The 225,728-nt window shown below is 60.5% G+C and carries 219 protein-coding genes, 5 tRNA genes and 11 pseudogenes (2 of these 235 only partly in view); 77 read left to right on the top strand and 158 right to left on the bottom strand.

The annotated features are described in order from the left end of the window. The 5 genes from lysS to ACWHTU_RS08475 form a co-directional block, all read left to right on the top strand. On the top strand, positions 1-1,210 hold the 3' portion of the coding sequence (lysS, locus tag ACWHTU_RS08495; RefSeq protein WP_447863093.1) for a lysine--tRNA ligase. 269 nt of this gene lie to the left of the window's left edge; the window shows 1,210 of its 1,479 coding nt (coding positions 270-1,479); the start codon falls outside the window, past its left edge; its stop codon occupies positions 1,208-1,210. Positions 1,211-1,212: 2 nt separating this feature from the next. Then, positions 1,213-2,490: a lipoprotein-releasing ABC transporter permease subunit gene (locus tag ACWHTU_RS08490; protein WP_447863092.1), complete on the top strand. Its 1,278-nt coding sequence runs from the start codon at positions 1,213-1,215 to the stop codon at positions 2,488-2,490. Between the two features lie 73 nt (positions 2,491-2,563). Next, on the top strand, positions 2,564-3,247 hold the full coding sequence (locus ACWHTU_RS08485) for an ABC transporter ATP-binding protein (protein ID WP_447863091.1): 684 nt from the start codon (positions 2,564-2,566) through the stop codon (positions 3,245-3,247). A gap of 21 nt (positions 3,248-3,268) precedes the next feature. Beyond that, positions 3,269-4,408, top strand: a complete 1,140-nt coding sequence (gene traF / locus ACWHTU_RS08480) for a conjugal transfer protein TraF (RefSeq protein ID WP_447863090.1) — start codon at positions 3,269-3,271, stop codon at positions 4,406-4,408. A 77-nt stretch (positions 4,409-4,485) separates the two neighbouring features. Beyond that, positions 4,486-5,040 carry a hypothetical protein gene (locus ACWHTU_RS08475; RefSeq protein WP_447863089.1) on the top strand — a complete coding sequence of 185 codons (555 nt, stop codon included), beginning with the start codon at positions 4,486-4,488 and terminating at the stop codon, positions 5,038-5,040. Positions 5,041-5,048: 8 nt separating this feature from the next. Here the strand turns inward: ACWHTU_RS08475 and ACWHTU_RS08470 are convergent, their stop codons facing one another. The 10 genes from ACWHTU_RS08470 to ACWHTU_RS08425 all read right to left on the bottom strand — a co-directional run bounded on the left by ACWHTU_RS08470 (position 5,049) and on the right by ACWHTU_RS08425 (position 14,340). Further along, positions 5,049-6,044: a GAF domain-containing protein gene (locus tag ACWHTU_RS08470; RefSeq protein ID WP_447863088.1), complete on the bottom strand. Its 996-nt coding sequence runs from the start codon at positions 6,042-6,044 to the stop codon at positions 5,049-5,051. A gap of 138 nt (positions 6,045-6,182) precedes the next feature. Further along, positions 6,183-7,010: a tryptophan synthase subunit alpha gene (trpA, locus tag ACWHTU_RS08465; RefSeq protein WP_447863087.1), complete on the bottom strand. Its 828-nt coding sequence runs from the start codon at positions 7,008-7,010 to the stop codon at positions 6,183-6,185. 78 nt (positions 7,011-7,088) lie between these two features. Next, positions 7,089-8,282, bottom strand: coding sequence for a tryptophan synthase subunit beta (gene trpB, locus ACWHTU_RS08460; protein WP_447863086.1), 1,194 nt, complete (start codon positions 8,280-8,282; stop codon positions 7,089-7,091). A 15-nt stretch (positions 8,283-8,297) separates the two neighbouring features. Beyond that, a complete protein-coding gene (locus ACWHTU_RS08455; RefSeq protein WP_447863085.1) occupies positions 8,298-8,939 on the bottom strand; it encodes a phosphoribosylanthranilate isomerase in 642 nt (213 codons plus the stop codon). A gap of 19 nt (positions 8,940-8,958) precedes the next feature. Beyond that, entirely contained in the window at positions 8,959-9,270 is a 312-nt protein-coding gene (locus tag ACWHTU_RS08450) for a hypothetical protein (RefSeq protein ID WP_447863084.1), read from the bottom strand. 40 nt (positions 9,271-9,310) lie between these two features. After that, positions 9,311-10,132: an indole-3-glycerol phosphate synthase TrpC gene (trpC, locus tag ACWHTU_RS08445; RefSeq protein ID WP_447863083.1), complete on the bottom strand. Its 822-nt coding sequence runs from the start codon at positions 10,130-10,132 to the stop codon at positions 9,311-9,313. Between the two features lie 244 nt (positions 10,133-10,376). Beyond that, the gene (gene trpD / locus ACWHTU_RS08440) at positions 10,377-11,390 is read right to left on the bottom strand and encodes an anthranilate phosphoribosyltransferase (RefSeq protein WP_447863082.1); all 1,014 of its coding nucleotides are present in this window, start codon (positions 11,388-11,390) and stop codon (positions 10,377-10,379) included. A 104-nt stretch (positions 11,391-11,494) separates the two neighbouring features. Further along, positions 11,495-12,058: an anthranilate synthase component II gene (locus tag ACWHTU_RS08435; protein ID WP_447863081.1), complete on the bottom strand. Its 564-nt coding sequence runs from the start codon at positions 12,056-12,058 to the stop codon at positions 11,495-11,497. 107 nt (positions 12,059-12,165) lie between these two features. Continuing rightward, positions 12,166-13,662 (bottom strand): anthranilate synthase component I, encoded by a 1,497-nt coding sequence (trpE, locus tag ACWHTU_RS08430; RefSeq protein WP_447863080.1) that lies wholly within the window; start codon positions 13,660-13,662, stop codon positions 12,166-12,168. 99 nt (positions 13,663-13,761) lie between these two features. Next, the gene (locus ACWHTU_RS08425) at positions 13,762-14,340 is read right to left on the bottom strand and encodes a LysM peptidoglycan-binding domain-containing protein (protein WP_447863079.1); all 579 of its coding nucleotides are present in this window, start codon (positions 14,338-14,340) and stop codon (positions 13,762-13,764) included. Between the two features lie 271 nt (positions 14,341-14,611). Between ACWHTU_RS08425 and ACWHTU_RS08420 the strand changes: the two genes are divergently transcribed. From ACWHTU_RS08420 to ligA, 3 genes are read left to right on the top strand one after another with little or no spacing between them, the layout of a single operon-like run. Then, positions 14,612-15,565 (top strand): AAA family ATPase, encoded by a 954-nt coding sequence (locus ACWHTU_RS08420; protein WP_447863078.1) that lies wholly within the window; start codon positions 14,612-14,614, stop codon positions 15,563-15,565. A 13-nt stretch (positions 15,566-15,578) separates the two neighbouring features. Further along, on the top strand, positions 15,579-17,492 hold the full coding sequence (locus tag ACWHTU_RS08415; RefSeq protein ID WP_447863077.1) for a hypothetical protein: 1,914 nt from the start codon (positions 15,579-15,581) through the stop codon (positions 17,490-17,492). Between the two features lie 27 nt (positions 17,493-17,519). After that, positions 17,520-19,574, top strand: coding sequence for an NAD-dependent DNA ligase LigA (ligA, locus tag ACWHTU_RS08410; RefSeq protein WP_447863076.1), 2,055 nt, complete (start codon positions 17,520-17,522; stop codon positions 19,572-19,574). On the opposite strand, the gene ACWHTU_RS08405 is transcribed toward ligA, so the two are convergent. From ACWHTU_RS08405 to ACWHTU_RS08365, 9 genes are all read right to left on the bottom strand, one after another. After that, positions 19,571-20,845, bottom strand: a complete 1,275-nt coding sequence (locus tag ACWHTU_RS08405; RefSeq protein WP_447863075.1) for a hemolysin family protein — start codon at positions 20,843-20,845, stop codon at positions 19,571-19,573. The two genes, ligA and ACWHTU_RS08405, sit on opposite strands and share 4 nt — an antisense overlap. A 291-nt stretch (positions 20,846-21,136) precedes the next feature. Then, positions 21,137-21,817 (bottom strand): septal ring lytic transglycosylase RlpA family protein, encoded by a 681-nt coding sequence (locus ACWHTU_RS08400; protein WP_447863074.1) that lies wholly within the window; start codon positions 21,815-21,817, stop codon positions 21,137-21,139. Between the two features lies 1 nt (position 21,818). After that, positions 21,819-22,229, bottom strand: a complete 411-nt coding sequence (locus tag ACWHTU_RS08395) for a hypothetical protein (protein ID WP_447863073.1) — start codon at positions 22,227-22,229, stop codon at positions 21,819-21,821. A gap of 97 nt (positions 22,230-22,326) precedes the next feature. Further along, complete coding sequence (locus tag ACWHTU_RS08390; protein WP_447863072.1) at positions 22,327-22,602, bottom strand: cupin domain-containing protein; 276 nt, start codon at positions 22,600-22,602, stop codon at positions 22,327-22,329. Positions 22,603-23,151: 549 nt separating this feature from the next. Continuing rightward, positions 23,152-23,541, bottom strand: a complete 390-nt coding sequence (locus ACWHTU_RS08385) for a hypothetical protein (RefSeq protein WP_447863071.1) — start codon at positions 23,539-23,541, stop codon at positions 23,152-23,154. Between the two features lie 15 nt (positions 23,542-23,556). Then, positions 23,557-24,036: a DNA methyltransferase gene (locus tag ACWHTU_RS08380; RefSeq protein WP_447863070.1), complete on the bottom strand. Its 480-nt coding sequence runs from the start codon at positions 24,034-24,036 to the stop codon at positions 23,557-23,559. A gap of 516 nt (positions 24,037-24,552) precedes the next feature. After that, entirely contained in the window at positions 24,553-24,960 is a 408-nt protein-coding gene (locus tag ACWHTU_RS08375; protein WP_447863069.1) for a hypothetical protein, read from the bottom strand. Between the two features lie 22 nt (positions 24,961-24,982). Continuing rightward, on the bottom strand, positions 24,983-29,641 hold the full coding sequence (locus ACWHTU_RS08370) for an adenosylcobalamin-dependent ribonucleoside-diphosphate reductase (RefSeq protein ID WP_447863068.1): 4,659 nt from the start codon (positions 29,639-29,641) through the stop codon (positions 24,983-24,985). 329 nt (positions 29,642-29,970) lie between these two features. Beyond that, positions 29,971-30,342, bottom strand: a complete 372-nt coding sequence (locus tag ACWHTU_RS08365) for a hypothetical protein (protein ID WP_447863067.1) — start codon at positions 30,340-30,342, stop codon at positions 29,971-29,973. A 174-nt stretch (positions 30,343-30,516) separates the two neighbouring features. Here ACWHTU_RS08365 and ACWHTU_RS08360 point away from each other — a divergent pair, with 174 nt between their 5' ends. Further along, positions 30,517-30,810, top strand: coding sequence for a hypothetical protein (locus tag ACWHTU_RS08360; protein ID WP_447863066.1), 294 nt, complete (start codon positions 30,517-30,519; stop codon positions 30,808-30,810). A 3-nt stretch (positions 30,811-30,813) separates the two neighbouring features. On the opposite strand, the gene ACWHTU_RS08355 is transcribed toward ACWHTU_RS08360, so the two are convergent. Together ACWHTU_RS08355 and ACWHTU_RS08350 are read right to left on the bottom strand one after the other, a co-directional pair. Further along, positions 30,814-32,094 (bottom strand): AmpG family muropeptide MFS transporter, encoded by a 1,281-nt coding sequence (locus ACWHTU_RS08355; protein ID WP_447863065.1) that lies wholly within the window; start codon positions 32,092-32,094, stop codon positions 30,814-30,816. Between the two features lie 184 nt (positions 32,095-32,278). Next, positions 32,279-32,686, bottom strand: coding sequence for a hypothetical protein (locus ACWHTU_RS08350; protein ID WP_447863064.1), 408 nt, complete (start codon positions 32,684-32,686; stop codon positions 32,279-32,281). Positions 32,687-32,838: 152 nt separating this feature from the next. Here ACWHTU_RS08350 and mtaB point away from each other — a divergent pair, with 152 nt between their 5' ends. The 4 genes from mtaB to ACWHTU_RS08330 all read left to right on the top strand — a co-directional run bounded on the left by mtaB (position 32,839) and on the right by ACWHTU_RS08330 (position 37,243). Continuing rightward, complete coding sequence (gene mtaB / locus ACWHTU_RS08345; RefSeq protein WP_447863063.1) at positions 32,839-34,203, top strand: tRNA (N(6)-L-threonylcarbamoyladenosine(37)-C(2))-methylthiotransferase MtaB; 1,365 nt, start codon at positions 32,839-32,841, stop codon at positions 34,201-34,203. Next, the gene (gene miaB, locus ACWHTU_RS08340; RefSeq protein WP_447863062.1) at positions 34,200-35,555 is read left to right on the top strand and encodes a tRNA (N6-isopentenyl adenosine(37)-C2)-methylthiotransferase MiaB; all 1,356 of its coding nucleotides are present in this window, start codon (positions 34,200-34,202) and stop codon (positions 35,553-35,555) included. The genes mtaB and miaB overlap by 4 nt, the downstream gene beginning before the upstream one ends. A 504-nt stretch (positions 35,556-36,059) precedes the next feature. Further along, on the top strand, positions 36,060-36,188 hold the full coding sequence (locus tag ACWHTU_RS08335) for a hypothetical protein (protein ID WP_447863061.1): 129 nt from the start codon (positions 36,060-36,062) through the stop codon (positions 36,186-36,188). Positions 36,189-36,265: 77 nt separating this feature from the next. Beyond that, positions 36,266-37,243: a hypothetical protein gene (locus tag ACWHTU_RS08330; RefSeq protein WP_447863060.1), complete on the top strand. Its 978-nt coding sequence runs from the start codon at positions 36,266-36,268 to the stop codon at positions 37,241-37,243. A gap of 17 nt (positions 37,244-37,260) precedes the next feature. Here ACWHTU_RS08330 and ACWHTU_RS08325 read toward each other — a convergent pair whose 3' ends face one another. The 4 genes from ACWHTU_RS08325 to ACWHTU_RS08310 form a co-directional block, all read right to left on the bottom strand. Continuing rightward, a complete protein-coding gene (locus tag ACWHTU_RS08325) occupies positions 37,261-37,977 on the bottom strand; it encodes a 3'-5' exonuclease (protein WP_447863059.1) in 717 nt (238 codons plus the stop codon). Positions 37,978-38,059: 82 nt separating this feature from the next. Beyond that, on the bottom strand, positions 38,060-38,632 hold the full coding sequence (locus tag ACWHTU_RS08320; RefSeq protein WP_447863058.1) for an N-acetyltransferase family protein: 573 nt from the start codon (positions 38,630-38,632) through the stop codon (positions 38,060-38,062). Continuing rightward, complete coding sequence (gene mutT, locus ACWHTU_RS08315) at positions 38,629-39,054, bottom strand: 8-oxo-dGTP diphosphatase MutT (RefSeq protein WP_447863057.1); 426 nt, start codon at positions 39,052-39,054, stop codon at positions 38,629-38,631. Before mutT ends, ACWHTU_RS08320 begins: the two co-directional genes overlap by 4 nt. A 38-nt stretch (positions 39,055-39,092) precedes the next feature. After that, a complete protein-coding gene (locus ACWHTU_RS08310; RefSeq protein ID WP_447863056.1) occupies positions 39,093-39,719 on the bottom strand; it encodes an A/G-specific adenine glycosylase in 627 nt (208 codons plus the stop codon). Positions 39,720-39,914: 195 nt separating this feature from the next. Between ACWHTU_RS08310 and ACWHTU_RS08305 the strand changes: the two genes are divergently transcribed. The 3 genes from ACWHTU_RS08305 (at position 39,915) to bcsS (ending at position 44,528) form a co-directional block, all read left to right on the top strand. Continuing rightward, the gene (locus tag ACWHTU_RS08305; RefSeq protein WP_447863055.1) at positions 39,915-41,204 is read left to right on the top strand and encodes an NAD(P)/FAD-dependent oxidoreductase; all 1,290 of its coding nucleotides are present in this window, start codon (positions 39,915-39,917) and stop codon (positions 41,202-41,204) included. Between the two features lie 373 nt (positions 41,205-41,577). Then, entirely contained in the window at positions 41,578-43,869 is a 2,292-nt protein-coding gene (locus tag ACWHTU_RS08300) for a glycosyltransferase (protein ID WP_447863054.1), read from the top strand. Further along, complete coding sequence (bcsS, locus tag ACWHTU_RS08295) at positions 43,842-44,528, top strand: cellulose biosynthesis protein BcsS (RefSeq protein ID WP_447863053.1); 687 nt, start codon at positions 43,842-43,844, stop codon at positions 44,526-44,528. Before ACWHTU_RS08300 ends, bcsS begins: the two co-directional genes overlap by 28 nt. A 14-nt stretch (positions 44,529-44,542) precedes the next feature. On the opposite strand, the gene ACWHTU_RS08290 is transcribed toward bcsS, so the two are convergent. The 4 genes from ACWHTU_RS08290 to ACWHTU_RS08275 all read right to left on the bottom strand — a co-directional run bounded on the left by ACWHTU_RS08290 (position 44,543) and on the right by ACWHTU_RS08275 (position 48,850). Next, the gene (locus ACWHTU_RS08290; protein ID WP_447863052.1) at positions 44,543-45,262 is read right to left on the bottom strand and encodes an SDR family NAD(P)-dependent oxidoreductase; all 720 of its coding nucleotides are present in this window, start codon (positions 45,260-45,262) and stop codon (positions 44,543-44,545) included. 387 nt (positions 45,263-45,649) lie between these two features. Continuing rightward, on the bottom strand, positions 45,650-46,189 hold the full coding sequence (locus ACWHTU_RS08285) for an NUDIX hydrolase (protein ID WP_447863332.1): 540 nt from the start codon (positions 46,187-46,189) through the stop codon (positions 45,650-45,652). A gap of 302 nt (positions 46,190-46,491) precedes the next feature. Next, positions 46,492-48,063, bottom strand: coding sequence for a sigma 54-interacting transcriptional regulator (locus tag ACWHTU_RS08280; protein ID WP_447863051.1), 1,572 nt, complete (start codon positions 48,061-48,063; stop codon positions 46,492-46,494). A 268-nt stretch (positions 48,064-48,331) separates the two neighbouring features. Continuing rightward, positions 48,332-48,850: a hypothetical protein gene (locus tag ACWHTU_RS08275; RefSeq protein WP_447863050.1), complete on the bottom strand. Its 519-nt coding sequence runs from the start codon at positions 48,848-48,850 to the stop codon at positions 48,332-48,334. Between the two features lie 118 nt (positions 48,851-48,968). Between ACWHTU_RS08275 and ACWHTU_RS08270 the strand changes: the two genes are divergently transcribed. Further along, a complete protein-coding gene (locus ACWHTU_RS08270; RefSeq protein WP_447863049.1) occupies positions 48,969-49,178 on the top strand; it encodes a hypothetical protein in 210 nt (69 codons plus the stop codon). 116 nt (positions 49,179-49,294) lie between these two features. On the opposite strand, the gene ACWHTU_RS08265 is transcribed toward ACWHTU_RS08270, so the two are convergent. After that, the gene (locus ACWHTU_RS08265; protein ID WP_447863048.1) at positions 49,295-50,152 is read right to left on the bottom strand and encodes an MBL fold metallo-hydrolase; all 858 of its coding nucleotides are present in this window, start codon (positions 50,150-50,152) and stop codon (positions 49,295-49,297) included. Between the two features lie 111 nt (positions 50,153-50,263). Between ACWHTU_RS08265 and ACWHTU_RS08260 the strand changes: the two genes are divergently transcribed. Beyond that, positions 50,264-52,273: a hypothetical protein gene (locus tag ACWHTU_RS08260; protein WP_447863047.1), complete on the top strand. Its 2,010-nt coding sequence runs from the start codon at positions 50,264-50,266 to the stop codon at positions 52,271-52,273. Positions 52,274-52,470: 197 nt separating this feature from the next. Beyond that, positions 52,471-54,870, top strand: a complete 2,400-nt coding sequence (lon, locus tag ACWHTU_RS08255; RefSeq protein WP_447863046.1) for an endopeptidase La — start codon at positions 52,471-52,473, stop codon at positions 54,868-54,870. Between the two features lie 73 nt (positions 54,871-54,943). Here lon and ACWHTU_RS08250 read toward each other — a convergent pair whose 3' ends face one another. Beyond that, entirely contained in the window at positions 54,944-55,513 is a 570-nt protein-coding gene (locus ACWHTU_RS08250) for a DNA-3-methyladenine glycosylase I (protein ID WP_447863045.1), read from the bottom strand. Positions 55,514-55,768: 255 nt separating this feature from the next. Here ACWHTU_RS08250 and msrB point away from each other — a divergent pair, with 255 nt between their 5' ends. The 3 genes from msrB (at position 55,769) to ACWHTU_RS08235 (ending at position 57,481) form a co-directional block, all read left to right on the top strand. Beyond that, positions 55,769-56,206, top strand: coding sequence for a peptide-methionine (R)-S-oxide reductase MsrB (msrB, locus tag ACWHTU_RS08245; protein WP_447863044.1), 438 nt, complete (start codon positions 55,769-55,771; stop codon positions 56,204-56,206). Positions 56,207-56,273: 67 nt separating this feature from the next. Then, positions 56,274-56,657 carry a hypothetical protein gene (locus ACWHTU_RS08240; RefSeq protein WP_447863043.1) on the top strand — a complete coding sequence of 128 codons (384 nt, stop codon included), beginning with the start codon at positions 56,274-56,276 and terminating at the stop codon, positions 56,655-56,657. 137 nt (positions 56,658-56,794) lie between these two features. After that, complete coding sequence (locus ACWHTU_RS08235) at positions 56,795-57,481, top strand: hypothetical protein (RefSeq protein WP_447863042.1); 687 nt, start codon at positions 56,795-56,797, stop codon at positions 57,479-57,481. Positions 57,482-57,487: 6 nt separating this feature from the next. Here the strand turns inward: ACWHTU_RS08235 and ACWHTU_RS08230 are convergent, their stop codons facing one another. Then, positions 57,488-58,264 (bottom strand): cyclase family protein, encoded by a 777-nt coding sequence (locus tag ACWHTU_RS08230; protein WP_447863041.1) that lies wholly within the window; start codon positions 58,262-58,264, stop codon positions 57,488-57,490. Between the two features lie 178 nt (positions 58,265-58,442). Between ACWHTU_RS08230 and ACWHTU_RS08225 the strand changes: the two genes are divergently transcribed. Together ACWHTU_RS08225 and ACWHTU_RS08220 are read left to right on the top strand one after the other, a co-directional pair. Continuing rightward, complete coding sequence (locus ACWHTU_RS08225) at positions 58,443-59,582, top strand: RuBisCO large subunit C-terminal-like domain-containing protein (protein ID WP_447863040.1); 1,140 nt, start codon at positions 58,443-58,445, stop codon at positions 59,580-59,582. A gap of 81 nt (positions 59,583-59,663) precedes the next feature. Then, on the top strand, positions 59,664-61,862 hold the full coding sequence (locus ACWHTU_RS08220; RefSeq protein WP_447863039.1) for a B12-binding domain-containing radical SAM protein: 2,199 nt from the start codon (positions 59,664-59,666) through the stop codon (positions 61,860-61,862). A 65-nt stretch (positions 61,863-61,927) separates the two neighbouring features. On the opposite strand, the gene ACWHTU_RS08215 is transcribed toward ACWHTU_RS08220, so the two are convergent. The 7 genes from ACWHTU_RS08215 to ACWHTU_RS08185 all read right to left on the bottom strand — a co-directional run bounded on the left by ACWHTU_RS08215 (position 61,928) and on the right by ACWHTU_RS08185 (position 65,534). Beyond that, positions 61,928-62,563, bottom strand: coding sequence for a peroxiredoxin (locus ACWHTU_RS08215; RefSeq protein WP_447863038.1), 636 nt, complete (start codon positions 62,561-62,563; stop codon positions 61,928-61,930). Between the two features lie 380 nt (positions 62,564-62,943). After that, complete coding sequence (locus ACWHTU_RS08210; protein ID WP_447863037.1) at positions 62,944-63,303, bottom strand: hypothetical protein; 360 nt, start codon at positions 63,301-63,303, stop codon at positions 62,944-62,946. A 162-nt stretch (positions 63,304-63,465) separates the two neighbouring features. Next, positions 63,466-63,542, bottom strand: a tRNA-Arg gene (locus ACWHTU_RS08205). Positions 63,543-63,702: 160 nt separating this feature from the next. Continuing rightward, a tRNA-Pro gene (locus ACWHTU_RS08200) sits at positions 63,703-63,779 on the bottom strand. Positions 63,780-63,874: 95 nt separating this feature from the next. Then, entirely contained in the window at positions 63,875-64,486 is a 612-nt protein-coding gene (locus tag ACWHTU_RS08195; protein WP_447863036.1) for an XTP/dITP diphosphatase, read from the bottom strand. A gap of 81 nt (positions 64,487-64,567) precedes the next feature. Next, positions 64,568-65,311, bottom strand: a complete 744-nt coding sequence (gene rph / locus ACWHTU_RS08190; protein ID WP_447863035.1) for a ribonuclease PH — start codon at positions 65,309-65,311, stop codon at positions 64,568-64,570. A gap of 88 nt (positions 65,312-65,399) precedes the next feature. Then, positions 65,400-65,534 (bottom strand): hypothetical protein, encoded by a 135-nt coding sequence (locus ACWHTU_RS08185; protein WP_447863034.1) that lies wholly within the window; start codon positions 65,532-65,534, stop codon positions 65,400-65,402. Positions 65,535-65,793: 259 nt separating this feature from the next. Here ACWHTU_RS08185 and ACWHTU_RS08180 point away from each other — a divergent pair, with 259 nt between their 5' ends. Both ACWHTU_RS08180 and ACWHTU_RS08175 read left to right on the top strand, forming a co-directional pair. Further along, positions 65,794-66,933, top strand: coding sequence for an HD domain-containing phosphohydrolase (locus ACWHTU_RS08180; protein WP_447863033.1), 1,140 nt, complete (start codon positions 65,794-65,796; stop codon positions 66,931-66,933). A 147-nt stretch (positions 66,934-67,080) separates the two neighbouring features. After that, entirely contained in the window at positions 67,081-67,593 is a 513-nt protein-coding gene (locus ACWHTU_RS08175; protein WP_447863032.1) for a hypothetical protein, read from the top strand. A gap of 111 nt (positions 67,594-67,704) precedes the next feature. Here ACWHTU_RS08175 and metH read toward each other — a convergent pair whose 3' ends face one another. Further along, the gene (gene metH, locus ACWHTU_RS08170; protein ID WP_447863031.1) at positions 67,705-71,373 is read right to left on the bottom strand and encodes a methionine synthase; all 3,669 of its coding nucleotides are present in this window, start codon (positions 71,371-71,373) and stop codon (positions 67,705-67,707) included. Between the two features lie 246 nt (positions 71,374-71,619). On the opposite strand from metH, the gene ACWHTU_RS08165 reads away from it, so the two are divergent. The 5 genes from ACWHTU_RS08165 (at position 71,620) to ACWHTU_RS08145 (ending at position 76,027) form a co-directional block, all read left to right on the top strand. Then, positions 71,620-73,713 carry a sigma 54-interacting transcriptional regulator gene (locus tag ACWHTU_RS08165; RefSeq protein WP_447863030.1) on the top strand — a complete coding sequence of 698 codons (2,094 nt, stop codon included), beginning with the start codon at positions 71,620-71,622 and terminating at the stop codon, positions 73,711-73,713. A 299-nt stretch (positions 73,714-74,012) separates the two neighbouring features. After that, positions 74,013-74,264: a pirin-like C-terminal cupin domain-containing protein gene (locus ACWHTU_RS08160; RefSeq protein ID WP_447863029.1), complete on the top strand. Its 252-nt coding sequence runs from the start codon at positions 74,013-74,015 to the stop codon at positions 74,262-74,264. Further along, on the top strand, positions 74,200-75,243 hold the full coding sequence (locus ACWHTU_RS08155; protein WP_447863028.1) for an NAD(P)-dependent alcohol dehydrogenase: 1,044 nt from the start codon (positions 74,200-74,202) through the stop codon (positions 75,241-75,243). The genes ACWHTU_RS08160 and ACWHTU_RS08155 overlap by 65 nt, the downstream gene beginning before the upstream one ends. Positions 75,244-75,254: 11 nt before the next feature. Continuing rightward, positions 75,255-75,620: a DJ-1/PfpI family protein gene (locus ACWHTU_RS08150; protein WP_447863027.1), complete on the top strand. Its 366-nt coding sequence runs from the start codon at positions 75,255-75,257 to the stop codon at positions 75,618-75,620. 194 nt (positions 75,621-75,814) lie between these two features. Continuing rightward, complete coding sequence (locus tag ACWHTU_RS08145; RefSeq protein WP_447863026.1) at positions 75,815-76,027, top strand: VOC family protein; 213 nt, start codon at positions 75,815-75,817, stop codon at positions 76,025-76,027. 460 nt (positions 76,028-76,487) lie between these two features. Here the strand turns inward: ACWHTU_RS08145 and ACWHTU_RS08140 are convergent, their stop codons facing one another. Together ACWHTU_RS08140 and ACWHTU_RS08135 are read right to left on the bottom strand one after the other, a co-directional pair. Beyond that, positions 76,488-77,717, bottom strand: coding sequence for a DUF4382 domain-containing protein (locus ACWHTU_RS08140; RefSeq protein WP_447863025.1), 1,230 nt, complete (start codon positions 77,715-77,717; stop codon positions 76,488-76,490). A gap of 397 nt (positions 77,718-78,114) precedes the next feature. Continuing rightward, a complete protein-coding gene (locus ACWHTU_RS08135; protein WP_447863024.1) occupies positions 78,115-78,678 on the bottom strand; it encodes a hypothetical protein in 564 nt (187 codons plus the stop codon). A gap of 292 nt (positions 78,679-78,970) precedes the next feature. Here ACWHTU_RS08135 and ACWHTU_RS08130 point away from each other — a divergent pair, with 292 nt between their 5' ends. From ACWHTU_RS08130 to ACWHTU_RS08100, 7 genes are all read left to right on the top strand, one after another. Then, positions 78,971-79,471, top strand: a complete 501-nt coding sequence (locus tag ACWHTU_RS08130; protein ID WP_447863023.1) for a hypothetical protein — start codon at positions 78,971-78,973, stop codon at positions 79,469-79,471. A 224-nt stretch (positions 79,472-79,695) separates the two neighbouring features. After that, positions 79,696-80,019, top strand: a complete 324-nt coding sequence (locus ACWHTU_RS08125; RefSeq protein ID WP_447863022.1) for an STAS domain-containing protein — start codon at positions 79,696-79,698, stop codon at positions 80,017-80,019. Between the two features lie 3 nt (positions 80,020-80,022). After that, positions 80,023-80,193: a hypothetical protein gene (locus tag ACWHTU_RS08120; protein WP_447863021.1), complete on the top strand. Its 171-nt coding sequence runs from the start codon at positions 80,023-80,025 to the stop codon at positions 80,191-80,193. Beyond that, entirely contained in the window at positions 80,190-81,401 is a 1,212-nt protein-coding gene (locus ACWHTU_RS08115; protein WP_447863020.1) for an efflux RND transporter periplasmic adaptor subunit, read from the top strand. Before ACWHTU_RS08120 ends, ACWHTU_RS08115 begins: the two co-directional genes overlap by 4 nt. Then, positions 81,398-84,589 carry a multidrug efflux RND transporter permease subunit gene (locus tag ACWHTU_RS08110; protein ID WP_447863019.1) on the top strand — a complete coding sequence of 1,064 codons (3,192 nt, stop codon included), beginning with the start codon at positions 81,398-81,400 and terminating at the stop codon, positions 84,587-84,589. Before ACWHTU_RS08115 ends, ACWHTU_RS08110 begins: the two co-directional genes overlap by 4 nt. Positions 84,590-84,591: 2 nt before the next feature. Then, positions 84,592-86,034 (top strand): efflux transporter outer membrane subunit, encoded by a 1,443-nt coding sequence (locus tag ACWHTU_RS08105; RefSeq protein WP_447863018.1) that lies wholly within the window; start codon positions 84,592-84,594, stop codon positions 86,032-86,034. A 73-nt stretch (positions 86,035-86,107) separates the two neighbouring features. Continuing rightward, entirely contained in the window at positions 86,108-86,875 is a 768-nt protein-coding gene (locus ACWHTU_RS08100) for a hypothetical protein (protein WP_447863017.1), read from the top strand. Between the two features lie 3 nt (positions 86,876-86,878). Here ACWHTU_RS08100 and ACWHTU_RS08095 read toward each other — a convergent pair whose 3' ends face one another. Next, on the bottom strand, positions 86,879-87,238 hold the full coding sequence (locus ACWHTU_RS08095) for a hypothetical protein (RefSeq protein WP_447863016.1): 360 nt from the start codon (positions 87,236-87,238) through the stop codon (positions 86,879-86,881). Between the two features lie 53 nt (positions 87,239-87,291). Between ACWHTU_RS08095 and ACWHTU_RS08090 the strand changes: the two genes are divergently transcribed. Beyond that, positions 87,292-87,786 (top strand): hypothetical protein, encoded by a 495-nt coding sequence (locus tag ACWHTU_RS08090; RefSeq protein WP_447863015.1) that lies wholly within the window; start codon positions 87,292-87,294, stop codon positions 87,784-87,786. 12 nt (positions 87,787-87,798) lie between these two features. On the opposite strand, the gene ACWHTU_RS08085 is transcribed toward ACWHTU_RS08090, so the two are convergent. Both ACWHTU_RS08085 and ACWHTU_RS08080 read right to left on the bottom strand, forming a co-directional pair. Next, positions 87,799-88,533 (bottom strand): DUF1499 domain-containing protein, encoded by a 735-nt coding sequence (locus ACWHTU_RS08085; protein ID WP_447863014.1) that lies wholly within the window; start codon positions 88,531-88,533, stop codon positions 87,799-87,801. Between the two features lie 139 nt (positions 88,534-88,672). After that, entirely contained in the window at positions 88,673-88,957 is a 285-nt protein-coding gene (locus tag ACWHTU_RS08080; protein WP_447863013.1) for a hypothetical protein, read from the bottom strand. A gap of 155 nt (positions 88,958-89,112) precedes the next feature. Here ACWHTU_RS08080 and ACWHTU_RS08075 point away from each other — a divergent pair, with 155 nt between their 5' ends. The 8 genes from ACWHTU_RS08075 (at position 89,113) to zwf (ending at position 97,131) form a co-directional block, all read left to right on the top strand. Then, positions 89,113-89,862: a TenA family transcriptional regulator gene (locus tag ACWHTU_RS08075; RefSeq protein WP_447863012.1), complete on the top strand. Its 750-nt coding sequence runs from the start codon at positions 89,113-89,115 to the stop codon at positions 89,860-89,862. Continuing rightward, a complete protein-coding gene (locus ACWHTU_RS08070; RefSeq protein WP_447863011.1) occupies positions 89,862-90,758 on the top strand; it encodes a formylglycine-generating enzyme family protein in 897 nt (298 codons plus the stop codon). Before ACWHTU_RS08075 ends, ACWHTU_RS08070 begins: the two co-directional genes overlap by 1 nt. A gap of 185 nt (positions 90,759-90,943) precedes the next feature. Beyond that, positions 90,944-92,173: a hypothetical protein gene (locus ACWHTU_RS08065; RefSeq protein WP_447863010.1), complete on the top strand. Its 1,230-nt coding sequence runs from the start codon at positions 90,944-90,946 to the stop codon at positions 92,171-92,173. Between the two features lie 153 nt (positions 92,174-92,326). After that, positions 92,327-93,358, top strand: coding sequence for a threonine aldolase family protein (locus tag ACWHTU_RS08060; RefSeq protein ID WP_447863009.1), 1,032 nt, complete (start codon positions 92,327-92,329; stop codon positions 93,356-93,358). Between the two features lie 46 nt (positions 93,359-93,404). After that, positions 93,405-93,665, top strand: coding sequence for a hypothetical protein (locus ACWHTU_RS08055; protein WP_447863008.1), 261 nt, complete (start codon positions 93,405-93,407; stop codon positions 93,663-93,665). Positions 93,666-93,699: 34 nt separating this feature from the next. Continuing rightward, entirely contained in the window at positions 93,700-94,506 is an 807-nt protein-coding gene (locus tag ACWHTU_RS08050; RefSeq protein WP_447863007.1) for a hypothetical protein, read from the top strand. Between the two features lie 190 nt (positions 94,507-94,696). Next, entirely contained in the window at positions 94,697-95,590 is an 894-nt protein-coding gene (gene gnd, locus ACWHTU_RS08045) for a phosphogluconate dehydrogenase (NAD(+)-dependent, decarboxylating) (protein ID WP_447863006.1), read from the top strand. 26 nt (positions 95,591-95,616) lie between these two features. Then, positions 95,617-97,131, top strand: a complete 1,515-nt coding sequence (gene zwf, locus ACWHTU_RS08040) for a glucose-6-phosphate dehydrogenase (protein WP_447863005.1) — start codon at positions 95,617-95,619, stop codon at positions 97,129-97,131. A gap of 31 nt (positions 97,132-97,162) precedes the next feature. On the opposite strand, the gene ACWHTU_RS08035 is transcribed toward zwf, so the two are convergent. Beyond that, positions 97,163-97,294, bottom strand: a complete 132-nt coding sequence (locus ACWHTU_RS08035) for a hypothetical protein (RefSeq protein WP_447863004.1) — start codon at positions 97,292-97,294, stop codon at positions 97,163-97,165. Between the two features lie 52 nt (positions 97,295-97,346). Further along, entirely contained in the window at positions 97,347-98,027 is a 681-nt protein-coding gene (locus tag ACWHTU_RS08030) for an SGNH/GDSL hydrolase family protein (RefSeq protein ID WP_447863003.1), read from the bottom strand. 166 nt (positions 98,028-98,193) lie between these two features. On the opposite strand from ACWHTU_RS08030, the gene ACWHTU_RS08025 reads away from it, so the two are divergent. Beyond that, positions 98,194-99,963, top strand: a complete 1,770-nt coding sequence (locus ACWHTU_RS08025) for a HEAT repeat domain-containing protein (RefSeq protein WP_447863002.1) — start codon at positions 98,194-98,196, stop codon at positions 99,961-99,963. Continuing rightward, positions 99,960-101,528, top strand: a complete 1,569-nt coding sequence (locus tag ACWHTU_RS08020; RefSeq protein ID WP_447863001.1) for an HD-GYP domain-containing protein — start codon at positions 99,960-99,962, stop codon at positions 101,526-101,528. The genes ACWHTU_RS08025 and ACWHTU_RS08020 overlap by 4 nt, the downstream gene beginning before the upstream one ends. 73 nt (positions 101,529-101,601) lie before the next feature. Here the strand turns inward: ACWHTU_RS08020 and ACWHTU_RS08015 are convergent, their stop codons facing one another. After that, positions 101,602-102,078, bottom strand: a complete 477-nt coding sequence (locus ACWHTU_RS08015) for a hypothetical protein (RefSeq protein WP_447863000.1) — start codon at positions 102,076-102,078, stop codon at positions 101,602-101,604. 124 nt (positions 102,079-102,202) lie between these two features. Between ACWHTU_RS08015 and ACWHTU_RS08010 the strand changes: the two genes are divergently transcribed. Further along, positions 102,203-102,760, top strand: a complete 558-nt coding sequence (locus tag ACWHTU_RS08010; RefSeq protein WP_447862999.1) for an OmpH family outer membrane protein — start codon at positions 102,203-102,205, stop codon at positions 102,758-102,760. 12 nt (positions 102,761-102,772) lie between these two features. Here ACWHTU_RS08010 and ACWHTU_RS08005 read toward each other — a convergent pair whose 3' ends face one another. From ACWHTU_RS08005 to ACWHTU_RS07995, 3 genes and pseudogenes are all read right to left on the bottom strand, one after another. Continuing rightward, the gene (locus ACWHTU_RS08005) at positions 102,773-103,840 is read right to left on the bottom strand and encodes a DUF362 domain-containing protein (RefSeq protein WP_447862998.1); all 1,068 of its coding nucleotides are present in this window, start codon (positions 103,838-103,840) and stop codon (positions 102,773-102,775) included. A gap of 12 nt (positions 103,841-103,852) precedes the next feature. Then, positions 103,853-104,232 (bottom strand): annotated as a pseudogene (locus ACWHTU_RS08000) (rhodanese-like domain-containing protein). A 9-nt stretch (positions 104,233-104,241) separates the two neighbouring features. Continuing rightward, the gene (locus ACWHTU_RS07995) at positions 104,242-105,255 is read right to left on the bottom strand and encodes a PA0069 family radical SAM protein (protein WP_447862996.1); all 1,014 of its coding nucleotides are present in this window, start codon (positions 105,253-105,255) and stop codon (positions 104,242-104,244) included. A gap of 270 nt (positions 105,256-105,525) precedes the next feature. On the opposite strand from ACWHTU_RS07995, the gene serS reads away from it, so the two are divergent. The 6 genes from serS (at position 105,526) to ACWHTU_RS07965 (ending at position 109,795) form a co-directional block, all read left to right on the top strand. Continuing rightward, positions 105,526-106,833 (top strand): serine--tRNA ligase, encoded by a 1,308-nt coding sequence (serS, locus tag ACWHTU_RS07990; RefSeq protein WP_447862995.1) that lies wholly within the window; start codon positions 105,526-105,528, stop codon positions 106,831-106,833. A 148-nt stretch (positions 106,834-106,981) separates the two neighbouring features. After that, a tRNA-Ser gene (locus tag ACWHTU_RS07985) sits at positions 106,982-107,071 on the top strand. 746 nt (positions 107,072-107,817) lie between these two features. Beyond that, the gene (locus ACWHTU_RS07980) at positions 107,818-108,018 is read left to right on the top strand and encodes a hypothetical protein (protein ID WP_447862994.1); all 201 of its coding nucleotides are present in this window, start codon (positions 107,818-107,820) and stop codon (positions 108,016-108,018) included. A 635-nt stretch (positions 108,019-108,653) separates the two neighbouring features. Next, positions 108,654-108,746: transfer RNA gene (locus ACWHTU_RS07975), tRNA-Ser, on the top strand. Between the two features lie 164 nt (positions 108,747-108,910). After that, a tRNA-Phe gene (locus ACWHTU_RS07970) sits at positions 108,911-108,986 on the top strand. Between the two features lie 263 nt (positions 108,987-109,249). Further along, on the top strand, positions 109,250-109,795 hold the full coding sequence (locus ACWHTU_RS07965) for an NTPase (RefSeq protein ID WP_447862992.1): 546 nt from the start codon (positions 109,250-109,252) through the stop codon (positions 109,793-109,795). Positions 109,796-110,010: 215 nt separating this feature from the next. Here the strand turns inward: ACWHTU_RS07965 and nth are convergent, their stop codons facing one another. The 3 genes from nth to ACWHTU_RS07950 are packed head-to-tail and all read right to left on the bottom strand — an operon-like array spanning position 110,011 to position 113,439. Continuing rightward, positions 110,011-110,712, bottom strand: coding sequence for an endonuclease III (nth, locus tag ACWHTU_RS07960; protein WP_447862991.1), 702 nt, complete (start codon positions 110,710-110,712; stop codon positions 110,011-110,013). A gap of 15 nt (positions 110,713-110,727) precedes the next feature. Next, complete coding sequence (gene polX / locus ACWHTU_RS07955) at positions 110,728-112,455, bottom strand: DNA polymerase/3'-5' exonuclease PolX (protein WP_447862989.1); 1,728 nt, start codon at positions 112,453-112,455, stop codon at positions 110,728-110,730. Between the two features lie 3 nt (positions 112,456-112,458). Continuing rightward, on the bottom strand, positions 112,459-113,439 hold the full coding sequence (locus ACWHTU_RS07950; protein WP_447862988.1) for an NAD(P)H-quinone oxidoreductase: 981 nt from the start codon (positions 113,437-113,439) through the stop codon (positions 112,459-112,461). A gap of 538 nt (positions 113,440-113,977) precedes the next feature. On the opposite strand from ACWHTU_RS07950, the gene ACWHTU_RS07945 reads away from it, so the two are divergent. Beyond that, complete coding sequence (locus tag ACWHTU_RS07945) at positions 113,978-114,823, top strand: CheR family methyltransferase (protein WP_447862986.1); 846 nt, start codon at positions 113,978-113,980, stop codon at positions 114,821-114,823. Between the two features lies 1 nt (position 114,824). Here the strand turns inward: ACWHTU_RS07945 and ACWHTU_RS07940 are convergent, their stop codons facing one another. From ACWHTU_RS07940 to amrS, 13 genes are all read right to left on the bottom strand, one after another. Next, complete coding sequence (locus ACWHTU_RS07940; protein WP_447862984.1) at positions 114,825-115,310, bottom strand: universal stress protein; 486 nt, start codon at positions 115,308-115,310, stop codon at positions 114,825-114,827. Next, positions 115,307-115,738: a universal stress protein gene (locus ACWHTU_RS07935; RefSeq protein WP_447862982.1), complete on the bottom strand. Its 432-nt coding sequence runs from the start codon at positions 115,736-115,738 to the stop codon at positions 115,307-115,309. The genes ACWHTU_RS07940 and ACWHTU_RS07935 overlap by 4 nt, the downstream gene beginning before the upstream one ends. 106 nt (positions 115,739-115,844) lie before the next feature. Next, positions 115,845-118,313, bottom strand: coding sequence for a phosphoenolpyruvate synthase (gene ppsA, locus ACWHTU_RS07930; RefSeq protein ID WP_447862981.1), 2,469 nt, complete (start codon positions 118,311-118,313; stop codon positions 115,845-115,847). A gap of 31 nt (positions 118,314-118,344) precedes the next feature. Then, entirely contained in the window at positions 118,345-119,022 is a 678-nt protein-coding gene (locus tag ACWHTU_RS07925; RefSeq protein ID WP_447862979.1) for a phosphoribosyltransferase, read from the bottom strand. Between the two features lie 19 nt (positions 119,023-119,041). Continuing rightward, complete coding sequence (locus ACWHTU_RS07920; protein WP_447862978.1) at positions 119,042-119,560, bottom strand: Slp family lipoprotein; 519 nt, start codon at positions 119,558-119,560, stop codon at positions 119,042-119,044. 358 nt (positions 119,561-119,918) lie between these two features. Beyond that, a complete protein-coding gene (locus ACWHTU_RS07915) occupies positions 119,919-120,851 on the bottom strand; it encodes a Clp1/GlmU family protein (RefSeq protein ID WP_447862977.1) in 933 nt (310 codons plus the stop codon). A gap of 324 nt (positions 120,852-121,175) precedes the next feature. Further along, positions 121,176-121,421, bottom strand: a complete 246-nt coding sequence (locus ACWHTU_RS07910; RefSeq protein WP_447862976.1) for a hypothetical protein — start codon at positions 121,419-121,421, stop codon at positions 121,176-121,178. 80 nt (positions 121,422-121,501) lie between these two features. Beyond that, positions 121,502-122,707 carry a methionine adenosyltransferase gene (locus tag ACWHTU_RS07905; RefSeq protein ID WP_447862975.1) on the bottom strand — a complete coding sequence of 402 codons (1,206 nt, stop codon included), beginning with the start codon at positions 122,705-122,707 and terminating at the stop codon, positions 121,502-121,504. A 268-nt stretch (positions 122,708-122,975) separates the two neighbouring features. Next, entirely contained in the window at positions 122,976-123,938 is a 963-nt protein-coding gene (locus tag ACWHTU_RS07900) for a radical SAM protein (RefSeq protein ID WP_447862973.1), read from the bottom strand. A gap of 123 nt (positions 123,939-124,061) precedes the next feature. Next, positions 124,062-124,403: an Mth938-like domain-containing protein gene (locus ACWHTU_RS07895; RefSeq protein WP_447862972.1), complete on the bottom strand. Its 342-nt coding sequence runs from the start codon at positions 124,401-124,403 to the stop codon at positions 124,062-124,064. Between the two features lie 25 nt (positions 124,404-124,428). Next, entirely contained in the window at positions 124,429-125,193 is a 765-nt protein-coding gene (locus ACWHTU_RS07890; protein ID WP_447862970.1) for a hypothetical protein, read from the bottom strand. Positions 125,194-125,222: 29 nt separating this feature from the next. Beyond that, positions 125,223-125,702, bottom strand: coding sequence for a PH domain-containing protein (locus ACWHTU_RS07885; protein ID WP_447862968.1), 480 nt, complete (start codon positions 125,700-125,702; stop codon positions 125,223-125,225). 6 nt (positions 125,703-125,708) lie between these two features. Next, positions 125,709-126,881, bottom strand: a complete 1,173-nt coding sequence (amrS, locus tag ACWHTU_RS07880) for an AmmeMemoRadiSam system radical SAM enzyme (protein WP_447862966.1) — start codon at positions 126,879-126,881, stop codon at positions 125,709-125,711. A 485-nt stretch (positions 126,882-127,366) separates the two neighbouring features. Here amrS and ACWHTU_RS07875 point away from each other — a divergent pair. The 3 genes and pseudogenes from ACWHTU_RS07875 to pcm form a co-directional block, all read left to right on the top strand. Then, a pseudogene (locus tag ACWHTU_RS07875) lies at positions 127,367-128,092 on the top strand (SufD family Fe-S cluster assembly protein); the annotation flags it as partial. Further along, positions 128,080-128,375: pseudogene (sufC, locus tag ACWHTU_RS07870) on the top strand (Fe-S cluster assembly ATPase SufC); the annotation flags it as partial. The pseudogenes ACWHTU_RS07875 and sufC, both read left to right, overlap by 13 nt. Before the next feature lie 424 nt (positions 128,376-128,799). After that, positions 128,800-129,300, top strand: a complete 501-nt coding sequence (gene pcm / locus ACWHTU_RS07865) for a protein-L-isoaspartate O-methyltransferase (RefSeq protein WP_447862965.1) — start codon at positions 128,800-128,802, stop codon at positions 129,298-129,300. Between the two features lie 129 nt (positions 129,301-129,429). Here pcm and ACWHTU_RS07860 read toward each other — a convergent pair whose 3' ends face one another. The 7 genes from ACWHTU_RS07860 to ACWHTU_RS07830 form a co-directional block, all read right to left on the bottom strand. Beyond that, positions 129,430-130,056, bottom strand: coding sequence for a response regulator (locus ACWHTU_RS07860; protein ID WP_447862963.1), 627 nt, complete (start codon positions 130,054-130,056; stop codon positions 129,430-129,432). Positions 130,057-130,126: 70 nt separating this feature from the next. Continuing rightward, a complete protein-coding gene (locus ACWHTU_RS07855; protein ID WP_447862962.1) occupies positions 130,127-132,457 on the bottom strand; it encodes a DEAD/DEAH box helicase in 2,331 nt (776 codons plus the stop codon). 190 nt (positions 132,458-132,647) lie between these two features. Further along, positions 132,648-133,556 carry a diaminopimelate dehydrogenase gene (locus tag ACWHTU_RS07850; RefSeq protein WP_447862961.1) on the bottom strand — a complete coding sequence of 303 codons (909 nt, stop codon included), beginning with the start codon at positions 133,554-133,556 and terminating at the stop codon, positions 132,648-132,650. 42 nt (positions 133,557-133,598) lie between these two features. After that, positions 133,599-134,168, bottom strand: coding sequence for a nitroreductase family protein (locus ACWHTU_RS07845; protein WP_447862959.1), 570 nt, complete (start codon positions 134,166-134,168; stop codon positions 133,599-133,601). Positions 134,169-134,268: 100 nt separating this feature from the next. After that, positions 134,269-134,418, bottom strand: a complete 150-nt coding sequence (locus ACWHTU_RS07840; protein ID WP_447862958.1) for a hypothetical protein — start codon at positions 134,416-134,418, stop codon at positions 134,269-134,271. Between the two features lie 85 nt (positions 134,419-134,503). After that, positions 134,504-135,085, bottom strand: coding sequence for a SagB/ThcOx family dehydrogenase (locus ACWHTU_RS07835; RefSeq protein WP_447862957.1), 582 nt, complete (start codon positions 135,083-135,085; stop codon positions 134,504-134,506). Between the two features lie 202 nt (positions 135,086-135,287). Then, a complete protein-coding gene (locus tag ACWHTU_RS07830) occupies positions 135,288-135,509 on the bottom strand; it encodes a hypothetical protein (protein ID WP_447862955.1) in 222 nt (73 codons plus the stop codon). Positions 135,510-135,648: 139 nt separating this feature from the next. On the opposite strand from ACWHTU_RS07830, the gene ACWHTU_RS07825 reads away from it, so the two are divergent. From ACWHTU_RS07825 to ACWHTU_RS07810, 4 genes are all read left to right on the top strand, one after another. Then, positions 135,649-136,383: a hypothetical protein gene (locus tag ACWHTU_RS07825; protein ID WP_447862953.1), complete on the top strand. Its 735-nt coding sequence runs from the start codon at positions 135,649-135,651 to the stop codon at positions 136,381-136,383. 270 nt (positions 136,384-136,653) lie between these two features. Beyond that, the gene (locus ACWHTU_RS07820) at positions 136,654-136,911 is read left to right on the top strand and encodes a hypothetical protein (protein ID WP_447862951.1); all 258 of its coding nucleotides are present in this window, start codon (positions 136,654-136,656) and stop codon (positions 136,909-136,911) included. Positions 136,912-137,000: 89 nt separating this feature from the next. Continuing rightward, complete coding sequence (locus ACWHTU_RS07815; RefSeq protein WP_447862949.1) at positions 137,001-137,519, top strand: Hsp20/alpha crystallin family protein; 519 nt, start codon at positions 137,001-137,003, stop codon at positions 137,517-137,519. A gap of 103 nt (positions 137,520-137,622) precedes the next feature. Continuing rightward, positions 137,623-138,216 carry an MlaC/ttg2D family ABC transporter substrate-binding protein gene (locus ACWHTU_RS07810; protein ID WP_447862948.1) on the top strand — a complete coding sequence of 198 codons (594 nt, stop codon included), beginning with the start codon at positions 137,623-137,625 and terminating at the stop codon, positions 138,214-138,216. A gap of 302 nt (positions 138,217-138,518) precedes the next feature. Here the strand turns inward: ACWHTU_RS07810 and ACWHTU_RS07805 are convergent, their stop codons facing one another. The 15 genes and pseudogenes from ACWHTU_RS07805 to ACWHTU_RS07735 all read right to left on the bottom strand — a co-directional run bounded on the left by ACWHTU_RS07805 (position 138,519) and on the right by ACWHTU_RS07735 (position 149,961). Then, on the bottom strand, positions 138,519-138,692 hold the full coding sequence (locus tag ACWHTU_RS07805) for a hypothetical protein (protein WP_447862947.1): 174 nt from the start codon (positions 138,690-138,692) through the stop codon (positions 138,519-138,521). A gap of 109 nt (positions 138,693-138,801) precedes the next feature. Beyond that, the gene (locus ACWHTU_RS07800) at positions 138,802-140,232 is read right to left on the bottom strand and encodes an RtcB family protein (protein ID WP_447862946.1); all 1,431 of its coding nucleotides are present in this window, start codon (positions 140,230-140,232) and stop codon (positions 138,802-138,804) included. Between the two features lie 23 nt (positions 140,233-140,255). Next, complete coding sequence (locus tag ACWHTU_RS07795) at positions 140,256-140,702, bottom strand: archease (protein WP_447862945.1); 447 nt, start codon at positions 140,700-140,702, stop codon at positions 140,256-140,258. Then, complete coding sequence (locus ACWHTU_RS07790; RefSeq protein ID WP_447862943.1) at positions 140,702-141,646, bottom strand: ribose-phosphate diphosphokinase; 945 nt, start codon at positions 141,644-141,646, stop codon at positions 140,702-140,704. The genes ACWHTU_RS07795 and ACWHTU_RS07790 overlap by 1 nt, the downstream gene beginning before the upstream one ends. A gap of 320 nt (positions 141,647-141,966) precedes the next feature. Beyond that, a pseudogene (locus tag ACWHTU_RS07785) lies at positions 141,967-142,083 on the bottom strand (sigma factor-like helix-turn-helix DNA-binding protein); the annotation flags it as partial. A gap of 12 nt (positions 142,084-142,095) precedes the next feature. Continuing rightward, entirely contained in the window at positions 142,096-142,392 is a 297-nt protein-coding gene (locus ACWHTU_RS07780; RefSeq protein ID WP_447862942.1) for a sigma-70 domain-containing protein, read from the bottom strand. A 264-nt stretch (positions 142,393-142,656) separates the two neighbouring features. Next, positions 142,657-142,995, bottom strand: a complete 339-nt coding sequence (locus ACWHTU_RS07775) for a sigma-70 factor domain-containing protein (protein WP_447862940.1) — start codon at positions 142,993-142,995, stop codon at positions 142,657-142,659. 1,761 nt (positions 142,996-144,756) lie between these two features. Continuing rightward, positions 144,757-145,122: a c-type cytochrome gene (locus ACWHTU_RS07770; protein WP_447862938.1), complete on the bottom strand. Its 366-nt coding sequence runs from the start codon at positions 145,120-145,122 to the stop codon at positions 144,757-144,759. Between the two features lie 63 nt (positions 145,123-145,185). Next, on the bottom strand, positions 145,186-145,431 hold the full coding sequence (locus tag ACWHTU_RS07765; protein ID WP_447862937.1) for a YgaP family membrane protein: 246 nt from the start codon (positions 145,429-145,431) through the stop codon (positions 145,186-145,188). A gap of 387 nt (positions 145,432-145,818) precedes the next feature. After that, a complete protein-coding gene (locus ACWHTU_RS07760) occupies positions 145,819-146,610 on the bottom strand; it encodes a hypothetical protein (RefSeq protein ID WP_447862936.1) in 792 nt (263 codons plus the stop codon). A 76-nt stretch (positions 146,611-146,686) separates the two neighbouring features. Next, positions 146,687-147,250 carry a BCAM0308 family protein gene (locus ACWHTU_RS07755; protein WP_447862934.1) on the bottom strand — a complete coding sequence of 188 codons (564 nt, stop codon included), beginning with the start codon at positions 147,248-147,250 and terminating at the stop codon, positions 146,687-146,689. Further along, positions 147,247-148,119 carry a L,D-transpeptidase family protein gene (locus ACWHTU_RS07750; protein ID WP_447862932.1) on the bottom strand — a complete coding sequence of 291 codons (873 nt, stop codon included), beginning with the start codon at positions 148,117-148,119 and terminating at the stop codon, positions 147,247-147,249. The genes ACWHTU_RS07755 and ACWHTU_RS07750 overlap by 4 nt, the downstream gene beginning before the upstream one ends. 323 nt (positions 148,120-148,442) lie before the next feature. After that, complete coding sequence (locus ACWHTU_RS07745; protein WP_447862930.1) at positions 148,443-149,042, bottom strand: superoxide dismutase family protein; 600 nt, start codon at positions 149,040-149,042, stop codon at positions 148,443-148,445. A 64-nt stretch (positions 149,043-149,106) separates the two neighbouring features. Then, positions 149,107-149,379, bottom strand: a complete 273-nt coding sequence (locus ACWHTU_RS07740; RefSeq protein WP_447863331.1) for a PDZ domain-containing protein — start codon at positions 149,377-149,379, stop codon at positions 149,107-149,109. A 273-nt stretch (positions 149,380-149,652) separates the two neighbouring features. After that, complete coding sequence (locus ACWHTU_RS07735; RefSeq protein WP_447862928.1) at positions 149,653-149,961, bottom strand: hypothetical protein; 309 nt, start codon at positions 149,959-149,961, stop codon at positions 149,653-149,655. Positions 149,962-150,353: 392 nt separating this feature from the next. On the opposite strand from ACWHTU_RS07735, the gene ACWHTU_RS07730 reads away from it, so the two are divergent. Continuing rightward, positions 150,354-150,866: a hypothetical protein gene (locus tag ACWHTU_RS07730; protein WP_447862927.1), complete on the top strand. Its 513-nt coding sequence runs from the start codon at positions 150,354-150,356 to the stop codon at positions 150,864-150,866. Positions 150,867-151,059: 193 nt separating this feature from the next. Then, positions 151,060-151,521: a hypothetical protein gene (locus tag ACWHTU_RS07725; protein ID WP_447862925.1), complete on the top strand. Its 462-nt coding sequence runs from the start codon at positions 151,060-151,062 to the stop codon at positions 151,519-151,521. 403 nt (positions 151,522-151,924) lie between these two features. On the opposite strand, the gene ACWHTU_RS07720 is transcribed toward ACWHTU_RS07725, so the two are convergent. Both ACWHTU_RS07720 and ACWHTU_RS07715 read right to left on the bottom strand, forming a co-directional pair. Next, on the bottom strand, positions 151,925-152,731 hold the full coding sequence (locus ACWHTU_RS07720) for a TrmH family RNA methyltransferase (protein WP_447862923.1): 807 nt from the start codon (positions 152,729-152,731) through the stop codon (positions 151,925-151,927). 126 nt (positions 152,732-152,857) lie between these two features. After that, positions 152,858-153,199, bottom strand: a complete 342-nt coding sequence (locus ACWHTU_RS07715; protein ID WP_447862922.1) for a hypothetical protein — start codon at positions 153,197-153,199, stop codon at positions 152,858-152,860. Positions 153,200-153,382: 183 nt separating this feature from the next. Between ACWHTU_RS07715 and ACWHTU_RS07710 the strand changes: the two genes are divergently transcribed. Next, complete coding sequence (locus ACWHTU_RS07710) at positions 153,383-153,856, top strand: helix-turn-helix domain-containing protein (RefSeq protein ID WP_447862920.1); 474 nt, start codon at positions 153,383-153,385, stop codon at positions 153,854-153,856. A 5-nt stretch (positions 153,857-153,861) separates the two neighbouring features. Here ACWHTU_RS07710 and ACWHTU_RS07705 read toward each other — a convergent pair whose 3' ends face one another. Together ACWHTU_RS07705 and ACWHTU_RS07700 are read right to left on the bottom strand one after the other, a co-directional pair. Continuing rightward, entirely contained in the window at positions 153,862-155,859 is a 1,998-nt protein-coding gene (locus tag ACWHTU_RS07705; RefSeq protein ID WP_447862919.1) for an OPT family oligopeptide transporter, read from the bottom strand. Between the two features lie 25 nt (positions 155,860-155,884). Continuing rightward, complete coding sequence (locus ACWHTU_RS07700; protein ID WP_447862917.1) at positions 155,885-157,081, bottom strand: class I SAM-dependent rRNA methyltransferase; 1,197 nt, start codon at positions 157,079-157,081, stop codon at positions 155,885-155,887. A gap of 102 nt (positions 157,082-157,183) precedes the next feature. On the opposite strand from ACWHTU_RS07700, the gene ACWHTU_RS07695 reads away from it, so the two are divergent. Then, complete coding sequence (locus ACWHTU_RS07695; RefSeq protein ID WP_447862915.1) at positions 157,184-158,131, top strand: cation diffusion facilitator family transporter; 948 nt, start codon at positions 157,184-157,186, stop codon at positions 158,129-158,131. Between the two features lie 77 nt (positions 158,132-158,208). Further along, a complete protein-coding gene (locus tag ACWHTU_RS07690; RefSeq protein ID WP_447862913.1) occupies positions 158,209-159,174 on the top strand; it encodes a CobW family GTP-binding protein in 966 nt (321 codons plus the stop codon). Between the two features lie 13 nt (positions 159,175-159,187). Here ACWHTU_RS07690 and ACWHTU_RS07685 read toward each other — a convergent pair whose 3' ends face one another. The 5 genes from ACWHTU_RS07685 to ACWHTU_RS07665 all read right to left on the bottom strand — a co-directional run bounded on the left by ACWHTU_RS07685 (position 159,188) and on the right by ACWHTU_RS07665 (position 163,714). After that, the gene (locus ACWHTU_RS07685; RefSeq protein ID WP_447862912.1) at positions 159,188-159,763 is read right to left on the bottom strand and encodes a phosphatase PAP2 family protein; all 576 of its coding nucleotides are present in this window, start codon (positions 159,761-159,763) and stop codon (positions 159,188-159,190) included. A gap of 77 nt (positions 159,764-159,840) precedes the next feature. After that, positions 159,841-160,242 (bottom strand): hypothetical protein, encoded by a 402-nt coding sequence (locus tag ACWHTU_RS07680; RefSeq protein WP_447862910.1) that lies wholly within the window; start codon positions 160,240-160,242, stop codon positions 159,841-159,843. A 109-nt stretch (positions 160,243-160,351) separates the two neighbouring features. Then, positions 160,352-162,787, bottom strand: coding sequence for a TonB-dependent receptor (locus tag ACWHTU_RS07675; RefSeq protein WP_447862909.1), 2,436 nt, complete (start codon positions 162,785-162,787; stop codon positions 160,352-160,354). 94 nt (positions 162,788-162,881) lie between these two features. Then, complete coding sequence (locus ACWHTU_RS07670; protein ID WP_447862908.1) at positions 162,882-163,214, bottom strand: hypothetical protein; 333 nt, start codon at positions 163,212-163,214, stop codon at positions 162,882-162,884. 83 nt (positions 163,215-163,297) lie between these two features. Continuing rightward, entirely contained in the window at positions 163,298-163,714 is a 417-nt protein-coding gene (locus ACWHTU_RS07665; RefSeq protein ID WP_447862907.1) for a Fur family transcriptional regulator, read from the bottom strand. A 114-nt stretch (positions 163,715-163,828) separates the two neighbouring features. On the opposite strand from ACWHTU_RS07665, the gene ACWHTU_RS07660 reads away from it, so the two are divergent. Then, on the top strand, positions 163,829-164,620 hold the full coding sequence (locus tag ACWHTU_RS07660) for a TatD family hydrolase (protein ID WP_447862906.1): 792 nt from the start codon (positions 163,829-163,831) through the stop codon (positions 164,618-164,620). Here the strand turns inward: ACWHTU_RS07660 and ACWHTU_RS07655 are convergent. After that, positions 164,607-165,140, bottom strand: coding sequence for an NYN domain-containing protein (locus ACWHTU_RS07655; protein WP_447862904.1), 534 nt, complete (start codon positions 165,138-165,140; stop codon positions 164,607-164,609). The genes ACWHTU_RS07660 and ACWHTU_RS07655 overlap by 14 nt on opposite strands. 158 nt (positions 165,141-165,298) lie before the next feature. Here ACWHTU_RS07655 and ACWHTU_RS07650 point away from each other — a divergent pair, with 158 nt between their 5' ends. From ACWHTU_RS07650 to ACWHTU_RS07640, 3 genes are all read left to right on the top strand, one after another. Then, entirely contained in the window at positions 165,299-166,576 is a 1,278-nt protein-coding gene (locus ACWHTU_RS07650; protein ID WP_447862902.1) for an N-acetylmuramoyl-L-alanine amidase, read from the top strand. A 38-nt stretch (positions 166,577-166,614) separates the two neighbouring features. Next, positions 166,615-167,460 (top strand): tRNA pseudouridine(38-40) synthase TruA, encoded by an 846-nt coding sequence (gene truA / locus ACWHTU_RS07645; RefSeq protein ID WP_447862901.1) that lies wholly within the window; start codon positions 166,615-166,617, stop codon positions 167,458-167,460. Positions 167,461-167,928: 468 nt separating this feature from the next. Beyond that, positions 167,929-168,183, top strand: a complete 255-nt coding sequence (locus ACWHTU_RS07640; protein WP_447862900.1) for a hypothetical protein — start codon at positions 167,929-167,931, stop codon at positions 168,181-168,183. A 128-nt stretch (positions 168,184-168,311) separates the two neighbouring features. Here ACWHTU_RS07640 and ACWHTU_RS07635 read toward each other — a convergent pair whose 3' ends face one another. Next, positions 168,312-168,551: a hypothetical protein gene (locus ACWHTU_RS07635; RefSeq protein WP_447862899.1), complete on the bottom strand. Its 240-nt coding sequence runs from the start codon at positions 168,549-168,551 to the stop codon at positions 168,312-168,314. Positions 168,552-168,592: 41 nt separating this feature from the next. On the opposite strand from ACWHTU_RS07635, the pseudogene ACWHTU_RS07630 reads away from it, so the two are divergent. Then, a pseudogene (locus ACWHTU_RS07630) lies at positions 168,593-168,652 on the top strand (hypothetical protein); the annotation flags it as partial. 25 nt (positions 168,653-168,677) lie between these two features. Continuing rightward, entirely contained in the window at positions 168,678-168,914 is a 237-nt protein-coding gene (locus tag ACWHTU_RS07625; RefSeq protein WP_447862898.1) for a tetratricopeptide repeat protein, read from the top strand. A gap of 86 nt (positions 168,915-169,000) precedes the next feature. Here the strand turns inward: ACWHTU_RS07625 and cysE are convergent, their stop codons facing one another. From cysE to ACWHTU_RS07460, 33 genes and pseudogenes are all read right to left on the bottom strand, one after another. Further along, positions 169,001-169,645 carry a serine O-acetyltransferase gene (gene cysE, locus ACWHTU_RS07620; RefSeq protein WP_447862896.1) on the bottom strand — a complete coding sequence of 215 codons (645 nt, stop codon included), beginning with the start codon at positions 169,643-169,645 and terminating at the stop codon, positions 169,001-169,003. A gap of 67 nt (positions 169,646-169,712) precedes the next feature. Beyond that, positions 169,713-170,186: a 2-C-methyl-D-erythritol 2,4-cyclodiphosphate synthase gene (gene ispF / locus ACWHTU_RS07615; RefSeq protein ID WP_447863330.1), complete on the bottom strand. Its 474-nt coding sequence runs from the start codon at positions 170,184-170,186 to the stop codon at positions 169,713-169,715. Positions 170,187-170,288: 102 nt separating this feature from the next. After that, positions 170,289-170,990 (bottom strand): 2-C-methyl-D-erythritol 4-phosphate cytidylyltransferase, encoded by a 702-nt coding sequence (gene ispD, locus ACWHTU_RS07610; RefSeq protein ID WP_447862894.1) that lies wholly within the window; start codon positions 170,988-170,990, stop codon positions 170,289-170,291. Continuing rightward, on the bottom strand, positions 170,983-172,005 hold the full coding sequence (locus tag ACWHTU_RS07605) for a PIN domain-containing protein (protein WP_447862893.1): 1,023 nt from the start codon (positions 172,003-172,005) through the stop codon (positions 170,983-170,985). Before ACWHTU_RS07605 ends, ispD begins: the two co-directional genes overlap by 8 nt. A 67-nt stretch (positions 172,006-172,072) precedes the next feature. Further along, the gene (locus ACWHTU_RS07600; protein ID WP_447862891.1) at positions 172,073-173,452 is read right to left on the bottom strand and encodes a Do family serine endopeptidase; all 1,380 of its coding nucleotides are present in this window, start codon (positions 173,450-173,452) and stop codon (positions 172,073-172,075) included. A 7-nt stretch (positions 173,453-173,459) separates the two neighbouring features. Next, positions 173,460-174,383 (bottom strand): class I fructose-bisphosphate aldolase, encoded by a 924-nt coding sequence (locus tag ACWHTU_RS07595; protein ID WP_447863329.1) that lies wholly within the window; start codon positions 174,381-174,383, stop codon positions 173,460-173,462. Between the two features lie 109 nt (positions 174,384-174,492). Continuing rightward, positions 174,493-175,503, bottom strand: coding sequence for a class 1 fructose-bisphosphatase (fbp, locus tag ACWHTU_RS07590; protein ID WP_447862890.1), 1,011 nt, complete (start codon positions 175,501-175,503; stop codon positions 174,493-174,495). Between the two features lie 110 nt (positions 175,504-175,613). Continuing rightward, positions 175,614-176,342 (bottom strand): DUF3108 domain-containing protein, encoded by a 729-nt coding sequence (locus tag ACWHTU_RS07585; RefSeq protein ID WP_447862889.1) that lies wholly within the window; start codon positions 176,340-176,342, stop codon positions 175,614-175,616. A gap of 114 nt (positions 176,343-176,456) precedes the next feature. Next, positions 176,457-177,848 carry a phosphomannomutase/phosphoglucomutase gene (locus ACWHTU_RS07580; protein ID WP_447862888.1) on the bottom strand — a complete coding sequence of 464 codons (1,392 nt, stop codon included), beginning with the start codon at positions 177,846-177,848 and terminating at the stop codon, positions 176,457-176,459. Positions 177,849-177,906: 58 nt separating this feature from the next. Then, entirely contained in the window at positions 177,907-179,373 is a 1,467-nt protein-coding gene (locus tag ACWHTU_RS07575; protein WP_447862887.1) for a mannose-1-phosphate guanylyltransferase/mannose-6-phosphate isomerase, read from the bottom strand. A 1-nt stretch (position 179,374) separates the two neighbouring features. Next, positions 179,375-179,941, bottom strand: coding sequence for a KdsC family phosphatase (locus ACWHTU_RS07570; protein WP_447862885.1), 567 nt, complete (start codon positions 179,939-179,941; stop codon positions 179,375-179,377). Between the two features lie 25 nt (positions 179,942-179,966). Continuing rightward, positions 179,967-180,956: a GDP-mannose 4,6-dehydratase gene (locus tag ACWHTU_RS07565; protein ID WP_447862884.1), complete on the bottom strand. Its 990-nt coding sequence runs from the start codon at positions 180,954-180,956 to the stop codon at positions 179,967-179,969. Positions 180,957-180,981: 25 nt separating this feature from the next. Next, the gene (gene rfbD / locus ACWHTU_RS07560; protein WP_447862883.1) at positions 180,982-181,836 is read right to left on the bottom strand and encodes a dTDP-4-dehydrorhamnose reductase; all 855 of its coding nucleotides are present in this window, start codon (positions 181,834-181,836) and stop codon (positions 180,982-180,984) included. Between the two features lie 62 nt (positions 181,837-181,898). Beyond that, positions 181,899-182,921 carry a dTDP-glucose 4,6-dehydratase gene (gene rfbB / locus ACWHTU_RS07555; RefSeq protein WP_447862882.1) on the bottom strand — a complete coding sequence of 341 codons (1,023 nt, stop codon included), beginning with the start codon at positions 182,919-182,921 and terminating at the stop codon, positions 181,899-181,901. Between the two features lie 3 nt (positions 182,922-182,924). Continuing rightward, positions 182,925-183,659: a sugar phosphate nucleotidyltransferase gene (locus tag ACWHTU_RS07550; RefSeq protein ID WP_447862881.1), complete on the bottom strand. Its 735-nt coding sequence runs from the start codon at positions 183,657-183,659 to the stop codon at positions 182,925-182,927. After that, the gene (locus tag ACWHTU_RS07545) at positions 183,656-184,708 is read right to left on the bottom strand and encodes a UDP-glucuronic acid decarboxylase family protein (RefSeq protein ID WP_447862879.1); all 1,053 of its coding nucleotides are present in this window, start codon (positions 184,706-184,708) and stop codon (positions 183,656-183,658) included. The genes ACWHTU_RS07550 and ACWHTU_RS07545 overlap by 4 nt, the downstream gene beginning before the upstream one ends. Positions 184,709-184,714: 6 nt before the next feature. Next, on the bottom strand, positions 184,715-185,821 hold the full coding sequence (locus ACWHTU_RS07540; RefSeq protein WP_447862877.1) for a glycosyltransferase family 4 protein: 1,107 nt from the start codon (positions 185,819-185,821) through the stop codon (positions 184,715-184,717). Beyond that, complete coding sequence (locus tag ACWHTU_RS07535) at positions 185,818-187,731, bottom strand: polysaccharide biosynthesis protein (protein ID WP_447862876.1); 1,914 nt, start codon at positions 187,729-187,731, stop codon at positions 185,818-185,820. Before ACWHTU_RS07535 ends, ACWHTU_RS07540 begins: the two co-directional genes overlap by 4 nt. An 83-nt stretch (positions 187,732-187,814) precedes the next feature. Then, positions 187,815-189,074 (bottom strand): O-antigen ligase family protein, encoded by a 1,260-nt coding sequence (locus ACWHTU_RS07530; protein ID WP_447862875.1) that lies wholly within the window; start codon positions 189,072-189,074, stop codon positions 187,815-187,817. Further along, complete coding sequence (locus ACWHTU_RS07525) at positions 189,071-190,123, bottom strand: glycosyltransferase family 4 protein (RefSeq protein ID WP_447862874.1); 1,053 nt, start codon at positions 190,121-190,123, stop codon at positions 189,071-189,073. Before ACWHTU_RS07525 ends, ACWHTU_RS07530 begins: the two co-directional genes overlap by 4 nt. Before the next feature lie 8 nt (positions 190,124-190,131). Next, a complete protein-coding gene (locus ACWHTU_RS07520) occupies positions 190,132-191,118 on the bottom strand; it encodes an NAD-dependent epimerase/dehydratase family protein (RefSeq protein WP_447862873.1) in 987 nt (328 codons plus the stop codon). Next, positions 191,115-192,281 (bottom strand): glycosyltransferase family 4 protein, encoded by a 1,167-nt coding sequence (locus tag ACWHTU_RS07515; RefSeq protein ID WP_447862872.1) that lies wholly within the window; start codon positions 192,279-192,281, stop codon positions 191,115-191,117. The genes ACWHTU_RS07520 and ACWHTU_RS07515 overlap by 4 nt, the downstream gene beginning before the upstream one ends. Continuing rightward, the gene (asnB, locus tag ACWHTU_RS07510) at positions 192,278-194,248 is read right to left on the bottom strand and encodes an asparagine synthase (glutamine-hydrolyzing) (protein WP_447862870.1); all 1,971 of its coding nucleotides are present in this window, start codon (positions 194,246-194,248) and stop codon (positions 192,278-192,280) included. The genes ACWHTU_RS07515 and asnB overlap by 4 nt, the downstream gene beginning before the upstream one ends. 1,108 nt (positions 194,249-195,356) lie before the next feature. Continuing rightward, complete coding sequence (locus tag ACWHTU_RS07505; protein WP_447862868.1) at positions 195,357-196,367, bottom strand: hypothetical protein; 1,011 nt, start codon at positions 196,365-196,367, stop codon at positions 195,357-195,359. Positions 196,368-196,809: 442 nt separating this feature from the next. Then, positions 196,810-198,041, bottom strand: a pseudogene (locus ACWHTU_RS07500) (IS3 family transposase). Between the two features lie 64 nt (positions 198,042-198,105). Continuing rightward, positions 198,106-198,435: pseudogene (locus ACWHTU_RS07495) on the bottom strand (asparagine synthase-related protein); the annotation flags it as partial. A 44-nt stretch (positions 198,436-198,479) separates the two neighbouring features. Continuing rightward, positions 198,480-199,157, bottom strand: a pseudogene (locus ACWHTU_RS07490) (hypothetical protein). A 145-nt stretch (positions 199,158-199,302) separates the two neighbouring features. Further along, on the bottom strand, positions 199,303-200,148 hold the full coding sequence (locus ACWHTU_RS07485) for a class I SAM-dependent methyltransferase (RefSeq protein WP_447862867.1): 846 nt from the start codon (positions 200,146-200,148) through the stop codon (positions 199,303-199,305). After that, positions 200,145-201,281, bottom strand: a complete 1,137-nt coding sequence (locus tag ACWHTU_RS07480) for a glycosyltransferase (protein ID WP_447862865.1) — start codon at positions 201,279-201,281, stop codon at positions 200,145-200,147. Before ACWHTU_RS07480 ends, ACWHTU_RS07485 begins: the two co-directional genes overlap by 4 nt. Continuing rightward, positions 201,281-202,405, bottom strand: a complete 1,125-nt coding sequence (locus ACWHTU_RS07475) for a glycosyltransferase (RefSeq protein ID WP_447862863.1) — start codon at positions 202,403-202,405, stop codon at positions 201,281-201,283. Before ACWHTU_RS07475 ends, ACWHTU_RS07480 begins: the two co-directional genes overlap by 1 nt. Before the next feature lie 518 nt (positions 202,406-202,923). After that, positions 202,924-204,155: pseudogene (locus ACWHTU_RS07470) on the bottom strand (IS3 family transposase). 141 nt (positions 204,156-204,296) lie between these two features. Continuing rightward, positions 204,297-204,434: a methyltransferase domain-containing protein gene (locus ACWHTU_RS07465; RefSeq protein WP_447863328.1), complete on the bottom strand. Its 138-nt coding sequence runs from the start codon at positions 204,432-204,434 to the stop codon at positions 204,297-204,299. A 183-nt stretch (positions 204,435-204,617) separates the two neighbouring features. Then, positions 204,618-205,016 (bottom strand): annotated as a pseudogene (locus ACWHTU_RS07460) (class I SAM-dependent methyltransferase); the annotation flags it as partial. A gap of 333 nt (positions 205,017-205,349) precedes the next feature. Here ACWHTU_RS07460 and ACWHTU_RS07455 point away from each other — a divergent pair. Further along, positions 205,350-206,595: pseudogene (locus ACWHTU_RS07455) on the top strand (IS256 family transposase). Between the two features lie 122 nt (positions 206,596-206,717). On the opposite strand, the gene ACWHTU_RS07450 reads toward ACWHTU_RS07455, so the two are convergent. The 14 genes from ACWHTU_RS07450 to ACWHTU_RS07385 all read right to left on the bottom strand — a co-directional run bounded on the left by ACWHTU_RS07450 (position 206,718) and on the right by ACWHTU_RS07385 (position 217,849). Further along, on the bottom strand, positions 206,718-207,830 hold the full coding sequence (locus ACWHTU_RS07450; protein ID WP_447862861.1) for a glycosyltransferase family protein: 1,113 nt from the start codon (positions 207,828-207,830) through the stop codon (positions 206,718-206,720). Continuing rightward, on the bottom strand, positions 207,827-209,173 hold the full coding sequence (murJ, locus tag ACWHTU_RS07445) for a murein biosynthesis integral membrane protein MurJ (protein ID WP_447862860.1): 1,347 nt from the start codon (positions 209,171-209,173) through the stop codon (positions 207,827-207,829). Before murJ ends, ACWHTU_RS07450 begins: the two co-directional genes overlap by 4 nt. 19 nt (positions 209,174-209,192) lie before the next feature. After that, on the bottom strand, positions 209,193-209,744 hold the full coding sequence (locus tag ACWHTU_RS07440; protein ID WP_447863327.1) for a class I SAM-dependent methyltransferase: 552 nt from the start codon (positions 209,742-209,744) through the stop codon (positions 209,193-209,195). 882 nt (positions 209,745-210,626) lie between these two features. After that, entirely contained in the window at positions 210,627-211,631 is a 1,005-nt protein-coding gene (locus ACWHTU_RS07435) for a GDP-L-fucose synthase family protein (protein ID WP_447862858.1), read from the bottom strand. Positions 211,632-211,635: 4 nt separating this feature from the next. After that, positions 211,636-212,766 (bottom strand): GDP-mannose 4,6-dehydratase, encoded by a 1,131-nt coding sequence (gene gmd / locus ACWHTU_RS07430; protein WP_447862857.1) that lies wholly within the window; start codon positions 212,764-212,766, stop codon positions 211,636-211,638. Between the two features lie 70 nt (positions 212,767-212,836). Next, complete coding sequence (locus ACWHTU_RS07425; RefSeq protein WP_447862855.1) at positions 212,837-213,253, bottom strand: asparagine synthase-related protein; 417 nt, start codon at positions 213,251-213,253, stop codon at positions 212,837-212,839. A gap of 71 nt (positions 213,254-213,324) precedes the next feature. Next, entirely contained in the window at positions 213,325-213,522 is a 198-nt protein-coding gene (locus tag ACWHTU_RS07420) for a hypothetical protein (protein WP_447862853.1), read from the bottom strand. Further along, the gene (locus ACWHTU_RS07415; protein ID WP_447862852.1) at positions 213,519-213,698 is read right to left on the bottom strand and encodes a nucleotidyltransferase domain-containing protein; all 180 of its coding nucleotides are present in this window, start codon (positions 213,696-213,698) and stop codon (positions 213,519-213,521) included. Before ACWHTU_RS07415 ends, ACWHTU_RS07420 begins: the two co-directional genes overlap by 4 nt. Before the next feature lie 474 nt (positions 213,699-214,172). After that, positions 214,173-214,331 (bottom strand): nucleotidyltransferase domain-containing protein, encoded by a 159-nt coding sequence (locus ACWHTU_RS07410; RefSeq protein ID WP_447862850.1) that lies wholly within the window; start codon positions 214,329-214,331, stop codon positions 214,173-214,175. Between the two features lie 697 nt (positions 214,332-215,028). Continuing rightward, positions 215,029-215,457 carry a type VII toxin-antitoxin system HepT family RNase toxin gene (gene hepT, locus ACWHTU_RS07405; protein ID WP_447862848.1) on the bottom strand — a complete coding sequence of 143 codons (429 nt, stop codon included), beginning with the start codon at positions 215,455-215,457 and terminating at the stop codon, positions 215,029-215,031. Further along, positions 215,444-215,878, bottom strand: a complete 435-nt coding sequence (locus tag ACWHTU_RS07400) for a nucleotidyltransferase domain-containing protein (RefSeq protein ID WP_447862847.1) — start codon at positions 215,876-215,878, stop codon at positions 215,444-215,446. Before ACWHTU_RS07400 ends, hepT begins: the two co-directional genes overlap by 14 nt. Further along, positions 215,862-216,374: a UpxY family transcription antiterminator gene (locus ACWHTU_RS07395; RefSeq protein ID WP_447862845.1), complete on the bottom strand. Its 513-nt coding sequence runs from the start codon at positions 216,372-216,374 to the stop codon at positions 215,862-215,864. The genes ACWHTU_RS07400 and ACWHTU_RS07395 overlap by 17 nt, the downstream gene beginning before the upstream one ends. Positions 216,375-216,853: 479 nt before the next feature. Next, positions 216,854-217,183, bottom strand: a complete 330-nt coding sequence (locus tag ACWHTU_RS07390) for a nucleotidyltransferase domain-containing protein (protein ID WP_447862843.1) — start codon at positions 217,181-217,183, stop codon at positions 216,854-216,856. Between the two features lie 75 nt (positions 217,184-217,258). Next, positions 217,259-217,849, bottom strand: coding sequence for a winged helix-turn-helix transcriptional regulator (locus ACWHTU_RS07385; RefSeq protein ID WP_447862842.1), 591 nt, complete (start codon positions 217,847-217,849; stop codon positions 217,259-217,261). 225 nt (positions 217,850-218,074) lie between these two features. On the opposite strand from ACWHTU_RS07385, the gene ACWHTU_RS07380 reads away from it, so the two are divergent. Further along, positions 218,075-218,953 carry a glycosyltransferase gene (locus tag ACWHTU_RS07380; protein ID WP_447862841.1) on the top strand — a complete coding sequence of 293 codons (879 nt, stop codon included), beginning with the start codon at positions 218,075-218,077 and terminating at the stop codon, positions 218,951-218,953. Positions 218,954-218,978: 25 nt separating this feature from the next. Here the strand turns inward: ACWHTU_RS07380 and ACWHTU_RS07375 are convergent, their stop codons facing one another. The 11 genes from ACWHTU_RS07375 to ACWHTU_RS07325 all read right to left on the bottom strand — a co-directional run. Next, positions 218,979-219,977, bottom strand: coding sequence for a class I SAM-dependent methyltransferase (locus ACWHTU_RS07375; protein WP_447862839.1), 999 nt, complete (start codon positions 219,975-219,977; stop codon positions 218,979-218,981). A 2-nt stretch (positions 219,978-219,979) separates the two neighbouring features. Next, positions 219,980-221,068 (bottom strand): hypothetical protein, encoded by a 1,089-nt coding sequence (locus ACWHTU_RS07370; RefSeq protein WP_447862838.1) that lies wholly within the window; start codon positions 221,066-221,068, stop codon positions 219,980-219,982. Next, positions 221,053-221,274 (bottom strand): hypothetical protein, encoded by a 222-nt coding sequence (locus tag ACWHTU_RS07365; RefSeq protein WP_447862837.1) that lies wholly within the window; start codon positions 221,272-221,274, stop codon positions 221,053-221,055. The genes ACWHTU_RS07370 and ACWHTU_RS07365 overlap by 16 nt, the downstream gene beginning before the upstream one ends. After that, positions 221,271-221,726: a glycosyltransferase family 2 protein gene (locus tag ACWHTU_RS07360; protein ID WP_447862835.1), complete on the bottom strand. Its 456-nt coding sequence runs from the start codon at positions 221,724-221,726 to the stop codon at positions 221,271-221,273. The genes ACWHTU_RS07365 and ACWHTU_RS07360 overlap by 4 nt, the downstream gene beginning before the upstream one ends. Positions 221,727-221,755: 29 nt before the next feature. Then, the gene (locus ACWHTU_RS07355) at positions 221,756-222,151 is read right to left on the bottom strand and encodes a glycosyltransferase family 2 protein (protein WP_447862834.1); all 396 of its coding nucleotides are present in this window, start codon (positions 222,149-222,151) and stop codon (positions 221,756-221,758) included. Between the two features lie 118 nt (positions 222,152-222,269). Continuing rightward, a complete protein-coding gene (locus tag ACWHTU_RS07350) occupies positions 222,270-222,761 on the bottom strand; it encodes a class I SAM-dependent methyltransferase (protein WP_447863326.1) in 492 nt (163 codons plus the stop codon). Further along, on the bottom strand, positions 222,761-223,651 hold the full coding sequence (locus ACWHTU_RS07345; RefSeq protein ID WP_447862833.1) for a glycosyltransferase family 2 protein: 891 nt from the start codon (positions 223,649-223,651) through the stop codon (positions 222,761-222,763). The genes ACWHTU_RS07350 and ACWHTU_RS07345 overlap by 1 nt, the downstream gene beginning before the upstream one ends. Next, positions 223,651-224,193: a ribonuclease toxin HepT-like protein gene (locus tag ACWHTU_RS07340; RefSeq protein WP_447862832.1), complete on the bottom strand. Its 543-nt coding sequence runs from the start codon at positions 224,191-224,193 to the stop codon at positions 223,651-223,653. The genes ACWHTU_RS07345 and ACWHTU_RS07340 overlap by 1 nt, the downstream gene beginning before the upstream one ends. Further along, complete coding sequence (locus ACWHTU_RS07335; RefSeq protein ID WP_447862830.1) at positions 224,175-224,531, bottom strand: nucleotidyltransferase family protein; 357 nt, start codon at positions 224,529-224,531, stop codon at positions 224,175-224,177. Before ACWHTU_RS07335 ends, ACWHTU_RS07340 begins: the two co-directional genes overlap by 19 nt. Next, positions 224,509-225,606 (bottom strand): putative lipopolysaccharide heptosyltransferase III, encoded by a 1,098-nt coding sequence (rfaQ, locus tag ACWHTU_RS07330; protein ID WP_447862829.1) that lies wholly within the window; start codon positions 225,604-225,606, stop codon positions 224,509-224,511. The genes ACWHTU_RS07335 and rfaQ overlap by 23 nt, the downstream gene beginning before the upstream one ends. Positions 225,607-225,680: 74 nt before the next feature. Next, positions 225,681-225,728, bottom strand: partial view of a glycosyltransferase family 4 protein gene (locus tag ACWHTU_RS07325; protein ID WP_447862828.1) — the end only. It continues 1,065 nt past the right edge of the window; 48 of the gene's 1,113 nt are visible here — the last part of the coding sequence; the start codon falls outside the window, past its right edge — the gene reads right to left on this strand; the stop codon is at positions 225,681-225,683.

The following is a 225,728-nucleotide window of genomic DNA, read 5'->3' as shown; positions in this document are numbered from 1 at the left end:
GGATCTCCTGGGCGAACAGACTTACCGGATCTGCGAGGAGCTGGACCTTGGCGACTGGATCGGCGTCACCGGCCGACTGTTTCGCACCAAGACCAACGAGTTCACCGTCGAAGTCCGTTCCCTGACCTTTCTCAGCAAGGCGTTGCGTCCCCTACCGGAAAAATGGCACGGCCTCACCGACGTGGAAACCCGCTACCGCCAGCGGTACGTGGACCTGATCGCCAACCCCTCCGTTCACGAGATTTTCATCACCCGCAGCCGCATCATCGCCGCCATCCGTTCGTTTCTGATCGAGCGGGGATTTCTGGAAGTCGAGACCCCGATGATGCATCCGATTCCCGGCGGCGCAACGGCCAAACCGTTCGTCACCCATCACAACGCGCTGGGGATGGATCTCTATTTGCGGATCGCGCCGGAACTCTATCTGAAGCGGCTCATTGTCGGCGGCTTCCCGCGCGTGTTCGAGATCAACCGCAATTTCCGGAACGAGGGCATCTCGACGATCCACAATCCCGAATTTACGATGCTGGAATTCTACGTGGCCTTCGCCGACTACACCGACTTGATGGGGTTGACCGAGGAGTTGTTCGTTCGCCTGGGACGGGAGGTATTGGGCCGGACCGTGATCGACTACCAAGGCCGGCAGATCGACTTGACGCCCCCCTGGCGGCGTTGGTCGTACCACCAGGCGATCCTTGAAGTGAACAAGCTGGATGAGTCCGTCCTGCGCGATCGATCCTCCGCGCTGGCCGCCGCAAAGCAGCTCGGCGTCGAGGTCGATCCCAACGCGCCGCTGGCGGCAGTCCTGAACGAAATGTTCGAGGAAACCGTGGAACCCCATCTGCAACAACCCACGTTCATCACGGATTACCCGATCGAGCTGTCGCCCCTCGCCCGCCGCAAGGACTCCGATCCGACCCTGACCGATCGGTTCGAGCTGTACATCGCCGGCCGAGAAATCGCCAACGCCTTTTCCGAGTTGAACGATCCGCTCGACCAGCGCCGACGGTTCGAGGCGCAGGCGTCCCAGCGGGTGGCTGGCGACGAAGAAGCGCACCTGGTGGATGAAGACTTTTTGCGCGCGCTCGAATACGGCATGCCCCCCACCGCGGGCGAAGGAATCGGGATCGACCGGCTCGTCATGCTGTTCACCAATCAGGCATCCATCCGCGACGTGGTGCTCTTTCCCCAACTGAAGCCGGAGAAATAGCCGTGTCGGTTCCCTACGAGGTCTTCATCGGCCTGCGGTACTTGCGCGCCAAGCGCCGCCACCGGACCATCTCGCTGAACACCTTCGTCTCGGTCGCCGGCATCACGTTGGGGGTGGCAGCACTCATCGGCACGCTTGGCATCATGACGGGCTTCAAAGAGGACCTGCAGGCGAAAATCCTCGGCACCACCGCCCACATCATTGTCCAGGACCGCACCAAAGACGGGATCGCCGACTACGACGCGCAGGTGAAGCGCGTCGAAGCGGTGCCCCGAGTGGTCGCCGCGACGCCGTTCGTGCTGCGGCAGGTGCTCTTGACCTCGCAGACCGCCGTGCAAGGCATTATCCTGCGAGGAATCGATCCCCAACGGGAAGCCCGCGTCACCGATCTGGCCAAGAATCTCCGAGCCGGCACCCTGCTCGATTTGAACACCCCGGTCCAGGTGACGCAGCCGGTGGAAGGCAGCGGGACAGGTGAACCCGAAGTGGTTACCAGACCCGGCATCATTCTCGGCAAAGAACTCTCGCTTCGCTTGGGGGCCTTCGTCGGCGACACGGTCAATGTCGTGTCGCCGGTCGGCCCCATCAGCGCCGTGGGCATGATCCCGAAAATCCGCACGTTCGCGGTCGTCGGGGTTTTCGAATCGGGCATGTACGAGTACGACTCCTCCTTGGCGTACATCGCGTTGGGCGAGGCCCAGCAATTCTTCAACATGGGAGCGACGGTCACTGGGATCGAAGTCAAGGTCGCCGATATCTTCAGGGCCGGCGAGATCGCCCGCGCCATCGAGCAGGCCCTCGGCTTCCCCTACTGGGCCCGCGACTGGATGCAACTCAATCGCAACCTGTTCTCGGCGTTGAAACTCGAAAAGACCATGATGTTCCTGCTACTGGTGCTCATCACCATCGTGGCTTCGTTCAACATCGTGAGCACCCTCACCATGATCGTGACCGAAAAACAGCGGGAGATCGCGATCCTGAAGGCGATGGGCGCCACCCGCAAGGCGATCATGCGCATCTTCATGCTCAACGGTTTGATCATCGGCCTGACCGGCACCGTCATCGGCATTCCGCTGGGCTATGCATTCCTGTGGTTGATTCAAACGTACTGGACGTTCGATCCGACGGTCTATTACATCTCCCGCATCCCGGTCCATGTCCAGGCGTTGGACGTGTTCCTCGTGGCAAGCTCGGCCATTCTGATCAGTTTCGCCGCCACGCTGTATCCGTCGTGGCAAGCCGGTAAGCTCGACCCGGCGGCGGCGCTGAGGTATGAATAACTATAACTCTCAGGCGCACCCGCCAATCGCGGAGAGCCGGTCGGTGACTGTCTTGTCGAATCACGAAGGGCGAATGAGGCGCCGCGGTGACGTGCTGCTCCAAGTCGTCGATCTCCATAAATCCTTCCCCATGGCCGGACGCGAGCTGAAGGTGCTGAAGGGCATCAACCTCGACCTGCGCCGCGGCGAGATGGTGGCGATCGTCGGCGCGTCCGGGGCGGGCAAGAGCACCTTGCTGCACATCATAGGCACGTTGGAACGGCCGACCCGAGGCACGGTCCTGTTCGAAGGCGAAGACGTGTTCCGGCTCTCGGAACAGCAGCAGGCGGAGTTCCGGAATCGCCGCATCGGGTTTGTGTTTCAATTTCACCACCTGCTGCCGGAATTCACCGCTTTGGAGAACGCGTACCTGCCCGCGCTCATCCAGAAGCGGCCCAAAGCCGAAGTCATCGCCGATGCGACGGCGCTGTTGAAGGATGTCGGCCTAGGTGATCGGCTGCACCATAAACCTGGAGAGCTCTCCGGTGGCGAACAACAGCGCGTGGCGGTGGCCCGGGCGCTGATGCAGCGCCCGGACCTGGTGCTGGCGGACGAGCCGACGGGCAACTTGGATACGCATACCGGCGAGGCGTTGTTCGCCCTCATGCGCGAACTGAACCGGGCCCGCGGGATCACGTTCGTGATCGTCACCCACAATGAAAAACTGTCGGCGCAGGCGGACCGCATCATTCATATGGAAGACGGGATGATTCTTTAAGCGAAAGAGGGTGGAGTGGCCATGAAACGAACCTGTCTTACGCTCGGATTCATCGGTCTTTTGGTTGCGACGATTCCGTTGCACGCGTCGGCCGTGGAGTTCGCCATCGTCGGGCCGAGGGCCATGGGGATGGGCGGGGCCGGTGTCGCCGTAACTACCGACGCGTTGGCGACCTACTGGAACCCGGCCGGCTTGGCGATGAGCAAGACGTTCGATATGCGAGTCCAAGGGAGCGCCCAAGGCATCGATCGGCTTGGCGTCATCGATACAGTCAAGGACATCAACGACATCAACCTCAACGACACATCCCCGGCCAATCAGGCCAGATTGCAAGCTCTCGCGGACCGGATCAACCGACCGGGTTCGACCGTTTCGGGAATCGGAGCCGGGGGGGTGTACCTCAAGGGCAACTTGGGAAACCATGCCTTTGGATTCAACGTGTCGGATGTGGCCACGGGCGGCGCGTTCGTCTCGTCCCCGCTCACCGTCACCACGACCGGGACGCAATTGACGGCGAGCGGCCAGTTCGCCCTCCGCGGCCTCGAAGCCCGCCAAGCGGCTTTTTCCTATGCCTATGCGTTTGCCGATAAAACCTTTGCCATCGGCGTGACCGGCAAACTCATTCAAGGCGCGGCCTATGCTGGCGCCACCAACATCCGTGGAGCCGAGACCGATCTCGACGTCCTCAAGGACTTCGGCAGGGCGAAGATTTCGACCGCCTACGCCATCGACATAGGTGCCGTCTATCGTCCCGCCTCCTGGCTGCGATTGGGCGTGGTCGCCAAGGACGTCAACGAACCAGGTTTCGACGCGCCGAACGGGCAGGAATTCAAACTGGCCCGGCAGGTCCGCGGCGGCGTGGCGGTGAATCCCTATCCGTCTTTGACGATCAGCCTCGACGGCGATATTCTCTCCAATACCACGCTTCTGCCGGGAGTCAAAAGCCGCGTGCTCAGCCTGGGCGCCGAGCAGACGCTGTTCTCGGAATCTCTTTCGCTCCGCGTGGGCGCTTTGAAAAACGTGGAGGACGCGGCCTCCCCGATCACGCCTACCGCCGGCTTCGGCCTCAAGATCTTCGCCTTGCGGGTGGATATCGGCGGCGGGTATGATTTTCGCGAGCGCGGCGCATTGGCCGCGGGATCACTGGCGCTCACGTTTTAATGGAATCACTCGGAACGACACCTGTGCGCAGGGAAGGTCGCAGTCTGGGTTGGTTTAGTTGGGGTCTTGGACTGGCCGTGTCGACGCTTGTCGGCTGCGGCGGACTGCAGGAAGTGTGGGAAGGCCCGGCCGCCAAAGGATTTCATCCAAAGTCGATCGCAATTCTGCAACTGGCGGGCCCATACGACGCCGCGCGGGAGGACGTCGAAGAAGTGCTCGCTGCCGCGCTGATGAGGAGCAACAAGTTCGAGCGGGTGGTTCCGCCCGAGGATGTCACGGACATTTTCCAAGCTACCAAGGACGCCTTCGACGCGCTGGTGGTGTATTTCACCAAGATGGAGACCACCGGCCAGTCGGACAAGCAGGCGGCGATCAAGATCGGCCAAGCGTTGAAAGCGGACGCCCTGCTTGTGGTCAAAGTCAATGCCTGGGAATACACCCGCCAGGACGGCGACAATATCGCCAAAGTTGGATTGGGGCTCCGCCTGATCGACGCCACGAACGGCGCCATCGTCTGGAAAGCCCGCCACCAGGTGGTCAAGAGCTACATTTTTTTTCGCCCCAATATGAAAGAGGTGGCGATGGAGCTCGGCCAGGAGATGATCCGGTTCATGCCGCCGGACCGGCGGTAAGCCGCCCACTATGGACGGCGGCTGAGGCGGGCGTGATCTAACGCCAAGGCCAGTTGGTTGGAGAGGCTGGCGAGCTCGAGCAAGTCCCAATTGCTGAACGGCCTTCCGCCACGCTTGTTCACGACTTCCAGAACTCCGAGACTGGTCGTTCCAATACGCACCAGCACGGAGGCCAGCGTCCGGACCGGCAGCAGCGATTCCCATCCAGTCAACTCGTTGAGCCCCCTCTCTCGCCCAGCATCGACGATCAGCACCGATTTCCCGGTCCGCATCACCGATTCGGCGACACGTGACCGCACGTCCTTGATCGCCGACGCCTTGTCGCCCGCCGCAACGCACGCCGTCAATGTCCGGCCGTCTGCTTGCAGCAGAAACAACACTCCGGCCTCGGCATCGACCAACCGCAGGGATATCTCCAACGCCCGGCGTAGCTTTTCGTCTCCATCCAGCGTCGAATTCAGCACATCGCTCACTTCTTCCAGGCACTGAATGCGAACGATCTTCTGCGCGTACTTCTGCGCCAGCCTGGCATGGTCCAACGCCACGGCGAGCCAGGGCGTGACCGCGTCCAGCAGGTTGACAATCGTGCGATCCTGGAATGGAAAGGGGCGACTGCGCTGAACGACCAACAAGCCGTCCAGCCGACCAATGGGTTTCAGCGGATAGACCAACACCGGATCGCTGGTCGCCACGCGAGCGCCGCGCTCGATCCGCTCCAGGACGCTTGTCCACTGCTCAGCCAACGGACCCTGCGCTCCCCCAGCCTCGGCCAAGCCTCGCATCTCCCCCGTCTGCTCGTCTCGAAGATAGACGGCGATTCCGCCGACTTTGGTGAGCTTGCGGAAGAGTCGAACGAACATGTCGGCGACGCCGGCCGGAGAGCGACGTCGCTCTTCGGCGCTGCTGATGGTTTCCAGCAGGCGGCGCTGGATGGTGGCGATCAGGTTGGCCGTCACGGCCACGGAAGCGGCAGCCGGATAAGACCGCCGTGAGGAATGTTCCATCGCCTTCGGAGAAGGCGCTCGCTTTGGTGTGCGAACCAGCTTCGATGGAGACCCTCGACCGGGCTTCATGACTCTCCCTTTAGCAGGAGCGTCCTCAAAAGAAAAGGAAAAGATAGGAACTGAGCGGTCCGACGATCGCTAGGCGCCGGAGGACTGCGACAACGGCACGACGGGATGCATCGCGGCCTTCAACGACCGGACAAAGGCGCCGACCTGCGCCGCTAACTGCGGATCCTGTTGACGGTCCGCGATCCGCCGGACGATAGCGCTGCCGACGATCACGCCATCGGCCACTTGCGCGACGCGGGCGGCATCCTCAGCCGTCGCCACGCCGAAGCCCACCGCGATCGGTACATCGGTCAGGCGCCGAATCCTGGCGACGTTCCGCTCGACCTCGTGGATATTGTTTAATTGGGCGCCAGTGATGCCGGTCAGCGAAACGTAATACACGAACCCTCGCGATCGTGCGGCAACTGCGGCGCGACGGGCCTCGGTGCTGGTCGGCGCCAACAGGAAGATGAGCGCCAGTCCGGCCCGTCTGGCCGGCTCTTCCAATGGCCCAGCTTCTTCCACCGGCATATCCGGTACGATCAACCCGTCTACTCCCGCCTCTACCGCTCTCAGGCAAAAGTCGGCCTCGCCGAACGCATGAATGGTGTTGTAGTAGGCCATCACCACCAGCGGGACTTGCGTCCGACGGCGCCAATCCTTCACCGCGTCCAGGATCTTTCGCAGCGACGTGCCGCTGCGCAAGGCCCGCTCAGCAGCCTGTTGGATCACCGGCCCGTCCGCGATCGGATCGGAGAAAGGCACGCCTAGTTCGATGATGTCCGCGCCGTTCCGTTCCAATTCCAGGACAAGCCGCTCGGTCTCGGCCAAAGACGGATCGCCGGCCATGACGTAGGCGATCAGCGCCTTCTCCCCCTTGGCCCTGAGCTGGCGGAATGTCGCGTCGAGCCGATTCATGGCTTGAGTGTTCCCCCCCACCGGCAGATCCTGCTCCCCTTGCGCTGACAAGACTTGGGCAACAGGACCCGTATGGTCCTATAACGCCACCCCTTTGATCCGCGCCACCTGCTGGACGTCCTTGTCTCCGCGGCCGGAGAGGTTGACGACCACAATCTGATTCTTTCTGAGCGTCGGCGCCAGCTTGACCGCCTCCGCGATGGCGTGGGCGCTTTCCAGCGCCGGCATGATGCCTTCCTCACGTGCCAGCAGGTCGAACGCCACCAGCGCTTCTTCATCCGTCGCGTAGGTGTACCGGACGCGACCGGCATCGTGGTAGAAGGCGTGCTCCGGTCCGACTGCGGCATAATCCAATCCTGCCGACACGGAATGGGTCAGATTGACCTGCCCATCGGCATCCTGCAGCAGATAGGTCATGGTGCCGTGCAGCACACCCGGCCGGCCGCCGGAAAAGCGGGCCGCATGCTTTCCGCTCTCGATGCCTAACCCGCCGGCTTCAACACCCACCATCTTGACCTTGGCGTCGCCAACGAACGCGTGGAACAGTCCGATGGCATTGCTGCCGCCGCCCACGCAGGCCACCAAGTAATCCGGCAAGCGTCCCGCGTCTGCCAGGATTTGTCTTCGCGTCTCCCGCCCGATCACGGCCTGAAAATCGCGGATCATCATAGGATAGGGATGCGCGCCCAAGACTGAGCCCAATATGTAATGGGTTGTGCGCACATTGGTGGTCCAATCCCGCATAGCCTCGCTGATGGCATCCTTCAGCGTACGGCTTCCGGCATCTACACCGGTCACCGTGGCGCCCAACAGTCGCATGCGAAACACGTTCAAGGCCTGGCGTTGCATGTCCTCCGTGCCCATGTAGATTTCGCATCGAAGCCCGAACATCGCGGCCACCGTCGCCACCGCCACCCCGTGTTGGCCGGCCCCCGTCTCGGCGATGACACGCGGTTTGTTCATCCGCTTCGCGAGCAAGGCCTGCCCGATCGAATTGTTGATCTTGTGCGCGCCGGTGTGGCAGAGGTCTTCGCGCTTGAGATAGATCTTCGCGCCGCCGAGTTTCTTTGTCAGCCGCTCCGCGAAATACAACGGGGTGGGACGGCCGACATAGTGTTTCAGATAATGCTCGAACTCAGCCTGAAACCGCCGATCTTTTTTCGCCTTGAGATAGGCTGCCTCCAGTTCCAGCAGAGCCGGCATGAGGGTCTCGGGAACATACCGGCCCCCGTACTGGCCGAAGCGACCTCGTTTGTCGGGAAGGGAAGGCATAAATAACCGACTCCGTTAGCAGCGCGAACCGGATACCCCTCTCACCGCACGGATGAAGGCGCGGACCTTTTCAGGGTCCTTCTTTCCCGGGCTGGCCTCCACGCCGCTGCTCACATCGACGCCGTAGGGACGAACCTTCTCGATCGCCTCGCCGACGTTTTCCGGGGTCAGTCCGCCGGCAAGCAGGATCTTGGCGGCTTTCGCCGCCTCGGCTGCCAGGGTCCAATCGGTGGTCTGTCCCGTTCCCCCGTAGGCCTCTTCGGAGAACGCATCCACCACGAAGCCACGCACCTGCGCCCGCCCTTGAAATTCCGCCAGGGCCAGAAACGACCCGCGATCGCGCAGACGAATCGCCTTTAAGATCGGTCGACCCAATCGTTCGCAATACGAAGCGGGTTCATTTCCGTGAAGCTGTGCCAGAGCCAAACCGCATTCATCCATCAGATCGCGCACAATTTTCGCATCCTCATTAACGAACACCCCCACCGGCAGCACGAACGGCGGCAACTCCGACACGATCGCCTTCACGACGTCCGCCGCCACCCGGCGCGGGCTCTTCCGGTGAAACACGAACCCCACCGCATCCGCGCCGGCCTCGACTGCCACCTGCGCATCCGCCGCGTTGGTAATCCCGCAGATTTTGACTTTGCATCCCATCCGTGCCGGTGTCCGGCTGTCAACAGGATCCCTGGCTGCGACGGTCTCCGTACACACTGCGCAGAGTCCACTGGCAGACCATTCCCTTTGAATCGAAGGTGAGGGTTAAGGTGTCGGTGGCGTCGGGGGCCCATCTGACCGGCCATTCGCACACTTCTCCGCCGTCTTTAAATGCGTGGCACCGCGTGGGAATGCCCAGGTCTCGCACCCGCTCATCCTTGGACGATCCGATCCAGGCATCCCATTTCCTGGACGCCTCGTTCAGCGTGTCGGCCGCGCAACCGGCAAATGCGAGCAGCAGATTTATCGCGAACGCGACGCGCCGCAGCATGAAAAGCCCTCCTTCAACCGTTCCGGTGCCATGCCACACTTTATCGGCCTCCGTTCCGTGGAACTCCGGTGAGTTCCCGAATCTTGGCGCCGATGTCGTCCGCCCTGATGAGCGACTCCCCGATCAGCATCGCGTGCACGCCGACTTCCAGCAGTCGCAGCACATCGTCCCGCTTGTGAATGCCGCTCTCGCTCACGATCAATTTGTCCGAAGGCACCCGCTTGGCCAGCCGCAGCGTCACGCCGAGGTCCGTCGAAAATGTCTTGAGATCCCGATTGTTGATACCGATCATCCGCACATCGGGTAGCCATTCCAGCACTGAATCCAGCTCCCGCTCGTGATGAGTCTCGACCAACACCTCCAGCGACAGTTCGCGCGCCAAGGCGAAGAAGTCGACCAACTGCCGGCGCTCCAGCGCGGCGACGATCAGCAACACGGCGTCTGCGCCGCAAGCCCGCGCTTCGTAGAACTGAATCTCGCCGACCATGAATTCCTTGTTCAAGGTCGGCAACCCGACCCGCTCCTTCACCGCGCGCAAGTGGTCCAGACTGCCCTGGAAGTAGTCTTGGTCGGTGAGAACGGACACGGCTGTCGCCCCGTGCTCCTTGTACTGCACGGCGATTTCGACCGGCTCGAACCTGTCCTTGAATGCCTCCCGGAGCAGACCCAGGCTGGGCGAGGCCCTTTTCACCTCGGCGATCAGCGCCGGGCTTTCTGGACGTCTCGCGGCGTCCAGCGCTGCTGCAAACTCCACCGGCGGCCGCGCATCGCGGATCTTCGCCTTCAGATCGGCCAAGTATCCCCGGCTCTGCTTATGCCGGAGCTCGGCCCGCTTATGCTCTAAGATGCGATCAAGGATCATTTCTGACTTCCACTCTGACTTCCACCTTTCCCAAGCTTTTTGCACGTTATCGGCTGAACAGGTGCATTGAGCTCAGAGCCCTTAGCCCATCGCATCACAAAGCAACGGTGCCCGCCGGTGGGTATGGCCAGGTGCGAGAGCGCACAGTGCGACGAATAAGGAGCGCCACCTCTGTGCGCGTCGCCGAGTCGGTGAGGCGACCGAATCGGACGGGGCTGGTTGATGGCGGGACCCGCTCATCTTCTTATAACGTATTCGTAAACTCGATGAGCCGTTCCAGCTTTTCCGCCGCCGCTCCGCTGTCGATCACCTTGCACGCCAACTGATAGCCCTCCTGAAGCGTTTTGGCCTTTCGTCCGGCCACCAACGCCGGCGCAGCGTTGAGGCACACCACGTCGCGCTTGGGCCCCTTCCGCCCCTGGAGAATGTCGCGCACGACCTGCGCGTTCTCTTGAGCCGTGCCGCCGACCAACTGTTTCAGCGCGGCGCGCTGCAGCCCGAACTCGGCGGGATCGATATAGTAGCTGGACACCACCCCAGCTTTGCCCTCCGAGATCCTTGTGCGATCCGTCAGTGTCACCTCGTCCAGCCCGTCCATTCCGTGGACCAGAAAACAATGTTGCGTCCCTAGATGCACCAGCACCTTGGCCAGTAACTCCGTCAGTCCCGCGTCATAGACACCGATGACCTGAACGGTGGCGCCGGCCGGGTTGGTCAGAGGCCCGAGGATGTTCAAGATGGTCCGCACACCCATCTCCTGCCGCGGCCCGGCGCAGTGTTTCATCGCGCCGTGATAGAGCGGGGCGAAGAGAAAGCCGATGCCCACTTCGTTGATGCAGTCGGCCACCCGTTCGGTCGGCAGATCGATCTTCACGCCCAGGGCGGCGAGCACGTCGGCGCTCCCCGACTTGGATGACACCGACCGATTGCCGTGTTTGGCCACCGTCAATCCGGCGCCGGCCACGACGAAGGCTGCGGTCGTCGAGATGTTAAACGTATGGGAACGGTCGCCGCCCGTGCCACAGGTATCGACCACCAGCGGGTCTCCGACCCGAATGCGAATCGCTTTGGCCCGCATCGCCCGCACCGAGCCGGCGATTTCATCGACCGTCTCGCCTTTCATCCGCAAGCCCATTAGGTAGGCCGCAATCTGCGCAGGCGTGGCCTCGCCGTTCATGATCTCGAGCATGACCTCTTCGGCTTCTTTCTCCGAGAGATCCACCCGTTCCGTCAATTTGGCGATGGCGTCTTTGATCATGGCTGTCAGCTAACAGCAAACAGCGAGTCGCGAATAGCTGGATACTGATCGCATGGTTTTGTTTTTCCGCTGGTCGCTATCGGCTATTAGCCGTCCGCTAGAGTTTAGAGTTTTAAGAAATTCCGGAGTAAATCCTTGCCGGCGACGGTCAGGATCGATTCCGGATGGAATTGCACCCCCTCGATCGGCAGAGTCCGATGCCGCAGCCCCATGATTTCCCCTTCCTCGCTCTCGGCGGAAATCTCCAAGCAGGCCGGCAGATTCGCTCGGTTGACGACCAGTGAATGGTACCGGGTGGCTTCGAAGGGATTCGGCAATTCGCGGAAGATGGTCCTGCCGTCGTGGCGAATCATCGAGGTCTTGCCGTGCATGAGCCGCTGGGCTCTGATGACTTCGCCGCCGAACGCCACGGCCAGCGACTGGTGGCCCAGGCAGACGCCGAGAATAGGCAGACGCCCCGCAAAATGCCGGATGGTCTCCACCGAGATTCCGGCTTCCTTCGGCGTGCAAGGTCCCGGCGAGATCACGATGCGACTGGGTCTGAGCGTTTCAATCTCCTCGATCGTGATCTTATTGTTGCGATAGACCCGCACATCCTCGCCCAGCTCCCCGAAATACTGAACCAGGTTGTAAGTGAACGAGTCGTAATTGTCGATCATCAAGAGCATCAGGATACCGTGATACGTGACGCGTCACACGTGACGGGTGCTAGAACCCCTGCTGGCTTCACCGCTCCCCTACTTGTCACGCGTCACCTGTCACCAGTCACGCTCCTCTATTCCAGCCCCTGCTCCGCCAGTTCGATGGCGTTCATCATGGCGCGGGCTTTGTTGCAGGTCTCTTCGTATTCCCGCTCGGGATTGGAATCCGCAACGATGCCCGCGCCGGCCTGAATGTAAGCTTGCTTGCCTTTGATCACGACGGTGCGGATGTTGATGCACATATCCATGTTGCCGGAGAAGCTGAAGTAGCCGACCGCGCCGGCGTAGGGCCCCCGCCTGGTGGGCTCCAATTCTTCGATGATCTCCATTGCGCGGATCTTCGGCGCGCCAGAGACGGTCCCCGCCGGGAAGCAGGCCCGCAGGACGTCGTAGACCGTCATCGCAGGAGCCAACCGGCCCGTGACCTGCGAGACGAGGTGCATGACGTGGGAGTAGCGCTCGATCTGCATCAGTGCTTCCACCTGCACCGATCCCTGACGCGCCACCCGGCCGACGTCGTTTCGTCCTAGATCGACCAGCATGACGTGCTCCGCCCGTTCCTTTTCGTCCGCCAACAGTTCCTGTTCCAATTGCCGGTCCTGCTCCGGCGTCTGTCCGCGCCGGCGCGTGCCCGCGATCGGCCGCACAGAGATCACCCCATCCTCGCACCGCACCAGCGTTTCCGGCGAAGACCCGACCAACTCCACACCGGCCACGCGCAGGTAATACATGTAGGGCGAGGGATTGATCACCCGCAGCGCGCGATAGAGCTGAAAGGGGGTCGTTTGGATGCGCGTCTCCCAACGTTGCGAGAGGACCGCCTGCACGATGTCGCCGGCCTTGATGTACTCCTGAGTCCGCATCACCATCTTTTCGAAGTCCGCGCGGCTCATATTCGGAGTGAAGGAGATCGGCTTGCGTCGGCGCTTCTGCCGCGTTCGGCGCAGCGGCCGTTTCAAGCGGGCGATCATTTTCTCGATCCTGGCGGTCGCGTCCGCATAGGCGAGCCGGACGTCGGCTTCGCGCGTCGACTTCACATGGGCGTTGGCCACGACTTTGATCTTCTGCGACACGTTGTCGAAAATCAGCAGCGTGTCCGTGAGGAGGAAAGCGAAGTTCGGCAGGCCCAAACCGTCTTTGCGCCCGGCCGGAAGCTCCTCGAATGTGCGCACTACATCGTAGCCTAGATAGCCGACCGCGCCGCCGACGAATCGCGGGAGCCCGGGCACGGTGACGGGCCGGTACTGCTCCATCAACTCCCGCAGCCGATCGAGGGGGCGCCCCCTGCTCGCCACCCGGCGCAGGCTGGTCCCGCGGAAGATCAGCAGATCACCTCGATCTTCGCGGATCACCACAGGAGAGCCGCTGCCCAGGAACGAATACCGCGCCCAGTTCTCGCCGCCCTCGACGCTTTCCAACAAGTAGGCGGACGGGCCGTGGTCGATCTTGGCGAAGGCCGAGACTGGCGTCTCGTAGTCCGCCAGAATCTCCCGATACAGCGGAATCAGATTCCCCTGGCCGGCGAGGGCCCGGAATTCATCAAGATCAAGGGAATAAGCAGGCTTGTTCATGGACCAGTCCACGACTCGCTTCTCGTTCCGACGCACCGGTGACGCCCGGGGCGACGGACGCCGACGGTCGGCAGGGCACGACCGCGGTAAGCGATGGGCTCACTCATAGCCGACGATCAGCCGTTGGCCGACTTCGATGATGTCGTCCGGCAGCTTATTCCATTCCTTGACCTTGTCGACCGAGACCCCGTATTTGCGGCTGAGGCGGAAGAGCGTTTCCCCCGGTTTCACCTGGTGATAGATCGGGGTCGTCTTCGAGAGTTGCGAGGCGTCCGGTTTGACGACCGATTCAGCCATTTCCGCCTCCATCCCCGGCACGTCCACCTTTTTCGGCTTGCTGGACAGCTTCGCCATCCGTCGCATTTCTTCGTTGGCTTTGCGCTCGAGGAGCGCGGCTTCCTTCATCGCGTCCGCCTCTTCCTGGAGTCTCGCCAGTTGCTCCCGCAACGCCTGCACCTGTGCGGCCAGTTCCCGATTCTTGGCCTCCAACTCGGCCGCTTCGCGCTTGGTCCGCTTGACCTCGCTATCCAGTTCCGCCGTCCGCTTTTCTTCCTGCGCCAGCAACCGCTGAAAGTTCAAGCTCCTGGCCTTCTCTGCCTCGTACTTTTCGGCCATGACGCAGCCGGCCAGCACGGGAAGCCCGACCAGCGCCACCGCCAAGCGTACTGTCTTGATCATTCTCATCGCCCTCCCATCCAATTGATCCGGCTCGAGCCGTTCCGGCGAGGCACGCCGGACGACGCCGATGCGCACTGACTCATGACGCCCGGAAAGGGCGTGTCGAGTCGTCGTTGCCAGCGACCGGAAGCCTAAGAATAGAGAGCCATGCGGCGAAAGTCAAAGCAGAAAGGGCCGATCCGGCCCGTTTGACCCATCGCCTGAGGCTATGTTACGGTTGCTTCGCCAACGGCAGATCCAGCCAGACTCCACGCGCGGGATTCGAACCCCAATGCGAAAGAAACCGGAAATCAGCGCCGGCCGGACCGTGGTCATCGACGGCGTGACGCTCCATCTGGCGCAACCGATCGCCGGTTCGCAGGAATGGATCGGCGACCGGGAAATCCTGCGCCAACTGCTCGCTTGCTGGCTGGTCGTCGACGAGAAGGACCTGCCGCTTTCGCCGCGTATCACGGGCCCACCCGGCATTGGCAAGACGACGCTGGCCATGTCCGGCGCCCGCGAGCGGAAACAAGACCTCTACATCTTTCAGTGCACGGCCGACACCAGACCGGAAGACCTGCTGATCACGCCTGTCTTGGCGGAGTCCGGGTCCATCGCCTACCACGCGTCGCCGCTGGTCACCGCCATGTTGACCGGTGGCGTCTGCGTGTTGGACGAAGGCAACCGCATGAACGAGAAAAGTTGGGCGTCGCTCGCATCCCTGCTGGACCATCGCCGGTGCGTGGAGTCGATCGTCGCGGGTGTGCTCATCACGGCCCATCCCGAATTCCGTTGCTGCGTGACGATGAACGAGGACGCGTCCACCTACGAAGTGCCGGATTACATCCTCTCCCGGCTCCAGCCGACGTTGAACATGGGGTTTCCTGGAAAGGACGACGAACTGGCCATTCTCCGGTACCATCTTCCGTTCGCGCCAGCCGAGATGCTGGCCATGACTGTGGAGTTCCTCCAACAGGCGCATCAGCTCAATCTGGAATATTCGGTCCGCGACGGCATCCACATCCTGCAGTACGCGCTCAAGCGCCTGGCTCAGGATCCCGCGCATCCGCTCTCAAAAGACGAGGCGTGGCGCGAGGCTCTGATCAAGGTGCTGAGCGACGAGGCCTTGGACCTAGAAACCCTGGCACGCCGGCGCCAACGGGCGCTTGGCGACCAGCCGTTGCCGAAAGGTCTGGGGGATTTCTTCTTCGAAAGCGACGATCCTTTGCATCCGGGCCGCTGACGGCACAGCCACGATGAACGACGACGCGGTCTTCAGGCTTTCCGCTCGGATCGAGGTACTCCCTATCTTGCACGCGAGCGGAGACATCGCGCAGGAAGTGCGCGAACGGCTGATCAGCCGGCGCTACGACTGTCTGGCGCTGCCCCTTCCCCCGTCCGTCGAAGAACCGTTCGAACGCGGGATCGACCGGTTGCCCCACATCGGCCTGGTGGTCCTTCCGGAACCGGACCACGACGGAGAACCGACCGTGAGCTACGTGCCCGTCGATCCTTGCCAGGCCGTCGTCATGGGAGCCCGGGTGGCGATGGTGGAAGGCATCGCGCGGGCCTATATCGACCGCGAGGTCCGCGTCTTTGAACCCTCGCCGTTCGTCTCGCCCGATCCCTACAGTCTCAAGCGTGTCCCGCTGGCTGCTTTTGCGGCCGCCGTGTTGCCGTCGTTGCCGCCGCCGACGCCGGGCACGCAGCGATGGGAGCACATCTGCTGGATGGCGTTCAGGCTGCACGAACTAGAGCTGGACCACGAGTCGATCCTTTGCCTCTGCCCTGCCGCCGATTGGCCCTGGCTTCGGGACGCGTATCGGGAACGAAGACCGTACATGCTCCCCGAGTTGATCGCGGCTTCTCCCGCCCTGTACACGGTTGCTCCCTCCACGCTGTACTTCGTGCTGGGGGAATTGCCCTTCATCACCGAGCTGTACGAACGGCGGCGAGCGGAACTTCGCTCGGACCGCCATCTCGCCGTGGACGGCATCAAGGAATTGCTCATCGAAACGCGCGCCCGCTGGAAGGCGGAACAGGAGACGGACGGCCATTCGGTGTCGGATTGGATTACTCCCCAACTACTGCAGGTCTATTTGCAGTACGTGCGCAACCTCGCGCTGCTGGAACGGCGCCTGACCCCCGACCTGTACACCCTCGTGTTGGCGGCCAAACAGATTGCCGGCGACGAGTTTGCGATCAAGCTCCTGGAAACGGCCAAAAGCTATGCGTTTCAGACCGACAGCGAGGATGAGTTGTTCCCGCTCGTGACAGCCGGAATCGGGCAAGCGGAGTTGCCAGACGGACAGGTCGTCCGAGCCAAGAACCGGCTCCAAGGTCCGCCGTTCGTGTGGCGCTCCCTGTCCCTCCGCCCCAAGCCGACCCGGATGAAGAGCCGACGATGGGCGCTGTTGTGGAATCCGTTCCGTCAGTGCTCCTGGCCACCGGAAGACGAGAAGATCGAAAGCTTCACCAGCCACGTGCGGGAACAGGCACGGGCCATCCTGGGGGCCGACCTGGCGAAAGTGGAAAAGTTCACCTCATCCATCAAGGATGGGATCGATCTCCGCGAAAGCCTGCGCCATTGGTGCGCAGGTCTGCGGGGTACCGGCGCCGCCGTCTCGACTTCCTCGAAGTGCCGCCCGCGCATGGAGATTTATGTCAAGGAGATTCCTCCGGCCAGGGGCAACGTCGAGGTGGTGATCTTTTTGTTCGACACACCGGCCGATCCCGACACCTATCGCTGGCGGGCGACCTGGTACGCGGAACACGCTGAGGAATCCACACTGTGCTTTTACGCCACCCCGTTCGAAGGCAACCTGGTCGGACCGGGAATCGCCCAGTCCCGCTACGGCGGCGCGATGTTTCTGTTCCCTCCCCGACCAATCCCGGACATCTGGACCGACCCCGCTCTTGATTTCGCCAAGACACTGGAGGATCGCCTCATCGCTGCCGCGGCCATGCATTCCCGCGAGCCCCATATCGCGTTGGTTGCTCCTATCCCGCCACGCGCCTCATGGCGACGGATCGCCCGGCATTTCGGACGGAAATTCGTTCCAATTCCTCTGAGCCGATTTTCCGGGCAGACGGTGGATCGCCTACGTCGATTCCACGTGCTGAACGGACACGAAGTCAGAAGTTATGCGGCGAGGTTCATCAGAGAGTGAGAACTGGTTCGCCCAGTTGGTTTAGCCATGACACATGCGCACCACCTCTCCCGCGAAGCAGCCCGGAAGCGCATCGAGGCCTTGCGGACAGAGATCCGCCGACACGACTACCTGTACTACGTGAAAGACCGGCCGGAGATTTCGGATTCCGAATACGATCGGTTGTTCCGGGAACTGGTCGAACTGGAAACGGCCTATCCGGACCTGATTACCTCCGATTCCCCCACTCAGCGTGTCGGCGCGCCGCCGCTCGATGAACTCGCCAAGGTCACGCATGAGAAACCGATGCTCAGCCTCGACTCGGTCGCCGATCAGGAGGAAGTCCTTGCCTTCGATAAACGCATGAAGCGCGAACTCGGCGTGGAGACCATCGAATATACGGCCGAACCCAAGTACGACGGGCTCTCGGTGGAGCTGGTGTATGACGACGGCCGCTTCGTCCGCGGCGCTACCAGAGGCGACGGTGTGACCGGCGAGGACGTGACCGTGAACCTGCGCACCATCAAGCCGCTGCCGCTGCAACTTCTGCCGGAACCGGACCTGCCCGCTCATCTGGTCGTGCGAGGCGAAGTTTATATGCGGCTCGACGACTTTCAGGCGCTTAACCGGCGCATGACGGAACGGGGCGAAGAGGCGTTTGCCAATCCCCGCAACGCCGCGTCCGGTTCGCTGCGGCAACTGGATTCCCGCATCACCGCCGAACGGCCGCTCGTCGTCACCTGCTACGAAATCATGGCCTCCTCGTCCAATCTGCCGCCGACCCACTGGGACGAGTTGGAAGCGTTGGCCCGCTGGGGTCTGCCCATCCCGATTCAGCGCCGCCGTTGCCCGACCATCGAAGATGTCGTCGCTTTTCACCGCGAGACGGAAGCCGTCCGCGACAACCTGCCGTTCGAAATCGACGGCATCGTCGTGAAGGTCAATCGCCGCGATTGGCAGGAACAGCTCGGCGAAAAATCCCGCAGCCCGCGCTGGGCCATCGCCTATAAGTTCACGCCGCGAAAAGAAATCACCGTCGTCCAGGACATCGTCGTCTCCGTCGGGCGTACCGGCACCTTGACTCCGATCGCGTTGTTGAAGCCGGTCGAAGTCGGAGGCGTGACGATCAGCCGGGCGACACTTCACAACGCGGACGAAGTGGCGCGGAAAGACATCCGGGTAGGCGACACCGTCAAGGTCGAGCGGGCCGGCGACGTGATCCCGGCAATCGCCGAGCGTGTGCCCGTCCCGGGAGAACACCGCTCAGAGCCTTTCCGCATGCCCGATCACTGTCCGGTGTGCGGCTCAGCGGTTGCGCGGGAAGGCGCCTATTACTACTGCACCGGCCAGGCCGTTTGTTTGGCGCAATTGAAAGGGGCGCTAGAGCACTTCGCCTCGAAGCACGCTCTGAACATCGACGGTCTGGGCAAAAAAACCGTCGCGCAATTGGTCGATCGAGGGTTGGTCAAGAACCTGGCCGATCTCTACACCCTGACCAAGGACCAACTCCTGACGCTGGACGGATTTGCCGATCGATCGGCCACGCTCTTACTGGAGGCGATCGAACGAAGCAAACGGGTCAGCCTCGAGCGCTTTTTGTTCGGGTTGGGCATCAGACAGGTCGGCCAACACATCGCCCGGATCCTGGCCAGACACTTCGGTACGCTGGAGGCCATCATGGAGGCCGACCGCGAGCAGTTCCTGCAGGTCCGCGAGATCGGCCCAGAGATCTCCGCCAGCCTAGAGTCCTTCTTCAAGGAAGCGCGCAACCGGCACGTCATCCAACGCTTATTGCAGTTGGGCTTACAGATCGAGAGCCCCGCTGACGCTCCCCGGCGCGATGCGCGGGCCAAAACACTGGCTGGAAAGACCATTGTCTTCACCGGCGGTCTGGAGCGATACAGCCGGGAGGAGGCCAGACGGCTGGTGGAGGAACTGGGAGGCCACGTGACGTCCAGTGTCAGCAAGAAAACCGACTATGTGGTGGTGGGCAAGGAACCCGGCTCCAAGCTGGAGCAGGCCAAGAAAATGGGGATCGCGCTGCTGACCGAAGACGCATTCGCGGCGTTGGTGGAACCACGCACCGATGGCTCGGCGAGTTAGCTCGCCACATCCATCCTGGCGGCTTCGGAGGACTCGACCGTTACGCCGGCCTTCTCTTCTTTGAAGATCTGCACGCTTTTGATCGACTTCGGGTCCGCCTCGTGGACCACGAGGCGACAGTTTCCCACGCGCAATTCTTCCCCGACGGCGGGAATCCGGCCCAGTTGCTCTTGAATCAAGCCGCTGACCGTATTGGCCTCGTCGCCCAGATCCACTTTCAGAAAGTCGTTGATCTTCCGCACCTCGGTCCGGCCGTGCACGAGAATCTGGTTCTTGCCGATTCGCTTGATCAACTCTTCGGTGATGTCTGTCTCATCCATGATCTCGCCGACGACTTCCTCCAGCAGGTCTTCCAGCGTCACCAACCCCATGACGCCGCCGAATTCGTTCACCACGATCGCCATATGTCGCTTTTCCTGCTGGAACTGTTTCATCAAATCGTCGGCCGGCTTGCTGCGCGGGACGAAAAGCGCCGGTTGGGCGATGTCTTTCAACTTGACGTCGGAATGGCCCTGGGCCAGCTCGATCAGGGCCTTGTTCTTGTAGAGGATGCCGGTGATGTTGTCCAACGTCCCGTCGTACACCGGGATCCGGGAGTATTTGGATTGAAAAAGCTGGTCCTGAGCCTCCTTCAGCCGCAGATTGCCGTCCAGCGCAAAGACGTAAATACGCGGCGTCATCGCGTCTTCCGCCGTGATGTCGTTCAACTGGAAGACGTTCTTGATCATCTTCACTTCCTCGGATTCGATCGCGCCAGCCTTGCCGCCGACATCCAGCATGATCTTGAGTTCTTCCTCCGTCACAAACGGCACCGTCAACCCCTTCCCGCCGGTGATCTTGTCGATCATCGGCTCCAGGACGAACAACACCGGCTGCAGCACCCATTCGATCCAATAGACGGGATAGGCCATCGCCAGGACGAGAGGAACCGCATGCTTGGCGGCCAAGGTCTTGGGCACCACATCACCGAAAATCATCAACACGAAGGTCAGGATGCCGATGGCGACCGCCAATGCCTCCGAACCGAACAGCCGAATGGTGACGATGGTGGCGAACGCGGCGGCGCCGGCATTGACCAGGTTATCCCCAATCATAATCGTGGAGAGCAGTCGTTGGGGGTTGCTGCGGAGATAGAGGGCCATCGCCGCCCGCTTTCCCCCACCCTCGGCCAGGGCACGGAGCCTGGTTTCGTTGACCGAAAAAAATCCGATCTCGGCCGCGGAAATAATGGCCGACAACAGAATCAGAGCAAACAGGATAAGAATGTCCATGGAAGTCGAAATTTAGAGTGAGAGATGAACGACCGGCTCAAAAAGCCGGACAGGACGCACCGTCGATGCCCAAGCCGGATCGACGGACGGTGTGATTGGAATACGGAAGAACAGCGTGACCTGGTGAGACCCTATCGGGCCGCCGTCATCCATCGCGCTGTACTTTTACCACAGGCCGAGCGGCCCATCAAGCGTTGTAGCAATTCCTGAAGGGAAATCAACGGGTTTGCCAAGCTTACCCCGGAGCTGATTCTACCCCTCCGGAACCTGAGGGGGCAAAGGAGGCGCGGGTTAGGTATCGTCTCTCACAACGAAGGGAGTGACGTCCAGCAGGCTTCCCAGTCGCTCGGCGGCCGCCTCGGCCTGGGTCTCGCTCGTAAACTGTCCCACTTGGACGCGGTAGCGTTTGCCTTCCGGCAGCTCGACCGTCACGATCCGGCTATCCGGATAGCGCCCCTTCAAGCGATCGATCAGCGCCCGTGCGTTCGCCGGGTCGGCGAATGAGCCGACCTGGACACGGAGGAACCCCATGCCGCCCGGTCTGCCCTCATAGCCGATGACGCGTAGCTCGACCTCGTCCGTTCCGGAACCGGTCATCCCGAGCGCCCTCGCCCCGGCATAGGAGAGGTCGAGCATGCGGCCCCTTGCGAACGGCCCCCGGTCGTTGATCCGCACGGTCACCTGCCGGCCCGTCGTCAGCGAACGGACGACCGCCACGGAGCCCAGCGGCAAGGTCCGGTGCGCCGCCGTCAACTGGTGCATGTCAAACCGTTCCCCGTTGGCCGTGTGGTTCCCATGAAAGCCCGGCCCATACCAGGACGCGGTCCCGCGCTCGACATAGCCGATGGGATAACCGGGAGGGTACGTACGAGGGGATGGAGCGCCGGCGCAGCCCGATAGCGTCCAGACGGTCAGCAGGAAGGGAACAAAAACGGCAAATCGCGCAAGAGGCGTGTGGGGGCCTGCTCGCATCTCAGAATTCGTCGAGGGACTTATCGCGCAGAACGTCCAGAGCCTTTTGGGTATTCGAAACAGTCAACACCACAATGGCTCGCTTGCCCTCGCGGGACGGCGTGCAATAGCCGCATTTGATGTTGATTTTGGCCTTGTTCAGCAGATCGGCGACTTCCTTCAAGGCGCCGGGTTTGTTCTCCAGACTCAAGACTAGCGCCACTTCTTCCCGAAAGCGGATCTTTGCCGCCCGCAAGGCCGCCCGCGCTCCCTCTAAATCCGCCACTAACAACCGAAGATTCCCGGTGCCCGTGACTTCCGGAGCCGAGAAGGCCTTGATGTTGACCCCGGCGCTGCCCAAGACCGAAGCCACCTGCGCGAGCACCCCCGGCTTGCTGCGCTCACTGATCACCAACTGCGTCGTCGTCGGCATGCTTTCCCTCGATAGACGGGATATAGGGATATCGGGGTATCGGGCTACTTGACTCCTGTACAGCCAGTGCCCTGTTCTACATTACCCCACTACCCTTTTACCCCTTATTCTTGTATCCGTACAACCACCGCGCGGTGGTCCCGCCTACGTTCCGGACAGAATGTACCACATTGGCGGGGATCAAGACTTCCTCCCCAGGCTTGGGCCTGAACGTCCGCCCCTCCATCTCCAGCTCCAACTCCCCCTCAACCACCATCAGGAGTTCATCTACGGAATGAACATAATCCTCCCACACCTGCCCCGGCGGATCAACCCACAGGTCGCAGGAGAAGCCGCGGGACTGCCAGAGTTGCTCAACCTTTTTACAGTCCATCAAGCCCGCTGCCGTTGAATGACACAGGCCTCTGTCCGCTTGATCACTCATCAATACCGATACGATACACCAAGAACACCTCCCGATGGACTTTATCCTTCCTATATTCCTTCTCTGCTGCCAAAGCCAGTCTTTGGACCGACGCGAACGCCGAAGCTGGAGAAATCTCTTTTCGCAAGACCTCGCGCCCATACGGTTCGCTTTCCAAGACGACTTGCCAGACGCCACGCCAGCGGGGCGCACGCGGTGATCTCCTTTTCATAGGTTCACCCCCTCAACACTCGCAAACAGCCCCAACCGGCACCCGCTAACCATCGACAGCCGTCACCTAGCTCGTGTGATTGGCCAACGTAGGTCGGCCGTGCTGGAGAACGATCCTCGGAGCACAATAGACGAGGCATCCCTTAAGCCGGTTCGCCGGGTTTTTCACTCCGAAGGTATGTGTTCTTCCGCCCTGACCTTCCCCTGCCCGACTCCCTTCATACTTCCAATCATTGCGTTGAAGAAATGCGACATCAACCCGCCAGATCAAAACCTCCCGCCCCCGCTTCATCCGCCGGTAGGATCCACTGCATATCGCCACATGATGTACCATCCTGGATGATTATAGTGCGACTGAATCGCCCAAGGACGTGTACTGCCTTTTGACTCCAGGGCATGCTCCGGCGGTGGATTTAACTTACCATTGAGTGAAAGATCCGGAAACCTTTGCTGGGCAATATCCGGATGCTTATGTTTCTTGTACGGACTAAATGCATTCAATGCCCGCACGCCAAGGATACCGATCAGGCCGCTGAAGACGTTGCTCTGTTCGAAATACACATCGACAAACTCCTTCGCTTCCTTTTCGATGTAGTCGATCGCATTGCGAATGTGGGCGATGGTCAAGTTCGGAGGGAGTGAGACCGATCGGTCGAATCCGTCGTCGTCGAAAGACACCGGCTCAACAGTCCCCTAGATGAACGGAAGTGGGACCACGTCGCTCTCCATCCGGATGCTGGGCATGTGGCCGTTTCGATTCACGGGAAAGACCGCAAGCTTCGGAATAGCTTGCGCAGCCATTCGGTAATAGGTCGGATCGATCTCCAGGCCGATGCTTTCGTAGCCGACCGAGAGCGCAGCCGCGATGGTCGAGCCGCCGCCCATAAAGGGATCGAGCACCACTCCAACGCCCAGCGGCAGAGCCGCCCGCACGATTTGCCGCATAAACGCCTGCGGCTTCAATGACGGATGGCCCGCAATCGCCCGCTCATCGGGCCTGGTCGGAGCAGACGCAATCACATCCGCAAAGGGCAGGTCTTTGGAAGGACGCCTGAGCCCGCCCGTCTTGTATTTCCTGAGATTATCCTGAACCCGGCCTGCAGGGTTTCCGAAAAAGCCCCCAGGGCTCCCAGCACGATCGCGGCATGACGGTGACTTCTGAGAACTCTTCATGCGCATTTTTCGGTCTATCCCCGCCGCGCAATGTCTGAACAAGCCGGATGATCTCGCCACGTTTCTCGAAACCCGCTTCGATGAGCGGCAGATACACCAAATGCGAAAGCAGCGGGTTGGTGGCGATAAAGACATGTCCGCCGGGAACCAGAATCCGAAACGCTTTTTGGGCGAACGCCGAAAAAACGCTCTCAGGCGTTCTCGATCTGCATCGGTCAGGACGGTGAAGCGAGGGAGCGGATTCCGCTCGCAGCCGTCGAACGAAGGAGGGATACGCCAGACGCCTCCCTTCCTCCTTCGTAGCTTTTGGGTCTGCTCCGGAGTGTATTCTTTCAACCCATAAGGAGGATCGGTCACGATCGCATGAACGGAGTTTTCGGGACCGCGTTCCATCCATTCAAGGCAATCAACACAGGCAATGCTGTACGGCACTCCGCCGATGCAGCCGGATACCCCGTGCCGCCCATGGTTCGTCGCTTCTAGAAGAGCATTCATGAAGGTTGCCTCAAGGACTTCTTACAGCAACTGCAACACCCCGTTCACAAAAGCGTACTCGTAAATGCCGTTGAAGGCGACCTCGGCGGCCGACGCCGCTTTTTGAGCGATGTTCTTCTGGCCGCGAGGGACGAACAGATAGAACGGCACCCTTAATTCCGCGCCTCGCTTCCACCTGCTCGTCGCGGTCGATTCGGACAGCGACTCTTCCGTTTCGACTTCGGCGATCCATTGGATGCTATTGCCCCGCGGGCTCACCATCCAGCCCATGATGTCCGCCTTCTGATCCACCCAGGCCCACCGATTCTGTTCCAGACACGTATTGATGGTGACGCGACCCTGAAAAGCCTTTGCCCAGCGTTGCGCCAAGGAGCTGACGATCTGATCGTGAACGCTCCCGATCGCGGGCACGCGGAGAATCGTGCTCATAGCGTCCTCCTTTTCCACCGCTTCATGAGCAGCCGCTCGTGGCGCCGCAGTTCACGCACTTGAGGCAGGTGCCATTCCGCACCATGGTGAACTGCTTGCACTCGGGGCAGGGATCGCCCTCATAGCCTTTCAGCCGCGCCGTGTTGCGAATCGCCGTGACAGTGAGCGATTCGCGCGTGATCTCCACCTGGCGCGCCACAGCATGCCCGTTCCCTTGACCGTTCCCCCTGGCACCACTTCCTGGATCATGCCGGGAGGGAAACTTGTCCGCGATGATGGAGGCCGATTGAAGCGCTTGGATGTCCGCCTCCTCGTCGGTGCACTCCGGGTCCTGGTCGTCCTTCTTCACCGAATCCATCCGCAAGTCCTCCGGCTGCACCTGTGCCAGGTCGTAGCGATCCAGATAGGTCACGGCCAGTTCGCGGAAGATGTAGTCGATGATCGACGTGGCCATCTTGATCCGGTCGTTGAGCTTGACCGGTCCGTTCGGCTCAAACCGGGTGAACACGAAGGCTTCGACGAACTCTTCCAGCGGCACGCCGTGTTGCAGCCCCAGCGAGATCGCGATCGCGAAACAGTTCATCAGGCTCCGGAAGGCCGCCCCCTCCTTGTGCATGTCGAGGAAGATCTCGCCCAGCGTCCCGTCTTCATATTCTCCGGTCCGCAGATAGATCTTGTGGCCTCCGACAATCGCCTTTTGCGTATAGCCGTTCCGCCTCGCTGGCAACGGCCGCCGCTTCGCCAGGTACCGGTAGCGCACCAGCACCCGCTCGGTGATTTTCTCGGCGGCGCTCAGTACGTCGGCGCTCGGCTCGACGGCTTTCCCGCTGTCCGAGGATGCGTTCAGCGGCTGGCTCAGCTTGGACCCGTCGCGGTAGAGCGCGACGGCCTTCACCATGCTCCTCCACGCCAGCAGGTACGCGGCCTTCACGTCCTCCACCGTGGCATCCGCCGGCATGTTGATCGTCTTGCTGATCCCGCCGCTGATGAAGGGTTGCGCGGCCGCCATCATGCGAATGTGGGCCTCGATTGGAATATAGCGTTGCCCGATCCGGCCGCAGCGGTTGGCGCAATCGAACACCGGCAAGTGCTCCGCCTTGAGATGTGGCGCGCCTTCCACGGTCATGGTGCCGCAGCAATAGTCGTTGGCCGCAGCGACTTCTTCCTGCGTGAAACCCAGCGCCTTGAGCATGTTGAAGGTGGGCTCGTTCAGTTGCTCCTCCGTGAAGCCCAGCTTCTCGCGACAGAACTCCTCGCCCAGCACGAACTTGTTGAAGGCGAACTGAATCTCGAAGGCCTGTTTGAGCGAGTGTTCCAGCCGTTCCAGCGCCGCGTCGTCGAATCCCTTCTCCTTCAACGTCTCGTGATTGATGAACGGCGCGCCCTTGAGCGTCTGCCGCCCGATGCAGTAATGGACGATGTCCTGGATCTGCGCCTCGGTATAGCCGAGGGTCCTCAGCGCCGGCGGCAAGCTCTGGTTGATGATCTTGAAGTAGCCGCCTCCCGCCAGTTTCTTGAACTTGACCAGCGCGAAATCCGGCTCGATGCCGGTGGTATCGCAATCCATGACCAACCCGATCGTGCCGGTCGGCGCGATACACGTCACCTGGGCGTTGCGGAAGCCATAGGCCGTCCCCAGCTCCAGGGCCCGATCCCATGCCCGCCTGGCCGCCAGCAACAAGTCCGGCGGGCAATGCTCCGGCTGGATGCCCATCGGCTTGATCGTCAGCCCTTCGTATTCTTCTGGCGGCGCATTGTAGGCCGCGCGGCGGTGGTTTCGGATCACGCGCAGCATGTGGTCGCGATTCTTCGCGTAACCGGGGAAAGGCCCCAGTTCGGCCGCCATCTCGGCCGAAGTACCGTAGGCCTCGCCGGTCATGATAGCCGTAATGGCACCGCAGATCGCCAGAGCCTGCGGCGAATCGTACGGAATGCCTTGCCGCATCAGGATCGTGCCCAGGTTGGCATACCCCAACCCCAACGTCCGGAACGTATAGCTCTTCTCCGCGATCGCGCGACTGGGAAATGAAGCCATTAATACGCTGACTTCCAGCACGATGGTCCAGAGGCGCACGGCGTGGCGAAAGCTGTCCAGATCGAACCGGCCGTCCGGCGTGAAGAATTCGGCCAGATTGATCGACGCCAAGTTGCACGCCGTGTCGTCGAGGAAGAGATACTCCGAGCATGGATTCGACGCGTTGATGCGTCCGTCTTCAGGGCAGGTGTGCCACTCGTTGATCGTCGTGTCGTACTGCGTGCCGGGATCGGCACAGGTCCAGGCGGCCCAGGCGATCTTGTCCCACAGCTCCCTGGCCTTGACGACCTTGCAGACCTTGCCGTCCGTTCTCCGCTTAAGCGGCCAGTCCCCATCTTTTTCCAGCGCTTCAAAGAACTCGTTCGGGATACGAACGCTGTTGTTGGAGTTCTGCCCCGACACAGTCTGATAGGCCTTGCCGTCCCAATTCGTGTCGTACTCGTGAAAGACGAAATGCGTGAAGCCCTGACGAGCATAGGCGAACATGCGCTGAATGTAGGCTTCCGGCACGTGGTCGCGCCGCGCCGCCTGGATAGCCTCCTGGAGCGCAGGATTCTTCTTGGGATCGATCTCCACTTTCATCTGACCGTCGGCGCTGACCATATGACAGGCCTTCAACACCGCATTCAATCGTTGCGCGCATATTTTTGAGCCGGCGACCATGGCGGCCACTTTCTGCTCTTCGATCACCTTCCAGTCGATGAACTCCTCGACATCCGGATGGTCCAAATCCAGACAGACCATCTTGGCCGCCCGCCTGGTCGTCCCGCCCGATTTGATTGCGCCGGCGGCCCGGTCCCCGATCTTCAGAAACGACATCAGCCCCGACGACCGGCCGCCACCGGACAGCGGTTCTCCGTCGCCGCGCAGCTTGGAGAAATTCGTTCCCGTTCCGCTTCCATATTTAAACAGCCGCGCCTCGCGGACCCACAGGTCCATGATGCCGTTCTCGTTGACCAGATCATCCTCGATGGACTGGATAAAACAGTTGTGCACCACGACGTTGTTGGAGAGGTACTGCCCGCTCTCGGTCTGAATGTCGAAGACCGGCTGCATCCCCATCGCCTCGATCCGGACAATCACTTCCTCCCGTAATGCCGGCAACGCCTTGCCCGGAAACCGATCGGAGCAGGCCGCCTCGAGCTTTTCACGCTTGTCTTCCGAGATGAACCCGATCAGTTCCCTGAAGCGAGTCCGCGCTTCCGCATAGCCGATCGAGACAAAATAGGGCGTCCTCCGATTTTCCCGGTTCTCGACGCCTCGCTGCACCCGCGCATAGACGCCCAGATTCAGCAACAGGGCCTGGACACCGAGGGCTAGCGGAAGAGAGGTCGTGGTCAGAACGACATCGGCGGCCCGGGAGGCGCGAGATCGGAGACGGACCGTCCCATTCACCTGGAACAAAGCCGAGAGATAGGCGGATTGCGCTTGCACGCCCGCAGACCAGATTGCCCCCGGCACGGACCACTCTTCGCTTTCCCGCAGCAGTTCGTATTTCTCGACGAATGGTCGGAGCGTTTCGCCGTCCAGCCGAATGCGGCGGACGTCGAGCCCCGAGGTGTTCGTGTCCACGGACCGCACGTGAAAGTGCACGCTTTCAAAGACTCGCTGCACCCGCTCCAAGACGAAATGGAATTCGCTCTTGTCGATCGTCATGAATTCGAGCGTCAGGCTGCGATTGGCCCCCCGCTCGCACTGGCCGACGAAGCCGTCTCCCTGCAGCCATCCGACCAAGGCGGCCTCATCCACCGCCCGCGGCTCCGACTGCTTGGTCACCGCCGTCCCGGTCGCCAGCATGAGCCGCATACCTGGAGCCAGATTGTCCACCCGGCGCCAGACGCCGACTGAACGCCGCACCTCGAGCGCATAGACGAGATGATCGCCTGTCGCCTCGATGCAGACACCGTTCTTGAGCACGATCTTGAAGACAGGCTTCTCGCCGTTTGCCTTGACGGCGACCACCTTTGTCGTCCCCGAGGCCTTGCCCCCGACGGAGCGGCGGCCGTCGAACACTTCCAGTCCGATCAAGCCCTTCGTCACAATGTCCCCGATCGGCACGGGCCCTTGAGGCGTCGAGACCAAAGCATGGTAGGGTTGGCACGCATGGGGTTGCGGGTGTTCAAACGCATTCGTAGCCTTGACCACTTCACGGGTCTTGGGATCGACGTAGTAGTGGCCTTGAGCCGGGCCGGTCAGGCCGTAAGCGTAATGCAGCCCCGTGTTGAACCACTGAGGTGAATTGGGTGCCGCCATCTGGCGCGCGAGCATGTAGCAGAGTTCATCGTGAAAAGCGGCGGCGTCTTCGGCCGACTTGAAGTAGCCGTAGTTCTTTCCCCAGTACGTCCAGCATCCCGCCAGCCGCTCGAAGACCTGGCGCGCATCGCGCTCGCCGCCGAGGACCGCTTTCCCATCCGGCCCGGCCAGCACCTTCCCGTCCGGTCCGACCTGAGGCACACCAGCTTTCCGGAAATACTTCTGTGCCAGAATGTCGACGGCCAATTGAGACCAATGCTCCGGAACCTGAATGTTGTCCAACTTGAAAACGATGGACCCGTCGGGATTGCGGATCTCCGACGAACGCTTCACGAACTTCATTCCCTCGTACGGGCTCTGTCCGCTCCGCGTGAATTTCCGTTCGATTCTCACAGTGTCCCTCCCTGGAATGAACTAGAATCCCTGACCCGGAACTTTTGCTTCTAGGAATGCCACCCGATAGACCTGCTGTTCAATCGCGAAAGCCAGCCAGAATGATGCGCGGCAGCAGAATGCTCGACAGGGGCTGCTATATATAGCGAGTCTTTTATTTTGTCAACACAGTATATTGTGGATTGGACAGAAGAACCTGGGGATAACGGAATCGACCGACCAGTGCAGGGGAAAACACGGTTTGTTGGGGAGGTTATCCACAAACGGGGAGATCAAAACAGAGGAGGATCCCGACCGATCGTTGGAGATGCACACGAGAAAATCGGGATTCAGAACACGGTACGGCCGAATTTCAGCGTGGCTTCTTCAACGCCCTTGATCGGGACAAACCAACCTCCAATACCCAGCACCACGATCCGAACGTCCCACATCCGCGTCTCGAACAGGCTCAGCAGTCCCCAATTTCGTCTGACGGTGTGCGGACGGACAACGCCCTCGACCAGTCGTTTCCCCTGTCTCCTAAAGATAGAGCGGATGAGATTCTGTTCTCCGCTCGGCACGGCCCGATCCATGTGCTCGAGAGCCTGGGAAAGTTTCGCCTCAATGAACAGGAGGTAGTCGTCGGTGGTGGGATTCGTTGCCGCCAACGTGACGCAGACGGCCAAGACGAGGGTCAGAAGGGCCAGCGCGAGATTATTCATCCGGTTTCGGGCTCATCGGCTGAAGGAATTGGGGCAACCATGCCGTTCGCGGAAGACCGCCCTTGCATCCGTTGACAATTGACCATACGGTGATTAGCCTAGCTCGCCGTCATGCCGCCGCGCGAACCGTTAGTGGACCGCGAGTCAACTCAACAGAGATGAGGAGGACATCATATGTATGTCTGGAGCAAACGTCTCGTCGCCGGCCTGTTGGGCGCGTTTCTCATTCTCCTGGGGGTTTTTTTATTCCACGGCACACCCGACGCCGCGAGCGGGCTTAAAATCCACACGACACGCTGGATCACAATGAACTACGCGGGACTCGTGATCTGGGTCTTCGTATGGATGATCGACCAGGCTCGGGTACGGGGACAAAACGTCTGGCTGTGGTTCGTTCCGTTTCTGTTCGCGCCGCTTCCGGTGCTCATGCTCTACGTGCTTTTCCTGCAACGTCGATTGAAAGCATGAGGTTCATTCAACTGCGGGAGAGGCCGGCGCAAGCCCCGTAGCCCGCTTGGATTCCGGCGGCCGGTGATTGTCCAGTGAGCCTCGCAATCTCCACAACAGCACGAGCCCCGGCAGCGCGACCAGAAACGTGACGAAAAAAAACTGCCCCCAGCCCACGGTTTCCACCAACTCCGCCGCCGGCCGACCGAGCAACACGCGACCAAGCGCTTCCAGGGAAGAGAGCAAGGCGAACTGGGTGGCAGTATACCGGTGGTCACAGAGAGACATCACGAAGGCCACGAAGGCGGAGGTTCCCATTCCGCCGGAAAAATTTTCGAACACGACCGCCGCGACCATCACGGGATAGTTCTTCCCTGCCCAAGCCAGCGCCATGAACGAAAGGTTCGACACGGCCTGCAGCACGCCGAAGGCCAGCAAGGCGCGGAAGAGGCCCATGCGCGCCATGGCCACACCCCCGACCAGCGCGCCGAGCAATGTCGCGGCGATCCCCACGCCCCTCATCAGGCCGACATCGGTGGCCGTGAACCCGATCCCTCCGATCAGGAACGCCGTCGAGAGGGTCGCCGCGAACGCATCGCCCGCTTTATATAAAACGATCAACAGCAGGAAGCCGACCGCCTCCGGACGGGAGAAGAATTCGGTGATCGGACCCCAAACCGCTTCCATAAGGCTTTGCGGCGGCTTTCCCGGATCCGCCGGCTCCGGGCTGAGCAGGATCGTCACCACCCCGGCCGCCATCAGCCCGGCCATCAACCAATAGGTGCGTTGCCAGCCGATCGAATCCGCAAGGACCAGCGCGACCGCGCCGGCGACGACCAGCGCCAGCCGGTATCCATTCACCCAGACCGCCGCGCCCAGGCCCCGCTCCTGCGGCTGGAGCACGTCGGTCCTATAGGCATCAAAGACGATATCGAGAGAGGCCGACAGAAAGGCTACGGCGAGGGCCAGAATGCCGAGCATCCAGGGACGATCGCCCGGCCCGGTCGCCGCCATGGCGGTCAGCCCGGCCGCAACGGCAAGTTGCGTGGCGACCATCCAGCCGCGCCGGCGGCCCAGCCACGGCGGGACGAAACGATCCATCAGCGGCGCCCAAAGAAATTTCACCGTGTACGGCAGCCCGACGAGGGTGAAAATGCCGACGGTCCGCAAATCGACTCCCGCGATGGTCAGCCAGGCCTGGAGCGTTCCAGAGGTGAGCGCCAAGGGTAAGCCGGAAGCGAATCCCAGCGGCAGCATGAAGGCGACACGACGGTTGGCGAACGATACCCACTGACGTTGAGACATTGTTCAGCCGCAGGGATCTGAAAAAGAGTGACTCAGAGGCAGCATAGCACGATCCGTCGCCCGGCGAGAGCAGATTCGCCAAAACGGGGAACACTTCGAGCACCCTGAGGAACCGGATCGACTCGACGAAGAAGAAGCCGACGCTTCCAGCCAAGCCGGCGGAAAGGGTATGCTCCCGCTCAGTTCAGCAGGGCTGGCCGTTGAAGAGACAGGGTTTGTAGCGCGTGATGTCGAAATCGACGTTTTCTTGGTACACGAGTTCGTTTCCGTTCACGCCATCGCGCTGAGGGTCGTTCCACATCGTGTGGTTCCACCAATAAAACAGAGGATAGCTCTCGGTGTAGTAAACCGGATTGCCATAGTTGCTGCGTGCGTATTCTTCCACCAGACGTCCGGTGACGTAATCGACGACGCCGTTGCCTTGTAACGAGTACAGGACGAGGAACAGACGGGCCTCGTGATCATACAGCTCATCGATTCGCGTATTGAAATCCGGTTCAGCCGGCAGGGCCTCACGGGTCCATCCGGCCTGAGCCGGCAGAAGCACTGCGAGGAGAAGCAGAGCGATGAAGGCGAGCCGCAAGGTGGCCATAGGTCATCCTCCCGCGTTGTTACAGGAGCGCGACTAAAAATTGTGGAAATCCTACCACGAGCCTCCCGCATGTTCAACACGGAACCCTTGAGCTCCCGGGCGAAGCTTTATGGCTTGCCGCTATACCGCGGCTTCCCTATAATGACGCCGCCATGAGCACGTCTCGACCGCGCGCCACCCTGCACACGCTCGGCTGCCGGCTCAACCAGGCGGAGACCGCTCTGTTGGCCGACCGGTTACGCCGCGACGGCTACGAATTGGTTGAGTTCGGCCGGCCAACCGATCTGCTCGTGCTCAATACCTGCTCCATCACGGAAAATGCGGAAAAAGATTGTCGCTATGCCGTGCGGAGAACCCTGCGCCATTCGCCCCACGCCTTCGTGGCCGTGACCGGTTGCTACGCGCAAACCGGCATGTCGATTTTGCGCAACCTGCCGGGGATCGACCTGATCGTCGGGACCCAATTCAAGATGCTTCTGCCGGACTACCTGCCGGCGCCGGCTGCATTGAAAAAACGACCGGCTCCCCAGGTGTTCCACACGAAAACCATCGGGCGCGAGGACTTCCTGTTGCCCGGCGCCGGCGAGTGCGGCACTGTTCGGGCGCCTCTGAAAATCCAGGACGGCTGCAATTTCATGTGCAGCTTCTGTCTCATTCCGTTTGCACGGGGACGGGAGCGGAGCCGCCAAGCCGACGACGCCCTTCGCGAAGCCAAAGAGCTGGTCGCTAAAGGCCACCGTGAAGTGGTGCTCACCGGGGTGAACATCGGACGGTACGAGCAGGGCGGGCGCGGATTGATCGACCTGATCCGCCGGTTGGAAGGTATCGCTGGTCTCGAGCGGATCCGTATTTCGTCGATCGAGCCGACGACGATCCCGGACGAGTTGCTCGACTATATGGCTTCATCTTCCAAGCTTTGCCGCTATCTCCACGTTCCGCTTCAGAGCGGCGACGACAGCATCCTAAAAGCTATGAACCGACGCTACACGGTCCTCGACTATGTGCGCTTGATCGAAAAAGCGGTCAAGCTGGTTCCCGATGTGGGGCTGGGCACGGACCTTCTGGTCGGGTTCCCCGGCGAAGGCGAGAAGGAATTCGCGAACACCCTGCGGGTCGCGGAAGAGCTGCCCTTCTCCTACTTCCATGTCTTTAGCTTTTCTAAGCGTCCCGGAACAGCCGCGGCTCGCCTCGTCAATCAGGTAAGCCCGGCGGCGATCAAGGCGCGGACCCGGATCCTCTCAGAACTTTCCCGAGCTAAACGCTTGGCTTTTTACCAGCGGCAGATCGGCCGGCCGGTCGAGGTGCTGTTTGAAACCAAACAGGACGACGGACTGTGGACCGGCCTGACGAGGAACTTTACGAAAGTCGGGGTCTTCTCGGATGCCGACCTCACCAACCGCCTCAGAAACGTGGTCATCACCGGCGTAATGGACAGCCTCGCGGTCGGACACCTCGAACCCTCGACGGGAGCTCTTTCGCAGCCACGGCTCCGGGAGCTCCACGTGGTCGCTTCATGACGAACCCGGCGTCCGCCAAAACCGTGCACATCGAAACGTTCGGCTGTCAAATGAACGAATACGACAGCGAACTGATCCGAGCGATCCTACGGAAAGAAGGCTTCGCCTTCACCGAGGATAAGGAACGGGCTGACATCGTCTTGATGAACACCTGTGCCGTCCGGGAGAACGCCCACAACCGGGTCTATGGGCACCTCGCCGAGCTAAAAGCTATCAAGAAGCAGCGTCCGCTCATCGTCGGCGTGCTGGGTTGCATGGCGCAAAATCTGAAGAAAGAACTGACCGAAACCGAGCCAATCGTGGACGTGCTGGTCGGGCCGGACGCCTATCGACAACTCCCCAACCTGCTCAACCGGGCAATCGAATCGCAAGAGCAGGGATTCCTGCAGAAAGTAATCGCGGTCGACCTGTCGGAATACGAAACCTACGAAGACATCCTGCCGGAACGCGCTGAAGGCGTGAACGCGTGGATCGCGATCATGCGGGGATGCGACAACTTCTGCACGTTCTGCGTGGTGCCGTACACCAGAGGGCGCGAACGGTCGCGCGATCCACAGGGCGTGATTCGAGAGGCCGAACAGTTGATCGCGCAGGGGTTCAAACAGATCACGCTGCTCGGGCAAAACGTCAATTCCTACCGGTTCGGAGACTGGGACTTCGCGCGGCTGATCACCGCCGTGGCCAACCTCCCCGGAATAGAGCGGGTTCGCTTCACGTCGCCCCATCCGAAGGATTTTCCGCCAGCTTTGCTGGATGCGGTGGCTGGACATCCGAAGATCTGCAAGCACATCCATTTACCCCTGCAATCTGGCAACGACCGCATCCTGGACTTGATGAACCGCACCTACACGCGACGGGAATACCTGGCACTGGTCGAGGAGATCAGGCGTCGCAATCCGGAGATCGCCTTGACGACGGACATCATCTGCGGATTCTGCTCGGAAACGGAAGACGAGTTTCTGGACACCTACCGCACCGTCGAAGCGGTTGGGTATCATTCCGCCTTCATCTTCAAGTATTCCGAACGCAAGAATACGATCGCCGCCCGCAAATACCGCGACGACGTGCCGGACGCGGTCAAGGCCGACCGGGTCGCGCGGCTGGTCGACCTCCAGAAAAGGATGTCGCTTCGGAAAAACCGAGAATTGCTCGGCCGGACGGTGGAGGTCCTGGTCGAAGGCGACGCCAAACGGTCGCCCAGTCAATGGATGGGACGGACCGACGGGAATATCACCGTTGTCTGGGAGAAAGACGGCCTCGAGACCAAGCCGGGAGACCTGGTGCCGATCCTCATTCAGGATGCCTCCGCCACCACGTTGTTCGGCCAGCCGGTCATACGGGGCGGATTCTGAAGAAGTAGATCCGTCTGAATCTGTCTTCACCCTCCTCCCGTCTTTCCTTTGGAATTCGGAAATGCCGGCCAATGTGATCGGGCCGTCATCGGTCCGTCGTTTCCTCGACGGAAAAAACAGACAAGATTGCACAGCGTTTTTCTAATCTGCACAGTCGCCCTCTGAATCCCGTCCTCTCGCTCGATATAAAAGTTGGGACGCGACTCCTGAAAAAAAGGAGCCTCCCGGCCTTTTCACTGTTTTAGCGAAAGGCATAGGCCAGCACAAAAAACAAACTGTCTTTTCAATGTGTTACTGATCGCATCCCAAGTAATCGTTGAGGTGACATCTTGTGAACAATTGTCCTCCCTGCAAAACCTCATGACCCTTAAATTGAAGCCCCGAAAATATCGACTGAAGTGCGGATTGAGAGGGCATAACCTTTGCTATAAAAATGCGCAATCACTCGTCACACACAGCCGAATCACTTCGGCGCCAATTCGAACCAGCAGGGAAGTGGCCATCATGGAGCGACGAAACGATGAGCCCATCACTCAAAAGGAAAGCGGCATGAGCCTGGAAACCATGATCTCGGTCGGCGTTTTTAGTTGGCTGGCGATCGGAATGGTCTTGATGGGGCTGGGAATCTGGTAACCGGATCCGGCACCCCATCTTCCCGCCACCGTTTCTCGACAATTTTCAATTTTCGACGTTTTCAAAGGAGACAGCCCATGAACGCCCACGACCTCTCTGCACCGCTTTCCTCCTGGCTGGCGATCGGTCTCATCCTCGGCCTGATCGGCATCGTTCCGCTCGGCTGCGCCTCGCTGGGCGGCCACGGCTCGAAGATTCATCAAAGTTCCCAAGGAGCTGTCTATCTGGATGAAGCTTCGGACTGGTCGTTCGAAGCGGGCCATCCCACCGTCATCGACCCGGCCGCCATCGCAGCCGCGCTTCGCGGCGTGGCGATCGAAGTGATCCCCTCCACATCCCAGCGTGAGTCGGCTGGTATGATGAAGCCAGCCCGCGTGTTCAGCGACGAAGATATCGCATTCCTGGCTCCCCTTCTGGCGCAAGGCCTCCTGCACGCGAAACCCGAACATCTCGTCGTCTTTCACGTGAACCAGCCGACGCCTTCGGGAACGGAACCGACGTCCGGTATTCTCTACGTGCAGAAGGGCTCTCTCTATCTCACCTTGACGCATTACCTGGGGAAACAGTGGAAGTCACCGGATGTACAGGCCCGGATCGGTGCGATCCGGTTTCTTCCGGAAGGAGCGGCCCGCCTCGAGTCCGCCGCGGCGATCGGGCAAGCCGATTTGACCAGCCTGGCGATCGACCATCGGCTCCTGGCCAAAACCGCTTTCCTTCCAGCCGTTCCGGCCAAGACTGCGCCGGCCCAACCGGAACCGATGCCTGTCGCCGCGGCTGTCCCCGTCAGCATGCCGGAGCCTCAACCGGCGCCCTCGGCAACCGTACCGCACCAGGACCCCAAGAACGTCGAATTTCTAACGCTCAAACTGGAAGAGCTGCGCCGGGCCAAGGAAACGATCGATGCGAAGGACGGGCAGATCAAGGCGATGAAAAAAGAAATCGATTCGCTTCGCCGTCAACTGATCGAACGGGAAGCGGAGATCAAGGCCTTGAAAGCCGGAGGCGTAGCAGCCAAGCTGCCGCACAAGAAGAGCGCCACGGTGACGAAAAAATAACCAGCCGAGCCAGTCGCTTATTCCACTTCGATCAGCTCCGGCTGAAGCAGCACCACTTCTTTGGAGAGGGGCGGCCGGAAATTCATCCGGCAGTAACAAGCGTAGGTCACATAGGTGTCCTGCAGACAGTAGAGCGCGATTTCTTTTCCTTGCCCTTTCGCCCACATTTCCGCTACTTGGAGGCCGCTGCCGGACTTCGTTTCGACGTTCAGGGCACGGGCAAGCACATCCAGCTTGATCCAACCGCGCGAATCCCAGTTGCTCCAAACCGCCATGGTATCGTACACTGGCTCAGTTCGGAACTTGGCCAGGTTGATCTCGATGCTGGGCCTGACCTGGTGAATCACCGACCGTTTCTTGATGAACGGCAGATCGAAGCCCAGCCCGTTATGCGTGATGAATAGGTTCGGCCGCTCCTGCCCCAGTCTGGCCCAGAACTGCCGTAACAACTCCCGTTCGTTCGGCCCATACCAGGCCATTGCGCCGCGGGGTTCCATCGCGTCGGAAAACTCGATCAGCCCGATGCAGACGATCCGGCTGAAGGTCCCGTCGAACGCCGACTTTTCATAGAGCTCATCCTCGATCCGCTTCCGATCCTGCGCCTCGCCCAGCGTGAAGAGGTCATACCCGCCCTCGGCCAGCAGGTCATCCGGACGGACCGGCGTGACGCCGACCAGCCTGGCCCATTCCTCGCGCGGCGCCTGAACGGTTTCAATGTCGAGGACGACTTTCATACAGAAAGCTAATAGCCAAGAGCTAGTAGCCCGGCGCGGTAGTAACCGCCCAAGCGTTTCGCTTTCCATCGTTCACTGCAGGCTATTCGCTGCTCACTTCCCGCTCTTCGCTCATGAGGGATCGAAACATTACGATCGCATCCTGATACGTGCCATCGTTTTTCCGCACGGCGCCGGGGATGACGGCCAATTCTTGGAAGCCGAGCTTTTCCCAGAGACGTCGCGCGATCCGGTTGTCCGCGAACACGAGATTGAAGATCACGCTTCGGTACCCAAGCTGCTTGGCGTATTCCAGCATCGTCGCGCCCAACAGCCAGCCCAGGCCTTTGTTGCGCCATGCAGGCGCGACGATGAAGCCGGCATTGGCCACATGCCTCGCCCGTCCCGGCCAGTTCGGTTTGAGATAAAACGCTCCCGCCATCTCCGAGGCGCGCGACCGATCCGGCGCATAGGCCGCCACGGTGCTCTTGCCGCGAAACCAGTACTCTAGGAACTCGTCCGGATCCGGAAGCCGCTCATGCGGATACGAAGTGCCTTCTTCGACGATCACGCGGTACAGCCGTCGCAGCGGCTCCACATCCCGCTCATCAGCCAGCACCAACTGAACCGGCGAACCGTCCTTGAGCTTCGCCTCCACCGGAAATCGAATACTCATTCCGCTGAACTGTCTTTCTGCCGACGTTGCAGCGCCTCGAGCACCGGCCGATCCGCCGGCGGAAAGGCGAACTGTCCGAATTCCTCGGGAGCGATCCATCTGACCTCCGCGCAGTCCACCGGTTTCGCCTGTCCCTCCACGATCGCGCAGCGAAAGAAATGCAACTCCACCGTTTGGTCCGCATACTCATGTCGGATCACCTGAAACAGAATCGGAGCGGTTACTGTGATCGACAGCTCTTCGCGTAATTCGCGCCGCAAACAGTCTTCTAGCGTCTCGCCGGCCTCCCGCTTGCCACCCGGGAACTCCCACAACCCCCCGAGATGCGAACCGAACTTCCGGCGCGCGATCAGATAGCGGCCTTCGTGGCAAATCAGCCCGGCCGCCACCTGAATGACCGGAACAGCCTTTTCCTCACTCATAAATCGCGACGATCCGCGCCGCCGATCGAAATGGTGTTTCAACCGCCGTTCGGATCGGATGGATAGGTCCGGCAAAAGTCCTTCATCGGACACAGCAGGCAATAGGGATTCCTCGCAGTGCAGACCATCGCGCCGAAATCCATCAAGGCCTGGTTAAAATCGTACCCCTTCCCCTTGGGAATCAACGCCTCCGATAACGCCCACAGTTTGTTCTTTTGCGTCTTCGGGTCGCCCTCCCCGACGAAGACCCGATGCAAGACCCGCATCACGTTGGTGTCCAAAATCGGCGCATCCTCGTTGAAGGCGAACGCCCGAATGGCGCCGGCCGTGTACCGGCCGATGCCTTTAAACGACAACAGTGCCTCCGGTTCCCTCGGCAGCGCGCCGCCGTACCGCGCGATGGTTTCACGGGCGATGCTGTGCAACCGGTGCGGCCGAATGTTGTAACCCAACGGATACCAGGTCTTGCGGACCTCCTCGACCGGCGCCTCCGCCAGATGGGTCAACGTGGGGAAGCGCTCCAGGAACTCATGGTACTTGGGAATGACCCGATCGACCTGTGTTTGTTGCAGCATCACTTCGGATACCAGAATCTTGTAAGGGTCGGAAGTCTTCCGCCACGGCAGATCGCGCCCGTGTTGCTTGTACCATTTCAACAGACGCATCTGGAATCGCCGCTTGTACCCCGGCGGGATGGATACGTTCGCTGAATCGGGCCGACGGCCGGATCGCGACGACGATTGCTTGTTGGATCGAGAGCGAGGCGGCATGGCGAATTGGCGGCATTCTAGGAGTCCGCTGACCGAAATGCAAACGGCGTTCTTGACCTGCCTCACGGCCGCTCCTACACTTCCGCACGAATGAGCCGATCTCGATCAGTATCTGAGGAAGCGAAAGCGTGGACCCGGGTCGTCATCATCGGCGGCGGCTTCGGTGGGCTGACGGCCGCGCAATCGCTTCGCAGATCGGGACTGGAAGTCGTCCTGATCGACCGGACCAACCACCACCTCTTTCAGCCGCTGCTTTATCAGGTCGCCACCGCCGCGCTTTCCCCTAGCGATATCGCCTGGCCGCTTCGCACCATCTTCCGCTCGCGCCCGAACGTGCAAGTCGTGATGGATGAGGTCCAAGCCATCGAGAGGGTCGGACGCCAGGTCGTACTGGCGGAAGGCGAAGCAATTTCCTTTGATGCGCTCGTCGTCGCGCCGGGTTCGCGCCATTCCTATTTCGGGCACAACGAGTGGGAGGCCCATGCGCCGGGATTGAAGACATTGACCGATGCCTTGACCCTGCGCGAGCGGCTGCTGCTCTCATTCGAGAAGGCGGAGCAGTTGAAAGGCTCGCCCGAAGCGCAACGGTATCTGACCTTCGTGATCGTCGGAGGGGGCCCGACCGGAGTGGAACTGGCCGGAGCCTTGGCGGAGATCGGCCGCAAGGCCATGACGCCGGATTATCCCTCCCTCCGCTCAGCCAATCTGAAGATTCTGTTGCTGGAGGCAACCGAACGAATCCTCTCGATGTATCCGCCCAAGTTGAGCGCTCAAGCCCAATGGGCGCTGCAGACCATGGGTGTCACGGTCATGTTGAACACCAAAGTCGTGGACGTGACGCCGCGGGGAGTCTCCACGGGTCGCGAATTCATCGAAACCGTCAACGTCATCTGGGCCACCGGCAACACCGCCTCGCCGCTCATCCAGTCCCTCAAAATTCCGGTCGACGCCGCTGGTCGGGCCATTGTCCGCGCCGACCTCACCATCCCGGATGATCCCTGGATCTTCGTCATCGGAGACGCCGCCTGCTGCCTCGGGACAGACGGCAAGCCGCTCCCTGGTCTCGCGCCGGTGGCTATGCAGCAAGGACGCTACGTCGCGCGGGTGATCGCAAAGGGCATTCCTCCGGACCGGCGCGAACCGTTCCACTATGTCGATCGCGGCATGATGACGACCATCGGGCGGGCCAAGGCCGTCGCACAACTGGGGCCGCTTAAACTATCTGGCCTACCGGCCTGGCTTCTCTGGTGTGTCGTCCATATCTTTTTTCTCATCGGCGTCCGCAACCGGTTCCGGGTGATGTCCGAATGGATCTGGTACTACCTGACGTTCAGGCCCGGCGCACGGCTGATTTATTGGAAACGAGAGACGCGGGAGTGAGCGTGGAGCGCAAAGGGATAGGGCGAATCAAGAATGGCCACTTCGCCACTGCCTGGCAAGTCATAAGTCAACAATTGCTGCCTGGCACCACATCTTCCTGAGCTTGAATCTATACAAAAGCGGGGAAATTCCGAGCTGCTTCCCTCCTTACCAGAGATGTTCAGCTCGCTGGGCTGTCTGTATAATCGCAGCCCAGGCCGTTGGAGCAGCACTGCGTCAATGGTCGGTGGACCATTGGACAAACGGGAACGACGGCGGTAATCACTGTGCAAAGAACACCGTGCCCACAAGCCTGCCGCGAGCCCTCGCCGGTTCGTTCCTTGAGCAAAAGAACTCATCAGCCCTTTCTATGGATGGCACGGCGCCTTCACGCGTGACCCCCCTCTTCGACACTCTCTATAGCTCGCCGCTCTCGTCTGCTGTCACGGTGATCGCGCTCTCGATTATTCTTCCCTTGAGCCGGTCAGGCAACGGTCGACAGGCGATCCTGCTGTTAAGCTTACTGTTGTATGTTCGCTACATGGTTTGGCGAGGACTTTACACCCTGAGCACCACCGATATCGCGAGCACCGTGGCCAGTTGGGTCGTGTACCTCGCAGAAGTCTATGGGTTGCTGCAGTTCCTCTTTTTTTCCTATCAAGCATGGGCACCGACAGATCGCAGGTCCCCTCCCGTGAGACGATTCCCGACCGTAGACATCCTGGTGACAGTGGTCAACGAGCCTCTCTATATCCTGAAGCGGACCTTGGTGGGCTGTGTAGAACAGGATTATCCCCGGGATAAATTTGTGGTCTATGTGCTCGACGACGGACATCGGGACGAAGTCAAAATGCTGGCGGAGTCACTCGGCTGCACATACCTTCGGCGCTATGACCGCCCGCGGCATGCCAAAGCGGGGAACCTGAATCATGCGCTTGGCTTGTCATCTGGCGAGCTGGTGGCTGTATTCGATGTCGATCACGTGCCGGTGAAGACTTTCCTCCGCGAAACGGTAGGATTCTTTGAAGATGAGCAGGTAGCCTTCGTCCAGACCGCGCAACACTTTTACAATCCCGATATCTTTCAGAGGAACCTCTCGGTGGAGCGCCTCATCAAGAATGAGCAAGAGTTGTTCTTCCGGACGCTTCAGGCCGGCCGTGATCGGCACAATAGCGCCTTCTTCGCGGGTAGTGGCGGCCTGTTTCGGCGCCGTCATCTGGAAGAAATCCATGGCTTCCAAACCGACACTATTACGGAAGATATCCATACCAGTCTGCTGTTGCACGCCAAAGGATACAAATCTTGCTACCTGAATAAGCCTTTGTCCGCCGGGCTGATGCCGGAAACCTTCGAAGGGTACATCCGTCAACGGACTCGATGGGCGATCGGAAGCTTTCAGCTCTTTTTTAAGGACAATCCTCTGATCAAGCCTGGGTTGACCATTCCCCAGCGGATTCACTACCTTGGGTCGATCTATTATTTCCTTCATGGGTTCCCGCGTATCATTTGCTTGGTCGCTCCCCTGTTGACCCTGCTGTTGGACGTTGCTCCCGTGCACGCCGAAGCGCTCACCTTTGCCCATCTATTCGGTGCCTATTACGCCGCGTCGGTTATTGCGCTCAAGCCCATCAGCGGGGGCACCAGAAACGCGTTCTGGTCCGAGATCTATGAGGTCGCGATGTACTTCGCACTGAGTTGGGTCGCCATCAAAACGTTCCTGGCGCCTTTCAAGCAGAGGCTATTTGCAGTCACACCGAAGGGTCAAAAGATCGACCAGCACCGTCTTTGGCGAACCGCCCTCGTGATGCCGCACCTCCTCGTGTTGGGACTGCTCATCGTGAGCACGGCCAAGGGATTCCGAGAGTGGCTGACATCCACGGTAACTCCAGGCCTGGAGGTAAGCCTGTACTGGGCCTGTGCCAATCTGTTCCTCATTAGCATCGCCATCCTCGCCGCTCGCGATCGACCTCAGCGGAGGAACGCCCTCCGTTTAAGGCAGCGATTCCCCGTTGAACTCCAAACGGAATCAACTGTGGTCAACGGCACGACCTTCGATCTGACCGAACAGGGGGTAGCGGTGGAACTCAGTGCGCCTGTGCCGCCGGCCCCCGACGTTGTCTTGGTCACCCTCTTTCCTCCGAGCGGCAAAGACATCACCTTGCACGGGCGAATCACCAGACAGGATCGCAAATCGGATCGTTGTGTAGAGGTCGGCATCCAGTATCTGGATGTGGATGACGAGACCGTTCGCGCGCTGATCATCGGAGCCTTTTCGCTTCCCAACAGTTGGGCGACCGCGGAAGCCTGGTCTCCGGGCGTATTACATAGCCTGTATTCCTTACTTACCGCGTTTCGGCAAATTTCACCGCAAACACAGCCGAGGCGGCGGCGGGCCCCGCGAGTCGCTCTTCAGAAAGACTGCCGCCTTCTCTGGCAGGGACAGGAGATGTTCGGAACCACCCAGGACGTCTCGTACACAGGGCTTTCCATCCGTCTGCCGATCCCCCTGACGCTCAGTCACAACTGCGGCACAGTGCTGATTGAGAACATCGTGTTAAAGGTCGCCGCCATTTCGGCAACCAGACAAGGGAAAGAGACCATTGTGCGCTTTCGCGTGGAAGCCATCGAACATGGAGAAGAACATTGGCGCGAACTCCATTGGTCGCTCTGGCGTTTGTGCTCCTGAGTTGGCTGCCTTTCGAGGCTGGCGCGGGCGACGTCTTCACAGGCTTTCAGATTGACAACAAAAAGGAATATTTCGCGTACCTGGGTATTCGAACTCCTCTTTCAGCTCAGGAGTCGGCATTCCTGCCATTTGTTCAGGTGTTCGCCGCCGGCCTTGGATACAGTTTCACGGTGGAGGGGCAAGTTCGTGATGCCTCCGCCCAATTTACGACACCGGCGCTCGGCCTAAAGTACACGTCCGGAGCGTGGAGCTTGGTCGGGCTGGCAGGACCTCAGTTCAGATGGAAACAGGAAGACAATGGAAGAGGCGGACGAGACACGCGCGAGGATATTGGCGCCTTTGTCCAAGGCGAAACGTTTTATTGGCATGATCAAGGCAACGTTCACGCCATCTTCTCTTACACTGCTCTTGATAGATTCTACTGGGGACGGATCCGCGGGAAAGTTCTGACCTGCAGACCAGAAAACGGCGGTTACGCAGCTTACCTGGGTTGGGATGCCACAGGTATGGGCAACAAAGACTTCCACGCCGAACTCACCGGTCCGCTCGCCGAACTGCAGGTCGGCCGATTCTTTTTCCTCGTGAGGGGCGGTTACCAATATACGGCCACGTTTCGTAGCGGGACGTACAGCGGATTCGAGATCTATTTCCCGTTTTAGCAGCTTTCCAGGGCTTACCACTCCGCCCCCAGGCGATCCACCACGATCTGATGCACGACCGCATACCGCCCCAGCGTGGCGAGATAGATCGCCGTCTCGGCGATGTCGTAGGGGCTGATCTTCTCGCTGCGTTCGATCTCTTTCGGCGACGCATCGACCAGGTCGTCCGCCACTCCACCGGGGCAGATCGCGCTGACCTTGATGTTGTACGCGCGCCCTTCGTCCGCCAGCGACCTGGTCAGCGCCATGACCCCGTGCTTCGACGCGCTGTAGGTCCCGGTACCGGCCCAGGCCTGCACGCCGGCCACGCTGGACATGTTGATGATAGTTCCGCCCCCCTGATGCATCATCTGGCGGAACCCGGCCCGGCAACAGAAGAACGTGCCGCGCAAATTCGTGTTGATGACGCGATCGAAGTCCTCGGTGGCGGTCTCCGCAATTCGGCCGCCGCCCCCGATGCCGGCGTTGTTGACCAGAATGTCCAGCCGCCCGTACCGCGCGACAGTTTCGCCGATGAGCCGCTCGACCTGCGTCTCATCTGTCACATCGGTCGGAATCGCCACCGCCTTGCCGCCGCGCTCCTGGATCTGCGCCACCGTCCGTTCGCAGAGGTTCTTTCGCCGCGCGGCCACCACGACCTTGGCCCCTTCCTCGGCGAAACGCAGCGCAATAGCTTTCCCGATCCCGCTGCTGCTCCCGGTGACAATGGCGATTTTGCTGGCCAACCGTTTCATGGGAACTCCTTTGCCGCCATGGTGCTTCTGCCTGCGTCTCCTCCGTCCGCTTCACCCGCTCCGCCGATTGGCGAAATAACGTTCCGAATTATAGTCCGGCACGGTGCCTCATGAAAGATTCTGAGTGACGCTCGACAAGTTGAAGGAGTCGATCACAGGCCTTGTGGATGATCGCCCGTGGGAATTGTCCGGCGATCCGGACCTGGACCTGCAACCGGGCGAAGCCGGATGAACCGGACAGCCGCAGTGGAGGGCCAGAACGCCCGGCGCATGGAGGGGTTGGGCTGGATTACCGGGAACCGCAGGGTTTCAAGTTTCTCCATCTGGGCCAGACGGAGGAGTTGCCCCTGGCTTTGCCCCACCTCAACCGTCCGATTGGGGATAGGCCTATCGCATCGGCGGCATGACGCTGCCCACGTGGAGCATAAAACACCCCTGCTCCAAATCCCGCACATAGCGAGCCAGGGTCTCCTGGATGACCGGAAAGGCCAGCAGACCCCAGGGAATGGTTTCAGGCGCGAACAGTTGAACCTCCAGGCTCTCGGCCCCGGCCTTGAAGTCCGGGCTCCGCATGAGACCGCGGAACACCATATAGACCTGGCTGATATGAGGTAGGCTGAAGACCGCGTAAAGCGACGCGATCTCCACGTCCGCATGGGCCTCCTCGAGGGTTTCCCGCAGCGCGGCCTGCTCCGCGCTCTCGCCGATTTCCATGAATCCGGCCGGGAAGGTCCACAGGCCTGAACGCGGCTCGATCGCCCGGCGGCAGAGTAGAATCGAGCCGTTCCATTCCGGAATACAGCCGGCCACAATCTTGGGGTTCTGATAATGAATGGCCTGGCAGGCTTCGCAGACGAACCGAGGCAAGTTGTCGCCGGGCGGCACTTTCCGGATAACCGGCGCACCGCATTGGCTGCAGAACTTCATCATGGGTTGCCGTTTCGCACGAAGCGCTTTTGCCTGTGCTCGACATGGATAGCACACTTTATCGTTTCTTTGCACCCTGCCCATAGGGCTGGAAGCGGTATCCGCAGAAGAGTGCCAGCGGCAAGGCTGCAGTCTGTAACCTAGATAGAGGTTGGACCACCCGGCCCTGTTCCGGCGAGGCGCACCTGTCAAAACTGATCAGCCTGGCGCCATCACGCCGAATCCCGCTCTTTATTTTTTAATGGAGACCTCCGAATGCCGGCTGTACGAATTCCGGCTGGTGACGGGACCGATGCGACGGGTCAAACCGGTTGTCCGTTTTGTTTCCCCGCCTTCGCGCGGCGCGGACGTGTGATCCCGAGCTTGCGCATGCGCCCTCGCAAGGTGCTCGGATTCATCCCGAGCACCTCGGCCGCACCCTGCGGTCCGTAGATCCGCCCGTTCGTCCGCTCCAGAACTTTCAGGATGTGGTGGCGCTCAACCTCTTCCATGGTTGAAGGGGAAGTGGTCTGAGACAGCTGGCCGACGGAGGGCAACAGGCGTTCGTCGATCTCCACCGTAGACGAACGGCACAGAATCACCGCGCGTTCAATCACGTTCTTCAACTCCCGCACATTCCCGGTCCAGTGATACCGGACCAGCCGTTCCATCGAGCGCGGCTCGATCGTCAGATCAGGCCGGCGGAAGCGCTGGCTGCATTCGGCGAGAAAATGGCGGGCCAACAGCGGAATGTCCTCGGGCCGTTCGCGCAGCGGCGGAATGGGAATAGGGAATACGTTCAGGCGGTAGAAGAGATCGGCCCGAAAGGTTCCTTTGACGATCGCATCCATCAGATTGGCGTTCGTAGCGGCAATGATGCGCACGTTGACCGGAATCGATCGTGTTCCGCCCACACGGTCGACAAGCTGGTCCTGCAAAACGCGCAGGAGCTTTGCCTGCGCCTCTAGCGGCATCTCACCGATCTCGTCGAGAAACAGAGTGCCGCCGTCCGCCAACTCAAACCGGCCGGGGCGGCGTTGATCCGCTCCAGTGAAAGCGCCGCGTTCATGCCCGAACAGCTCGCTTTCGATCAACCCCGCTGGCAAGGCCGCGCAGTTGACCCGAATGAAGGGCTTGTCTCGCCTTGGACTCAGATCATGAATCGCCCGGGCCACGACGTCTTTGCCGGTGCCGGTCTCGCCGGTCAGGAGCACGGTGGTGTCGGTCGGGGCGACCGCCCGCACGAGATTCAAAACCTGCGCGAAAGCCGGACTCTCTCCGATGATCGGGCCCAGCCCCTGACTCCGCTTGACCTCATCGACCAGATACTCGTTCTGCTGAGCAAGCTGCTCGCTCAATCGCTTGATTTGCTCGTACGCCCGCACCTGTTCGATCGCGAACGCGACCTGCGTCGCGACGTGCTGCAGAAATCGAACATCCTGAGGATCAGGTTCCCCCGTTTGGACGCTCCCGATGTTCAAGGTGCCCAAACAGGTGCCACGAACGAGCAGCGGCAGGTTGATCATCCGGCCCAGACCTTCCTTGAGATAGTCCTCGTCTTCGAGGAAGATCCGCTCGCGATGGAGGTTCGGGCGGATGTGGACCCGCCGATGTTCGTAGACCCATCCGACCGCGCTCCCTTTCCGCGGGATGACGGAATCCGGCTGGAGAACCGGTCGTGGCAGATCCGTCACGACCGCGCAAAAGCGGAACCCATCCAGCTTGGGATCGTAGAGCGTCAGACCCGCGCGCTCCCAAGGGACCACCTGGCGGATCTGTCTGGCGATCGCCCGCCACAGGCTCTCCGTGTCGCGCTGGGAGTTCAGCACGTTCGTCACTTCAAGGAGAACCTCATAGCTCAGTTCGGTCTTGTCCGGCATCGTTGCAGTTAGCAATGGAATCCTCCCAGTTTCTGCCGTCGCGGTGCGTGGAAATGACCGGCAACAGGCGCTCCATCCTACTAAAAATTCGCCCAAGTCCGCACGATCGCTCAGCCTTGCTCCACCAAACGTCCAAAGATGCTGGGACAGGGAGGAACAGGAGAGAGGACATGAGCGCTCGTGTTATCGGTGGATGATCCCATCCAAAGAAGACAAAAGGGAGCGGGGGAACATGCGTTCCCCGGCTCCCAGTGTTATACGGTTATACGCTGACGGAACTCGCTTAAAAGGAGTGCGCCGCCCGTTCCTCCATATTGCGGAGGAATTCTTCCTGTTTCTTCAATTCGTCTTGGCCGATGGCGCGCGCATGCCGATCACGAGCATGGTAACGGTCCGGCGTCACTTGGTAGCAATAGTTCCAGATGGCATCAGCCGTCCGGTCGTCGATGCCACCGACCCTCGCTTCCAGCATCGCCATGAATTGGTTGATGCTCTCGTAGGTCTTCTCATGCTTCCCCGTCCTATAGGCTTCCCGCGCTTCGATGAGCTTGTCCAGATACGGTTTGAAATCACCCGCGATGACCCCTTTCTCCGCAAGAGTCTGATAGGTGACGACCTCGCCGAGGAGTTGTTCCGGCCAGTTCGGAGATTTGACGTGACTCTCCGGTCCCCACCAGGCAGCCTCCAGCGCCAATGGGGCGGCGGCTCCGGCATAACTGGCCCACGCGAAGACGCCGGTGAGCGCGAGCATCGTGGCGAACATTGTTGTGAACCTGCGCATGATCTTCTTCCCGACCTCCATGTTTTTCTACCCTCCTTACTTGCCTCGGGCTCGCGGTTGGCTCTGTCAATGCGACCGCTGGCCCGCAGGTTGATGTGTTCGAACGGACCTGTTGACACTGGGCAGTTAGGCAACCAATATGCCATCCTTCGTCGCGCGCGATGAATCGATACAAGCTGCTGTGATTACGGCTGAATTTAAACAAGACCTGGCGCGCGCCCCGCGCACCAGTCATGGAGCAGTCGTCGAATCCGGCGGGGCGACCGTTCTATATGACGATTTTGCCGGGCTCCACTGTGCGGAAAAGCACTGGATGCAGTCGGTGATTAGAACAACACAAAAGCGATGATGGACTTTGGGGGGAAACGATCCGTTGCGCCCTGCAGCGAGTTCGGCAAAGGCGGGCACTGGCAAAAACGGATGACGTGAACGCGTCGGCACGCCGGCCCTGAAAAGACCCGACGTTCAATGCACGGAAAGGTACTGATACATGGCCTCGATGTTTTCGAGGAACCAGTCAGGATAGCCGTTCCATTGCTCGTACTTCGGCAGGCGGATCGTCTGCTTGGCTTCCTCCAGACTCATCCCGTTCAAGACCGCTTGCCGCACTTCCCGCATCAGGTCCTCAAGGTATTCCCGAAACATCCGCACATGCTCCTTGCGACCGACCGGACCGTGCCCCGGTGCAAGGACGTCGAAATCCAACTGCTCGACCCGCTTGAGCGATTCGATCCACTCTTCCGGATAGGAATCGCGCATCCGGCGATAAGCCACGGCTTCTACCGGAATGAAATCCACGGCGAAGAGCACCCGTTCCCGAGGTAGCAGCACCACCACGCTGTTGTCGGAATGGTTCCGCCCGACATGGATCGCCTCCACATGCTTTCCGCCTAAATCGATGAAGAGCCGGTCGGTGAAAGTCAGTTCCGGCAACGGCGTCTCCACCGGCTTTTTCTCCAGGAGGTCCTGCCTCGCCCGCCAATGGCTGACGAAAACGGCCGTATCCGCGAACACCGTCCCGCCTGCAATGTGGTCGGCATGGTCATGGCTGTAGATAACGTAGCGCACGGGTTTCGCCGTGAGCTTCTTCAATTCCGCCTTGAGCCACGTCGCGGCTTCGACGCTGATCGGATCTGTCGCGATCACGCCGTCTGCCGTCACCACCACCAACCCCTGGTGCGCCTTGTGCCGGAAAAGAAAGACATCCTCCGCCAGCTTCGTCAATTCGTCGATCGGTTTCGCTTCCTGCGCCGACACGGCGCCCGGATCCAGCAACATCCCGATGCAGAGAAGGCCCGTCAAGAGTTGTGGTAGTGTACGCATAAGAAATCTCCTTCGACATTCAACAGGACGATGTGTGATGCTACGCATGACCTGGCCTCGCGTCAACCGGGGCAAGCCGATAGCTGACGGCTGACAACTCAAAGAAGAACAATGATTCCCACGATCCCGCGCGTCTGTTTTCTTATCCTGGTCCTGACGCTCACAGGCTGCGGCCTTTTTCAGCACATCTGGCCGCCGAGCCCTTTTCTTCCCGCCAGCCGGATGCACCAATCGATCGTAAGTCACATCCGAGTTCAGATCCAGCCCGACATCGACCGATACCTGTCGGCGCAAGAAGCCGCGGCGCTCAAAGGGCTGGCCGACAACGAGGCGGTTCCAGCCGCCTTCAAGCGGCGCCTGGCGCTGACGAGCTTGAAGGATCCCTGGTTCGGGTTGGCCAACCTGGAGCGCCAGGGACTGCTGATCGCGGAACTGGCGGAGTCGGGCGTCGAAAGTCTGCCGGCGTTGATCGATGTCATGGAAGCGGGGATGGACCGGACAACAGCCTTCTTCAACCCCTTGGCCTTTCCCGATAGAGTGAACCGTGATGATTCCGTGACATTCCTGGCTGACGTCTTGGGACAGGCGTCAGCCTTGCGGGAAAAGGCCCTGCGGAATCTCGGTCAGGAAGACCGGCAGTTCCTCTTTGCGCACGCCGGCCGCGTGGTCGAACGATTTACGCCGCACGTGGCGCCGCTCACCGCTGACCTCGTGTCGCAAGCCCGAGAAGATCACCGCTATGTCCGCCTTCTCGAAGAACAGGTGGACTATGCGTCGCTGATCGCGGCCGCTCAGGCCCTGACCCGACTGGCCAACCTCCGTTGGCTTGAACAGGTGCGGCTCGCATTTCACGACAGCCAACCGCTCTCGACGCCGCCGGCGGGAATGACGGGAGATGTGCTGCTGGCAACCAACACGTCTTACGGCATGATTGTGATCGGCGGACCTGGGCCCAACACTTACGATATGGACGGACGCATTGGCCTCATCCTCGACCTCGGTGGCAACGACACCTACCGCGGAGCGATCGCCGCGGCCAGTGACGCCGACCAGGGCAACAGCGTCGTGATCGACCTGGCCGGCCATGACACCTACACCGCCGCGCCGCTTGGGCTCGCCACGGGGCGCCTGGGCGTCGGCCTGCTGATCGATCTTGCCGGGAACGACGTGTACCAACTGACGGACGGGTCGGGCGGAACCGGGTTCGCCGGTCTCGGCATCCTTTACGACAGGGCTGGCAACGACGTGTACATGGGCAGTCGCTTCACCCAGGGCGCGGCGATCGGCGGGCTGGGTCTGCTCCTGGACGAAGCGGGCAACGATCGGCATACCAGTTACGGCTATGCAATCGGCTTCGGCGGGCCCTCCGGCGTCGGCGCGGTCCTCGACACGGGGGGCAACGACTTCTACCAATGCGGCGACAAATATCCCAGCGGGTACAACGCGACCGACGCCCCGAACGCTAAGCCCGACGATCCGGCTTTCCAGTACGACTGTTTCGGGCTCGGGTCGGGTTCCGGCAAGCGGGTGTTCTCCAAGAACACCGAGGAACAAGCCTTGAGCCTCGCCGGCGGCTGGGGGCTGTTGATCGACTCGGAGGGGGACGACCGGTACCGCAGCTCGAACTTTTCACAAGGCGTTGGCTATTTCTTCGGCGTCGGCCTCAAAATGGACCTGAACGGCGACGATGAACACGCCGCCGCGCGCTACGGTCACGCCGCCGGGGCGCACGACGGTGTCGCGCTGTTCCTGGACCGGTACGGGGATGACCGCTACGGCTCCACTGGGCCGTTTTACAACGGCGGCGTGGCCTGGGACCGCAGCGTGACGCTGTTCATCGACGCGGGCCACGGCAACGATGGATACGAGTTACAACGATCCACCGGTCTCGGCCGCGCCGATCACCGTTCATGGAGTCTCTTCGTCGAGGAGGGTGGACGCGATCGGTATGCCGTTCCCGACGGCATGGGTATGGCCTCTGATCACAGCATGAGCGGCTTTTTCGATCTGGCCGGACACGACGAGTACACCTTGATTCCCACGCCGTCGGGAGACCGGGAACGGCGGGGCAACGGACGCATCGTTCTGGATCGGGCGGGCGGCCTTTTCATCGACCGCTGAACGAGCAGCCCGACAGGAATATCGCGCACCCCTCGACTCGCCCGTCTCACCGGCGAACAGACCGACATCGCCATTAACTTGACTCATGCGAACCGGTGGCTATCTCGTGGTTGTTCCCGCTGAGCGCGGCAAGCGGCCATCGTGGTGCGCGACATCGACGTGTTTCAGCGCGTGACTCTCACCCGAGGAGGCGAGGAATGAACGACGAACCGGTTCTCATGCAATTGCCCGTCCTGCCCATCAAGCGCACCGTCCTATTTCCGGGCGTCATGATGCCCCTGACCGTCGGCCGCGCGCGATCCGTCGCCGCGGTGGAAGCGGCCATGAAGACGGAAGAGAAAACCCTGCTGATCGTGGCGCAACGCGATCCGCGGACGGAAGAGCCCGGTCTCGACGATCTCTACACCATCGGGACGAAAGCGGTCATCAAACAAGTCGGCCGCTCGCCGGAAGGCGTCTTGCACGTGCTGGTCCAGGGACTCGACCGCGTCGTGCTGTTGAAGCTTGAACACACCGATCCCTTCCTGCTCGCCCGCGTGCGGCACCTGCCGGTGCCTGAAGATTCCAGCACGGAAGTGGAGGCGCTGCACCGGGCCATTCAGGATTTGGTGACGGATCTGCCCAAGCTCATTCAATCGCCCGGGATTCAGGAAGCCGTCATAGCTCTCCGGAACGAGGACGACCCGGTGGCGCTCGCCTATCGCATCGCGTCGTTCTTAAACCTCACCGTGGAAGGCGAGCAGCAATTGCTGGAAGCCCAGACCAGGGCGGATTTGCTGCGCGGACTTTACACCACTCTGTCGCGGGAAATTCAGATCTTTCAACTTCGCGAAAAAATCGCCAGTGAGGCCCAGGCGAAGATCGGCAAGACACAACGCGAGTACATCCTGCGCGAGCAGTTGAAGGCGATTCAACAGGAATTGGGCGAATCAGACAGCGAGGAAAGCGAGGTCGCGCATCTTAAAAAACAGATCCAGGAGGCCGATCTTCCCGACCACGTGCGGAAAGAAGCCGAGCGAGAGGTCGCCCGGCTGGCGAAGATTCCGCCGGCTTCCCCGGACCATCAGGTGATCCGCAGCTATCTGGAGCTGGTCCTCGAATTGCCGTGGAAAAAGGCGTCGCAGGACAGCCTCGACCTCGCCCGCGTGCGCCAGGTTTTGGATGAAGATCACTACGGGATTAAAGAAGTCAAGGAACGCATCGTCGAGCACTTGGCGGTGTTGAAGCTTAACCCCGGCGCCAAAGCGCCGATCCTCTGTCTGGTCGGTCCGCCGGGCGTGGGCAAGACCAGCCTGGGGCAGTCCATCGCGCGGGCGATGGGTCGCACCTTCGAACGGTTCAGCCTCGGCGGCGTCCATGACGAAGCCGAACTGCGCGGCCACCGGCGCACCTACGTCGGCGCGTTGCCAGGCCGGATCATTCAGGCCATCCGCCGGGCCGGCGTGAACAATCCGGTGCTGATGCTGGACGAAGTGGACAAGATGGGCCGCGACTTCCGGGGCGATCCGGCCGCCGCCCTGTTGGAAATTCTCGACCCGGCGCAGAACCACACGTTCCGGGATCACTATTTGGATCTGCCGTTCGATCTGTCGAAAGTCTTTTTCATCACGACGGCGAACACGCTCGACCCGATCAGCCAACCCCTGCTGGATCGGATGGAAGTCATCCGCCTACCAGGCTACAGCGAGCGGGAAAAGCTAGAAATCGCGGTCCGCTATCTCTGGCCCCGACGCCTGAAGGAGGCCGGCCTGCAGCCGGAACACGTGTCGCTGCCCAACGACGTGATCGAGCACATCATCAGCCGGTACACACGGGAGGCGGGCGTGCGGCAACTGGAGCAGATGCTCGGCCGATTGACGAGGAAAGTGGCGTTGAAATTCGCCGATCAACCGGAGGATCAGCCGCGCGAGCCGGTCACGATCACGAAAGAGCACCTCAACGACTGGCTCGGATCGGAGCGCTTTATGCCGGAAGAGGCGCGCAAGCAATTGCCGCCCGGTGTGGCGACAGGTTTAGCCTGGACACCGACAGGCGGGGACGTGTTGTACGTCGAGACCAGTTTGCTCCCTGGCAGCCATGAGTTGACCCTGACCGGACAGTTGGGCGACGTGATGCAGGAATCCGCGCGCGCGGCGCGCAGCTACCTGTGGGCCCATGCGGAAGCGATGGGATTGGACATTTCCCGCTTCAAGCGCAACGGTGTTCACATCCACGTGCCCTCCGGCGCAATTCCCAAGGACGGCCCCTCGGCCGGTATCACGATAGCGACGGCTTTGGCATCGGCCTATGTCGGCACGCCAGTCCGCAGCGATACGGCCATGACCGGGGAAATCAGCCTGAGCGGGTTGGTGCTGCCAGTCGGCGGAATCAAAGAAAAGGTTCTGGCTGCGCACCGGGCCGGCATCAAGCGGATCATCCTGCCCAAGGCCAACGAGAAGGACCTCAAGGAGGTGCCGGAGGAGGTGCGGCAGGATCTCGAGTTCATTCTGGTGGAGAAAATCGAAGAAGTCCTGCAGGCCGCGTTCGCGTCACCACCCGACACCTTGGCTCACGAACCGACCGACGGTGTCGAACCGGCGGTCGGCCTCCCGGCCTGACGGAAGACAGAGCACAGCCCTGCGCTGTCGTGGCCGGGCTCAGCCACTTCCGGCTATTCCGGTCGGCGTCCTCTTACGCCCGCGAGCGTAGCTGCTTGTACCGGAAGCAGCGGACCGTATGGTCGTTGACCATCCCGACCGCCTGCATGAAGGCGTAGCAGATGGTCGAGCCGACGAACCGGAATCCTCGGCGTTTGAGGTCTGCGCTCATCGCATCCGAGTCGGGCGTACGGGCGGGAATGTCCCTCAACGATCGCCGACGGTTGACCTTGGGTTTCCCGCCGACGAATCGCCAGATGTAGGCGTCGAAACTGCCGAATTCCCGTTGCACTTGCAGGAAGGCTTTGGCGTTGTCGATCGCCGCCGCAATTTTGAGCCGGTTGCGGATGATACCCGGATCGGCCAACAGCCGCCGGATCGTCTGACCATTATACCTGGCAACAGCTTTAACATCAAATCCTTCGAAGGCGGCGCGGTAGGCGGCCCGCTTTTTCAAGATCGTTTCCCAGCTCAAGCCCGCCTGAGCGCCCTCCAGAATCAGAAACTCGAACAGCTGTCGATCATCATGCACCGGCACGCCCCATTCTTCGTCATGGTACCGAATCATCAGGTCGGTCTTGGCCCACTCGCAGCGGGTTATCATCGCCTCCTCCAGTCAGCGACCAGACGGTGATGCGGGCTACTGGTGCCAGCTCCTTGCGAGGAAGTCAAGCAGCGCTTCGCTTGATAAAAATCCGATCTGCTCGGTCTGGCAAAAGAACGAGTGAGTCGGTAAGCTACCAGCGTGTCGGAACCGGTGGAAGGCTCCCACCATGTCGGACGCCCGCGAGAGACAGGTTCCGCCGGCAAGACACCTCCCGCAGCGTTCGGCTGACCGACCGAAAAGGAGGACACAGCGATGGATCAAAAACAACCCGTGAAAGCGGTGTCGATCCCTGCGCAGATCGTTAAGGTGTTCAAATCAGACGACGAATGGAGAAAACAGCTCACACCCGAGCAGTACCAGGTGCTGCGGCGCGAGGCGACAGAACGGGCGTTCACCGGCGCCTACCACGACCACAAGGAGCCGGGCGTGTATCTCTGTGCGGGGTGCGACCTGCCGTTGTTCTCGTCAGAACACAAGTTCGACAGCGGCACCGGCTGGCCCAGCTTTTGGCAGCCGATCGCGCCGCACGTCATTGGAACGAAAACCGATTTCAAACTGTTCGTGCCGCGGACCGAAGTGCACTGCGCCCGGTGCGACGGCCACCAGGGCCACGTGTTCAAGGACGGCCCGCCGCCGACGGGGTTGCGCTACTGCATCAACTCGGCTGCGTTGAAGTTTATGCCGGCATAGCCTTCGTCACCGGTCCCTGAGCCGCCACTCCCTTGACCACGCCGGCGAGGAGGACTAGACTGCCACCATGCCAACCAAACTGACACTTCTCACCGCCTTCTGGTTCGCCACCCTGCCCGCGTGGGCCGGTGACCGTCCGAATTCGTGGCACTTCGATGCTGACCTCGTCGATACCCTGGTCTACGAACTGGCGGGACGAGCCTTGGACGCCTTGCACGACCACCTGGATGGGGAAGGCTCGATCACGTCCGACGATCAGGCGCGGGAGCGGCGCGGCCATTTCACGTTCAAGTTGTATCCCAAAGGCAAATCCCAATCCAGCAAGCATATTACGGGCGAGACGACGTTCCGATTCTCCACCGACCCCGATCACCCCTCCCTGCATTTCGAGTTCAAGTCCTCACAAGACGCCACCGGTAAGCCCCGCCGGCTGCCGGAGGATGCTAGCTGAACGTCCGCCGCGGAATCCCCTATTAAAATAACGATTTAGCGACCCATCAGAGGCATGCACGGGTCATGAATCCGACTCTGCATTTTCGGTGAACGGTGGGATAGAATTTTTGTGTCTCTGTCGAACCTGCGCCTGCCATGAATACCCGGCCGCGCTGGATCATGCTGACTTTCTACGCAGCCGCCATGGCGTGGGCCGAATCGGCGACGGTGTTCTATGTGCGAACCCTCGTCGGTCGCGTGGATCCGTACCAACCGCACCCGACCCCTGTGCGCGCCGACCTGATCGGGGTCGAGCTTGTCAGGGAAGCCGCCACGCTGGTCATGCTTGCCGCCGTCGCGTGGCTGGCCGGCCGAACGATGCGCAGCCGTTTCGGCTCCTTCCTGATCATCTTTGGAATCTGGGACATTCTGTACTATGGTTGTCTGCACCTGATCAGCGGCTGGCCCCGCTCGCCGCTCGATTGGGACATCTTGTTCCTGATCCCTCTGCCGTGGTGGGGGCCGGTGCTAGCGCCGACGACCATCGCGTTGGTCATGATCGCAGGCGGGACTCTGCTTTGCCGGACCGAACAAGTTGAACCGGCACCCAGACCCCGGCGCTGGACTTGGAGTCTGAGCCTCTTCGGTATAGTTCTGGCACTCTATGTCTTTATGGCCGACGCGCTCAGTGTGTCAGCCGAGGGGATGGGAGCCATACAGTCCGTGCGGCCCGTGTGGTTCAATTGGCCGCTCTTCCTGGTGGCTGTTGTAGCCATGACCGCTCCGTTCATTGACCTGGCCACCCGACTGCGCGTCCGGGCGACCCATGCACGTGGACCCTAGTTCCCGTTACGGCAGGATGGCGATCACCCGCGCCGGCCCGCCGGTGCCGCCCTTGATTTTAATCGGCAGCGCGATCAGCGTGGCCCCAGTGGGCGGCAACATGTCGAGATTGGCGATGTTTTCGAGTCCGTACACGTCGGCGGCGTTGAGAATCTGGTGCACGATGAAATCGCGTGACTGCCCATAGTCAATGCTGGCCGTATCAATGCCGACACCATCGATCTTTCGCTCCTTGAGAAGAAATTCCGCCGCCTCCTTCGAAAAACCGGGAAAATGAAGCGTCGTGGGATCATGCGGTGTGTCGGTTCCCAAATACTGTTTCCGGTCCGGCCAATACCTGGCCCATCCGGTCCTCATCAGCACGATCGCGCCGTCGGGGATGCGTCCGTGACGCCGCTCCCAGGCCGTGATGTCCGCCACTGTCAACCGGTAGTCCCTGTCCTGTTCGACCGCCTTCGTGACGTCGATCACCACGGCAGGACCGACCAACTTCCGCAGCGGAATCTGGTCCACAGACAGACGGCCTTGGCCGAAATGAATCGGCGCATCGAGGTGCGTCCCACCGTGCTCCGAAGTGGCGAAATCGGCGGAGGCGTACCAGTAGCCGCCCGGCGTGATACCCCACGACGTCTTCTCCCATGAGAACGGCTTATTCGTCGGCCAGGCCACGGTGTGTTCGTCGAAGGGATGGGTGAGGTCGACCAGCTTGCCTTCGTCGATCTGCGCCGACACCAGACACGGCCATGCCGCCATGAAGAACCCGATGAGCCATATGCCTTTCATCTGCATATCCACCTCCGGTTCATGAACCGGCCCTTCTATAGCACGGCGCACCGTCCGCCGACCAGCCGGACCATTCGGACACTTTTCAAACCGCCAAAAGCTGACATCCGCCCTGTTTCCAGGATAGGCTTGCGTTATCCGTCGCCACCCTGGCAGCCGACCGCCGAGAGCCAATACGATGACCGCCCACCTACCGACGATTTTTTCCGGAACGCGCTTTCAGGTCACCTACCACGTGCGAGGTGCTGAGTCGGAAGCGCGCGCCAAAGCGAAGCTGATCTGCATTGATCAGACGGTGGAAGCGCCGGAAGAAATCCTGCCGGCCGGCACGATTCGTGACGAGATTCTCGGACGGATCGAAGCCTTCCGTTCTCTCGGCACCGACCGGCACGAAGCCGTGATCAGCTTTCCTATTGAGCTGCTGACCCACGACTGTTCGCAACTCCTGAATGTGGTCTTTGGAATCAGCAGCTTGAAGCGAGGCGTTCGGGTGGCGGAGATCGCCTTGCCGGAACACGTCCTCCGACAATGGTCCGGCCCCCGCTTCGGCCGGATTGGCTTGCGCGTGCTGGTTGATGTTCCCGACCGGCCCCTCGTCTGCGGCGTCCTCAAACCGTTAGGCCTGTCACCCACCGCTCTTGCCGATCTGGCGTATCGGTTTGCGCTCGGCGGACTCGACCTCGTCAAGGACGACCAAAGTCTGGGCGACCAGCCGTTCTGTCCCTTTCGTGAACGCGTGCAGCGGTGCGCGGAGGCAGTCGCCCGCGCCAATCGAGAAACCGGACGAAAGTGCCTCTATGTCCCCCACGTAAGCGGACCATGGGAGACGATGCACGAGCGTTGTCTGATTGCCGAAAAAGCCGGAGCCGGCGGGCTGCTGATCTGCCCGGGGCTGACCGGCTATGACGGGCTCCGCCTGATCGCTCAGGACGACGGCATTGGACTCCCGATCCTCAGTCACCCTGCGCTGTTGGGCACCTATTACGTGGATCCCGAGAGTGGCATCGCGCCTTGGGTGCTGTTCGGCCAATTGCCCCGCCTCGCCGGTGCCGACGTCAGCATCTATCCGACCTTCGGGCTAGAATTTCCCATTGCTCGGGAGGATTGCGGCCGCATCGCCGCTGCGACCGCCGTTCCGTGGGGCCCTCTCAAACCGATTTTCCCGACCGCCGCAGGGCGGATGGGATTCGACCGGATCAAAGACATGTGCGAGCTCTACGGCAACGACGTGCTGTTTATTCTCGGGAGCCGCATCCAGTGGGATGCAGACGGCCTGGTGAACGCTTGTCGCCGGTTCCTCCACGCAGTCGGAGGATAGGCGTATGTGGAACTGGCGCGATCCGGATCCGAAGTGCAACAGACCTGGCGATCCGGCTGACCGATGTGATATTTCGAGTCCATGACCACCCCGTCTCTCCTTCTGCTCATTCCACCCCTGACCCAACTCAACACCCCGTACCCTTCGACTGCCTATCTGACCGGCTTTCTCCGGTCCCAGGGGTATGCGGTAGCCCAGGCCGACATTGGCCTCGACATGGTGTTGAGTCTGTTTTCGCGGGCCGGTTTGGAGCAAGTGTTTGACCGGATTCGCACCCAGCGCGCCAATTTGCCCGGCGAAGCCAAACAGATGCTCGCCCTGGAGCAGGCGTACCTGGATTCCATCGACCCAATCGTGAGCTTTCTCCAAGGCCACGACCCTTCGCTCGCGCCTCGCATCTGCCAAGGCCGTTTCCTTCCCCAAGGCCCTCGATTCTCGTCCGGCCTCGGCCAGATTGCGTCGCTGCGGACCGTGCCAACCTCCGACCAAGCTCGGCGCTTGGCCTCGCTGTATCTGGAGGACTTGGCCGATCTGGTCCGCGCCACCGTCGCGCCCCAATTCGCTCTGAGTCGCTATGCGGAACAGGTCGGCGCGTCCGCGTCGTCGTTCGACTCGGTTCTCCGCGCCCTTGCCGCCCCGCCCAGCCTGACTGATGACTTCATGCTCACCGCTCTGTGGCGTCACATCGAAGAGAAGAACCCGACGGTCGTCGGGATAACGGTTCCCTTCCCCGGCAATCTCTACGGAGCGTTCCGCATCGCCGAGGCGCTCAAACAACGCTGGCCCTCCATCACAGTGGTGCTCGGTGGCGGCTATGCCAATACCGAGTTGCGGCGGCTTCGCGACCCCCGTGTATTCGATTATCTGGACTATGTCACGCTAGACGACGGGGAGCGTCCATTGCTGTGCCTGCTCGAACACTTGGCCGGCAAGCGCGGAGACGCCGACCTCTGCCGGACGTTCCTGCGAGCGAACGGCCGAGTCGTCTTTCGAAACGGAAATCGAGACCCGGACTTTGGTATGACGGAGACAGGCACGCCGACCTATGACGGGTTGCCGCTGAGCCGGTATCTCTCGATCCTCGACACACTCAATCCCATGCATCGGCTCTGGTCCGACGGACACTGGAACAAACTCACGGTGGCACACGGCTGTTACTGGAAGCAATGCACGTTCTGCGACGTGGGGTTGGACTACATCGGCCGTTATGAAGCCGCGCCGAGCGAGATCCTTGCCGACCAGATCGAGGCGTTGGTCGCGGAAACTGGCCGACGCGGGTTTCATTTTGTGGACGAGGCGGCTCCTCCAGCCGGCCTCAAGGCGCTAGCGTTGACCCTTCTGGAACGAGGCGTCACGATTTCCTGGTGGGGCAACATCCGGTTCGAAGAAGCCTTTACGCCCGATCTGTGCCGGTTGCTGGCGGCCTCAGGCTGCGTCGCCGTCAGCGCCGGCCTGGAAGCCGCCTCGGATCGCTTATTGGAGGCGATGAAGAAGGGGATTACCGTCGCGCAGGCCGCCCGGGTCGCCGCCGCATTTCGACAAGCCGGCATCCTTGTCCATGCCTACCTGATGTACGGCTACCCCGGCGAGACCGTTGCGGAGACGATCGAGAGTCTTGAACGAATCCGCCAACTATTTGCCGCCGGGCTGCTGCAGTCCGCCTTCTGGCACAAGTTCACCGCGACGGCCCACAGCCCCATCGGGTTGGCCCCAGAAACACACGGCGTTCGGATTACCGGTCCCGTCTTCGGAGGCTTCGCGGAGAACAATCTGACGCACGAAGATCACGCCGGCCGGGCGCCCGCCTGGCTGGGCGAGGGGCTGTACCGCGCGTTGTTCAATTACATGGAAGGACGGGGACTGAGCACCGACGTGCGTCGGTGGTTCGACCGGCCGGTCGCCCGGCCCAAGGTGCCCCCAAATTGGGTAGAACTGGCTCTCGCGGAAGGATCACAGGAAGAAGATGACCCGTCCGCCGAGCGGCGGTTTGTCTGGATCGGTGGCGACCCGGTGATCGAGCGACATACCCGTGGTCGCCGCCGGCTGATTCTGCCCAATCGCGTCGAAGACGCTGAAGTCAGCCTGCCAGCCGTCAACGCCGAGTGGTTGTTGACGCTGATCAGGACCGCGACTCCCATGCGCACGAAATGCGGCGAGGGTTATCCTCTCCTCCGCGACGTGCGGGCCCGCTTTCCCTTCGGCGGGCCTAGCGCCTTTGATGCCATGCTGCAATCAGCCGCCTGGCGGAAGGCCAGAGCGATCGGCCTCTTGCTCGTCTGACCAAGGGGGCCGTCCCAAGGCGGCCCCCTCGACTATCTTTTTCCCCCCTTTCTTCTCCCCGTCGTTCACTTGTTCGGCTGCGGCGTGTAGCGCAGATAGGGTTTCACAGTGCGAAAGCCCTTCGGGAAGAGGGTCTTGGCCTCCTCGTCGCTCACCGCCGGCGTGATGATGCAGTCCTCCCCATCCTTCCAGTTGACCGGCGTCGCCACTTTATAGTTCGCCGTCAACTGGAGCGAGTCCACCACCCGCAGCAATTCGTCGAAATTCCGCCCGCAGGACGCCGGATAGGTGATCATTAATTTGATCTTTTTGTCCGGCCCGATGACGAACACCGACCGCACCGTCATGTTGTCCAGCGCGTTGGGATGGATCATGTCGTAGAGCATCGCCACCTTCTTCTCCGGGTCGGCGATCAACGGGAAATTGACCGTGCAGTTCTGGGTTTCATTGATGTCCTTGGTCCATCCCTTGTGCGCGTCCAGCGGGTCCACGCTGATTGCGATCACTTTGACGTTCCGCTTCTCGAACTCGGACTTGATCCGCGCCATGTAGCCCAGTTCGGTGGTGCAGACCGGCGTGAAGTCTTTGGGATGAGAGAAGAGAATTCCCCAGCTATTGCCTAACCATTCATGAAAATTGATCGTGCCCTCGGTCGTCTCCGCCGTGAAATTTGGCGCTTCATCTCCCAATCGCAGTCCCATAACCCTCCCTCCTTTCTCTATGGATCACAAATGATGAACCGATCACGCCCTTGAGGTGGGAACGCTTTTTACCATACTGGCCTCGACGGGCTAGTTCAAGGGCCTGAAATTGGGCTCGGCTTGTGCCCTTGCACAAGCAAGGGGACGGCGCCGCCTACATCAAGCAAAGCGAGCGACCGTAAACAAACCGCACTACCGCTGCCTCCGACAGCCGGCCTCCCCAAGACGACGGAGGCGTCGGCGCTTTTGGGCACGCCGGGCGGAGGCGGCCGCCAACCGCGAGGGCCGGTCTAGCATCTCCTCCGGCGGCCGTCTGGGCGGTGATCTTCGAGTCGGACGAGGGAGGGAAATAAGATCGGTGCCGGCGCTGGCGAAAGCGCTTAGGTCTCCATCATTTCCAATCGGGCGTCAAACTCGTGACCGCAAGTGACGCAGCGGATGCAATCGGACTCCACGGTGATCTCGTCGATCCGCACGCCCATGCCTCCGCAGTCCGGACATCGAGCCAAGTGGAGCGGCTGATCGTCCAACGACTCATAGCGGACTCCATGCAGACAGTAAACAGGCCGGCCTTCCCACTCCCACAGCTTGCCTGACTTGTCCACCTCCGGCAAGACGATGTAGTGTTGGGCCGCGTATTCTTCCATCGCCTGCCGGCTGGCCAGTCCGCCTTGAATCAACTTGCCGGATTTCGCGTCGTAGAGAGCGTCGCCCTTGATCATCACTTTGGTGGGTCCCATTTGGCGCCTCCCTGTACATAAGAGGAATGCCCGCTACCTTACGCCGCAGCGTCGGTCAAATCAACGGCGTCATGGATCAAACCACGAATGCCGCCCGCCGTGAGCCGAAGAACGCGGTCATCGCGCAGAGCCGTGGATCAGCCGCAAAAGCCGAGGGGGGACTGGCGCGCCCGGCAGGAATCGAACCTGCGACCCACAGCTTAGAAGGCTGTTGCTCTATCCGACTGAGCTACGGGCGCGGGCTGTATGAGAAAACTATGCATTCTGAATGATGCTGAATTGAATATAGGGACTCGACTGATGATGACCGTGAAAGGCGCAAGATGGAACGGGCCTGCTCTTTTCACTCAACATTCAGAACTCGGAATTCAGAATTCACCACTCGCTGCTCGCAGCGTGTGGTCGGGGCGAGAGGATTTGAACCTCCGACATCCTGCTCCCAAAGCAGGCGCGCTACCGGGCTGCGCTACGCCCCGATGCCTTTGCCCAATTCAGAATGAGAAATGTGGTATGAGGAATGACGGTGCAAAAACGCTTGCTGTTGTAATCCAATCCACCCTTTTTACATTCCTCATTTCATATTCCTCATCAGAATTTCTCTGACCTTAGCAAACGCGCGGGCGCGATGACTGATGCGGTTTTTCTCCTCGGGGGAGAGTTCTGCCAAGGTTTTCCTCAGTTCAGGCACATAAAACACAGGATCGTAGCCGAATCCCTTGGTGCCGGCCGGCTTCTCTGCGATGAACCCTTCCAGCGAGCCGGTCGTGATGCGGACCGACCCATTTGGCTCGGCCAAAGCGGCCACGGTGATAAAACGGGCTCCTCGTTTCTCCCAAGGAATACCCTCCAATTCCCGCAGCAACTTGCGCCAGTTGTCCTCGTAGGTCGCATCCCTCCCGGCGTAGCGCGCCGCATAGACCCCCGGCCGGCCGCCCAACGCCTCCACCTCCAACCCCGTGTCGTCGGCCACGGCGGGCAACCCCGTGTGGCGGGCGATGGTAACGGCCTTTTTCACGGCGTTGGCTTCGCATGTTTCTCCGTCCTCGATCACTTCTGGAGCATCGGGAAATTCGGCCATTGTTCTGATCACGATCCCCGCATCGGCCAACAGCGCCGCAAGCTCCCTCCCCTTATCCTTATTCCGCGTCGCCAGCACCAATTCTTTTCTTTTAACCGCACACACTCTCAACTCGAATTCTCGGCGGGTGGCGCCGACCCGAGCGCGTGTTCGCGCGCAGCCGAGTCCCCCGGCTCCCCGTAGTCTTCACTCCAGGCTCCCCACCAACTCCTTCTGCATCTCGACCAAGCCTTGGATGGCCTTCCAGCCGAGCGTCAAGAATTCGTCCATATCCTTTCTGTCGAACGGCGTTCGCTCGGCCGTTCCCTGGATTTCCACAAACCGCCCTCGTCCGGTCATCACGAGGTTCATATCGACGTCGGCCAGCGAATCCTCCTCATAGGCCAAATCAACCATGATTTCCCCGCCGACTTTTCCCACACTGACCGCTGCCAAATAATCGAGCAGCGGACATCTCTTGATCAAGCCCTGTTTCTTGAGCACCGCGAACGCATCCGCCAGGGCGATGAACGATCCGGTAATGGAGGCGGTGCGGGTTCCTCCGTCGGCTTGGATGACATCACAGTCAATCCAGATCGTCCGTTCCCCCATTTGCGTCATATCGGTGACAGCCCGGAGCGCCCGCCCGACCAACCGCTGAATTTCCAGTGTGCGTCCCCCTTGCCTGCCCTTTACTGCCTCCCGGGGAGAACGTTCATGAGTCGCGCGAGGCAACATGGCATACTCGGCGGTCACCCAGCCCTTGCCCTTGTCTTTGAGAAAAGGAGGGACTTTTTCTTCGACCGAGGCGGTGCAAATCACCTTGGTTTCCCCCATCTGAATCAGCACCGAGCCTTCGGCGTATTTATTGAAGTTTCTAGTAATGGTGACGGGCCGGACCTGGTCTTTCCTCCGTCCATCGATGCGGATCAACCCCATGCCACCGCTCATACCCGGCACCTTTCCTGTTTCAAGGAAGCGGATTATAGAAGAGGATCGGAGAAAGAGCAATGAAACCGGCGGCGCCCACTGAGATCCGCTAGCTCGGCGAGCGGCGCCGGTCCATTTGTGCTCGACGGCGGCGGATCAGCCGTACCCGGATGTACACGAGACCGATGATCAGCAGGCTAATTGTGTACACAAAGAGGTCTTCGTGCGGAAAGACGTACGGCATACACCAGAGTAGTGCGTTCGACGGCAAGAAGCAAGAATGAACCTGCCGGCTTGGGTTTAAAAGACGTTAGCACCGGCCTGCTGACAACTCACAAAAGTTTCTTGAAAACCAATTGTTCCACTCTATACTGGCACAAAAGGTGCAGCCGTCTTCGACTCATTCGACTGATTGTCACGCTCAAGATTTCGTCCACGAAAACGATAACGGAACAGACCGTAACCCCTGAACCGGATCGCACAGCCGACCGAACGGAAACCGCATGCCAACGCCGATCCCTTTCAACGGCTATCAGTCACTGATCGACGAAAAGCACATTTTGATCGTCGACGACGAGGAGCCCATCCGTCGCCTGTTGGGATATTTGCTCCAAACCCACGGCTACCCGGTCGCCCTGGCCGCCGACGCCCGTGAAGCGCGGCGGCGGTTGGAAGAGCGCACGTTCGCCCTGATCCTCTGCGACGTCAACATGCCGGGGGAATCCGGCATGGATCTCGTGCAGCATGTATTGACCGAATACCCTTGCACTGCGGCGATCATGGTGACCGGCCTCGACAGCCCGGTCCTGGCGAACGCCGCGCTGGACATGGGAGCCTTCGGCTATATCATCAAGCCCTTTGAAGCGAACGAAGTCCTCATCAACGTCGCCAATGCCTTCCGGCGCCGGCGGCTGGAAATCGAAAACCGCGCTCACCGCCAGAACCTCGAAGACATTGTCCGAACGCGCACCATGGCCCTGCAACAAGCCCTCGAATGGTTGGAGCGGAGCGAAAAAGAGCTCCGGTTGTCCCGGGAGGAGACAATCCAGCGCCTGGCCATCGCCGCCGAGTTCCGAGACAGTTCAACCGCCAAGCACATCCAACGGATGAGCCATTATTGCGAGCTGCTTGCGCGCAAGATCGGCCTCTCAGCCGAACGCTGCGACCTCATCCGCACGGCCAGCCCCATGCACGATATCGGAAAGATCGGGACGCCGGACCATGTCCTCCTCAAACCCGGCAAGTTCACTCCTGAGGAATTCAACGTCATCGCCCAACACGCGGAGATCGGCTACCGGATCCTGGGCGGGTCGGACGCGGAGTTGCTGAAAGTCGCCGCTGTCATTGCCTGGACGCATCACGAGCGGTGGGACGGAAGCGGTTACCCGCGCGGACTCAAAGGCGAAGCGATTCCGATCGAAGGCCGAATCGCTGCCATCGCCGACGCCTTCGACGCCCTGACGACCGAACGAGTCTACAAGCCCGCCTTCGAGTTGGATCATGCAGTCGATCTGATGTTGAAACACCGTGGAGAACATTACGATCCCGATCTCCTGGACGTATTCCTGGCTTCAATGGAAGACGTGAAGAAGATTCACGAGCGGTACGCCGATCTCGCCAACCGGCCTATTCTTCCTCAGTAAACAAGAAACATATTCCCATCTGTCATTGACCCTCGGCGCGGAGATCGGTATGATCCCGCCGGCTTTGTCGATCAACCATGATGGTCCCGCCGAACTTGACGTTCGGCCGCCGAACGGACTGGTCGTCGGACAGGCAAGGAGTAGAGCGTGGAACGAACGGGCGTCGAGCCGTCATCCGGCGTGACCCGAAACTGGCTTGGCTATGTCTGCGAAGCCGTGGTGGCATCCGGCGCGATGCCGGCGTGGGAAGCCGTCGAGTATTTGACGGAATCTCTCATTGGAAAAGCGCCGAACCGGCGCCTGTTGGAAACCCCCACTCCCTACGAAGCGATCTCCCAATTCCTGAGCCGGCTGTACAACCCCCTCGTCGAGGCCGCTTCCCGCGACGTGCCCCTCCCCTCCTCCGCGATGCTCCATGCTTTCCTGGACATCAGCCTGACCGGGAACTCCGCCGTGCTCGTCGTCTATTTTCCTGGACACAATCTTCCCCATCAGTTGCTGCTGCTCGATGCGGTCAGGGCCTGGGATCTGATGTTTCCGGACGAGGAGCGCTTCAACCGCTGGGCGGAAGAACGGTATCGCTGGATTAAAACGGCGCTGGCCACCGCGGTCGCCGATCCCCGCCTGTCGCCGCTCGCGATGCAGAACGTGACAGCGTAGCGCCCGCCTCCCAAGGCTCCGCGCTACCGATTGTTTCTTCGGACAATTCCTCTGAGGGCTGAGCGCTGATCGCTCTTGGCTGCTCGCTGTCGGCTGCCTACTCCGCCGCAACTAAGCCGGGTCGTAGTTCAGGTTGGGGGCAAGCCACCGTTCGAGTTCGGCGAGCGGCATCTGTTTGCGGGCCTGATAGTCCAGCACCTGATCCCGCCCGATCTTGCCAACCGCGAAGTATTTCGCCTGCGGATGCGCGAAGTAGAGGCCGCTGACGGACGCCACCGGATACATGGCGAAGGTTTCGGTAAGGCGGATACCGACGCGGCTCTCGACTTGAAGTAGGTCGAACAGCAGCCGTTTCTCCGTGTGATCGGGGCAGGCCGGATAGCCGGGCGCCGGACGGATGCCGCGGTACCGTTCGCGAATGAGGTCCTCGTTGGTCAATTGTTCGGCCTTGCCATAGCCCCACTCCTCGCGAGCTCGCTTGTGCAGCCATTCCGCGAAGGCCTCGGCCAGCCGATCGGCCAGCGCCTTGGCCATGATCGAATTGTAGTCATCATGGTCTCGCTCGAAACGTTCGCACAGCGCTTCGATCCCGACCCCCGCCGTCACGGCGAATGCGCCGAGATAATCGAGCCGCCCCGAGTCTTTGGGCGCGATGAAGTCGGCCAACGCCAGGTTGGACTGGCCTTCGGGTTTTTCCATCTGTTGCCGAAGCGTGTGAAAGGTGGTCAAGACCGTCCCCCGGGACTCGTCGGCGTACAGCTCGATGTCGTCCTCCACACTGTTGGCCGGGAAAAAGCCGTAGACGCCTCGCGCGGTCAGGAGTTCTTTGGCCACGATTTCGTCGAGCAGTTTCCTCGCATCGGCGTACAACTCTCTCGCCTTGGAGCCGATGACGGGATCGTCCAGAATCTGGGGATATCGCCCCTTCAACTCCCACGTATGAAAGAACGGCGACCAATCGATGAACGGCACCAACCGCTCGAGCGGCAGGTGATCCACTACCTTGACGCCGATGAAGCCGGGGGTCGGAATATCGATGGTCGCCCAATCGGTCGGCAGGCGATTCGCCCGCGCGGCGGCCAAGGACTTGAGCGCTCTGGGACCGCGGTCGCGATGGGCCTGCCGAATCTGCTCCTGCTCCAGCCTGGTCTTCTCCACAAACGCCGATCGTTGCTCGGCGCTCAACAAGCTTCCGACCACCCCCACTGCCCGAGAGGCATCCAGAACGTGCACCACCGGTTGGGCATAGGCTGGCGCGATCTTCACCGCCGTATGGGCTTTGCTCGTGGTGGCCCCGCCGATCAGCAACGGGACTTGAAACCCCTCGCGCGTCATTTCACGCGCCACGTGAACCATCTCATCCAGCGAGGGCGTGATCAGCCCGCTCAAGCCGATCACATCCACTTTATGCTCGCGGGCGGCTTGCAAAATCTTCTCGCACGGCACCATGACCCCGAGGTCGACCACCTCGTAATTGTTGCACCCCAACACGACGCCGACTATGTTCTTCCCGATGTCGTGCACATCCCCCTTCACGGTCGCGAGCAAGACCTTGCCGGCCGCCTGCCGGCCGCCGGACTTCCGCTTCTCTGCTTCCATGAACGGCAACAGATAGGCCACCGCCTTTTTCATCACGCGCGCGCTCTTCACCACCTGCGGCAGAAACATCTTGCCGGACCCGAACAGATCGCCCACGACGTTCATGCCCGCCATCAACGGGCCTTCGATCACGTCGAGCGGTTTGGCGTATGTCTGCCTGGCTTCCTCGACATCCGTCTCGATGTAGTCCGCAATGCCCTTGACCAGTGCGTGCGACAGCCGCTCTTCCACCGTGCCTCGCCGCCACTCGTCGTCCCGCACGGCGGCTTTGCCCTTCTGCTTGACGGTCTCAGCGAAGGCCACCAGCCGTTCGGTCGCGTCCGGCCGTCGATTGAGCAGCACATCTTCGACCAGTTCCAGCAGGTCTTTCGGAATTTCCTCATAGACGGCCAACTGGCCGGCGTTCACGATCCCCATATCCAGACCAGCGCGGATCGCATGGTAGAGAAACGCCGCGTGCATGGCCGCGCGGACGACCTGGTTCCCCCGGAACGAGAACGAGATGTTGCTGATCCCGCCGCTCACTTTGGCGAGCGGCAGATTCTTCTTGATCCACCGGGTGGCCTCGATGAAATCGACCGCGTAGTTGTTGTGTTCTTCGATCCCGGTGGCGACGGTCAGAATATTCGGGTCGAAGATGATGTCCTGCGGCGGAAAGCCGACCTGTTCGGTAAGAATCTTATAGGCGCGGGCGCAGATCTCGATCTTGCGCTCGAAGGTGTCGGCCTGCCCCCGCTCGTCGAAGGCCATGACGATCGTCGCGGCGCCGTATCGGCGGATGAGACGGGCCTGTTCGATGAACTTGGCCTCGCCTTCTTTCAGGCTGATGGAGTTCACCACGCCCTTGCCCTGGATGCACTTCAGCCCGGCCTCGATCACCTCCCAATTGGAGCTGTCGATCATAATCGGTACCCGGGCGATGTCCGGCTCGGAGGCGATCAGATGGAGAAACTTTTCCATCGCGGCCTTGGAATCCAGCAGCCCCTCGTCCATGTTTACGTCGAGCATCTGTGCGCCGCCCTCGACCTGTTGTCGGGCCACCGAGAGGGCGGATTCGTAGTCACCGGCTAGGATGAGCCTGGCGAAGGCCGGCGACCCGGTGACGTTCGTCCGCTCGCCAATATTGACGAAATTGGTCTCTGGACGAATGGTCAGCGGCTCTAGACCACTCAGGCGCGTGTACGGCTCGACGCTCGGCCGAACCCGGGGCGCAAACGGCTTCACCGCCTCAGCGATCGCCTGGATGTGCGCGGGCGTCGTGCCGCAGCACCCCCCTACGATGTTTAGCCACCCCTCGGAGGCGAATTCCTTCAGGTCCGACGACATGCGTTCCGGCGTTTCGTCGAACCCGCCGAAGGCGTTCGGCAATCCCGCGTTCGGATAGCAACTGATGAACACCGGTGCGATGGCCGCCAGTTCTTCGATATAAGGCCGCATCTGTTTGGCGCCGAGCGCGCAGTTGATCCCGACACTCAGCAACGGCATATGGGACACGCTGTTCCAGAACGCCTCCACCGTCTGGCCGGAGAGGGTTCTGCCGCTCCGGTCCGTGATGGTGACCGACACCATCACCGGCACGCGGCGGCCGATCCGTTCGAAGTACCTGTCGATGGCAAACAACGCCGCTTTGCAATTGAGCGTGTCGAACACAGTTTCGACCAGCAGCACGTCCACGCCGCCGTCCAACAGGCCGCAGACCTGTTCCGTATAAGCCTCCACCAACTGGTCGAACGAGACCGAGCGGAACGCCGGATTGTTCACGTCCGGAGACATGGAGGCGGTACGATTGGTCGGTCCGATGGCGCCGGCGACGAAGCGGGGACGAGACGGATCCTTGACCAGCACGGCCTCAACCGCCTTGCGGGCCACTTGGGCGCCGGCCAAGTTGAGGTCGTACACAAAAGGCTCCAACCCGTAGTCGGCCATCGAGATCGAGGTCGAGTTGAACGTATTCGTCTCGATGATGTCCGCGCCGGCTTCCAGGTACTGGACATGGATCGCCTCGACCAGCTCGGGCTGGGTGATGCACAGGAGGTCATTGCACCCCTTGAGGTCGGACGGGTGCCGGGCAAACCGCTCCCCGCGGAACGCCGCCTCGTCCAACTTGTGAGCTTGAATCATCGTCCCCATCGCGCCGTCGAGGATGACGATTCGCTCCCGAAGAATCCGCTCCAGTTCCATGACTGACCGCCCTCTGACCGGCCTCCCGACGCCTTCTCCGGCTGCTGCGTGCGCTAACGTGCGGCCATGATACTGGGAAGGGCTCCGGACGGGCAAGTCGCCCGCCTGAAGCGGCAACTTGCACCCGGCTACAGGATCGCCCTATGATGCCCATACCTTGCTTGCGGCACATCGATAAGCATCACCCTTGTCGAACACTGTTGGCTGCCCACTATTAGCTACGTAGTCCATGAAGCCGGCGACGCCATGAGAGACCAGAATCCCGACCAATCCTGCGCCGAGACGCCGACATCGCGGTACTGCGCCCTCCTGGGAGTGTCTGAAGCCATCGCCGCGCACCGGGACCTCAGCGCCTTGTTCCACGACCTGGCGAAACGCCTGCCCTCGGTCGTACCGTTCGAATTCATCGGGCTCATCCTCCACGATCCTGATCGCCATGTGATGCGCGTGCATGTGTTGGAGGCGACCGAAGAAGCCAAGCGCATCGCGCTCGGCATGGAACTGCCGGTCGAGGAATCCGCCGGCGGCTGGGTGTGGACCCACCAGCGCCCGTTGGTCGTCCCGTGTACGCAGGAAGAAAAGCGCTTTCCGAAGGCCACCGCCCCCCTGCGTCAAATGGGCGTCGCGTCGTTCGTCATGGTCCCGCTCACCACGGCCCTGCGGCGACTCGGCGCAATGGGATTCGGCAGTCTGACCCCCTGCGCGTTCGGCGAAGAGGAGATCGACTTCCTCCAGCAAGTCGCCAAGCAAGTGGCCGTCGCCGTGGACAACGTGCTGAACTATGAACGCGCGCAGACCGCGCAGCAGCAACTCACCCGCGAACGGGACCGTCTCAGACTGCTGCTCGAGATCAACAACGCTGTCGTGTCCCGTCTGGACCTGAAGGACCTGTTCGGAGCCATCGCGACATGCCTCCGCAAGACTATCCCCCACGACTACACCAGTCTCGCCCTCTACGAGCCCGAACGGAACGGGTTCGTCGTATACGCGCTGGATTTCCCAGCCGGGAAGGGATTCATCACCGAGGGCTTGCACACCACCCTTGACACGCCGGCTGGCGAGGCGTTCCGCGCCGGCCAGCCGTTTGTGGTCGTGCCGGGTGAAATAGGCCGATGCCAATCGGATTTTGGCCAGCGCGCCGCCGCCGAGGGGCTCAAGACCGCCTGTTGTCTTCCATTGCTGTCAGGCGAGCGGAAGCTCGGCACGCTGAACGTGGCGCGGCTCCGGGACGAGCCGTTCACGCCGGAGGATGTCGAACTGCTCGGCCAGGCCGCCAGTCAGATTGCCATCGCGGTCGACAATGCGCTCACGCACGAGGAGGTGCAGAAGCTCAAGGACAAGTTGGCGAAAGAAAAGCTCTACCTCGAAGACGAGATCCGGACCGAGCACAATTTCGAGGAGATCGTCGGAGACAGCGCCGTCCTGAAGAAGGTGCTGAAGCAGGTCGAGATCGTGGCGCCGACGGACTCCACGGTGTTGATTTTCGGCGAAACCGGAACCGGCAAGGAGTTGCTGGCCCGTGCCATTCACAGTCTGAGCGGACGGCGCAACCGAACCTTCGTGAAAATGAACTGCGCGGCCATCCCGTCCGGCCTGTTGGAAAGCGAGCTGTTCGGCCATGAAAAGGGCGCCTTTACCGGCGCCATCACCCAGAAGATCGGTCGATTCGAGCTAGCCGACGGCGGGACGCTGTTTTTGGACGAGGTGGGCGACATTCCCCTGGAACTTCAGTCCAAACTGTTGCGCGTCCTCCAGGAGCAGGAATTCGAACGGCTTGGAAGCAACAAGACCATCAAGGTCAACGTCCGCCTGGTCGCCGCGACCAACCGCAACCTCGGCCAAATGGTGACGGAGAAGCAGTTTCGGAGCGACTTGTACTACCGGCTCAACGTGTTTCCGCTCACGGTGCCGGCGCTGCGCGAGCGGCGCGAAGACATTCCCCTCCTCGTGCGATACTTCACGCAGAAGTTCGCGCGGCGAATGAACAAGCGGATCGAGACCGTTCCCACTGAGACCATGGAAGCGCTCACCCGGTACCACTGGCCGGGCAACGTCCGCGAACTGGAGAATCTGATCGAACGCGCGGTGATTCTGTCGGAAGGCCCGGAACTGTATGTGCCCGTCGCGGAATTGAAACGCCCGCCGGCGGAAACGGATCGACAGGAGGAAACCCAATCCCTCGTCACCCTCGAAGCCGCCGAACGCGAGCACATTCTGCGCGCGCTTCGCGAAGCCAACTGGGTGATCGGCGGTCCTTCCGGCGCCGCCGCCAAGCTCGGCATGAAACGGACCACCCTCCAATCGAAAATGCAGAAGCTCGGGATTGCCCGTCCGCAGTAGCGCCGACATTTCGGCACCGTGCCGCTCCTCGGCTCTTCGCGTCCTTGCGCAATGTGTGTCCTCATCGACCGAAGCATTCATGAATAATACGGGCTAGGGTCCTTGTGCAGTGGTTGACGGCCGGACGCGGCAGCAGGTACGAGGAAATGCCGCCAGCCGATCGGACGGGGAGACACGGCATTTGCCTATCCGATCGAGGGCAAGGCACAATTAACCGGCGAGGCACGGGAAGGCAGCACCGGGGAGTCGCGCCCAGGCTTGTGTGCCGGGCGACGGAGACGACGTAAGAGTCCTCACCGGTGAACGCCCCACCCGCCTGGTGCCGGAATACGGAAAACCCCCTGCGCAAGCCCATTGCGCGGTACGGTCCGTTCGTCATGAACTCGCAAGAAGAGATCGAGCAGACCTTGCTCGAACTCCGTGGAGAAACATTCGTCATTATGTCAGTGAAGGAAAGCCGAGAGCTTGAACAAAGGAGGCTTGCCCATGCTCCCTACACGCGGCTATGCAGCCAAAGGCCCCACTGCTCCGCTCGAACCCTTCGACTTTGAACGGCGCGACCCGGGCCCGCGCGATGTGCTGATCGAGATTCTCTACTGCGGCATCTGCCATTCCGACATCCATCAGGCGCGGGATGAGTGGGGTGGCGCGATCTTCCCTATGGTTCCCGGCCATGAAATCGTCGGGAGGGTGACACGGGTCGGACCCGAAGTGAAACGATTCACAGTCGGCGACCTTGCCGGCGTCGGCTGTTTTGTGGATTCCTGTCGCACGTGCGAAAGCTGCCAAGCCGGCTTGGAGCAGTACTGCGAAGGCCACATTACCTGGACCTACAACGGCACCGAGAAAGACGGGAAAACTCCGACATACGGCGGCTACTCGACGCAGATCGTGGTGGATGAGAACTACACGCTCAAGATCCCCACGAACCTGCCGCTGCCGAACGTCGCCCCTCTCCTCTGCGCCGGCATCACTACCTACTCGCCGCTCAAACACTTTAAGGTCGGGTCCGGACAGCGGATCGCCGTGGTCGGGTTAGGCGGATTGGGCCACATGGCGGTGAAGCTGGCCGCCTCGATGGGCGCGGAGGTCGTGGTCCTCAGCACGTCCAAGATAAAGGAACAGGATGCACGCCGCCTAGGCGCGCAGGACTTCGTCGTTTCGCTCGACCCCAAGAATCTCGATGCCCTGGCCAATCGGTTTGATTTCATTCTGGACACAGTCTCCGCACCCCATGATGTCAATGCCTACCTAAATCTCCTGCGCAGGGACGGGGTGCTGGCGCTAGTCGGTGCTCCGCCCAAGCCGATGGCGATCCAGGCATTCTCCCTCATCCTCAAGCGAAGAACGTTGGCGGGGTCGGTCATCGGCGGCATACGCGAGACGCAAGAGATGCTCAACTACTGCGCCCAACAGAACATCGGGTCAGATGTCGAGGTGATTCCCATCCAGCAAGTCAACGAAGCCTACGAGCGGACCATCAAAGGTGATGTGCGGTATCGCTTCGTCATTGATATGAAAACACTGTAACCGAACAGGCGTTGTATCGCACCGCGCCGGGCAACGACAGGTTCATCGAGCAGCCGAGGCCCAGTTGGGATGACAACTCGGCGTTTGCCGACGCCGACCCCGGGGACTATATGGCCCTTGTGATCCCCAGTGGACGGGCGCTCGATCATCTCCCCAACAATCTGGTCTGTATCCGGGTCATCCAACACCTTTTTGAGCAGGAGAAGCCGGTCCCGCACCTGTGCCACGGTGCGCTCGCACTGACATCCGCCGGTCTGCTCAAGGGAGAGACAGACCACCGTCTCCCCGGCGCTGGAACCGGTTGTCAAAGCGGCTGCCGCGCGCATTGTCGATTCGGAGGGGCGGTCGGCCGGATGTTGGTCTCAGCCCTGGCCTAGGCAGATCACCCGTTACCATCGGCCGCCAGCTACTCGCCGCATCCTTTGAATCAGCCGTGGAAGACAATCGTCAAGCAAGGGAGACCATATCAGGCGCTCATTCGCGAACGGCTGAAGACAGCCGTTTTTGAGTCACGTGAGCGAATCAACAAAGACTCCCGACCCCTTTTCCCGCTTTTCCCGAGTTCTTCGGGGTGACGGAGTCGCCGGAGCACGTCGCCAACGAGTGCCGGATCGCGTTTTGGGCCGACAGCATCCGCGAGATCGACTGGTTGGCGGCAATCGCCGTCCGGCCCGGCGCACGGAATGTCGAAGGACGGGTGCACGAAGACCCTCTCTGCTATGCCGTCTTCTTCGAGGACCCGGGCGGCAATCGTCTTGAGATTTGCTATCGGCAAAGAAGCTAGAGGTCTTCGGAATCATTTTCGATCGTCCGCAGGCGGTGGTGCTTGTCTGACCAAGGATGTGGAGCGATAAGCTGAGCGTTTCAACGATCCGGTGCCGTCGTCAGCCTCCTGTCCCTGCTAGTCCGCATTATTCACGAACGCTTCTGCTGCCCGGGCCCATTGCAACAGCGATGCGCAATGGGCGCCCCGATACGCTGTTCCGACAGGCGTGCTCGCCACTTAGTCGGTCAACATACTGTTGCAAGTATGCTTCCCTCCTTCGCGGCTGCGCTTGGGGGCACCCATTGCTCTTCCGCTGCAACGGGTGCAGCGCGACGAACCGTCATGAATAATGTGGGTTAAGCCAGCCTCTCGTGAGCCGTCCGTGCGTTAAAAACGGGTCACGATCCTTCAATCCGGTTGAGGCGGGCATTCCGATCGGCGATCTGCGCCGAGAAGCCGGGGATCGACGGATTGCGGGTTACGGCGACAAGGTGAAGTCCACCGTTTGACTGCCCGCGGTAATATTCACGGGCGATGATGTCTGAGTTGCGTAAACGGTCGTGGGGGTCTGCGCAGAGCTTTGAACGGTATACACTCCCGCAACCGCTGATTGCGCGGCAGCAGTGAGCGGAATGGGCAAAGAGGTGCTGTATTGACCCAGCGATGGCGCACCAATGGGCAGCGTCAGCGCGTACGAGTAGTCGCCGACTGGGTTACCGGCCATGAGAGTGGCGACCTGCGCTTTCACCGTCACGGTCGGACCGGGGTTCAGCGTTTGCTTCGCGGCCACCAGGACGGCGCCATCATCGTCCGCCGGGTCCAACGTCACCGTGCCGGTGATGCTCTGCGAGTTGGAAGGGTCCAACGTGAACGGTACGACGTTGGTGCTGATTGTCGTGATGCTGGTGCTGCTCGCAACCGGGACTGAGGCGATGACCGCGGTCGCATGGCTGTCTGCGGTGATCACGACGTCGTAGTTTCCCGGCGCGAGGCGGGCGAGAAAGAATTCGCCGGTTCGGGCGTTCGGCACCGTCGCGCGAACGATTTCACCACCCGCCTGGGCCGACACCATGACATCGTTGGCATTGACCTGACTGGGGAACAGAGAGGTCGCGAGAAAGCCTTGGATCCCGTTGAGCACGAGGGCCATCACCTTGATGACGGGCTTGAGCGCGTAGGTGCCGTTACTGCGGGCGACGACGGATTTGCAGGCATCGAAGTCCAGCAGCAGATCGACGCGTTGTCCGGACGCCACGTCGAACTCATGGATCAACTTAATTCCGCTTTGGATTCCACTGGGCGTTTCGAGGGGAATTTCGGTGGCGGGTTGGGTCGACAGGACAACTGAATTGGCCGGGGGCTGACCGGGACGATTCGGAACCAAGACCAGGCGCAATTGTGTGTAATGGCCTGCTGTCAACGGTGTCTCGCCAAGGCGATCCAGCGCGAGATTGGGCTGCGTCGGGTCGTTCAAGTCAAGCAGGTTGATTTTCCGCGGCGGGTCGAGAGTGATATCGCTCCACCCAGGGTTCCCATCCGATGCAGAATCGCTCTGGTGTACCCGCACCTTGCTGACAGTCACATTCACTGCATCAAACCCACATGCGGGGCTGTCGGTCAGCGAAACAGCCAAAGTGCCAGTGCCGCCCCCGCCTCCGCTCCCGCCGCTGCCGCACCCGGCTGCAAGAAGGACGAGCAGTGCTGTCATCACCGTTCTCAGTGAACTGGACCGGTTCCGGAATGTATTCATGAATGTATTCATGGTTGTTCCCCGTCCTGCCTAAGCCGCGTCGTGAGAGGACGTATCGATGACGCTTGGTAGCGGAGCAAATAGCATGCAAATCGATCGCGCTCTGTCAGGGAGTCCCTGATGCTTTTGGGACAGGCCAAGCGCCATGCCATGTGCGTAGCAAGATCTTTAAAATCAAGGACATGCCAACTCGAAGTGAACAATGAGAGTGGAGTGGTTGAACCCTTTCAGTAAACCTCGCTCACCCTTCAAATATTGGCCAACTGGAGCAGAAGTATGGAAATCCCTGCACTCTTGCTGTCCAGAACCTACCTTGAAGTTCCCCGCTGTGGCAGTTGGATGAGCGGCTTAGAGCTCACCCGCCCGAGTCTTCAGGGAGCCGGAATGTCTTGAAGGTCGGGTCTACGTCAATGGGACGGTCGGCGACCGGCGGGCATTGAAGAAAGGGTTTGAGGTCGCGCAGTAACTCGTTCTTTTTTCTTTTTGCGATGTCGCAGGCCGGCGGTTTACAGGATTGTTCAAAATCTTCGGCTGCACGGACGGTGGAGGCGGCATTTCGCCCGGACTCCAGATCCAGCCAGGCCTTCTGTTGCCGAATGGCCTGATCCAGCTCTGCCAGATGAGCGTCCAGCCCTCGGAACGGGTTTTCCATTCTACAGCGACTGCGCACGCCGGAGTCAGGCGAAAAATCACACCGCCGATCGCGTATTCTGGACTCCTCTTGGATGAGACGCTGCGCTTCCTGTGAACATCGGAAATAGTCGTCCGTGTAATGTGCTTTGTGCTGCTGGACAAACTCATCCAGCCGGTCGGGGTGAAAATAGGAATGGAACCACGTTTCGAACAGCAGGGATTCCTCGGCCAATGCAGGCACGCTCATGCTCAGGAGAAACATCCCTGTAAAGAGAACTCGTTTCATCCTGCGGACCGGCTCCGGAATAACTGGCAAAAATAATCATTTACTTCGTGGAAGCCTGAAATCAAGGGGGCAGCTCTGCATGGTCGCCCCTGCCGATATTTCGGCATCCGCCGAGATGCCGGCGAAGCTACTGTCGTCACTTCTCTGCCTTCATCACCACATTCTTCCCATGAACATGTGAATTCCCTTCTTCTTTTCAATAGGTTGCAATGGTGATCCGACAAGCGAGAGGCTTTGGAACAATGATTGCTCAGGGTACATAGCGAAAGCACAGAAGACGATGGAGGACACCATGGACCGGAGGCTCAGGTTTATTGCTTCGGCTGTTTGGGTCGTCTTCACTTCGGCAGTTATTGTGATCGCGGGAGAGTCCCTGTGGGAACCGCCGAGCGTCGGAGCGAGCCTGGCCGTCCGCGGAGCGAGCGATTCCTCGGATTTTCAAATCGCCTTGCGCTGGGTCCAGCCGATCGTGGGCCAGGCCATCGTCGAAGATGCGCTGCTCAGGCAGCGGCACCCCGGGCTGTTCACCGGCGCCGCGGGCTCGGCGAACCGGATATCTCCAGACGTGCATCGGACTGATTCAAGCAAGACGTTGCCGCGGACTTCCCAATGGGTCATGGGTCGGGTGATCGTCTCACTGACCAGACAGGAGCTGCGCGATAACACGCCGGCGGAGGGCCCGTTTCAAGAGAAGGTCAATCAGCGGATCATCATCGTCGCCCGCGCGGTGGGCGCGAAACTGGATCGCAGTGTGAACGTCGATTCGTGGGCCGTCCTCGACCGCTCGGTGTAATCGCAACTCCTCCGCAGCCGAGTGATACGGCGAACGGTTACCCCAAATCAGCGTCGAACGGTCAATTGGAAAGGCACGGAGACCATGTCGTGGATAACGGTGTTCATATCGTACTTGTTGCCCATTGTTTTGTTGCCTCTCTTGTCGGTTGTTAAACGAGTCCGCCGACCGAGGTTGGAGCCGGTCCCCATCCGGCGAAGAATCTCGGAACGAGAGAGCACACGATGCTGAAAGTGTCCGTCCATCACGATGCCGCAGGGACGACCCTGGAACTGGCCGGCCGGTTGGCGGGTCCGTGGGTCGAAGAACTGAGACGGTGTTGGTGTCAGATCGGCGCCTCGCGCGAGGGCCAGGTCTCGGTCGATCTCAATGACGTCACCTTCATCGATGAGGAAGGTAAGTCGCTCCTTCTTGAGCTCTGGCGGCACGGCGCCACGTTGCGGGCGGCAGGCTGTCTGACCCGGTGCATTGTGGAAGAGATCACGCAGGCGGGACATCGCTGGCGCCCGTCTGAAGGGTCCGAGCGGAACACGCAAGTGCAGGAGTGATCCATGTCGTGGTCGATCGTGTCCATGACCGTCGTTTTTCCCTTCCTCTTGGTGATCCTGTTGGCGCTCGACCTTGTTGGGCCGGCAATGAAATCGGTAGAATCACCGGGCTTGCGGACGAACCGTTGGACTCGTTCACCGATGGGTCCGGAGACAGAGGAGATCGCGCTATGACTTCCCACACCGGATCGCTCAACCTGGCCGCCGCCGTTCTGGCGGGAATGGCCGTCGCGGGCCTCCACGGGTGTAAGGAAGACGCGGCGTCGACGTCGCCTCGCCCGATTCCGGAGGTTCAGGTCGTCACGGTCTCGACGCAGACCGTACCGGACGAACCAGAATTCATCGGCCAAGCCGAGTCTTCGCGACCTGTCGAAATCCGCTCGCAAGTGACCGGCATCCTGAAAGCGCGCTTCTTCCAAGAAGGGCGCGACGTCAAGAAAGGCGATCGCCTGTATCAGATCGATCCCGTGCCGTTCCAGGCGGCGGTGCTCAGCGCCAAAGCAAAAGTGGCGCAGGCCGAAGCGCGGTTGGTGCAGGCCAAGCAGAACCTTGCCCGGGTCAAACCGTTGCTGGCGGAGCAGGCTGTGAGCCAGAAAGACGTCGATGACGCGGTGGCCGAAGAATTGGCGGCCAAGGCGGCGTTGGAAGCGGCTCGAGGCGATTTGGTGAAGGCGAAGTTCGATCTTGACAATACGCTCATCGTGGCGCCGATCGACGGGCTGATCGAGCGGACCAAGGTCTACGAAGGGCGCTTGATCTCCGCCCAGACCGACTTGCTCACGATCATCCATCAGGTGGATCCCATGTACGTGATCGTCAACGCGCCGGAGAGTTTTTTGCTGAAGCGGCGCCGCGACATCGAGGCGAAACGGATCAAAGATCCGGGACTTCGCCAATTGCGTGCCACGCTCATCTTCCTGGACGGTTCCGTCTATCCGCACGAGGGCGCGCTGGATCTGTTGGACCCGGCCCTGAAGACCGAAACAGGATCCCGCCCGGTCCGCGTCGTCTTCCCCAATCCCGACCGGATGTTGCTGCCCGGGCAATTCGTCACAGTCCGTTTTCTGGGTGCTGTGAAGACTGACGCAGTCTTGGTGCCCCAACGCGCGGTCCAGCAGGGGCCGACCGGCTCGGTGGTGTTCGTCGTCGGCGAGGGCAACATCGCTCAGCCCCGCGAAGTCAAAGCCGCCAGTTGGCAGGGCGACCAATGGCTGATCGAGGAGGGCCTTAAGCCCGGCGAGCGGATCATCGTGGACGGGATTCAACGGATCGCGCCGGGCGAGCAGGTCCGGCCGATCCCGGTACGTGAAAACGGGGCGGCTCCGTCCGCTCCCGGTGACGTGCCGGGAAAGCCTGAAGGCGGCAAGGAGCGGTCGACGTGAGCGTGAACTTCTTCATCGACCGGCCGATCTTTTCGGCCGTCGTCTCCATGATCATCGTGGTGGTGGGATTGGTCGCGATGTTCAACCTCCCCATCGCGCAGTTCCCGAACATCGCTCCGCCGGTCGTTCAGATCGACGCCGACTATCCGGGCGCGAGCGCGGAGGTCGCGGCGGAGGCCGTGGCCCGCCCGATCGAACTGCAGCTTCCGGGCATCGACAACCTGCTCTACTACGATTCCACGAGCACGAACGACGGGCATGTCACGATCAAGCTCTCGTTCGAGATCGGAACGGACGTGGACATCGCGCAGGTCCAAACCCAGAACCGGGTGAACCTGGCCGAGCCGCAGATTCCGCAGGAGGTGATCCGCCGAGGGATCTCGATCAAGAAAACATCGCCGGATCTGCTCCTGGTCATCACGATCGAATCGCAGGATCCCCGCTACGATCAGTTCTTCCTGTCGAACTTTGCGATTCTCCGCGTCCTGGACGACGTGAAGCGGCTGAAGGGGGTCGGCGACGCCTTTGTCTTCGGCGGGCAGGACTACAGCATGCGGATTATCATGGATCCGGTCCGCATGGCCCAGCTCAGCCTCACGCCCAGCGACGTGATTAATACGATCCGAGAGCAAAACCGGGACTTCCCCGCCGGCATGGTGGGTCGCGAACCGGCGGCTCCCGGGACCGAGCTGACGATTCCGGTGATCACCCGCGGACGGCTGAGCGAGGTTTCGGAGTTCGAACAACTGATCGTTCGCGCCCTGCCGGACGGTTCGACGGTGCGCTTGAAGGATATCGCGCGGGTGCAACTGGGTCCACAATCCTATGATCTGGAAGGCCGGTTTAAGGGCCGGCCGACCACGTTCCTGATCACCTTCCTGGCGCCCGGCGCAAACGCGCTCGAGACAGCGCAGCGGATTCGCGCCAAAATGGCCGAACTGAGCAAGATGTTCCCGGCCGGGGTGCACTACGACATTCCCTACGACACGACGAAATTCGTTGACGTCTCGATCAAGGAAGTCGTCAAGACGCTGTTCGAGGCCTTGGTGCTAGTCATCCTCGTCGTGTATCTGTTCCTGCAGTCGTGGCGGGCCACCATCATCCCGGCCGTCGCGGTCCCGGTTTCCCTGATCGGCGCTTTCGCCGGCATGGCGGCGCTCGGCTTTTCGATCAACACGGTCACGCTGTTCGGCCTGGTGCTCGCAATCGGTATCGTCGTGGACGACGCGATCGTGGTCGTGGAAAACGTGGCGCGGCACATGCGCGAGGAGTGCTGCTCCTCCAAGGAAGCGGCGAAGCGGGCGATGGCCGAAGTGACGGCGCCGGTCATCGCGATTGTGTTGGTTCTCTGCGCCGTCTTCGTGCCGGTCGGCTTTCTAGGCGGCATCACCGGGGAGTTGTACAAGCAATTCGCCATCACGATCGCCGTATCCGTGATCATTTCCGGCCTGGTGGCGCTGACGCTCAGTCCCGCGCTGGCGGCCGTGTTGTTTAAGCCGGGACAACAGGACTCTCCCAACCGCTTCTTCGCCGCGTTCAATCGCGTCTTTGATTGGGCCCGGGATCGGTACATGGGAGGCGTGGGCCAGGTGCTCGGCCGGGTGGGGTTGGCTTTCGCCGTGTTCGGGGTGCTGATCGTCGCTTCTCTCGGCTTGATCCGGACGCTGCCACAGGGATTCCTGCCCGACGAGGATCAAGGCTACTTCATCACGATCGTCCAGCTTCCGGACGGCGCATCCAAACAGCGCACGCGCGAGGTGGTCGGCAAGCTCGAGCGGTTCTATCTTTCGATTCCGGCCATCCACAGCACCGACGCCCTGATCGGGCAGAACTTCGTGTTCGGCACGCGAGGCGGGAACGCGGCGACGATCTTCACCCCGCTGAACCACTGGGATACGCGCCCGGGACCCGAAGGACACGTCCAGACGCTGATCGGACGAGCCTTCGGCCAGTTCGCACAGATTCCCGAGGCGCTGATCCTGGCGTTCAACGCTCCATCGATCCGCGGCCTCGGCGCAACCGGCGGGTTTTCAGCACAGATCCAGGACCCCAGCGGCGGCGACTTCCGGAAGTTCGAAGCGGTCGCGCAACAGTTCATCGCCAAGGCCCGGCAGGATCCTGCCATTGGCGCGATTGGGACGAGCTTTCGCGTCACGTCGCCGAGGCTGTATGCCGAGATCAATCGAGAACGGGCCAAGGCCCTCGGAGTGCCGATCTCGGAGGTCTTCGATACGCTCCAGGCCTTCTGGGGAAACTATTACGTGAACGACTTCATCAAGTTCGGTCGCGTGTACCGCGTGTTGACCGACGCCGACCCGCAATACCGTTCTAGACCCGAGGACATCAGCAAAATTTATGTGCGCGCGGCGGGGTCCGAGGGGGTTCGCATGGTTCCGCTCGACACCGTGGTCACGACGACGTTCCGCAGCGGACCGGATCCCGTCACCCACTTCAACGGGTACAACACGGCGCTCGTGCTGGGTGCCGCCGCCTCGGGTTACAGTTCCGGACAAGCCCTGGCGGCGCTCGAGCGTGTCGCCCAAGAAGTTCTCGTTCCTCAGGGTTATGCGCTCGACTGGAGCGGCATCTCGTACCAGGAGGTCAGGGTCGGCCACAAATCGGTCTTGGCGTTCGGCTTCGGCCTGCTCATGGTGTTCCTGGTGCTCGCGGCCCAGTTCGAGAGTTGGGCTGTGCCGCTGGCGGTGATCCTCGTGGTGCCGTTCGGGGTGTTCGGAGCACTCGGCGCGGTCTGGGTCCGCGGCATGACCAACGACATCTATGTCCAGATCGGCCTGGTGACCTTGATCGGTCTGGCCGCCAAGAACGCGATCCTGATCGTCGAGTTCGCCAATCACCGGTATCGGCTCGGGCAGCCGTTGATGCGCGCCGCCCTGGAAGCGGCCCGGCTCCGGTTCCGCCCCATCGTGATGACCTCCATGGCGTTCATCGGGGGTGTGACTCCCCTGGTCTTCGCGACGGGTGCCGGTGCAGCGAGCCGACAGTCCATCGGCACGGGCGTTCTCGGCGGAATGCTAGCGGCAACGTTCCTCGCGCCCTTCTTTGTTCCCTTGTTCTACGTGGCGGTCAGAAAGATGATTCCCGGCCGGCCGGCCGAGCCGACTCGTCCGACCGGGACCGTCGAGCCGTTCGAGGAACCCGAGCCGGTCGCAGCACGGGAGGAAGTCTGACGATGCGGCATCAATCGCTGTGGTGTGTCTCCTTGTCACTGTTCTCGCTCGCGCTTTTCGCCGGGTGCGCGATGGGGCCCGACTACAAGCGGCCGCCAATCCCGACGCCCAAAACATTCCGTATGGCCACCGAGCCGGGACCGGAGTCGCTCGCCAATCTGCCCTGGTGGGACTTGCTGCAGGACCAGCAACTCCAGCGGCTCATCCGCACGGCGATCAACGAGAACAAGGATCTCAAGCGCGTCCTGGCCACGATCGACGAATATCAGGCGCGGCTGATGATCGCGCGGACGGACTTTGCGCCGCAGATCAACGGCTCCGCCAACGCCCCGGTCTTTGGCCGCCAGACCACCTTTACGTTCCCCGGGTTCCCCAACCCTTTTGCCTACTACCTGCAGGCCAATCTCAGTTGGGAAGTGGACATCTGGGGACGCATCCGCCGGGCGACCGAGGCCGGCCTTTCCGATCTGCTGGCGCGCGAAGAAAACCGGCGCGCCGTCATCCTGGATCTGGTCAGCAGCGTCGCTCAAGCCTATTTCGACCTACTCCAGTTCGATATGCAGCTCGACATCGCGAGGCGAACGCTCAAGTCCTGGGAAGAGTCGGTGCGCATCGCGCAGGCTCGTTTGCGGCAAGGGGTTATCTCCAAGCTGGACGCGGATCAATTCGAAGCGGAGCGGGCCAATGCGGCCGCGCGGGCAGCGGAACTGGAACGGCAGGTGGTCCAAAAGGAGAACGAGCTGAGCGTGCTGCTGGGCCAGAACCCGCAGCCAATCAAGCGCGGCTTGTCCCTGACAGAACAGGTGATGCCGCCGGATGTGCCGCCAGGGCTCCCGTCCGAACTGTTGCAGCGCCGCCCTGATATCGTACAGGCCGAACAGGAATTGCACGCCGTGACGGCGCGAATCGGCGCCGCCAAAGCGGATCGCTTTCCAAAGATCAGCCTGACGTCGATCTTCGGCATCGCCAACCCCGTCCTGACGAACTTGGTCAAGGGCGGCGGGCGCGCCGGCGGTCAGTTCTTCGAGGCCGGTGGCGGTCTGACCGCGCCGTTGATCAACGCACAGGCTCTCGGGTTCCAACAGGAAGCCGTCGAAGCACAGGCCCGCCAGGTTCTCGCGCAGTATGAGCAGCGGATCCTCGTCGCCTTTCGCGAGGTGGAAGACGCGTTGGTGGCCGTGAAGACGGCTCGCGAACAGCGGGAAGCACAGGCCCAGCAAGTGGCTGCGCTCAGGTCAGCCCTGAACCTGGCCAATCTCCGCTACAAGGGCGGCGTGGCGAACTATCTCGACGTCCTGATTGCGCAGCGCAATCTGTTCGAAGCGGAGCTGGCGTTGACCTCGTCACACCGGCTTCATCTGGTCTCGATCATCCAACTGTATCGGGCGCTGGGGGGAGGTTGGCCTCCGAATGGCGCGGCCGACGCAAGCCGGGTGCCGTCCTGAACTTGCCTTGACATCGCCCGATCCGCTCAGTACGATAACGTGCAGTTGCCGGAGACGCACGTTGTTCCTGCGTATGGCACAGCGCTTCACTTCCCTGACCCTTCTGTTCTTTCTTTTCGCCCTCTCTGCGCCGATTCCCGCAACCGCCGCGCCCTATTTCGAAGACGGCTTCCTCGGACTGACGCAAACCGAGTTGCGCGACAAACTCGGTCCTCCCCAGGCCGTGCGAGACCGCAAAGCGGCTCTGCGCGTCTTCAACTATTATTCGTTGGCGGACTGGGATAAATATTTTAAAGGACTGGTGTCGCCGCAGAACGGCGAAGATGTCTACACCTACAAGCGCGACGGCGTGAATGTCCGCTACTCATTCAGCTATATCCAGGACCCCAGGGACCAGAGCGACTTCCCGACCCTGTACGTGCGTCTGGTGGACATCGAGTTTTCGCCGCCGGTTCCTATCGCGAAGGTGCCCGAGTTGGTTCCCGAATTCAAACCGTCCGAAGATCCCAACACGCCGGCTTTTCGCTCCAATATCTGGCTCCTGCTGTTCAAAGGCGAGCCTTCCCCGCAAGCGCGATTCATCGTCCGCGAGCAAGCCAAGGAGAGCATGGATTGGACCCTCGCGTTTCAAATGTTCTCGTTGCAGGGCTTGCCGGATCCGCTGACAACGCAGGCGCTTGTGGACCGCATGGAGATCAGCGCGCAGAGCCTGCAACTGGTCAGACAGCGCCAGCGCCTGACGCACGAGCCGATCTTGAATCCGTTCTCGAAGGAATTCGCGCAGCAGGCTCCGCCGCCGAAGCCCGTCAAGAAGATCCCCGTTCCGAAGTACGCGGACTGAAGATCACCCTTCCTCGAACCGAATATCGCGCACGTCGGCCAAGAACAGATATGGTTCGCCCCACTGGTTGCAGCTCTCCAGGCTCCACGCTTCATGCAGGGAGACAGGTTTCAGTCTGATCCCATAGATGCCGCCGAAGATCAGGTAGGTCAGCCCGGCCCCGGAGTCCTCGACAGGCTGAGCGTAAGCGGGACAGCAGGGCTGCTCCGGATCATCAGACCACCCGGTGATCCAACACCATTCCCCCTGAGAGCTCCGTTCATAGGCCTTGACCTGAATGATTCGCCTGGCCGGTCCGACTTCTTTGAAGCGGACAAACACGCTCGTCTCGCAATTCGGATTGCTTTCCACTTCGACGAACATGGCGCCGGCTCCTTGACTCGCCCGAACGACGGTTGTTAGCATGCTTCTCGCATATGCGAATTCCTTCCTCACAACAGGCCCTCAACCCGGACACCTCGGCATCGCCGGCTGCGGAACGGGTCGGTTCAGCTTCTCCGGAGCAAGCAGAGGCTAAACCGTTTCTCTGCCGCAAACCGGTCCGCGCCACGATTTACACGTTCCTCACCCTGTTCTTGGCCGCGCTGATTGCCTCCCAGGTCGTGCCGCCGTTGCTGGACCCGACGTTCGAGAAGCATATCCAGAGTCATCGGGTGATGGTGGGAATGACCCGCGAGCAGGTTTTGCAGGCCTGGGGCTCGCCCAACACGATCAACGTCAGCTTCACGAAAGACGGTATCCGGCGGGAGGAATGGATCTTTGAGGACTGGGAAAGCGCAGCCGTGGTGAAACACCGCTATCTCTACTTTGAAGAAGGGAAGCTGGTCGGCGGTTGGTACAAAGGCTCCGACCAGCGGATTCCGACCAAGCCGACGACCGGACCGCCGCAGTTCCCGCAACGGCCGTTTTGACACGGTTTCGGTTCAGGCCGGGCGAGGGCCTTCTTCGAGCTCCCGCAGCGTCAACTTGCTCAACAACGTCTCCGCCCGCCGGACCTCCGCTTCCTCCACCATAACCGAGCAGGTCAGGAATGGGACACCGGGATACAGGCTGCTCACATGTTCGTTGTGCACCACGTAGGCGATCCCGTTGCCGTCCAGCAGACTTTTGATGAAAGCCAACTCTCCGACGTCGGTCGGCTCCGCCAATTTGACCAGTCCCATACTCAAACGTCCGTGAGTCGACAACGTTGACTCATGCCCAGACTCCCACTCCATCTGGCGATCAAGTTCGTCGAAGAACGTCCGAATGTTCCGCGCGTTCTGTCCGAAGTCGCCACGCCCGATGCGCGACGCGGAGCGCACCGACACCACGGTCGCCCCGTCCTGCCCGGCCACGCGGATCCGGATGTCGTCCACGAATCCGAACATCCGCGTCCTCGCTTCCGCCCTGATCTCACCCGACTCCGGTTCGTAGGAGATCAGCGTCCATCGCGGCAACCGGTTCACGGCGTGCAGCGCGGCGTCGAACACGCGCGATCCGTCGGCCCGATACCGGCGCGGCTGGAGGTCCGGGTATTCGGGCGTCCGACCGGTCTCAACAACGTTGATCATCGGCCAGGCTCCGAACAGCGCCGCACCTCCAAGGATCGCGAGTCCACCGATCGCCGCCATGACCGCGCGCCTGGACACGCCGCGCGTCGTCTGTATTCGCGACATGCTCGCTGATATTCTAAAAGCCGGTGATCGCGGCTGCAACCCGAAGTCGGACCAGTCGTTGCATTTTCCCCGGTCGGCCCATACACTGGGGGGCGGAAAGCGGACGCAGGGTGCGAAAGAAGCCCGCAGCGGACAGGCATTACGGCGTTTCCGTGATCTGGACGCGCCGCACGTTGCCCGGCCCCCCGGAGATCGTCAGCACGCGTTTCCACTCGCGCACCTGATAGATAGCCCAGGCGTTGGGCTGACCTTTGTAGAAGGCATCGGGGTCTTCGCCGCTTGCATGGAGGTAGATCGGTTCGGTGAACCCTTCGTCCAGCACATAGTCCAGCAGGCACTCGCTGGTGAACCCCTTGCCGCGGAGCGAGACCTCGGCCAGCAGGTTCAGGATGTCGTCGGTTTTCTGAAGCGTAATCGGTTCCATACCACGGCCTCCATGCAGCGGCGGATTCTAACGGCCGAACGAAAGGAAGACAAGTTGGTGAGACACCGGGTTCTGTCATCAACCACCTGACATGGCGAGTGGCGCATCGCGCATCACGTGTATCGCCCTGCGCATGACGCCTACATGAGGAGACCGTGAAGAACGCGCTCACGATGACTCAATTCCGCGAGCAGTTGCTTGCGGTCATGGACCGCAAACATCACTGGGCCTGGCCCCACTTCAGCGGAGGCGCCCTCACCAAAGAGCAGCTCAAGATCCATTTTCAGCAAGAATATGCCGTGTACGTGCGGGACTTCCCGGTGTTCCTCGCCCGCATCCACGGCCGGAACCCGCCTTTCGACGTGAGAAGAAGATTGGCCGAGAACATTTACGAGGAGGACACCGGCGGGCTCTCGCTCGGTCGTTCCCATCCGGAGCTGTTTCACGACATGATGCACGGACTGGGGTACGAAGCCCGGGACTTTCAGCGCGTCAGGCTGCTGCCGGCCGCGCGCACCTTCCGGCGCTGGCTGGATCAGGTCTCGAGGCACCGCGACTGGGTCGTCGGCGCCGCCGCCCTCGCGATCTTCGTCGAAGGCAGCGTCAAGGACCGGCAGGAAATTTTGGAACCGTCCAAGCCCAAAAGCGCGGCCGAGATCGAGAACATCGTCCGGCAGCATCCGCTGGTGAAATACTACGGCCTGTCTCCCGACCGGATGAACCTCATCCGGGCTCATCAGATGGTCGAAGCCGGCCATCGCCAGGATGCGTATGCGATGGTCCTGGCCCATGCCACGGAACGGAAACGACAGGACGCCGTGCTCGCCTGTCTGAAGAAATCGCTCCGGCTTTGGCTGCACTACCGTGACGACGTCGCGCGCGCCTGCGGGTTGAAAAAGGTCTGATGGGGTTCAAGCGGTTCACCGTTGCCGTTCTTCCCACCTGCCTGTTCTTCGCCATCGGCTATCAGCCGTCGATAAGCAGCCCAACTTTTTCGGACGACATGGTCTTGATCCCGGCCGGGGAGTTCATCATGGGCAGTCCGGCCGGAAGCGAAGGATTCGACGACGAACATCCCCTCCGGCGCGTCTACCTGAGCGCATTTTGGATCGATCGCTTCGAAGTGACCAACGAAGCCTACTTCCGTTTCGTCCAAGCCACCGGGCACCGCGCACCAGCCAACAATAAACCGTCGGTCACATTGTGGGAGCACAACAGACCGCTCCCAGGAATCGAACGACATCCGGTAGTCAACGTCAGTTGGGAAGACGCCGTCGCCTACTGTCGCTGGATCGGCAAACGCCTCCCCACGGAGGCCGAGTGGGAAAAAGCCGCGCGCGGGACCGACGGCCGCCGCTATCCCTGGGGCAACGAGTGGGATTTCGCGAAAGCCAACAGCGCCAGCTACTGGGCCGGACGGACCATCGAATTCGCTAGCGGCGCCGAGTGGGACGCCTTTTGGATCAGAGGTGAGGGCGCGAAGATCTCACAGGAGCAAGGCGTGAAGGGCGAAGTGCTGACGCTGCCCGTCGGCAGCTTTCCTGAGGGCAGCAGCCCTTATGGGCTGCTGGACATGGCGGGCAACGCGGCGGAGTGGGTGGCGGACTGGTACGATCCCAACTATTATCGGCACGCCCCCCTGTCCGATCCACCGGGCCCTTCCAGAGGTGCCGTCAAAGCCATGCGGGGCGGGTCCTGGCTGAAACCGGCCAAAAGCCTTCGCACCAGCGACCGTGACTGGGGCACCATTGACAGCCGCCCCAGCGGAACAGGATTCCGCTGCGCGAAGGACGCAGTCTGACACCGAGCCTTCCGGAAGCCCAACCCTTGCCCCTTTTTCACCCGCAATCGGCGCGCACGTCAAGCACCGTTCTGGTGCGGCTCGATGCGGTCATCGATGGGAGGGGAGCAGTCCGACCCTTCCTCCCGGGACTTGTTCCCTTCTGTTCCACTCCCGTAGAATGCTTCGCACGAACGAGGCCGTTCATGACGCCGCAGGAAGCCCGCGCCCACTACAATTACCTGCTGACGCTATGCATCAGAAAGGAAGAAGCGTTCGGCCCTCTGGCGTTTACCTTCATCAAGGAACAGAACCTGGACCAACTCGGTCTCACACCGGAAGAGCAGTTCAATCTTTACATGGCCACGGCCGACGCCTTTGCCGCTGAACCGAAACGGTACACGCATAAGTTGGAATGCTTGCAGAAAGCCCAACAGATCTTGCGCCGCACGCAGTTTTATGATCCCAGCCTGGCCCAACACATTGCGCACGATATTCAAAAAACGACGGCGGAGATGGAGATCTACAACGAGGCCATGCGGCCTCAACGCGCTCCGGCCTCGGTCGCCGATCGGCATCGCATCATCGTCGAAACCGACCTCCCCGACTATTTTCTGAGAACCGCCCAGCAGCGGGCGGCGGCGTACTATCAGAACAAGTACAAGCTGACCAAGGAGGCCAAGGCCGCGCAGCACTTCGCCGGCCAGACCCGCAAGTTCGAACCAGATAATCCAACCGTGCAGAAGGAATTCGCTGGGGCCTGCGCCCCGTTCATGGCGGCCCGGACCACCGCCGTCCATTTGATGCTGCCTTTCGATCTGAAAATCAGCCGGAGGCCGGAGGATCCGCTGGAGGCGGGACTGCGCATCTGGTACGCCAAGATGGGCTATTCGTTCCCCTTACGCTATGAATTGGGCAAGCTGTGCAGTTACTACGACGACCAGGTGCTGGATATCACAATGGACGATCCCCACCTCCTGTTCGTCTCCGTGTCGGAAGTCAAAGAACGAGAACTGGGCGTCGTTGAGCGACCTTTGCCGAGCGATGTGCCCATGGAGATCGGCCTCCCGCGCGCCTTTCTCGACGGGTCCCATGCCCTTGGGCCGTTCATTCAATTGGTCTGCAACTTCAAAGTCTGGTTCGACGCGGAGGCGATGTCGCTCCTGATTCAAGGCGCCCCGGACCTGCACGAGTACGGCCTGCAAGGAGGCGCCGGCCTGCTTACCCGAAGCTACGCCACCGAGAAGATCCACGCCTACGCGCCGTCGAACCGCAAGCCCTGGCAGGACGGACTCAGCTTCAATTTCGTGAACATGCACGTGCAGCTTCCCGAGGGGAGGGAATCGGCCTTTGTACCGTTCAACACGCCGATGTTCTCCATCTATCCGGTCCTGAACAAGCAGAGCTACCGGTTCGAAGACGCGCGGACGCTATGAGCAACCAGCCAATAGCCGACAACGGGCAGCGAATCGCTTTATGATTCCGACGAGTCATTCATCGCGCCTCACCGAAATCGGGGACCTGCCGCATACCCCAAAGCAGCGGGTGCCATCCGAAGATAGCCATGGGTGGCCCGCATCACAGTTTGTATGATCGATCTGCGAAGCGACACCGTCACGCAACCGTCCCCGGCGATGCGCGAGGCCATGGCCCGTGCGCCGGTCGGGGATGACGTGTATGGCGAAGATCCCACGGTGAATCGACTACAAGAGATGGCCGCGTCGCTGCTGGGGAAAGCCGGGGCGTTGTTCGTGCCTTCCGGCACGATGGCCAATCAGCTCTCCATCCGCGTTCTGACGCAACCGGGTCAGGAAGTGATCGTCGAGAGCAAGTCGCACATCGTGCGGTACGAACAAGGGGCAGCCGGCGCCTTGTCCGGGGTGCAACTGCACTGGGTGGTCGGCGACCGCGGCATCATGACACCAGAGCAGGTCGAGGCTGCCATCCGACCGAGAGATCCCCACACCATTCCTACCGCGTTGATCTGCGTCGAAAACACCCACAACAGCGGCGGCGGGTCGATCTATCCGCTCGGCACGATTGAGCGGATTCACGCGATCGCGGCGCGGCATGGAATTCCGATGCACTTGGACGGCGCGCGATTGTTCAACGCCGTGGTCGCCACGGGGGTCTCGGCCGCCGATTATGCACGACCCTTCGATACCGTTTCCGTTTGCCTTTCCAAGGGGCTCGGCGCTCCGGCCGGCTCGCTGATCATCACCAACGAGGCGGCGCTGTTGGACAAATTGCGCCGCTTCCGCCGCATGTACGGCGGCGCCATGCGGCAGGCCGGTATCCTGGCCGCCGCCGGCATCTATGCCTTAGAACACAACATCGCCCGCCTGAAGGACGACCACGACAACGCGAAGCGTCTGGCCCGCCTCCTGCAGAAGATTCCCGCCGTGACCCTGAACCCGGAGCACGTCGAGACCAACATCGTGATGTTCGACGTGATCAGCCATCGCCTGCCGCCAGCCGAAATCGTGGCGGCGTTGAAACGCGAAGGCGTCTTGATCAACGCCGTCGGTGGGACCACGTTCCGCGCGGTCACCCATTTGGACGTAAGCCCCCAGGACATCGACCGCGCCGGCGAGATTTTCGCCCGCGTCCTCGGGTCCTGACCCCGCATCGTTGACAGGCTGGTTTGACGCTCTTTAGAATGCCGACGTGATCGGACCGTTGGCCGGAGAGCGGCGAGTGATGCCGTTGGATGTCGTGTCGTTTCACCAGATCAGCCGGATCCTCGAGCTGACCGACCGTTTGGGCTTGCACCGCGAGTGGGTCGAGATTCCGCTGTCCCCCGCCAGCCCGGGCGCGGTCAGGACCTTGCCCAACGGCAAGCTGGAAATCGTGGTGGACGCCGACCAACCTTTTGATCAGTGGCTGGACAGCCTGCCAGCCCGGATCAAAGAGGTCCGAGGAATCTGACCTTCTTGCCGATCACGAGAAACCGCCACGACCCATGGACGCTGACACCGTTCCCGCTCCCCCCGACGCACCCACGCCTTTGCCGACACGGGAGGAACTCAATGCCGAGTTGGTGGACGTCCCGGAACCACCGGAGCAACCCGAATCCCCCGAACCGCTTGGTTTCGAACAGGTCGTCTCGGTCGCCCTCCGCCACGTTCGCGCAAAACGCGGCGGCGATCTGGTCGCTGTCATCTTAGTCGGCTCGGGTTCCCGGCGGGCGATCACCCCGCACAGCGATGTCGATTTGATCGCGCTGGTGAAGGGCGAGACCGATCGCCATGAACTGGTTCGGGTCGCCGATCGAGTGATCGATATCCGCTATCGCGGTTACCAGACCGTCGAGGAAGAAATCTCGTACTCGCCCCGCCTGCCGCCGCTGCTGCGCAAAGGCCGCCTTCTGTTCGAACACGAAGGCATCGGCTCCAAGCTGATCGAGAAAGCGCAGCAGCGGTTCCGTCAGGGACCGCCGCCCGCCGGCATCAACGAACAGATCCGCTTGAAGGCCGATTGCCTGCATTGGCTGGGCAAGGCGGAAGATATGGTTGATAAGCCGGCCGCCGCCCAATATCTCCTGATGATTTTCTTCGAGGACTTCGTCAGTGCGTTTTTCCGGCTGCGGGGTTTCTGGTTGACCGCTCCGGTCGACGTCGTCCGCTTTTTGACCTCCCGCGACCCGGCGATCGGCGATCTGGCAAGCCGGTTTCTGGTTGCTCCCACGCTGACAGAACGCCTAACGCTGGGCCGGCAGCTCGCCGATCTGCTCTTCAAAGACATCCCGCACCCCGCCAGGATCGACTAACAGGACGGAAACTCGCACGCCGGATGCTGTCTGCACGATCGTTCCCGTCGTTGTGTTACAATTCGCCCGATCGCTGCCGAGACGCAGCGAACCGCTTGCCTGTCGGCGTACATCGGCCTCACAGCACTCCATCCGTGACCTCCCGCCGGCTGTTCCTCGGATCGAGCACGGAGGAGAGAAAGGACGGACTATGGAACTCGGTTTCGTAGGCTTGGGCAAGATGGGTATGAACATGGTCATACGGCTGCAGCGCGACGGGCATCGCGTGGTGGTGTACGACCGAGCGACCGAATTGATCGCCCAGGCGGAGAGCCAGGGGTGCATTGGCGCCGCTTCGCTCGCCGATCTGGTCGCGAAGCTGTCGCCCCCGCGCGCGGTTTGGATCATGGTCCCGTCCGGCGCACCGACCGAGGAAACGGTCAGGGCTGTGGCAGCGCAGTTGCAAGCCGGCGACATCGTCGTCGACGGAGGAAACACCAATTTCCACGACGATGTCCGGCGCGCCGCAGAACTGAAACCGCGCGGCATTCACTACATCGATGCCGGGACGAGCGGCGGCGTCTGGGGACTCCAGCTGGGCTACTGTTTGATGATCGGCGGCGAGGAAGCGCCGGTACAGCGGCTCGCGCCCGTCTTTCAGACCCTCGCCCCGGAACGCGGTTGGGCCCGCGTCGGTGGACACGGCGCCGGCCACTACGTCAAAATGGTCCACAACGGCATCGAGTACAGCATGATGCAAGGCTATGCCGAAGGGTTCGAACTGCTGTCGAAGAGCGAATACAAACTTGACCTGGGGCAGATCGCCGAACTGTGGATGCACGGCAGCGTGATCCGCTCCTGGTTGTTGGAACTGGCCGCCGGCGTGTTGAAGGAGGATCCCCGCCTGCAACAACTCAGAGGCTACGTACAGGATTCTGGCGAAGGCCGCTGGATGGTCGAGGACGCGCTCGAGAAGGCGGTACCGGTCCCGGCATTGAGCGCCGCGCTATTCACGCGGTTCCGCTCGCGGCAGGAGGAGTCGTTCACGGAGAAGATGTTGGCCGCGTTGCGCCGCGCATTCGGCGGCCATGCAGTTCGACAATGACCGAGCCGGTCCGAAGGAGTCGCGACATGCCGCACGCGATCAAAGATCACCAGGCGGACCCCTGCATCCTGGTCATCTTCGGCGGGTCCGGCGACCTGGCCAAGCGCAAATTGATCCCGGCCCTCTACAATCTCTCGTTGGACGGGATGTTGCCTTCGAATTTCGCCGTCCTCGGACTCGGTCGCCGCAATCTGAACGACGGAGAGTTTCGGGAGAGCGCCCGTGAGGGAATCGCCAAATACTCCCGGCAGCCGCTGGTAGATCGGAAATGGGCTGACTTCGAGAAGCACCTATTTTACCTGGCCGGCTCGATCGATGACTCCGCTTCGTACGAAGCCATCAAGAATCGCATTGAACGGATTGAAACGGAACAGCACCTTCCCGGAAACCGCATCTTTTACCTGGCCGTGCCTCCCACTTCATTCGCGGCTGCCTGCGAAGGCCTCCAACAAGCCGGGCTGGTCTCCCCGCCCGACCACGTGCATCCGTTCAGTCGCGTCATCGTGGAAAAACCGATCGGGCGCGATCTGAAATCGGCCCAGGAGATCAACGCCGTCATCGGACGGGTCTTCGACGAATCCCAAATCTTTCGCATCGACCACTATTTGGGCAAAGAAACCGTCCAGAACATCATGGTACTCCGGTTCGCGAACAGCATCCTGGAGCCGCTCTGGAATCACAAATACATCGACCATGTCCAGATCACCGTCAGTGAGGCGGAAGGCGTGGGGACCCGCGCGACCTATTACGAAGAGACCGGAGCGCTGCGCGATATGGTACAGAACCATCTTCTGCAGTTGCTGTGTTTGGTCGCGATGGAGCCGCCGTACTCGCTCGACGCCGACGTGGTCCGCAACGCGCGGATCGATGTGCTCCGTTGCCTCAGACCGATCACGGGCAAAGACGTCAACCAATTTACGGTGCGCGCCCAATACAGTCCCGGGATCGTGGACGGCGTGGAAGTGCCGGGCTATCGGCGCGAGCCGGGCATCCGTCCCGATTCGACAACCGAGACCTATGTCGCGTTGAAGCTGTTTCTCGACAATTGGCGCTGGGCCGGGGTGCCGTTCTACTTGCGAACCGGCAAGGCCATGGCCAAGCGGGCCAGCGAAGTGGCCGTGCAGTTCAAGGACATCCCCCAGATCCTGTTCAATGCGAACCCGGCCTCCCCTCAGCCGCCGAATGTGCTTGCGCTCCGTATTCAGCCCGAGGAGGGCATGTCCCTGCGGATGATTTCCAAGGTACCGGGCACGAAGGCGCAAACCCACCCGGTCGAACTCAACTTCAAGTACGGCGACGCGTTCGGCTCGCCGTCGCCCGAAGCCTACGAGCGGCTCCTCCTGGATGTTATGGCCGGGGACGCCTCCCTCTTCATGCGGCGTGACGCGGTCGAAGCCTCATGGGCTTGGATTACGCCGATCCTCGAAGGATGGCAGACCCATGGCACCAAATGGCTGCCGGAATATCCGGCGGGAAGCTGGGGCCCTGTCGAAGCCGATCGCCTGATTCAGAACGATGGGCGAATGTGGCGGATGCTGTGAGCGAGAAGCGAAAGCCGAGCGTCGAAGGATCTCACCCCTTCGCCTCGGGCTGCAGCTTCTCCAGTTCCCGCCACAGCACCCGGCAACCGCCGCAACCGAGCCGCTGGCCCCCCACCAGTACCAGTATCCCGCCCAACCTGTTCGACCATTCGATCGAGCTCATGATCGTTCCGCCCCGGATCGCCGCGCGGGGGCTCATCACCGCCCATTATGGATCACGACCCGCCGAACCGTGCCGCCAACACCCTGTCGTACAGCAGCGTCGCCAGAAGCCGGTACCCGTCCGTCGTCAGATGAAGTCCGTCATTGGAATATCGCTCGGCCAGCAGCCCTGTCTCGGGCTCGCTCGTGGCGGTGAACAAGTCCACGAGGGGCAGACGCTTGGATGCGGCATAGTCGTGGATCAAGTGATTTAGCGTCAGGCGCCGGGCGATGTGTTCGTCCAACCACCGCTCTTCCTCCGCGCCGCCGAACCCGCCGACGAGGCGAAGCGACGGTACAGTGACCAAAACCGGCTGCACATCGGCCGCGAGGGCCGATTCGTACATTTTTACCAAATTCCGCATGATCGCGGCCGGCGGCGCGTTCCACCCGAGGTCGTTGGTGCCCCCCAGAATCACCACGACCGCCGGTCGGTGATCCAGTACGTCGCGGCGGAACCGCATAACCATTTCCCCAGTCAACTCCCCGCAGACACCGCTGACCGCTACGCGCGCGGCCGTTCCGAGACGCTTCTGCAAAAAGGCGCCGTACGGCGTCTCGAGGCCGGTCGGATTGTCCAGAGTCGGAGCTTGAAACCCGGCCGTGAGGCTGTCACCGAAACAGATGACGAGCGGAGCGGAATCGGAACCTGACATGCCGGCCTCGATCTTCTCCTGTCTAGCCGCGCGTATCACTCAGCGACACCGCACAGCCACTGTCAATGCTGATCACTTGGGGAGGCGCCTCGATTCTATCCTCGAAGCGATCGGCCCAGCAACGCCAATCGGCACACCAGAGCCGCATATTTCGGAGCGGGGATTTTCTTGACGAACCGGATGCTTAGAGGTACGAGTATCCCGTATGACCGACCTGAAGGCCACACCGCATATCGTGACCGCAGCGGCGGCCAAAGAAACCGCCGATCCGGAGGTGACTTCCGTCAAGCAACTGCTGAAACTGCTCGATAAGACATCGAAATCGACTCGCACGTACGGCTTCGGCAACCCCGTTGCGCAGAAGTTCTTCCAGCAGTTTTACCAGGACCTCACGACTCATCTGGGCACCTATGCCTCGCTCGGCTTTCTCGTCCAGCGCTCGGAACTGCAGTTCAGGGGGGAAGTGGTCTATCAAACCGACTCCTCTGGGGAAAATCTGGCGTTCAAGCTCTATGCGGACGGCATCCGTGAACTGACTTTCCATGACGGCTTGACACAGGAGGATTTGACCTTTTTCCTGGAGGCCCTGTGGGGCGACACTGACCCGTCGCAACACGACGACGATGATATCGTGACCCGCTTGTGGACGAAGAATCTTTCCACCATCACGTTCGTCACCGCGGAAGAGATCATCAAGGTCTCCGGCGCTGGCGACGTCCTCGCCCTGCAGAACGAAGGAGCCATGAACGCCCCGGTCTCCTCCCTCCGCGACATGATCGACAAGGAGAAAGCCGCCCGGGCTCAAGAGGGAGCGAGCGCATCAGCCGGAGCCTCGCGGTTTCAATCGGGCCTGGTCGGTTACGAAGTCTCTGAAGCGGAATTGGTCGCCCTCGCCAAGGAGGTCGAGGCCGAATCCGCGCGCGACAGCGTCACCTATGTGCTGGACATGCTCCTGGTGATCTTGGCCTCGGAGCACTCTCCGATGCTGCTGACCAAACTCTTCGGCGTGTTCGACACTGTCCTGGAGACCCTGACGAAGCAGGGCCGCTGGACCGCTCTCAATCGCGTGCTGGATTTGCTTCAACAGACTGGGAGCGCGCGCGCCGGATTGTCGGACGACCACCGCCAACAATTGGCGGCGTTGTTGGACTCGCCCAATAAGCCGGAACGCCTCAAGTTGATCGAGCTCCACCTCAACAAGACTCAGCAGGCGGCCACCGACGGCCTCCTGCCCCTCCTGCTGCGCCTGAACGCTAGGGCGGTTCCCGCCTTGTGCATGCTGCTGGCGAATCTGGAATCGCCCAGCCATCAGGCCATCGTCTGCGAGGCGTTGTTCGCCGTGGCGAAGGACACGCCGGAGATCCTCGCGCGCAGCCTGTCCGACAAGCGAGCGCCCTACGTGCGCAATCTGCTGTCCATCATCGCGCGATGGAACAATCCCAAACTGGCGGACGCGGTCGAACGGCTGGTCCGGTATCCCGACGCACAAATCCGCAAGGAGGTCGTGCGGACCATCGGCATTCTCCGCCCGAGCGGAAACGGCGCCAAACTGGTCTCGTTCCTGAACGACGCGGACGAACCGGTGCGGCTGGCAGCGCTGAAGTTGCTCATGAACGGGCAGTACACCGCGCCGTTCGCGGCCTGGTCGGCAATTCTCTCCGCGGAAGAGTTCCACGACCGACCGCCGGCGGAGAAGCGGGCCATTTACCACGCGGTGCGACAAACCGCCGGGGACGAAGCCGTGCCGTACTGGCAGAGTCTCTTTACGGAATGGTCCTGGACCAATCGTAAGAACAAGGAAGAGTCCGCGATCATGGCGGCGGAGGCGCTAGGGAAACTGGGAACGCCCGCCGCCCTCGCCGCCCTGGAGATCGGACAGAGGAAAGGCAGCTCGGCCGTCCGGCAGGCTTGTGCGACGGCCCTGACCTTGGCGACCAAACATCAGAAGGCCAGAAACGAAGGACGGCTCCCGTGAGCGATCACAACACTCCCTCTTCGCAAGCCCCTCAGATCGATGAACACCTCCAGCCGATCCTTACGCATGAAAAGTCCTTGACGAGCAAGATCGCCAAGGGATCGGAAGCAGGCGACATCGTCGATCAGCAGCTAATCATGTTGGGAACGCAACTGGTCATTCAGTTGAACGTCCTCATCAAGACTTCGCGCATCCACGGGCGCACCAATTCGGCGTTGGACAAGCCGGTGGACGCGTTGCTGACGCTGATCAAGACCCTGGCCCACGATCGACCGGTTGTCCTCCGCTTGCAGAACGATTTTTTGTTCCTCGGAGAAAGCCACCTCAAAGTCAATTCCCAACAATTGGCCGTCTTCACCAGCATCATCGACAGCTTCAATGCGTGGAAGATCGGGGCCATTTCGTTCTCGAACAGTGTGGATTCCAAAGACCTTCGCGAGTTCGCACACCTGTTCGTGAGTCTCGATCCTGAAACCACGTCGCTCGAAGAGCTTCGGAAAGAGCTGAAGGCGTTGAACGTTCAAGGCATCGAACTGGAAGCTCCGCGCGCCCTCAGGCTCAAGGGCGGGGCTTCTTCAACTGCCGGAGAGAAGGACGCCGCGGAGGGCCATCGCCGAGCCAAGACCGCTGCAAAAAACGGCTACGTGAGAGCGGCCGGAGCGGTGGGGAACCTGGTACAGAATGCCAAGGAGGGCGGCACGATCAGTTTTAAACAGGCCAAGCGCGCGATTCAAAACATCGTTGATCTCATGATGCAGGACGAATCCACGTTGCTGGGTCTGACCACGCTGCGGTGCCATGACCAATACACCCACAACCATTCGGTCAATGTCGCGATCCTCTCCATCGCATTGGGCAATCGCGCGGGTTACCCGAAAGTGGAACTAGCCGATCTGGGCCTGGCGGCGTTGTTTCACGACATGGGCAAATCCACGATTCCCATGGAGGTACTGAACAAGCCAAGCGAGTTCACGGAAGAAGAATGGGTCGCGATGCGGAACCATCCCATCGAAGGTGTGCTTAGCCTCACCAAGCTGCGCGGAATCACCAACCTTCCCGGCCGCATGGCAGCGGCGGCGTTCGAGCATCACATGAACTACGACTTTTCCGGCTATCCGAAGCTCACCGTGCCCTGGAAACTGTCCCTCACCGGCCGCATCCTGATGATCGCCGACTGTTATGACGCGATGACGTCGTCCCGCGTCTACCGGCGGGAGCCGCTGACCCCGGCCAAAGTTCTCAAGCTCATGTTTGCGAAAAGCGGCACGTCGTTTGATCCGACGCTCCTGAAACTGTTCGTCAACTGCGTCGGAATCGTGCCGATCGGGAGTCTCGTCATGCTCGACACCGACGAACTGGCCGTCGTGTTGCGGCCCGCGCAGAGCAAGGAATACGAAGAACGGCCCTACGTGAAAGTGATCGCCGACCCCGCCGGCGAGCCGGTTGAAGACGGTCCCGAATACGATCTGACCGAAAAGAACGAGGCGGGTGACTACGCGCACAGCATCGTGCGCCTGGTGGACAACGCCGAACACAAGTTCGACACCAGCCGATATTTCGTGTAGCCCACGTTCCCGGTTCCACCGCCGCGTTGCCGGCCGCTGTCCCCTCGCATTCCCTGCAACCGCCGGGTACGGTTCACCGCTTGGCCTCTGGCGGCGGCCAATCCATCTCCGCTTCCCTGCCGCAGTAGAAGCAGGACACCCGGTAGCGGGCCTTCCGCCTCGGGTTGGGCATAGAGGTGAACACCACGGGCGTATCATCGAAAGGACAAACCGGCTGCTGATGCAAGAGGTGCTCATCCGCCATCAACAGCAACGCCGCCTCGTCCCACGGAGGCAGAAGCTGTTCCTGTCCGGTGATCCGCTCCTGCCAACCGCAACGGCGGCAACGGGCCTCGAACGTCTTCACACGATCATGAAGGCGGGACATATCCGCCACCTCGACCGGCCCCTCACACCCGGTCCGGCCGCAGGGTATGGGCTCGCGCTGAAGCGCCTTCACGAAACGCTGATGGGGCATCTGGTCGTCGGACGACATACAATCCAGTTCACAGTCCCGGCGCAGATGTGCCAAGGGCGGCCGCGCTTCACGCGGAGCTTTTTGACCGGGCATGCCAACCGGTCGGCTCCTTCTTCTCAGTTCCCTCCGCCGCTTGACAGGCCCGGCGGCCGCAGCTATTCTGCCACAGTTTTACGCGTGAGCTTACCATGGATTCCTGTCACAAGGAGCAACGCACATGAACATTCGGCGGAATCGTCTGATGCAGTCGGCCGAAACGGTCGTCTTGACCCTCGCACTCTGGGCGACGACTTCCTCGTTCGCGTCGGCGGCGGATTTCAAGATGGGGGTGGTGGATCCACAGGCTGTGCTGGAAAAATCCAAAGCCGGTAAGCGTGCGTTGGACGGGTTACGGGAATACGTCTCCACCCGCCAAAAGTTGCTCGCCAGCGACGAGGAGGAACTGCGCAACATCGAGAAACAGCTCAAGGACCAGGAAGCCACCCTGAGCGAAGCGGCGAAGAAAGAAAAGCAGGAAAAGTTCCGCAACAAGGTGCAGGATTACCAGAAACGCGCGCAACAGTTCAATCAAGAGCTGCAGGTCAAGCAGAAAGAGTTGATCGACGAGTACATGAAGAAGATCAGCGCGGCGACCCAGACAGTAGCAGAGAAAGGCGGCTACTCCATCGTCGTCGATAAGGGCAGCGAGCAGACCGTCAAAATCGTCATTTACAACAAGGACACCATCGATCTCACCGATCAGGTCATCAAAGAATTCGACCGCCAGAACAAGTGACCTTCCGCGCGCTTATCCGAACACGTCGCGCCTGACGGCCTCCGCCAGGCGATCAAACTCCGCATGGTCGTCCGAGGTCGATCGGACGAGCAGTTCCACCCGATCCGGCCCGCTGACTCCCAGCCCGAGTTCAGTCCCTCGCCTGAGTTGCCGTTGGTCCCAGATCCGTTTCCCCTGCAACTTCGGCCATGCCCCGAACGCGCGGATCAGCGCGATCGCGACCGCATCCAATGCCAGACGATCCCCACTCAGCAACAACAGATCGGCCGGCGCGGCCGTGCCGCTGGTCGGTCCTCCTGCGATCATGATCGTCGTGCCATCGGCGATATTGAGATGCGGATGCACGCCCAGATTGAGTTCGACGATCCGTTCATGCCAATCGCCAGACAAGAACGCCAGGGAAGGCCGATACCGGGGATGGGTGATCCCCACCAAATTTTTCAGACAACAGGAATACTCGGCGAATCGATGAGTCTTGACGACGGGGACATTGATGAACACGTCGGCGTCATAGACGGATTTCGACAGATAGTAGCGTGGCAACGACCGAGCGCCGGCCGGTTCAAGCCTGACCCAGGGCCCCTCATCCAGCGAGAGCACTCGCGCACCGGCTTGTTCCGCAGCCACCCGGATGCCGGTGGCGTCGAGATTGCGCGGCGTAGGGAACCGGATGAGTCCGGAGCTGTCCGCCACAATGACCTCGGCGGCGCCGCTCCGCTTGACCGCCCGGACAACCGCTGCGACGACCTGCGGATTAGTCGTTGTCGGCGGAGGCCGGTCGTTGACAACATTCGGTTTGATGAGCACCCGCTTGCCTTCTAGGGCCAGCGCGTCGAGCCCGCCAATCAGCTCCAGGCCAGCCTGCAGCATGGCGGCCGGGTCCTTGCCGTGCACCATCGCCACCACAGCGTTGCCGTTGCGCGTGAAGGGATTGGCCGGAAGCGATTTGGGCGGAACCGGGTCGCCGGCCGGCTCGAACAAAAGACTCCCCAGCACGGAACGCGGCGCCAGGGCGAGCGCGGGCCAGACGCTCAGCCCAAGCCCGAGCCGATTGAACAGCTCGCGGCGCGTGGTGTTCATACCTCAGACGCCTCAGACGCCGCTCCCCTGCTCCATCGGATAGCCGGCGTTGCGCCAGGCTCGGATTCCACCGTCCATCGACACGACATTGGCATATCCCATACGGCGGAGATTGTCGGCAGCCAGAGCGGATCGGAACCCTCCACCGCAGTACAAGATGATCTCAGCCTGTTTGTCGGGAATCACCGTCTCAACGTCGCGTTCGATGACGCCGTGGCCCAGGTGTCTGGCCCCCTGGCGTGGTCTTTGGCGAATTCATGGTCTTCCCGCACATCGAGAAAGTGAAACGTCTCCCCGCGATCGAACTTGGCTTTTACCTCCGCGACCGTGCACACTTTGATGCACCGCTTGGCCGCTTCGACCAGTTTCAGAAAGCCGGGATTGTGCTTCATCGTGCCTCCTTAAAACAACGCCGTCTGCTCGGCTCCAGGACGCCTAAAGGTGGGCGGAACCGGCTCGTCAGAATCACCGGGAAATCCGGTTTTCCGCCGGCTGATTTCAAACAATTGTTCAATCATCCGCCAATAGGGGCCGCTTCCCTCGTGCCGCGAGAAAAAGTCGCTCTCGCTCAACTTGCCTGCCCGCACCTCGCGGATTCTGTGGATGATGGTTCCAATCCGGTCGGGAAACACCGCCGCCATGCGTTCCAGAAAGACCGGTTCCACATTGCCGGACAAACGGAGCATCACCGACATAGCTTCTCGGGCGCCGGCTTGTTTGGCTCGGGTCAGCAACTCCGGAATGTCATCGTCGTTGAGTCCCGGGATAATCGGCGAAATGGAAATCCCGGCAGGAATGCCCGCCTCGCTCAACGCCCGGAGCGTCTCGAATCGCCGGCTGCTGGAAGGCGCCTGCGGCTCGACTCTTCGGGCGACCGAATCGTCGGCAAAGGGAATGCTGAGGTAAACACGGACCCAGGCTTCACGGCTCAGCCTGCCGAGCACGTCGAGGTCGCGCAACACCAGGGCGCCTTTCGTGATGATGCCGACCGGATTGCGGTACTCAGCGCAGACCTCCAGGCAGGCCCGCGTGAGCCTGTAGGTTGCCTCCAGCGGTTGGTAGCAGTCGGTGTTGCCTGAAAAGACAATCAGCTCGCCTTTCCACGACGGTTTGTCGAAGGCCCGCCGCAACAACGCCGGTGCGTTCTGCTTGACGATGATTTTCGACTCGAAATCGGTGCCGGCGCCGAAACCCCAGTATTCATGCGTAGGCCGCGCGTAGCAGTAGGCGCAGGCGTGAAAACAGCCGCGATAGGGATTCAGGCTCCAGCGAAAGGGCAAGTCCGGACTGTCGTTACGACTCAGGATCTCCCGCGCGGCGTCCTCGAACACCTGCAACCGCACTTGCGGCGGAGGCTCCAGGAACTCGCGATGCTCGGACTCGAATGGATTCGGCGGATTGGAGACCAGACGCATGACGCCTATGCTCACTCCCTTCTCACCGTCTTGTCAACGTGGACCAGGGACCGCCTTGTCTTCTTGAAAATGGACGCACGGCCGGAGGCCCGCGGACGAAGGACGGAGCAGCACCCGGCACCGCTCCCCTTGTCCTGCCCCCTCGCCTCCCGGCCAGTCGTGATGTTTATTCTGCAGAGTCAGCCTTGCATCCTCGCTGCTCTCTGAATTGACTAACCCCGGACCCGATGCTAGATTCCAGCACCGCCCGACCACTGGGATGGAAAAACCATGTACGACCTCCGCTACTTGAGAGAACACCTGGACCGCGTGCGCGCGCAACTGGGGCTGCGCGGGGCCGATGTCGCATGGGACGACCTGCGCAAGCTGATCGAGGAGCGCCGCTCCCTGTTGAGCCAAGTCGAACAACTCCGGCACCAGCTCAGGAAAGGGTCCGATGAAGTGGCCCGTTTGAAGCGCGAGAAACAACCGGCAGACGACGCGACGGCGGCTATGAAAACCCTCGGCGACCGCATCAAGGAGATGGAAGATTGGTTGCAAGCCGTTGAAACGCGATTGGCGGATCTCGCCCTCCGCATTCCAAACATGCCCCACGAGTCCGTGCCGGTGGGAACGGACTCCGCGCAAAACGTCGAGGTCCGTCGCTGGGGCTCTCCGCCTGCCATCCCGGGCACGCCGAAGGCGCATTGGGAGATCGGCGAGGCGCTCGGGATCCTGGATTTCAACCGGGCCGCCAAAATCGCCGGCGCGCGCTTCGCCGTGCTCTTGGGACTGGGAGCGAAACTTGAACGGGCGCTCATTGCCTACATGCTGGATTTGCACACGACCCGACACGGATACCGCGAGGTATTGCCGCCGCTGCTGGTCAATCGGGCCACCATGATGGGGACAGGGCAATTGCCGAAATTCGAAGATGACTTGTTTCGCCTGCGCGACGACGATCTCTTTTTGATCCCGACCGCCGAGGTACCCATCACCAACCTTCACCGGGAAGAAGTGTTGGACGAAGAGGCCCTGCCGCTTCGTTACACGGCGTATACACCGTGTTTTCGCCGCGAAGCCGGCTCATATGGGAAGGACACGCGCGGCCTGATTCGACAGCACCAATTCAATAAAGTGGAATTGGTGGTCTTCACGAAGCCGGAGGCCTCGTACGAGGAACTGGAACGCTTAACCCGGAACGCCGAGGCAGTGCTGCAAGGGTTAGGACTGCATTACCGGGTGGTGGCCCTTTGCACCGGAGATTTAGGCTTCTCCGCCGCCAAGACGTACGATCTCGAAGTCTGGCTGCCCTCGCAGGGACTCTTCCGGGAAATTTCCTCCTGCAGCAACTTCGAAGCGTTCCAAGCTCGACGGGCCAACATCCGATTCCGCAGCCAGAAGGCCAAGAAGGACGCCAGGACGGACTTTGTACACACCTTGAACGGTTCGGGGTTGGCTGTAGGTCGGACAGTGGTGGCGATTCTGGAAAACTATCAGCAACCGGATGGCTCGGTACTGATCCCCGAGGCCTTGCGTTCTTATATGGGGGGAGTGGAGCGGATCACAGCGGAAGAAAACCGGCAACCTGAAATGTGAAAAACCGGCGGGCCTGATCGGGTCGCGCTACATCGCGTGGTGCTCTGGGCCAAGCAAGCAGGACGAGCAAAGAGTCCAGATTCTGTAAGGAGCGTGTCCGGTCGCCACGATTAATCTGGATGGCTCGCGGTTAGGTCAAGCTGAGTAGGGAGGGGTGACGGAGTGGCCGAACGTGCCGGTCTTGAAAACCGGAGTCCGGGCAACTGGACCGTGGGTTCGAATCCCACCCCCTCCGCCAAGATGCGAAGAGGAGGCGCATGAAAGCAAAACTTGAACTATTGAATCCAACCATCAGATTTATTTTCTGAATCATATTATCAGATCTTCTTGAATGAACACCGCCTTCTTGCCTGCTGCCTCCTAGGGCAACTACTATCTTGTACCGAGAGAGACCCATCTGATTTACTGACGAAGGGTGAAGGTGCCTGCTTTGGCTGTGCCCACCCAAGGCAGCAAGACGTCTCTACTTCCTCCTGGAGAGACGTGCCTTCACCCGGCACTTATCATCCGCTTACTGTTAGCCATTGCACTGCGATACACAGTCGCACTGCCAGGAAGGCCGCTTTGTGACAATGCGCCCAGAGTGTCCTCTCCAGAAAAACTGAGCGACCAGGCACCAACATCCCAGGTTCAATTAAAAGTCGAAAGAAGACCAGTTTTTTGTCGTGTTAAAGCGGTTCGCCCTGATCACCCAGCCTCTGCGTCTTTTCCTCCTTGCCTGTGACCTGTCGTCATCCGCCCACTGCCACGGCTCATGCTCCGCTAACCGCCTTTATCTCTGAATGCCTGATCGCCCCTCCCGCTTGGTAGGGGACGGTCCTTCGTTCGTACAGGCAGGCCTACATCAACGGTATTTTCAACGCGTTCACCATCGGCCTATGGTGGTCCACACAAGTTTCGCATCGCGCAGAAGATCACCGGCTCAGCCGCTTGTGCAAGATCGCTGTGAAACGGTCAACTCCTTCATGACGGGGAGAACGGGAGATGCAGAAACAAATCGGCAAAATCGGCGCGATCCGCAGAGAACTGCGCGGCAAGGCCTGCCCGTTCTGCGGCGGGCAGAAATATCAACTGGTGTTGCGATGCAACCTTGCGCCGGAGTCCGGGGGTCTTTTCGCACGCTGCAGCCGCTGCCACAGGCCTAAAGAGCTAGACGAGGATCTCGGACGCATTCTTTGGATGTGAGTCAGGGCATCCCCGCACCAATGGCTCCTGACAGATAAGCAAGAAACACGAGGGAAAGGACGTATGCTCTGGACGGGAGGACGCAGATCAAGAAAACAACTGGCCCGCCAAAAGTTGATAGCCCTGCAGATGATGACGCTCAGCGGGGTGGTGCGCCCAGCCGACGTGGAGCTCCGCCACTCCGCACGCCCCAGCCGGCTCTTCACATCCTCTTCTGAATCTGTGAATCCCTCGACCTTGAAGCTGTCCACTGTCCCGGAACAAGACCGAAGCCGGCTCATTCGACAGCCCACGGCAGTAGTTCCCGAGAAAGTACGGTTCAGAACCAACCGACTTTTTCAGCTTCATAGAATTCTTTCCGGCTTCCAATGGGGAACAGAGCGGACCTGATCGCTTCTCAGCCGGATGCCCTCGCGGAGTCTCTCTTGAACCCGCACTGTTCGACCATCGAAGCGGCAGACTGATCCGTCATTCTGCGCCTCGATTCCTTCCGCACGATAACGCCCTTGTGCGTCGCTGTTTTCCTGGGTTAAGATCGCCAGTCATTGCCGTCCGTCCCGAGTTCGGACAGAACGAATCCGATGCAACAGGCTGTCACCGAAGGACCACAACCAAGCGTCCCGACACGACGATGCGGAGAGGTGGCCGAGTGGCCGAAGGCAACGGTTTGCTAAACCGTCACAGGGCCAAAAGCTCTGTCGCGGGTTCAAATCCCGCCCTCTCCGCCACACCGTGCCTAATTCGACCGGCGGCCAAGCAATTTATTTTCACTGATCAAATAAATACCTTTTGCCAAGTCGTGCAAAAACGGCCGTTGTTCTGATCTGCCGGTTGATTTTTGACATCTGATCTTGTAAACAGAAAGCCCCTCTAAGCAGAATAGCGCTCACGTGCCGAGGTAGCTCAGTTGGCAGAGCACAGCCCTGAAAAGGCTGGTGTCGACAGTTCGATTCTGTCCCTCGGCACCACAACTCTTCACAGTCTCCAGAAGTCCCGCGCTTGGAGCAGGCGATGCGAAACGAGAACCTCCAGCACCATTTCGGTTCTTCTGTGACTAGCTTTCCATAAGAGAGAGCAGCGACTTCATCACGGTTCTTTCCGTCTTTCTCCGCCGGCATGATCACTGGCAGCCCCCTGTAGAGAACCTTCTCCTACTAAGCCAAAGAAACTGGCTCGGACCCGCCGGGACCTGCACCAAACACTTTTCGGGCGCGAGAAGGCAAGAGGCCACATGAAGCATCTCCTGATCACCGGTCGGCCAGGCGTGGGAAAGACCACGCTGATTCGAACCATTGTGCGCCAGTTGCGGGACGTTCAGCCAGCCGGTTTCTACACGGAGGAGATTCGCGCACAGGGAGTCCGGAAAGGATTCCGGCTCATCACCCTCGATGGCCGGCAGCAGGTCCTTTCCCACATCGACCTCCGTGGTCCTTGTCGAGTGTCACGCTATGGGGTGGATGTCGCCGGGTTCGAGCGGCTCTTGGAGCAACTGGACTTGCGCCATGTGTCATCGCCGGTGATCATCATCGACGAGATCGGGAAAATGGAATGCTTCTCAACACGCTTCAAAGAAGAAGTGCTCGCGCTCCTTGATTCGTCGAAGATCGTGATCGCGACCATCGCCCTCAAAGGAAATGAATTTATCGAACGGATCAAGCAACGGAATGACTGCCGTCTGGTGATGGTGACCGAGGGGAACAGAGACCAGCTCGCGGGGACACTCGCCGCGGAGGTTCTTCACGCCCTGAAGGGAAAGAAGGAAGTCGGGCAAGGATAGACCGGTCGAATACTCGCGCGAGATTCACACAGGCGGCGATCCGACAGCGCCGGGCTGGGGATCGTCCCGGGGCCGGCTATGGCATACCGCATGCGCTTGCGAGCTACTAAAGTTGTGAGCCGCGGGATGATTCGCGCGCCTTTTTCCGCGCCGTAGCCGAGTCGGCATCCACATCGCCTCCAGGCATCGCAACCCATCGCCGGTGCGGAAGGCGCCTACTTCCGCCTGGCCGACCGGATCTTCGAGGATTGGACAGGAAACGGACAGAGCCGGTTGAGAGGACAGGCGGCGCAGTCCGGCTTGCGGGCCAGGCACACGGCCCGCCCGTGAGCTTGGAGCAAGTGGCAAAACCGAACCTTGAGCGGGTCGGGCACGATGGGATTCAGATCACCTTCGATCTTGTCGGGATTGGTCTCTTTGGTCAAGCCGAGCCGCTGCGCCAGCCGCCCGACGTGCGTGTCCACGCCGATCGCCGGCCGACCGAACGCGTTGCCCAGCACAATATTCGCGGTTTTTCTTCCGACCCCCGGCAGGCTGACCAGATCCTCCAACCGATCCGGCACCGCGCCCTGGAACCGCTCCACGAGCGCGGCGCAACACTCCTGGATGGCTTTGGCTTTGTTCCGATAGAACCCGGTGCTTCGGATCTCCGCCTCAAGCGTCGCGCGCGGAATCCGGGCCCACTCCTCGGCGCGCCGGTATTTGGGAAACAGCGTGGCCGTCACCTGATTGACCCGCTCATCGGTGCATTGCGCCGCAAGGATCAATGCGATCAGCAACTCCAGCGGCGTCGTGAAGTTCAGCGCCAGTTTGCTGTCGGGATAGGTGCGGTCCAAAATGCGCACGATCTTCCGAACACGGAGCCTTCGTTCCTTCGGCGTCTCCGTCGCGACTGTTTGGGGTGTAAGCCGTGTCATAGTTCACCTCGTGCTTCACGCCATCGTTCGTTTGAGCAGCGGTTTCAGCTCGTGTAGCGACCGCGTGTTCAGCACGTCCTTCTTCTCCAGCCAGCCGCGGCGGGCCTGGCCGACACCAAAGCGGAGATTGTCGAAGTCGAGCACGCTGTGGGCGTCCGTGTTGATGCTCAGCAGCACGCCCACCTCTTTCGCCATCTGACAGTGCGTGTCGATGAGATCCAGCCGCTCGGGGTGGCAGTTCACCTCCAGAAAACAGCCGCGCTCCTTGGCGTGCCGGATCACGCGCTCCATGTCCACCTCGTAAGGCGCACGCTCATCGATAAGCCGGCCGCTCGGGTGCGCGAGGAGCGTGAAGTACGGACGATCCATGGCCCGGAGGATCCGTGCGGTTTGCTGCTCACGCGAGAGTTCGAAATGATCGTGGACTGCGCCGACGACGAGGTCGAGCTTGCCGAGGACGTCGTCCGGCAGGTCCAGGTCGCCGTCTTGGAGGATGTCCACCTCAATCCCCTTGAGCAACGTGATCCCGGCCAGCTCTTCGTTCAGCTTGTCAATCTGCTCCATGTGTGCCAGCAGCCGCGGGACATCGAGACCCTTGGCGACGCCGAGATGCTTGGAGTGATCGGTGATCGCGATGTACTCGAGCCCCCGCTTCTTGGCCGCGAGCGCCATCTCCCTCAAGGTATTACGGCCATCAGTAGCTTTCGTGTGGACATGTAAATCGCCCCGCACATCGTCCACGGTCACCAGCTTCGGGAGGCGCTTCGCCTGCGCGGCCTCGATCTCGCCGCGATTCTCGCGCAGCTCAGGCGGGATCCACGGCAATCCCACGGCGGCGTACACCGACTCTTCGGTCTCGCCGGCGATACGCCGCTCGCCCTTGAAGACACCGTACTCGTTGATCTTAAGCCCCCGCTGCACGCCCAATTGGCGCAGCGCGACATTGTGCGCCTTGCTCCCGGTGAAGTACTGGAGTGCGGCCCCATAGCTTTCCTCGGCCACAACCCGGACATCCACTTGCAGCTTGCACTTCAGTCGCACGCTGGATTTCGTCGTCCCATGCGCGATCACCTCGGCGACTTCATCGTAAGCCACGAACCGGTCCATCACCGGACTGCCCGAAACAGCAGTCACCAGGATGTCCAGATCGCCGATCGTCTCCCGTCCACGGCGGTAGGAGCCGGCGGGAATGACCTGTTTGACCCCGGGGACTTGTTTCAAATACGCGACCAGCGGCTCGGCGTACTGCACGGCGATGGCCAGCTTGAATCGCGTTTCCGCGCCGACTTTCTCCTCCAACGCCTTGAGAAGGTGTTGCTCGGTTTTCTCGCCGAATCCGGGTAGACTCCGGATACGCCCGTCGCGGGCCGCTTCCCGCAATGCCTCCAGCGAGTCGATGCCGAGCTCGCGATGCAACGCCATTGCCCGCTTGGGACCGAGTCCCGGCACATGCATCAACTCGATCACGCCCTTCGGGATGCCTTTCTGGTACTCCTCCAGAACGGCCTCAGGCCCGTGCTCGACCACCTCCCGGATCTTACCGGCCAAATCCTTGCCGATGCCTGGCAGGCCCGTCAGATCCTCGTTCGCCGCCACCATTTCGCTCACTTCCCGGCTCAGGTCGCGGAGCGTCCGGGCGGCGTTGCGGTAGGCTCGGACGCGAAACACGTTCGCGCCCTGGATCTCCAGCCGATCCGCGATCTCATCGAAGACTGAGGCGATGTCCGCGTTATGGATAGGCATGGGCTACGGGACTTCTAGGACGATCTTGCCCACATTCTCATTCGCTTCCATCCGGCGATGGGCGTCCGCGACGGCCTCCCAGGGGAAGACGGAATCAATGACGGGCCGGATCACACCCGCCTCCAGCAACGGCAGCCAACGCATCCGGAACCGCCGGACAATCTCAGCTTTCTCTTCCGGCGCGCGACTCCGCATGACCAAGCCGGTAACCGTCACACGGCGGCTCATCAGCGTCCAGAGATCGGCGGAGACCGTCCCACCACCGAGCAGCCCATAAACGACTAGCCGTCCGCCTTCCCGGAGGCAGCGGAAGTTGCGCTCCCAATAGGCCGCGCCTACCGGATCAGCGATCAGGTCCACCCCCCGTTTGCGGGTGACTTCCTCAACCCAACTCGCAAAGTCTTTTTCCTTATAAAGACATCCCGCCTCCGCGCCCAGCTCGAGCACAGCCTTGATCTTCCGTTCCGTGCCGGCTGTAACGAGCACCCTCGTCCTGACCTGTCTGGCCATCTGCACCGCAGCCGTCCCGACACCGCTCGCCGCCGCATGGATCAGCACGGCCTCACCGGCCTGAAGCCGACCCGCCGCGAACAGTACCTCCTGGGCCGTGAAGAACGCCTCCGGCACCGCTGCCGCCTGCACGAAGCTCCAGCGAGCTGGAATCGGCAGCGCCAGCCGATGATCCACGACCGCCTTGTCAGCATACCCACCGCCCGCCACAAGCGCGAACACGCGGTCGCGCGGTGCCACCCCCGCGACACCAGGTCCGAGGGCTTCGACCTCCCCGGCCACCTCCAACCCGAGGATCTCGGACTCGCCAGGCGGCGACGGATAGCGCCCGCGTCGTTGCAGCAGATCGGCACGATTGATCCCAGCCGCCCGGACACGGATCAGAATCTGTCCCGGCCCCGGCTCTGGATCGGGAACCTCCGCGAACGTGAGGACCTCAGGCCCACCTGGCTTGTCAACGAGAATGGCTTTCATCCCATCACTCGCTTGCCGACATGCGTCATAGCCGCTCGTGGTGAAATCAACGGATGGCAGGTAGCTCCATCAACTCGCAACCGATAGCCGACAGCAAGTCTCTCCGAACCACTGGCCGCCCTCTCTGTCATTTCCGGCTCTCTGCTATTGGCTATCCGCAGTCGCTCCCGTTCCCTCGCTGCTCGTGACCAGCAACCCCTTTCTGGCGATAACGGACAAAGCGTTGCTAAAGAATTCAGTCCCGAACAGTCCTAGCATAATTCCCTGCCAGCCTATTTTCTACACTCAGCACTCACGACCTCTTTTTCAGCCACGCCTACCCCATCATCGTTCCCGCCTGCTCAGAGCAACAAAGAAAAGAGGGGAACGGTTCCTCACACCGTTCCCCTTCACCCGTGACTCTTCGCGTCATCGTCCACGCATTATCCCGGTCTTAGTCCTTGCAAAGATCGTGTCCTTGCTTTATCTAAGGCACGCGCCAGCAACATGACCAACTGGTTTTCCGTGCTTAGCCGGCAATCCTTGATGGCATGACTCCATGAACGATTCCGACTGCGTGGAGTTCCTCCAATGGGCTCTGCCTAGGCTCCACCTCCGCTGGCCGGGATACCGAAAGGTTCGAAGACAAGTCTGCAAGCGGATCGATCGCCGCCTGAAGGAGCTCAATCTGCCCCGTGCGGCTGCCTATCGCGCTTATTTGGACGATCATCCGCCGGAGTGGTCCGTTCTGGATTCGCTGTGCTGGATTCCGCTCTCGCGCTTTTACCGCGACAAGAGAGTCTTCCAGACTCTGGAGCGAGAGGTCCTGCCGCAACTCGCACAGGACGCCCTGGCTGATGGCAGGCATGAACTGCGCTGCTGGAGTATCGGTTGCGCCTCTGGAGAGGAGCCGTATACGCTCGCCATTCTTTGGAAGACGGCTCTTGAACCTCGGTTTCCAGCCCTTGGGCTTCAAATCCTGGCCACCGACGTGGATCCTCACGCCATCGAACGGGCCAAGCAAGCTTGCTACGCCGCCAGTAGCTTGAAGGAATTGCCGGATGATTGGCGTGCGCGCGCGTTCGTCCCTACGCCGGAAGGATTTATCGTAAAGCCAGAGTACCGGGAACTTGTTTCCTTCGAGCTCCAGGACATTCGAATAGCAGCGCCAGATGGATGGTTCGACCTGATCCTGTGCCGATACGTGGTGTTTACCTACTTCGATGACACCCAACAGCAGGAGACCCTTGCCAAGATCGAACAGAAGCTGGTGCCGGGGGGAGCTTTAGTGATCGGCAGTATGGAGTCCCTTCCTGGAGGAACAACCTCGCTGATTCCCTGGACGAAAAACGCCGGGATCTATCGCCAGAGCCAGGCCGGACCCGCCATCCACAAGTCACGATAAGCTACCCCCCCCTCCAGAACTCGTGCGGTCGGCGATAGACAAGCACAGAGCAGGGCGCGTACTTCACCACCGAATCCGACACGCTCCCCATAAGATACTCCCTTGCGCTTCGGCGGCCGTGGGCCCCGACCACAATCAAGTCCGCCCGATCGGTTTCCGCCAACTTCATAATCTCCAACGCCGGAAGGCCGCGTGTCACGACGCCGTTCGCATCCAGTCCGGCTCGTCGAAGGTCTCTGGCAACGCGGCTGACCAGCTTTCGCCCATCCGCTTCTAACGCGGCGCGGAGCTTTTCCGTTATGGAAGACGCGGTGCGCGTTGGTTTTTCGCCCAGAAACGGAAGCGGCGGCACAGCCGCTAGGACCGTCACGTGCATGGGTTTCAACAGCGGTAACTGTCGAAGGAACTCTACGCTGTCCTTGGATTCATTTGAGCCGTCCGTACCGACGATAATTCGGGTCAATGCACGGACCGGTTTCTTGATCACCAGGACAGGACAGGACAGGGTGCCTTCATTAGCAGCTCGCGCGATACGGTCCCGAGCAACATGGGATGAAACTCCGTCACCCCACGCGATCCTACACCGATCAGATCGATCTGCCGACGGGCGGCAAGTCGCGCGATCACTTCGGCTGGACGGCCGCGCAGGAGTTTGCCTTCCACCCTTCCCCAATCCGCCATGACCTTACGAGCGGTGGTGTCCAGCAACTTCCGGCCTCCCCACTCCGCTAATTCGAGGGCCCGTCTTGACGCACTTAGGGCTTGCTTGCCGCGACCTTTGGATAATCGAAACCATCGGACATCAACGGCGTGAACCAAGAGAAGTGAAGACTCCGAGGCGCAACAGAGACGGGGTAACAGTTCAAGCGTCCATTCTGAATGTCTGGATCCATCTATTGCGCAAAGAACCTTCATGCGCTGGTCCGCCTTAGCACAGAGTCACGTCCTCTCTCTGACGGCTCAGCCAAACCGCCTCCCGCACGGCGCACGCTTGAGTGAAATCCGCTTTCTGGAAGATACCTTACCTTGCGGTGACGGACTTCTCCATGACCCGACTTCCGATCCGATCTCGCTCAGCTCCGCACCGCCGCTCTAATTCCAGGATCGCGGCCGTGATTTTGATCACCGCGTCAGGATTCAGCGAAATGCTGTCTATGCCTTGTTCCACCAAAAACTCCGCGAAGTCGGGATAGTCGCTGGGCGCTTGCCCACAGATCCCGATCTTTTTCCCCTTCGCCTTCGCCACTCTGATCACCGATGCAATCATCGCTTTCACGGCCGGGTTCCGTTCATCAAACAGATGCGCCACGATTTCCGAATCACGATCCACGCCCAGCACAAGCTGAGTCAGATCGTTGGAGCCGATCGAAAAGCCGTCGAACACCTCGGCGAACGCGCCGGCGAGCACGACGTTGCTGGGGAGTTCGCACATGACGTAGATCTCGAGGCCTTGCTCCCCGCGCTTGAGCCCATGTTGCTCCATTTCCTCAAGGACGAGACGCCCCTCCTCCACCGTCCGGCAGAACGGAATCATGAGTTTCACGTTGGTCAATCCCATCTCTTCCCGCACCTTTTTCATCGCCTGGCACTCCAGCGCAAAGCCCGCTTTATAGCGCGGGCTGTAGTAACGGGACGCGCCGCGGAACCCGAGCATGGGGTTCTCCTCCGCGGGCTCATATCGCCTTCCCCCGATCAAGTCCGCGTACTCGTTCGATTTAAAATCACTGAGCCGCACGATGACGTCTTTAGGATAGAAGGCGGCCGCGATCATCGCCACGCCTTCGGCGAGCTTGTCGACAAAAAATTTCGGCTTATCGGAATAACCGACGGCTATCCGATCGATCTCCGCCTTCAACGCCGCATCATCCAGTCGTTGATAATTGAGCAATGCCAGCGGATGAATTTTGATGGAGGTGCTGATGATGAACTCCTGTCTTGCAAGGCCTACGCCGTCGTTCGGGATAAAAGACAGGCTGAAGGCTTCCTCTGGATTTCCAACGTTCATCATGACCTTCGTCCTCGGCCGTTCAAGACCCTTTAGGGAAATCCGATCCACCTCGTAGGCCAGTTGACCTTCGTAGACAACTCCGACATCCCCTTCGGCGACCGATACGGTGACGATTTGTCCGTCCCGGAGCACCTCGGTGCCCTTCTCGGTCCCTACCACGGCTGGCAGACCCAATTCTCGACTGACAATCGCGGCATGACAGGTGCGCCCGCCTCGGTTAGTCACAATAGCGGCGGCCTTCTTCATGATCGGCTCCCAATCCGGATCGGTTTTGTCGGTTACCAGGACCTCCCCGTCTTTCAACTGCTGCAGATATTGCGCGCTCTTGATCATGCGGACCTGGCCGGACGCGATCTTTTCCCCGACACTCCGTCCCGTCACCAGCACTCGACCGCGTTGCTTCAGGCGGTAGACCTCTATCGTGTCATGATCTTTCCGCGATTGAACGGTTTCAGGGCGCGCCTGGAGAATGAAGAGCTCGCCGGTGCGCCCGTCCTTGGCCCACTCCATGTCCATAGGTTGCGGACGGCCTCGCTTGGCGCCGTAGTGGTCTTCGATGACACAAGCCCACCGGGCTAATGTGAGAATGTCGTCGTCGCTGATGGCAAAACGGGCTCTGTCATCGGGAGGCACCGGGACATTCTTCACCATCTTGCCTCCGCCGATGTCGTAGACCAGTTTGAATTCCTTGCTGCCGAGGATTTTCTGCAGAATAGGGCGATACCCCAACTTTAGCGTCGGCTTGAAGACATAGTACTCATCGGGAATGACAACCCCCTGGACGATGTTCTCCCCCAGCCCATAGGACGCATTGATCAGCACAGCGTCGCGGAACCCGGTTTCAGTGTCAATCGAGAACATGACCCCGGAGGAGGCCAAATCGGAACGCACCATGCGCTGGACTCCGATGGAGAGACCGATCTTGAAGTGATCGAACCCCTTATCCGCGCGATAGGAAATAGCCCGGTCGGTGAAGAGCGACGCATAACATCGCTTGCAGGCGTCCAGAAGAGCGTGATGCCCTTGGACGTTCAGGTACGTTTCCTGTTGACCCGCAAAGCTGGCGTCGGGAAGATCCTCGGCCGTCGCGCTGCTACGGACCGCGACATCCACTTGATCGTGACTGGTTGCGCACAGCTGATCGTAAGCCTTCGTAATGGCGGATTTGAGTTCAGAAGGGAAGCTCGCCTCGAGAATAGCCTGTCGCGCTTGCCCGCCTCGGCGCCGCAGGTTCTCCAGGTCATGGGTGTCTAAGTCCCGGAAGATGTCCCGTAGTTGGACATCGAGCTGTGCAGCACGCAAAAACTCTCGAAAGGCTTCAACGGTGACGGCAAATCCATTGGGCACCCGAATTCCCTTCGGAGCCAACTCCCGATACATCTCTCCGAGCGACGCGTTCTTACCCCCGACCAAGGGGATGTCTTCGATGCCGATCTCTTCAAACCAGCGGATTATTCCAACACCTGATGTAATTGATGACATGCTCTGATTCCTCCTCGTGATGCCGGATGAGTCACTGCAGCGCGCTGGACAAGGAGGCGCGCGCCTTTTCCAGACAGGCGATCACCTCTTCGTCCTCTACCTGAGGAAATGCCTCATAGAATTGGCTGATCCCCAAAAACCATTCGGGCGTCTGGAGGATCAACACCTCGTCCACCATCTGCTTGAGGTCCCCCAACACCCGCGAGGGCGCAACGGGCACCGCCGCAACACGTCTCGCCGGCTCCATCGGCAGCAGCGCCGCCAGCGCCGCATAGAACGTGGCGCCTGTCGCAATTCCGTCATCCACCAGGATCACGGTCCGTCCGTTTAACGGTGGGAGCGGCCGACCTTGTCGATACTTGTCGATCCGCCGGTCGATCTCCTGCTGCTGGCGCTGTACCTCCGCTTCCAACTCTTCCCGCGATACGTTATAGCTCTGGATCACATCGCGGTTCAGATGACGATTGCCAGTTTCCGCCAGCGCTCCCATCGCCAGTTCGGGATTCCACGGCGCGCCCAGCTTGCGGACCACCAGCACATCAAGTGGCAGGCGCAGAGCCAGACTGATCTCGTACCCCACCACGACGCCGCCGCGAGGCAACGCGAGGACAAGGGCGTCTTTCGCCTCCTTGTATGGATTAAGCCGTTGTGCGAGCCGGCGGCCGGCATCATGTCGATCCCGAAAGGGATATACCCTTTCCATTTTCATTCATTTGTCTCTTTCGCCGTCACGGCACCGGGTAGAGAGCCCAGTAAGGTCCCCAGTACGGTCCCCAATGTGGTCCCCAGTAAGCTCCGAAGTACGGATAAGGACGGAACCAAAAGGCCGGCGGCTTCGTCAGCCAGATCGTCATCGCTTTGCTGACGAGCACGGGATAGACATAGTCGACCTCATCAAGTGGCAGCGTAATGGCGCCGACGACTTCACCCACCACCGTGATGCGCGTCAACGGAGGAAGTGCGGCGGGATCGATGAACTCCTTGTGCAAAGCAATGAATCGTCCACGTGAATCGGTTAGGTGTCCGCCCGGCTCAAGACCCTTATCGAGTGGTAGCTGAAGCACTTCGATACGGGTCCCTTCTTTCAAACGCTTGGCCGACAGGACCACGCCGCCCAGCACGATCAGTCGCTCCTTATATGACAACGGCGTCTCTCTGAGCCGGTCAAACGTTACCGTGCGGTCCACCTGATCCTTTAACTCCGGCGGAATGACCGTAACCCCAGCGCAACTAACAAACGATGCCATGGCGAGCAAGAAAGACGCAGCAACTGGCGCCGCAAATGCATCGGCACACTCATGCGCCGCAGCATTCCAACCGGCTTGATCGAGCCCCACCGAAAAACCTATTGGCATCCTCGGGACCACCGGCAGACTTCCACCCGAAGCTTCCCCGGACTAGCTTCTTTACCGAGTCGAGGGGGAGCAATACGGATGCCGGGAAGGATCGGCGGGAGGTCAGAGCAGCGCATGAAGTATCACCGGGTTAGACGCCCAACCGCCGAGCGGCGCGTTGACCGCTTGTCGCCTGCTGGGGGAGTTTTCCACAATCGCGTCGGATGCCCTGGGGCAGAGAGGGACAATCAAGGAGCTAGGAAGAACGCGCTTATGCTTCTTCCAATCGATTGAAACGGATACTTCCCACTTGCAAGATCTGTACTGCGCTCGTCTCCTCCAGCGGCGTCAGAACACGGATTTCCTTCATGTCTTCGCTCACGCTGTGGAGAACACCGATTCCCAGCGTCTCATTGGCCGCATTATTGAGTCCGACGAGAATCCGGGTAAACCCTTCTCCCCGCAGCATGCCCGGTGGCAGAAGTGAAGACGGCCTGTCTTTCCTCGATAGCGGGTGGCCGATGGGTGAGGAGAGAATGACAAGCCTGTTCGCCTCCAGTGGCAGTACCTTGGCGTTGGCAAAATACGCTGCGAACCGAACGGCCCGGTAGCGCGCCCGTTCAGCCGCCGTGCGCACTCGGGAAGACGGGGAAATCTCGAGGCGGTGAATGGTCAGCCCTGGCCGATGTCCGAGGACCGTTAACAGGGGTTCAAGTTCTTCGTTTCGTTGCAGGGCGATCAGGTGCCGAGGGGTCAGCAGGTCGATTTTCCGCAGCTTCAGCTGAAAGCCAGCTCCTTGCTCGATCAGGCCTGTCGTATCAACCAGCACGACGGCGGAGCCATGCCGCACGGCACGGTCTACCAGAACTTTAGTCGCGACGAGATGCTGGAGCAGATGGCCGCGCGGCGACACGGCACCAATGAAGAATAACGCGTCCGTCGGAAGCAACGCCAAGTCCCTAGCGGGCTCCGGCTTCTCTTTTAGCACGGCAAGCGCAACAGTGGCGGGAGGCCCGATGGTGGATTGTCCGATATCGGCGTCGACGATGGCGAGCGGGATGCGACCTCTCTGAGCGCACTCTTCAGCCGCTGCCTTGACCCACGTAGTCTTGCCACTGTTCGACGCCCCGAGGACCACGACAATGCCAGGATCCTGCACGACCGCATCAATGGCATGAAGCCAGCTTTCAGGAAGGGCGATCATACGTCCCTACACGTGCTCCATCGTCGCAAGAGAGTCCTCAGCTCAGTTGAGTTCGTCGTTCACCTGTCTTGACCTTAACCCATCCCGCCAGGCAACGAGCCCCCACAAGTATTCTGTCTCCAGCCTCTGATGATCCTTCGGAGTAGGGACGCCCTGGCACCCGTTGCTCAGGACGCCCATTGCTCTGCCACCAGCAACGGACCCAGGCGACGGGCTGACTGCGATGAACCATCATGAAGAATGCGAAGGCGGGTTAGACGGAATGGGAAAGAGTGCCGCACGAACACAGCGATTGCCGTTCTCGCGCAGGCAGTCACCCCTGTCTCATGGTGAAAATTTGACCGCCAACACTGAAGACAAGGGGCAGGCATAATGGTCCCCGCTCACCGGATCTCTCCACGTCACCCCAATCTCCGAAATGCCCGTCGCGCCTCCGCCGCCGAGCACGCGGCGGTTCCCAACCTCAAACTCATAGTTCACGATCTCAAAGGAGCCGGGCATGGCCGGATGCCATTGCTGGTCGGCCAGGAGAATCTCTTGGACCTTCTGCACGTTGATTGAGAACCCCATTGCATTCCTCCCGTCTTGAGCCATAGCAGCAGCCGGCAGCAAACAGCGATCAGCGCTGAGCGCTCCAGAACGATTGTAGGCTAGCAGACCGCATACACTCCTCGTGCCAGCGCGTAGCAAAAGGTTGTGATTCTTTTGAACGCCAACTGCACTCGTTGGCAAATCAGCGGCTCTACGGCTTTCAACACGTCTTGAGGCGCGGCAACTTCGACCACGACGGATTGCGGAGCCGAGATCGGCCGCCCAATCTGGCTTGTCAGCCAGACCGTCACTTCTCGCAATCCCTTCGCCTTGTGATAAATGTCCTCCGCCAAAACTTGCGCCAACACATTGTAGATCTTCCCCACATGAGCCAGCGGGTTTTTCCCAGCGGCCGCTTCCGCACTAGCCGGTCGCCGCAGCGAAATCACACCGCAGACCCGATTGCCTCGCCCGACTTCGCCGGAGTCGCCAGCTTCGGCCGATGTGCCGAGCAGAGAAAGATACATGCCCGCAGGTCCTGCTCCCCGACGATCCAACACGTTGAGGTCTATGCGGGTGCGGAAGCCCGAGCTGGCGTTTTTCAATACGAACTGAGTGATGGCCTGAAGCACGTACTTCTTGCGCGAAAAATACTGCGATTCTGTTCGAATGGCGGGAGCAAGAAACGGCATCGCAACGGTTAAGCTCACATCCCGCCCCTTTCTCAGCGCGAACACCTTCACGTCTTCTCCGGTGTCCGGGAACTCTTGCTTAAAAGACGGGCTGTTCAGGAACTGTTCCACCTGGAACACCAAACGCTCGGTGGGAGTCAGCGGAGCGTAACCCACTGCCGCCGAGGTATCGTTGGCAACTGGTCCACCGCGACGCTCTGTAACGGACTGCAGTTCGGCCGGAGCCGGTTTAAGCTCGACCTGGCAGGTGAGATGCTTCAGCGGATCCATGTGAGGCAGGTGCTGCTTGAACCATTTATACGCGGTCTGTTCCGCAATATCCTCTACTGGCACCCGCCTGCGCCGCCATTGAAAAGTGGCCCGGTCGCCGATGACGAGCCTCATGGGTGTGATGACACGCCCCCCGCCTGGACGACACTCCACCTGGCCTGCGATCAACATGCCCTTGTCGGCATTGAAATGAAGCACATGGCCACAGGTCTTGAGATAGGCCTGCGCCAATTCGACTGCAATCCGTTCCATCACGGCATCGCAGATCGTATCGGGATGTCCCAGTCCCTTGCGCTCGACGATTTCCACCTCCTGGTCAGCAAGGGGTGGTCGATCCGACGGCAAGATCAGGGGATCGAGCATAGCCTCACTGCTCCGTTCGTGTGAGCAATTTCACGCAGCGTGTAACCGTGTTCATCCCGTACCAGCCGCGCAACGGAATGTAGAGCACTTCGCAGAGGACTGTCTGATGATCCTGCGCAAATGTTTTCAAGAAACGTCAAATTCCGGAGTTCCAAGCGAAGAATTCCTTCCGCAATCAGTCATTGGACTTTTCCCTTCCGTTCCTTCTCGAACTCCCTGCGGCTTTTCTTGGGCTCCGTGGGTGGGGGGATGATCCAGCCTTCCAATCTCATACCTCCGCGATCCAGGCGATGGCCGTTCCCGGACGCTCCTGATGCAAACGATGCAGCCCGCAGGCCTTGGCCGCCTCAACCGCTTCTTCAAATTCTTCCCGTGTGATCCGCCGGTCCAGCGGCGGATACTTGAACGCCTTCCAGCAGGGCCGATACTGATCCATGATGTTGACGTAGGTGTCCTTGGAAAGTTCATCCGCGAGAAAGCGCATGACCTCCACGGTCCCGGCAAGCCCGCCCGGCAGCACGAGGTGACGAACGAGCACGCCGCGAACAGCGAGCCCCCGCTCGTCGATCACGAGGTCGCCAGTCTGTCGGTGCATCTCCTTGATCGCGGTCTTGGCGATTTCCGGATACCCCGGGACCTTGGAATACTTTAGCGCAATCTCCGCATCGGCATACTTGAAATCCGGCAAGTAGATATCGACGATCCCGTCCAGCAAGCGAAGGGTTTCCAGTTCATCGTACGAACTGGTGTTGTACACCAAGGGAATCCGAAGACCTTTCCGCGCAGCCAGGAGCAGCCCTTCCAAGATTTGCGGGACTTGATGCGAAGGGGTGACGAGATTGATGTTGTAGCAGCCCTGCTGCTCAAGGCTCAACATCATCCCGGCCAGCTCTTGAGCCGAGACTTCCCGCCCCTGCCGCCACTGACTGATCTCGTAATTTTGGCAATAGACGCACCGAAGGTTACAGCTCGCGAAAAAGATCGTGCCCGATCCGTTCCAGCCGCGAAGCGGAGCCTCTTCTCCATGATGAGGGCCGTAGCTGGACACGAAGGGCTTGGCGCCTACCAGGCAGAAGCCGAGGTCCCCTTCGAGCCGATCGATGGCGCAGTGCCGGGGGCAGACATGGCAACGTCTCAATCGCTCGCGGGCTTGGGCCACCCGATCGGCGAGTTCCCCGGTCTCCAAGAGCGAGCAGTAGCTCGCGTGTTTCTGCCCGCTTGTGAGCTTCATCGATCCCGGATGCGAACCGATTTAGCGGCCTGAGCCATCGCGCGACGCGACCGGCTAGCCCCCCTCGCATCAGGTCCCCATGCACCAGAGAATGCCACGGGAGCCCCTCGCGCCTGCTCATCGTCAACACGTCAGGTGAAGCGCGGCCACCACATTCGCCTTGTGAGACGAGATTAATCGATTAAATTCAGCGCATGCATCCTTGGTCCGGCATGCGACCAGCGCAATCCCTTCGCGCTTCAAGGCGTCGGAAACCTCCGGATCAATCTTCATTCTGCCGAAATAACCGGTTCCCACGACCAGCGTGTCTGGGTGCGCCTTCACCACCTGCTTGATGTCTTCCAGTCGCAGGTGGTGGCCTTCCTGTCTCCACCAGCGGTCGTCTATCCGATCCGGATAGATCAAGAGGTCTGAGTCGTAGGTCTTGCCGTCGATCGTCACACGACCGACATACTGCTCAATCACGACGCCAAACCCGATCCCTTGGTGATTATCCCTTTGCCGGCAGAGCGCTCGCTCGTCTCCCTCCACAGAATTCGCGCATGGGACAACTCTGCCACCGGTGCCGCCGACAGTAATCCCGGCCGAGCCGAACCAGCGCCGACTCAAAGTCGCTGAACGTTTTCCCACGGACGCCGGCCCGCTGCCACAGGGCCTTCATTCTCTCAACTTCTGACCGCCCAGCCTCACCGACCTCCTTATCCAACAACCCAAGGTCCAAAGCGGCCAGCATCGCGAGGGAAGAGAGCGGCGAGTCCGCCTTAGACCAGATCCCCCGCAATTCGCGCAAGAATACTTGTACGGTCACCTCGCCCACCCCCTTGCCCAGCGCTTTGAGTCGGTTTTCCAGATCACGGGCGTCCTGCGCTGCGCGATGCAGCTCGTTGAGATCGCCATGGTATTGATCAACCAGGGTTCGCACGACCTCAAGCAGCTTGGTGGCGGTTTTGAAATCGTACCGGGCGTACCCGCCAGCATCGAGGGCCTCGACCAATCCCTCCCACCCTGTCTTGAGAATCTGTTGGGGCGTGAGGAGACCCCGGCGGACAAACTCCGCGTACGTGCGAGCGGCGATACGCCCGGAGATCCTTGCGCCGTAAAGAATGGAAGCAAGGAACCAGAGAAAGAGGGCTTTCGGCCGATGGGATTCCAGCGCGAGGCCGAGTTTGTCCGAAAACCGTCCAGGCACTCGCTCCATGAGCACGGCGACAACCTCGTGAGGCGGAAACGGCCTCTGCCGTGTTTTCGAGGCCATCAGAGCGAGATTCCCCAGCGCAACAGAGTTCAGGGCAATGCGACGCGCTCGGTGGCCGCAGCGTTCATCTTCGGCTTGAGTGCGTCGAGGCGGCTCTTGATGACCTCGGGATCACTGATCCCCCGCAACGCCATGACGCGGTCCCTGCCGACGGCTCGGATGACCAGGGTACCGATTCCGAAGAACCGCGCGATCGGCCCTTGCTTGACCGTGATCTCCCCGATTTCGTCCAGCGCGAGGGCTTCGATCTCTTTTTTTGTATAGCCGTTGGTCACGACGATACGCCGGGAACTGATGGAGTAACGAGCCCACCTCCGTGCTGCAGCAGCGCAGCCAAGCAGGACGACGGCTCCGGCCATCCACATTTCCCATCCGCTCACGCCAAAGCGAAGAAAGAACGCCCCGCGAATCGCCGCCATCGCACTGAAGAAGTACAACCATACGAACTGGGCCCAGGACGGATAGGCCTCCCATACGAGGCGCTCACCGGTTGCGGATGTTCTGGACATCTCGTGTCAACTCGCGCTCGCCCACCGTCCCGCCAGCACTTGAGTGCAACGCGGACAGCGCCCGGCTTGAAGCGCATTTTCAACCACCGCAAATCTCTGCCGCCGGATCACCACTGCCCCGCACCAAGGACACGCGGTATCCGCAGCCCCCTCCTCTTCCGGCACATTTCCCAGATAGACATAGCGAAGGCCCGCCTCCCGGCCAATATCCCTCGCCCGCCGCAGGGTACTCACCGGAGTCAGCGACCGGTCATCCATTTTAGAGGCCGGATAAAAGCGGCTGAGATGCCAGGGGACGTCCTCTCCGAGCGCCGTTCGGATGAAGGCCGCCATCTCGCGCAACTCGCCCGCGCCATCATTGAGGCCAGGAATCAAGAGAGTCGTCAACTCGATCCAGACTCCCAGCTTCTTGTATTCCTGGATGGCCGCGAGAACCGGCTGCAGCCGACCTCCGCAAATCTTCCTGTAAAAGCTGTCGCGGAAGGACTTCAGGTCAATGTTTGCGGCGTTCAGATAGGCTGCGACCTCGCGCAAGGGCTCTAGTGCGATGAACCCATTGGTGACGAACACATTCCCCAACCCCGCCGCCGATGCGGCGCGCGCCGTTGCCAAGGCCAGTTCATAGAATATCGTCGGTTCTGTATAGGTATAGGCGAGGCTTGCGGCACCGCATCGCTGGGCCTCCTTGACCAGATCAGAGGGGGTGACAGGCCGACCGGGCACCCAATCATTTGCTGGAGCATCCTGGCGCGGACAAAACACGCCGGGAGGATGTCCCACGACCCTTTGCCGCTCGAGCTCATCTGGCTCGGGGCCATGACTTTCCTCCTCTTCACGGTCAATGCCGCCGCCTGTTTTCGACCATTGCGAGATCTCCCAGTTCTGACAAAAGCGACAACGAAAATTACAGCCGACCGTGGAAATCGAATAGGCCCGGCTTCCTGGAAGAAAATGAAAGAGCGGTTTCTTTTCGATCGGATCAAGCTCGGCGGAGACAATCCGAGCTCCCACCAAGGTGAACAATTTTCCCCGGCGATTGAGCCGGACGCCGCAGGCGCCTCGATGGCCGGGAGCGATCTTGCACTCATGCGGACAAAGGGTACAGCGCACACGGCCATCGGGAAGGCTTTCGTAATACAACGCTGCTTGAAAACTGTTGTCGGGAGGAGAGAGCTGCATGGGGATTTCGTCCAAGACAATGAGGGACTTGTACCTTGTACCTTACTCCTTATTGAGCAAAGGAGATGCCAAGTGGCTTGTCTGATCGGTCAAGAGTTTTCTTCGAAAACCGGTATGTTGGATGGAAGAAGAACCCTGCGGTGAGAGCTCCTGCGAGGTATCTTGCTACAATTCCTCTTCTCGTCCTGTAGTGAAATGCTACAGCGGAACGATTGGTTCACGCGAAGGGGCGGCAAAGCCCCAAGAAGTCCACAGGATCAACCATTCTCGCCGCCCTCGCTCCACCTCTGCTTGCTCGATCATGGCGGCGCGTTTGCTGTTTCTCTGCTTGATGCGTGCTCTGGAGAAAAGCGATGGCTTCTGCGGAGAGAATGCGGGACCTCACCGAACAGGAATACAAGTACGGCTTCGTCGCGGACATCGAGGTCGAGACCGTCACGCCGGGGTTGAACGAAGACGCCATACGGCTGATCTCGGCCAAGAAGAAGGGGCGCACCGCGCCAATGCGGGCGGAACAGCAACAGCGCACCGAGGTCGTGGAGTTGATCACGCATGATCGCGCGTAGATCAAGTATGCAACGGTCCCGAACTAGCGTCCGGGGGACAGGGAAGGCCGGGGCGGCATTTACAATTCGTGACCAAAGGGGGATCTGCTTGGGCATTACTTCCAAAATTTCCTGGACCCAAGTCGAAGTCGGCTCGGCCATCACATGGAAATATCCCAGCGTCGTTCTCCGAAGCGACGACTCGATCGGCGGGTTCTATTCAGTCGCGCTCACCACGCACTGCCAGCAGGGCAATACGGAAACCAAATGATCCACATTGGCAAGAATACGAAGAGCACGATTGTCTCGAAAGGCATCTCCGCCGGGCATGCCCAGAACACGTATCGCGGCCTGGTCAAAATCCTCAAGAAAGCTTCCGGGTGCCGGAACTCTACCCAATGCCATTCCTTGTTGCTGGGCAACCGGTGCGGCGCTCATACGTTCCCTTCCATTGACGAGCAGAACGCCTCTTTTCAAGTAGAACATGACGCCTCGACCACGAAGGTCGGCGAAGACCAGATCTTCTATTGCCGGCGACGCGGACTCTCGGCCGAAGACGCGGTGTCGTTGATCGTGAACAGTTTCTGCCACGAGGTGTTTCTGGAACCGCCGATGGAATTTGCGGTGGAAACGCAGAATTTCCTCAAGGTCCGGCTGCGAGGAAGCACCGAGGTCTCGAAGAACTGGACGCGATCGACTTTCTCGTTCTCGCCAAGGAGAAGGTGCGGCTGCTGGAGATAGACCCAGCCTTCCTGGAGCGACCCGTCAAGGCAGGACTCTCCGTGGGCCAAAAGAAGCGTCATGAGATCCTACAGATGACGATACTGGAGCCGAAGCTGGCGATCCTGGACGAAACCGACCCCGGCTTAGCATCGATGCGCTGAAGATTGTTGCTCGCGGCGTGAACGCCTTGCGACGGCTGGATCGGACGATGATTCTGATCACGCACTCAAGCGACGATCGCGCGGTTCACCGAACTGGAATCCCCTGCTGCCCAGGATGGGGAGTGGAGACATACCGCGTGATCTCGATCAAGGTCAGGGCAGTGCCCAGTGTCACCAATGTGACCGTCGACCTCATCTGGGATCACCCTGGTGCTCAGACATGATGTCCGAGGCGGCGAGGCTCCAGCTTGGCGTGTAACCGGTTCGACCAGTGGCTCAGATTGAGGCCTCCGTGGCTCTCCGATTGGCCGGACGTTCCGGCGTCATCTCCTCCCTCCCCCTTTTGCTGTTCGTTGTTCTCAGCAGCGGACAGGTCTCGGATTCCAAGCCGTCAGCGGTGGATCCCTCGCGCCAAGCGGAACGCGACAAGATGATTGACGATCAGATCATCCCCAGCGGCATTACGGACCCGAACGTGATTGCCGCGATGTGCCGCGTTCCGTGTCATCGCTTTGTTCCCGACCCTTATCCGAGTTGGCCTATGCGGACGGGCCCCTCCCGATCGGTTATGGCCAGACGATCTCCCAGCCTTCCCTGGTGGCCCGGATGACAGAGGCGCTCGAATTGCGTGGGACCGAGAAGGTGCTGGAGATCCGAACCGGTTCTGGATATCAAACCGCTGTGCTGGCCGAGCTGGCGGCGAAGGTCTTCACGATCGAAATCCTCAAACCGCTGGCAAAGCAGGCGGCTCAGACGCTGACGGAACTCGGCTATAAGAATGTGCAGGTCCGGGTTGGCGACGGCCATCATGGCTGGCCAGAAGAGGCCCCCTTTGAGGCGATCATCGTCACCGCGGCGGCGGATCACGTTCTCCCACCGCTTTTCGATCAACTCGCCGTGGGCGGTTGCCTGATCATGCCGCTAAACGGCTTTCTCCAAGAATTGGTGCGCTATCGCCGCACCGCAAGCAGCTATGAACGAAGCACCTGACCCTTGTGCGCTTCGTGCCGCTGATCCGTGAACACCGCCTTGTCGACCCGGATAAATCTTGAAGGAAAGGAGAGCCCTTCGAGCCGACGACGGCATCACATCGGGTCACGCTCCGATTGCCGCAAGCCGTTACGGTTCGGGAGGGGAACCCGTGGTGCGGTCTTGCGGCGCGATCCCTTGCTGCCCTGTTTTTTCAGCACGAGCGGCCACGAGACCGTTCCGTTGAACGATGCTTTGGAAGCGCGCTGCCGCCTTCGCTCTCGCGATAATCGCCTCAAGGTGACCTCGCAGACCGTAGGCGTGATAGAGAACTTCCAGATCCCTCATCGCCTCTTCCAGTATTGCCAACAGCTCACTGTCCTGATTTCGGACCTGGCGCCTCAACCGAGAAGCTTCGAGCGCTCGATCGACCGCCAACAGAAACATCTTTTCCTCGACCGGTTTGAGCAGGACATCATAGGCCCCGGCCTCAATCACGTGATGTGTGGTGCCCGCATCCCCACAATCCATCATGAGCAGGACCGGCGTTTCAGGACGAAACCTGCGCACAGCCCTGACGAACGACGGCCCCGGCAGCCGAGTCTGATTCGCGTCACAGATGAGAACGGCATAGTCGGTCGCGCGGATCCGTTCCAACGCCGCGACCGCCGAGGCCAATTCCTCCACTTCGAGGCGCCGCTTCAGCCGAAGGACCGCAGCCAATGTCTTGAGCACAACAGGCTCATCGTCGATGATCAGCACAGGACCGTGAAACATCTCGACTTTCCTCTCTTTCAGAGTACACGGGGCACTTGGTCTCTACGAGAACGTTATCGGTTCTCAGCCGTTAGCTCCCCCTCCTTTCTCTTGTGATCGGTCCCGATGAAATTTGCTCACCGAGCCAGCGATCAAGCAAGAAAATCGCGCCATCCTTGTCTAGGGGTTTGTTGCCGGAACCGCATTGCGGATCCTGGACGCAGGCGGGACAGCCCTCCTCGCAGGGACAGCGTCCGATCAGCCGTGCCGTCGCCCGTAGCCAATCCTCCAGAACTTCCAAAGCCCTTCGGGTAAACCCGAGACCTCCTTCGTAGCCGTCGTAGATGAAGATGGCCGGACTCGCCAGGGGAGGATAGAGGGGATAACTGTAGCCTCCAATATCTCCCTTGTCGCAAAGAACAAAAAGCGGAAGGCACGAGATGGCCGCGTGCTCGACCGCGTGCAAGCTCCCACCCAGATCATACCCGCGCGAGGCGATGGCCGCCCTCGTCTCCGGATCAATGCCGATCCACAGGCCTTCGGTCTCAAACACACTCGCTGGCAGTTCGAGGGCATGCCGTGAGAGTCTTGTCCCATCGAACAGCCCGCGTTTGTCGTAGCCCACCACCCGACGAGTCATCCGGAGGCAGCCCCAATGAATGAGCCAGTCCCGAATTCTCCTGCTATCCTGCTCGGCGAGAATCTGCGTTTCTTCCTCGGTGAGGGCCTGCGTGTAGTATTGGACGGCCGCAGGCTTGCAGTACGCTCTTCTCCTCTCCAGGTCAAGCTTGATCACCCGGTACTGCTGGCCTTGATGCAGATAGATGGCTCCGGGAAAGGCTTCGCGGAAGACCCGAGAGGTGTCAAGATCCCCGATTGTTTCTCCCGTCCCCTCCAGCACAATGCTGAAAGGATCTCCGATGCTCCTAATCCCGACCGTGCGCTGAGGACGCCTCCGGGCCGTGAACCAGATGTCGCCTCTTTTCCCTGGATGGAGATCCCCGGCAGCAACCAGATCGTCGATCAAAGGCTGTAGAGCTTGAACCTCGTAGATTTGGTCATCCGCACGCAGGGAGATCTCCGCCGCTGCGCAGGGAAGATGTTTCTTAAGTACCGTCGGATTGTTCGGATCGATGACCACCGCCTCATGGCTCTTGCCGAAAAAGGCGTCGGGATGACGCATGAAATATTGATCCAGCGCGTCCCGAAGGGCTATGAGAAAGATCAGCGACTCTTGCGCATGCCGTCCAACCCGTCCTATACGCTGCCAGGTGCTGGCAATGGAGCCGGGATAACCAACCAGGATACAGACATCGAGACCGCCGATGTCCACGCCGAGTTCCAGCGCACTGGTGGAGATGACACCGCGCAGCTCCCCGCGGAAGAGTTTCTGTTCGATCTCTCTCCGCTCGCGCGGAAGAAAGCCCGCCCGATAGGGCCTGATTTTCGCGGCAAGGTCATCCGCCCTGGCGACAGCCCAACTGTAGATGAGTTCCGTGATTTTCCGCGCTTTCGTGAAAACGATGGCGCGCAATCCTGCTTCGAGGCAATGTCGGAGGAGCCGCGCCGCTTCGGTGTACGGACTCCCCGGGGGGTTGAGGAAAAAGAAATGTTTGCCCCCCTGGGGAGCCCCGCTTTCCGTGATCGCTCGGAAGGGTGCCCCGATCAGCCTTTCTGCCAGCTCTTTGGGATTGGCGATAGTCGCCGAGCAGGCGATGAATTGCGGATTCGAGCCGTAATATCGGCAGATTCTCCTGAGCCGGCGAAAGACATGGGCCGCATTGGTGCCGAAGACCCCGCGATAGGCATGGATCTCATCGACCACCACGTATTTCAATTGCTTCAAGAACTCCGCCCAGAGCGCGTGGAAGGGATTGATGGCGAGATGAAGCATGTCGGGGTTAGTGAAGATCGCTCGGGTGGACCGGTCCCTGATTTTCTTCCTGCGAAAGGCCGTCGTGTCGCCGTCGTAGACCTCCGCAGCCTGCAGCGGAGTCCGTTCTCGTGGTCCTTTTTCCGGTTCGAGCCCAAGGGTTGACAGCAGGCGATTGAGATTCTTGACCTGGTCCTGCTCCAATCCCTTGAGAGGGAAGATGTAGAGCGCTTTCGCCGCTTCATCCTCGAGAAAGGATTCGATCACCGGGATGTTGTAGATCAGGCTCTTCCCGCTCGCCGTCGGGGTCATGACGACCACATGGTCGCCGTTGCGGATTGCCTTGATCGCGTCGACCTGATGGCTCCACAATTGCGCGATGCCTTCCTTCGCGAGGACTTCTTTGAGTCGCCCATCCAAGGCGATCTCTGCGTATTTCGCCGCGACGGGCGGGAGGTAGCGGTATTCGGCGATCTGCTGGGCAAAGCGCAGGTCGGCGCGTTGCGCCTGGATGAACCCATTGATTCCCTGTCGAAGGCTTGCACTCATCTAAATCCTAACGAGACCTAAACGCGGCTGAAGGCTGGAATAACCGCTCGGACCGCATGCGGAAAAGACCATTTGCCAGTCAGGACAAGCACCAGAAGCTTGAAGGAGCTTATGGCCGCGCTCACAGGATCGAATGGGGCATCAAGGAACAAAAGGGGGCTGACCCCTTATTTATCTTTCGAGGGCTGCTTCATAGCCACTCCCGCTCAGCCTTCTCGGAACCGCTGCCCCACATCGCGCTAACCGGCACATCCAGCAGAGAGTATGCACCGGGTTTGAGACGTGGCAGGGCGCGGGCCGCGGCCACCATGATCTGCGCGGTCAACACGGACTCATCGAAGCGGGCTTCCAGCAAAAACTGCTGATGGCCAAGCTGCCTCGGCGCACCTCGTCGCTCCAGCACCACACCTCGCCCCTCCTGTTCAAGCGCCGCCACGCTTTCCACGGGAAAGACGAACGTCTCCTCGCCGAGGAACAACGGATCGGCGCGAATCGCTTGCGCCACCCGATCTTCGTTCGCGCCTTTTTCCAGCTCCACGTAAACATAGCGTTGCAGCTTCCCTTCCCCCGTACGCCGTTCGGCGCAAAGCGCATCCTTCACCCCGGCTACCTTCTGAACCATCGTCGTATGGTGGAGACTGATTCCGGTGCGGTGCCGGGTTTCCGTGGAACCGCCCGGGGCCATCAACGCAAAGAGGGCCCGAAAGAGGGACAGGGCGCCGGGATCCCAGCCAGCTCCCACCACGGCCGGCACTCCATGATGGAGCGCCACGCGGTGAACCACCTCCTTGTGAGCGTGCAGGGATCCTCCGTGAAGCGTCGCACAGTCAACCACAGGCACACCCTGCTGGAGACACGCCTGGTCGGCCGCCACAGCCTCCATGGTCGGCACGCAGATAAGCGCCCCGTGCAAGTCCGGGATCTGCGCGATCTGCGAGACGACTGGGATATTTCGAAATCTCTCCGGCAGCGGGCAGCCCATGCTCTCAGGGCGTCGAACAACTCCGGCGAGGGCCAGATCGTGGCTCTCGTGGATAACTTCCGCACAGGCCTTGCCCACTCGTCCGAACCCTATTATCGCGAGGCGCAACCGTTTCATATACTTCTGCTTGTCCCCAACACGACCGGAGCAGATACGCCGTCACAGCGACTCTCTCCAAAACAATATCTCTGGTGCCTTTCGCTCAACCGGCGCCGTCTCTCCCTTTGGATATCCAACAACCAGCGGAAAGACCGGCGCATACTGATCCGCAATGCCCATGTCTCGTTTGACCCTGGCTTGATTCAACCGGGGTCGCGCCAATCCGATCGGACATGTGCCCAGACCCATGGCGTGTGCGGCCAGCATCAGATTTTGCGCGGCGAGGCAACAATCTTCCGCACCATTGTGCGCATCCGCTCTTGCACAGATGATGACGAGGGTCCCCGCCTGATGGAAAACGTGGTAATTGGTGTCAGAGAGGAGCTCGCGATACTTTTCCAGAGGCGAGCCAGGCTTGAGGCGCCTCAGCACGTAGGCCTTGATGCGCTCGGAATATTGCGTGAGAAGCTTCGTGTTCTGAATCACGCCGAACGCCCACGGCTGCTCGTTCATCGAACTGGGGGCTTGAACGGCGGCCTTGATCAGAGTCTCGATGGTCGCCCTATCCACTTTCTGATCAGTGTAGGCGCGCACGGAGCGCCGATGATAGATGGCCTCCATCACTTCCATATGACAACCTTCCTTCATGTCCGCGCTAACCGAAGCTCCCCCAGAGGTCGCAGTGACTCTGGTAGTTCCTGTTTCATCGCTGTTCGAATAACGTCATTTCTCACTCGTCGCTCAGCGCGTCGTACCGCAAGATATACAGGCCTCCGTCATCGCCCTGGACCTTGAAATACCGGTGGTCGCGGCCCGACCACCAATCAAGCACCTCTAGCACCTCGATCCGGCGGTCGCCGACAAAAAATGCGCGCGGCATAGCCTCCCCTCGATGGTCCGAGACGCATTCCACACGAACAGTCAATCGCGGATCCAGGCCCATACGGTCGAACTGGAGGCTTTTTCTAACTTCTCCCAATCGGCAGGAGATAGAGGGGCTGTTCTTGTGGGCCGAGCGTCAAGGTCTCCGCCACCCGCGCATCGTCGAAGGCCCCGATCGCGACCGTGCCCACAGGCAGAGCCCCCGCTTGGAGATAGACATTCTGGGCAGCATGGCCCGCCTCCATATGGACGTACCTGACACCTCGCTGGCCATACTTCCCGGTGACCCGCGCATAGACTGCGCACATCACCAGGATGGCAGGCGCCTGCGTGATCGCAGTCTGATCGAGGGCCGCACGGCCGAGCGCCAGACGCAGGTCACCTTTGGCAAGCCGAAGGAGAGCATGTTCATGCGGGCGGTAGCGATAAAGCCCAATGGAGAGTCCCTGGACATTCCCTGCAAGGACATACACTTCCAGCGGGTACAGCGCGCCCGCGGATGGCGCGGTCCGCAACCCGCTTTGGTCGGTGACACCCTGCACTGCCCAGAGCAGTTGGCCAAGGTCATCAAGCGTCAGCGGCGCGTCTGAAAATTGTCTGACGGATCGCCGCTTGAGCAACGCCTGCTCAACTGAGATGGCGCTCGCATATCGGGGTTTCGGCACCGGCACCTTCTCATCCACGCAGGCCAACCTTTCTCAAAGAGGACACCTTCGTCACATCGTTCGAACCCGCTAACAGCAGGACCTGCCTCGGGTTGCCCGCTCCATCCACCGGATTTGCTCCGCCGCCTCCCCTGTCGCTTTCAACGGGACGCTACCTTACAAACGAGATGAGCACGGCCGTAGCCGCCATTGATGGGCCGACCTACCAAAGCCCAAAACTCACATCCTTGAAAGGGATCGATTCCCACTGCTCGGTTTCCACATCCAGGATTGCGATCGCTTCGGAGGAAGGCAGGATTCTCATCCCCTTGGGGCAAACCCAGAGATCGGACTTCAGCGACTTGAAGTAGAGGTGTGGCCGGACCTGGGCATAGTCTCGCTCATGGAATAACTCGAGCAGGCGCAATGCCTCACTCAATGTCATCGGTGGTCCTCCTTTCCTATGCCTCAACAAGGTTCTCAGGAATAGTAAGGTGAAGCAAGAGCAATGCCCCCACGTGGTGAGGGACTCGAGGTCCTTGGGACATCCCTATCACCTTCCCCACAGACACAGCGCGTAGCTTGTGGCAGATTTCCCCAAGGAGGAAGATTTTCAGACTCCAGGTTGGCTACTGGATGGCTTTACAACAGCGCTCACTGGTTTGCCAGTGGAACCCTTCTTTAAGCAAACCGACTCTGAGCAACTGGCGTCCTTCTTGCGTCAGGGTATCCCGGGGCATCGCGATGGCTTCGCTGACTCGTATGGAAGAATTGGAGGTGGCGCCATGTCTAACGCCCATCGTTCTGTGGCCGGGTTATGGCTATCCATTCTCAGTTTCACGTGCCTCTTGCTCTTTGGCTGCGTCACACCAAGGGATCTCCAGGAGATCCGGACCGACGTCAGCAACCAGCTTTCCGTGCTGCGAACCGACATCGCACAGGTCCGCCAGGGACTTGAAACGACCAAGGCAGATGTCGCTCTCTTGAGGTCCCTCGGCATGGTAGTGGACGCAATGAAAGGGCGCCTCGATGGGATCCAAACCACCGTGCAAGGCCTCCAAACCGAATCGGAATCTCACCGTACCGCGATCAGTACAATCCGCGGCGATTTTCGAGAGTTCAAAGTGGCCCATGAAGCCGTGGCAAAAGAAACCGACCGCCTCCGGGGGGTCGTGGGGTCGCTCGAACAAGGCATGATCTTCCAGCTCCAAGTTGAGGTCAACTTGGCTCGCGATCGCATCAAACAACTTGAACAAATCATCGAGAACTTGCAGAGGCAAACGCCGCCGAAAGAAGGCGCTTCGCAGCCCAAGCTGTGAGCGAGACTTGCGAACCCTCAAGAAGAGCCTTTCGCGTCTCTGTAGCAATGAAGCATCTGGCTTTGCGGATTTTGGCAACAGTTGCACCCTTATAAGCTGCCCCGAATTGCCCCATTGTTCGCCACCGTTGAGCCATCCGGCATCTTTGCTGAACCCAGACAACCGTCTAATGTTCTAGTAAATCGTCCGTCTTAGTTCGTTGCACATCAACGTGGCATTGCTCATGCACGCTCTCGCTGTCGTCGAGCATCTTCTTCAAATGAGGCATTCATGCCGAACCAGAACGGTGTGGCTCATTGGATCATGGAAATCATTCTTCGCTCTCAGGACTGCCTGCTCGAGGAAGTGGTCCTCCAATGTCCGGACCTCACCTGGAATCAGGTATTCCTCACGGTGGATCATCTCAGTCGAAGCGGTGAGGTGCGACCGATGCCGAAAGGACCAAGTGTCTATACTCTTCGCCTTTCCAATCAGGCGTCGGCCGTCCTCGCGCCAGGCGACGACGTGGAGGGTCGCGAGGCGAGGTGAGGGATGGTGGCGGACATGGAGAGGCAGAATTCTGACGAACCGATTACCGGGTACAACACCAAGAACAGTCAGCGCAAGGATGAGGCACTATGGCACAAGTCACGACCAAAGAGAAGGAAACTACAGCGGTGACCGTGCACAGGCCCACGGAAATCCTGCCTCGGAGGAGCGACATCGACCGTTGGTTTGATCGCCTGTTCGAAGACTTCTGGCGACGGCCTTTTCCAAGCCTCTGGCGATCGGAACGGTGGTGGCCGTTCGACGCGGACATCACGCGCGGGCCAGCGCCAGCGGTTGACGTCTATGAGAACAAAGACGAGGTGGTTCTCAAGGCGGAAGTCCCGGGCCTTTCGAAAGAGGATCTTCACGTGGAGATCTCAGGCTCCGCCCTGACGATCAAGGGAGAGAAAAAACAGGAAGAAGACGTGGAAGAAGAGGATTACTATTGTTGCGAACGGTCCTATGGGACCTTCTCGCGAACCGTCGAGTTGCCCTGCGAAGTGAAAGCGAAGGAGGCTAAGGCCTCGCTCAAAAACGGGGTCTTGGAGATCCGTCTGCCAAAGACGGAGGAGGCCAAGACCAGGAGCATTCCCGTCAAGATTGACTAGGCTGGAAAACCTTTTCAACTGACCGCGCATGACGACGGTGGTACCGGATGGCGACATATGCGAAGTGGTCGCACGCGCGTCTTTGTTGCGAGAGAAGGTGGCGATGACAGTCGTGGGCGGACTGCTTCTTATGGTAGGACTGGCCACGGCCTCCTTCCCCGAATCGCCCACCGAAGTGGTCCGAGGTACCATCAACGAAGTCATCCGGATTCTCGAGGATCCAACGTTGAACGCGCCTAGCCTACGGAAACCGCGGCGGAGACTCCTCGAAGAAGTCATCGGGAGCCGGTTCGATTACGAGGAAATGTCGAAACGGACTCTCGGCGCCTATTGGCACCAATTGAACGGCGCGGAGCAAGCAGAATTCGTCAAGCTGTTCAAGGCCTTTCTCTCAGATCGATACGCCTCGAAAATCGAGGGATATTCCGGCGAACAGGTCGCCTATCTGTCGGAGCGGACTGAAGGTGCCTATGCTGAGGTGCGAACTAAGTTGGTATCGAGCAAAGTGGAAATTCCGATGGACTATCGGCTGATCGCCAAGGCCGGCAGGTGGTATGCCTACGACGTCATCGTGGACGGCATCTCCCTCGTGAAAAATTACCGGAGCCAGTTCACCGGCATCATCCGTTCCTCCTCCTATGCCGAACTGGTCCGAAGGCTGAAGGAGCGGTCGGAGATCGCCGCAAACCACTCATGAAGACGATCCGGCCAGCGCTGCATATCGCGCTCGAGAGCGTACGTCACTTCGCCCCAAAACGCGAAATCCCTACTCCTTATTACAGTATATCGATCGATCCCGCGAAAATGCCTGTGGCGGCCAGCATGTGAGAACACGCATCTCGTCCCTGATGACGGAGATTTCCCACCGGAACTGTTGGGCCAGGTCCGCATAATGGGACTGTTCCGCCGCGGCGATAATCCGATTCCCGACCCGCCACACCGGTTCAATTTCGTGAGGGTCGTGCGAGAACCATATCTAGGGGGGTCCTGAAAAACCTGTCAACAGGCCTGGTTCCCAAAGTCCTGTTCGTCGCTCTGGGGCAAGAGCAAGAATTGCCACCGCTGCGGGTAGGGAGTCGCGGCGCAGCCGACCATCAGCAACACGATCCAACGCGCAAGCCAGGCTAGCGTCACGACGAAGTAGAATCGCCATTGGGCGGTTCCGCGTTTCATCGGTACCCCCAACCGGACAGCCGTTCTGGCTTTCTCAACGAGAACACTGCCTTTTCTCTCGCCATCAACAGAAACACGTCCCACTTGAGCGGTAGTGCCGGAGACTCCGCTACCCCTTGATGCAGATGAGCGGTTCCAGCCTCGCCACCTTGCGGGCCAGTTTCGCGCGATCCGCCGCGTCCACCACTTCGCTGACATCTTTGTAGGCACCCGGCGCCTCCTCGGCCACGCCGCGGAAAGACGGGCTGCGGATCAGAATGCCCCGCTCGCCCAGTTCGCGAATCACGTCCCGGCCGTGCCATTTTCGTACGGCATGATGCCGGCTCATGCTACGACCAGCCCCATGACACGCGGACCCGAAGGCCAGCGCCATGCTCTCGCGCGTGCCTACTAGCACGTAGGAGGCAGTTCCCATCGTCCCCCCGATCAGGACCGGCTGGCCGACCGCCCGCAGAGAGGGTGGAATATCCGGATGCCCGGGCCCGAAGGCCCGCGTTGCGCCCTTGCGATGGACGAAGAGACGCCTTGGTGTTCCGTCGATAACATGTTCTTCCTCTTTGCACGTGTTGTGCGATACGTCGTACAACAACGTGAGGGCGACTTGCGGCAGCACGTCGGCGAACGCCTGCCGGACCAGGTGGGTGAGAATCTGGCGATTTGCGAGGGCGCAATTGATGGCCGCGCGCATCGCTCCAAGGTATTCCTGCCCGACCTCCGAATTGATCGGCGCGCAGGCCAGTTCGCGATCCGGCAGCGCGATGTTGTAGCGGGCCGCGCTGATCGCCATCCTTTTCAGGAACTCCGTCCCGATCTGATGTCCCAGTCCCCGCGAGCCGCAATGAATGCTGACTACGATGTCCCCTTCCTGAAGGCCGAAGACCGACGCGGCGTCGGGCGCGTAGATTTTCACCACGTGCTGCACTTCGAGGTAATGGTTGCCTGAGCCGAGCGTGCCCATCTCATCCTGTTGACGCTTCTTGGCGTGGTCCGACACATATACCGGCTTGGCTCCCGCCATGCACCCGTGTTCCTCTATGCACTCCAAGTCGGTTGACGACCCATAGCCCTGTTCCACGGCCCACCGAGCGCCCCCAGTCAGCATGGCATCCATGGCGCTTCGGTCCAGGTGCACTTTACCCGTGCTGCCCACACCAGCCGGAATCCGCTGGAACAGGACTTCCGCCAATTGTTCCTTCACCGGCTGAAGGTCCTCGGTCACAAGTCTGGTTCGAAGCAGCCGGACCCCGCAGGAGATGTCGAACCCCACGCCGCCGGCGGAGACGACGCCCCCGGTATCGGGATCGAACGCGGCAACCCCGCCGATGGGAAACCCATAGCCCCAGTGTGCGTCGGGCATCGCGTAGGAGGCGCTGACAATACCCGGCAGGGTCGCCACATTGACGACCTGCTCGTAGACCTTGTCGTCCATGTCCCGAATCAACTGCTCCGTGGCATAGATCACCCCCGGTACCCGCATTTTGCCGGTGGGAGGAATCTGCCATTCGAAGTGTCCATGCTGTTTCAGCAAACTGAGATTCATAACGCCCCTATGAGTCACGCAGGCTAGACGTCCACCACGCACTGCGCAATCCAGTCGCCCTTTTGGTCCTGTTTGACCAGAAGACCCGTGTAAGTCGCCCCTTTGACCTCCGCAGCCGGCTGATGCCTGGCGACCTCGACCGGTTCTCCCCACGCCGTGGCATGCAATGATCGGCCGTTGAGCCGGACCTCAAACCGACTGAACAGCATCTTCCTAGTGGCCATTTCGTAGACCAGCGCATTCAGCCAGTCGACGAGCAGCAATTCGTCATCCGGAGCCTCACAGTGCACCGCGACCGGCTGCTTCGGGGCCACCCGAGCTGGATCGGTGATCACCGCCGTCATGGCCAAGGCCGCACCTTCAAATGCGGCCTCCTTCGTCGAACCGATCCCTCGAACGCCCATATCGGCCTGGTGAGAGAAGTGCTCCCAGTTGGGGTTTATTGTCTCGGGGTTGGAACATTCGGCCATTAGTCTCCCCGGTACAGATCGCTCAGCGACCGATGTTCGAGAAACCGTTTCAGCGCGCCGGCAATGACCGGCGCAATTGAAATACTTTGCAACTGCGGCCAATCTCTGATCGGTTGGAAGACCGTGTCCGTGATCGCGATGGTTTTCACCGCGTCCTGCGCAAGTTTCTGACGCGCGCCCGCCAGCAGTAGTCCATGAGTGGCCGCAATCGTGAGTTCCTGGCGCGCGCCGGCTTTGAGCAGCGCCTCAATGGCGGACGCAATCGTGCCGCCGGTCGAGATCATATCGTCGACAATGAGGCAGGTCTTGCCGCCAACATCACCGACGAGATGCGTCACGTGGGTTCCCGTCGCGCTGTCCCGGCGCTTGTGCAGCACGGCCACCGTGCCGTTCAGGCGATGGGCGTAGTCAGTCGCCATGCGCAGCGCCCCAACATCCGGCGCCACGACCACGACCCCCTGCGGCAGCTCCTCGCGCAAGAAGGTCGCCAGCCGCGGAACAGCCGTCAGCGTGTCAACAGGAATCCGAAAGAATCCTTCGATCTGCGGCGCGTGAAGATCCACCGTCACCAGATGATCAATCCCGACCGTTTCCAGCACATCCGCGACCATCCGACCCGTGATCGGCTCGCGACGCCTATGCCGCTTGTCCGAACGCGCGTAGCCCAAATAGGGCACCACCGCCGTGATGCGCGCAGCCGCCGCCCGTCGACAGGCATCCGCCAGGGCCAGCAGTTCCACGAGATGATCATTGACGGGGGGCGAGAGCGGCTGTATGAGAAAGACTTCTTTTCGCCGCACTGATTCCTGGAGTTGGACAGAAATTTCCCCATCGGGAAAGCGTTCGATCGCACAGGCGCCTGGAAGCAGGCCCAGATCCGCCGCGACCGCCGCCGCCAATTCAGGGTTGGCCGTTCCCGCCAAGACGACAAACTCTCTCGACATGTGTCTGGACTCCTTCCTGATAAAGGCTGGTGTTTCCGCCCTCCCATGATCGATCCGAGGCATTTATCAGCCGGCCTTCTGCTCTTCACGTCCCGAACGGCCTCTTCGACCCTCACCAAGCACCGCAGTTTGACCTCGTAACGAGCGGACAAGGCCTTGAGACTCGGGCTCCTGCCACGCATTTTCCGGCCAACCGGCCACCTCAATCTTCACGACGACTGGAAGAGGGGGATAGAGCCGCTTGATCTCGGAGAGCAATTCCGCAAGTCCTTCGCCAACAAAGTTGTCCCCCAAAGACCGCCGCGTCAAACCGAATCTCCCTAGGTATAGCCGAGGCTGGCGCGTATCTCTTTCATCCCGCGAGCTTTCAATCTCTTCAGCGCCTGTTCTTCAATCTGCCGGATCCGCTCCCGCGAAACAGAGAATCGCTGGCCAAGCTGATCGAGGGTCTAAGAACGGCTTTGCCCGATTCCAAAGTACATCCGGAGAATCGTCTGCTCCCGATGGCTGAGCCGTTGACTGAGGAGTGAATCCGGCATGCTCGCTTCCGCGTCAGCGATGAACTCGCCAAGCCGGGTCTTACCCTCCCCTCTCGAGGCCTCCAGCGAGATCGGCTGCTGGAACACCCGCATAATCTCATGCACCTTGCGGCGCCCCGCATTGAGTTCCCGTGCAATCTCCTCCGCCCGGGCTTCTCGTCTGAACCGTTGGGCTAACCGGTCCGACGCCCGCGTCAGCCGACGCATAGCTTCCGTCACATGCACGGGAATCCGAATCGTGCGGGATTGATCCGCCACAGCGCGGGTTATGGCCTGGCGGATCCACTACGTTGCACACGTGCTGAACGTGAAACCTTTCTGATGCTGAAAGCGCTCGGTCGCCTTCATGAGACGATATTGCCTTCCTGGATCAGATCCAACAAGGCCAACCCGCCTCCGGCGTACCGCTTGGCAATTCAACCACCAGTCGAAGATTGGCGCGAATAAGTTCTTCCCTTGCCTCTTCCAAGATCACGCGTGATCGGCGCACCTGTTCACCGCATTGTTCAAGGAGCCTGACGTCAGCAATGCAAGACGGCTCTCGAGCTTTTGCAAGCAAGATGACGGGGCAGGCTCGGCCTTGTCTATAACCGGAGCGGGCAGGCCATTAGCCTCGCCTATCTCATGTAACTGCTCGGCCGCTTTTCGGATCTGTCCACTCCACCCCAGGCGCCTCGCAATCAGGACGGCATCCTGGAGCGCGGCCCGAACGGCCCTCGTGCCATAATCGATCCGCTCTGCCAGCGCGACTTCTTGCTCTCGCGTCAGCAGCGGCCGGTCGCCTAGGATTCGCAAATACCGATCCGTCAAGTCGGTAGAAGAACGACATCTTCTCTCCTCAGACGGCGATCCGCTTCCTTCCGCGGACGGGCCCGTTGGACTCCGTCCTGTTCACGTTCCAGAAGCCCAAAGAGACCGTCGGTATCCATGTCATCGTCATCGGACCCGCCATCGAGAACGCCCTCCTGTCTTCGATTTCGCCGCTCCTGGAATAACGGTGCTTGCATGTGCACGGTCTTCCCTTGAGGCTATGCTCCTCAACCGGACGCCCTGGTTCAAACTCCCGTTCTACGAACGGCAAGTTCCTCCTCTCTGACATATTGCCTTAGCCGCAACCCCGGCAGAGTCCAAGAGCAGTACACGCACAGGGTGGACAGATCATTCGCCTCGTTCATCTGGCAATGCTCGCAGAGACCAGGACAATCCCTCGGCCCCAGACCCCACCGGCAGACTGCCCCATGAGCCGCGCCACCGCCGCGACGCCCCGACAACCGTCGAAAGTCCCTCCGGGCGCTGGAGCGATGAACAACCAGGCGAGGTCTACACAGGGCTGTGGTGATGAACCATAGGGAAGTGCAAGCAAGCGAAGCACAGCTCATCATGATGAGGGCGAGCATTCTCATGATAGATCCTTCCCGCACCGCCGCCTCCGTGCATGGCTCTTCGTGAGCGTACAGAGGCGCCTTACGAGTTCAGCCCTCCGCACAGCGGCGGAGCCAATCGCTCCATTGCTGGCTAATAACGGGACAGGCCGGAACGAACGACGGCGGGCACTATGCTGCCAGGCCTGTCATTCCGCTGTCTTGGAGGCTGAAGGCCGCCTGGTATAAGTTCGAACCGGCGCGGCCCGGCTTTCGTCGGTCGACTGTCACGGATGCTCATCGAGTGCAGGTCAACGGTTGTCCCGCACACGACACAGCACCATCCTCTCTGGCTCTGCGTTCGATCTCCCACGGTCAATGCAGGTAATCGGACAAGCATCATCAAGTGGCCACAGTGCTCGAACTGCCGGGTTGTCGTTTGTGTGGCCTGTGCGTATTTTGCGTTCATTGTCTCCTCCCTATGCCTTTCTCTTCCTCGGTGCAGCAGAGCGACGGTTGTGGTTAAAAAATGAGGGGCGCGGCCGTTCTGTTTTGGCGATGCGTTCCCTCTCTTCTCTCAACACAAGGCGTTTCAGCATGAACAATGCCAGCCGTGTCCGCGGCAGACCACGGGAACAAACAGCCCTGCGAATGGGTCACTTAGAACAACGCTGGGCTGCGCCCCGAGAAGCAGAGTATGAACGGTCTAATTAGCGGTGTGGTGTTTCAGGTCAGTAACCGCAGGGTCCGTTGTAGCTTAATGCCCCAGAACAGACGAAAAGCATCGGAGGCTTGGCGTTGGCCACAACGGCGCGGACAGTGGAAACCGCTTCGAGGATTGAGTCGGGAAGCTTCGCCGAGTTGTGCACACGCGTCTCGGTCTTATGAACTGGTGCAGGATATTTGCTCTCCGTTCTCCCCATGAAGGAGCCGGGGTATATGAGGCGGGTGACGAGGAGGGTTGCAGGCCAACAACAGCATTGACAAGCCCACGATGATGGGTAACATCAGATCGCGCCACCACGTATCTGGCTCCTTGGTGATCCAGCCGTGGGCAGGTCGCAAGGCCTCACGCTGTGTGCAGTGATCGTGTACGCTCATCGTAACGAACACAGGCTTGCGCACGAGCGATTCTTCCCACCTCTCCGACATCCGGCGGACTTTGGCTTCGGCACGATTTATGGGCACCGCTTCTCTCTCGCCCCTGTTATCACAAATGCGGCATGGCGGGCGCCAAGGCCCGGATGTATTCGATGACGTCCATCATCTCCTCGTCCGTCAGCCGGCCGCGCCAGGCATGCATCGGACTGAAGAGTACGCCGTTGGAGATGGCGATGAGTAGCTCGAAGTCGCTGCGGGCACGAGATCGCGGCGCATGAAAATCGGCCGGGCGGACGATCAGGTCGTGCGCGTCCGGCCCATCGCCATTGCCCATCCTGCCGTGACACCGGAGGCAATGCTCCCTGTAGATCGCCTCTCCTCGATCAGGATGTCCAGGCCTCACCTGCGCCGCAAGCCATGAACTGGACAGAACTACGGCGAGCACGCCGATAGTGAGAACAAAAGTTTTGAACATCGCGTCCTCTCCGCCTGTGACTTGGTTATCCGTGAGTTGGAGAGCCCTGACGGAGTCCTCCTCTCAACGGCGCTCCGGCGCATCGGCACGGGGTCCCGATACGTCCGGCTCTTGTTTCATGCTCATTCGCGCGAGCACATGCTTCACAGGACAATACCCCACCGCACCAGAGACCACGGCCAGCAATCCGACGGTCTCCGCTATTTCTTCGGCCCAAAACGGAATGGATAGGGTGATGCCGAGAACCATTAGAACGAGTCCGCTGACAATTCTGATCCAGCGTTCCACGGTTCCCACATTCCGTATCATGGCACTTGCCTTCACCGGCCTCGCATTCGAGCCAAGGGTTGCGAAAACAGAGAGCAGATCGCTCAGAGACCGCGGCTGACAGCCCTAGACGCAACCGTTTTGCACTTCCTTATAGGTATTCGTTGAGAAGCGCAAACCCGATGCCAGGAAAATGCCTTGTCAGAGCCGACCACATTCGATGGGAAGATGGGAGAATTTCCGGCTGATGGCCAGTCCTCCCTGAAAAAGGGCACCGGTCGATGGGGTATTTCGGGCCGGAGTACACGCAAGCTCTGTCGCCAAATGCTACAACATAGGCCCGCAAGTCTCACGCATCGCTTCGGACGGTAGTGGTGATACCCCTTCAGGAGTGCCTCCTCAAGAGGGTGGACCGTCCGGTTATCTCCCTCACCGCTCGCGCTCGCCATTGCCGATGTCCGGGCCGACTCTGCCGGTGGTGCCAATTTCAACGCCTGTCGGCGGCGTCTGCCCGATTGCCTTGCCCGTTGGGGGAATCACGCCGATCTCCGGCCCTGTCGGCGGGACGGAGCCAGTCTCTGCCCCCGTCGATGGCACCACGCCGATCTCCGGACCGTGCGGGGGTGTCACCCCGATCTCCATACCTGTCAGTGGACCTGCCGGCCGGCGTGCAGGCTTGATCGCTTGGATGAACGCCTCCAGTTCGGCCCGTTGGTGCCGTCGTTCGTTCCAGGCCGTGAGGAAATCAAGCGAGAGCAGTCGCGCCTCGGCTGCATGGATTTCTTTCAACCGCTGCGCGATCCGGTCGAGATCGTCTCTGGCCCGCACGACCTGCGTCACAATACTCGTAAACGTGAGGCCCCGCGTTCTCATCAGAGACATGAAGAGATCAGGCGGAATGGCCTTGAGTAAGTCGTTGGCCTGTTCGGCTAGGTCCTCGGCTTCTTCGATCGACGTCACTTCGGTGGCGCAACAGTCGAGGAACCACCGGTAACGCTCCAGAAACTCCGAGACGTGGTGAAGGAAGGCCTCGGGCGGAAAGGGACGATGTGGTGAACGCGATGTCCGTTCAGTCTCCTTGACCAGCGGCACACAGCCCGATTCCAGCGTCTCGCTGTAGCGTTGGTCGACGGGATGATCCGGACACCAATAGACGGCCGGCGCCGACCAGCCACGGTTCACGACCCACAGCATAATCACCATCGTCGACAACACTAGCATTGGCGACCGTCTTCGCCCCAACCCCATACTCAACACCGTCCTTCTGCCTATCGACTTGTCGTCACCCGGTCGATCTTCACACCTTCCGCTTCGCCGCCTGCGACCGGGATCGGGCTGCAGATTCCGGTCCAACCCACTCGACCCGCAGCATCATGTCCTTATGCGCCCAGCGATAGGACGCCTTCCCGCCGAACGCCCGGACCAGCTCACGTCCAATCCGTTGGGCCAACTGGTCGCTCGTGGTCTGAACCTCCATCTCGCGCTTGTTGAAGGTAACGATTTTCATCACGCGCGCCAAGGGATTCACCGCCAATGCACGGGCTTCTTCATTCGAAATCAGCCCGCGGACCTCGGCCTCGTGCTTGTCCAGATCAGGCCACCGGAGTGTGACGATGCCCTCGGGATAGGCATCGCGGATTTTCCGGCAGGCCGGGCAGAGCATCGTTCGGGTCCCGGCTGAGGCGCTGAGCCTGGCAAACTCCGCCTCATCGAACATCCAGCGTTTCTTCGCAAAGACCGCGTGACACTCGGGGCAGATCAGAGGGCCCCGCGGCGCCCTGAGTATCGCATATGGATCCTGCTTCGCCTTCTCTCGCTCCTTGTATGATGTGGTATAGCGTTGCCCCCGTCTGGTACTCATGCGTGGTATCCCTTCCTGCTGACCCGCCGACCCAGCCTCGTTTCCAGTGAGACCACCTCGGCCATTCGGGTAGGCTTCATCAGCGCCACAGTAACTCGATGCCAGTCCACAGGCACGTCCAAGTTCCACAAGACCGCCTCTACTTCGGAGAGACGCGGCCGTTTCATCCCGTACACATCCGGGTGAACCTCTATGTATACCCGCCCGGCATAGACCGCGATCTTCACCGGCTCATACATCAATTCTCCCGGCATACCCACCGCAACCAGGGAGACGAGCGCCCGAATGTCGTCGGGATGCAGACGGATGCAGCCGTGGCTTTGATACTGGCCGATGCTGGACGGAGCGATCGTGCCATGGATGCCATAACCGGGAATCGAGAGTCCCAACCAGAACTCCCCCAAGGGATTCTCCGGGCCGGGCGGCACTCGCGTCAAGACGCTGCGCCCTTCGGCTTCCATTTCCTGCTGAATCGACCGCGGCACTTCCCAGACGGGATGACGTTCTTTTGAAACGATCCTGAAAGCTCCAGTCGGCGTCTGCCATCGGCCCGGCTTGCCGAGTCCGACACCGGCATGAAAGATCAAGCGTCCGCGCTCGAAACAGTAGAGCATCGCTTCCGGCAGGTTGATCACGACGCCGCTCTCCCTGACCGCCGGAACGATACGCCTCGTCTCGATCAAGAGCCGCCGGCCGGGATAGAGGCGGTCCGGATTCCGCAAGCCGTTGACCTGTGCAACCACCCTCCAGTCTGCTCCATACCGACCGGCAATCGCCAGCACCGTATCGCCTTGCCGAACCTGATAGTCTACCGTGTGCTCAATGACCTCCGTGAAAATCGGGACAGTTCCGTCTCCCCATCGCGACACGGCGCCCGTTCACTCCATAATTCCGAAGCACCCATGGCAATGATCCTTGGACCGACAGACGCCGGCGAATCATCGTTGCCCGACGCCTTGGTCCTGCGCTTCCGTGTGCAATTCGCGGAGGCTGACAACGCAGTCCACGAGAGCGCAAGGACAATGCCAGCAAGCAACGGTCCGGCATTAGAACAAAAGGCCGTATGCCCAGGTGTTAGGCTGAACGATCGATGGTCCGGAGTAGGGCGAACCTTGATCGGTGGGGCGTTTCAGGCCAGGACATGGGTGCGCCCTTGTCGCCAAATGCCACAGCAGCAGGGAATTCCTTCCGGTTATTTTCTCTCGATCACGCCGCAGGCAATTCGCGGTCCTCCCGGTGCATCCTTGTGTGGCGGATCAGGCAGATACCGGTCCTCAAATTCGTGGATGACGAGGGCGCTCCCATCATGATCAAAGACCGAGTTCAGACCCAGCGACAAGGTGATGCGGCTGGTTACGGTGAGCAGCGATCCCCTCCGTTCCCCGTTCGGCAGCTCGATCACCAGGAGATTCGGCAAATCGCCGAGATGGTACGGATGATTCTCCAGCCCCGGACTCACATTGGCGTTGGGATTCACGGCCGGATCCACGTTCCCATCGAAGTGCCCCTTCGCGGCCGACAAGGGTTCGCATTGGCCCGTCTCATGAATGTGGATGGCATGGCGCCCGGGAGTCAGCTTGCTGGCGGATGTCCCGGCCAGCGTAAGCAGGAGCCGTACACGACCTTCTCGTTCTTCGGTCAACGTAGCCTCCCCGAAGATCCCCGGCCCGCGGATAGTGGCCTTGGCGTGAAACGGCACTGGATGGTCGCCTGTGTAGTAGTACTGCGCGCATCCACCCAGCGCAAGCACTCCGATTGTCGCAATCGTCACGCCTATCTTCAGCCGACCCATTTGGACGATTGACTCGAGCTCTTCGCCAACGACGATGAGCTGTCCATGCTTGGCTATCTGCTTGTCACTTCGGTTTTACCGGACGAAAGATCGTGGCCTTGTCTTGCTGGACCAGGAGAAGCACCAAAGCGCGGGGCTTCAGTTTATCGACGAACCGCTCGAAGTCCTCGACCGTGCGCACCCGTTTGCGGTTGAGATCCCGGATGATGTCCCCTTGCTGGAGTCCGGACAGATCCACCGAACTGCCGGGTTCCATTTCAGTGACCACCACGCCACCCCCAATCTTGAGGCGTTTGAGATCTTCCGGTGCATGGGGCTCGACACCGACCCCGGCCAGCGCATGCTCACTGCGCTCGTTCTCGCCCAGCCCGCGCGCCTGGGCGACGGTCTTTGCAATTCTCCGATGGTGATCTGCATTTCTTGCGTTTCCTTGTCTCTGAGGATGGAGACGGTGACCACCGTACCAGAGCGGTATCAGCCACCATGCTGCGCAGGCGAATAGGATCTCTCACCTCAACACGGTTGTATGCTGTGATAATGTCGCCGCGCCCGGTTTCGCGTTCGCCGCAGGACTTCCTTCCATCACATCGCTGATCAACACACCGTTGGCCTACGGTACACCAAATTCTTTGGCCAGATCCTCGATCAATTCCTTGATAGACACCCCAAGCCAACCACGGACAACCTTGCCGTGCTTGATTAGACTGACCATCACGCTCCGGACCATATTGCTCGGAATAGCAAACCCGATTCCCATGTAGTTGCCGGTGCGCGTGAAGATCGTCGTATTGCTACCAACGTGTTCTCCGTTCAGATCGGCTACCTCCGCGCCCCCCCTGATTCCTGGTGAGATCCGGACAGGCTTCGATGAGTTCCTCGAACAAGCAACCTGTTCTGATCTGGCCACTAACGCTTTCATAATCGACTCGACCGCCCTCGATTCTCTTGCCACGGTCCTCCTGTCATGACCCTTGAACAATCTCGGGTGTCAGAGGAGCTGTGCAGATGGAATGCCAGAAGAATGGGATGCTCATCCCCATGTTGTTCTGTGGGAGGCCACTCTGACAAGGAGATGAGCGAATCGCGATAATGGCTTATGACCTTACTGGGGAATTCTGATACAGAAGCACATGCGAGCTTGTGGCTGAACGCCACACACGGTCTGCTCTTGGTCAACCAGTCTCTGACAAAACCTGCGCATACAATTCAAGACCCTGGAAGCCGCGCCTGTTGGCACACAAGATGCTTCATCAACGCACGCGACATCACCACGGATAACAGAACCATGCATTCCAACCAAGGAGGTGGGTCATGAGACTTCGTGTGCACCGATTCGTTGCGTGGGGCATTCCCGTCACGGCGGCGATCATGGTTATGGGGCTTCCATTCAAGTCGGTTTCTGCAGTCGAGCAAGCGTCGATCGAAGCGCCACCGATCAAAGTTGAGGTGGAGATCCGGGAAACAGAAAAAGGCTTCAATCCTGAAAAAGGCAACACCCCGGCCATTTACACCACCACCGGTGTGCCGACCACAATCGTGGTCCGCAACAAAGACCACGTGACTCATGGCTTCACGTCTCGATTGTTCAAGGAAGTCCCGGTCCGGATGGAGGGACAGGGCACCGAGCTCAGAGGAAAAGACTTCAAGTCCTTCCACTTGGAGCCCGGGAAGACGATGACGCTCCATTTCACAGCGTCCTCAAAAGAACATCCTATGACCGGTCAGCCCGAGACGCAATGGTATCTGTTCTGGTGTGATCTGCACCCCGAAGCCAAGGGGGAACTCTATATCGTCGAAAGTCGTGGCGAAATCGGCGGCGGATGATCGGTCTTGGACGTCGCGTGCAGCAGATCGGCCTCATTCCCTATAAGAACATCTCAGGCCAGGGAGCCCTGGTGTGGGAGGTCACATCCACACCGGGGGCTTCCGGTTATAAAATAGTAATTAGTCGCCCGAGCGGACGCTCATGGTTTCGTCCTGACACGACATCGACCGAACTTCACCGATCTGGTGAGACATGAACAGGTCGACCGGCCGCACAATCCAACTTTTGCCCCTGTTCCTGATCGTCTGGACTGTGCTTAATTCCCAGACCGGCAGGCCGGAGACATTCCAGTTCACGGCTCAAGAGTTGGCGAATCAACAAGCGACTTGGTCTCCTGGCGAGGTGACGATTCGCAGGAACCGTGATCCACAAGATGAATTAGTGTTTGTCCTCGTGAACCCCACCAAGCGCACACACGCCTTCGAGTCTCCCGGCTTGCTGGAGTTGGCCATCGATGACCAAGATGGGCCCCTTGCCAGGCCGTTACGAGTCACGGTTGCGCCAGGAGAGAGCCTGCAAATCAGAGTTGGGGTTGCACAAGGGGAGCGGGAGCCCGATCCGGCTTGCACGACGGCCGGCGAGTGTTATCGGTTTTACTGTCCTCTGCACCGAGGCGACAACGATCCAGGCGGTATTATCCGTGTGATACCCTAGCGGCTCCCCTGCCAGACGTTTCTCGCGAGCACCTGCCCGGTTCCAGGCCTTTCCGACACCCCCCGCTGATGCGGTTCGGATTTACTCACCACGAAGAAACCGCCGATGCGAGCACGTGACCGAGATGGGAGCAGGGCGAGGACTGCCGGCTATTAGGCAGTCCGGCAGAAACGTTCAGCCGGTTAGCGCCGCCTCTCCTTATTGGAGCTACCACGGGATGTGACTTCAGTTGCGCCGGGGAGGACCACTCCGCATTCCTTACCGAAATCGATACGGTTCGTACGGCCTTGCCGATCGACTTGAAGTTCGAAGAGAGGATCTTCAGTCTGCGGAATAGATAAAGCTTTTTGCTTTCGCCGAGAACACGGACGGTGTCAGCATACGACCGCGCGGACCGCTGATCTCAGCGCCGGTAAGGTGGAAGTCCGGTGAAATAGAACGCCGCGATGGCGACGGCCGCCGCCACATTGAGGGATTCGACGCCACGCTCAAGGGGGATGTAAAAACGGATCGCGGCAAGGTTCAGCGTCGCCTCGGAGAGCCCTCGGCTTTCGTTTCCCACCGCCAGCACCGCGCGTGCAGGCAACTCGCGGATCTCCCGAATCGCCTTCGCCCGCCGATCGTGCGGCTCGGCGGCTAGCACGGCGCAGCCGCGGTCGCGAAACCAGGAGGGATCGTTTCGACGGAAAATCGGCAATCGCAGCAAGGTCCCGGCCGTGGCGCGAACGACCTTGGGATTAAACGGATCGGCCGAATCGACAGTCAGCCAGACGGCGCTCAGGCCCATCGCCGCCGCCGTGCGAATGATCGCGCCGACATTGGCCGGGTCTTGCAGTTGCTCCCCGAAGAGACCCAGCATGAGCGGTTGGGCCAGCACCGTCTCTTCATCCCACTTCGGTTTGCGGACCACGGCCAGAATCCCCTGGGCCTGTTCCACATCGGAGAGTTTCTCGAACGTCGTCTCGCGGCAGACATACCGGCCTACCTCACGTCGTTCTAGCGCCCGTTCAAGCCTCGGCCGTTGCTTGTGCAGAAACGCCGGCGTGACAACCAGCACTTTGACCGCCGAGGCGCGTGAACGAAGCACTTCGAACACCGACTTGGCACCTTCCAGGACGAAGGCCTGTTCGGCCTCGCGCGCCTCCTTGTGATGGAGCAGGTCGCGGATCAGAGAGGCTGTAGCGGCGGGTAAGGAAGGAAAGTCGCGCATGTCACGCCGGTCCGGCTCACCGCGGGTGCGGCCGCGCGTTCTGAACAGACTACGACCTTTCTCGTTTCGCGCTTAAGCTTGCGCAAGAAACAGAGCGTGGGGAGGAAATCCAATGCCGGACCGAAGTTACTTTCGTTTTCGACCGGAGGAGACTTCGGCCGTCCGCAACCGCTGCGCCCTGGCTTTGGCCCGCCTCAATTCGTTGAGCTTGCCTCGGGTACGGTCCCGCTCTATCCGCAATTGCTCGAGCTGCGCGCGGAGGTGCGCTTTTTCCTGTTTGTGCAGGTCGGCGCACTCGGCGCGCGACAGGTTGATCCAGTCGCCGCTGCTCCGAGCCCGCCTGATTCGCTGATCCAAAGACTCGCGCAATTGCTTGCTACGCATGGACATAAGCGACTTCAACGCCTGCTGCCGGCGCTGCACTTCTTCTTCTTCGGCGAGAATGCCGCGGATGTCAGTGCCAAGCATCGAGTGTGCCTCCTATAGCCTGCCACAGTGAACCAAAATAACGGCGTATTTTACCCTATATCGCCCCCTCCTCGCCAGTTTTCGCAAGCCATTGTAATTCCAGCGCCATGATCCTTTGGACATGAAAAATCATGTCCACCGCGGCGGTTGCCTGAGGCCGGGCATTCACAGTATGATCGCAGCATGTCGATTGGCTCCCATCTGCAGGCCTGGCGGCTTTACCGAGGCCAAGCGGCTGACGTCTTGGCCCGGAACGCTGATCTTCCGGTTGCGACCGTCGAGGCGATCGAAGCGGGCGAACTGGACCCTTTGGTCTCGACACTGGAAGCGCTGGCCACCGCGCTCAAGGTTCCCGTTCCCTGGCTGTTCGGCAATCCGAAGGATTTTGAGTTGCTTTTCGAGCGGTCGGAGGAAGAAGGTGAAGGAGAGAGGCCGTTGCAACTCGACGGCGTTGATCCGGTTACGGAGAGAATTGTGTTCGGATCGCGCTGCGACCGATCACTCTACGCACTCCTGACGGCGTTGATCCAGAATGGCAACCCTAAGCTGCTGCGTGCCGCCGAGGTCAGCCTCCGCAGTTTGGTGAAACAATCCAGGCAGGCCGCCGTCCCCTGGCAGTCCCGTCCGCCCGGGCACTTCGAACCGCCCTCCGACTGAGCCGTTTATCGTCTTGACCCAGCCGTCGTTCCCGCTCCATAGAGCAAGATCGCCACGCCCGTCAGCGCCAGCACGCCCGGCCACGCACCCATCGGGGGAAGAGCAAAGAGCTGAAAAGGATCGGCGCTCACGTCCGGCCACAGTCCGCTCACCGCGATCGGGAACGCCAAGAAAATGCCCATGAGCGCTTCGCCGGTCACCAAGCCGGCGGCAAAGAGGACGCCTTGTGGAGAGGCAGGGTCGCCCGCTGCGGCTTCCCGTCTCCGCGCCAACTCTCCGATCACCCCACCCACCACGATGGCTGCGGATAACTTGAGTGGCAGGTAGATCCCTAGCGCCACCGCCAGCACAGGCAAGCGGAACGCGGCACCACGCGCTGCCAGCCGCCGATCGAACCAAATCACGAGCGAGCCGATGATCATACCGCCGCCCACAAGCGTCCACGGCAAACCTTCTCCGAAGACGCCTCGCGCCAGGCTTGCCATCAACATGGCCTGCGGCGCGCTCAAAGGGTGCGGATGTTCCACCGTCGGATCACCGATCCCGTATTTCCTCTGTAACAACGAAAGAACAGGCGCGATCACCACGGCAGCCGTCGCAACCCCGACGATCTGCATGATCTGCTGTTTCCACGGCGTCGAGCCGACCAAATGCCCGGTTTTCAGATCCTGCAGGTTGTCCCCACCCATCGCGGCCGCGCAACAGACCACAGCCCCGATCAACAAGGTCGCGGCGGGGCCAGCCGGGTGACCCCGGCCCATGATGGCCACGAGCAAGAGCGAGGCGAGCATGATGGTGGCGATCGTCACACCCGACACAGGATTGCTGGAACTACCCACTAACCCGGCCATATAGGCTGCGACCGACGAAAAGAGAAACGCCGCCGCGACCATCACCAGCGTCATGCCCGACGCCACAATGAGGTCCTTGACCACCGCGCGATAGATGAACCACATCGGTACGACAGCGCCTACCAACGCGAGGACGATCCAGGGAAGCGAGGCGTCCCGCTCAGTTCGCGGTTGGCGAACAGCCGCTGGGCTGTGCGTCTTGCCGATGTCGGCGACGGCCTTCGACAACCGTCCGTAGGATTCGGCCAGCCGGCTCACGCTCTGGAGAATCGGGGTCCGGATCTGAATCAAGGTCCACACACCGCCGACCAGCATCGCTCCGATGCCGATGTAGCGAATGCGGGTGCTCCAGAGCGTCCGGGCCGTGGCTAGACCGTCCGCACTCTGCGGCATTTCCGCCACTGTGCCGTACAGGGGAAGCAGAATCAGCCATCCGATCGCGCCGCCCAGAAAGACGACCGCTGCGGTCCGGAGGCCGATGATGAACCCGACCGCCAGCAAGGCTGGCGACAAGTTGATCCCGGCGTAGAGCACCGTCCGTCCGACTCGCCACGCTCCTTCTGCCGCCTCCGTCCAGAGCCGTACGCCGCTTTCGGCGAATTTCACGGCCCCGCCGACCGCCGCCGCTGCGGCCAAGGTTCGAAAGCCCGACGTCGCCGTCCGATCCCAGCCGGTCCCCACCTTCAAAACCTCGGCGGTAGCTATTCCCTCCGGAAAGGTCAGCCGCGCCCCGACTATAAGCGCCCGCCGCAGCGGAATTGTGAAGACGACACCGAGCAAGCCGCCGACGAAGGACACGGCGACCGTCTGCCAGTAGTCGAAGACCCGCCAATAGCCGATTAAGAGGAGCGCGGGAATAGTGAAGATCACGCCGGCCGCCAGGGCTTCTCCGGACGAGGCCGCCGTCTGAACGATGTTGTTCTCCAAAATGTTGGAGCGGCGGAAACAGCGCAGGACCGCCATCGACACGACGGCAGCGGGGATCGACGCAGAAACCGTCATCCCGGCGAACAGTCCCAGGTAGGCGTTGGCTCCGGCCAGAATGGCCGCCAGGACAACCGAGAGGACGAGCGCTTTGATCGTAATCTCGGGCAGGACCGTCGAAGCTGGCACGACCGGCCCGGCGCCTTGTTTTTCCTGTAACGGCAGCATCGACACAGCGCCCTCGATGGACGTTTCACAGAACCTGCAGGATCAGACACTTCAGGTAGCGGGTCTCGGGCATCGCGGCGAGCACGGGATGATCCCGACTCTGCGACCGGCTTTCGATCAGGCGCACCCTCCGTTTCGCATCACGCGCGGCGGCGAGCACGGTCCTCCAGAAGTCCTGTTCGCCGACGTAATGGGAACAAGAGCAAGACACAAGGAAGCCACAGGCGCGTATTAAGCGCAACGCCTGCCGGTTGAGTTCCTTGTAGCCAGCCAGCGCAGGGGCCACCGCCTGTTTGCTGCGGGCGAAAGCCGGCGGATCCACAATAACCAAGTCATATTGGCGTCCGGCCCGTTCCAGCTTCGGCAATTCCTCGAACGCATCGGCTTCCCGATACGCGCAGACCTGCTCGACTTTGTTCAGTGCGGCATGTTCACAGGCCAGGGCTAGCGCGTCGCGGCTCGCATCCAGCCCCAGCACCGAGCGGGCGCCATGGAGCGCCGCCTGGATGCCGAAAGCGCCCGTGTGGCAGAACACGTCCAAGACATCCAGATCTTGTGCCAACGAGGCGACGGCCAGCCGATTCTCGCGTTGGTCGCAAAACCAGCCGGTCTTCTGTCCTCGCTCCACATCCACGACGAAGCGGGCATTCCCTTCGTAAATCTCGACCCTGGTCGGGCCTTGCCCGCGCAGAAGCCGCCGCTCGAGCGGCAAGCCCTCCAACGCCCGGCTCTTCGCGTCGTTGCGAAGGTACACGGCTTGCGCGCCGGTCCGGCTGCTCAACAGTTCGGCAAGGAGGTCCTGGCGCCGATCCATGCCGAACGCCAATGTCTGCATCACAAGACACTCGCCGTAGCGATCCACGATTAAACCGGGAAGCAGATCCGACTCACCGTGAACAATCCGATAGGCGTTGGTGCCGGATACGACCCGCTCGCGCAATCGGACGGCCCCGTCCAGGCGGGTCGCCCAGAATCCTTCGTCGATGGGCTCTTCCTCCGAGGTAAGGATGCGGACCCGAATTTTGGAATGCGGATTGAAGAAGCCGCGGCCGTAGAACCGACCCGCGTGAGTGTACAGATCGACAAGATCACCGGCGGCGGGCTCGCCTTTCACCTCCTGCACATGTCCCGCATACACCCAGAGATACCCCGGGTCGACCCATTGCTCCCGATCACGCGACAGCACCACCCGGGCGGTCGGCTTCTCCGGCAGCGAAGACATGGCGTACTTATCGGTCTCTCGCCGCCTCCGCGTCAAGCCGAATCGATCCGCTACATTCACGCGCAACTTGCGCGCGCCAAGAGGCCGTGCGAAACTAGCCCCATGACCGAGGCTCATCCTTCGTATCGCCAACTGCGATCCCGCCTGCGCATGGCGCTCGCGGTCAATGCCTGTATCATCCTGGCGGAGTTCGTCGGTGGTCTCCTGCTGGACAGCGTCGGTTTGATGAGCGACGCCGGGCACAACCTCATCGACCAGGGTTCGCTCTTCCTGGCGCTCTACGCGCACATGCTCACGTCGCGGCCGGCCAGCGAGACGCGCACGTTCGGTTACCACCGCGCCGGCATCGTCGCGGCGTTTTTGAACGCCTTCATCCTGCTGCTCACCGCTCTGGGGATTACGCTAGTCGGCGTGAAACGGATTCTCGCCCCCGTGCCGGTGGCCGGAGGATGGGTCATGCTGATCGCCGCGCTGAGTTTCGCCGCCAACCTGGCCATTGCCTTGCTCCTCCAACATGGGGCACGCGATGACTTGAACATCCGCAGCGCGTTCTGGCATATGCTGGCAGATGCCTGGGTCTCGCTCGGCGTGGTGATCAGCGGCGGGATGATCCTGCTCACGGGCTGGTCGATTCTCGATCCGCTCGTCAGCCTGGCCGTCGTCGGCGCCATTGTGAAAGGCGCTTGGCCGCTCTTCCGGGAATCCCTGGAAGTGCTGCTGGAATCCACCCCGCCAGGTATCAGTCCGTCCCAGATCGCCGCGACCATCGAGTCGATCCCGGGAGTCAAGAACGTGCATGACCTGCACATCTGGGCGGTGGAACCGCGGCTGGTCATGTTGACGTGCCACGTCCAAGTCGACGGCGACGACACCGTGCTGACCAACGGCCTGTTGCGAGCGATCCGCGCGCGCGTGGCCTCGGACTTTGGTATCCGTCATGTCACTGTCCAAATGGAGACCCAGTGCTGCCACTCGGACACGGTCCATTGCGATTTAAATCAGCTCGCCGCTCGGCACCGCTCCGTTGAAACTCTCGACCTCCGCCGTTGATCTTTTCTCCGATCTGACACTCCGAGTAGAATGCCGGCTCTGATTCGGCGCGTCCGGCTGGCTTCACGGCATCACCTATGGCGACACAACACTCGGCTCCGTTTTATCTGCTCTGCGGCTCATTGGGAGCCGGCAAGACGACCCTGCTTATGCGGCTTCTCGAACACTGGCGTAACCACGGGCGGCGGGTTGGCGTGCTGATGAATGAAGCCGGCGCGGTCAGCATCGACGGCCCCCGCGCTGCGACGCTGGCGCAACAGGTGCTGAATCTCGCCGGCGGCTGCGTGTGCTGCGATACCAGGGAGGACTTGGCTTGGGGCATCGCCCGATTGGTCATGGACTATCGGTCTGACCTGATCGTGCTGGAATGTTCGGGGATAGCAGACCCGGCTGAGGTGATCGATTCCATCACGGACGTCTCTGTATCGCGGCTCATCCGGCTAGAGCGAGCGATCGCCTTGCTGCATCCGGCCGCGATATCGGACGGCGCCATGTTGGACGTCACCGCCCGTCATGCCGTCCGGTATGCTGACGACGTAATTCTGAACAAACGCGATCTCTACGTGCCCGGCCTATGGGAAAAGTTCAAAGGCGCCGCGGTCAAGGAAAATCCACACGCCAGGATTTGGGAGGCCACGCATGCCCGCATAGACCTGCACGCGCTGCTTGAGGCCGATCCACCCGCTCATGCCGCGCCGAGTGTCCCCGTCGCCTTCGGACGCGCACAAAGCGTGTCGACCGCGCCGACCTCCCACGTTCGCGATCATCCAATGGTGATGACGATCCGCCTGTCCGGCCCGTTGAATCGCCCGCGTTTCCTTCAGTGGATAGGCGCGCTGCCGAACGGAATCGAACGGGCCAAGGGATTCTTCCGTTTTGCAGGCGAGTCCGAGCTGCAGGAGTTCCAGTTCTTTCCGCCGCGCGTCTACACCATTTCACCTGTCATGTTGCTCGGCGAACCGGACCATGTCGTCGTTCTGATCGGCCGGGATTACGACCGGGAACGCTGCTGGAATGAACTTTTAGCCTGCGTCGAACAGTGAGCGAGCGAGCCGATCATCCGCGGGGCTGGTGACACGGGGAGGGGGCAGGCTTAGCCGCCGGACGAGGAAATCGCGGCCACCGCAGCAGGACCCACGCGGCGCAGGCTCCGCACGACCCGCCGATCAGCCAGCCTCCCGCCACGTCCGTCGCATAGTGGGCGCCGACGTACACGCGCGCGAGCCCGACCGCGAACACCACCGGCCAACTGATCCAGCCGGATCGCGGATAGAGGACCTGCAGAAAAGCCGCGGCGGCCGCCGTGTTAACGGCATGGTTGGAGGGAAATCCGAACGTCCCGCCGCAGCCGACCAGTTCGCGGACATCCGGAAGGGCTTCGCAGGGACGCAGCCGCTGAGTGAGATGTTTAAGCTGCGCGCCGATGGCATCCACCAATCCGATGGCCCCCGCCAACACGGGAGCGGCTACGAGCGCTTCCCGCCAGCTCAGCCAAAGCCAGTACACCCCCAACAGGACTCCCGGCACCCAAAGCAGTCCCGGCTTGGCCAACTCCATCATTACCCAGTCGACACTGGGCGACCGGCCGGCCAGGCCATTGATGGCGAGGGAAAGTTGTTCGTCCCAGTTCATTGTTCGGCAGAAGAAGATGGTCTATTAGGCTTGTCCGGCTGGTCAGAGCTGCCCGTTATCCGCTCTCAGCTCTTCATCTATCGCGTGCGAAAATGGATGCGAACCGTCAGCTCTCCGTCAACCGGCTCGTCCCCTTTCATCTGCGGCTCAAACGTCCATTGGTTGAGGGCGGCGATCCCGGCGATCGTCAACTCCCGATGTTTAGCCGGTTCCAACACGACGACCGTCACCTTGGCGTCCTTGGAGACCAGCATGCGGGCCTTCATCCAGTCGTCCAGCTCTTTCCCTTCCAGCGACGGTGGAATGGCAGGCCAGGGGGTGGATTTGGGCACCGGACCCAGTTGTTGATCCTTGTTGAGCGGAAGTCCGTGCACATGGACTTCCGGCAGTACCACGAGGTCTTCATCGTGATCGGATCGATGCGTCGCGCGGTCCCCTTCGACCGCCAGACTCTTTCCCGCCAGAAGAACGATCGGCATAACGAGTCCAGCTACCGCGGCAAAAGACCCGGCAAGCACGAAACGGCGCTTGGTTGTTCCGACTCGAGGTTTTGACGCTTCACGGTTCACGCTTCGTGCCTCATGGTTGTTAAAAGAACCACTGCCCTCTGAAGAAAAACGAGCGCGGCATGCCGGCGTGCGCAACGCCGAGACCGATGCTCCCCTCGCCCTGGTTGATGAAATATTTCTGGTCCAGCAGATTGATCACATCGAATCCGATGAGGAACTTCTGCCGATCCCAGGGCAACGGAATGACATGATTGATGGACAGATTGTATACCGTGTAGGAAGGGCTGTGAGTCGAATTGGTCTTCGCCCCCTCATTCTCTGCAGTCCGAAGCCCCGATCCGTAGAGCATCTGGCCGCTGATCGTCGTCCGCTCCAGAATCTTATAACTCACCACGGCCGAACTTGTCAGCAATTGCATGTGATCGCAAAACACGCCGCCCGGCGAGTTGATATCGTCGATTTCTTTCTGCTCCAGCAAAAAGTGGCCGGACTGGAGGCCGTAGCCCTTGCATTGCCCCCAGGCCACGTTCCCGCGCGCGGTCAGGTTGTCTGTCACCTGCAGCTTCAAGGCGCCATCGATCCCCCGCTGCCACCCCCGTTCGAACGCAAAGAAATTCAGGAGCGGCGTGGTGCCGAACTGGCCGGCATCCGATTGGTACCGGTTGAGCTTGTAATAGCCCGTCAGTTCCAGCGTGGCCCACGACGTGAGCGCGTGATAGCTCCCCACTTCGAAATAGTGGGACCGCTCAGCCCTGACCGTGTTGTTGGTCAGATTCTCGGGTTCCGCCGTCGTGCCGACGGCGTTGAGCTTGGCGAACGAGATCGCCTCCAAATTCGGCGGGGTGAACAACCTGCCGTAGAAGGCATGAAAGACGTTGGCATTGTCGTACTTGTACGTCACGCCGACGCGCGGGCTGATCTGTCCCTCGCTCATTTGGTATTGGATCGCATCGCCGCGGACGCCCAGGTTGAACGTCCAGTGCTCGTTCGGCGTCCACTGATCCTGCAGCCAGAACTCCTGGCGCCAGCCGATCAGCCGGTTGTCGGCATCGAGCCCAAGCACGTCGCCGACCGGCTCGCCGGTCCCCGGATCCCGTTGAAAAGCGAACAGGCGGGTCTTGTTGATCGCTTGGGTGCGGTCGATCTGAAATCCCGTTTTGATGAGATGTTCTTTGCTGTGCACGTAGGTGTAGTCCAGCCGCACACCGCCTGAATAGGCCATCCGATCTTGATCGGCCGCCGAGAACGGCTCATCCGGATCCGCGACATGCGCCAGCACATTGAATGGATCCGTTCTAAAAATAGCGCGGGTCTGGCGAAAATATCCGGCCAGGCTGAAGAAATTGCTGGCGTTGAGATCGTGCCGCCAGACCATGTGCGCGTACTGGTTGTGTTCTTTCTGATTTTCATCGATGGCCTGCGAGGCGACCGGATTGAACGCCGGGTTTTGCGCTTGCAGCAGCGTCAGGACGTCCGGGTTAACCGCCAGTCCGGGCGTGGTGGGGATCTGATACTTGGCCACCGAATTCAGAAAGAGCCAGGTGAAATTGTTGTGATTGTCATGTTGATAGTCGCCGCGGAGGTACGTCTGGTTGCGCTCACTCTGCCCGTGAAAGACCGAATGTCCCAGCGTGGGCGGCTCGATCCCGCGATTGGTGGAGGTATAGCTGTTCAACACGTAGTAGCGGAACTTCTCGCCCACCGTGCCGCCGTATTCGAACGAGGGGTTAAGCGTTTCGTTCGATCCGCCGAACATCTGAAACGAACCGAAGCCGGGTCTGGTCCCGCTCTTGCTGGTGATATCGATGACCGCCGCAGTTCTCCACCCGTACTGAGCCTCCATCCCGCCCAGGATGATATCGGCCCGTTCCCAGGCGCGAGGCGTGATCACGTCCGTGAAGGTAGACGACACCGTGTCCGGAATCGGCACCCCGTCGATGCGGAACTGCAGGTTGGCGTGGTCCTGCCGAATGTGCAACTGTTTTAGCGCGCCGTAGGTCGCACTCGGAATGGTCAGCAACACATCGTGCAACTCGCTGTTGTTTCCCCGCGGCAACGCTTCGATGTCTTTCCGGCTCACCGAGTAGGTCTCGCTCGACGCCTTGTACTGAATAGGGGGCAGCGGCGACACCACTTCCAGCGCGATTTCCTGCGTGAGAGCCAGGGTCAACCGAATCGGCGGCGGCGGTTCCGTTCCAATTTTCACGATCACATACTCGCTCCGATACGTCTCCTGCACAGCGCTGACTGAATAGGTGCCTTCCTGCGGCACCGTCACCGCAAACTCCCCTGCGTCATCGGTGACGGCAGTCGCGACCGGATTTCCTTCCTGATCCTTGACTTGCACGACGGCCTGGGGAATGCGCCGCAAGTCTTGATTTTGGACGAATCCCCGGACGATCTTCCGCCCACCCTCTTCCGCTGCAGAGGCCGAGCTCATCCCCCATCCGGACACGGTGTACAAACCCAATAACACGAATGACATCGCGCGGGCGAACCAAGAGACAAGGCTCATCGCTTTCCCTCCACCGGCAAAAATTGAATGAGGACGAGGACGCAAAACCGCGCATCGCGCGGTTGCGCCCGATTCGACTCACCGAAAGGGACTGCTAGCGGAGCGGAGGCGCGCGCGAGGGACCGTCAGGAAAGAGATCAATGGACAGAAAAACAGTTTCGGCCGGAAATTCTCGTAGCCCGCCGGTTTCAACGACAGGGAGCTTTGGAGGACTGACGTCAAGCGACCCGGCCGTTTGGTGCTGCACCCACTGGCAGAGGTCCGTCTCGGAGTGTTCATGTCCGTCCGCATCGGCGGCGGCCAGCTCGTGGTGAACGTCCAATGCGACGGCGAACGGCGCTAAGACCAGAAGCACCAGGCTCACGGTCAAAGCCGTTATCGAACACGCGGTGCGACGGACGGCAAGCCGTTCCAGAAAGGTCTTCATCAGCGGACGATCTTCCAGCCAAGGCCCGTGTTCAAGCCAAGAGCGTGGTGAACAACCAGCGCCAGGATCAGACCCGACACGTCTCAGTGGCATTCCGGACACCATCCGAAAAATTCCAGAGCGTGGCTGTCGACGGTGAATCTGGTCCGCCGCTCGACCAGTTCGGTCAGCTTGTTCAGCGGGCAGAGCATCAGATCAGCGATGCGGCCGCACCCCCGGCATTGGATGTGATGATGGTGCCGCCGGCCATGCCGCACCTCGTACCGCGTCTGCCCTTCATGGAACCCCACCGGCTCGATCAATCCGAGTTCCTGGAGCATGGCCAGATTCCGATACACGGTGACGAGATCCGCCGCGCAATGCGCCTTCTTCAGGCGTTCGTGCACCTCCGCCGCGGTGATCGGCAAGGGGCTCTCCCGAAGAATCTTCAGGATCGCCATCCTGGGCTTGGTGAGCTTCTTGCCGCCCGCTTTCAGACACTCAAGCATCGGATCGCGCATAGCAGATCGCGCCAGAGAATAGTTGCAAGCGATTTGCATTTACCACGCAGTGCCGGCGTTGTCAACGCCGTTTTTTTATCCGGCTTGACGCATCTCGCCACGGCAGCGGAGCCCGTGCTAAGATCTGCCGCCGTGCTGATCGACACCCACACGCATCTGGACGACGCCCGATACGACACCGACCGCGAGGCGGTGCTCACCCGGGCGCGGGAGGCCGGCGTCAACGCCCTCGTCACGATCGGATGCGACCTGGCCACTAGCCGCGCGGCGGTCGTGTTGGCGGAGCGGTACCCGTTCGTGTACGCCGCGATCGGCGTTCATCCGCACGAGGTCAAGCACATTGGGGACGGATGGTATGACGAACTGAGGCGGCTCGCCCAGCATCCCAAGATCGTGGCCTACGGGGAAATCGGTTTGGATTACCACTACAACCATTCGGCGCCCAAAGAGCAGCGCCATCGGTTCCGCGAACAGATCGGGCTGGCTCGCGAGTTGAAACTTCCCCTGGTGATCCATACACGAGAGGCGCAGGCGGATACGATCGCCATTCTGAGAGAGGAGCGCGCCTCGGAGGTCGGCGGGGTGTTTCACTGCTTCTCGGGAGACGCGTGGCTGGCGAAGGACGCGCTGGATCTCGGCTTCTATCTGTCCTTTTCGGGAATCATCACGTTTCAGAATGCGACCATGTTACGCGACATCGCGAAGACCGTGCCGCCGGATCGCTTGCTGATCGAAACCGATTGCCCCTATCTCACGCCGGTCCCTTACCGCGGCAAACGCAACGAGCCGGCCTATGTCGCCTTGGTCGCGAAAACGCTGGCGGAGGTGAGAACCCCTTCTGAGACCGCGGAGGACATCGGCCGGATCACGGCGGAGAACGCCCGCCGGTTGTTCAGAATTTCCTGAGCTGCCGGTTTCGCCGGCGAAGCGCTTTGGGAAGCTTCCGCGGGTTGCCCTTCTTGTCCGGGTTGCGCCTGGGCGAGTCCTCTTCCTCGACCACTCGTCCTTTGAACGCCGTGGCGGCGGGGGATACGACCGGTGCGGACAGCCTGGCAGCAAACTCGGCGGCGCTGATGACGAACGCCCCATGCGCCCGTGCGAAGTCCGACACCTCGCGATCCGACGACACCACGGCGCAGTCCCGGCCGTATTCCCGCGCAAGACGCTGGATGACTTGATCGGCCCGCTCGCCGCGCCGCGAATAGATCACTTCGACGCCCGAGCGATGTTCGTGGCGTTCCGCACCCGGGCCCTCCCGCCACCCGTCAAAGACCACGGTGATCGCATGCCCTTTGCGTTGCCGATAGCCGGCCAGGTCGCGCAGCAACTGTTCGCGCGCGAACTCCCCTGAAGACCAGCCGGAAAACGGACCGGTCAACCGGACGCCGAGCACGTTGTATCCGTCGATGATCAGATGCGTTGCCATACGCGATCGGCACCCTAGCCGACTCGGGAAAGCCTGTCAACCCGGGGAATGCCGCGCGAAAGGCTTTGGATTTCACCAGATTCCGCTTGACAACATCAGGCGCATCTGAGAAAAGTTTTTCGACTGCTCCAACGCGCGAACTGTCGGAGGAACCCTTCGTGACCAAGCGGCGTCGGTCCGTTGCGTGTGTGCTCCTCGCCCTGTTCTTCGCGGCCGGCGCGCCGCTTTCTCCGACTCCGTCCGCGGCGCCGCTCCGCGTTTCCGCGCCTCCGCAACTTCACGCCGACACTCTGGTCGCTCATCCAATCGCTAAGTCCGGAAAGAAGTCCGGTCCCTCAGCGCTGACGCCGGCGGTGATCCGGGATTTGCGGATCGCCACGTATCCGGACTGGACCAGGCTCGTGCTGGATCTCGAGCGCAGCGTGCAGTTCACCGAAAACCGGCTGAACAATCCAGGCCGGGTTATCATCGAGCTGAAGAACGCCAAACTAGGAAAAGCCGCCAAAGGAAAGCTCTCAGTCGGAACGCTCCACGAAGCCATCACGATCACCCAGCGAACTCCCAGGACCGTCGCCGTCTCGCTGAAGACGAAACGCATCAGCGGCTATAAAATCCTGCCGCTCTCGAACCCCGACCGGCTGGTGGTCGACATCGTGCCCCATCTCGGCCCCGAGAATGCGTTCAAAGCCGGAGACCAGCCGGCCGCCAACGGCCATGACCCTCAGCCGCGGGCGCAGCCGGGTCCCCATCACACAGTCAAAACGATTGTCATTGACCCAGGCCACGGCGGCAAGGACCCGGGCGCGCGCGGCGCGCGCGGGACCGAAGAGAAGGATATTACTCTGAAGGTCGGGCTGCTCCTCCGCGATCTCCTCCGCAAGGAACCCAGTACTCGGGTGCTGATGACGCGGGATCGCGACGTGTTCATCGAGCTGGAGGACCGGGCCAAGTTCGCCAACAGCAACAACGCCGATCTGTTCGTCTCGATCCACGTCAATTCGCACCCGCAGAAGGGGATCAAGGGCATTGAGATCTATCACTTCGGCGAGGCCAAGGATCAACGCGCGCTTGAAGTGGCGGCGCGGGAAAACGGCACGCCGCTGAACAGCACGGGTGTCGGCTGGGAATACCTCGTCGCCGACCTCCTCACGACGAAGAAGATCGAGGACTCGTTGGAGTTGGCCTGGACAACCAAGCAGGCGATGGTCGCGCGTCTGAATGGCCATTACGACACAGTCGATCACGGGGTCAAAACAGCCCCGTTCTATGTCCTGCGCTTCACCACCATGCCCAGTATCTTGGCCGAGATCGCATACATTTCCAATCCGGCCGAAGAGCAGCTCTTGAAGAGCGCGTCGTTTTTGACGCGTGTCGCCGAAGCCCTGTTCGATGGCGTCAAAACGTTCGTCAGTCCGAACCGGCTCTCTGTGAAGTAACAAGCCGCCTCTCGTCGGTGTCCCGACTGCCTCTTGCCATGCCCACCTTGAAAGTCACCTTGGAATATGACGGCACCCGCTATGCGGGCTGGCAACGTCAGCCCAACCGGCCGACGATCCAGGAAGCCGTGGAAGCGGCACTCACCCAGATCGCCCAGACCACGGTCTCGGTCGTTGGGGCCAGCCGTACCGACGCCGGCGTCCACGCGCTCGGCCAAGTCGCCAGCTTCCGGACCGACCGCATCATGCCTCCCGAAGAATGGACTAGGGCGTTGAACGGGCTCCTTCCCGACGACATCAGCGTGCGGAGCGTCGAAGAGGTGGACGACGGGTTCCACGCGCGCTACTCTGCCCGCGGGAAACTTTACGAATACCGCATCCTCAACCGGCCCGAGCGATCGGCCTTGCAGCACCAACGGGCCTGGCATGTGCACAAGCCGCTCGACATGCCAGCGATGAAAACCGCGGCCGACTTGCTGATCGGCAAGCATGACTTTTCGTCGTTCGAGGGCGCCCTGAGCGACAACGAAAATCCCTGGTGCGACCTCACGCGGCTGGACCTCAGCCGCGAAGCGGACCTTCTCCGCATCCAAGCCTATGCGGACCGTTTTCTCAAACAGATGGTGCGGGCGATCGTGGGAACGCTAGTGGAGGTGGGGTTGAAGAAACGCGCACCGGAGACGCTGAAGGAGATTTTGGAGAGGCGGGATCGCTCGGCGGCGGGCAAAACAGCTCCTCCCTACGGGCTTTACCTCGTCAGGGTGGATTACGAGCGGGAGGGCGCGCCTCCCGTCTGCAGAGACCGACTGGACGGTCAGCGCTCGATTCCTGACCGGAAAGACATCGACCGTGTAAGCCCGGGGAGCCGTCTGTCATGCCGCTAACGGCGTCGCCGGCACAGGCTCGGATGTTCGGCTTGCCCGCGCTCCGGGTCGCAGGAGGCCTGCGGCATTCGGTGGATGCGCGGACGCGCATGTATCCTCTTGCGACCAAGGCTGAACATCGCGCGCGAACGGCCGATCGTTGTGCGCTGGCGACCTGTCAATGTTCCGTCTCAGTCCGCAGTTGATGCATTTCCATTCATAGAAACTCACCTGCGCGTCGAGGTACCGTTCCTCCACCATCAACCCGGCGCACTTGGGACACTTCATCCTGTCACCACCTCCCGGTCTTGCCGCACATGAATCGTGGGCTTTGAACGGCCACGACCCGTACCATTGAATAAGCCGAGTTTTCGCCTGGTCAAGCCGGAAGCACGCCGGCCTCTCGGCTGGAAGCCTCACGCCAAGTTGAATTTGCCCGGAGGATGATTATCAAAACGGCATCACAATAAAATCCTTTCAGGAGGACACATGGTCAGCGGAAACGCCGACATCGACAGGCAGGACGTAAATCGGCAGAATGCAGTGACCGGTTTGCTGAAAGCCGAACTGTTTAAGGCCGTAATGGCGGCCTGTGCCGAACGGCTCAGCCAAGACATTGGCGTCAACGCGTCTGACGTCAGCCAGGCGCTAAAAGAGCTGGCGGTTCAGTATGAAACGGCCCGTCCCGTGGCCCACGAATTGGATCCTTGCGTGATGTTTCTGCATCGCTGGACGGAAGCTTGAATCGGCGCGTTTTCTGAGTCTTCGCTCGCTTCTCGTCCCGGGTTCACGTATCCTGTCAACACGCGTGGTTGGCGGATTCACCCTGCCGGCGTACAGGACGTATCGATACAAGGATAAATCGGGTGAAGTTATTCCTGGTTGGCGGTCCCGCCTCCCCGCAGGTTTGTGTGTGGGCGCTTCTTCTCATCCTCGCTGTCCCCGCCCTCGCCCAACAGCCGGACGACATTCTCAAACTCAGCAAACGGATGGTGGACCTCCAGCGGGCCGGAAAGCACGCTGAAGCGCTTCCTCTGGCGTAACACGCGGTCGTACTGTCTGAGAAAGCCCTGGGTCCTGAAAACCTGGCGGTCGCCGTCTATCTGGACCATTTGGGCGCGCTTTATCATCGCTGGGTCAGATGGACTAGGCCGAGACGATCTTGCAACAAGCGCTCGCGATCCGGGAAGCGGCGTTGGGCTCCGACCATCCGGCTGTCGCCGCCACCCTAAAATTACTTGGGCGCGCTTTACGTCGCGTCGGGAGAGACGGCGAAGGCCGAACAGCTTCTCCGGCGGGCGCTCTCGATTCGCGAGAGGGTGTTAGGACCGGCTCATCCTGCCGTGGCCACGACGCTCGAACACTACGCCGCGTTGCTGCGCAGCAGCGGTCGCCATGAAGAGGCCGCGCGGGCAGAAGCCTGCGCCCGGCGCATTCGCGAAGAAGATCAGGTTCGGCAGGCTCCCCACCCATAAGGCCGCCGCGCCGCCGGAGAGAACCCGCGGCAGGGAGCGGAACGAGGTGAAGCGAGTGTGGGATGTCAAGAGGGGGGCAGAACCATCTAACTCGGACTCGGCGGGTTCTCGAGCTTCTTCCGCAACTCGATCAGTTCTTGCTCCAGGGCCGCGAAACGATCCGCAATGGGGTCAGGAATGTTGGTGTGATCCATGGTGGCGTCGGGCACCCGTTCGCCTTCCGTCTTGATGATGCGGGCGGGCACTCCGATGACCGTGGAGTTGGGGGGGACGGATTTCAGCACCACCGAGTTGGCGCCGATCTTGACGTTGTCTCCGATTTTGATCCCGCCGAGAATTTTCGCGCCGGCTCCCACGACTACATGGTTGCCCAGCGTCGGGTGGCGCTTTCCGCGCTCCTTTCCCGTACCTCCCAGCGTGACCCCTTGAAAGAGCGTCACGTAGTCGCCGATTTCGGCGGTTTCGCCGATGACCACGCCCATGCCGTGATCGATGAAGAACCCGGTCCCGATTTTGGCGGCGGGATGGATCTCGATCCCCGTCAGCCAGCGCGCGAACTGAGAAATGGCTCGTGGGACAAACGGCACCCCTTTGCCGTGCAGCCAGTGCGCGAACCGATAGGCAAGAACAGCATGAAAGCCTGCGTAGGTCAGGACCACCTCCAGTGTACTGGTGGCGGCCGGATCGCGGTCAAAGACGGCTTGGAGATCTTGTCGGATGGTCTTGAACACCAGCAACACTCTTCACCATCCACTCTCAGCGCACGCTAAGAGTCCGACGGCTTGTTTACTCATTTATTCAGTGTTCCACAATCAGGCACACGGCTTGGGTCGCAATGGCCTTCTCCCGGCCGACGGCATCCAGCCCCTCCCCGCTTTTGACCTTGACATTGACCAGGTCCGGATCGACTCGAAGCACCTCCGCCATTCGTTTCTGCATCGCCGTCAGATACGGGCTCAACCGGGGAGCCTGCGCAATGATAACCGTGTCCAAATTCACCAGCCGATACCCTTTTCTCTCCAGCTTGCCGACCACGTCTTCCAAGAGTCGCAGGCTAGAGATGTCTTTGTAACGAGAATCGGAGCTCGGGTAATGACGGCCCAAATCTCCCTCTCCCATGGCCCCCAGCAGCGCATCACAGACCGCGTGAACGAGCGCATCGGCGTCAGAATGCCCCTGCAGCCCCTTGGGGTGCGGGATTTCAACACCGCCCAGGATGAGTTTTCGACCCGCCGCCAACGGGTGAATGTCGTATCCGATGCCGATCCGCATTTTTCCCTTCAGCAGCAACAACGGTCAATAGTCATCCGTCGATCGGAAACCCAACCGCCCGGCAATGTGTTCTTTCTCCATTGATTGATTAATGACGAATGACTAGCGCCTCGCCCGCGCAGCCAGTATCGCTTCGCCGATGATCATGTCTTCCGGTCTGGTGATTTTGATGTTCTCTCCGCTGCCTTCCGCCACCATGACGCGTCGGCCGAGCAATTCAACCAGGTGCGCGTCGTCCGTCGCCCAAACGCCTTCCAGTTGAGCCTTGCGGTGCGCCTCTTCCAGCCAATCCCTCCGAAACGCCTGCGGCGTTTGGGCCAGCCAGAGGTGACGCCGATCCACCGTCCGTTCGACGGCTCCGTCGGCTCCCACCTGTTTGACCGTGTCGCGCATCGGAATCGCAACGATCGCCGCGCCGTGCTTCGCCGCCAGTTCGATCACCTCCCACACCATCCGCTCGGTGAGGAACGGCCGGACCGCGTCATGCACCAGGACGATCTCCGTTTCCCCGTCGACTTCCGCGAGCGCATGGCGCACCGAGTCCTGTCGATGCTCGCCACCGGCCACGATCTTGCTGACCTTCTTGAACCCGTGCGCAACGACGATCCGATCCAGACAGTATTCGCGTTCGGTCTCGGGAACCGCGAGAATGATCCCGTGGATCGCGGGCGACGCCTCAAGCACGCGGAGGCTGTGCACGAGCAGCGGCTGGCCTCCCAGCGTCAGAAATTGCTTCGGGACGGTCCCGCCCATCCGCAGACCCCGTCCCGCGGCAGGCACAAGGGCGACGGTACGTCTAACCACGCGCGACTTGAAACTCCTCCCGCTCGCTCTCTTCCTTGAGGCGCGTGAAGATCATGCGCCCCGCCGTCGTCTGCAGGACGCTGGTGACCACGACGTCCACATTCCGGCCGATACAACGTTTCGCGTTGTCCACGACGATCATGGTTCCGTCGTCCAGGTAGGCGACCCCTTGTCCGGCTTCCTTGCCTTCCTTAAGCACGAACACGCGGATGGTCTCGCCAGGGAGCACGACCGGACGCAGCGCATTGCACAACTCGTTGATGTTGAGCACGCGGACGCCCTGCAACTCGGCCACCTTGTTCAAGTTCAGGTCGTTGGTGATGATCTTCGCGCCGACCTTTTTCGCCAAGACGACGAGCTTGGCATCGACCTCCTTGACATGCGGGAAGTCATCCTCGATGATCCGCACGTCGATGTCGACCATTTTTTGAATCTTGTTGAGAATATCGAGCCCGCGCCGACCGCGCGCCCGTTTCAGCGAATCCGACGAATCGGCAATATGCTGCAACTCGTTCAAAATGAAGTGCGGCACCAGAAACGTGCCCTCCAGAAATCCGGTCTCGCACAGGTCGGCGACGCGCCCGTCGATGATCACGCTGGTGTCGAGAATCTTCGGATTCGCCGCCGCCCCGCCGAACTCCGCTGGCTTCGCCCCGCCGGGGAATTGCTCCCGGCCGAATCGTCCCCCCAGGACGAGGCCGAGATACGGGAAGCCCAGCAAAAAGACCAGTCCGCCGATGTGAAAGAGGAACGTTTCAACGTCGAAAATCACGCTGCCGACCCATTCCACCAACCCCGCCAGAAGCAATCCCACCGCCAGTCCGGCCGTTCCGCCTAAGATGATGCCGAACGATAATTTTCGAAGCGCGTACTCGCTGGCGATGATCAAGCCGCCGGTCGCCGCCCCGATTCCCAACCCCATCAGCAACAACTGGCCGTTGACCTCTTCTGCGCGCAGGAAAAGGGCCATGCCCGCCAGCGCGCTGAGAAGAACGAATATGGCTCGCGCCACCATACGCTTCACCTCCTCACGAAATACGATGTGTACATCCACCCCCCGGTCGCGGGTCGCGGCTGCAGGGTCAAGCCGGCGCGGCCGTGCCGGCGGTCCACATGTCCACGACGACCACCTCGTGCGGCCCGGCCTTGAGCCCGTACCGGGTTGCCGCCTCCTCCGTCGGTTCGTACACATCCCTCTCCGACTCCGACGAGAAGCCGACCGGGGCAACCGGTTGCGCCCGGTCATCGTGGTTCTCCGCCACGGACCGCGGCTGTTCGGCGATGGTCACCTCAACCGACTTCGGGGCGTTGTTCCGAACCAGTTTCATCCTCACCCGTTTGCCGATGGGAGTCTGTGCGACGGCGTTTCGCAGTTGCGCGGGGGTTTCCACCGCTTTGCCGTCATATTCGACGATCACATCACCGCGTTCAAAGCCCGCTTTCTTGGCCGGGCTGTCTTCCACCACATCGCTGACCAACACCCCTGCGGTTCGGTCCAGTCCGAATCGCGCCGCCAGCTCCGGCGTAAACTCTTGAATCGACACGCCCAGCCACCCCCGCACAACTCGTCCCCCATGAACCAACTGCTCCATGACCGAGTGCGCCAGGTTGCTCGGCACCGCAAAGCCGATCCCCATGTTGCCGCCGCTCCGGCTGAAGATGGCAGTGTTGATCCCGACCACCTCGCCCCGCACATTGACCAACGGCCCGCCGGAATTTCCCGGATTGATCGCCGCGTCGGTTTGGATGAAGTCCTCGTATTCGGTGATCCCCACGCTGGCTCGGCCCACCGCGCTGACGATTCCCATCGTCACGGTCTGATTCAGCCCAAACGGATTGCCGACCGCCAGCACGAGTTCCCCAACCTCCAGCCGGTCGGAATCGGCCCACCGGATGGTCTGCAACCCGTCGGCGTCGATCCTCAACACCGCCAGGTCCGTCTTGGAGTCGGTGCCGATCAGCTTGGCTTTGAATTCGCGCTTGTCGGACAGAAAGACTTTAATTTCCTCCGCCCGGCTCACCACGTGGTTGTTCGTGATGATGAGCCCGTCGGCTTGGACAATCACCCCCGACCCCAGGCTCCGCTCCTGATGGGCCGGCGGCGCCTCGAAGCGACGGAACCATTTGTCGCCGAAGAAGCGATGGAAAAACGGTTCGTCGGGGGGCGCGCCATGAGGTCCCTCGCTCCCGCGACCGCTCTTCGTCGCGAAAATATTGACGACGGTCGGTTTCACCGCTTTGGCGATCTGCACGAACCCTTGTTCGCCGCCCGCAACAGCGGTCGGCGGCGCCGGAACCGGCTTCGGCGGCCGGCGATCGGGCACCGCATACCCCGTCGGCTGCCATCTCATATCGGAGGCCAAAACCACGCCGACCAGCACTCCGCCGGCCGCCAACAGGCCACTCATCCACCGCGGGGAGCGATTCCGGTCTCCGCGCTCGGGCGCTTCCAGCGGATTCACGGGGCCCTCACGAAATCTCTCCCGCATAAATCCCCATGATCGTGTGCAGGAATTTGACCGCTTCGGCCCTGGGCCGCTGGAAGGAATTGCGGCCGATGATCGAACCGAATCCCCCGCCGTCCCGGATGGCCCGCACCTCTTCGAACACGGTTTTTTCATCGCTCTTCGCGCCGCCGGAGAAGATGACGATGCGGCGGCCGTCGAAGGCGGACTGGACGACATGCCGAACCCGTTCCGGCAGCGTCTTAATGGGCACCTGCTCGGCCTCATAGACCTTCTTGGCCGCGGCCTGTTCAAGGTGCGCCGTCGGTAGCTTGACCTTGATGATGTGAGCCCCCAACTGCGCCGCGATCTGCGCCGCGTAGGCGACCACGTCCACCGCGGTCTCGCCCTCTTTGCTCAACCCCGACCCGCGCGGGTAGGACCAAACCACAACGGCCAGCCCGCACCGTTTGGCCTCCTCCGCGATCTCCCGCAATTGCTGATACATCGTGGTGCAGTGAGCCGAGCCGGGATAGATGGTGAATCCCACGGCCGAGCACCCGAGCCGTAAGGCGTCGCGCACGCTCCCCGTCACAGACGGCAACGGATCCTTATCTTCATACAGCACGTCGTGATTGTTCAGTTTCAAGATCAGAGGAATCCGTCCGGCGAACTGCGCCGCCCCCGCCTCCAGGAACCCCAACGGCGCCGCGTAGGCATTGCATCCGGCTTCGATCGCCAATTCGAAATGATAGAGCGGATTGTAGCCCGGGGGATTGGGCGCGAAGCTCCGCGCCGGCCCGTGTTCGAATCCCTGATCCACGGGCAGGATCACCAACCGGCCGGTTCCGGCCAGTCGGCCGCTATTCAAGATCCTGAACAGATTCGCCTTCGTTCCCGGATTGTCGCTCGCATACCAACTCAGGATTTCCTGAATGCGCTCGTTCATCACACCCTCCTGAAAACGCGATTCGTGACCCATGATGCGCAGCCCATAAATCAGCGCAGGATTTTTCGTGAAACGCTCGGCCACCCGAGGCGGGACAGTGATCGGCGTGTCACCCTTCCCGTTTTCCTTGAATGAACTCTTCCGCTTCCGCCACATCCTCGCGGCTGCCGATGATCAACGGCACCCGCTGGTGCAGGCTCTTGGGCTCGATGTCCAAAACCCGCGTAGTGCCCGTGCTCGCACTCCCGCCCGCCTGCTCCACCACAAACGCGAGAGGATTGGCTTCGTACAGCAACCGAAGTTTGCCTTCGGGCTTGTCCACTTCGCCGGGATAGAGATAGATTCCGCCGCTGAGCAGCATCCGATGGACATCCGCCACGAGACACCCGGAATAACGGGAACTATACGGTCGACCGCTCGCTTTGTCCGGAACCTTGAGGTGATCGATATAGCGCTGGGTCCCAGCCGGCCACTTGTGGTAGTTGCCTTCGTTCACCGCATAAACTTTCCCCCGTGGCGGAATTCGGATCTGCTCATGCGAGAGAAGATACTCCCCGATACCCGGATCGAGGGTAAACCCGTGCACGCCTTGGCCGACCGTAAAGACCAACATCGTGCTCGACCCGTAGAGCACATAGCCGGCCGCCACCTGGTCGACGCCCTTGCAAAGCAGTTCGGTATCGGATGGCAAACCGTCCTTTTTCTCGGAGCGGAGCACGGAAAAGATGGCGCCGAGCGGCATGTTGACGTCCGTGTTGGACGAACCGTCCAGCGGATCAAACAACAGGATGTATTTGCCGTGCGGCCAATTCTCGGGCACCAGCAACGGCTTCTCTAACTCTTCGGAAGCCAGCGCGCACACGATCCTGCTGTATTTGAAGACCTTGACGAACGTGTCGTTGGCGATCTCGTCCAATTTCTTGACGACTTCCCCCTGGACATTGGTCGCCCCGGTGGAGCCCAGGATGTTGATCAATCCAGCCCGGCGCAGATCCTGGGCGATCATCTTGCCCACCAGCCCGATCTGCGAGAGAAGGACGGAAAATTCGCCAGTCGCGGCCGGATGAGCCGCCTGTTTCTCGATGATGAAGCGATTCAGGGTGATGGGAAACTGCGCCACGGTCGATCCTTTTTAAGGTCGGTAGTCGATGTCGCCGCCGGTCGGAAGCCGAAGGTGGAATCGACGGCCATTATATCGGTTTTGGGCAAGGCGGGCAATGAACGATCCGCTCAAGGGACGGACGCCGTCGAGAGACTGAAGCCTTCCACCAGCTTGGCAACGACGGAGCCAATGATCACGTTCGCCTTCATCATCACTGGGATCCGCCGCTCATCGGCGGTGAACCAGACTCGGATATTTCCTTGATTCAGGAAAATCCCCTGAAAAGGCATGATCGCGATCACGCGAGCGGTCTCAACCGCGCCCCAGGAACCCTCGACCTGCTCCAACGCTTCGACACGCACCTCCAACTTGTAGTTCTTCTTGTCATGGTGCACGTTCATCACCAGGGTAGCCCCCGGCGTCATAGGCAGCATGCTCCGCATGTAATACAAACAGGAGATAGCGTCCTGCACGTCGTTCGGGATCGCCAGCACATCGGTTCGGCCGTCTTTGACGGCAGTGACCGTCCCCGCCGCGTGGTGAAAGGCATACTCGAAATCGTTTTTCCGGCGGCCTTCCCGCCGTCGAAAGGTCATGCGCCGAGGTAACAGCGTGGCGGCATCGACCTGGGATTCGACACGATTATCCACCGGATAAAACCTGGTCACTAGGGGACCGGACCGCGCGGCGGCCACGAACCTGAATCCCGGCTGACCGTCGGAGGTCGTGGATCGATCCGCCTCCAGCACGGCCGTGCCGGCCAGGATGCTGAACCAGGAAATGTGATAGACAAACCGCTCTCCGTTCGCGAACGGAGGGAGAGCCGCGGAGGCGCCGGATGTCGACGGCCTGGACACCCCGGAAGCCACCGCGCGGGCGGGGACCGAGAAGGAGAGGATCAGGGAGAAGACAAGAACGGAAAGGACGAAACGATCGGAACAGGCAGGTCGCTTCACCTTCACGTCAGGGAGTCACAGGCGTTGCGCCGCATCCAGTTCGCGTTCGACCGTCGCTCGGATCGCCTGGAGCCGCTCGGGAGAGGCAGCTTCGAAGCGCAGCACCAAAGCCGGCTGCGTGTTCGATGCCCGAATCAGCCCCCAGCCGTCCTCGAAGATCGCGCGCACGCCGTCGATGGTCACCAGGTCCCGGAGCCGCAGCCCGGAAGGCTCCAGCGGCTGGCCAGTTTTCACATAGGCCGTAAGCCGCGCCTGGACCCGGTTCACCAGGTCGAACTTGATCGTGTCCGGACACTCCACGCGGATTTCCGGTGTCACGGCTGTCCGCGGCAGATCCGCCACCAGGCTCGAGAGGGGCTGCTTCGTCCTGGCCAGAATCTCGACCAGGCGGCAGGACGCGTAGATGGCGTCATCGTACCCGAAGTACCGATCCGCAAAGAACATATGGCCGGACATTTCGCCGGCCAGCGCCGCTCCCTCGGCCTTCATCTTGGCCTTAATCAAGGAATGGCCGGTCTTCCACATGATCGGCCGTCCCCCGCGCGCGGCGATGTCGTCGTAGAGACATTGGGAAGCCTTGACCTCGGAGATGATCGTGCACCCCGGCTTGGCCGCTAGAATGTCGCGCGCGTAGATCACCATGAGCCGGTCGCCCCACAGGATGTTCCCCTGTTCGTCGACCGCGCCGATGCGATCGCCGTCGCCGTCATATCCGATGCCGACATCCGCCCCTTGTGATTTTACGGTCGCTGTCAAATCGCGAAGGTTCTCGATCACGGTGGGGTCGGGATGGTGGTGCGGAAACCGGCCATCCAGCTCGCAGTAGAGCCCGGTCACGCGGCATCCAAGCTGTGCCAGTGCCTGTTCGGCGACCAGAGCGGCCGCCCCGTTGCCGCAGTCAATGACGACATGCAGGTGATCCGCGCGCACCCCAGCGAAGCTCTGTTTTAAATAGGCGAGGTAGTCGGGAATAATCGGATGGGTCGAGACCGTTCCGCTTCCGGAGACAAAGGCTCCTGCCTCCATGATCCGACGCAGCTCCTGAATCTCCTCGCCGTGCAAGGTCTCCCTGCCGAGACAGACCTTGAACCCGTTATAGTCGGCGGCGTTGTGGCTGCCCGTGATCATGATGCCGCCGTCGACCGGCAACCGGAACAGTGAGAAATACAATAAGGGCGTCGGACAGACACCCAGATCCACTACATGGACGCCCCCGGCTGTGAGCCCGCGCACCAAGCCATCGCGGAGACTTGGCGAACTGAGCCGCCCGTCGCGGCCGACGCTGACGGTTTTCACGCCCTTTGCCCCGGCCATGGTCGCATAGGCGCGCCCGATCCGTTCAGCCACCTCCTCGGTCAGGTCCTTCCCGACGATGCCGCGGATGTCGTATTCGCGAAAGAGCGCCATCGTTTCTCCGCACCAGGCGAACAGGTTACAGCAAGCAGCTAAAAGCTATGGCTACTCGCTATTCGGTTCTCCCATAGTCGTCCTGAAATCGCACGATGTCGTCCTCGCCCAGGTAGGGGCCATTCTGAACCTCGATGATGTGCAGCGTCTCCCGGCCGGGATTCTCCAATCGATGCTTGGTTTCAACCGGAATAGCGGTACTCTGGCCGACCGTGAGATCGAAGACGTCCTCCCCGCGCGTCACCCGCGCGGTGCCGCTGATGACCACCCAGTGCTCGCTGCGCCGATGGTGCAGTTGAAGGGACAGACGCCCCCCGGGGTTCACCGTCACCCGCTTGACCTTGTATCCCGGCCCCTCATCCAACACGGTGTAGGACCCCCATGGCCGGTACACCGTCAGGTGTTCCAGATGCTCCGGCGCCCCCTGCCGCTTGAGCAGTTCCACCACTTTCTTGACATCCTGCGACCGGGATTTGGGACAGACCAGCGTCGCGTCCGGCGTATCCACCACAACCATGTTGGAGAGGCCGATCGTCGCTACCAGGCGCCGATCGGCGTAGAGAATCGAGTTGCGACTTTCCAGATCCACCACCCGGCCGCTGACTACGTTTCCGGTCTTGTCCAGCGGCGCCACTTCCTCCAGGCTGCTCCAGTTCCCGACATCCGACCAGGCGAAGTCGACTGGAATGACCGCCGCGCGTGAAGAACGCTCCATGACACCGTGATCGATCGAGACCGACGCCACCTTGCGGTACGCGTCATCGACCTCACTCCTGGACGCGCCGCTGGTGATCAATGCCTCCACCCTGTTCATCGAGCGGGCGAGGGCTGGTTGGTGTCTGGCCAACTCATCGAGAATGGTCCGCGCCCGCCAAACGAACATGCCGCTGTTCCAATAGTAGTTCCCCGCCTTCAGATACTGGGCAGCCTTGACCGCGTTCGGCTTTTCGACAAACCGCGCCACCGGATGGCCGACTAGTTTTCCCGCCTTCGCTAGACGGACTGCCTGCTTCGGCTGAATATACCCGTACCCAGTCTCCGGCCTGATGGGCTTGATACCGAAGGTGACCAGATAATCCTTCATGGCCAGATCTATTCCGAGGGCCACGGCACGCTGGAACTGCCGTTCGCCCTTGATCACATGATCAGCCGGCAGCACCAGCATGACCGCGTCGGGATCGCGCCGAAGCAGTTCCTGCGCCGCGAGCGCGATCGCCGGCGCCGTGTTGCGGCCTTCCGGCTCGATGATGAAGTTGTCCCGGATCGCCTCCTTCCATTCCCGCAGTTGAATGCGAATGGACTCCGCTTGAGCCGGATTGGTGGAAATCAACACCCGGCCGGCGGACGTGAAGCCCAGGACCCGTCGCATCGTCTGCTGGATCAGCGTTTCCTCGCCGATGATGCGGAGGAGTTGTTTGGGATAAAGATGCCGGCTCAACGGCCAGAACCGCGTGCCGCTCCCGCCGGCAAGGATGACGGGGTAGAGATGTTCAAAGTGCGAAGCGCGAGGGTTGAGGGTGCTCACGTCATCTCCCCATCTTCGAGCGCCGAACCCCGAACGTCGAACCTTTGGCCGCCAAAATGAGGTCTGCCACCTCGCGCACCGCGCCTTCGCCGCCTCTTTTGTGGCAGACATAATCCACCGCCCGCCGCACTGGCGGAAGTGCATCGGCCGGCGCGGCGGAAAAGCCGACGGCCTCGAGCGCCGCCAAATCGTTCACGTCATCACCCATGTAAGCCACCTCTCGCAGCGTGAATCCGTGCCGCTCGGCCATTTCCTTGAGGACGGTCAGCTTGTCGAAGGCCCCTTGGTGCACTTCCGGGATCGCCAACTTCTCCGCGCGTCGCGCCACCAGCTTGGTGTGTTCCTGCGTGACCAGCGCGGTGAGTAGTCCCGCCTTTTGCAGCAACTTGATACCCATCCCGTCCCGCGTGTTGAATTTTTTCCACTCGTCCCCTGATTCGGAATAGTACATCCCGGCGTCAGTGAGCACGCCGTCCACGTCGGTGGCGAATAGACGGATCCGCTTCAGCGCTTGAAACAGCCGCGCCTGCGTCGCCCGCCGCCGACCCGTCGCCTTGGACTGAACCATAATCGCCTTTTCCCTCGCTTCCGGCTCACACCCGGGTTCGCGGCGCTCCGCTCAACCACTGCAGATCAGCCTCGACCATCTCTTCCACCAGGTCCTTGAAAGAGAGCTGGTACGACCATCCCAGAGCTCGCCTGGCCTTGGAGGCGTCGCCCAACAGCGTTTCCACATCGGCCGGACGCAGAAACTGGGGATCGACCGTGACATAATCGCGATAGTCCAGGCCGAGATGCGCAAAGGCGATCTCCGCGAACTCCCGGACGGTATGCTGTTCCCCGGTCGCAATCACGTAGTCGTCGGGTCGGTCCTGCTGCAGCATCATCCACATCGCCTTCACGTATTCCCGCGCATGCCCCCAATCACGCTTGGCCTCCAGGTTGCCGAGCCGCAATTCTTTGGCCAGCCCCAGCTTGATTCTGGCAGCATGCGACGTGATCTTCCGGGTGACAAACTCATACCCCCGCCGAGGCGACTCATGGTTGTAGAGGATGCCGGAGCACGCGAAGAGCCCGTAGGCCTCGCGGTAGTTTCTCGTCAGGTCGAACCCAGCCACCTTGGAAATGCCGTAGGCCGACCGCGGATGAAACGGCGTCGATTCGGTCTGGGGCGTCTGTTCCACCTTCCCGAACATTTCGCTGGAAGCCGCGAAATAGAAGCGGCACTGCGGCGCGCAGTCGCGCACCGCGGCCAACATATGGTGCGTGCCGTTGATGTTGGCATTCAACGTCGAAAACTCGTCCTCGAACGAATAGGCGACGAAGCTCTGCGCGGCCAAATGGTAACACTCGTCCGGTCGGACAGCCTGGAGCACGCGATAAATGCTCGGAAAGCTTTCCAGGGAAGCGGCGTGCAGATGGAGGCGTTCTTTGATTGGAAGAATGCGCCACAACCGGTGTTCCGGGTCTTCGATCGCCACTCGGCGGACAATCCCGTGCACCTCGTAGCCCTTCTCAAGCAGAAATTCGGCCAGGTACGACCCGTCCTGTCCAGTGATGCCGGTAATCAACGCGCGCTTCATGTTCACTCCTTATCTCTCCACCTCCTTATCCCTTTACCGCGCTGCACCCGATCCCTTCCTCACGTACGAACCGAGTCAGCGACTCCCTCCAGTGCGGCATGCGGATTCCGGCGTCGTGTAGTCGCCGGCACGACAACACCGAATACGCGGGACGCCGGGCGGGTCGACCGGCTTCGTCCGTCGAAATGGGCTCCACCCGCGCAGAGAGGCTTGTCGAGGAGACGATCGCGCAGGCGAATTCATACCAAGTGCAGTCTCCTGCCCCGGCCACGTGCAGAACGCCGCGCAAATCCTGAGGCAAAAGCCGGCACAGCGCGTCAGCCAAGTCCCCGGCATGCGTCGGGCATCCCCGCTGATCCGCCACAACCTTGAGCACGGGCTGCTCGGCCGCGAGTCGCAGAATGGTGCGCACAAAGTTCTTCCCAGTCGATCCGTAGAGCCAGGACGTCCTGACCACCAACGTATTCGGACAGTGCGCCATCGCTTCCCGTTCGCCTTCCAGCTTCGATCGACCATAGACATTGATCGGACGCGGTTCGTCCGTTTCTACGTATGGAACTCGTTTTTCCCCATCGAAGACATAGTCGGTCGAGAGATAGATGAGCTTCGCCCCGACCGCGGCCGCGGCCTGCGCCACCCGCCGCGTGCCGTCCGCATTGATACGCATGACCCGGTCCGGCTCGCGTTCGGCCTGATCCACGTTCGTATACGCCGCCGCATGGATGACCACGTCCGGCCCGGTTTCGACGATGGACCGTTCGACGTCGGGTTTCTCCAAATCGAACTGTGGCCAGGTTCCCAACAGAAGCGTCTCGCCGCGCAACATGCGGCGCAATTCGCTGCCAAGCTGTCCATCGGCGCCGGTGATGAAAATACGCATGGGGCGAGGTGTAGAGAGCGGGTTATGGGGGTAGTGGGGCCCTCCTCCCTGCCTTTATCCCGTTACCCCGTTACACCCTCTCGGAGCCGTTTCCCGTACATCCGCTCGTAATAGGCGCGGAACTCGCCGGATTTGATCTTCCGCCACCATCCCTCGTGGGTTCGGTACCAGTCCACCGTCGCCCGCAAGCCCTCCTCGAACGGCACGGTCGGAGCCCAGCCGAGCGCGCGGAGGCGGCTGCAATCGACCGCGTACCGGCGGTCATGCCCTGGCCGGTCTTCAACGAAACGGATGAGCGACGTCGGCTTGCCGAGTTGTTCCAAAATCATCTCCGCCACGGCGATGTTTTCCCGTTCATTTCCGCCACCCACGTTGTACACGGTTCCCGGCCGGCCGTTGAGCAGCACGTGCTCGATAGCCGAGCAATGATCGTGGACCGATAGCCAATCGCGGCGGTAGCGACCGTCCCCGTAAATCGGAAGGGGCTGATCGTCGATCGCGTTGGTCACGCAGAGCGGAATAAATTTCTCCGGATACTGATGGGGGCCGTAGGTATTACTCCCCCGCGTGATCAGCACGGGGAACCGATACGTCGTCCAGTAACTGCGCACCAGCAGATCGCCGCCCGCCTTGCTGGCCGCATAGGGACTGCGGGGAATCAGCGGATCCTCTTCGGTCGACATGCCCGTTTCCACGCTCCCGTACACCTCGTCCGTGCTGACCTGCAGATAACGCTCGACCTTCGCCTTGCGGGAGGCCTCCAGCAAAACCGCGGTGCCCACGACATCCGTCTTGGCAAAGCTGTGAGGATCGAGAATTGATCGATCCACGTGGGTTTCCGCCGCAGCATTGACCACGGCTTCGATCCCCTGCTCTTTGAGCACCTGCTCGACGGTCGCGGCGTCGCAGATATCCCCGTGAACGAAGGTGTAACGCGGATGTCCGGCCACGTCGGCGAGATTCTCCAAATTGCCTGAGTAGCGCAAGGCGTCGAGATTGACCACCTGGTGGCGCGGATCCGCCAACAGTCTCCGCACAAGGTGAGAACCGATGAATCCGGCGCCGCCGGTCACGAGGATTCTCATCCGTCAACCTTCCAGCTTATTCGCCCCCGTTTGGGCCACCAGTTGATTGGCCAGTAAGAGGGATTCGATCGTCCCGGCGTCCGTCCACCAACCGTCGAGAAGATCCCACGTCAGCTCGCCCGCTTCGATATAAGCGTTGTTCACGTCCGTGATTTCCAGCTCGCCTCGGCTCGAGGGCTTGAGGGTCTTGATAATGTCGAAGACCCGCGCGTCGTAGAAATAGATGCCCGTAACGGCATAGGGCGAGCGCGGCTGCTGAGGCTTTTCCTCGATCCTGACCACCCGCCGGCCGTCCAGCACTGGCACGCCAAAGCGCTGCGGATCCTTGACTTCTTTCAGCAAAATCTTTGCGCCGGTTTTTTGCTCCCGAAAGGCCTGCGCCGCGCGGAGAATATTGCGCTCGATGATGTTGTCACCCAACACCACACAGACCGATTCACCGTCGGCAAAGTATTCGGCCAGCCGAAGCGCATCGGCGATCCCGCCTTCGCCTTCTTGATACGTGTAATCGAGATGCCTGAGGCCGAACTCTTTGCCGTTTCCCAACAGCCGCAGAAAGTCACCCGCATTGTTGCCGCCGGTGACGAGCATGATTTCCCGAATCCCGGCGTTGACCAGGGTCTGGATCGGATAATAGATCATCGGCCGGTCGTACACCGGCAACAGGTGTTTGTTCGTCACCCGCGTCAGCGGCAGTAGCCGCGTGCCGAGCCCTCCTGCAAGCACGACGCCTTTCATCGGAACTCCTTGATCCCTTGCCACGAACCAGCCTGTCCCCTTCCCTCCAACACGCGCCGGAAGTACTCAATGGTTTTGAGCAGTCCCTCTTCCAACTTGACGTGCGGCTCCCAGCCCAGCAGCGCCTGCGCTCGTCGGATATCCGGGCGGCGCACCTTTGGATCGTCCACCGGCAGAGGGTGGTACTGGATTGCGCTTGAGGAGCCGGTCAGCTTCAACACCAGCTCGGCGATCTCCATCACCGTAAGTTCGCGGGGATTGCCGAGATTGACCGGGTCATGAATGCTGGCAGGCTCCGTCGAAGACGGCGCGGTGAGGAAACGCGCTCGATCCGTCCGTTCATCGACGCTTCTGTCCGATTCGGCCAGAAGCAACGCCACAATACCACGGATCAAATCGTCCACGTAGCAAAAACTGCGCGTCTGCGTCCCGTCGCCGAACACCGTGAGCGGCTTGCCTTGCAACGCCTGAACGACGAAATTGGACACGACACGCCCGTCATGCTCCCGCATCCGAGGGCCGTAGGTGTTGAAGATCCGGACGATCCGGGTGTCCAGACCGTGATAGCGATGGTAGGCCATGGTGAGAGCTTCCGCAAACCGTTTGGCCTCGTCGTAAACTCCTCGCGGGCTGATCGGGTTCACGTTCCCCCAATAGGATTCCGGCTGCGGATTGACCAGCGGATCGCCGTACACTTCCGACGTGCTCGCCAAAAGAAACCGCGCCCCTTTCGCCTTCGCCAGCCCGAGCGTCTTGTGCGTGCCCAAGGCGCCGACCTTCAGCGTGGCGATCGGCAGCTCCAGATAATCTTGCGGACTGGCTGGCGAGGCGAAGTGCAACACCGCATCGAGCGGGCCGTCGATGTGCAGATAGTCGCACACGTTGTACTTCACAAAGCTGAACCGCGCGTGGCCCAGGAGATGCGCGATGTTCTCCGGTCGGCCCGTAATGAAATTGTCCATGCAGACCACCTCGTGCCCCTGCGCGATCAGGGCGTCGCACAAGTGGCTGCCCAGAAAGCCGGCCCCGCCGGTGATCAGAACTCTCATACAGGTTCAGGTTCGACGTTCAACGACTTGCTCGTACACCGCCACCATGGCCCGGGCCGTCCGGTCCCAGGTGAACCGCACCGCCCGAGTTAATCCCCTCTCGCGGAGATCGCGGCGCAGGTCCGCATCGGTAAGCACCCGCGCCATCGCGTCGGTAAAGCCTTGGGTATCCGTCGGATCGACCAGGATGGCCGCGTCGCCCGCGACCTCAGGCAGCGACGCGGCATTGGAACTGATCACCGGACAACCGCACGCCATCGCTTCCAGCACCGGCAAGCCGAAACCCTCGTACAACGAAGGAAAGACGAAGACGGCGGCGTGTTGATACCACTCGATCAAGCGCTCATCGCTCACGACGCCGGTGAAGATCGTTTGCTTCTCGAGACCGGCTCCGGCAACCTGGTCGCGTACCTCGCTTCGCTTTCTGACATCCCCCACGAGGACCAGATCATGTGCTTCCCGGATCGGGAGCGCCAGTTTAGCGAACGCCTCCACCAACGTCGAGACGTTTTTGGTCGGATCTGTACCAGCCACGCAGAGGACATAGGGACGCCCCCTTACCCCTCCCCTCTTCCCCGAGGGGAGAGGATCTGGGCGAAAGCGCGTCAGATCCACGCCCGGCCGAACCACGGTGACCCGAGACGCCGGAAGTCCCGCCAGTCGCAGAAGGTCTTGTCGCGATGCCTCCGAGTCGGTCACCACATGGTCGAGGCCGGCCCATCGATCCCCGACTAAGATCCGCTGGACCACGCTGCCGAAGTTCCTACGCGGACGGAGTTCGCCGAAGAGGAGCGGCTTCACGTCATGAACAGTCGCGATGAATTTGCCTCGCTTCCACGCCACACGGGAGTCGTAAGGAAAATGGAGGAGGTCATAACGTCCGACGAGCAAGGGAGCCGCTTGCTCCCAAAAGCGCCTCCGGAATAGGGGAAAGCGAATCACCCGGTAGCGAAAATTGGGCCGGTCCGCAAACCGGCAGACATCCGTCGGCATCAACACGTCGTACTGATTGTCCCGATCCACCCGCCCAATCGCTTCAATCAGTTCCCGGCAATAGCGCCCGAGTCCAACGTTGAAATCCTTCAGATGCCAGGCGGCAATGACGAGCTTCACGAGGTGAAAGCCGAGACGGTCGATTCGCCGGCGGCGGGTGGAGCATAGCTCGAAACCAGTGCTTTGAGCACGTCGAGCATCCGGTTCGGATCCTGACAGTGGAGCGAGGTTTCAAGCTCCTTGAGCGCGCGGTCCCACTCGAGCGGCAGGCTCCCGCGCCAGACCGCCCGTTTGATTTTCGGGTGGCACGTCGGCTCGACGCATTCCGTTCGGTCGAACAACTCTTCGAACAGTTTTTCGCCCGGTCTGAGCCCCGTGTACACGATCCGAACATCTTTGTCCGGAACCAGCCCCGCCAGGACGATCATGTTGCGAGCCAAATCCGCCACCCGAATCTGTTCACCCATATCCAGGACGAAGACGTCCCCGCCCACTCCCAACACGCTCGCCTGCAGCACCAACTGCACGGCTTCGGGAATCGTCATGAAGTACCGTTTGATGTCCGGATGAGTCACCGTGACCGGTCCGCCTTTCCGAATCTGTTCCGCAAACAGCGGGACCACGCTGCCGTTGCTGCCCAACACGTTGCCGAAGCGGACGACCGTAAATTTGGTGGCGCCCCAACCGTTCAATTGTTGAATCAGCAATTCGGCGACCCGCTTCGTGGCCCCCATGACGCTCACGGGATTGACCGCCTTATCCGTGGAAATCAACACAAACCGCTGCACGCCGGAGAGGAGCGCCGATTCAGCGACCGTGCGTGTGCCGAAGATATTGTTGCGAACCGCTTCGCCCGGATTGCGTTCCATGAGCGGAACGTGCTTATGCGCCGCTGCGTGGAAGACCAGATCGGGAGAAGTTTCCCGAAAGACTTCGACCACCCGATCCGGCAGCGTTACATCTCCCAGCACGGGTAGAAGCGAAAGCTCCGGAAAGCTCCGCCGCAGCTCCAGATCGATCGCATAGAGGTTGTTTTCATACCGCTCGAAGAGAATCAACGAGGCCGGCCGATAGCGCGCGATCTGTCGGCAGAGCTCGGAACCGATCGACCCCCCGGCCCCCGTCACCAGGACATTCTTGCCCTTCAGAAGCGGATGCAACTCCTGTCGATCGGTCTCGATCGGCTCGCGTTGCAGCAAATCTTCGAGGCTCATAGGCTTGATCTGTCGCAGTAAGACAGGGTCGTCCAGCAATTGCTTGACGCTCGGCAGAATCTTGATCGGCACCGTGCAGCCCTCCGACGCCGCGAGAATCTTTTGCTTGACCGCGGTCGAAGCCGAAGGGATCGCCACGATGATCTCCTGTGCCTCGCAACGTTCCGCCGCCGCCTTGATGTCGGCGATCGTTCCGATGACCGGAATGCTGTGGATCCTGGCCTTCCGTTTCACCGGATCATCGTCCACCAGCGCCACAGGTTTGTAAGTAGCTCGACGGTCCGTAAGCATGTCGCGGACGAGCCGTTCTCCGGCGTTGCCGGCGCCGACGATCAACACGCGCCGGGCCGTCGGCCCGAAAATCTGGAGCCATTCGCGGAACCAGCGCACGCCGAGACGAATGCCGGCTAGATACAACCCGCAGAGCAGACCGGTGAGGATGATGATTGAGCGCGGATACGCCGCCCAACGCAGCAATCCATGAAGAATGACGTACAGCGCGGCCGAGCCCGCCACAGAGGCCCACAGGATCCGCCCCAGATCGTGCAGGCCCACGTATCGCCAGAGGCCGCGTTGGATACCGAACACCCATAGGCCGGCGCCGAATACGGACAGGACGAAGGGAAGCCCGTACAGCGCCAAACGCCTGTATGGCGCGGGGAGCGCGCCGTCGAACCGCAGCAGGAAGGCGGTCAGATTGGCTAGCGCGATCAAGGCCAACTGGGTCGTCACTACCAGCACACGGCGATGACGGAGAATGGTCTCGCCGAAGGTGTCCGATAATTTCCTGAACAGCGCGATAGCGAACGTCTTCATACGTTGTCTGCTACCAGTCGGCGAAGAGGGAACGGCATGATGCCCATAGCAGATAGCGCGAAGAAACTCAATCCTTTCTCCGATTACGTTGCAGATGGTCGCGGTGGAAGATGCAGCACAGCCGCGGCCAGCAACACCCAATAGAGGATCGCCAGGGTTCCGACGAACATTTGGTCAAACAGCAATCTGACCATCAACCCCGCCGTCGCCACACTCGCCCCCAGCAGCACCGACCGGTCCACGGACGCCTCTGCCGATCGGAACCCGGCGGTCAGATGACGAAAGATCGAACCGATCAACCACAGGAACAAGAGGAGGCCCGGCAAGCCGACGTGCAAGGCCAGGTACAGCAGGATGTTGTGGGTGCCGTGCATTCTCACGGGGGCATGGCCAGGCTCGACAGTCTCGGGTTGATCGGCGTACACCAACTTAAAGTTGTCCTTGCCGTACCCGATGCCGACCAGCGGGTGTTCGGCGATTTCCTGCAGGCTGAAAACCCAAATGTCGAACCGGTGAATGACGGACGAAGGCGTGCTGCGAATCGGGATGGAGGACCGGATCCGCTCAAGTGACCGAATCCCAGCCCAGTCCGCGGCGAGAACAATCGCCAGCGCGAGGACGACCGCCGCCGTCGCGCTCCCTGCCATGAGCCACGCGGAGCGACGTCGCAGCAGCCACCCGAAGGCCCACAATTCGCACAGCAACGCCACCAACCCAGCGCGCGAGTGGGTCAGCAGGAGACAACACGCGGAAAGGGCCGCCACCGAGCCGCCGGACAGCCGCAGCCATCGACTCCGCGCCTCGAACGCCAGGGCCAGGCCGACAGGCAAGAACATCACCAAATAGGTGGTCAGCCAGACCTCCGCAGGCAAAAACGATCGCATGGCCTGCGGGTCCGTCGGGTTGAATTCGGCGATGCCGTATGCGCTGACCGGAGCCAGAGCGGCGAGTAACCAGGCCAGAAGATAGCGCCGGTGTTCCCCTTCCCGAAAGAAATGCAGCACGGCGTAAAACACGAGGACCTGCTGGAGCAGCTTGCCATATTCTTTGAGGCTGTAGACGGGAAACGTCGCGAACGGGATCGTCAACCCGACCCAGAGGACGAAGGCGGCGATCGGCCGATCGAACGGCGTCCGAACCAGGAACACCCGGCGGCGGCCTGCGCACCACCAGGCCAGCAGGATCAGGAGGACAATGAACCCGTTCCGCTCGACAACCAGGAGCGCAGTGAAAGGCAAGGAGCAGATGAACGCGTACAACGCGACGCGGATGAGGTCGTCCAGATCGGGCCACCGCACGGTCCACCTGGCCGGCTTCTCACCGACTGCCTCGCCACCGCTCATACCTCCGCCTCCTGCTGGACCCGCCGTTGCTCCACCAGGCCGACACCCGCGCCCAACGCGCCGAACACCGCCAACCAGCTTAGGATAATGATCGTCCGACCTGTGCTGTCCCCGTGATGATACAGCCAGGCGGCGATTCCGCAACATGCCATCAGCGCATACTCGGCCAGCACCGTCCGCCGGTGTCCCCAGCCGCTCAGCACTAGCCGCTGGTAATAGTGGACGCGATGGGCTTCCCACACCCGTTCTCCGCAGAGAGCGCGGCGAAGCACCGTCGCCGTCGCGTCCAGAATGAAGGGGGAAAAGACCATAATGGGAACCCACACATCAAAGAGCCCCTCCCGCTGCCCAAGCAGCGTCAGCGCGCCGGCGAGAAACCCGATGGGGACACTCCCCACATCCCCCATGAAGATCCGCGCGGGAGGAAAATTGCTCAGCAGAAATCCCGCCGCCGCCGTCGCCACCATAAGAGAGAGGACGAAGACCAACGCATGGGCGTCCCGCCACGCAAAATACGCCAGAAAACCGAACCCGACCAGCGTCATCCCCCCCGCAAAGCCGTCCATGCCGTCCATGAAGTTGTACAGATTGGTCATCCAGACGAGAAACATGAGCGTGACCGGCCAGGCCGCCCAACCCAAATCAAGATAGCCGAAAAAGGGCACCCACACGGAGCGGAGCACCACATCCGCCCCGACAACCAACGCCAGCGCCGCGACGACCTGCACGCCGAATCGCAGGCCGATCGGCAAGCCCCCTCGGTCATCGCAAAACGACACCGCCGCGAGCAGTGCCGTGGCACCAATGATCCAGACACCGGTCGAATGCCATAGAAGAGCCGCGGTCTCCTGATCCCATTGGCCGGCCAGCGTGGCCAGGCTGAAGCCACACGCGGCGCTGATGAGGACCGCCACTCCTCCCGTTCGCGGCGTCGGCACCTGGTGCAGGGACCGCTCATTGGGATGGTCCAGCAGGTAGAGACGAGACTGCGGATCGGAGAGACGGCGCGTGAGCCGCCACGACAGGACAAACACGACGCTGGCTATCACGAGCGCGCTCATTGCTTGGCGTGGCGATAGAAAGCGACCAATTCCGGTACCGTGTCTGCGAAGGAAAAGTCCGGCCGATACCCCAAATCGCGGGCGATGGCGTCCGAGCAATACCAGGCCGGCTCGATGAGCTTCTGAACAGCGGCACCCGTCAACGGTCCCGGTCGCTTCGTCAACGCGCGCACCACATCCCCGGCGCCTCCCGCCACCTTCAGCAGCCACAGTGGCACGCGCCACGCGGGAATCGGCTTCCCCAAGCCGGCGCAAAGGAGTTCATAGATGGTGGTCACACTGTACGGTTCCGCATCGGTCACAACGTAGCAGGGCTTGAACGGGCTTTCAGCTTGAAGAGTCCGGAGCACGGCCTGCGTGAAATTGTTCACATGGAGCATACTGCGCACGCCGGCGATCGGGGGCAGCGGCGGAAACCGGCCTCGATCGATCGCCGCGATCATCCGGAACAGGTTCCCCTTGTCCGTTGGGCCGTACACCATTGGCAGCCGTAGCGAGACGCCGCGGAACCTGCCGGACCGAGCAAGATCATCTACGAGTTGTTCGGCAGCCCATTTCGACCTAGCATAGGCGGTGACCGGCGCCGGAGGCCATGATTCATCAACACAGCCGTCGCTGGTTTCTCCGAAGACCTTCACAGTGCTGGCGAAGATGAACCGCCGGATGCCCGCCGCAGCGGCACCTTCCAGCAGATGCCGTGTTCCTTCGACATTGATCGAATGATACTCCTGCTCGTCGGCGGACAGTTCGTCCAACGCATGGACCTTGCCGGCCAAATGAACGACCGCCTGGCATGCCGTCACCGCGGCCTTCATGGCCGCCCGGTCGCGCACATCGCCGGTGACCACCTCGCACCGGCTGTCGCCCTGCGACAACCCGGCACGGTGATACAAGGCACGAACGGTGTAGCCTTCGCGCAACAGCGCGTTAACAAGGGCTTTGCCCAGAAAACCCCCGGCGCCGGTGACCAGAACCCGCATCATACCCACGCCGGCGCCTGCCTTCCATCTCCCCGAAGATCGAGCAGTTCGCGATACAGCGCGAGCATGGCTCCGGCGATCTTCGACACAGAATACTCGCGCACCACCATGTCGCGGCCGGTTCGGCCCATTGCCGCGCAGCGATCCGCATCGGCGAGCAGCAACACAATGGCATCCGCCAACGCGTCGGGGTCTCGCGGCGGGACGAGGAGTCCGTTCGACCGATGGCGGACGGCCGCACGGCACCCCGGCACATCCGTCGCAATCACCGGCTTGCCGCACGCTGCCGCTTCAAGCAGCACCTTGGGTAGCCCTTCACGGAACGACGGCAACACAACCAGCGTGGCGGCAGCCAGCACGGCTGGCATGTCCTCGCGGTGGCCCCACCATTCGATGTCGCCCGCATCTGCCCACTCCCATAGGCGACTCGGAGGGATCGCCGCCGGATTATGCGGATCACATCGGCCCACCAACACGAAACGCGCCCGGACGCCCTTGTGTCTCACCAACCTTGCGGCCTGAACAAAATCCGCCACCCCCTTGTCCCACAGCATGCGGGAGGCCAGCAAAACGATCGGCGCACCGGGCTCCGGCGCGCCGGGAACAAATCGCTCGGTATCTATGCCCGAGCCGGCGATGATCCGCGCCTGTTGTGGTTGGACGACTCCCTGAGCGACCAGGTAATCGCGATCTTCGCCATTTTGAAAGACGGCCACGGACCGGCTTAATCTGATGGCGATCTTCAACGCCTTCAACAGCGCCAAACGGAGCATGGCTCGGGTGTCTCCCCGATCCGTAAAAGCATAGCCGAGTCCGGCGAAGGCGTTGACGACGACAGGCACCCCGGCGAGCCACGCCGCCAGCGATCCGTAGAGAATGGGTTTCATCGCGACCTGGTGCACAAGCTGCGGCCGCTCCTTCCTGTACAAGCGGATGAGTTCCCAGATCGCCGCGAGGTCCGCCAGTGGATGGCGGCTCCGGCGCGCGAGGCGAAGGGGATAGAGCCGGAATCCCTCTTGTCTGATGAGTGCGCCGTGGTCGGCTACTCGAGTGGCGATCCCCACATCGAACCCGGCGTCCCGCGCCGCCCTGGCCAAATCCAGGCGATGCGACCAGAAATACCAGTCTTCAGTGATGAGAAACAGGAGGCGCGGCCGTGCGTTCATTCCGACCTGAGCCACGCCTGGAACATCAAGATCGTCCACAGCGGATACTGCCAGTTCCGTTTTCCGCACAGATGCTCGGCCCACTTTTCTCGGATCGGTTGCAGATTGAAAAATCCGTCTTGCCGCAAACAGCCTTCATCCAATAGCGACTCCGCCCAGTCCCGCAGCGGCCCGCGCAGCCAATGGTCGATCGGCACGCCGAATCCCATCTTGGGCCGCTCGATCAAGGCTCTGGGGACATAGCGGTCGAGGATCTGCCGAAGAATCCACTTCCCCTCCCCTTCGCGTCGGATCTTCAACGACAGCGGAAGCCCCCATACGAATTCCACCACCCGATGGTCCAGCAGCGGCACGCGTGCTTCGAGACTGACCGCCATGCTCGCTCGGTCCACCTTCACTAGAAGGTCGTCCGGCAGATAGGTGACCAAATCCAGATACATCATCCGCAACGTAAAGTCCTCCAGATCGGCCCACCGGGAGCGATCCGTAATTGCAGTGAGCGGCTCCGCCGCGCCGATCACCACGGATGACGGATCCTGCCACAGGGAGACCAAGCTGAGATACATCCGTTCCGGACTCTCCATCGCCAGAACTGCCGCCAGCTTGTGCAACTTGTCTCCGGGATTCTGGAAACTCGGCGCCAGGGAACCCAGGTGCCGTAGCGCGGTGTTGAGCCTGGCGGGCGACAGGAGCGTCAATCCGCGAGCGAGCGCGTGTCGAAGAGCAACCGGCATCCAGCCGATTTTTCGCCACAGGCTGCGCCCGACAAAATACCGGTTGTAGCCGGCGAACAGTTCGTCGCCCCCGTCTCCGGACAGGCTCACTGTCACATGGCGGCGAGCCAATTCAGATACCAGAAACGTGGGAATCTGCGACGAATCGGCGAACGGCTCATCATAGATCGCGGGCAGGCGCGGAATCACCGCCATCGCCTGTCGCGGGGTCACATACAGTTCCGTGTGGTCCGTCCCCAGGTGCTGCGCGACCCGCTTGGCATGTTGCGCCTCGTTGTATTCGTCTTCATAAAAGCCGATCGAAAAGGTCTTCACAGGTCTCGTGCTTTGCGCCTGCATGAGCGCAACGACGGTGGAACTGTCGATCCCGCCGGAGAGAAACGCGCCGAGCGGTACATCCGCGATCATGCGGAGGCGCACGGCTTGACGCAACAGCGCGTCCAATTCCTGCTCGGCCTCCGACTCGGCTCCTCGAAACGGCGACGCGCACCCCTGTTCGGCGACTATCCTGGCCGACCAGTATCGCACCGGTTTCCAGCCGTCCGGCGATTCGGGATCAGGAGAGAACCCCTCGGCTCGCGTCGCCCGTTCGGGCGTGACGGTCAGAATGCAGCCGGGCGGCAACTTGTACAGATTGTGATAGATCGAGCGCGGAGCGGGAATATACCCGTGCCGGAGATAAAGCACCAACGCGTCCCGGTCGATGTCGGCACGAAAGGCTGGGTGACATCGGAGCGCCTTGACTTCCGAGGCGAACACGAAGCATCGGCCGGCCCAGCCGAAATAGAGCGGTTTGATCCCCAGCCGGTCACGCACCAGAGAGAGCACCTGGTCGGTGCGATCCCACAGCGCGAACGCGAACATCCCAACAAAGCGGGTAACGGCGGATTCCACCCCCCATTGTTCGATCGCCGCCAGCATGACTTCGGTGTCTGAATGGCCGCGGAACTTGGCGCCATGATTCTCCAATTCGCGACGAAGCTCGAGAAAGTTGTAGACCTCGCCGTTGTACGAGATGACGTAGCGGCCGCTGGCGGAGACCATCGGCTGATGGCCCTCAGGTGAGAGATCTAGAATCGACAGACGAGCATGGCCGAGACCGAGCCCTACAGCTGGCTCGCACCATACGCCGCGGTCGTCTGGCCCGCGGTAGCGAATAGACGCCGCCATCGCCTCAACCATCCGGGCGAGGTCAGGTGCTTGGTATCCGAAAACGCCGGCAACCCCACACATTGGCAGACACGAGTTGACCTAATCGGTGAATTGACTAGGGTCAACGATCACGGTAAATAGAGCAGCGAGCTTTATCGACCTGAGCAAGCAGAAACCATTACAATCTCTCAGCTTAAAGCACGACCTGCTTGGCCACACTTGCCAGAATCAAGCCCACGTGTCAACCAATCTCTCGCGATCGAAGCCCAGGAGTGGGAAATTTTTCAATCATGAGGCTCCTCCTGGACACTTACATTTTCCTCTGGAGCCGGACCGACTCAACAAGCGTGTGGCCACAGAACTGGACAACCCGCCAACGAGCTGTGGATTGCGCCGCTTAGCAACTGGGAAGTGATAATGCTTGCCGAGAAAGGACGCGTCCACCTTACGCCAGATTCAACGACGTGGCTCCGCCAGGTATTCAGGACAATTCCGTTACAATTCCGTTCAAAGAAGCGCCGCTGACCCCTGAGGTTTCCTTCCAGAGCCATTCCGTTAACCTCCCCAATCAGGATTTTGTTGATCGCTTTCTTGCAGCGACAGCCATGGTCTATGAGCTCACCCTCGTCACTGCGGACGAACGCCTGATACGATGCGGGCAGGTCTCCACTCTGCCGAACTGAATCGGGCCAAACCGTCCCTGGCCTGAGTAACCGGGCATCCGGTCGCTTCTTTTTCTTAGCACGATAGGACTGTCGTCCGTTCCCCGATGGTGAAGCCGGTCCATCATCGCACGGAGCACGGGCTCAGCCTCACGGCTGAGCAGGTAGGGCTGGAGCAATCCGACGATACCGCACATGGCGGATCACAACTGGGTTAGGGGCAAGCTTCACATCCAACCTGAAAACTGACTATGGTCAACGGCCATGGTACATGACAGGTAGACTGCGACGAGAGGAACAAACCGAATCTATTTTGATCTCTCAGTACAGATTCCCCTCCTTTTACAAGGAGGGACTTCCCGCTGGATTAAATCCGCCAGCGTCTTGCCCTCTCCAGATCCCCGGCGGCGTTCGCGTGCGGGATCTCGCGGCCAAGAGGTAAAGCACCAAAACGCCGAGTGCCCCCAGCATAACGGAAAACGCACGGTGCACCTAGACGATGCCCCTCCCCACTTGTGGCTGCTACATCAGTTCAACCGGTACAGAACACGATGTTGATGGAGATGGGCGTTCACGACTTCTGCAGCGAGCCGATGCCCTCTCTCATTCCAGTGGCCGTCGTGCGGCCATGAATGCGACTGCCCGGTCTCCAGAAAATCTTGCCTGAACGGCTGAAGCAGGTTGATCACCACAAACCCAGATTCCTTCCCTAGCTTGTCAATCTCCTGAAAGGGTTTTGCGAAGTCCCAGGTGATGGACTGGGCGGCTGGATATTTCCGTAACATCTCTTCCCATCGTTGTTCAACCATGGCTGTTGACGCGATAAGCATCACCAGGAACTTCGCACCGTGCCGCTCTGCTAATTCTTTCGATTCTCTGATCATTCTGAGTGTCATCTGATACGCCTCGGGCCATGGCTCAGGTGGATCTGCGACATAGACGTACCAATCCTCTGGGATCGAGATTCGGGCGGATCCCTGTTGTATCGCACCGGCCGGCGCAAGGAGTCCCATGCCAGCCAACCAACCCTCTACAGGCATGGACACGGTAGCCTGACGAACCAAATGGAGAAAAGCGCTCCGCCGCAGGAATGGCCTCAGGCCGGCGCCGAGCCCCGAAACCTGTGGTGCGATATATTCCAAACTTTCATCCGTCCGTAGAGCGTAGTATGGTTTGAACACTGCCCCGCTCAGACTCCGATAGCTATCGCGAAAGTCATTGTCAGGAAGCACCGCCATAAGAACAAGGTCCGGCCTGTAGAGAAGTCCCTTTTTCTCCAGAATACGGTAGTACTGCGCTGGTCCCGAGCCGGAGACGCCCAGGTTAATCACTTCCACCTGTTTTTCTGTCAGCCAGCCTCTCACCATTCGCTCGAGTTGCCGCGTGAAATTCTGATCAATGGGAACTTGCAGGCCCTCGATATACGAATCCCCAAGAACCAGGATCCGATAGACCCAGGGAGACTTGGTAATCGCATGCTCCACATCATGAAATCCAGCGCTGTTGGTAAGAATGGCAACATCATAGTCCTCGTTCACCCAGCGGCTGTGTTGATGAGGCGCCAGGATTGGGCCGACCTCAGGATCCATGAAATATTCGACCGTGGAGAGCGGATGAAGGATCCTAGTCAGCACCTCGGCAGTGGCCAGGGCAACGAAGATCCCAATACACAGCGCAACGAGGTTTAAGGCAATCCGACGAGGCACGAGAAGTCTTTCCGGCAGGCTTCGCCTATGTGCCTGATACCTGTCTATTGTGCGACATGCTGGGCTTATGGCGACGTTGCATCCTCTTCCAGCGTCTTAATCAGCGGGCGAATGGCCGATGTACCGCTCCCGATTTCTTGGACACTGTTGTAGCGGTATTCGACCCGACCCGTGGGTCGCGTCGCTCCACGATTGCCGTTCTTGGGGCAACTGTGTGTGTCGAGTTTTGGCAATGGCCCATCGGTTGTCCTGATTGCATGGACTCTCGGCGTGGTCATGCCGCCTCCTGAGTCACCAGGAAATCGCGGCGTACCTGCGCCGGCGAGCGAAAGCCATGGCGCTCCACCAACCACTGCTCATTGTAGGTGGCCAGCCAAGCCTGGAGCGCCAAGCGGAGCTCCTCGACCGTGCGGAACGTCCGCACCCACAGCAGTTGTTCCTTGAGCGTACGGATGAACCGCTCCGCGATCCCGTTACCCTCCGGAGCCCGGACGAAGGCTGGACTGGACGTGATCCCAAGGAACCGCAGTTACGCCTGAAAGTCGTCGCTCAGATACTGGCTGCCATGATCATGCCGGACCTGCAATCCCGCCGCGATCCCGGCCGCCACCGCCCCGAACTGGCGCCGGCCCCCTTGGCGGACCGGCTCGATGGCTTCGAAGCGGGTGGCCTGCGTCGCCGCATGGATGCCGCCCCCTTCCCAGGTGCAATGATCCACCGCGACAAAGACGGTCGCGGGGCCGTCCTCCAGCGTCACCATGCTGGTGGCGTCGGTGCCCCATATCTGATGGGGCCGGTCGGTGGTGATCGTCCCGTCGTGGGCCTGCAGCCCCCAGACCCGCTGGGCTCGACTCGGGGCCAAGAGGCCCGCCTGCCGCATCAGGCGGAGCACCCGGCGCTTGGAGGTGCGAATGCCCTGCACGCGGAGTCGCGCCCAGACTTTGCGATGCCCTTCACCCAGAAACGGCGACGCCGCGAGCACCTGGCGGATGTGGGCCGTGAGCATCTCATCCGTGTAGACGGTCTTCGGTCCCCGTTTGGCCGGCTCACCCCGCGGGCGTTCGGCACGGCCCTGCTGGTGATAAAACGTCGCCCGGCTCAGACCCCACTCCTGGCAGACCCGGACCACGCCATACGGACGGTTGACGGAAGACGACGTGGCGCGGCTCATCGCGTCGGCCTCCCGGCGACCAAAGGGGTGCCACCTCGCAGACGCCTCACCGCCTCGCGGGAGAGTTCGAGCCGCATCGTGAGATCTCCGACCAAGGCCTTCAACCGGGCCAGTTCCTCGTCCCGCCCATCAGCCGCCCGACTCTTCAGCCCGGCCTGGCCACTCGCACGAAACTGGTCCCGCCATTCGGAGAGCTTGGCTGCCGTGAGCCCGAGCTCACGGGACACAAGATCGAGATCCTCGCCGCGCAGCACCCGGAGCACGGCCTCGACCTTCTTGCGCGAGGAAAAGCGGCCTCGCTCCGCCTTCGACTTCGCCATGGACACCTCCTTCATTGAGGGAGCAGGATGCCCCGACTCAGTGTCCAAAGAAATCGTGGGGCGGGGGACTTCCTCGCCATTACCGCAAACGGCGGGGTGGTAGAGACCGCCAGCCAGTTCGATGCGTAATGGCCGTGCCATAACAAAAACCTTGAAAATGTTTCAATGCAAGACCTGACCCCCTATGGTAATCCGCGAGTTGGGCAACGAGAAAAGTGAGAATCTGCGAAGAATCGGCGAAGAGTTCGTGATACAGTTCCAGCGGGCGCGGAATCACCGCCACTGCCTCATCCGACGTCACATAGAGCTCGGTATGTTCGGTGCCCAAATGCGCCGCCACAGCATGGGCGCACTCGGCCTCGTTGTAACCCTTTTCGTGGAAACCGATGGTGAAGGCCTTCACCAGCTGGCTCGACTGCGCTTGCTACAAAGCAACCACGGTCGAGGAATCGATCATCGCGGAAAGAAAAGTGCCCAGAGCACGTCGGCCACCATCTGGCCGCTAATCGACCGGCTCAGGCTGGCTTCCAATTTCTCCAGCGCTATCGCATCATCCAGGTCCTCGCGCAGCGGCCTCGCTGCAGCCTCACACACACGCCAATAGAACCTCGGCAGCGGCAAACTACCAACTGGATCCGTTACCGCCAGCGAAAGGAAAGCCCCGGACGGCAGCCTGAAGATTCCGTTGTAGATGGAATACGGCGCCAGCACGTGGTCTTGGCGCAGGTAGAGCGCCAGCGCATTGCGATCCACTTCGCCGTGGAACGCCGGATGCGCCTTGAGTGCCTTCAGTTCCCACCCGAACAAGAACACATCGCCTTGCCGGCCGTAGTACGGGGGCTTCTCGCCCATGCGGTCGCGCGCAAGCGTCAGTATGCCGCGCTATCGATCCCGGAGCGCGAAGGCGAACATGCCCACACAGCGCTTTAGCACCGCCTCGATGCCACGCGCATCAACCGTGGCAAGCAGCGTTTCGGTACGCGAATGGTCGAGCCAGGTGGGCACCTACGCTTGCAGCTCCAGCGCTCTCTGCAGCTGCACATAGTTGTAAAACTCCTCGTGGAAGGCGATGATATACCGGCCCGAAGCTGACGCCCTCGGCTGATGGCTGGCTGTGGAAAGGTCGAGGATGGAAAGGCGCGATTCCTGCTTCTACATCCACCCAATCGCCCGCATTGTCCTGCCTACGGTGAACAAGCGTATCGCTTACCCGGAGCAATACTTCAGTACTTCCGTGGTTCATCGGAGCCTAGCCAGCCGAGTATGCCGCACATGGTCAACCTTTGATGCCGATCGCACACCAATAGGGCGCTCGATCCGAAAAGCGAATGTCGCCAAAGCCAGCATCTGCAAGCATCTTGCATATCTCGTCACGGGTGAAACGCTGTTCCAGGCGCGTCCCGAACCGATCTAGAGCGTCTGTTCTGAGCACATAGAACGGCTTGTCCCGATAGTAGGCCAGCGGCCAGCCGCTCGGAAGAGTGCCTAGACACTCCATCATCAACGCCATCCGGGCCAAAGGCCAATAGACACACGCAGCAATTATCTGGCTGGCCATATAGCGCAGTGAATGAGGCAACCGAGACACTAATCGCCGAATTCCATCGCTGATCCACCACAGCGCACGATAGGCTACGCCGCGGTTATCGAACGCGTAGTACAGGTAGACGAGAAATGGAGCGCCTTTCCTCAGCTTAGCCGCCACTGCGGCAATCGCTGCCGCAGTATCGGGAACATGGTGCAGCACCCCAAGCGAGTAGGTAAAATCCAAAGAAGCATCATCAATAGGCAGTGCGCCAACTGAGGCGTTGAGAAAACTGACATTCGGCACGTCACGAAGATTCGATTTCGCGACGGCAAGCGCCGCTGGGCTCGCGTCGATCAGCACAAGGTGTCCAACTCGCGGAGCGACGAGTTTCGCCCACCGCCCGCTACCGCAGCCGATATCGGCCCCCACTGCATCGGGTGGCAATGCCGCCCAATCGAACAGAGAAAAGTAATCGGAAAATATCTGTTCGCACACATCCGCATCCAGCCGGTCCTGGGGAAACCGAGACCACTCGTCACTGAACCCGCGAACAGTCTGCACATCGAGATTCGCGTCTCGCCAATCGGTATTCACCGCCCATTCACCCTCAAGAACTCATACAATTCTTCATACCGACGCACGATGCGGCCGATCTCGAAATGACATGCCACGCGCGCTCGGGCCTTTTCACCCAATGCCACCCTTTGCTCGCGCGAAAGCTTGAGCATCCCTATCACTCCCGCCGCAAAACTGGCCATGTCGCCGGCCGGCACGACGGTTCCTGTATCACCTATGATAGAGGCGCAGTCGCCGACGTCAGTCGCCACGCAGGGCACACCAACTGCCATAGCCTCGCCAACGACATTCGGGAACGCCTCCGCATGGGAAGGACATGCCAGTACGTCGAGCGCCGCCATGAGTTCCGGCACATCGTCGCGTGACCCGAGCAAGTGCGTATTCTCCAATAAGCCCGCCTTTTCTATCCACCGCATCAATTCCTCGTTGTCACGATCGACGCCCTTCCCCGCCAAGAGAAAATGCACCTGCGGCATCTGCCGATGCACCACTGCCATTGCCGAAACAAAACCGTAATGATTCTTCAGAGGATCAAAGCGGCTGATCATGCCTACCAGCAATGTGTCATCGCCACATCCCAGGCTTGCGCGCATCCTGCTGCGGGCAGCATTATTGGGCCGGAAGCGGGTCATATCGAAGCCGTTCGGCACAACACTCATCTTCTCCACCGCGTATCCCAGCGAGACGTGTATACGGCTGGCGGTCTCGGAGTTCAGGAAGATACGCCGCGGAATTATATGCGACAGCAGTGCGCCGACCTGGCGGACAGCGCGCGTAGTCCAATGCGTCTTGTCGGAGTCCAGGTTACTGCTACGAATGCTCCAGCAAACGGCGTCGATTCCGGCCAGTCTTGCCGCCAGCCCGCCGAACAGGTCAGCGTGATAGAGCCAGGTGTGCACGATGTCAGGCTCGAACCGCTTGACCTCCCGAAGCAGGCGGCGGAAGCCAGACAAACCGGACAGCCCTGAGGTCATCCCCAGCGCTTGTACCGGAATGTCAAGTGCCGCGATACGCGGTCCGATGTCGCCGACTGTCGTCAGAGAGATCACCATCGGCTTATAGCGCCCACGATCCAGTCGCTCCAGCAGCCGGAGGAGCATGATTTCCGCACCGCCAGTCGCGAGACCGGTAATGATGTAGAGCACCCGCATCAGAGGCTCTCCAACAAGACCTGCTCGGTACGCGACACCATGCGCTCCACGGAAAACTCCTTAACGATACGACTCCTGGCCTGGCGCCCAATATCGACGTTTTCCTCGATCCGATCCAGCATCCTTGCAATCGCTCCCGCCAAAGCATTCGCATCGCGGGGCAGCGCGACTTCGCCCCTATCACCGACGATGCGCGCGGAATCCCCGACATCGGTCACCACGCAAGGCCGTTCGCAGGCCATGGCTTCGGCGATGGCATTGGAAAACCCTTCGCCAAAAGAAGAAGAAGAAACAGCGATATCGAGTGCGCTTAGCACCGCCGGCATGTCCGCGCGAGAACCTGCCCAGATCACCCGATCGGCAATGCCCAACGTTTGAGCAAGCGCATTCAATTCGGTTTGGTAGGCCGGATCCCCACTACCGACACAGATAAACCGGAGATTATTCCGTCGCTGTTCAAGCAACGCACACGCTTGGAGAAAATTGCGATGATCTTTCATAGCATCGAGCCGCGCCACGATGCCAATCGCCGTCTCACAAGCGCTGACTTTCCATTCGTCGCGGACACGCTCGCGCCCGGCGGCATCGAACCTGAAACGCTCCGTATCAATCCCGTTTTCGATGACCACTATTCTGTGTTGCGGAAAGCCCCGGCTAATCGCCCAAGCTTTTCCGGCATGCGAATTCGCCACAATCACGTCGGCAGCCTGGCTCAATAGAGCCTCCAGCCGAGAGATTAGCCTCGAAAGCCAGTCGTAATACTGCATTTCCATTCCGGCAGCACGTATGCTCCAGACTAGCCGGGAACGCCACACCACCGGGCGAAGCAATGCCGTCAGGAGGTTCGGCAGGTCGAGAAAAGAATAGATCGTTGTCGGTCGCAACCGACGCAGGATTAGCGCAAGACGGATCAAGAACCCGAAGACATCCCAACGACCGCGCTTGCCAACGAACTGGACAGGTACCCCTGCAGCGGCAAGCTCTCCGTCAAAGGCTCCCCCGGCATAGAAGAGCACCACGTGAACTTCTCGCCCTCTTTCTCTCAGAGCCTTGACCAGAGTCACAATCTGCCTTTCCGCACCACCTTGGTCGAGCTTGCGGGCGAGCAGGACATGGCGACTCATGGTGCCTTTTGCAAAACAAACACAAACGTAGCCGAACTAAGAAGACAGACTAACTCCCAGCGCCTTTCTATGGGATATCGACGGAAACCCGCCCGAGCCGATACAAAAAACGCGCTCGGCCAACCCTCGACTAAATCGAAGTCGCTTTCCTGGAATAGTTTGAGCCAGCGCCGTCGACTAAAATACCAGAGCTCCGATATGGCCGAGGGCTATCCCGTGCGATCTGCTCCCACAATACACACTTGAAGCGCTCCATACGTCACGAGAGCGAACCTGATTGTCAGACCCTACCGGTGCGATTCCAGCTGAGGGATGTCGACCGCCAACAATGCTGACGAGTCGCCTGACAATAGGTATGTAATGTGTACCGCTCCCGATTTCTTGGACACTGTTGTAGCGGTATTCGACCCGACCCGTGGGTCGCGTCGCTCCACGATTGCCGTTCTTGGGGCAACTGTGTGTGTCGAGTTTTGGCAATGGCCCATCGGTTGTCCTGATTGCATGGACTCTCGGCGTGGTCATGCCGCCTCCTGAGTCACCAGGAAATCGCGGCGTACCTGCGCCGGCGAGCGAAAGCCATGGCGCTCCACCAACCACTGCTCATTGTAGGTGGCCAGCCAAGCCTGGAGCGCCAAGCGGAGCTCCTCGACCGTGCGGAACGTCCGCACCCACAGCAGTTGTTCCTTGAGCGTACGGATGAACCGCTCCGCGATCCCGTTACCCTCCGGAGCCCGGACGAAGGCTGGACTGGACGTGATCCCAAGGAACCGCAGTTACGCCTGAAAGTCGTCGCTCAGATACTGGCTGCCATGATCATGCCGGACCTGCAATCCCGCCGCGATCCCGGCCGCCACCGCCCCGAACTGGCGCCGGCCCCCTTGGCGGACCGGCTCGATGGCTTCGAAGCGGGTGGCCTGCGTCGCCGCATGGATGCCGCCCCCTTCCCAGGTGCAATGATCCACCGCGACAAAGACGGTCGCGGGGCCGTCCTCCAGCGTCACCATGCTGGTGGCGTCGGTGCCCCATATCTGATGGGGCCGGTCGGTGGTGATCGTCCCGTCGTGGGCCTGCAGCCCCCAGACCCGCTGGGCTCGACTCGGGGCCAAGAGGCCCGCCTGCCGCATCAGGCGGAGCACCCGGCGCTTGGAGGTGCGAATGCCCTGCACGCGGAGTCGCGCCCAGACTTTGCGATGCCCTTCACCCAGAAACGGCGACGCCGCGAGCACCTGGCGGATGTGGGCCGTGAGCATCTCATCCGTGTAGACGGTCTTCGGTCCCCGTTTGGCCGGCTCACCCCGCGGGCGTTCGGCACGGCCCTGCTGGTGATAAAACGTCGCCCGGCTCAGACCCCACTCCTGGCAGACCCGGACCACGCCATACGGACGGTTGACGGAAGACGACGTGGCGCGGCTCATCGCGTCGGCCTCCCGGCGACCAAAGGGGTGCCACCTCGCAGACGCCTCACCGCCTCGCGGGAGAGTTCGAGCCGCATCGTGAGATCTCCGACCAAGGCCTTCAACCGGGCCAGTTCCTCGTCCCGCCCATCAGCCGCCCGACTCTTCAGCCCGGCCTGGCCACTCGCACGAAACTGGTCCCGCCATTCGGAGAGCTTGGCTGCCGTGAGCCCGAGCTCACGGGACACAAGATCGAGATCCTCGCCGCGCAGCACCCGGAGCACGGCCTCGACCTTCTTGCGCGAGGAAAAGCGGCCTCGCTCCGCCTTCGACTTCGCCATGGACACCTCCTTCATTGAGGGAGCAGGATGCCCCGACTCAGTGTCCAAAGAAATCGTGGGGCGGGGGAATAGGTATGTAATGCGAAGAACTCGTCCAAGTTCGCTAAGCGGGCATCGGAAGAATATGTATTGTCCGGCTATCAGGTTTCACACCCGCTATACTGCAGAGAGCGTTGTTTTCAACTCTGGAAGGTGTTCAAAAACATTGAACGAGAACACGACATCGGAATGACCGTCTGGGTAGGGAAGGTCTTGGCCATCATAAAATACGCATGAGAAAGTAGGCTTCGGAATCCCGGCGAAGGCGTCGACTACATCGACGCTGTCACTGGCCCCCTAGTCGATGGGATTAGACTGGCTTGATAGTTGTTGCCGCCACCGATTTCCAGAACACAAGTCCCTGGCTGGAAGAATCTGCTGATACGCTTGAACTCTTTTCTACACATCAAGTAGGGGCGTTATAATGCATTCGCTCAATCAACTTGGCTTTCGCGCGCAAAAATAAATGTTCCTGTAAAGGCCGTATGTTCCAATACTTAGCCAGGACAGAAATTTCTTAATTGCCCCTTGCAACTTGCGCCACCAGCCAACCGATTTCCACTCTATGAAGAAATGCTCGTAGGCCGAATCCACCAGAAAGTACTGCCTCAAGGCGGCTGTGAAGGTTTCAGCAGTAAAGCTCCGTTTGTAGCCCCACCTATGAAATCGGGATCCGCAGTGGGAACATATCACGAGGGAGTCCTCAAGTTTCTCGCGCGCAGGGACCGTCCCGATAAATCGGCTGCCTGGACGGAGGACTCTTCTGACCTCCGTCAAGGCTGCCTGGAACACCTCTTCGTCCAGGTGCTCGAGCACCTCTGACATTACAACAACGTCGAAATACCCATCTCAGGGAAGAGCATCGCCTGGCAAAAACCAATTTGCGCCTTTTCGCTCGATCGGAGTTCATTTTGTAACCGCTCTATTACGCGTTTACTTGGATCAAGAGACCAGACATCGCCCCCCTGTTTTTCACCACCATTCTTTCTAGAGCACCATTTCCCACACCAATATTCAAGGCGCATATGCCTGCGCTGTAAGCGCCTTGCCAGAAACTCAAGGTGCCCTGAGGTATAAACAGAAGGTGTGGAAATAGGAAAAGGACGGTGGCCACCTTTCGGGTAACTAACCCCACCGGGCCGAGGTTTGGCTAAGAAAGGAGGTACCGCCGTGAACGAGCAGAACCCAGAGATTGGAGTGGCGTCAAGATATCTATGGGACCATCTAGAGGACTTTGTGCACGGCCACATCCAGCAATTCGTCCAGCGACTGTTAGTGGAAGAGGTCACGAGGCGGCTGGGCCGGGCGAAATCGGCGCGGCGGGCCGCAGTGGACGCACCGGAAGGGTACCGCGCAGCAATGGGTACGGTCAGCCCCGGAAGCTGGCCCTGACCTGCGGGACGATCACGGTGGCCACGGGTGCGTGGCCTGGCCGAGCGGTTCGTCAGTCGGGTCCTCCCGCTGTGCAAGCGGCGCACGAAGCAGGTGGGGGAGCTGCTCCCACAGTTGTATCTGCACGGATTGGCGCGCAGGGATTTCGAGCTGGCGCTGCGGGGGCTGTTGGGCGAGGGGGCGCCGTTGTCGCCCGCCTCGCTGCAGCGGCTGAAAGCCCAGTGGCGGCAGGAATACGTGGCCTGGAAACAGCGGCGGCTCGACGACCTCGAGGTCGTGTATGTCTGGGCGGACGGGCTGTACGTGAAAGCCGGTCTGGAGGCGGGCAAGGCGGCGCTGCTGGTCCTGATCGGGGCGCTGACGGATGGGTGCAAGGTGGTCCTCGCGGTGGAGAGCGGCCAGCGGGACTCGAAGGAGTCCTGGGGAACGGTGTTGCGGGATCTGCGGACGCGGGGGCTCAAACCCTGGCGCTGCACCATCGCCGATGGCCATCTCGGCATCTGGGCGGCGCTCGCCGAGCCGCAGCCGACGGCCGCCGAGCAACGGTGCTGGAACCATCGGATCGTCAACGTCCTGGATGCCTTCCCGAAGCAGTACCAGGCTGAGGCGAAGACCATGCTGAAAGCCATGCCGTATGCCGAGACGCACGTGGAGTGCGAACGCCTCCGGGACCAGTTCGGCCGCCGGTACCGCACACTAGCTCCGAAGGCGGTCGAACGGTTACACCACGATTGGGAACGGCTGATCACGTTTTATCAGTTCCCGAAGGACCACTGGCGACATCTGCGAACCACCAACGTGGTCGAGTCGCCCTTCGCTGCCGTGCGACTGCGGACGTCGGCGGGCAAGCGGGACCAGCGCGTGGAGTCGGCCACCGCGCGCATCTGGAAAGTGCTCCAGGTCACCGAGCGCACCTTCCGGCGATTGAACGCGCCGGAGTTGTTGCCGGCGCGTCTATGCCGGCACACAGTATGGGGATGGAGTCCGGACGAATCGCGTCATCCCGCAGGAAGTCGCTGCCTGATTCCATTTCCACACTTGTTAACAGGACCTCGGCGCCCTTGATTTTGCGCGAACGAATCAACTCCCCCGTTCTGGTAGTAATCCCAGACCTTTTCTTGATCGGATGCCGCCGGTTCCATACCCTCACTCCCTATCAAACCGCACAGGCGGTCTAATGGTTTCGCACCAACGCAGGAAGGTCAGCAAATTGGCTTCCCATTCGTAATCTCGCCAATAGCGTTCGAAGCCGGCCTTGGCAATGCGTACGCGTTCGTCATCATTGGCGAGATAATGTTCAATCAGCTCGATGGCGTCGTCAAGTGTATCGTAATACACAGCCTCACGATCCGGCTCGAATATTCGGGAGTGGCCATCAGCATCACCTTTGTCACAAATCATCATCATGCCGTGCGCCGGAATCTCATAGGTGCGCATATTTCCGCACTCATAAGGCTGATCCGAGACGTGCATGTTCAACCCAATCTTTGCCCGCCAATAAAGCATCGTGCGTTGCTCTGGGGTCAGGCTGGTAACGCGATACGGATAAACCGGCTTGCCCAGCAGCCCTCGAACGATACCGAAATATCCCTTGAATGGCCAACGTCCATGGACCTGCAGGCGCGAACCGAAATGGCGCTTGAGGCGAATGAGCCGGTCGACTTTCGAGGCACTCGGATTGCCCACGTAGACGACGTCGATGTCGCGATGACGAAAGAAAGATTCATCCGCGCAATCGGGCCGCTGATAGGGAAACGGGACCAATGGCCACCAGGTTGCCGGCTTGTTACTCCATCGCTCGATCGCTTTGTCAAACGGCAAGTTGTCGATGTAACTGGGCGAAATAAAAAAGGCGCCGTCAAAAGCCCAGAGATATGGAATGCCACGCAGATAGGTCGACAGCGGATCGTCAATGAAACCGAGAACCTTGACGGGTTTCTTGAGTTCGCGTACTAGCAACTCGGGATGGATGAAGTTGTAGGTGCTCATCACGATCAAGTCGAAGTCGCGGAAGCGATCGATGAAATCGCCCGCCATGCGCATGTAGTTTGGATCGCGCTCGCGATAGAGCCGGTCCACGCCAGCTGCACCGGCAGTTAGGGCACGGCGCTTGTCATAGCCATTTAATCCCCAGATGACTAGATCAGACCATGACCAGCGCGAGCCAGAAGGGAAGTACGACAACGGATCGAAAGTCTCGATGCGATAGCCGTGGAAGTCATCCATCGGCGGAAAATTGAACAGGCAGACTTTTTTCATCGGGATAGGCGGCGTAGTGACCGGCATGCGGTGAAGTAAGAAGCGATTGCAAGCAAAGCCGAAACGATGACAGCTGCCCAGGCAATACTGGGCAGTCCATAGCGCATGGTAAGCACGTACGCCAACAATGCCTGCAATAGCACGCCCAGCGCCATGTAAAGGCAGAGCAATCCGTTGAGATTGAGCGCTGCTAAGGTTTTGAAACCGAGCATGCTTACCAGAGCAAAGGGGATTTGCATGAAATAGGCAAATTGTATCGGCGCCACACGCTTGGTTGCGGCGGCGTCAAATGCGCCACGCTGATAGAACAGTGCGACGATCTCCGACGAAAAAATGCCCAACGGCAAGGCCAACAGCGTACCGCCAGCCAGTAGCCAGCCAGCGATTTTATTCAGACTATGCAGGCTATAGGCATAGTTGCCCTGTCCAATCTGAGCGGAAAAATAGGGCAAGGTGGTGATGCCGAGGGGGGTGAGCAGTATGCCCAGCAGGGCGGCGGGCAGTTTGTTGCCATACACCAGCGCCGCGTTGGAGCCTTCACCCATGGCTGCGGCGATGGCCTGTTCAACCAGCGGGCCGATCGCCTGCACAAACGTTCCCGGCAACAGCGCGAGGCTGGCCATGGTGATCGGGGCCAAGCCCCTGAGGCTTGGCCGGATTTGAGAGGAAAAAACTCCCAGCCGGGATAATGCAGCCATCAACAGCAAACTTTCCATGGCGGTACCGACGCCCAACGCTACGGCCAGCAACTGCCACCCGGCCCACGAACCCAGGACAAGAACTGCCAGCATAATCGCCACAGGAGTCACAACAGGCAGCAGGCCATTGGCCAGAAAACGCCCGTTGGCTTGCAGGGTGCCGTAGCCAAGGAGATTGAAACCATTCAGGAAATAGTAGGGAATCAACCAATAAAGCGCGGCTTGCAGGGCTTGCCGGTTGTCTGAGGAAAAACCCGAAGTAAGCCAGGGCAACACATGAGGCAGTACCCAGAGCCAAATTGGCAGCAATCCGGCCAAAATGATCAGCGTAAGCAGGCAGGTTGCTGAAAAGCGGCTGGCTGCCGTGTCCCTGTCGAGGCCGCTGGAAAGATGGACGATCAGCGCGGTCTGCACCGCGTTGAGCAGAATGCTCAACGGCATGCCGATCAGCACAAAGGCAACAAGATAAATGTCGAGTGCACCCGATAGCCCGAACGTGGCGGCTACCACCACTTCCTTGGCGAAACCCAGGACTTTCGACAGCAGCGAGGTAGCGGCCGCCACGAGCGCGGCATGCCCCAACCTGCGCAACGGCGAGCGCGCTACATAGGCATTCCAATACAAAATGGCGCGGGCGATGAGCAATGGCAGTATTTTCCGTGATTCAGGCGGGTTTATCGCATTCGACATTTAGACTGATGAGCGTGCCATGTTCCTTGTCCATGTGCGGAATGTAGGCCTGCGAAAAGTCATCGACGTCTGCGTGTTCGGTAACGCGCCAGTCGTAGTGCCGAACATTGACGAAGCCGGCCTCTTCGAGTTGCCGCGTCAGCGTGGGAAAATCGAATACGTTGTAGTGGATGTTGTAAAGGTAGTCCTGGCGGCCAAATAGCGGGCCAATCACCAAATCCAGGCGGCCGAACTTCCGATAGACCTCGCAGAGACTGGCGAAATCCGGCACCGAAGTGCGCAACGTGCCTCCCGGCTTGAGTACGCGATGCCATTCCCTCAGTACCCGGCCGACATCGCGTCGCTTGAAGTGCTCCAGGACATGGCAGTTGTAGATCAAATCGACCGAGTTGTCCGGGATGAACGACAGGTTGTCGATCGTCGTGACATGCTCGATGTGCGGATAGTCGACCGCATCGATATGGACAAAGCCTGGAATGTAGCGCTTGCCACAGCCGAGGTGTAGCTTCATGGTTGACTGGTCTATCAGGAGAATTGTTGAAAATGTCCTGTGAAGGCACGAACTGTAGCCGCATTGCCTAGATGTCAGCCAAAACCCGAACTGCCAAAAAGGCGTGCCCGGGCGGCCACGAAGTGCATGAAACTGTCATCCATATCCCGGATTGTTCTCAGATAGGCATCTCGCAAGAAATTCTTTACAAGCTGAACGGCTGCGGGCTGGACAGCTGATGAGGTTACGATCAAATACAAATACATCTCAAACCACGACGCAGAGTGCCATACGCAACCCCAACCCACCCCAAAGGCAACGTTGGCCAGCAACCGCCCAGATCAAGAAGCAACCCCTGGGGGACAAGGAAGAGCCTGTACCTTCCGCGCTGTCTTTGCCCGGGACCCCTGCGTTGGAAGCATTCAATATACAACGCCCATATCAGCATGAAGGCCGTTGCCAGAAAAAAATAAGGAACTGAAACAAGGCTGATTTTCCCAAGCGTCTCGGCCACTCCACCAATCAGACCGACGTGATAGCCCAGCGCAATGCTGCCGAGCACGACATAAAGCCGATCAGCCATAATGCGGTAAGGGTAGCTTGTGTTAATCCAGACCGATAAATGTCCTACACAGGTTATCGTCTGTAATAACCCAAAACGAAGACCGCATAAGACAACGCCAACACTAGCGCCGTCCAAGCATTCCCATGCGACCGCGTCTGATAAGCAGGCTTCTGCCTGACCGCGTCTTCTCCAAGAATGAGCATGTTCAGCGGCAAGAAAACGACGAAAGGGAAATAGGCACACTTGAACAAGGACAAGGGTCGAGTGGCCGCTGCGCGCGCAGCCGTTGAATCTCCCCGGCGGCAATGTATACGCCCAATGGCAGATCCAGAAGAACAAGCAAGCTTGTCATCTTAAAAGTCGGCGCTGTCAGGACGACACCTCATCGTTTGACAGAAGTCGGCGTAGGCAGCGGCCAGTCCCGCGCTCAAGCTTGTCCTCGCCTGCCAGCCTATGGCGTACAGGCGAGAGACATCGAGCAGTTTCCTGGGCGCCCCATCCGGCTTGGAAGTGTCGAACACGATCTTTCCGCGATAGCCGACCACATCCTTCACGACTTCCGCCAGCTCTTTGATCGTCACATCTTCCCCGATTCCGATATTCACGACCGGCGGCAGAAAGACTCCCGTCTTCGCTTCGTCGCTGCCCAGCAGGATATCGAAGGTTTCGTCCGGCAGGTTCATGAGGAAGACACAGGCATCGGCCATGTCATCTGAGTAGAGGAACTCCCGCCGGGGGGTACCGGTGCCCCAGACGATCACGGTTGGGGCATTGGTTTGTTTGGCTTCATGGAATCTGCGGATCAGCGCTGGGATGACGTGGCTGTTTTCCCGGTGGTAGTTGTCGCCGGGACCGTAGAGATTGGTGGGCATCACGGCGAGATATTGGGTGCCGTATTGCCGGTTGTAGCTCCAGCACATCTCGATGCCGGCGATCTTGGCTATTGCGTAGGGGCGGTTGGTGGGTTCGAGCGGGCCGGTGAGGAGGTATTCCTCTTTCATCGGCTGCAGAGCAAGTCTGGGGTAGATGCAACTGGAGCCGAGGAACAGCAGTCGCTTCACACCCGTGCACCAGGCTTCGTGAATGACGTTGGTCTGGATGGCGAGATTATCGCGGAAGAATTCGGCAGGGTAGGTATTGTTGGCATGGATACCCCCAACTTTGGCGGCGGCGAGAAAGACATACTCAGGCTTTTCGTGGGCGAAGAATTCTTCAACCTCGGCCTGGCGGGTGAGATCGAGTTCGGCATGGGTGCGCGTCAGCAGGTTGGTGTAGCCCTTGGCCTGAAGATTGCGCATGAGGGCGGAACCGACAAGCCCACGGTGACCGGCGATGTAGATTTTCGCATCCTTGTCCATCAGGTCATTCGTGGTAGTCCATGGTCTTGTAGCCGTGTTTCTCAATGAGTTCGTCGCGTTCGGCAGCTTTCAGATCTTCGCGCACCATTTCAGCGACGAGTTCGGCGAAGCTGGTCTTGGGCCTCCAGCCGAGCTTTTCCCGTGCCTTGTTGGCGTCGCCCAGCAGAGTTTCGACTTCGGTGGGACGGAAATAGCGCGGGTCGACCGCGACGATAGGATGGTCCTTTCCCCCGCCCTCTCTCCAGCTTGCGGCTGAAGGGTAAACAAGGTAGCCTTTTTCATCGATCCCTTTCCCTTCCCAGCGGATGCGCATACCGATCTCTTCGGCAGCAGCATTGACAAAGTCACGTACTGAATATTGCTCGCCGGTGGCGATGACGAAGTCTTCGGGCTCGGACTGCTGCAGCATCAGCCACATCGCTTCGATGTAATCACGCGCATGCCCCCAGTCGCGGCGGGCGTCCAGGTTACCGAGGTAGAGGCAGGCTTGCAATCCCAATTTGATTCTGGCCAGACCGCGGGTGATCTTGCGGGTGACGAAGGTTTCGCCGCGGATCGGGCTTTCATGGTTGAAAAGGATCCCGTTGCAGGCGTAGAGACCGTAGGCTTCGCGGTAGTTGACGGTGATCCAGTAGCCGTAAAGCTTGGCGACGGCGTAGGGGCTGCGGGGATAGAAGGGGGTAGTTTCCTTTTGCGGGACTTCCTGCACCAGGCCGTAGAGTTCCGAGGTGGAAGCCTGGTAGAAGCGGGTCTTCTTTTCCAGGCCAAGGATGCGGATAGCTTCGAGCAGGCGCAGCACACCAAGAGCGTCGGCGTTGGCGGTGTATTCGGGCTCTTCGAAGCTGACGGCGACGTGGCTTTGCGCAGCGAGGTTATAGATTTCGTCGGGTTGGATCTGCTGAATGATGCGGATAAGACTTGATGAATCCGTCATATCGCCATGGTGCAGATAAAACGGCAGGCCCGCTTCGTGACGGTCATGATAGAGATGGTCGATGCGATCAGTATTGAAGAGCGAGGTGCGGCGCTTGATGCCGTGCACCTCATAGCCTTTACCGAGCAGGAATTCAGCGAGGTAAGCGCCGTCCTGACCGGTGATGCCGGTGATGAGGGCTTTTTTTCTAGATTGGGTCATGGGTTTTCACTTCCATATTCATGCCGGGATAATCTGCCGGCTTGGCTTCTGAGCGGCTCGATTTCCCGTCTCAGGTTTTCGTACTCGACCATTTTGCGTTTTGAGGAAACAGGCTGTCAGTTTGGCTTCTCTCTGCAGCCCCTGCGGCATGTGGCTGTGACCGGGTACTGCACCGGTTTAGGCAGATGACGCCGGAATGGTTACTGATGTTTATGGTAGAGCCGCAGACAGCCCTTGTAGTTCGCAACCCGGAGAACCGTTCTTCCGAACCCTCGCTTACCTGGATGACCGTCACACCGTTGTCGCGGGTGAGCGTGGACACGAGATCAAGGGGGATGCCGATCGAGTCCACGATGGGCTCGCCCTGATGGTGACCGCGGCTATCTGGATAGTCCACCATCTCCTTCTCATCAATCGGGATTTCATGATAGTTGGTGTTGTATTTCCAAACACCTCGCCCAGCCGGTAATCCGGCTTGAGATCTCAATACCAGGCATTGCCTTTCCAGACACGTTTGGCGCCGAGCTCGGCAAGTCGCTGTCGCACGCGAGCCAACTGTTAGGTGAAGAAACCTGCCTGATCGTACAGAACCCGGGCATCATCGACCATGTCCAAGAACAGCGGGCTGCCGGCCGTGACTTCCTCGGGCGTCTTCAATATCGGCGACAGGACAGTCTGAATGCCGGAGTTCGCCGCCTGTCTAATGTCTTCGGCCACTGCTTGCTCCACCGTCTCGAATTCCCTGACGCGCTTCATACGGCCTGCTGGAAGATCCGTGCCACAATCAACAGGTCGATATCGGAGTCGTGCCGCATGGTGCCTCTGGCCACCGAGCCATAGAGGACCACCGAGACCAGGCGGTCCCCGTAGGTCTTGTGCGCGGCAGGCACAAGCCGTTGGACCAGCCGGTCGAACGCTTCTTTCAACCTCACGGGGACCCCAGGCCGGAAGGGCCACACGCTCCTGGCAGGCGGCGATGTTCCCGTTACCGGACCATCGAGCCGGGCGGCGCTCCTCAATTGCTTGGAGGTCCGGCGAGGCAAGATAGTGTTCCTTCGGCATGAGCGTCTTCTCCCGCAGCCGTTTCGCGTTCTCGCTGATCAACCGCAAGCACTCGATGACCCTGTCCTTGTCGATTTTCGGTTCCGGCATTCCAACCCCTTGTAAGAAGTCACGATCGCCAACGTGCCGAAGCCAACGGATATCGGGCGCTTGACCGTAAATGGCTTCCACAACCTGGACGACCCTTGCAGCATTCCCATACCACAGGAGGCGGCTGTGCCGGCATATCTGCCAGGCCAAATATGACGGGGCTCGTTCCAGATCCACGAACGCAAATGCGTCGCCATGCAGGGTCTCGGCCAGGGCCGTGTACAGGGAGATTTCCACGCAATCGCGATCCTCGCCTATGACGGCCCGGTCCAACAAATACGCCCATCCACGTCGCTGATCGGAATCGCTTCGCCTTGGGCAAAGGATCCAAACAACCACAGCGCAGCGAGACCCGGCAAACCGGCGACACGGTCAGGGATGGCCTTGATCCGTTCCTGTACTTTAGTTTGCACCTGCCACTAGCGCGACTGTCAGCGTGCGTTACGGTCCCGTGCATCTTCGGGTCTGGAATACACCGCTTTCCGCCGCTATCCCTGTCCGGCCCCACCCCGAGCGTGAGCAGGATCCAAATCGAATGGGGTGTCGCTCAGTTTCATCGTAAGCGACTCCGGGTGAAACCTCACAGCCGCGATGCGTCAACTGTTCCCCCGATCATAGCGAACGGGCGGTTGCCCAGCCCTCCCAACAGCCATGCGGCTCTTGCGAAGCATCATGGCCCTCTGGGTAATTAGGGGCGCAAGGCTGATCTCTTGCGGTTGGCGGCAGGTGTTTCGCAAATGGCCGGCAAGGTCGCAGTAGTATCCCGCATTCTCGCGCGAAAGGCCTCCAGGAGATCCGCCTCCCTGACCAGCACGCTTCCCCTATTAAGAGCATGAGGCTGAAAGGCAACGGGCGTATCCACGAAATGCCTCCCTGGGAACCGCCACGGGATTCACGGACAGGCCCAGGTCCGCATGACGGAACGGCCCTTCAGCAAGAAACGATCCGTGAAGCAGATCGAACAGAATCTTGGATCTGTCCTGCCAGAGAGCCCTAAGTTGCCGGACCAGCCGGTCTTTGTGCCCGCGAGCAAGCGTGCGCAGTCGCAGTGCAAGGTTTTTCCCTTCCGGATACGAGCGACCGGATCGGGCGCTGCGCGTGCATCCGACTCTACCTGTCTTTTTCCTGAAGAGCCTGAACCATCCTGGCTTTGAAGGCTTCCAAGTCTTCGAGCCTGGTACTCGCCATCTTGTACACAATGGCGTTATCAAGCCCTCCGTATTCATGAACCAGAATATTCCTGAAGCCTTTCATGGTCTTGAGCACACCCGTGAGAGGCGGAGCAATGATTCTTGCACGCTCTAATTTTTCAAAGATGTCGTTTTCTTCCGCCGGCAGGCCCAGTCGCAGTCCGGCGACAAACAGCGCGCAAACGTCCATCATGCATTGGATCGCCAATTGGAGCAGTCGCTCACAGGCCCGCCTTTTTTCCAGCTTATCCATATATTCCGCAAAGCTTGCCGGAACGATTTGGCGAAGCTCTCCGAGATATCCTTCCAACTCATCGAGCTTGGCAAGAATCCGCTCACGGTCCAACATGAGCCACCTGTTCCAAGTATTGCCGGTAAATGCGCTTGAAATCTTCAAACGCCTGAGCGGTCCGATAGGCCATCGCGTACAGCGCATCGAAGTCTCGGCAAACCAGCACGACGCCTTCCTTGAGCACTCGCCGTCGAACATAGAGCGGCAGTTGCTGAAAGATGCGGAGATCAAGGTCCGCGTCTTTCAGGTAACGCATTCGGACCGTCACCTGATCTTCTGCGGCGTCTTTTCCGAACGGGAGAACCAAACAGAGATCGGTATCCGAAGCCGGCGTCGCATCGCCCCTCGCCCGACTGCCGAACAAAATCACCGCGAGGACGGCTTCATCCTGCTGGACTTCTTCAAGAAATCGTGTCAGGCGCGGAGTCATTGCGTTGATAGACTTCCCTTCCGGCACGGTCTCACACCGGCGCCACATCGTTCACGTTGATCTCGACCGCGGCGGCTTGCTGGATGAGACGGACGCCGATCACGAGCCGATGGCACCGGTCTTTACGTAACAGGATGCCCTTGACCCCTTGCAGAGGCCCGCGGATCACCTCCACCGCCATGCCTTCCCGAAGATAAGGATGCGCGTCGTACGGGAGCACGCTGGTCATCAGCGTTTTCAGGGACTCGATCTCTTCTTCGGGGATCGGTTCCGGTCTGTTTCCGCTGCCCACGACATCAACCACACCCGCGACCTGGAGCACCGGCAGCTTGTGCTGAAGCGAGAACCGGACGAAACAATACCCGGAGAACAGGGGCACCTCGATCTCCTTTTTTCGATCTTTCCACTGACTCACCCGCTTGACCGTCGGCAGCAGCGGCTCCAACCCCTGGCTGGCCAGCCGGTCGCACACCAGCTTCTCGTGCCGGGATCGGGTGCGGAGAGCGTACCAATGAAGAACGTTTGTTTGGTTGGGTTGGTTCATCTGGTTTGTTTGGTCTCTTTGGTCTATCTCGTTCAACTCATTGATCGAGTTTGTTTAGTTGGTTTCGCGCGGAAATACTTCCTTAATAGTGAGCTGTCAAGCCACCTTTCCAGCAATCAAGATCTTCGAAGCACGCGATCTTCACGCCAGCCTCTCTAGTTCATTGGTTCGTCTGGTTTCTCTGGTTAAAAAGTTACGAACCAAAGAAAGGAAACAAACCCGCAACCAAATGAACAAATGAATCGATTCAGACACAGCTTCGCCCTCTCACTTACAGGGCGCTCCCACCTGGGGGAGCCCTGCAAGTTATCAGCCTCCGTTTCCGACTCGAGAAGACCGTCAGGGGCTCAGCGCAATAATCCGCTCACATAGCGCTCGATCGTCCAGACAAACTCGTCCGCTTCCCGGACCGCCCGGCGCGCACCCGCGCCTTCTCGCGAGCCTTGGCGAGATAGCCGCGGATGAGCTCCTGTTGCGCTTTATCCAACGAGGATGCCCTCCCGATTCACCTGCTCCATAAACGGGGTCCGCAACGCTCGCAATCTGGCAAATTCCTGTTCGGGAAACACTTTCAACGACACCAATCGCCCGTGTTCCAAGAGGACGTCCATGACTGCGTCGTAGAGAACATCGAGCAGGGCCTCATCCTTCTTCGACACGACCAAGAGGAGGTCGTAATCCGAATCGGGCCGATGAGTTCCCCTGGCACGCGATCCGAACAGCACGATCCACTTGATCTGCGGGCGGACGGAAGCGATCCTTTCCAAGAAATCATTGAGGACAGGATCGATGGCGGTCGATGGAGTCACGGGTCGATCTGGTCTGTCTCGTTTGCTCGGTCTATTTGGTTTGTCTAGTTTGTTTCGTGTCGCACGATGCGGTCGCTACCCGCGGCCAGGACCGAGGCTCAGAATCTTCTCTTTGGCGATCCCTTGTCGCGCAAGCTTGGCCTGGATTTTTTTGGCGTTCTCCAGATCGGCGATCAAGAGTGCATCAAATTCCCATTCATTCAGGAACTCGATCGGCCAGACCGGATATGATAAGAACGTGCGCGTGTCCCGTCCATCGACGAAACCCACCAGTGTCAGATTCATCTCCCGCAGGGAAAGGTAGGCCAGTTCGGCCAATTCACCGGTTCCACAAATCGCTACCCGTTTCACCCCGGTCTGTGACAATCCGGCCAGCGTCGCTCTCAACTGATTCCGCATCTCCCGGTAATATGACAGGGAATACTGCATGTATTGGCACGTGAGGCGAGATTTTTCGGCGATCCCGCGAGGCGTCAGCAGATAGCGGATACGATGTTTGGGGATGGTGGTGAGTTTGATATACCCTTTGCGGGCCAGGCGCTTGAGATAGAGATTGGTCAGGCCGAGGGCGACGCCCAGCTTTGTCGCCAGCGACCGCTGCGTCACTTCCGCGTCTCGCTCGACCTCGGTCAGCAAAACAAGGTCGCGTTGGCCTTGGATGTCCATACCGTGACGGACGGGTGAAGGAAAGTGTTCAGGATTTGAACACAAGCGGACATGTCCGTCAAGGAGAAAATTGCGCCGGCGCCGGGATTGACAGCGTTTCCTTCGGTTTGATAGATGCGCCATGTGCTGGGCTCGCGCGACAGGCTGGACCTGCCGGAGTCGCATTGCGCTTCCCGTATCGCGCTCGTCGCGCACCGCATCATTCGCTCTTTATGAGGAGAATTGATGCCTCGTATCAGCGTCGTCATCCCCGCATACAACGGCGTGTCCCGCTATCTGGAACAGGCGATCCGAAGCGTGCTGGCCCAGACGGTCAAAGACTTCGAGCTCATCGTCGTCGATGACGCCTCCACCGACGACACGGCCCGGCTGGTGCTCCGGTTTCCGAGCGCCCGGTATTACAAGCGGCCGACGAACGGAGGCCAGGCCGTAGCCCGCAACGACGGCGCGCGGCTGGCCAAGGGGGAGTTCCTGGCGTTTCTCGACCAGGATGATCTCTGGGAGCCGACGTTTCTCGAGGAAACCTCAGCCGTGCTGAACGCCCATCCCGAGACGGCCCTCGTGCATTGCGACGGCTATCAGGTCAACGAACGGAACGAGATCTTGGAATACGACGCCGCAATGAAACACGCGAACAGCATCACCCAGATGCTGCGGGGCGGCCATGATATGGCGACATCAGGTTCGTTGTTCCGCAAAAGCTGTTTCGACGCGGTCGACGGCTATGACGAGTCCCTTCCCGTGTGGGAGGACATCGATCTGGCGATCCGGCTATATCAGCGCTTTCGCATCGTACACCTGCCCAAGCCGCTGTACCGGCATCGCCTGTACGGACGCAATGCGTCGCGGGACATTCCGTCGGAACGAGCCTTGCTCGGCCGGCGGTATTTCCTCGAAAAGCACGGCCCGGCGTGTCGGCCCGGCACACCCGAAGCCCGCGCGCTCGCCCGAGACTGGGCGCAATACTATAGCGACCTGGGAAAAGCCCTTCTGCAAGCCGGCCAAACCAAGGAAGCTCGCCGCGCGCTGTGGCAGGCCGTTCGGCACGACCCGACCAACCATACAGTCTTCCTCAGGCTGCTGCGCTCGTTCTTTCAAGGGTAACGGGGTCCGTGGCTTTCCCTCTACCTCATGACCCTGTATTCCGGTATCCCTCTCTTTTTACCGCATGCACCGTGATCTCGGTCCCAGAGCCGAGATGGCCGGTGATAAGACAGAAGGGCTTTGCGATTAGCTTTTCGATCAACCGCCGAAATGGAAGCGTTCGGCCAACTCGATGCCCCCACACCCGTTCCAAGCTGGCCATGAAAAAGAGCGAGCCTACGCCGGTGCGCACGCGTTCGACGTGGAAGCCGACTTGTTCGAGCATTCGGCTCAACGTCGCTTTCTCGAAGTGGTAGAGGTGTCGCGGCAGCTCCCAAGGAAACCACCACCGTCCGAACAGGCGAGCTTCCAGACTTCCCGCGTTAGGCAACGTGATGACAACCAGTCCGCCGGTGTCGAGGATTCGCCACGCCTCGTTCAGCACCGCGATGGGATCGAACATATGCTCCAATGAATGATTGAAGAGGACGACATCGAACGCCCTATCGGGATACCCGGCCTGGTCGAGATGACCCAGGCGCACCCGATCGCCCAAGCGGTCCTGCGCGTAGGCGATTGCCACTTCGCTCGTGTCGACGCCGTGCACATCCCACCCCTGTTGCTGGAACATTGCCAGATTCGTTCCTGGCCCGCAGCCGACGTCGAGCAGGCGGCCCCGGCCGACCCACGGCAGCATCTCCTTGCCGCGCAGCACCCGCAGCATCCGATCCGGCCACACAAGCCATTTCTGGATCCGTGGCGGCACGTGTGACGGAGTCGCCGGCGGATATCCGTAGTAGGCTTCCATCACCCAGCGCTTGACGCGGTTGACCTTGCGCGGCGGCGGCGGCGGTTCAAAGTACGTCTGGGGGTAGAACTTGCCGATTTCCTCCGGGCTCGGCCGAGGATTCGTGTACAGGAGGCCGCACTCCTCGCAGCGCACGACCGCGAACTCGTCGTCGGCGATCCCATGGGTCACATCGCGCTGGCGAACGACTTCCCTGGCATGACGCGACCCGCACAAGCCGCACGCGACCGTTTCCATCGTTATTCCCCTTTGATGCAGCCCGCCAAGCCCAGGACGTCCCGTGCAATCAGTTCGGCGATCGCCCGATGCCCGTAGTCGTTCGAATGCGTGTCATCCCGCCACCAGAACAGGTCGCCGGTCGCATCGAACACGCGCCGCGCTTCCTCCACAAGGGACGGCTTCGCATCCAGACAGCAAAGCTGCGCTAGCTCACAGGCGGCCAGTACGGCCTGGGCGAATCCTGAAGGCTCCGCCTCCCACTCCGCCGAAGGACGCTGCGCCAGCAGCCAGCGGTAGATTTCGCCTTTCGTCGGGAGGATCAGCACCGTGACCGGCACGCCACGCTCGCCGGCGAGCGCCCGCATCGCAACGAATGTCCGTTCCAGCTTTGGAAAATTCGGATGGCGTTCCACGTCTGAACGCGACCGCAGCCCCCAAGCCTCATGCGATGACAGAAACAGCACCGCTCGCCCGTCCGGCAACCGGCGCACGACCACACCCTCCGTTCGCCCGCCCCACCGCGCCCGCCACCCTTCCATCAATTGGTTCAGCGGCGACCGGTTCCGAAACGTGCAATACCGAACGATCCACTCGCCCACTTGGTTTCGCCACGGCAGCACCGACAGATCCCACACTTCCCCTCCCGCGTCGTCCAAATCATTGCCCGTATAGAAGGTCCAGACCATTTTCACCTGCGGCGACAAGCCCAGCCGCGGGCTTTCGAGCACGAAATCGAGATACTGGTTGTACGGGCCGCCCGGGTAGAACAGGTTGTACACGAGCCGGCCGTACCTGGTTTCCAGCAGGCGCGCGAAGATGTTGTCCTGCGTGGTGCCCCAGCCGGCCCCGAAGGAATCCCCCAGCACAAGCAGATCTATTTGCGGCGGGATGCGTTCGTTGCGGAAGCCGGCCTGGTCCGTGACAAACCGGATGCGGCGCGGCTCCCGCAAAGTCGGATCGCCGGCGATGGTGGCCAGATCCCCGTACAACTCGTCCTCCAAATCGAGACGTGCATCCCATCGCCCGAGGATCGGCAGGCGCGGCAGCTTGTGGGCGGAGACGTTCATCGGGGTGTAGCTGAGCCGGCGCTCCATCACCGGGCGAAGCACAGATCAAGTCCGGACACCACCAGGCACACGGCTGTGAGCGCCACCAACAGATTCTCGAGCCGCGCGGCCCTGGCCGGAAGGAGCAGGAACAGCCCGACGGGGAGCAACACGAGGACCTCGATCCAGCCGTTTTTCAGGACGCCTTCGGCGTAGAGGGAGCCCGTGGAGGCGGCCGCGAGCAGGGTGAGCCCCAGCCTGCGTCTCATACGTACGATCGCACCAGCCTCGACAGACACCGCCAGGCGGTGTTCCAACTACGGGCTTCCTTGATACTGAGCGCCAGCCCCTGAACGAGGCAGGACCGGCCTTGCGTTCTCTCTCCCATACCAACCAACTGCTTGCCCCGATCGGCCAGATAGGACGCCTGTTCCCGCAACAAATAGCGACGCTTGACCGGATTGTTCCCCACCCGTTCGAGCAACGTTTCGATCAGCAGCGGCCGATGGCTGAGCGCGATCTGCGCCGGTTTGATTTCCCGGTTGCGGTGATAGGTTAGCGGTTCCGGAATGCTCGCGATCTCGTAGCGGGCGGCGATTCTGGTCCACAGCTCGTGGTCGTCCAGGCCAGCCGAGTTGAACCGTTCGTCGAATCCTCCCACTGCCTCCAGGACCGACCGCCGGATCATCGCCGCCGACGGCGTCGGCACGTAGCCCCGCACAAAGAGACGGGCAAACGTTTCGGAAGTGTTTACCTGGCACCGATGACGCCCATCGGCTTGCCATGGCGGTCCATATGCGCCACATCGGTGATCACCATGCCGACCTGGTGGTGCCCATCGAGCACCGCAACTTGTTTTTCCAGCTTCGTCGGATGCCAGAGATCATCGTGATCGAGAAGCGCAATGTACTCGCCTGCCGATTCGGCGATCCCTCGATTCCGCGCGCGGGCCACTCCGCTGTTCTCCTGGCGCACGTGCCGAATACGGTCTCCGAATTCCCTCACAATCGCTCCCGATCCGTCTGTGGACCCGTCATCGACGATGATGATGTCATAGTCCTTCCAGGTCTGGGCCAGCACCGTTTCGATGGTCTCCCGGATCACGTCATGGGCGTTATACACCGGAATGACCACGTTGACTTTCACAGAGTTCCTCTAGCGAGAACCAGCTCAGAATTATAGCGACCAGCTGGCAGCTTTACTTCCACATCCCCTTTTCACTAACAAGGAGAGCGTTTTGGTGCCGCCTTTGGAAATGGATCCGTCACGCTTTCACCGCTTCCAGCACCACCGTCATTTCCTCGCACACATTCCACAGATAGCGGCGGCAGCGTTTTTGAAAGTATTCCGGCAGAAACTTGAACGGCTTCCGCATGTGGTACTCGATGGAGATCGTTCGAAAGTTGGTTTTCAACCCGTAGTAGTTGGGAGACTTGAAATACTCGAAACTCTCTTCGGTCATGAAACGGACATGGGTGGGATCGACGAACGCCTTGCGCGACGCATAGTACGGCGTTTTGATGTAAACCCTGGCGCCCGGCGCGCAGATTCGATACAGCTCCTCCATAAAGGTGATCAGATCGCGCATGTGTTCGATCGAGTGGATGGAATAGGCGCCGGCCACGCTGCTGTCCCGAAACGGCAGACCATGTTCAAAGTCGCAGACGACATCCACGCCCGGAAGCCGTCGTCGATCGACGCCGATCGTGCCGGGTTGTTTGTGCGCCCCGCAGCCGATGTCGAGGATCACATCCATCACACGAAGGTGCGCAACAGGCGAGAATACGCTCTGAATCGGAACGGAGCCTTTCGAACGGCGTTCGTGTAGCAGCGACGCGCTTCGGAAAGGTTCCCCAACTGTTCAGCGAATCCGCCGCATAGCAAGTAATAGTTCGCCCATTCCCGGTCCAATGCCGTGCGCTGCTCCCGGGTCAGCGGCCGTATCTGCTCAAGCCGGAGCAGAAATCGTTCGCGGCTGTTCAGCACCTTTTGCCTATGGGTACTCACGTCGAACGCCCTCTCGCGGTAGCCGTGGCCCCGCTGAAGCTTGCGCACCAGCACGCGGTCGACGCACTCGAATTCGGTCGCGCGATAGAGGCGGATCGTGAGATCCGAGTCTTCCGATCCGTACAGCTCGGGGTCCAACGCCCCGACCTTGTCCAGGACGCTTTTGCGGATCAGCAACGTGGAGGGCAGGGCCGTATGCCCTCCGGCGAAGGCCCGGACCAAAGGCTCCCGGCTGTGACGGGCCCGCACCCGCTCTTCCACGGTGCCGTCTTCATAGACGACCTCGTAATCCGTATGGACCACGCCCACCCGCGGTCTCGCCCGAAGAACGACCAGTTGCGCTTCCAGCTTGTCCGGCAACCAGATGTCGTCGCAGTCCAAGAGCGCAATGAATTCGCCCTTCGCCGCCTGAATGCCGTCATTGCGGGATCGGGCCGGCCCGCCGTGATCCCGTTGAAACCACGCAATGCCATCGGTTCGTTCGAGCCGCCGCAGCACCTCCTGCGTGCCATCCGTGGATCCATCGTCCACGACCAGAATTTCCACGTCCTTCACCGTCTGCGCCCGTACGCTCGCCACCGCCTTGGCCACGAACGGCGCCCCGTTGAAGACCGGAATGACCACGCTGACAAGCGGCATCAGATCCTCTCCGTGTCTTTTGGCTCCGGCTTGCCCCTGGCTCTCGTTTCGCTCTCCTGCGTATCCAACCCCGGCGAGATCGCCGACTCTTCCAAAGCCAGCAGAAACCGATCGAGGTCCCCTCGATAGAGGTCTTTCAATTTCAGCGCATCGTCGAGAACGAGCCTGACCTTTCTCTCGTCAAGCTCAAAGGAATACGCATGCCGAAAAAAATAACGGAAGGCTCGTAGGTTGTCGAGAAGACGGTAGCTTTCCGGCGAAAGCAAAGCCGGTCGAACCCCTTCGATCGCGACGGTGAGCCGTCGCAAGAGTTCGATATGATAGCGTCTCTTCTCATCAATCTGGTTCTCGAACGTACCGGCGATGACTTCAAACAAATCTTCAAAGGCGCAATACAAGTTGTGCAGTTGATAGCCGAGGCTTTCCAATTCAGCCTGGCCTCCACTCCGCCGCCGCTCCTCGATCTTGTTGTAAATCGCCTCAATCTGACGCATCTGGGCGGTCAGCTCCGCCCGAAGGAGCGCTAGCTTCGCCTTGTCCATCGGAGTCCTTCCTTCCTGATCTTGTCCGCCAAACGGTGACCCTCGAGTTGGATCACATCCACCTCCCGGCCGAGCTCCCGCGAAAGCCATGCCATAGTCGGGAAGAAGTCTTCATCTTGAAGCCCCACGAACGCCACATCGACATCCGAATCGTCTTGGAACCGCTTGCTGTTGAGTACCGACCCAAACACATAGGCCTCTTCGAACTGGATGCGCGCGGCCAGCCGAGGCAAGAGTTCCCACATTTGTTTCAGCAGCGCCTCCCGCTGCGCTTCTCGCCTTATCCAACGAGCGCGCTGCACCGCATTGAGAAGGTCACAGGAGAAGGTTCGTACCATCGGTGTGACTCCCTTGTCCCGTTGTCCCCTCTCGCTCCTTACCCCGCCGCCCCCTGGCCCCTCCCCTCAATCCCCAGAGCCTCATGGCCGCTGCGAACACTTCGTCCACGGCAATGAGCCGCATGCAATTGCCTTCGCCGCGCCGGCAGGTGGGATGAAAACAAATGCGACAGTCCAATCCCTTGTAGATGATCTCGCTCGGCCCGCGCGGCCCCCACTCCCGGGGATTGGACGGGCCGAACAACCCCACCACCGGCACCCCGAGCGCCGCCGCCATGTGCATGGCGCCGTTGTCGTTCCCCACATACAGGGCGCAGCGTTTCAGGATGGCGGCGAACTGCAACAGCCTTGCGCGGCCGGCCAGGACGATCGGTGCCGAACGCGCGTGCGTTCGAATCCGTTCCGCCGTCTCACGGTCGCGGTCGTCCCCGCCGATCAGCACGCGGCAGTCCCATGCCTTGGTCAAGCGATCCGCCAAGTCGGCAAAGCGTTCAGCGGGCCAGGCCTTGAACCAATAGCGGGCACCCGGATGGAACATGACGAGTCGCGTCGACGACGACGGCACAACCCCGGCCTCCCTCAGGATGCGCTCAGCCGCTTCCTCGTCGTGAGGCGGCACGTTCAACACCAACGGTCCGGCTTTCGGCTCAAGGCCTAGACATCGCAAGGCCGACAGGTCCCGCTCGACGCGGTGAACATCCTCGGCCCGAGGCTTCGCCACGGCGGTGTAGAGCAGTCCCCGCCAGCGATGTTCCTGATTGAACCCGACCCGGATAGGCGCGCCGGAAAGCCGGCTCAGGATCGCCGCCCGATCCCCGTCCGTAAGATCGATGACGCAGTCGAACCGGCGGCGCCGCAGCTCGGATGCGAAGCGAACCTGCTCGCCGAGCGTTCCCTTCGGCACCACCAACACCTTGTCGAGGTCTGGGTTCCCCTTCACGATATCCTCCGTCCCGGCGTTCACGGCCATCGTGAGCGTGGCGTGAGAAAAGGCCTCCCGTAGCGCGCGCAGCACCGGTGTCGCCAGCAGAACGTCGCCGATATAGCGGAGCTTGATCACTAAGATGTTATTCATCACAGACTCACACAGACGCGTTTGACGTTGAAAATTGAACGGTCCGGAACCCTCCGCCGTCGAACCTCGAACGCTTATCCGCCACACACCTCTTTATAGACCGCCAGCGTCTGCCGCGCTGT

The organism is Nitrospira calida (genome assembly GCF_976986435.1).
Note: the sequence above shows the minus strand (reverse complement) of the source record. Positions and strands in the feature narration are given on the sequence as shown.

What these genes read in the sequence shown, in the direction of transcription:
- ACWHTU_RS08485 (WP_447863091.1), top strand. Translation starts at nt 2,564, where the DNA reads ATGAGGCGCCGCGGTGACGTGCTGCTCCAAGTCGTCGATCTCCATAAA.
- traF (WP_447863090.1), top strand. Translation starts at nt 3,269, where the DNA reads ATGAAACGAACCTGTCTTACGCTCGGATTCATCGGTCTTTTGGTTGCG.
- ACWHTU_RS08470 (WP_447863088.1), bottom strand. Translation starts at nt 6,044, where the DNA reads ATGGAACATTCCTCACGGCGGTCTTATCCGGCTGCCGCTTCCGTGGCC.
- trpA (WP_447863087.1), bottom strand. Translation starts at nt 7,010, where the DNA reads ATGAATCGGCTCGACGCGACATTCCGCCAGCTCAGGGCCAAGGGGGAG.
- trpB (WP_447863086.1), bottom strand. Translation starts at nt 8,282, where the DNA reads ATGCCTTCCCTTCCCGACAAACGAGGTCGCTTCGGCCAGTACGGGGGC.
- ACWHTU_RS08455 (WP_447863085.1), bottom strand. Translation starts at nt 8,939, where the DNA reads ATGGGATGCAAAGTCAAAATCTGCGGGATTACCAACGCGGCGGATGCG.
- ACWHTU_RS08450 (WP_447863084.1), bottom strand. Translation starts at nt 9,270, where the DNA reads ATGCTGCGGCGCGTCGCGTTCGCGATAAATCTGCTGCTCGCATTTGCC.
- trpC (WP_447863083.1), bottom strand. Translation starts at nt 10,132, where the DNA reads ATGATCCTTGATCGCATCTTAGAGCATAAGCGGGCCGAGCTCCGGCAT.
- trpD (WP_447863082.1), bottom strand. Translation starts at nt 11,390, where the DNA reads ATGATCAAAGACGCCATCGCCAAATTGACGGAACGGGTGGATCTCTCG.
- ACWHTU_RS08435 (WP_447863081.1), bottom strand. Translation starts at nt 12,058, where the DNA reads ATGCTCTTGATGATCGACAATTACGACTCGTTCACTTACAACCTGGTT.
- trpE (WP_447863080.1), bottom strand. Translation starts at nt 13,662, where the DNA reads ATGAACAAGCCTGCTTATTCCCTTGATCTTGATGAATTCCGGGCCCTC.
- ACWHTU_RS08425 (WP_447863079.1), bottom strand. Translation starts at nt 14,340, where the DNA reads ATGATCAAGACAGTACGCTTGGCGGTGGCGCTGGTCGGGCTTCCCGTG.
- ACWHTU_RS08420 (WP_447863078.1), top strand. Translation starts at nt 14,612, where the DNA reads ATGCGAAAGAAACCGGAAATCAGCGCCGGCCGGACCGTGGTCATCGAC.
- ACWHTU_RS08415 (WP_447863077.1), top strand. Translation starts at nt 15,579, where the DNA reads ATGAACGACGACGCGGTCTTCAGGCTTTCCGCTCGGATCGAGGTACTC.
- ligA (WP_447863076.1), top strand. Translation starts at nt 17,520, where the DNA reads ATGACACATGCGCACCACCTCTCCCGCGAAGCAGCCCGGAAGCGCATC.
- ACWHTU_RS08405 (WP_447863075.1), bottom strand. Translation starts at nt 20,845, where the DNA reads ATGGACATTCTTATCCTGTTTGCTCTGATTCTGTTGTCGGCCATTATT.
- ACWHTU_RS08400 (WP_447863074.1), bottom strand. Translation starts at nt 21,817, where the DNA reads ATGCGAGCAGGCCCCCACACGCCTCTTGCGCGATTTGCCGTTTTTGTT.
- ACWHTU_RS08395 (WP_447863073.1), bottom strand. Translation starts at nt 22,229, where the DNA reads ATGCCGACGACGACGCAGTTGGTGATCAGTGAGCGCAGCAAGCCGGGG.
- ACWHTU_RS08390 (WP_447863072.1), bottom strand. Translation starts at nt 22,602, where the DNA reads ATGGACTGTAAAAAGGTTGAGCAACTCTGGCAGTCCCGCGGCTTCTCC.
- ACWHTU_RS08380 (WP_447863070.1), bottom strand. Translation starts at nt 24,036, where the DNA reads ATGAAGAGTTCTCAGAAGTCACCGTCATGCCGCGATCGTGCTGGGAGC.
- ACWHTU_RS08375 (WP_447863069.1), bottom strand. Translation starts at nt 24,960, where the DNA reads ATGAGCACGATTCTCCGCGTGCCCGCGATCGGGAGCGTTCACGATCAG.
- ACWHTU_RS08365 (WP_447863067.1), bottom strand. Translation starts at nt 30,342, where the DNA reads ATGAATAATCTCGCGCTGGCCCTTCTGACCCTCGTCTTGGCCGTCTGC.
- ACWHTU_RS08360 (WP_447863066.1), top strand. Translation starts at nt 30,517, where the DNA reads ATGTATGTCTGGAGCAAACGTCTCGTCGCCGGCCTGTTGGGCGCGTTT.
- ACWHTU_RS08355 (WP_447863065.1), bottom strand. Translation starts at nt 32,094, where the DNA reads ATGTCTCAACGTCAGTGGGTATCGTTCGCCAACCGTCGTGTCGCCTTC.
- ACWHTU_RS08350 (WP_447863064.1), bottom strand. Translation starts at nt 32,686, where the DNA reads ATGGCCACCTTGCGGCTCGCCTTCATCGCTCTGCTTCTCCTCGCAGTG.
- mtaB (WP_447863063.1), top strand. Translation starts at nt 32,839, where the DNA reads ATGAGCACGTCTCGACCGCGCGCCACCCTGCACACGCTCGGCTGCCGG.
- miaB (WP_447863062.1), top strand. Translation starts at nt 34,200, where the DNA reads ATGACGAACCCGGCGTCCGCCAAAACCGTGCACATCGAAACGTTCGGC.
- ACWHTU_RS08335 (WP_447863061.1), top strand. Translation starts at nt 36,060, where the DNA reads ATGGAGCGACGAAACGATGAGCCCATCACTCAAAAGGAAAGCGGCATG.
- ACWHTU_RS08330 (WP_447863060.1), top strand. Translation starts at nt 36,266, where the DNA reads ATGAACGCCCACGACCTCTCTGCACCGCTTTCCTCCTGGCTGGCGATC.
- ACWHTU_RS08325 (WP_447863059.1), bottom strand. Translation starts at nt 37,977, where the DNA reads ATGAAAGTCGTCCTCGACATTGAAACCGTTCAGGCGCCGCGCGAGGAA.
- ACWHTU_RS08320 (WP_447863058.1), bottom strand. Translation starts at nt 38,632, where the DNA reads ATGAGTATTCGATTTCCGGTGGAGGCGAAGCTCAAGGACGGTTCGCCG.
- mutT (WP_447863057.1), bottom strand. Translation starts at nt 39,054, where the DNA reads ATGAGTGAGGAAAAGGCTGTTCCGGTCATTCAGGTGGCGGCCGGGCTG.
- ACWHTU_RS08310 (WP_447863056.1), bottom strand. Translation starts at nt 39,719, where the DNA reads ATGCGTCTGTTGAAATGGTACAAGCAACACGGGCGCGATCTGCCGTGG.
- ACWHTU_RS08305 (WP_447863055.1), top strand. Translation starts at nt 39,915, where the DNA reads ATGAGCCGATCTCGATCAGTATCTGAGGAAGCGAAAGCGTGGACCCGG.
- ACWHTU_RS08290 (WP_447863052.1), bottom strand. Translation starts at nt 45,262, where the DNA reads ATGAAACGGTTGGCCAGCAAAATCGCCATTGTCACCGGGAGCAGCAGC.
- ACWHTU_RS08285 (WP_447863332.1), bottom strand. Translation starts at nt 46,189, where the DNA reads ATGAAGTTCTGCAGCCAATGCGGTGCGCCGGTTATCCGGAAAGTGCCG.
- ACWHTU_RS08275 (WP_447863050.1), bottom strand. Translation starts at nt 48,850, where the DNA reads ATGGAGGTCGGGAAGAAGATCATGCGCAGGTTCACAACAATGTTCGCC.
- ACWHTU_RS08270 (WP_447863049.1), top strand. Translation starts at nt 48,969, where the DNA reads ATGCCATCCTTCGTCGCGCGCGATGAATCGATACAAGCTGCTGTGATT.
- ACWHTU_RS08265 (WP_447863048.1), bottom strand. Translation starts at nt 50,152, where the DNA reads ATGCGTACACTACCACAACTCTTGACGGGCCTTCTCTGCATCGGGATG.
- ACWHTU_RS08260 (WP_447863047.1), top strand. Translation starts at nt 50,264, where the DNA reads ATGATTCCCACGATCCCGCGCGTCTGTTTTCTTATCCTGGTCCTGACG.
- lon (WP_447863046.1), top strand. Translation starts at nt 52,471, where the DNA reads ATGAACGACGAACCGGTTCTCATGCAATTGCCCGTCCTGCCCATCAAG.
- ACWHTU_RS08250 (WP_447863045.1), bottom strand. Translation starts at nt 55,513, where the DNA reads ATGATAACCCGCTGCGAGTGGGCCAAGACCGACCTGATGATTCGGTAC.
- msrB (WP_447863044.1), top strand. Translation starts at nt 55,769, where the DNA reads ATGGATCAAAAACAACCCGTGAAAGCGGTGTCGATCCCTGCGCAGATC.
- ACWHTU_RS08240 (WP_447863043.1), top strand. Translation starts at nt 56,274, where the DNA reads ATGCCAACCAAACTGACACTTCTCACCGCCTTCTGGTTCGCCACCCTG.
- ACWHTU_RS08235 (WP_447863042.1), top strand. Translation starts at nt 56,795, where the DNA reads ATGAATACCCGGCCGCGCTGGATCATGCTGACTTTCTACGCAGCCGCC.
- ACWHTU_RS08230 (WP_447863041.1), bottom strand. Translation starts at nt 58,264, where the DNA reads ATGAAAGGCATATGGCTCATCGGGTTCTTCATGGCGGCATGGCCGTGT.
- ACWHTU_RS08225 (WP_447863040.1), top strand. Translation starts at nt 58,443, where the DNA reads ATGACCGCCCACCTACCGACGATTTTTTCCGGAACGCGCTTTCAGGTC.
- ACWHTU_RS08220 (WP_447863039.1), top strand. Translation starts at nt 59,664, where the DNA reads ATGACCACCCCGTCTCTCCTTCTGCTCATTCCACCCCTGACCCAACTC.
- ACWHTU_RS08215 (WP_447863038.1), bottom strand. Translation starts at nt 62,563, where the DNA reads ATGGGACTGCGATTGGGAGATGAAGCGCCAAATTTCACGGCGGAGACG.
- ACWHTU_RS08210 (WP_447863037.1), bottom strand. Translation starts at nt 63,303, where the DNA reads ATGGGACCCACCAAAGTGATGATCAAGGGCGACGCTCTCTACGACGCG.
- rph (WP_447863035.1), bottom strand. Translation starts at nt 65,311, where the DNA reads ATGAGCGGTGGCATGGGGTTGATCCGCATCGATGGACGGAGGAAAGAC.
- ACWHTU_RS08185 (WP_447863034.1), bottom strand. Translation starts at nt 65,534, where the DNA reads ATGCCGTACGTCTTTCCGCACGAAGACCTCTTTGTGTACACAATTAGC.
- ACWHTU_RS08180 (WP_447863033.1), top strand. Translation starts at nt 65,794, where the DNA reads ATGCCAACGCCGATCCCTTTCAACGGCTATCAGTCACTGATCGACGAA.
- metH (WP_447863031.1), bottom strand. Translation starts at nt 71,373, where the DNA reads ATGGAACTGGAGCGGATTCTTCGGGAGCGAATCGTCATCCTCGACGGC.
- ACWHTU_RS08165 (WP_447863030.1), top strand. Translation starts at nt 71,620, where the DNA reads ATGAGAGACCAGAATCCCGACCAATCCTGCGCCGAGACGCCGACATCG.
- ACWHTU_RS08155 (WP_447863028.1), top strand. Translation starts at nt 74,200, where the DNA reads ATGCTCCCTACACGCGGCTATGCAGCCAAAGGCCCCACTGCTCCGCTC.
- ACWHTU_RS08140 (WP_447863025.1), bottom strand. Translation starts at nt 77,717, where the DNA reads ATGACAGCACTGCTCGTCCTTCTTGCAGCCGGGTGCGGCAGCGGCGGG.
- ACWHTU_RS08135 (WP_447863024.1), bottom strand. Translation starts at nt 78,678, where the DNA reads ATGAAACGAGTTCTCTTTACAGGGATGTTTCTCCTGAGCATGAGCGTG.
- ACWHTU_RS08130 (WP_447863023.1), top strand. Translation starts at nt 78,971, where the DNA reads ATGGACCGGAGGCTCAGGTTTATTGCTTCGGCTGTTTGGGTCGTCTTC.
- ACWHTU_RS08125 (WP_447863022.1), top strand. Translation starts at nt 79,696, where the DNA reads ATGCTGAAAGTGTCCGTCCATCACGATGCCGCAGGGACGACCCTGGAA.
- ACWHTU_RS08120 (WP_447863021.1), top strand. Translation starts at nt 80,023, where the DNA reads ATGTCGTGGTCGATCGTGTCCATGACCGTCGTTTTTCCCTTCCTCTTG.
- ACWHTU_RS08115 (WP_447863020.1), top strand. Translation starts at nt 80,190, where the DNA reads ATGACTTCCCACACCGGATCGCTCAACCTGGCCGCCGCCGTTCTGGCG.
- ACWHTU_RS08105 (WP_447863018.1), top strand. Translation starts at nt 84,592, where the DNA reads ATGCGGCATCAATCGCTGTGGTGTGTCTCCTTGTCACTGTTCTCGCTC.
- ACWHTU_RS08100 (WP_447863017.1), top strand. Translation starts at nt 86,108, where the DNA reads ATGGCACAGCGCTTCACTTCCCTGACCCTTCTGTTCTTTCTTTTCGCC.
- ACWHTU_RS08095 (WP_447863016.1), bottom strand. Translation starts at nt 87,238, where the DNA reads ATGTTCGTCGAAGTGGAAAGCAATCCGAATTGCGAGACGAGCGTGTTT.
- ACWHTU_RS08090 (WP_447863015.1), top strand. Translation starts at nt 87,292, where the DNA reads ATGCGAATTCCTTCCTCACAACAGGCCCTCAACCCGGACACCTCGGCA.
- ACWHTU_RS08085 (WP_447863014.1), bottom strand. Translation starts at nt 88,533, where the DNA reads ATGTCGCGAATACAGACGACGCGCGGCGTGTCCAGGCGCGCGGTCATG.
- ACWHTU_RS08080 (WP_447863013.1), bottom strand. Translation starts at nt 88,957, where the DNA reads ATGGAACCGATTACGCTTCAGAAAACCGACGACATCCTGAACCTGCTG.
- ACWHTU_RS08070 (WP_447863011.1), top strand. Translation starts at nt 89,862, where the DNA reads ATGGGGTTCAAGCGGTTCACCGTTGCCGTTCTTCCCACCTGCCTGTTC.
- ACWHTU_RS08065 (WP_447863010.1), top strand. Translation starts at nt 90,944, where the DNA reads ATGACGCCGCAGGAAGCCCGCGCCCACTACAATTACCTGCTGACGCTA.
- ACWHTU_RS08060 (WP_447863009.1), top strand. Translation starts at nt 92,327, where the DNA reads ATGATCGATCTGCGAAGCGACACCGTCACGCAACCGTCCCCGGCGATG.
- ACWHTU_RS08050 (WP_447863007.1), top strand. Translation starts at nt 93,700, where the DNA reads ATGGACGCTGACACCGTTCCCGCTCCCCCCGACGCACCCACGCCTTTG.
- gnd (WP_447863006.1), top strand. Translation starts at nt 94,697, where the DNA reads ATGGAACTCGGTTTCGTAGGCTTGGGCAAGATGGGTATGAACATGGTC.
- zwf (WP_447863005.1), top strand. Translation starts at nt 95,617, where the DNA reads ATGCCGCACGCGATCAAAGATCACCAGGCGGACCCCTGCATCCTGGTC.
- ACWHTU_RS08035 (WP_447863004.1), bottom strand. Translation starts at nt 97,294, where the DNA reads ATGAGCTCGATCGAATGGTCGAACAGGTTGGGCGGGATACTGGTACTG.
- ACWHTU_RS08025 (WP_447863002.1), top strand. Translation starts at nt 98,194, where the DNA reads ATGACCGACCTGAAGGCCACACCGCATATCGTGACCGCAGCGGCGGCC.
- ACWHTU_RS08015 (WP_447863000.1), bottom strand. Translation starts at nt 102,078, where the DNA reads ATGCCCGGTCAAAAAGCTCCGCGTGAAGCGCGGCCGCCCTTGGCACAT.
- ACWHTU_RS08010 (WP_447862999.1), top strand. Translation starts at nt 102,203, where the DNA reads ATGAACATTCGGCGGAATCGTCTGATGCAGTCGGCCGAAACGGTCGTC.
- ACWHTU_RS08005 (WP_447862998.1), bottom strand. Translation starts at nt 103,840, where the DNA reads ATGAACACCACGCGCCGCGAGCTGTTCAATCGGCTCGGGCTTGGGCTG.
- ACWHTU_RS07995 (WP_447862996.1), bottom strand. Translation starts at nt 105,255, where the DNA reads ATGCGTCTGGTCTCCAATCCGCCGAATCCATTCGAGTCCGAGCATCGC.
- serS (WP_447862995.1), top strand. Translation starts at nt 105,526, where the DNA reads ATGTACGACCTCCGCTACTTGAGAGAACACCTGGACCGCGTGCGCGCG.
- ACWHTU_RS07980 (WP_447862994.1), top strand. Translation starts at nt 107,818, where the DNA reads ATGCAGAAACAAATCGGCAAAATCGGCGCGATCCGCAGAGAACTGCGC.
- ACWHTU_RS07965 (WP_447862992.1), top strand. Translation starts at nt 109,250, where the DNA reads ATGAAGCATCTCCTGATCACCGGTCGGCCAGGCGTGGGAAAGACCACG.
- nth (WP_447862991.1), bottom strand. Translation starts at nt 110,712, where the DNA reads ATGACACGGCTTACACCCCAAACAGTCGCGACGGAGACGCCGAAGGAA.
- polX (WP_447862989.1), bottom strand. Translation starts at nt 112,455, where the DNA reads ATGCCTATCCATAACGCGGACATCGCCTCAGTCTTCGATGAGATCGCG.
- ACWHTU_RS07950 (WP_447862988.1), bottom strand. Translation starts at nt 113,439, where the DNA reads ATGAAAGCCATTCTCGTTGACAAGCCAGGTGGGCCTGAGGTCCTCACG.
- ACWHTU_RS07945 (WP_447862986.1), top strand. Translation starts at nt 113,978, where the DNA reads ATGAACGATTCCGACTGCGTGGAGTTCCTCCAATGGGCTCTGCCTAGG.
- ACWHTU_RS07935 (WP_447862982.1), bottom strand. Translation starts at nt 115,738, where the DNA reads ATGAAGGTTCTTTGCGCAATAGATGGATCCAGACATTCAGAATGGACG.
- ppsA (WP_447862981.1), bottom strand. Translation starts at nt 118,313, where the DNA reads ATGTCATCAATTACATCAGGTGTTGGAATAATCCGCTGGTTTGAAGAG.
- ACWHTU_RS07925 (WP_447862979.1), bottom strand. Translation starts at nt 119,022, where the DNA reads ATGAAAATGGAAAGGGTATATCCCTTTCGGGATCGACATGATGCCGGC.
- ACWHTU_RS07920 (WP_447862978.1), bottom strand. Translation starts at nt 119,560, where the DNA reads ATGGCATCGTTTGTTAGTTGCGCTGGGGTTACGGTCATTCCGCCGGAG.
- ACWHTU_RS07915 (WP_447862977.1), bottom strand. Translation starts at nt 120,851, where the DNA reads ATGATCGCCCTTCCTGAAAGCTGGCTTCATGCCATTGATGCGGTCGTG.
- ACWHTU_RS07910 (WP_447862976.1), bottom strand. Translation starts at nt 121,421, where the DNA reads ATGGGGTTCTCAATCAACGTGCAGAAGGTCCAAGAGATTCTCCTGGCC.
- ACWHTU_RS07905 (WP_447862975.1), bottom strand. Translation starts at nt 122,707, where the DNA reads ATGCTCGATCCCCTGATCTTGCCGTCGGATCGACCACCCCTTGCTGAC.
- ACWHTU_RS07900 (WP_447862973.1), bottom strand. Translation starts at nt 123,938, where the DNA reads ATGAAGCTCACAAGCGGGCAGAAACACGCGAGCTACTGCTCGCTCTTG.
- ACWHTU_RS07890 (WP_447862970.1), bottom strand. Translation starts at nt 125,193, where the DNA reads ATGGCCTCGAAAACACGGCAGAGGCCGTTTCCGCCTCACGAGGTTGTC.
- ACWHTU_RS07885 (WP_447862968.1), bottom strand. Translation starts at nt 125,702, where the DNA reads ATGTCCAGAACATCCGCAACCGGTGAGCGCCTCGTATGGGAGGCCTAT.
- amrS (WP_447862966.1), bottom strand. Translation starts at nt 126,881, where the DNA reads ATGCAGCTCTCTCCTCCCGACAACAGTTTTCAAGCAGCGTTGTATTAC.
- ACWHTU_RS07860 (WP_447862963.1), bottom strand. Translation starts at nt 130,056, where the DNA reads ATGTTTCACGGTCCTGTGCTGATCATCGACGATGAGCCTGTTGTGCTC.
- ACWHTU_RS07855 (WP_447862962.1), bottom strand. Translation starts at nt 132,457, where the DNA reads ATGAGTGCAAGCCTTCGACAGGGAATCAATGGGTTCATCCAGGCGCAA.
- ACWHTU_RS07850 (WP_447862961.1), bottom strand. Translation starts at nt 133,556, where the DNA reads ATGAAACGGTTGCGCCTCGCGATAATAGGGTTCGGACGAGTGGGCAAG.
- ACWHTU_RS07845 (WP_447862959.1), bottom strand. Translation starts at nt 134,168, where the DNA reads ATGGAAGTGATGGAGGCCATCTATCATCGGCGCTCCGTGCGCGCCTAC.
- ACWHTU_RS07840 (WP_447862958.1), bottom strand. Translation starts at nt 134,418, where the DNA reads ATGCCGCGCGCATTTTTTGTCGGCGACCGCCGGATCGAGGTGCTAGAG.
- ACWHTU_RS07830 (WP_447862955.1), bottom strand. Translation starts at nt 135,509, where the DNA reads ATGACATTGAGTGAGGCATTGCGCCTGCTCGAGTTATTCCATGAGCGA.
- ACWHTU_RS07820 (WP_447862951.1), top strand. Translation starts at nt 136,654, where the DNA reads ATGCCGAACCAGAACGGTGTGGCTCATTGGATCATGGAAATCATTCTT.
- ACWHTU_RS07815 (WP_447862949.1), top strand. Translation starts at nt 137,001, where the DNA reads ATGGCACAAGTCACGACCAAAGAGAAGGAAACTACAGCGGTGACCGTG.
- ACWHTU_RS07810 (WP_447862948.1), top strand. Translation starts at nt 137,623, where the DNA reads ATGACAGTCGTGGGCGGACTGCTTCTTATGGTAGGACTGGCCACGGCC.
- ACWHTU_RS07805 (WP_447862947.1), bottom strand. Translation starts at nt 138,692, where the DNA reads ATGAAACGCGGAACCGCCCAATGGCGATTCTACTTCGTCGTGACGCTA.
- ACWHTU_RS07800 (WP_447862946.1), bottom strand. Translation starts at nt 140,232, where the DNA reads ATGAATCTCAGTTTGCTGAAACAGCATGGACACTTCGAATGGCAGATT.
- ACWHTU_RS07795 (WP_447862945.1), bottom strand. Translation starts at nt 140,702, where the DNA reads ATGGCCGAATGTTCCAACCCCGAGACAATAAACCCCAACTGGGAGCAC.
- ACWHTU_RS07790 (WP_447862943.1), bottom strand. Translation starts at nt 141,646, where the DNA reads ATGTCGAGAGAGTTTGTCGTCTTGGCGGGAACGGCCAACCCTGAATTG.
- ACWHTU_RS07780 (WP_447862942.1), bottom strand. Translation starts at nt 142,392, where the DNA reads ATGCGTCGGCTGACGCGGGCGTCGGACCGGTTAGCCCAACGGTTCAGA.
- ACWHTU_RS07770 (WP_447862938.1), bottom strand. Translation starts at nt 145,122, where the DNA reads ATGTTCAAAACTTTTGTTCTCACTATCGGCGTGCTCGCCGTAGTTCTG.
- ACWHTU_RS07765 (WP_447862937.1), bottom strand. Translation starts at nt 145,431, where the DNA reads ATGATACGGAATGTGGGAACCGTGGAACGCTGGATCAGAATTGTCAGC.
- ACWHTU_RS07760 (WP_447862936.1), bottom strand. Translation starts at nt 146,610, where the DNA reads ATGCTAGTGTTGTCGACGATGGTGATTATGCTGTGGGTCGTGAACCGT.
- ACWHTU_RS07755 (WP_447862934.1), bottom strand. Translation starts at nt 147,250, where the DNA reads ATGAGTACCAGACGGGGGCAACGCTATACCACATCATACAAGGAGCGA.
- ACWHTU_RS07745 (WP_447862930.1), bottom strand. Translation starts at nt 149,042, where the DNA reads ATGGGTCGGCTGAAGATAGGCGTGACGATTGCGACAATCGGAGTGCTT.
- ACWHTU_RS07735 (WP_447862928.1), bottom strand. Translation starts at nt 149,961, where the DNA reads ATGAAAGCGTTAGTGGCCAGATCAGAACAGGTTGCTTGTTCGAGGAAC.
- ACWHTU_RS07730 (WP_447862927.1), top strand. Translation starts at nt 150,354, where the DNA reads ATGAGACTTCGTGTGCACCGATTCGTTGCGTGGGGCATTCCCGTCACG.
- ACWHTU_RS07725 (WP_447862925.1), top strand. Translation starts at nt 151,060, where the DNA reads ATGAACAGGTCGACCGGCCGCACAATCCAACTTTTGCCCCTGTTCCTG.
- ACWHTU_RS07720 (WP_447862923.1), bottom strand. Translation starts at nt 152,731, where the DNA reads ATGCGCGACTTTCCTTCCTTACCCGCCGCTACAGCCTCTCTGATCCGC.
- ACWHTU_RS07715 (WP_447862922.1), bottom strand. Translation starts at nt 153,199, where the DNA reads ATGCTTGGCACTGACATCCGCGGCATTCTCGCCGAAGAAGAAGAAGTG.
- ACWHTU_RS07710 (WP_447862920.1), top strand. Translation starts at nt 153,383, where the DNA reads ATGTCGATTGGCTCCCATCTGCAGGCCTGGCGGCTTTACCGAGGCCAA.
- ACWHTU_RS07705 (WP_447862919.1), bottom strand. Translation starts at nt 155,859, where the DNA reads ATGCTGCCGTTACAGGAAAAACAAGGCGCCGGGCCGGTCGTGCCAGCT.
- ACWHTU_RS07700 (WP_447862917.1), bottom strand. Translation starts at nt 157,081, where the DNA reads ATGTCTTCGCTGCCGGAGAAGCCGACCGCCCGGGTGGTGCTGTCGCGT.
- ACWHTU_RS07695 (WP_447862915.1), top strand. Translation starts at nt 157,184, where the DNA reads ATGACCGAGGCTCATCCTTCGTATCGCCAACTGCGATCCCGCCTGCGC.
- ACWHTU_RS07690 (WP_447862913.1), top strand. Translation starts at nt 158,209, where the DNA reads ATGGCGACACAACACTCGGCTCCGTTTTATCTGCTCTGCGGCTCATTG.
- ACWHTU_RS07685 (WP_447862912.1), bottom strand. Translation starts at nt 159,763, where the DNA reads ATGAACTGGGACGAACAACTTTCCCTCGCCATCAATGGCCTGGCCGGC.
- ACWHTU_RS07680 (WP_447862910.1), bottom strand. Translation starts at nt 160,242, where the DNA reads ATGCCGATCGTTCTTCTGGCGGGAAAGAGTCTGGCGGTCGAAGGGGAC.
- ACWHTU_RS07675 (WP_447862909.1), bottom strand. Translation starts at nt 162,787, where the DNA reads ATGAGCCTTGTCTCTTGGTTCGCCCGCGCGATGTCATTCGTGTTATTG.
- ACWHTU_RS07670 (WP_447862908.1), bottom strand. Translation starts at nt 163,214, where the DNA reads ATGAAGACCTTTCTGGAACGGCTTGCCGTCCGTCGCACCGCGTGTTCG.
- ACWHTU_RS07665 (WP_447862907.1), bottom strand. Translation starts at nt 163,714, where the DNA reads ATGCGCGATCCGATGCTTGAGTGTCTGAAAGCGGGCGGCAAGAAGCTC.
- ACWHTU_RS07655 (WP_447862904.1), bottom strand. Translation starts at nt 165,140, where the DNA reads ATGGCAACGCATCTGATCATCGACGGATACAACGTGCTCGGCGTCCGG.
- truA (WP_447862901.1), top strand. Translation starts at nt 166,615, where the DNA reads ATGCCCACCTTGAAAGTCACCTTGGAATATGACGGCACCCGCTATGCG.
- ACWHTU_RS07640 (WP_447862900.1), top strand. Translation starts at nt 167,929, where the DNA reads ATGGTCAGCGGAAACGCCGACATCGACAGGCAGGACGTAAATCGGCAG.
- ACWHTU_RS07635 (WP_447862899.1), bottom strand. Translation starts at nt 168,551, where the DNA reads ATGGTCCAGATAGACGGCGACCGCCAGGTTTTCAGGACCCAGGGCTTT.
- ispF (WP_447863330.1), bottom strand. Translation starts at nt 170,186, where the DNA reads ATGCGGATCGGCATCGGATACGACATTCACCCGTTGGCGGCGGGTCGA.
- ACWHTU_RS07605 (WP_447862893.1), bottom strand. Translation starts at nt 172,005, where the DNA reads ATGGTGGCGCGAGCCATATTCGTTCTTCTCAGCGCGCTGGCGGGCATG.
- ACWHTU_RS07595 (WP_447863329.1), bottom strand. Translation starts at nt 174,383, where the DNA reads ATGAACGAGCGCATTCAGGAAATCCTGAGTTGGTATGCGAGCGACAAT.
- ACWHTU_RS07580 (WP_447862888.1), bottom strand. Translation starts at nt 177,848, where the DNA reads ATGGCGCTCTTTCGCGAATACGACATCCGCGGCATCGTCGGGAAGGAC.
- ACWHTU_RS07570 (WP_447862885.1), bottom strand. Translation starts at nt 179,941, where the DNA reads ATGGTTCAGTCCAAGGCGACGGGTCGGCGGCGGGCGACGCAGGCGCGG.
- ACWHTU_RS07565 (WP_447862884.1), bottom strand. Translation starts at nt 180,956, where the DNA reads ATGAAGCGCGCGTTGATTACCGGCATCACTGGACAGGACGGGTCGTAC.
- rfbD (WP_447862883.1), bottom strand. Translation starts at nt 181,836, where the DNA reads ATGCGTATTTTCATCACCGGCGCCGATGGACAGCTTGGCAGCGAATTG.
- rfbB (WP_447862882.1), bottom strand. Translation starts at nt 182,921, where the DNA reads ATGAGAATCCTCGTGACCGGCGGCGCCGGATTCATCGGTTCTCACCTT.
- ACWHTU_RS07550 (WP_447862881.1), bottom strand. Translation starts at nt 183,659, where the DNA reads ATGAAAGGCGTCGTGCTTGCAGGAGGGCTCGGCACGCGGCTACTGCCG.
- ACWHTU_RS07545 (WP_447862879.1), bottom strand. Translation starts at nt 184,708, where the DNA reads ATGAGAGTTCTGATCACCGGCGGGGCCGGCTTTCTGGGCAGCCACTTG.
- ACWHTU_RS07535 (WP_447862876.1), bottom strand. Translation starts at nt 187,731, where the DNA reads ATGAAGACGTTCGCTATCGCGCTGTTCAGGAAATTATCGGACACCTTC.
- ACWHTU_RS07530 (WP_447862875.1), bottom strand. Translation starts at nt 189,074, where the DNA reads ATGAGCGGTGGCGAGGCAGTCGGTGAGAAGCCGGCCAGGTGGACCGTG.
- ACWHTU_RS07520 (WP_447862873.1), bottom strand. Translation starts at nt 191,118, where the DNA reads ATGATGCGGGTTCTGGTCACCGGCGCCGGGGGTTTTCTGGGCAAAGCC.
- ACWHTU_RS07515 (WP_447862872.1), bottom strand. Translation starts at nt 192,281, where the DNA reads ATGAACGCACGGCCGCGCCTCCTGTTTCTCATCACTGAAGACTGGTAT.
- asnB (WP_447862870.1), bottom strand. Translation starts at nt 194,248, where the DNA reads ATGTGTGGGGTTGCCGGCGTTTTCGGATACCAAGCACCTGACCTCGCC.
- ACWHTU_RS07480 (WP_447862865.1), bottom strand. Translation starts at nt 201,281, where the DNA reads ATGCGGGTGCTCTACATCATTACCGGTCTCGCGACTGGCGGTGCGGAA.
- ACWHTU_RS07475 (WP_447862863.1), bottom strand. Translation starts at nt 202,405, where the DNA reads ATGAGTCGCCATGTCCTGCTCGCCCGCAAGCTCGACCAAGGTGGTGCG.
- ACWHTU_RS07450 (WP_447862861.1), bottom strand. Translation starts at nt 207,830, where the DNA reads ATGAAAAAAGTCTGCCTGTTCAATTTTCCGCCGATGGATGACTTCCAC.
- ACWHTU_RS07435 (WP_447862858.1), bottom strand. Translation starts at nt 211,631, where the DNA reads ATGGACAAGGATGCGAAAATCTACATCGCCGGTCACCGTGGGCTTGTC.
- gmd (WP_447862857.1), bottom strand. Translation starts at nt 212,766, where the DNA reads ATGACCCAATCTAGAAAAAAAGCCCTCATCACCGGCATCACCGGTCAG.
- ACWHTU_RS07420 (WP_447862853.1), bottom strand. Translation starts at nt 213,522, where the DNA reads ATGAAGCGCGTCAGGGAATTCGAGACGGTGGAGCAAGCAGTGGCCGAA.
- hepT (WP_447862848.1), bottom strand. Translation starts at nt 215,457, where the DNA reads ATGTTGGACCGTGAGCGGATTCTTGCCAAGCTCGATGAGTTGGAAGGA.
- ACWHTU_RS07400 (WP_447862847.1), bottom strand. Translation starts at nt 215,878, where the DNA reads ATGTGGCGCCGGTGTGAGACCGTGCCGGAAGGGAAGTCTATCAACGCA.
- ACWHTU_RS07395 (WP_447862845.1), bottom strand. Translation starts at nt 216,374, where the DNA reads ATGAACCAACCCAACCAAACAAACGTTCTTCATTGGTACGCTCTCCGC.
- ACWHTU_RS07385 (WP_447862842.1), bottom strand. Translation starts at nt 217,849, where the DNA reads ATGGACATCCAAGGCCAACGCGACCTTGTTTTGCTGACCGAGGTCGAG.
- ACWHTU_RS07380 (WP_447862841.1), top strand. Translation starts at nt 218,075, where the DNA reads ATGCCTCGTATCAGCGTCGTCATCCCCGCATACAACGGCGTGTCCCGC.
- ACWHTU_RS07375 (WP_447862839.1), bottom strand. Translation starts at nt 219,977, where the DNA reads ATGGAAACGGTCGCGTGCGGCTTGTGCGGGTCGCGTCATGCCAGGGAA.
- ACWHTU_RS07365 (WP_447862837.1), bottom strand. Translation starts at nt 221,274, where the DNA reads ATGAGACGCAGGCTGGGGCTCACCCTGCTCGCGGCCGCCTCCACGGGC.
- ACWHTU_RS07350 (WP_447863326.1), bottom strand. Translation starts at nt 222,761, where the DNA reads ATGGATGTGATCCTCGACATCGGCTGCGGGGCGCACAAACAACCCGGC.
- ACWHTU_RS07345 (WP_447862833.1), bottom strand. Translation starts at nt 223,651, where the DNA reads ATGCCGCTTGTCAGCGTGGTCATTCCGGTCTTCAACGGGGCGCCGTTC.
- ACWHTU_RS07340 (WP_447862832.1), bottom strand. Translation starts at nt 224,193, where the DNA reads ATGGACAAGGCGAAGCTAGCGCTCCTTCGGGCGGAGCTGACCGCCCAG.
- ACWHTU_RS07335 (WP_447862830.1), bottom strand. Translation starts at nt 224,531, where the DNA reads ATGGTACGAACCTTCTCCTGTGACCTTCTCAATGCGGTGCAGCGCGCT.
- rfaQ (WP_447862829.1), bottom strand. Translation starts at nt 225,606, where the DNA reads ATGAATAACATCTTAGTGATCAAGCTCCGCTATATCGGCGACGTTCTG.